General features: G+C 18.2%; 211 protein-coding genes, 21 tRNA genes, 2 rRNA genes, 1 other RNA gene and 3 pseudogenes (2 of these 238 only partly in view). 117 read left to right on the forward strand and 121 right to left on the reverse strand.

Annotated features, from left to right (window positions below; translation table 11 throughout):
* Window positions 1-205, forward strand: partial view of a 6-phosphofructokinase gene (pfkA, locus tag AACL42_RS00240; protein WP_340147538.1) — the final stretch only. 761 nt of this gene lie to the left of the window's left edge; 205 of the gene's 966 nt are visible here — the last part of the coding sequence; its start codon lies off the left edge, out of view; its stop codon occupies window positions 203-205.
* 64 nt (window positions 206-269) lie between these two features.
* Here pfkA and tpiA read toward each other — a convergent pair whose 3' ends face one another.
* The 5 genes and pseudogenes from tpiA to serS form a co-directional block, all read right to left on the reverse strand.
* Window positions 270-1,064 (reverse strand): triose-phosphate isomerase, encoded by a 795-nt coding sequence (tpiA, locus tag AACL42_RS00245; RefSeq protein ID WP_340147539.1) that lies wholly within the window; start codon window positions 1,062-1,064, stop codon window positions 270-272.
* 151 nt (window positions 1,065-1,215) lie between these two features.
* A pseudogene (gene rpsA, locus AACL42_RS00250) lies at window positions 1,216-2,763 on the reverse strand (30S ribosomal protein S1); the annotation flags it as partial.
* A gap of 315 nt (window positions 2,764-3,078) precedes the next feature.
* Window positions 3,079-4,368, reverse strand: coding sequence for a 3-phosphoshikimate 1-carboxyvinyltransferase (aroA, locus tag AACL42_RS00255; RefSeq protein ID WP_340147541.1), 1,290 nt, complete (start codon window positions 4,366-4,368; stop codon window positions 3,079-3,081).
* Between the two features lie 87 nt (window positions 4,369-4,455).
* On the reverse strand, window positions 4,456-5,550 hold the full coding sequence (gene serC, locus AACL42_RS00260; protein ID WP_340147542.1) for a 3-phosphoserine/phosphohydroxythreonine transaminase: 1,095 nt from the start codon (window positions 5,548-5,550) through the stop codon (window positions 4,456-4,458).
* 178 nt (window positions 5,551-5,728) lie between these two features.
* The gene (gene serS, locus AACL42_RS00265) at window positions 5,729-7,036 is read right to left on the reverse strand and encodes a serine--tRNA ligase (protein ID WP_340147684.1); all 1,308 of its coding nucleotides are present in this window, start codon (window positions 7,034-7,036) and stop codon (window positions 5,729-5,731) included.
* A 321-nt stretch (window positions 7,037-7,357) separates the two neighbouring features.
* Here serS and trxB point away from each other — a divergent pair, with 321 nt between their 5' ends.
* The 3 genes from trxB to aspS all read left to right on the forward strand — a co-directional run bounded on the left by trxB (window position 7,358) and on the right by aspS (window position 10,395).
* A complete protein-coding gene (trxB, locus tag AACL42_RS00270) occupies window positions 7,358-8,320 on the forward strand; it encodes a thioredoxin-disulfide reductase (RefSeq protein ID WP_425333445.1) in 963 nt (320 codons plus the stop codon).
* Between the two features lie 53 nt (window positions 8,321-8,373).
* Entirely contained in the window at window positions 8,374-8,592 is a 219-nt protein-coding gene (gene infA / locus AACL42_RS00275; RefSeq protein ID WP_340147544.1) for a translation initiation factor IF-1, read from the forward strand.
* Window positions 8,593-8,658: 66 nt separating this feature from the next.
* Window positions 8,659-10,395 carry an aspartate--tRNA ligase gene (aspS, locus tag AACL42_RS00280; RefSeq protein ID WP_340147545.1) on the forward strand — a complete coding sequence of 579 codons (1,737 nt, stop codon included), beginning with the start codon at window positions 8,659-8,661 and terminating at the stop codon, window positions 10,393-10,395.
* A gap of 101 nt (window positions 10,396-10,496) precedes the next feature.
* On the opposite strand, the gene pyk is transcribed toward aspS, so the two are convergent.
* The gene (gene pyk, locus AACL42_RS00285; RefSeq protein WP_340147546.1) at window positions 10,497-11,936 is read right to left on the reverse strand and encodes a pyruvate kinase; all 1,440 of its coding nucleotides are present in this window, start codon (window positions 11,934-11,936) and stop codon (window positions 10,497-10,499) included.
* A gap of 302 nt (window positions 11,937-12,238) precedes the next feature.
* On the opposite strand from pyk, the gene zwf reads away from it, so the two are divergent.
* From zwf to AACL42_RS00305, 4 genes are all read left to right on the forward strand, one after another.
* Complete coding sequence (gene zwf, locus AACL42_RS00290; protein ID WP_340147547.1) at window positions 12,239-13,705, forward strand: glucose-6-phosphate dehydrogenase; 1,467 nt, start codon at window positions 12,239-12,241, stop codon at window positions 13,703-13,705.
* 274 nt (window positions 13,706-13,979) lie between these two features.
* Window positions 13,980-15,542, forward strand: coding sequence for a TerC family protein (locus tag AACL42_RS00295; protein WP_340147548.1), 1,563 nt, complete (start codon window positions 13,980-13,982; stop codon window positions 15,540-15,542).
* Between the two features lie 63 nt (window positions 15,543-15,605).
* Window positions 15,606-16,262, forward strand: coding sequence for a tRNA (adenosine(37)-N6)-threonylcarbamoyltransferase complex dimerization subunit type 1 TsaB (gene tsaB, locus AACL42_RS00300; RefSeq protein ID WP_340147549.1), 657 nt, complete (start codon window positions 15,606-15,608; stop codon window positions 16,260-16,262).
* 366 nt (window positions 16,263-16,628) lie between these two features.
* Window positions 16,629-17,732 carry a methyltransferase gene (locus AACL42_RS00305; protein ID WP_340147550.1) on the forward strand — a complete coding sequence of 368 codons (1,104 nt, stop codon included), beginning with the start codon at window positions 16,629-16,631 and terminating at the stop codon, window positions 17,730-17,732.
* 43 nt (window positions 17,733-17,775) lie between these two features.
* Here the strand turns inward: AACL42_RS00305 and AACL42_RS00310 are convergent.
* Both AACL42_RS00310 and AACL42_RS00315 read right to left on the reverse strand, forming a co-directional pair.
* A tRNA-Leu gene (locus AACL42_RS00310) sits at window positions 17,776-17,862 on the reverse strand.
* A 31-nt stretch (window positions 17,863-17,893) separates the two neighbouring features.
* Window positions 17,894-17,965 (reverse strand) — tRNA-Cys (locus AACL42_RS00315).
* 260 nt (window positions 17,966-18,225) lie between these two features.
* Between AACL42_RS00315 and AACL42_RS00320 the strand changes: the two genes are divergently transcribed.
* A tRNA-Ser gene (locus tag AACL42_RS00320) sits at window positions 18,226-18,310 on the forward strand.
* Window positions 18,311-18,433: 123 nt separating this feature from the next.
* On the opposite strand, the gene AACL42_RS00325 is transcribed toward AACL42_RS00320, so the two are convergent.
* Window positions 18,434-20,242, reverse strand: a complete 1,809-nt coding sequence (locus tag AACL42_RS00325) for an OmpA family protein (RefSeq protein WP_340147551.1) — start codon at window positions 20,240-20,242, stop codon at window positions 18,434-18,436.
* An 853-nt stretch (window positions 20,243-21,095) separates the two neighbouring features.
* Here AACL42_RS00325 and pyrC point away from each other — a divergent pair.
* A complete protein-coding gene (gene pyrC / locus AACL42_RS00330; RefSeq protein ID WP_340147552.1) occupies window positions 21,096-22,148 on the forward strand; it encodes a dihydroorotase in 1,053 nt (350 codons plus the stop codon).
* A gap of 199 nt (window positions 22,149-22,347) precedes the next feature.
* On the opposite strand, the gene AACL42_RS00335 is transcribed toward pyrC, so the two are convergent.
* Entirely contained in the window at window positions 22,348-23,529 is a 1,182-nt protein-coding gene (locus AACL42_RS00335) for a ribonuclease E/G (protein WP_340147553.1), read from the reverse strand.
* A gap of 159 nt (window positions 23,530-23,688) precedes the next feature.
* Here AACL42_RS00335 and AACL42_RS00340 point away from each other — a divergent pair, with 159 nt between their 5' ends.
* From AACL42_RS00340 to AACL42_RS00385, 10 genes and pseudogenes are all read left to right on the forward strand, one after another.
* Window positions 23,689-24,657, forward strand: coding sequence for an RluA family pseudouridine synthase (locus tag AACL42_RS00340; protein WP_340147554.1), 969 nt, complete (start codon window positions 23,689-23,691; stop codon window positions 24,655-24,657).
* Between the two features lie 70 nt (window positions 24,658-24,727).
* Complete coding sequence (rpmF, locus tag AACL42_RS00345; RefSeq protein WP_340147555.1) at window positions 24,728-24,919, forward strand: 50S ribosomal protein L32; 192 nt, start codon at window positions 24,728-24,730, stop codon at window positions 24,917-24,919.
* Window positions 24,906-25,847, forward strand: coding sequence for an acyltransferase domain-containing protein (locus AACL42_RS00350; RefSeq protein WP_340147556.1), 942 nt, complete (start codon window positions 24,906-24,908; stop codon window positions 25,845-25,847). Before rpmF ends, AACL42_RS00350 begins: the two co-directional genes overlap by 14 nt.
* The gene (fabG, locus tag AACL42_RS00355; RefSeq protein WP_340147557.1) at window positions 25,844-26,581 is read left to right on the forward strand and encodes a 3-oxoacyl-ACP reductase FabG; all 738 of its coding nucleotides are present in this window, start codon (window positions 25,844-25,846) and stop codon (window positions 26,579-26,581) included. Before AACL42_RS00350 ends, fabG begins: the two co-directional genes overlap by 4 nt.
* Window positions 26,582-26,649: 68 nt before the next feature.
* Complete coding sequence (locus AACL42_RS00360; protein ID WP_340147558.1) at window positions 26,650-26,892, forward strand: phosphopantetheine-binding protein; 243 nt, start codon at window positions 26,650-26,652, stop codon at window positions 26,890-26,892.
* 68 nt (window positions 26,893-26,960) lie between these two features.
* The gene (tmk, locus tag AACL42_RS00365) at window positions 26,961-27,602 is read left to right on the forward strand and encodes a dTMP kinase (protein WP_340147559.1); all 642 of its coding nucleotides are present in this window, start codon (window positions 26,961-26,963) and stop codon (window positions 27,600-27,602) included.
* A complete protein-coding gene (locus AACL42_RS00370) occupies window positions 27,599-28,567 on the forward strand; it encodes a DNA polymerase III subunit delta' C-terminal domain-containing protein (RefSeq protein ID WP_340147560.1) in 969 nt (322 codons plus the stop codon). Before tmk ends, AACL42_RS00370 begins: the two co-directional genes overlap by 4 nt.
* A 24-nt stretch (window positions 28,568-28,591) precedes the next feature.
* Window positions 28,592-29,392: a YchF/TatD family DNA exonuclease gene (locus tag AACL42_RS00375; protein WP_340147561.1), complete on the forward strand. Its 801-nt coding sequence runs from the start codon at window positions 28,592-28,594 to the stop codon at window positions 29,390-29,392.
* A 52-nt stretch (window positions 29,393-29,444) separates the two neighbouring features.
* Window positions 29,445-30,878, forward strand: coding sequence for a PTS glucose transporter subunit IIBC (gene ptsG / locus AACL42_RS00380; RefSeq protein ID WP_340147562.1), 1,434 nt, complete (start codon window positions 29,445-29,447; stop codon window positions 30,876-30,878).
* 15 nt (window positions 30,879-30,893) lie between these two features.
* Window positions 30,894-31,234: pseudogene (locus AACL42_RS00385) on the forward strand (HIT domain-containing protein).
* Window positions 31,235-31,498: 264 nt separating this feature from the next.
* Here AACL42_RS00385 and asnS read toward each other — a convergent pair.
* Entirely contained in the window at window positions 31,499-32,917 is a 1,419-nt protein-coding gene (gene asnS / locus AACL42_RS00390; RefSeq protein ID WP_340147563.1) for an asparagine--tRNA ligase, read from the reverse strand.
* 272 nt (window positions 32,918-33,189) lie between these two features.
* Between asnS and pyrD the strand changes: the two genes are divergently transcribed.
* Complete coding sequence (pyrD, locus tag AACL42_RS00395) at window positions 33,190-34,206, forward strand: quinone-dependent dihydroorotate dehydrogenase (RefSeq protein ID WP_340147564.1); 1,017 nt, start codon at window positions 33,190-33,192, stop codon at window positions 34,204-34,206.
* 464 nt (window positions 34,207-34,670) lie between these two features.
* Here the strand turns inward: pyrD and AACL42_RS00400 are convergent, their stop codons facing one another.
* The gene (locus AACL42_RS00400) at window positions 34,671-37,526 is read right to left on the reverse strand and encodes a valine--tRNA ligase (protein ID WP_340147565.1); all 2,856 of its coding nucleotides are present in this window, start codon (window positions 37,524-37,526) and stop codon (window positions 34,671-34,673) included.
* Window positions 37,527-37,814: 288 nt separating this feature from the next.
* On the opposite strand from AACL42_RS00400, the gene argF reads away from it, so the two are divergent.
* The 4 genes from argF to AACL42_RS00420 all read left to right on the forward strand — a co-directional run bounded on the left by argF (window position 37,815) and on the right by AACL42_RS00420 (window position 40,786).
* Window positions 37,815-38,816: an ornithine carbamoyltransferase gene (argF, locus tag AACL42_RS00405; RefSeq protein WP_340147566.1), complete on the forward strand. Its 1,002-nt coding sequence runs from the start codon at window positions 37,815-37,817 to the stop codon at window positions 38,814-38,816.
* A gap of 96 nt (window positions 38,817-38,912) precedes the next feature.
* On the forward strand, window positions 38,913-39,872 hold the full coding sequence (gene pyrB / locus AACL42_RS00410; protein ID WP_340147567.1) for an aspartate carbamoyltransferase: 960 nt from the start codon (window positions 38,913-38,915) through the stop codon (window positions 39,870-39,872).
* 43 nt (window positions 39,873-39,915) lie between these two features.
* Entirely contained in the window at window positions 39,916-40,353 is a 438-nt protein-coding gene (locus tag AACL42_RS00415) for an aspartate carbamoyltransferase regulatory subunit (RefSeq protein WP_340147685.1), read from the forward strand.
* A 46-nt stretch (window positions 40,354-40,399) separates the two neighbouring features.
* Window positions 40,400-40,786: a Rid family detoxifying hydrolase gene (locus AACL42_RS00420; RefSeq protein ID WP_340147568.1), complete on the forward strand. Its 387-nt coding sequence runs from the start codon at window positions 40,400-40,402 to the stop codon at window positions 40,784-40,786.
* 171 nt (window positions 40,787-40,957) lie between these two features.
* Here AACL42_RS00420 and AACL42_RS00425 read toward each other — a convergent pair whose 3' ends face one another.
* The 12 genes from AACL42_RS00425 to greA all read right to left on the reverse strand — a co-directional run bounded on the left by AACL42_RS00425 (window position 40,958) and on the right by greA (window position 54,830).
* Entirely contained in the window at window positions 40,958-42,697 is a 1,740-nt protein-coding gene (locus AACL42_RS00425; protein WP_340147569.1) for a DEAD/DEAH box helicase, read from the reverse strand.
* A gap of 145 nt (window positions 42,698-42,842) precedes the next feature.
* Window positions 42,843-44,921, reverse strand: coding sequence for a polyribonucleotide nucleotidyltransferase (gene pnp / locus AACL42_RS00430; RefSeq protein WP_340147570.1), 2,079 nt, complete (start codon window positions 44,919-44,921; stop codon window positions 42,843-42,845).
* 124 nt (window positions 44,922-45,045) lie between these two features.
* Window positions 45,046-45,312 carry a 30S ribosomal protein S15 gene (rpsO, locus tag AACL42_RS00435; RefSeq protein WP_340147571.1) on the reverse strand — a complete coding sequence of 89 codons (267 nt, stop codon included), beginning with the start codon at window positions 45,310-45,312 and terminating at the stop codon, window positions 45,046-45,048.
* A 164-nt stretch (window positions 45,313-45,476) separates the two neighbouring features.
* Complete coding sequence (gene truB / locus AACL42_RS00440) at window positions 45,477-46,394, reverse strand: tRNA pseudouridine(55) synthase TruB (RefSeq protein WP_340147572.1); 918 nt, start codon at window positions 46,392-46,394, stop codon at window positions 45,477-45,479.
* A 35-nt stretch (window positions 46,395-46,429) separates the two neighbouring features.
* A complete protein-coding gene (gene rbfA, locus AACL42_RS00445) occupies window positions 46,430-46,780 on the reverse strand; it encodes a 30S ribosome-binding factor RbfA (protein WP_340147573.1) in 351 nt (116 codons plus the stop codon).
* A 37-nt stretch (window positions 46,781-46,817) separates the two neighbouring features.
* Window positions 46,818-48,935, reverse strand: a complete 2,118-nt coding sequence (gene infB / locus AACL42_RS00450; protein ID WP_340147574.1) for a translation initiation factor IF-2 — start codon at window positions 48,933-48,935, stop codon at window positions 46,818-46,820.
* A gap of 67 nt (window positions 48,936-49,002) precedes the next feature.
* Entirely contained in the window at window positions 49,003-50,496 is a 1,494-nt protein-coding gene (nusA, locus tag AACL42_RS00455; protein WP_340147575.1) for a transcription termination factor NusA, read from the reverse strand.
* A gap of 235 nt (window positions 50,497-50,731) precedes the next feature.
* A tRNA-Leu gene (locus tag AACL42_RS00460) sits at window positions 50,732-50,818 on the reverse strand.
* Between the two features lie 252 nt (window positions 50,819-51,070).
* Window positions 51,071-51,325, reverse strand: a complete 255-nt coding sequence (locus AACL42_RS00465) for a hypothetical protein (protein WP_340147576.1) — start codon at window positions 51,323-51,325, stop codon at window positions 51,071-51,073.
* Between the two features lie 330 nt (window positions 51,326-51,655).
* Window positions 51,656-53,473 (reverse strand): ATP-dependent zinc metalloprotease FtsH, encoded by a 1,818-nt coding sequence (gene ftsH / locus AACL42_RS00470; protein ID WP_340147686.1) that lies wholly within the window; start codon window positions 53,471-53,473, stop codon window positions 51,656-51,658.
* A gap of 100 nt (window positions 53,474-53,573) precedes the next feature.
* Complete coding sequence (locus tag AACL42_RS00475) at window positions 53,574-54,212, reverse strand: RlmE family RNA methyltransferase (protein ID WP_340147577.1); 639 nt, start codon at window positions 54,210-54,212, stop codon at window positions 53,574-53,576.
* A gap of 138 nt (window positions 54,213-54,350) precedes the next feature.
* On the reverse strand, window positions 54,351-54,830 hold the full coding sequence (gene greA, locus AACL42_RS00480) for a transcription elongation factor GreA (protein ID WP_340147578.1): 480 nt from the start codon (window positions 54,828-54,830) through the stop codon (window positions 54,351-54,353).
* 372 nt (window positions 54,831-55,202) lie between these two features.
* Here greA and AACL42_RS00485 point away from each other — a divergent pair, with 372 nt between their 5' ends.
* From AACL42_RS00485 to cgtA, 4 genes are all read left to right on the forward strand, one after another.
* A complete protein-coding gene (locus tag AACL42_RS00485) occupies window positions 55,203-55,433 on the forward strand; it encodes a BolA/IbaG family iron-sulfur metabolism protein (protein WP_340147579.1) in 231 nt (76 codons plus the stop codon).
* A 369-nt stretch (window positions 55,434-55,802) separates the two neighbouring features.
* Window positions 55,803-56,120 carry a 50S ribosomal protein L21 gene (gene rplU, locus AACL42_RS00490; RefSeq protein ID WP_340147580.1) on the forward strand — a complete coding sequence of 106 codons (318 nt, stop codon included), beginning with the start codon at window positions 55,803-55,805 and terminating at the stop codon, window positions 56,118-56,120.
* A 27-nt stretch (window positions 56,121-56,147) separates the two neighbouring features.
* Window positions 56,148-56,414 (forward strand): 50S ribosomal protein L27, encoded by a 267-nt coding sequence (rpmA, locus tag AACL42_RS00495; RefSeq protein ID WP_340147581.1) that lies wholly within the window; start codon window positions 56,148-56,150, stop codon window positions 56,412-56,414.
* 49 nt (window positions 56,415-56,463) lie between these two features.
* The gene (gene cgtA, locus AACL42_RS00500) at window positions 56,464-57,471 is read left to right on the forward strand and encodes an Obg family GTPase CgtA (RefSeq protein WP_340147582.1); all 1,008 of its coding nucleotides are present in this window, start codon (window positions 56,464-56,466) and stop codon (window positions 57,469-57,471) included.
* A gap of 185 nt (window positions 57,472-57,656) precedes the next feature.
* On the opposite strand, the gene rpsI is transcribed toward cgtA, so the two are convergent.
* Together rpsI and rplM are read right to left on the reverse strand one after the other, a co-directional pair.
* Complete coding sequence (rpsI, locus tag AACL42_RS00505) at window positions 57,657-58,055, reverse strand: 30S ribosomal protein S9 (RefSeq protein ID WP_340147687.1); 399 nt, start codon at window positions 58,053-58,055, stop codon at window positions 57,657-57,659.
* Between the two features lie 25 nt (window positions 58,056-58,080).
* Window positions 58,081-58,509, reverse strand: coding sequence for a 50S ribosomal protein L13 (gene rplM, locus AACL42_RS00510; protein WP_340147583.1), 429 nt, complete (start codon window positions 58,507-58,509; stop codon window positions 58,081-58,083).
* An 811-nt stretch (window positions 58,510-59,320) separates the two neighbouring features.
* Here rplM and AACL42_RS00515 point away from each other — a divergent pair.
* From AACL42_RS00515 to rplS, 7 genes are all read left to right on the forward strand, one after another.
* Complete coding sequence (locus AACL42_RS00515; RefSeq protein ID WP_340147584.1) at window positions 59,321-59,614, forward strand: chorismate mutase; 294 nt, start codon at window positions 59,321-59,323, stop codon at window positions 59,612-59,614.
* Window positions 59,615-59,627: 13 nt separating this feature from the next.
* Complete coding sequence (locus AACL42_RS00520; protein WP_340147585.1) at window positions 59,628-60,200, forward strand: prephenate dehydratase domain-containing protein; 573 nt, start codon at window positions 59,628-59,630, stop codon at window positions 60,198-60,200.
* A 62-nt stretch (window positions 60,201-60,262) separates the two neighbouring features.
* Window positions 60,263-61,612, forward strand: coding sequence for a signal recognition particle protein (gene ffh / locus AACL42_RS00525; RefSeq protein ID WP_340147586.1), 1,350 nt, complete (start codon window positions 60,263-60,265; stop codon window positions 61,610-61,612).
* Window positions 61,613-61,647: 35 nt separating this feature from the next.
* Complete coding sequence (rpsP, locus tag AACL42_RS00530; RefSeq protein ID WP_340147587.1) at window positions 61,648-61,905, forward strand: 30S ribosomal protein S16; 258 nt, start codon at window positions 61,648-61,650, stop codon at window positions 61,903-61,905.
* Between the two features lie 12 nt (window positions 61,906-61,917).
* Entirely contained in the window at window positions 61,918-62,421 is a 504-nt protein-coding gene (gene rimM, locus AACL42_RS00535) for a ribosome maturation factor RimM (RefSeq protein WP_340147588.1), read from the forward strand.
* An 8-nt stretch (window positions 62,422-62,429) separates the two neighbouring features.
* Window positions 62,430-63,155 (forward strand): tRNA (guanosine(37)-N1)-methyltransferase TrmD, encoded by a 726-nt coding sequence (gene trmD, locus AACL42_RS00540; protein ID WP_340147589.1) that lies wholly within the window; start codon window positions 62,430-62,432, stop codon window positions 63,153-63,155.
* A gap of 49 nt (window positions 63,156-63,204) precedes the next feature.
* Window positions 63,205-63,549, forward strand: coding sequence for a 50S ribosomal protein L19 (gene rplS, locus AACL42_RS00545; protein ID WP_340147688.1), 345 nt, complete (start codon window positions 63,205-63,207; stop codon window positions 63,547-63,549).
* Window positions 63,550-63,658: 109 nt separating this feature from the next.
* Here rplS and tldD read toward each other — a convergent pair whose 3' ends face one another.
* Window positions 63,659-65,119: a metalloprotease TldD gene (gene tldD, locus AACL42_RS00550; protein WP_340147590.1), complete on the reverse strand. Its 1,461-nt coding sequence runs from the start codon at window positions 65,117-65,119 to the stop codon at window positions 63,659-63,661.
* 197 nt (window positions 65,120-65,316) lie between these two features.
* On the opposite strand from tldD, the gene aroQ reads away from it, so the two are divergent.
* Window positions 65,317-65,766 (forward strand): type II 3-dehydroquinate dehydratase, encoded by a 450-nt coding sequence (aroQ, locus tag AACL42_RS00555; protein ID WP_340147591.1) that lies wholly within the window; start codon window positions 65,317-65,319, stop codon window positions 65,764-65,766.
* A gap of 81 nt (window positions 65,767-65,847) precedes the next feature.
* Here the strand turns inward: aroQ and AACL42_RS00560 are convergent, their stop codons facing one another.
* Window positions 65,848-66,807 carry an RluA family pseudouridine synthase gene (locus AACL42_RS00560; RefSeq protein WP_340147592.1) on the reverse strand — a complete coding sequence of 320 codons (960 nt, stop codon included), beginning with the start codon at window positions 66,805-66,807 and terminating at the stop codon, window positions 65,848-65,850.
* A gap of 91 nt (window positions 66,808-66,898) precedes the next feature.
* Between AACL42_RS00560 and alaS the strand changes: the two genes are divergently transcribed.
* The 5 genes from alaS to AACL42_RS00585 all read left to right on the forward strand — a co-directional run bounded on the left by alaS (window position 66,899) and on the right by AACL42_RS00585 (window position 71,129).
* A complete protein-coding gene (alaS, locus tag AACL42_RS00565; protein ID WP_340147593.1) occupies window positions 66,899-69,562 on the forward strand; it encodes an alanine--tRNA ligase in 2,664 nt (887 codons plus the stop codon).
* Between the two features lie 85 nt (window positions 69,563-69,647).
* On the forward strand, window positions 69,648-69,848 hold the full coding sequence (csrA, locus tag AACL42_RS00570; RefSeq protein ID WP_340147594.1) for a carbon storage regulator CsrA: 201 nt from the start codon (window positions 69,648-69,650) through the stop codon (window positions 69,846-69,848).
* Between the two features lie 148 nt (window positions 69,849-69,996).
* Window positions 69,997-70,087: transfer RNA gene (locus AACL42_RS00575), tRNA-Ser, on the forward strand.
* Between the two features lie 38 nt (window positions 70,088-70,125).
* Window positions 70,126-70,199 (forward strand) — tRNA-Arg (locus AACL42_RS00580).
* A 153-nt stretch (window positions 70,200-70,352) separates the two neighbouring features.
* Window positions 70,353-71,129: an RsmE family RNA methyltransferase gene (locus AACL42_RS00585; RefSeq protein WP_340147595.1), complete on the forward strand. Its 777-nt coding sequence runs from the start codon at window positions 70,353-70,355 to the stop codon at window positions 71,127-71,129.
* A gap of 20 nt (window positions 71,130-71,149) precedes the next feature.
* Here AACL42_RS00585 and rpiA read toward each other — a convergent pair whose 3' ends face one another.
* The 4 genes from rpiA to AACL42_RS00605 all read right to left on the reverse strand — a co-directional run bounded on the left by rpiA (window position 71,150) and on the right by AACL42_RS00605 (window position 72,535).
* Window positions 71,150-71,860, reverse strand: coding sequence for a ribose-5-phosphate isomerase RpiA (gene rpiA, locus AACL42_RS00590; protein WP_340147596.1), 711 nt, complete (start codon window positions 71,858-71,860; stop codon window positions 71,150-71,152).
* Window positions 71,861-71,999: 139 nt separating this feature from the next.
* Window positions 72,000-72,072, reverse strand: a tRNA-Gln gene (locus AACL42_RS00595).
* A gap of 188 nt (window positions 72,073-72,260) precedes the next feature.
* Window positions 72,261-72,346, reverse strand: a tRNA-Leu gene (locus AACL42_RS00600).
* 115 nt (window positions 72,347-72,461) lie between these two features.
* A tRNA-Met gene (locus AACL42_RS00605) sits at window positions 72,462-72,535 on the reverse strand.
* Between the two features lie 378 nt (window positions 72,536-72,913).
* Here AACL42_RS00605 and AACL42_RS00610 point away from each other — a divergent pair.
* The 5 genes from AACL42_RS00610 to AACL42_RS00630 all read left to right on the forward strand — a co-directional run bounded on the left by AACL42_RS00610 (window position 72,914) and on the right by AACL42_RS00630 (window position 80,058).
* Window positions 72,914-74,548, forward strand: coding sequence for a glutamine--tRNA ligase/YqeY domain fusion protein (locus AACL42_RS00610; protein ID WP_340147597.1), 1,635 nt, complete (start codon window positions 72,914-72,916; stop codon window positions 74,546-74,548).
* A 383-nt stretch (window positions 74,549-74,931) separates the two neighbouring features.
* On the forward strand, window positions 74,932-76,230 hold the full coding sequence (gene eno / locus AACL42_RS00615) for a phosphopyruvate hydratase (RefSeq protein WP_340147598.1): 1,299 nt from the start codon (window positions 74,932-74,934) through the stop codon (window positions 76,228-76,230).
* 320 nt (window positions 76,231-76,550) lie between these two features.
* Window positions 76,551-77,279, forward strand: coding sequence for a thioredoxin domain-containing protein (locus AACL42_RS00620; protein ID WP_340147599.1), 729 nt, complete (start codon window positions 76,551-76,553; stop codon window positions 77,277-77,279).
* Window positions 77,280-77,369: 90 nt separating this feature from the next.
* The gene (locus AACL42_RS00625) at window positions 77,370-78,284 is read left to right on the forward strand and encodes a 5'-3' exonuclease (protein WP_340147600.1); all 915 of its coding nucleotides are present in this window, start codon (window positions 77,370-77,372) and stop codon (window positions 78,282-78,284) included.
* A 4-nt stretch (window positions 78,285-78,288) separates the two neighbouring features.
* Window positions 78,289-80,058, forward strand: coding sequence for a DNA polymerase A family protein (locus AACL42_RS00630; RefSeq protein ID WP_340147601.1), 1,770 nt, complete (start codon window positions 78,289-78,291; stop codon window positions 80,056-80,058).
* Here AACL42_RS00630 and yihA read toward each other — a convergent pair.
* Window positions 80,055-80,678: a ribosome biogenesis GTP-binding protein YihA/YsxC gene (gene yihA / locus AACL42_RS00635; protein WP_340147602.1), complete on the reverse strand. Its 624-nt coding sequence runs from the start codon at window positions 80,676-80,678 to the stop codon at window positions 80,055-80,057. The genes AACL42_RS00630 and yihA overlap by 4 nt on opposite strands.
* A 95-nt stretch (window positions 80,679-80,773) precedes the next feature.
* On the opposite strand from yihA, the gene typA reads away from it, so the two are divergent.
* Complete coding sequence (typA, locus tag AACL42_RS00640) at window positions 80,774-82,603, forward strand: translational GTPase TypA (RefSeq protein ID WP_340147603.1); 1,830 nt, start codon at window positions 80,774-80,776, stop codon at window positions 82,601-82,603.
* A gap of 8 nt (window positions 82,604-82,611) precedes the next feature.
* Here the strand turns inward: typA and gmk are convergent, their stop codons facing one another.
* Window positions 82,612-83,235: a guanylate kinase gene (gene gmk / locus AACL42_RS00645; RefSeq protein WP_340147604.1), complete on the reverse strand. Its 624-nt coding sequence runs from the start codon at window positions 83,233-83,235 to the stop codon at window positions 82,612-82,614.
* Window positions 83,236-83,277: 42 nt separating this feature from the next.
* Complete coding sequence (gene ygfZ, locus AACL42_RS00650; protein WP_340147605.1) at window positions 83,278-84,261, reverse strand: tRNA-modifying protein YgfZ; 984 nt, start codon at window positions 84,259-84,261, stop codon at window positions 83,278-83,280.
* Window positions 84,262-84,624: 363 nt separating this feature from the next.
* Here ygfZ and prfB point away from each other — a divergent pair.
* From prfB to AACL42_RS00690, 8 genes and pseudogenes are all read left to right on the forward strand, one after another.
* Window positions 84,625-85,677: pseudogene (gene prfB / locus AACL42_RS00655) on the forward strand (peptide chain release factor 2); the annotation flags it as partial.
* A 1-nt stretch (window position 85,678) separates the two neighbouring features.
* Window positions 85,679-87,169 carry a lysine--tRNA ligase gene (gene lysS / locus AACL42_RS00660; protein ID WP_340147606.1) on the forward strand — a complete coding sequence of 497 codons (1,491 nt, stop codon included), beginning with the start codon at window positions 85,679-85,681 and terminating at the stop codon, window positions 87,167-87,169.
* Window positions 87,170-87,212: 43 nt separating this feature from the next.
* Window positions 87,213-88,457 (forward strand): diaminopimelate decarboxylase, encoded by a 1,245-nt coding sequence (lysA, locus tag AACL42_RS00665; RefSeq protein WP_340147607.1) that lies wholly within the window; start codon window positions 87,213-87,215, stop codon window positions 88,455-88,457.
* Window positions 88,458-88,514: 57 nt separating this feature from the next.
* Complete coding sequence (gene miaB, locus AACL42_RS00670) at window positions 88,515-89,861, forward strand: tRNA (N6-isopentenyl adenosine(37)-C2)-methylthiotransferase MiaB (RefSeq protein WP_340147608.1); 1,347 nt, start codon at window positions 88,515-88,517, stop codon at window positions 89,859-89,861.
* Between the two features lie 24 nt (window positions 89,862-89,885).
* The gene (ybeY, locus tag AACL42_RS00675) at window positions 89,886-90,350 is read left to right on the forward strand and encodes an rRNA maturation RNase YbeY (RefSeq protein WP_340147609.1); all 465 of its coding nucleotides are present in this window, start codon (window positions 89,886-89,888) and stop codon (window positions 90,348-90,350) included.
* 624 nt (window positions 90,351-90,974) lie between these two features.
* The gene (gene leuS, locus AACL42_RS00680) at window positions 90,975-93,530 is read left to right on the forward strand and encodes a leucine--tRNA ligase (RefSeq protein ID WP_340147610.1); all 2,556 of its coding nucleotides are present in this window, start codon (window positions 90,975-90,977) and stop codon (window positions 93,528-93,530) included.
* 38 nt (window positions 93,531-93,568) lie between these two features.
* Entirely contained in the window at window positions 93,569-94,549 is a 981-nt protein-coding gene (locus tag AACL42_RS00685; RefSeq protein WP_340147611.1) for a hypothetical protein, read from the forward strand.
* 22 nt (window positions 94,550-94,571) lie between these two features.
* Window positions 94,572-94,805: a sulfurtransferase TusA family protein gene (locus tag AACL42_RS00690; protein ID WP_340147612.1), complete on the forward strand. Its 234-nt coding sequence runs from the start codon at window positions 94,572-94,574 to the stop codon at window positions 94,803-94,805.
* A 144-nt stretch (window positions 94,806-94,949) separates the two neighbouring features.
* Here the strand turns inward: AACL42_RS00690 and asd are convergent, their stop codons facing one another.
* Window positions 94,950-96,065, reverse strand: a complete 1,116-nt coding sequence (asd, locus tag AACL42_RS00695; protein WP_340147613.1) for an aspartate-semialdehyde dehydrogenase — start codon at window positions 96,063-96,065, stop codon at window positions 94,950-94,952.
* Window positions 96,066-96,284: 219 nt separating this feature from the next.
* Between asd and AACL42_RS00700 the strand changes: the two genes are divergently transcribed.
* From AACL42_RS00700 to recD, 7 genes are all read left to right on the forward strand, one after another.
* A complete protein-coding gene (locus tag AACL42_RS00700; protein ID WP_340147614.1) occupies window positions 96,285-96,878 on the forward strand; it encodes a YhgN family NAAT transporter in 594 nt (197 codons plus the stop codon).
* Window positions 96,879-96,995: 117 nt separating this feature from the next.
* Complete coding sequence (gene pgk / locus AACL42_RS00705; RefSeq protein WP_340147615.1) at window positions 96,996-98,195, forward strand: phosphoglycerate kinase; 1,200 nt, start codon at window positions 96,996-96,998, stop codon at window positions 98,193-98,195.
* Window positions 98,179-99,273: a class II fructose-bisphosphate aldolase gene (gene fbaA / locus AACL42_RS00710; protein ID WP_340147616.1), complete on the forward strand. Its 1,095-nt coding sequence runs from the start codon at window positions 98,179-98,181 to the stop codon at window positions 99,271-99,273. The genes pgk and fbaA overlap by 17 nt, the downstream gene beginning before the upstream one ends.
* Before the next feature lie 28 nt (window positions 99,274-99,301).
* Window positions 99,302-100,201, forward strand: coding sequence for a mechanosensitive ion channel domain-containing protein (locus tag AACL42_RS00715; RefSeq protein ID WP_340147617.1), 900 nt, complete (start codon window positions 99,302-99,304; stop codon window positions 100,199-100,201).
* Window positions 100,202-100,319: 118 nt separating this feature from the next.
* Window positions 100,320-103,415, forward strand: coding sequence for an exodeoxyribonuclease V subunit gamma (locus AACL42_RS00720; protein WP_340147689.1), 3,096 nt, complete (start codon window positions 100,320-100,322; stop codon window positions 103,413-103,415).
* Window positions 103,402-106,905: an exodeoxyribonuclease V subunit beta gene (gene recB, locus AACL42_RS00725; RefSeq protein ID WP_340147618.1), complete on the forward strand. Its 3,504-nt coding sequence runs from the start codon at window positions 103,402-103,404 to the stop codon at window positions 106,903-106,905. The genes AACL42_RS00720 and recB overlap by 14 nt, the downstream gene beginning before the upstream one ends.
* A 14-nt stretch (window positions 106,906-106,919) precedes the next feature.
* Window positions 106,920-108,770, forward strand: a complete 1,851-nt coding sequence (gene recD, locus AACL42_RS00730; protein ID WP_340147619.1) for an exodeoxyribonuclease V subunit alpha — start codon at window positions 106,920-106,922, stop codon at window positions 108,768-108,770.
* Window positions 108,771-108,786: 16 nt separating this feature from the next.
* Here recD and AACL42_RS00735 read toward each other — a convergent pair.
* Window positions 108,787-108,863 (reverse strand) — tRNA-Met (locus AACL42_RS00735).
* A gap of 207 nt (window positions 108,864-109,070) precedes the next feature.
* On the opposite strand from AACL42_RS00735, the gene nusB reads away from it, so the two are divergent.
* Together nusB and AACL42_RS00745 are read left to right on the forward strand one after the other, a co-directional pair.
* Complete coding sequence (gene nusB, locus AACL42_RS00740; RefSeq protein ID WP_340147620.1) at window positions 109,071-109,559, forward strand: transcription antitermination factor NusB; 489 nt, start codon at window positions 109,071-109,073, stop codon at window positions 109,557-109,559.
* A gap of 33 nt (window positions 109,560-109,592) precedes the next feature.
* Complete coding sequence (locus AACL42_RS00745; protein WP_340147621.1) at window positions 109,593-109,895, forward strand: TusE/DsrC/DsvC family sulfur relay protein; 303 nt, start codon at window positions 109,593-109,595, stop codon at window positions 109,893-109,895.
* Here the strand turns inward: AACL42_RS00745 and cyoE are convergent.
* The 5 genes from cyoE to AACL42_RS00770 form a co-directional block, all read right to left on the reverse strand.
* The gene (cyoE, locus tag AACL42_RS00750) at window positions 109,890-110,735 is read right to left on the reverse strand and encodes a heme o synthase (RefSeq protein WP_340147690.1); all 846 of its coding nucleotides are present in this window, start codon (window positions 110,733-110,735) and stop codon (window positions 109,890-109,892) included. The two genes, AACL42_RS00745 and cyoE, sit on opposite strands and share 6 nt — an antisense overlap.
* 18 nt (window positions 110,736-110,753) lie before the next feature.
* The gene (gene cyoD, locus AACL42_RS00755; protein WP_340147622.1) at window positions 110,754-111,089 is read right to left on the reverse strand and encodes a cytochrome o ubiquinol oxidase subunit IV; all 336 of its coding nucleotides are present in this window, start codon (window positions 111,087-111,089) and stop codon (window positions 110,754-110,756) included.
* A 4-nt stretch (window positions 111,090-111,093) separates the two neighbouring features.
* Window positions 111,094-111,714 carry a cytochrome c oxidase subunit 3 gene (locus tag AACL42_RS00760; protein WP_340147623.1) on the reverse strand — a complete coding sequence of 207 codons (621 nt, stop codon included), beginning with the start codon at window positions 111,712-111,714 and terminating at the stop codon, window positions 111,094-111,096.
* Window positions 111,715-111,740: 26 nt separating this feature from the next.
* Window positions 111,741-113,696 carry a cytochrome o ubiquinol oxidase subunit I gene (gene cyoB / locus AACL42_RS00765; protein WP_340147624.1) on the reverse strand — a complete coding sequence of 652 codons (1,956 nt, stop codon included), beginning with the start codon at window positions 113,694-113,696 and terminating at the stop codon, window positions 111,741-111,743.
* A gap of 118 nt (window positions 113,697-113,814) precedes the next feature.
* A complete protein-coding gene (locus tag AACL42_RS00770; RefSeq protein ID WP_340147625.1) occupies window positions 113,815-114,690 on the reverse strand; it encodes a cytochrome o ubiquinol oxidase subunit II in 876 nt (291 codons plus the stop codon).
* Between the two features lie 363 nt (window positions 114,691-115,053).
* On the opposite strand from AACL42_RS00770, the gene clpP reads away from it, so the two are divergent.
* From clpP to AACL42_RS00795, 5 genes are all read left to right on the forward strand, one after another.
* Window positions 115,054-115,671 carry an ATP-dependent Clp endopeptidase proteolytic subunit ClpP gene (gene clpP, locus AACL42_RS00775; protein WP_425333442.1) on the forward strand — a complete coding sequence of 206 codons (618 nt, stop codon included), beginning with the start codon at window positions 115,054-115,056 and terminating at the stop codon, window positions 115,669-115,671.
* A gap of 57 nt (window positions 115,672-115,728) precedes the next feature.
* A complete protein-coding gene (gene clpX, locus AACL42_RS00780) occupies window positions 115,729-116,979 on the forward strand; it encodes an ATP-dependent Clp protease ATP-binding subunit ClpX (protein ID WP_340147626.1) in 1,251 nt (416 codons plus the stop codon).
* Window positions 116,980-117,068: 89 nt separating this feature from the next.
* Window positions 117,069-119,405 (forward strand): endopeptidase La, encoded by a 2,337-nt coding sequence (gene lon / locus AACL42_RS00785; RefSeq protein ID WP_340147627.1) that lies wholly within the window; start codon window positions 117,069-117,071, stop codon window positions 119,403-119,405.
* A 1,768-nt stretch (window positions 119,406-121,173) separates the two neighbouring features.
* Window positions 121,174-122,928, forward strand: a complete 1,755-nt coding sequence (locus tag AACL42_RS00790; protein ID WP_340147628.1) for an ABC transporter transmembrane domain-containing protein — start codon at window positions 121,174-121,176, stop codon at window positions 122,926-122,928.
* 33 nt (window positions 122,929-122,961) lie between these two features.
* Window positions 122,962-124,698, forward strand: a complete 1,737-nt coding sequence (locus AACL42_RS00795) for an ABC transporter transmembrane domain-containing protein (RefSeq protein ID WP_340147629.1) — start codon at window positions 122,962-122,964, stop codon at window positions 124,696-124,698.
* A gap of 38 nt (window positions 124,699-124,736) precedes the next feature.
* On the opposite strand, the gene ffs is transcribed toward AACL42_RS00795, so the two are convergent.
* An RNA gene (ffs, locus tag AACL42_RS00800) (signal recognition particle sRNA small type) lies at window positions 124,737-124,834 on the reverse strand.
* 162 nt (window positions 124,835-124,996) lie between these two features.
* Here ffs and dnaX point away from each other — a divergent pair.
* The 3 genes from dnaX (at window position 124,997) to AACL42_RS00815 (ending at window position 127,324) form a co-directional block, all read left to right on the forward strand.
* Complete coding sequence (dnaX, locus tag AACL42_RS00805) at window positions 124,997-126,130, forward strand: DNA polymerase III subunit gamma/tau (protein ID WP_340147630.1); 1,134 nt, start codon at window positions 124,997-124,999, stop codon at window positions 126,128-126,130.
* Window positions 126,131-126,186: 56 nt separating this feature from the next.
* Window positions 126,187-126,519: a YbaB/EbfC family nucleoid-associated protein gene (locus tag AACL42_RS00810; protein ID WP_340147631.1), complete on the forward strand. Its 333-nt coding sequence runs from the start codon at window positions 126,187-126,189 to the stop codon at window positions 126,517-126,519.
* A gap of 142 nt (window positions 126,520-126,661) precedes the next feature.
* Complete coding sequence (locus tag AACL42_RS00815) at window positions 126,662-127,324, forward strand: adenylate kinase family protein (RefSeq protein ID WP_340147632.1); 663 nt, start codon at window positions 126,662-126,664, stop codon at window positions 127,322-127,324.
* A gap of 64 nt (window positions 127,325-127,388) precedes the next feature.
* Here the strand turns inward: AACL42_RS00815 and AACL42_RS00820 are convergent.
* Window positions 127,389-127,462, reverse strand: a tRNA-Arg gene (locus tag AACL42_RS00820).
* A 130-nt stretch (window positions 127,463-127,592) separates the two neighbouring features.
* Here AACL42_RS00820 and AACL42_RS00825 point away from each other — a divergent pair.
* Window positions 127,593-128,441 carry a bifunctional 5,10-methylenetetrahydrofolate dehydrogenase/5,10-methenyltetrahydrofolate cyclohydrolase gene (locus tag AACL42_RS00825; RefSeq protein ID WP_340147633.1) on the forward strand — a complete coding sequence of 283 codons (849 nt, stop codon included), beginning with the start codon at window positions 127,593-127,595 and terminating at the stop codon, window positions 128,439-128,441.
* A 57-nt stretch (window positions 128,442-128,498) separates the two neighbouring features.
* Here AACL42_RS00825 and cysS read toward each other — a convergent pair whose 3' ends face one another.
* On the reverse strand, window positions 128,499-129,926 hold the full coding sequence (cysS, locus tag AACL42_RS00830) for a cysteine--tRNA ligase (protein WP_340147634.1): 1,428 nt from the start codon (window positions 129,924-129,926) through the stop codon (window positions 128,499-128,501).
* 84 nt (window positions 129,927-130,010) lie between these two features.
* Between cysS and AACL42_RS00835 the strand changes: the two genes are divergently transcribed.
* The gene (locus AACL42_RS00835; protein WP_340147635.1) at window positions 130,011-130,274 is read left to right on the forward strand and encodes a DUF493 family protein; all 264 of its coding nucleotides are present in this window, start codon (window positions 130,011-130,013) and stop codon (window positions 130,272-130,274) included.
* A gap of 117 nt (window positions 130,275-130,391) precedes the next feature.
* Here the strand turns inward: AACL42_RS00835 and cspE are convergent, their stop codons facing one another.
* The 6 genes from cspE to AACL42_RS00865 form a co-directional block, all read right to left on the reverse strand.
* Window positions 130,392-130,601 (reverse strand): transcription antiterminator/RNA stability regulator CspE, encoded by a 210-nt coding sequence (cspE, locus tag AACL42_RS00840; RefSeq protein ID WP_011091543.1) that lies wholly within the window; start codon window positions 130,599-130,601, stop codon window positions 130,392-130,394.
* A gap of 429 nt (window positions 130,602-131,030) precedes the next feature.
* A 5S ribosomal RNA gene (rrf, locus tag AACL42_RS00845) occupies window positions 131,031-131,146 on the reverse strand.
* A gap of 155 nt (window positions 131,147-131,301) precedes the next feature.
* A 23S ribosomal RNA gene (locus tag AACL42_RS00850) occupies window positions 131,302-134,264 on the reverse strand.
* 229 nt (window positions 134,265-134,493) lie between these two features.
* Window positions 134,494-134,566 (reverse strand) — tRNA-Glu (locus tag AACL42_RS00855).
* Between the two features lie 168 nt (window positions 134,567-134,734).
* Window positions 134,735-135,571 carry a shikimate dehydrogenase gene (gene aroE / locus AACL42_RS00860; protein WP_340147636.1) on the reverse strand — a complete coding sequence of 279 codons (837 nt, stop codon included), beginning with the start codon at window positions 135,569-135,571 and terminating at the stop codon, window positions 134,735-134,737.
* Window positions 135,564-136,127 carry a Sua5/YciO/YrdC/YwlC family protein gene (locus AACL42_RS00865; protein ID WP_340147637.1) on the reverse strand — a complete coding sequence of 188 codons (564 nt, stop codon included), beginning with the start codon at window positions 136,125-136,127 and terminating at the stop codon, window positions 135,564-135,566. The genes aroE and AACL42_RS00865 overlap by 8 nt, the downstream gene beginning before the upstream one ends.
* 153 nt (window positions 136,128-136,280) lie before the next feature.
* Here AACL42_RS00865 and def point away from each other — a divergent pair, with 153 nt between their 5' ends.
* Together def and fmt are read left to right on the forward strand one after the other, a co-directional pair.
* Window positions 136,281-136,721, forward strand: a complete 441-nt coding sequence (gene def, locus AACL42_RS00870) for a peptide deformylase (protein WP_425333443.1) — start codon at window positions 136,281-136,283, stop codon at window positions 136,719-136,721.
* Between the two features lie 45 nt (window positions 136,722-136,766).
* Entirely contained in the window at window positions 136,767-137,711 is a 945-nt protein-coding gene (fmt, locus tag AACL42_RS00875) for a methionyl-tRNA formyltransferase (RefSeq protein WP_340147638.1), read from the forward strand.
* Window positions 137,712-137,761: 50 nt separating this feature from the next.
* On the opposite strand, the gene rplQ is transcribed toward fmt, so the two are convergent.
* From rplQ to tusD, 35 genes are all read right to left on the reverse strand, one after another.
* Window positions 137,762-138,163 (reverse strand): 50S ribosomal protein L17, encoded by a 402-nt coding sequence (gene rplQ, locus AACL42_RS00880; protein ID WP_340147639.1) that lies wholly within the window; start codon window positions 138,161-138,163, stop codon window positions 137,762-137,764.
* A gap of 36 nt (window positions 138,164-138,199) precedes the next feature.
* A complete protein-coding gene (locus tag AACL42_RS00885; protein ID WP_340147640.1) occupies window positions 138,200-139,189 on the reverse strand; it encodes a DNA-directed RNA polymerase subunit alpha in 990 nt (329 codons plus the stop codon).
* 20 nt (window positions 139,190-139,209) lie between these two features.
* On the reverse strand, window positions 139,210-139,830 hold the full coding sequence (gene rpsD / locus AACL42_RS00890) for a 30S ribosomal protein S4 (RefSeq protein ID WP_340147641.1): 621 nt from the start codon (window positions 139,828-139,830) through the stop codon (window positions 139,210-139,212).
* 48 nt (window positions 139,831-139,878) lie between these two features.
* Complete coding sequence (gene rpsK / locus AACL42_RS00895; protein ID WP_340147642.1) at window positions 139,879-140,271, reverse strand: 30S ribosomal protein S11; 393 nt, start codon at window positions 140,269-140,271, stop codon at window positions 139,879-139,881.
* 27 nt (window positions 140,272-140,298) lie between these two features.
* A complete protein-coding gene (rpsM, locus tag AACL42_RS00900) occupies window positions 140,299-140,655 on the reverse strand; it encodes a 30S ribosomal protein S13 (RefSeq protein ID WP_340147643.1) in 357 nt (118 codons plus the stop codon).
* 45 nt (window positions 140,656-140,700) lie between these two features.
* Window positions 140,701-140,817, reverse strand: coding sequence for a 50S ribosomal protein L36 (gene rpmJ, locus AACL42_RS00905; protein WP_340147644.1), 117 nt, complete (start codon window positions 140,815-140,817; stop codon window positions 140,701-140,703).
* A gap of 40 nt (window positions 140,818-140,857) precedes the next feature.
* Window positions 140,858-142,195, reverse strand: a complete 1,338-nt coding sequence (gene secY / locus AACL42_RS00910; RefSeq protein ID WP_340147645.1) for a preprotein translocase subunit SecY — start codon at window positions 142,193-142,195, stop codon at window positions 140,858-140,860.
* Window positions 142,196-142,201: 6 nt separating this feature from the next.
* Entirely contained in the window at window positions 142,202-142,642 is a 441-nt protein-coding gene (gene rplO / locus AACL42_RS00915) for a 50S ribosomal protein L15 (protein ID WP_340147646.1), read from the reverse strand.
* Between the two features lie 2 nt (window positions 142,643-142,644).
* Window positions 142,645-142,836 (reverse strand): 50S ribosomal protein L30, encoded by a 192-nt coding sequence (rpmD, locus tag AACL42_RS00920; protein ID WP_340147647.1) that lies wholly within the window; start codon window positions 142,834-142,836, stop codon window positions 142,645-142,647.
* 36 nt (window positions 142,837-142,872) lie between these two features.
* A complete protein-coding gene (rpsE, locus tag AACL42_RS00925; RefSeq protein WP_425333446.1) occupies window positions 142,873-143,358 on the reverse strand; it encodes a 30S ribosomal protein S5 in 486 nt (161 codons plus the stop codon).
* Between the two features lie 14 nt (window positions 143,359-143,372).
* Window positions 143,373-143,738, reverse strand: a complete 366-nt coding sequence (gene rplR / locus AACL42_RS00930; protein ID WP_340147649.1) for a 50S ribosomal protein L18 — start codon at window positions 143,736-143,738, stop codon at window positions 143,373-143,375.
* Between the two features lies 1 nt (window position 143,739).
* Complete coding sequence (gene rplF / locus AACL42_RS00935; RefSeq protein WP_340147650.1) at window positions 143,740-144,285, reverse strand: 50S ribosomal protein L6; 546 nt, start codon at window positions 144,283-144,285, stop codon at window positions 143,740-143,742.
* Window positions 144,286-144,305: 20 nt separating this feature from the next.
* Window positions 144,306-144,698 (reverse strand): 30S ribosomal protein S8, encoded by a 393-nt coding sequence (rpsH, locus tag AACL42_RS00940; RefSeq protein ID WP_340147651.1) that lies wholly within the window; start codon window positions 144,696-144,698, stop codon window positions 144,306-144,308.
* Between the two features lie 43 nt (window positions 144,699-144,741).
* A complete protein-coding gene (gene rpsN, locus AACL42_RS00945; RefSeq protein WP_340147652.1) occupies window positions 144,742-145,047 on the reverse strand; it encodes a 30S ribosomal protein S14 in 306 nt (101 codons plus the stop codon).
* Between the two features lie 46 nt (window positions 145,048-145,093).
* The gene (rplE, locus tag AACL42_RS00950; RefSeq protein ID WP_340147653.1) at window positions 145,094-145,636 is read right to left on the reverse strand and encodes a 50S ribosomal protein L5; all 543 of its coding nucleotides are present in this window, start codon (window positions 145,634-145,636) and stop codon (window positions 145,094-145,096) included.
* A 93-nt stretch (window positions 145,637-145,729) separates the two neighbouring features.
* Window positions 145,730-146,044, reverse strand: a complete 315-nt coding sequence (gene rplX / locus AACL42_RS00955) for a 50S ribosomal protein L24 (protein WP_340147654.1) — start codon at window positions 146,042-146,044, stop codon at window positions 145,730-145,732.
* Between the two features lie 28 nt (window positions 146,045-146,072).
* On the reverse strand, window positions 146,073-146,441 hold the full coding sequence (gene rplN / locus AACL42_RS00960; RefSeq protein ID WP_340147655.1) for a 50S ribosomal protein L14: 369 nt from the start codon (window positions 146,439-146,441) through the stop codon (window positions 146,073-146,075).
* A gap of 11 nt (window positions 146,442-146,452) precedes the next feature.
* Window positions 146,453-146,707 (reverse strand): 30S ribosomal protein S17, encoded by a 255-nt coding sequence (gene rpsQ / locus AACL42_RS00965; protein WP_340147656.1) that lies wholly within the window; start codon window positions 146,705-146,707, stop codon window positions 146,453-146,455.
* Window positions 146,708-146,714: 7 nt separating this feature from the next.
* The gene (gene rpmC / locus AACL42_RS00970; RefSeq protein WP_340147657.1) at window positions 146,715-146,903 is read right to left on the reverse strand and encodes a 50S ribosomal protein L29; all 189 of its coding nucleotides are present in this window, start codon (window positions 146,901-146,903) and stop codon (window positions 146,715-146,717) included.
* A gap of 15 nt (window positions 146,904-146,918) precedes the next feature.
* Window positions 146,919-147,323: a 50S ribosomal protein L16 gene (gene rplP, locus AACL42_RS00975; protein WP_340147658.1), complete on the reverse strand. Its 405-nt coding sequence runs from the start codon at window positions 147,321-147,323 to the stop codon at window positions 146,919-146,921.
* On the reverse strand, window positions 147,320-148,045 hold the full coding sequence (rpsC, locus tag AACL42_RS00980) for a 30S ribosomal protein S3 (RefSeq protein WP_340147659.1): 726 nt from the start codon (window positions 148,043-148,045) through the stop codon (window positions 147,320-147,322). Before rpsC ends, rplP begins: the two co-directional genes overlap by 4 nt.
* A 59-nt stretch (window positions 148,046-148,104) precedes the next feature.
* Entirely contained in the window at window positions 148,105-148,437 is a 333-nt protein-coding gene (rplV, locus tag AACL42_RS00985) for a 50S ribosomal protein L22 (protein WP_340147660.1), read from the reverse strand.
* 66 nt (window positions 148,438-148,503) lie between these two features.
* Window positions 148,504-148,782 (reverse strand): 30S ribosomal protein S19, encoded by a 279-nt coding sequence (gene rpsS / locus AACL42_RS00990; protein WP_340147661.1) that lies wholly within the window; start codon window positions 148,780-148,782, stop codon window positions 148,504-148,506.
* Window positions 148,783-148,830: 48 nt separating this feature from the next.
* Window positions 148,831-149,655 (reverse strand): 50S ribosomal protein L2, encoded by an 825-nt coding sequence (gene rplB, locus AACL42_RS00995; protein WP_340147662.1) that lies wholly within the window; start codon window positions 149,653-149,655, stop codon window positions 148,831-148,833.
* 17 nt (window positions 149,656-149,672) lie between these two features.
* Complete coding sequence (gene rplW, locus AACL42_RS01000; RefSeq protein ID WP_340147663.1) at window positions 149,673-149,978, reverse strand: 50S ribosomal protein L23; 306 nt, start codon at window positions 149,976-149,978, stop codon at window positions 149,673-149,675.
* Window positions 149,975-150,580 (reverse strand): 50S ribosomal protein L4, encoded by a 606-nt coding sequence (rplD, locus tag AACL42_RS01005; RefSeq protein WP_340147664.1) that lies wholly within the window; start codon window positions 150,578-150,580, stop codon window positions 149,975-149,977. The genes rplW and rplD overlap by 4 nt, the downstream gene beginning before the upstream one ends.
* Window positions 150,577-151,218 (reverse strand): 50S ribosomal protein L3, encoded by a 642-nt coding sequence (gene rplC, locus AACL42_RS01010; RefSeq protein WP_340147665.1) that lies wholly within the window; start codon window positions 151,216-151,218, stop codon window positions 150,577-150,579. Before rplC ends, rplD begins: the two co-directional genes overlap by 4 nt.
* A 25-nt stretch (window positions 151,219-151,243) precedes the next feature.
* Entirely contained in the window at window positions 151,244-151,567 is a 324-nt protein-coding gene (gene rpsJ, locus AACL42_RS01015; protein ID WP_340147666.1) for a 30S ribosomal protein S10, read from the reverse strand.
* Between the two features lie 203 nt (window positions 151,568-151,770).
* Entirely contained in the window at window positions 151,771-152,955 is a 1,185-nt protein-coding gene (gene tuf / locus AACL42_RS01020) for an elongation factor Tu (protein ID WP_340147667.1), read from the reverse strand.
* 45 nt (window positions 152,956-153,000) lie between these two features.
* Window positions 153,001-155,118: an elongation factor G gene (gene fusA, locus AACL42_RS01025; RefSeq protein ID WP_340147668.1), complete on the reverse strand. Its 2,118-nt coding sequence runs from the start codon at window positions 155,116-155,118 to the stop codon at window positions 153,001-153,003.
* A 36-nt stretch (window positions 155,119-155,154) separates the two neighbouring features.
* Window positions 155,155-155,625 carry a 30S ribosomal protein S7 gene (gene rpsG / locus AACL42_RS01030; protein WP_340147669.1) on the reverse strand — a complete coding sequence of 157 codons (471 nt, stop codon included), beginning with the start codon at window positions 155,623-155,625 and terminating at the stop codon, window positions 155,155-155,157.
* A 68-nt stretch (window positions 155,626-155,693) separates the two neighbouring features.
* Window positions 155,694-156,071 (reverse strand): 30S ribosomal protein S12, encoded by a 378-nt coding sequence (gene rpsL, locus AACL42_RS01035; RefSeq protein ID WP_340147670.1) that lies wholly within the window; start codon window positions 156,069-156,071, stop codon window positions 155,694-155,696.
* Between the two features lie 145 nt (window positions 156,072-156,216).
* Window positions 156,217-156,504, reverse strand: coding sequence for a sulfurtransferase complex subunit TusB (gene tusB / locus AACL42_RS01040; RefSeq protein WP_340147671.1), 288 nt, complete (start codon window positions 156,502-156,504; stop codon window positions 156,217-156,219).
* Between the two features lie 61 nt (window positions 156,505-156,565).
* On the reverse strand, window positions 156,566-156,970 hold the full coding sequence (tusC, locus tag AACL42_RS01045; protein WP_340147672.1) for a sulfurtransferase complex subunit TusC: 405 nt from the start codon (window positions 156,968-156,970) through the stop codon (window positions 156,566-156,568).
* Between the two features lie 57 nt (window positions 156,971-157,027).
* Window positions 157,028-157,426 carry a sulfurtransferase complex subunit TusD gene (tusD, locus tag AACL42_RS01050; RefSeq protein ID WP_340147673.1) on the reverse strand — a complete coding sequence of 133 codons (399 nt, stop codon included), beginning with the start codon at window positions 157,424-157,426 and terminating at the stop codon, window positions 157,028-157,030.
* 462 nt (window positions 157,427-157,888) lie between these two features.
* Between tusD and tsgA the strand changes: the two genes are divergently transcribed.
* Complete coding sequence (gene tsgA / locus AACL42_RS01055) at window positions 157,889-159,073, forward strand: MFS transporter TsgA (RefSeq protein ID WP_340147674.1); 1,185 nt, start codon at window positions 157,889-157,891, stop codon at window positions 159,071-159,073.
* Between the two features lie 178 nt (window positions 159,074-159,251).
* Here the strand turns inward: tsgA and trpS are convergent, their stop codons facing one another.
* The 4 genes from trpS to aroK all read right to left on the reverse strand — a co-directional run bounded on the left by trpS (window position 159,252) and on the right by aroK (window position 162,712).
* Window positions 159,252-160,268 carry a tryptophan--tRNA ligase gene (gene trpS / locus AACL42_RS01060; protein WP_340147675.1) on the reverse strand — a complete coding sequence of 339 codons (1,017 nt, stop codon included), beginning with the start codon at window positions 160,266-160,268 and terminating at the stop codon, window positions 159,252-159,254.
* Window positions 160,269-160,340: 72 nt separating this feature from the next.
* Complete coding sequence (gene rpe, locus AACL42_RS01065; RefSeq protein WP_340147676.1) at window positions 160,341-161,024, reverse strand: ribulose-phosphate 3-epimerase; 684 nt, start codon at window positions 161,022-161,024, stop codon at window positions 160,341-160,343.
* 52 nt (window positions 161,025-161,076) lie between these two features.
* A complete protein-coding gene (gene aroB, locus AACL42_RS01070) occupies window positions 161,077-162,162 on the reverse strand; it encodes a 3-dehydroquinate synthase (protein ID WP_340147677.1) in 1,086 nt (361 codons plus the stop codon).
* A gap of 1 nt (window position 162,163) precedes the next feature.
* Window positions 162,164-162,712, reverse strand: coding sequence for a shikimate kinase AroK (aroK, locus tag AACL42_RS01075; protein ID WP_340147678.1), 549 nt, complete (start codon window positions 162,710-162,712; stop codon window positions 162,164-162,166).
* A 407-nt stretch (window positions 162,713-163,119) separates the two neighbouring features.
* Between aroK and AACL42_RS01080 the strand changes: the two genes are divergently transcribed.
* Window positions 163,120-163,204, forward strand: a tRNA-Ser gene (locus tag AACL42_RS01080).
* 36 nt (window positions 163,205-163,240) lie between these two features.
* On the opposite strand, the gene deoD is transcribed toward AACL42_RS01080, so the two are convergent.
* Window positions 163,241-163,942 carry a purine-nucleoside phosphorylase gene (gene deoD, locus AACL42_RS01085; protein WP_340147679.1) on the reverse strand — a complete coding sequence of 234 codons (702 nt, stop codon included), beginning with the start codon at window positions 163,940-163,942 and terminating at the stop codon, window positions 163,241-163,243.
* A gap of 81 nt (window positions 163,943-164,023) precedes the next feature.
* Window positions 164,024-165,265 (reverse strand): phosphopentomutase, encoded by a 1,242-nt coding sequence (locus tag AACL42_RS01090; RefSeq protein WP_340147680.1) that lies wholly within the window; start codon window positions 165,263-165,265, stop codon window positions 164,024-164,026.
* A 237-nt stretch (window positions 165,266-165,502) separates the two neighbouring features.
* Here AACL42_RS01090 and ansA point away from each other — a divergent pair, with 237 nt between their 5' ends.
* A complete protein-coding gene (gene ansA, locus AACL42_RS01095) occupies window positions 165,503-166,516 on the forward strand; it encodes an asparaginase (RefSeq protein WP_340147692.1) in 1,014 nt (337 codons plus the stop codon).
* A 30-nt stretch (window positions 166,517-166,546) separates the two neighbouring features.
* Here the strand turns inward: ansA and AACL42_RS01100 are convergent, their stop codons facing one another.
* Window positions 166,547-167,128, reverse strand: coding sequence for a NifU family protein (locus tag AACL42_RS01100; RefSeq protein WP_340147681.1), 582 nt, complete (start codon window positions 167,126-167,128; stop codon window positions 166,547-166,549).
* Window positions 167,129-167,873: 745 nt separating this feature from the next.
* Window positions 167,874-168,422: a single-stranded DNA-binding protein gene (gene ssb, locus AACL42_RS01105; RefSeq protein ID WP_340147693.1), complete on the reverse strand. Its 549-nt coding sequence runs from the start codon at window positions 168,420-168,422 to the stop codon at window positions 167,874-167,876.
* Between the two features lie 140 nt (window positions 168,423-168,562).
* Between ssb and dusA the strand changes: the two genes are divergently transcribed.
* From dusA to hemW, 5 genes are all read left to right on the forward strand, one after another.
* Entirely contained in the window at window positions 168,563-169,540 is a 978-nt protein-coding gene (gene dusA / locus AACL42_RS01110; protein ID WP_340147327.1) for a tRNA dihydrouridine(20/20a) synthase DusA, read from the forward strand.
* A gap of 50 nt (window positions 169,541-169,590) precedes the next feature.
* A complete protein-coding gene (dnaB, locus tag AACL42_RS01115) occupies window positions 169,591-170,952 on the forward strand; it encodes a replicative DNA helicase (protein WP_340147328.1) in 1,362 nt (453 codons plus the stop codon).
* Window positions 170,953-171,088: 136 nt separating this feature from the next.
* A complete protein-coding gene (gshB, locus tag AACL42_RS01120) occupies window positions 171,089-172,039 on the forward strand; it encodes a glutathione synthase (RefSeq protein WP_340147329.1) in 951 nt (316 codons plus the stop codon).
* A gap of 403 nt (window positions 172,040-172,442) precedes the next feature.
* Entirely contained in the window at window positions 172,443-172,847 is a 405-nt protein-coding gene (ruvX, locus tag AACL42_RS01125) for a Holliday junction resolvase RuvX (protein ID WP_340147330.1), read from the forward strand.
* A 64-nt stretch (window positions 172,848-172,911) separates the two neighbouring features.
* A complete protein-coding gene (hemW, locus tag AACL42_RS01130) occupies window positions 172,912-174,060 on the forward strand; it encodes a radical SAM family heme chaperone HemW (RefSeq protein WP_340147694.1) in 1,149 nt (382 codons plus the stop codon).
* Here hemW and trmB read toward each other — a convergent pair.
* Window positions 174,057-174,767 carry a tRNA (guanosine(46)-N7)-methyltransferase TrmB gene (gene trmB, locus AACL42_RS01135; RefSeq protein ID WP_340147331.1) on the reverse strand — a complete coding sequence of 237 codons (711 nt, stop codon included), beginning with the start codon at window positions 174,765-174,767 and terminating at the stop codon, window positions 174,057-174,059. The genes hemW and trmB overlap by 4 nt on opposite strands.
* Window positions 174,768-174,877: 110 nt before the next feature.
* Between trmB and AACL42_RS01140 the strand changes: the two genes are divergently transcribed.
* Entirely contained in the window at window positions 174,878-175,912 is a 1,035-nt protein-coding gene (locus AACL42_RS01140; protein ID WP_340147332.1) for an A/G-specific adenine glycosylase, read from the forward strand.
* Window positions 175,913-175,931: 19 nt separating this feature from the next.
* Here the strand turns inward: AACL42_RS01140 and sbcB are convergent, their stop codons facing one another.
* Both sbcB and AACL42_RS01150 read right to left on the reverse strand, forming a co-directional pair.
* Window positions 175,932-177,371, reverse strand: a complete 1,440-nt coding sequence (sbcB, locus tag AACL42_RS01145) for an exodeoxyribonuclease I (protein ID WP_340147333.1) — start codon at window positions 177,369-177,371, stop codon at window positions 175,932-175,934.
* 79 nt (window positions 177,372-177,450) lie between these two features.
* Window positions 177,451-177,523: transfer RNA gene (locus tag AACL42_RS01150), tRNA-Asn, on the reverse strand.
* Between the two features lie 235 nt (window positions 177,524-177,758).
* On the opposite strand from AACL42_RS01150, the gene AACL42_RS01155 reads away from it, so the two are divergent.
* Together AACL42_RS01155 and pyrE are read left to right on the forward strand one after the other, a co-directional pair.
* Window positions 177,759-177,831, forward strand: a tRNA-Ile gene (locus tag AACL42_RS01155).
* A gap of 114 nt (window positions 177,832-177,945) precedes the next feature.
* Window positions 177,946-178,566, forward strand: coding sequence for an orotate phosphoribosyltransferase (pyrE, locus tag AACL42_RS01160; protein WP_340147334.1), 621 nt, complete (start codon window positions 177,946-177,948; stop codon window positions 178,564-178,566).
* A 232-nt stretch (window positions 178,567-178,798) separates the two neighbouring features.
* On the opposite strand, the gene rplI is transcribed toward pyrE, so the two are convergent.
* The 5 genes from rplI to pgi all read right to left on the reverse strand — a co-directional run bounded on the left by rplI (window position 178,799) and on the right by pgi (window position 184,507).
* A complete protein-coding gene (gene rplI, locus AACL42_RS01165; protein ID WP_340147335.1) occupies window positions 178,799-179,263 on the reverse strand; it encodes a 50S ribosomal protein L9 in 465 nt (154 codons plus the stop codon).
* Between the two features lie 128 nt (window positions 179,264-179,391).
* Window positions 179,392-179,625 (reverse strand): 30S ribosomal protein S18, encoded by a 234-nt coding sequence (gene rpsR, locus AACL42_RS01170; RefSeq protein ID WP_340147336.1) that lies wholly within the window; start codon window positions 179,623-179,625, stop codon window positions 179,392-179,394.
* Window positions 179,626-179,705: 80 nt separating this feature from the next.
* On the reverse strand, window positions 179,706-180,074 hold the full coding sequence (gene rpsF, locus AACL42_RS01175) for a 30S ribosomal protein S6 (RefSeq protein ID WP_340147337.1): 369 nt from the start codon (window positions 180,072-180,074) through the stop codon (window positions 179,706-179,708).
* A 1,783-nt stretch (window positions 180,075-181,857) separates the two neighbouring features.
* Window positions 181,858-182,814: a tRNA (adenosine(37)-N6)-dimethylallyltransferase MiaA gene (gene miaA / locus AACL42_RS01180; RefSeq protein WP_340147338.1), complete on the reverse strand. Its 957-nt coding sequence runs from the start codon at window positions 182,812-182,814 to the stop codon at window positions 181,858-181,860.
* Between the two features lie 61 nt (window positions 182,815-182,875).
* Window positions 182,876-184,507 (reverse strand): glucose-6-phosphate isomerase, encoded by a 1,632-nt coding sequence (pgi, locus tag AACL42_RS01185; protein WP_340147339.1) that lies wholly within the window; start codon window positions 184,505-184,507, stop codon window positions 182,876-182,878.
* 404 nt (window positions 184,508-184,911) lie between these two features.
* Between pgi and orn the strand changes: the two genes are divergently transcribed.
* From orn to AACL42_RS01205, 4 genes are all read left to right on the forward strand, one after another.
* Window positions 184,912-185,448, forward strand: coding sequence for an oligoribonuclease (orn, locus tag AACL42_RS01190; protein ID WP_340147340.1), 537 nt, complete (start codon window positions 184,912-184,914; stop codon window positions 185,446-185,448).
* Between the two features lie 103 nt (window positions 185,449-185,551).
* Window positions 185,552-185,624, forward strand: a tRNA-Gly gene (locus AACL42_RS01195).
* 338 nt (window positions 185,625-185,962) lie between these two features.
* Entirely contained in the window at window positions 185,963-187,552 is a 1,590-nt protein-coding gene (locus tag AACL42_RS01200) for an anthranilate synthase component 1 (RefSeq protein WP_340147341.1), read from the forward strand.
* Between the two features lie 4 nt (window positions 187,553-187,556).
* Entirely contained in the window at window positions 187,557-188,141 is a 585-nt protein-coding gene (locus AACL42_RS01205) for an aminodeoxychorismate/anthranilate synthase component II (RefSeq protein ID WP_340147342.1), read from the forward strand.
* A gap of 172 nt (window positions 188,142-188,313) precedes the next feature.
* On the opposite strand, the gene rpmE is transcribed toward AACL42_RS01205, so the two are convergent.
* On the reverse strand, window positions 188,314-188,517 hold the full coding sequence (rpmE, locus tag AACL42_RS01210) for a 50S ribosomal protein L31 (RefSeq protein ID WP_340147343.1): 204 nt from the start codon (window positions 188,515-188,517) through the stop codon (window positions 188,314-188,316).
* A gap of 352 nt (window positions 188,518-188,869) precedes the next feature.
* Between rpmE and hslV the strand changes: the two genes are divergently transcribed.
* From hslV to AACL42_RS01225, 3 genes are all read left to right on the forward strand, one after another.
* Entirely contained in the window at window positions 188,870-189,400 is a 531-nt protein-coding gene (gene hslV / locus AACL42_RS01215; protein WP_340147344.1) for an ATP-dependent protease subunit HslV, read from the forward strand.
* 13 nt (window positions 189,401-189,413) lie between these two features.
* Window positions 189,414-190,754, forward strand: coding sequence for an HslU--HslV peptidase ATPase subunit (gene hslU / locus AACL42_RS01220; protein ID WP_340147345.1), 1,341 nt, complete (start codon window positions 189,414-189,416; stop codon window positions 190,752-190,754).
* Window positions 190,755-190,939: 185 nt separating this feature from the next.
* Window positions 190,940-191,692: a ferredoxin--NADP reductase gene (locus AACL42_RS01225; RefSeq protein WP_340147346.1), complete on the forward strand. Its 753-nt coding sequence runs from the start codon at window positions 190,940-190,942 to the stop codon at window positions 191,690-191,692.
* 45 nt (window positions 191,693-191,737) lie between these two features.
* On the opposite strand, the gene epmA is transcribed toward AACL42_RS01225, so the two are convergent.
* Together epmA and AACL42_RS01235 are read right to left on the reverse strand one after the other, a co-directional pair.
* Window positions 191,738-192,742: an elongation factor P--(R)-beta-lysine ligase gene (gene epmA / locus AACL42_RS01230; RefSeq protein ID WP_340147347.1), complete on the reverse strand. Its 1,005-nt coding sequence runs from the start codon at window positions 192,740-192,742 to the stop codon at window positions 191,738-191,740.
* A 311-nt stretch (window positions 192,743-193,053) separates the two neighbouring features.
* Window positions 193,054-194,007, reverse strand: a complete 954-nt coding sequence (locus AACL42_RS01235; protein WP_340147348.1) for a hypothetical protein — start codon at window positions 194,005-194,007, stop codon at window positions 193,054-193,056.
* Window positions 194,008-194,377: 370 nt separating this feature from the next.
* On the opposite strand from AACL42_RS01235, the gene AACL42_RS01240 reads away from it, so the two are divergent.
* Window positions 194,378-195,127 (forward strand): class I SAM-dependent methyltransferase, encoded by a 750-nt coding sequence (locus tag AACL42_RS01240; protein ID WP_340147349.1) that lies wholly within the window; start codon window positions 194,378-194,380, stop codon window positions 195,125-195,127.
* Window positions 195,128-195,147: 20 nt separating this feature from the next.
* Here AACL42_RS01240 and AACL42_RS01245 read toward each other — a convergent pair whose 3' ends face one another.
* Together AACL42_RS01245 and dapF are read right to left on the reverse strand one after the other, a co-directional pair.
* On the reverse strand, window positions 195,148-196,335 hold the full coding sequence (locus AACL42_RS01245) for an MFS transporter (protein ID WP_340147350.1): 1,188 nt from the start codon (window positions 196,333-196,335) through the stop codon (window positions 195,148-195,150).
* A gap of 76 nt (window positions 196,336-196,411) precedes the next feature.
* Window positions 196,412-197,257 carry a diaminopimelate epimerase gene (gene dapF / locus AACL42_RS01250; protein ID WP_340147351.1) on the reverse strand — a complete coding sequence of 282 codons (846 nt, stop codon included), beginning with the start codon at window positions 197,255-197,257 and terminating at the stop codon, window positions 196,412-196,414.
* Window positions 197,258-197,446: 189 nt separating this feature from the next.
* Here dapF and cyaY point away from each other — a divergent pair, with 189 nt between their 5' ends.
* On the forward strand, window positions 197,447-197,800 hold the full coding sequence (gene cyaY / locus AACL42_RS01255) for an iron donor protein CyaY (RefSeq protein WP_340147352.1): 354 nt from the start codon (window positions 197,447-197,449) through the stop codon (window positions 197,798-197,800).
* A gap of 24 nt (window positions 197,801-197,824) precedes the next feature.
* Here the strand turns inward: cyaY and AACL42_RS01260 are convergent.
* The 8 genes from AACL42_RS01260 to AACL42_RS01295 all read right to left on the reverse strand — a co-directional run bounded on the left by AACL42_RS01260 (window position 197,825) and on the right by AACL42_RS01295 (window position 204,013).
* Window positions 197,825-197,898: transfer RNA gene (locus AACL42_RS01260), tRNA-Pro, on the reverse strand.
* 34 nt (window positions 197,899-197,932) lie between these two features.
* Window positions 197,933-198,008: transfer RNA gene (locus AACL42_RS01265), tRNA-His, on the reverse strand.
* A gap of 169 nt (window positions 198,009-198,177) precedes the next feature.
* Window positions 198,178-198,252, reverse strand: a tRNA-Arg gene (locus AACL42_RS01270).
* A gap of 38 nt (window positions 198,253-198,290) precedes the next feature.
* Window positions 198,291-199,553, reverse strand: coding sequence for a transcription termination factor Rho (gene rho / locus AACL42_RS01275; protein WP_340147353.1), 1,263 nt, complete (start codon window positions 199,551-199,553; stop codon window positions 198,291-198,293).
* Between the two features lie 113 nt (window positions 199,554-199,666).
* The gene (trxA, locus tag AACL42_RS01280; protein WP_340147354.1) at window positions 199,667-200,017 is read right to left on the reverse strand and encodes a thioredoxin; all 351 of its coding nucleotides are present in this window, start codon (window positions 200,015-200,017) and stop codon (window positions 199,667-199,669) included.
* Window positions 200,018-200,213: 196 nt separating this feature from the next.
* Window positions 200,214-201,680 (reverse strand): ketol-acid reductoisomerase, encoded by a 1,467-nt coding sequence (gene ilvC, locus AACL42_RS01285; RefSeq protein WP_340147355.1) that lies wholly within the window; start codon window positions 201,678-201,680, stop codon window positions 200,214-200,216.
* Between the two features lie 29 nt (window positions 201,681-201,709).
* Window positions 201,710-203,587 carry a dihydroxy-acid dehydratase gene (ilvD, locus tag AACL42_RS01290; RefSeq protein WP_340147695.1) on the reverse strand — a complete coding sequence of 626 codons (1,878 nt, stop codon included), beginning with the start codon at window positions 203,585-203,587 and terminating at the stop codon, window positions 201,710-201,712.
* 353 nt (window positions 203,588-203,940) lie between these two features.
* Window positions 203,941-204,013: transfer RNA gene (locus AACL42_RS01295), tRNA-Trp, on the reverse strand.
* Between the two features lie 192 nt (window positions 204,014-204,205).
* Here AACL42_RS01295 and AACL42_RS01300 point away from each other — a divergent pair.
* The 4 genes from AACL42_RS01300 to fdx all read left to right on the forward strand — a co-directional run bounded on the left by AACL42_RS01300 (window position 204,206) and on the right by fdx (window position 206,909).
* Window positions 204,206-205,420 (forward strand): IscS subfamily cysteine desulfurase, encoded by a 1,215-nt coding sequence (locus tag AACL42_RS01300; RefSeq protein WP_340147356.1) that lies wholly within the window; start codon window positions 204,206-204,208, stop codon window positions 205,418-205,420.
* A gap of 46 nt (window positions 205,421-205,466) precedes the next feature.
* Entirely contained in the window at window positions 205,467-205,856 is a 390-nt protein-coding gene (gene iscU, locus AACL42_RS01305) for a Fe-S cluster assembly scaffold IscU (protein WP_340147357.1), read from the forward strand.
* A gap of 33 nt (window positions 205,857-205,889) precedes the next feature.
* Window positions 205,890-206,411, forward strand: coding sequence for a Fe-S protein assembly co-chaperone HscB (gene hscB / locus AACL42_RS01310; RefSeq protein ID WP_340147358.1), 522 nt, complete (start codon window positions 205,890-205,892; stop codon window positions 206,409-206,411).
* 165 nt (window positions 206,412-206,576) lie between these two features.
* Window positions 206,577-206,909, forward strand: coding sequence for an ISC system 2Fe-2S type ferredoxin (gene fdx, locus AACL42_RS01315; protein WP_340147359.1), 333 nt, complete (start codon window positions 206,577-206,579; stop codon window positions 206,907-206,909).
* A 91-nt stretch (window positions 206,910-207,000) separates the two neighbouring features.
* Here fdx and der read toward each other — a convergent pair whose 3' ends face one another.
* Window positions 207,001-208,419 (reverse strand): ribosome biogenesis GTPase Der, encoded by a 1,419-nt coding sequence (gene der, locus AACL42_RS01320; protein ID WP_340147360.1) that lies wholly within the window; start codon window positions 208,417-208,419, stop codon window positions 207,001-207,003.
* Window positions 208,420-209,821: 1,402 nt separating this feature from the next.
* Between der and mnmG the strand changes: the two genes are divergently transcribed.
* The 9 genes from mnmG to AACL42_RS01365 all read left to right on the forward strand — a co-directional run bounded on the left by mnmG (window position 209,822) and on the right by AACL42_RS01365 (window position 218,746).
* Window positions 209,822-211,696, forward strand: coding sequence for a tRNA uridine-5-carboxymethylaminomethyl(34) synthesis enzyme MnmG (gene mnmG, locus AACL42_RS01325; protein WP_340147361.1), 1,875 nt, complete (start codon window positions 209,822-209,824; stop codon window positions 211,694-211,696).
* Between the two features lie 170 nt (window positions 211,697-211,866).
* The gene (gene atpB, locus AACL42_RS01330) at window positions 211,867-212,694 is read left to right on the forward strand and encodes a F0F1 ATP synthase subunit A (protein ID WP_340147696.1); all 828 of its coding nucleotides are present in this window, start codon (window positions 211,867-211,869) and stop codon (window positions 212,692-212,694) included.
* 162 nt (window positions 212,695-212,856) lie between these two features.
* Complete coding sequence (gene atpE, locus AACL42_RS01335) at window positions 212,857-213,105, forward strand: F0F1 ATP synthase subunit C (RefSeq protein WP_340147362.1); 249 nt, start codon at window positions 212,857-212,859, stop codon at window positions 213,103-213,105.
* A gap of 103 nt (window positions 213,106-213,208) precedes the next feature.
* The gene (atpF, locus tag AACL42_RS01340) at window positions 213,209-213,703 is read left to right on the forward strand and encodes a F0F1 ATP synthase subunit B (RefSeq protein ID WP_340147363.1); all 495 of its coding nucleotides are present in this window, start codon (window positions 213,209-213,211) and stop codon (window positions 213,701-213,703) included.
* Window positions 213,704-213,775: 72 nt separating this feature from the next.
* On the forward strand, window positions 213,776-214,309 hold the full coding sequence (gene atpH / locus AACL42_RS01345; protein WP_340147364.1) for an ATP synthase F1 subunit delta: 534 nt from the start codon (window positions 213,776-213,778) through the stop codon (window positions 214,307-214,309).
* Between the two features lie 17 nt (window positions 214,310-214,326).
* Window positions 214,327-215,889, forward strand: a complete 1,563-nt coding sequence (atpA, locus tag AACL42_RS01350; protein ID WP_340147365.1) for a F0F1 ATP synthase subunit alpha — start codon at window positions 214,327-214,329, stop codon at window positions 215,887-215,889.
* A 48-nt stretch (window positions 215,890-215,937) separates the two neighbouring features.
* On the forward strand, window positions 215,938-216,822 hold the full coding sequence (gene atpG / locus AACL42_RS01355) for an ATP synthase F1 subunit gamma (RefSeq protein WP_340147366.1): 885 nt from the start codon (window positions 215,938-215,940) through the stop codon (window positions 216,820-216,822).
* 45 nt (window positions 216,823-216,867) lie between these two features.
* Window positions 216,868-218,280 (forward strand): F0F1 ATP synthase subunit beta, encoded by a 1,413-nt coding sequence (atpD, locus tag AACL42_RS01360; RefSeq protein WP_340147367.1) that lies wholly within the window; start codon window positions 216,868-216,870, stop codon window positions 218,278-218,280.
* Window positions 218,281-218,302: 22 nt separating this feature from the next.
* Window positions 218,303-218,746, forward strand: coding sequence for a hypothetical protein (locus AACL42_RS01365; protein WP_340147368.1), 444 nt, complete (start codon window positions 218,303-218,305; stop codon window positions 218,744-218,746).
* A gap of 78 nt (window positions 218,747-218,824) precedes the next feature.
* Here the strand turns inward: AACL42_RS01365 and AACL42_RS01370 are convergent, their stop codons facing one another.
* Together AACL42_RS01370 and dnaN are read right to left on the reverse strand one after the other, a co-directional pair.
* Window positions 218,825-221,254, reverse strand: coding sequence for a DNA gyrase subunit B (locus tag AACL42_RS01370; RefSeq protein WP_340147369.1), 2,430 nt, complete (start codon window positions 221,252-221,254; stop codon window positions 218,825-218,827).
* An 87-nt stretch (window positions 221,255-221,341) separates the two neighbouring features.
* The gene (gene dnaN / locus AACL42_RS01375; RefSeq protein WP_340147370.1) at window positions 221,342-222,460 is read right to left on the reverse strand and encodes a DNA polymerase III subunit beta; all 1,119 of its coding nucleotides are present in this window, start codon (window positions 222,458-222,460) and stop codon (window positions 221,342-221,344) included.
* Between the two features lie 312 nt (window positions 222,461-222,772).
* Here dnaN and rpmH point away from each other — a divergent pair, with 312 nt between their 5' ends.
* The 4 genes from rpmH to mnmE all read left to right on the forward strand — a co-directional run bounded on the left by rpmH (window position 222,773) and on the right by mnmE (window position 226,329).
* Window positions 222,773-222,922 carry a 50S ribosomal protein L34 gene (gene rpmH / locus AACL42_RS01380; RefSeq protein ID WP_340147371.1) on the forward strand — a complete coding sequence of 50 codons (150 nt, stop codon included), beginning with the start codon at window positions 222,773-222,775 and terminating at the stop codon, window positions 222,920-222,922.
* 10 nt (window positions 222,923-222,932) lie between these two features.
* Window positions 222,933-223,286 (forward strand): ribonuclease P protein component, encoded by a 354-nt coding sequence (rnpA, locus tag AACL42_RS01385; protein ID WP_340147372.1) that lies wholly within the window; start codon window positions 222,933-222,935, stop codon window positions 223,284-223,286.
* 890 nt (window positions 223,287-224,176) lie between these two features.
* Window positions 224,177-224,833 (forward strand): membrane protein insertase YidC, encoded by a 657-nt coding sequence (gene yidC / locus AACL42_RS01390; RefSeq protein ID WP_340147373.1) that lies wholly within the window; start codon window positions 224,177-224,179, stop codon window positions 224,831-224,833.
* Between the two features lie 86 nt (window positions 224,834-224,919).
* Complete coding sequence (gene mnmE / locus AACL42_RS01395; protein WP_340147374.1) at window positions 224,920-226,329, forward strand: tRNA uridine-5-carboxymethylaminomethyl(34) synthesis GTPase MnmE; 1,410 nt, start codon at window positions 224,920-224,922, stop codon at window positions 226,327-226,329.
* A 218-nt stretch (window positions 226,330-226,547) separates the two neighbouring features.
* Here mnmE and AACL42_RS01400 read toward each other — a convergent pair.
* Window positions 226,548-226,620: transfer RNA gene (locus AACL42_RS01400), tRNA-Phe, on the reverse strand.
* A 265-nt stretch (window positions 226,621-226,885) separates the two neighbouring features.
* On the opposite strand from AACL42_RS01400, the gene AACL42_RS01405 reads away from it, so the two are divergent.
* From AACL42_RS01405 to efp, 3 genes are all read left to right on the forward strand, one after another.
* Window positions 226,886-227,179 (forward strand): co-chaperone GroES, encoded by a 294-nt coding sequence (locus tag AACL42_RS01405; protein WP_340147375.1) that lies wholly within the window; start codon window positions 226,886-226,888, stop codon window positions 227,177-227,179.
* 107 nt (window positions 227,180-227,286) lie between these two features.
* Complete coding sequence (gene groL, locus AACL42_RS01410; protein WP_340147376.1) at window positions 227,287-228,933, forward strand: chaperonin GroEL; 1,647 nt, start codon at window positions 227,287-227,289, stop codon at window positions 228,931-228,933.
* 121 nt (window positions 228,934-229,054) lie between these two features.
* Window positions 229,055-229,618, forward strand: a complete 564-nt coding sequence (gene efp / locus AACL42_RS01415; RefSeq protein ID WP_340147377.1) for an elongation factor P — start codon at window positions 229,055-229,057, stop codon at window positions 229,616-229,618.
* 20 nt (window positions 229,619-229,638) lie between these two features.
* On the opposite strand, the gene AACL42_RS01420 is transcribed toward efp, so the two are convergent.
* Window positions 229,639-230,364, reverse strand: a complete 726-nt coding sequence (locus tag AACL42_RS01420; protein ID WP_340147378.1) for an ATP-binding protein — start codon at window positions 230,362-230,364, stop codon at window positions 229,639-229,641.
* A gap of 10 nt (window positions 230,365-230,374) precedes the next feature.
* A protein-coding gene (gene rsmD / locus AACL42_RS01425; RefSeq protein ID WP_340147379.1) for a 16S rRNA (guanine(966)-N(2))-methyltransferase RsmD crosses the window boundary here: on the reverse strand, window positions 230,375-230,686 show its 3' portion. 258 nt of this gene lie beyond the right edge of the window; 312 of the gene's 570 nt are visible here — the last part of the coding sequence; its start codon lies beyond the right edge, outside the window; the stop codon is at window positions 230,375-230,377.

Raw genomic sequence — 230,686 nt, forward strand, 5'->3', positions numbered from 1 at the left:
AGGTTCTCCTGTATCTTATGATAGAATTTTAGCATCTAGAATGGGATTTTATTCTATTAACAATTTATTAAAAAAAAATATTTTTGGAGTATGTATTGGAATAAAAAAAAATAAAATTATTCATCATAATATTAAATATATGTTAAAAAAAAGAAAAAAAAAATTTAAAAAAAAGTTGTTTTATATGTCAAAAAAATTATATTAAATTTTTGTTATTATATTAATTTATTAAGAAATAGTTTATAAATTTTTTATATATTTTATACATTTTACACATTATATTTATTTTTATAATATTTATAAACTATATCTATAATTTTTAAAAATTTTTTATAATTTAAAGAATTAGCTCCAATTAATAAACCATCAACATTTTTTTGTGAAATTATTTCTAATGCATTATCTTCTGTTACAGATCCACCATATTGGATATAAAAATTTTTTTTATAATTATTATTTATTTTACTTTTTTTGAATATATAATCTTTGATAAATTGATGAACTTTATTAATATCTTTAATAGAAGCGCTTTTCCCAGATCCAATAGCCCATACTGGTTCATATGCTATATAAGAATTTTTAAACGCATTTTTTCCACAAAGATTAAAAATTTTTTTTATTTGTTTCTTTAATATAACTTTTGTTAATTTATATTTTTTTTCTTTTTTAGTTTCTCCAATGCATAAAATAGGAATTAATTTATTTTCTTTAACTATTTTAAATTTTTTAGAAATTTTTTTATTATTTTCTTTATGGTATATTCTTCTTTCAGAATGACCTATAAAAATATATTTTACTCCAATATCTTTTAGCATATTAACAGAAATTTCTCCAGTATATGCTCCAGATTTTCTTAGATCAGTATTTTGAGATCCTAAAAAAATATTTTTTTTATCTTTTATTTTTTTTCTCATTCTATCAATATATACATATGGAGGAGATAAGACAATATTAATAAATTTAGAATATTTTTTAAATTTTAGATTAATTTTTTTAGAAAATTTTTTTACTAAATTTTTAGTTCCATTTAATTTCCAATTTCCTATAATAGTTATTTTTTTCATAATTTGTTTTAATAATTGTTTGTTTTAAAGTTTTTAATAATTAAAAAAAATAAAAAAATTTAATTCTTAAATTAAAAATTTTATATAATATAAAAGTTAGTTTTTTTAATATTTATTTTTTTTATTTTATTTTTATAAAATTTAAATATAAAATATTTTTTTTTCTATCAACACTTTTAATATTAACTTTAATTAAATCATCTACTTTGAAAGTTAATGTTTTCTCTAAAATATTTTTTTTCATTTCTTTATCAAGAATTAAAATTCCTTTCATAAAATTATCTATTTTAACCATTAAAAATTTTTTTTTAATATTTACTTTTTTTATTTTTACAACAATAGATAAATTCTTTTTATGCATTGCAACATATTTTCTAAAAGGATCTTTATTTAATTGTTTTAATCCAAGTGAAATTCTTTCACGTTCTGAATCTACTTGCAATAATACTGATTTAATCACATCATTTTTTTTATATTTTTTAATAGCTTCTTCACCTGGAATTTTCCAGTCAATATCAGATAAATGAATTAATCCATCAATTCCATCTTTTAATCCTACAAAAATTCCAAAATCTGTAATAGATTTAATTTTACCGATAACTTTTGATCCTTTTTTATTTATTTTAGAGAAAATTGTCCAAGGATTTTCAGTACATTGTTTCAAACCTAACGAAATTCTTCTTCTTTTTTCATCTATATTCAATACGACCACTTCTATAATTTCATTTAAAACTACTACTTTTGAAGGATGAATATTTTTATTAGTCCAATTCATCTCAGAAACATGAACTAATCCTTCAATTCCTTCTTGAATTTCTACAAAACATCCATAATCAGTTAAATTTGTTACTTTGCCTTTAATTTTAGATTTTTCAGGATATTTATTAACAATATTACACCATGGATCTTCACTTAATTGTTTTAAACCTAATGAAACTCTAATTTTTTCTCTATCAAATTTTAGTACTTTAACTGAAATTTCTTCTCCAATTTGTACTATTTCATTAGGATGTTTGACTCTTTTCCATGCCATATCTGTGATATGTAAAAGTCCATCAACTCCTCCTAAATCTATAAATGCTCCGTAATCAGTTAAATTTTTTACTATTCCTTTTATTTGTAATCCTTCTTTTAAATTATTTAATAACTGATCTCGTTCTGCTTTGTTTTCTATTTCTATTACTGCTCTTCTAGAAACCACTACATTATTTCTTTTTTTGTCTAATTTAATTACTTTAAATTCTAAAATTTTTCCTTCAATATAAGAAGTTTCTTTAATTGGTCTAATATCTACTAAAGAACCTGGTAAAAAAGCTCTTATATCATTTATCTCAACTGTAAATCCACCTTTTACTTTTCCATTAATCAAACCAAAAACTGTAGTAAATTCTTTATTTGCTTTTTCTAAAAAAATCCAAGATTCATGTCTTTTAGCTTTTTCTCTCGATAATAAAGTTTCTCCAAAGCCATCCTCTATAGCATCTAAAGAAACGTCAATTTTATCTCCTATTTTTATTTCTAAATCTCCATTTTTTTTTTTAAATTGAATTATTGGAATTTCTGACTCTGATTTTAATCCAGCATCAACTAATACAAAATCTTTTTCTATTTTTAAAATTTTACATTTTATTATAGATCCTGGGGCTGTATTAATTTTTTTTAAAGAATCATTAAATAACTTTTTAAAAGATTCAGTCATAATTAATCAACTTAAAATATGTGTAATAACATTTTATTAAGCATCCTATTCTTAAAAAATATATATAAATAATGTCTTTTGAAATCCTTTTTAAAGAATGAAAAAAAATTATTATAATTTTAATAATTTAAAATTTTAAAAAATATTTATTTTAAATTTATCTAATAAAAAAAATAAAAAAAAATTAAATTAATAACTAATATATAACATTTTTTTAAATAAAGATAATATTTTAAAAAAATATTTGTTAAAAATTTTTGAATTAATTTTATTAATAAAATTTTATTTTTTATAATTTATTTAATGATTAATTATTTAATAGTAAAATATAGATTGAAGTTTTGAAAAATATTTTGGAAAAGTTTTTTTTACACAATTTGGTTTTAAAATAGTAACATCACAATTAAATAAAGAAATTAGAGAAAAACACATTGCAATTCTATGATCATCATAAGTTTCTATATTTACATGATTTAATTTTTTAGTTGGAGTAATTCCTATAAAATCTAATCCTTCAAATATTTTTACTCCTAGTTTTTTTAATTCAGTTGAAATAGCAAATAATCTATCTGTTTCTTTTACTCTCCAATTATATATATTCCTAATATAAGAAACTTTTTTTGCTTTTAAAGCTAAAATTACTACAGTCATTGCAACATCAGGTATATCATTAAAATCCATATCAATTTTATTTAATATATTTTTTTTTTTTTTACATATAATATAATTCTTTTTAATTTTAATATAAGCTCCCATTTTTTTTAATACATTGCAAAATTTTATATCTCCTTGAATACTATTTTTTCCAATTCCTTTTACTTTAACTTGCCCCCCTTTAATAGCTGCAGCTGCTAAAAAATAAGATGCTGAAGAAGCATCACCTTCTATAAAATAATTTTTTGGTGATATATATTGTTGAGAACCTTTAATATAAAAACTTTTATATTCATTATTAATAATTTTCACTCCAAATGATTTCATTATATTAATCGTAAGATCAATATAAGGCTTAGAAACTAACAAATTTTTAATATAAATTTTAGTATTTTTTTTAGATAATGGAGCTGACATTAATAAAGAACTTAAAAATTGACTAGAAATATTTCCATTTAAAAAAATTTTTCCTCCTATAAAATTTCCTTTAGTAAGAATAGATGGATAGCCTTGTTCATCTAAATATTTTATTTTTGCACCTCCTTGAATTAAAGCATCTACTAAATGTTTTATTGGTCTTTCTTTCATTCTTTTATTACCTGTTAAAATAATATTATTTTTTTCTAACGATAACATTGATAATAAAAATCGAATTGAAGTTCCAGAATTTCCTAAAAATAAAGAAATTTTGTTTATTTTAAAAAAGTTTTTTCCTATACCCTGAACATAACAAATTTTTTTTTTTTTCTTAAAATTATATTGTATTCCTAATTTAGTTAATGCTTTTAACATATATTTTACATCATCACTATATAACATATTTTTAAGACAAGTAGTTCCTTTACATACTGATGATAATAATAATGCTCGGTTAGTAATGCTTTTTGAACCAGGTAAATTAATTACTCCATTTACCACTTTTACAGATTTTAATAATAATTTATCTTTCATAATATTTGCTCTAATTTAAAATTTATAAAAATTTTTATAAAAATTTTAATAATATTTAGAATGTAACATAATATCTTATATTTAAAATTAACCGTAAATTTTTTCAAAAAAAATCATAAATTTAACTAATTTTTTAACACCTTTAAAAGGCATAGAATTATATATAGACGCTCTTAAGCCTCCTATTAAATAATGATTTTTTAAAAAAAATAATCCTTTTTTTTCAGATTCTTGTATAAACAAATTATCTAATTTTTCGTTAGGTGTATTAAAAACTATATTCATTTTTGATCGATTTTTTTTTCCTACATTATTAAAATAAAAATCACTTTTATCTATAGTGTTATATAATAAATTTGATTTTTTACTATTAATTTTTTGAATTTTTTTTAATCCTCCTATTTTTTTTAACCATTTAAAAACTAATCCAGATAAATACCAAGAAAATGTTGTAGGTGTATTAAATAAAGATTCATTCTCTAGTAAAGTACTATAATTTAAAATTGATGGAACAATTTTATTATTAATATTTTTAATCAAATTTTTTTTTAAAATAATTAAAGTAATTCCTGAAGGTCCTATATTTTTTTGAGCTCCAGCATAAATTAAAGAATATTTATTAATATTAATAACTCTAGATAATAATGTAGAAGAAAAATCTCCTATAATTATTTTTTTTGAAAAAAAATTAGGTTCTTCATAAATTGAAATTCCTTCTATAGTTTCATTAGGACAATAATGAACATACTTTGATTCATTATTTAATTTCCACTTTTTCATTGGAATTATAATTTTTTTATTTTTTTTTAATTGTTTAACATTTATTTTATTTGCATTGCAATATTTTTTAGCTTCTAAAAATGCACTTTTTGACCAATAACCACTATTAATATAATCGGCTTTTTCATAATTGTTATGAATAAAACTCATAGGAATAGTAGAAAATTGACCTCTTGCACCTCCATGACAAAATAAAACTGCATATTTTTCTGAAATTTTTAATAATTTTCTTAAAATTTTTTCTGCATTTTTAATAGTATTATAAAAATTTTTGCTTCTATGACTAATTTCAATAACTGAAAATCCTGTATTCTTCCAATTTAAAAATTCTTTTTGAGCTTTACGCATTACTGTTTTAGGTAACATAGCAGGTCCAGCGCTAAAATTATAAGTTTTGAACATTTTTCACCAATTTTTCTAAAATTTTGTTTAAAAATATTTAAAACTTTTATAAAATAAATATTTATTTTATAAAATCTTAAAAATTAATTTTTTTAAAATTTTGTTAATAATTTTTTATTAATTAAATATTATTTTTAAAAAAAATTTAATAAATAATAAATGTAGTATAAATTATCAATTATATTTTCTTCATGCCTTTCATATATCTTTTACATAATACTTTAGGTATATTAATACTTCCATTAGAATTTTGATTATTTTCTAGAATAGCAGCTAAAGTTCTTCCTACAGCTAAACCTGACCCATTTAAAGTATGAATATAACAATTTTTTTTTTTTTTTATATCAAAATATTTAGCATTTATTCTGCGTGCTTGAAAATCAATCATATTAGAACAAGAAGATACTTCTTGATATTTTTTTATTGATGGAAACCATACTTCTAAATCATATGTTTTAAAAGAAGAAAAGCCTAATTCACCTGAACACAACAATATTTTTCTATACGGTAATTCTAAAACTTGTAAAATTTTTTCTGCATGTTCAGTTAATTTTTCTAAACTTAAAAACGAATGTTTTGGATGCACAAACTTTACTAATTCTACTTTTTCAAATTGATTATTTCTAATTAACCCTTTATTATTTTTTCCATAATTTTTAGATTCAGATCTAAAACATGGAGTTTTTGAAATACACATCATTGGAAGTTCATGTTCTTTAAATATTTTATCTTTTGCAATATTTGTTAAAGATACTTCAGCTGTAGGAATTAAAAAATATTTTTTTTCTTTATGTAATTTTTTTAAATTATTTTTAATAATTTTTTTTATACAAAAAAGATTTTTATAAAATTTAGGTAGTTGACCTGTCCCAAAAATACTTGACTCATTAACTAAATATGGAACATAAAATTCTTGATAACCATGATTTTCTATATGAAAATCTATCATAAATTGACCTAACGCTCTATGTAAAAAAGCTAATTTTCCTTTAATAATAGCAAATTTTGAATTTGAAATTTTTGAAGCAACTTTCCAATCAAAACCTTGTATTGACTCACCTAATTCTACATGATTTTTTACTAAAAAATTGAATTTTTTTTTTTTACCCCATGAAAATATTTTTTTATTATTAGACTTTTTAATTCCTTTAGGTGTATCTAATGATGGAATATTAGGAATATAAGACATATATTTATAAATTTTATTCTTTACTTTAGATAATTTTTTTTTAAATAAAGTAAATTTGTCACTTAATTCTATTAAAATTTTTCGAATTTTATTCTTTTTTTTTATTGATAAATTAATATTAGAAATAGATTTTGACAAATTTTTTTGTTGAAATCTTAAATTTTCAGTTTTAATTTGAATATATTTTCTATTTTTTTCTAATCTTAAAAATTTTGAAACATCCAAATTAAAATTTTTTAAATATAATTTTTTTTTAAAAATTTCAGGATATTTTTTTAACATTTTGTAATCTATCATAGGTAAATTAATTCCGTTCAAAAAAAAATTAAAAATTTAAAAAAATTAAGTTATTATTGATATATAATTTTTTTAATTAAAGTAATTAATTATTTATTTACAATTTTTAATTATTTAAATTAATTATTAAAAACAAATAATCTAAAAATATAAAAAATAATTTTTTAAAATTTAGAAAAATAACTTAAAATAAAGTATAATTTTATTAAATTTATTTTTAATTGTAATAATTTTTAATTTAATATACTACAATTTTTTTAATTAAAAATTTTTAAAAAATTTTTATATTGTTTAAACTCAAAATTAATCTTAAATATTTTTATAAAAATGAAAAAAAAAAAAAAAGTTTTAATTCTTGGATCTGGTCCATCAGGATATACTTCTGCATTATATCTTGCTAGAGCTAATTTAAATCCTATACTTATTACAGGAAATTTAGTTGGAGGGCAACTTACTCAAACTAATAATATAGAAAATTGGCCAGGAAGTTATAAAAAACTAACAGGTTTTACGTTAATGAAAAATATGAAAAAACAAATATTAAAATTTAAAGTAAAAATTATCATGGATCATATTAAAAGCGTAAACTTTAAGAAAAAACCTTTTGAATTAATTGGAGAAAATAAAAAAAAATATTTTGCTAATTCAATTATTTTATCTACAGGCTCTTCACCAAGATTTTTAAACATCGCATTAGAAAAAGAATATTTAGGAAAGGGGATTTCTACTTGCGCTATATGTGATGGATTTTTTTATAAAAATAAAGAAGTTGCTGTTATAGGAGGGGGAAATACCGCAGTTGAAGAAGCTTTATATTTATCTAAAATTGCTAAATCTGTACATTTAGTTCATAGAAGAAAATATTTTACAGCTGAAAATATTTTACTTAAAAAACTTTTAAACAAAGTAAAAAAAAAAAAAATTTTTTTATATAAAAATTATATAGTAAAAAAAATTTTAAAAAATAATAATTTAATATCAGGTATATTAATTCAAAAATATATTAAAAAAAATTCTAAAAAAAAATTGAAAATTTTAATTAATGGCATATTTATTGCTATTGGAAATATTCCAAATACTTCTTTGTTTAAAAATCAAATAGATATGAAAAATAATTATATAATTACAAAAAAGTATTCAAAAAAATATATTTCTCAAACAAATATAAAAGGAATTTTTGCGGCTGGAGATGTTATAAACAACACTTATAAACAAGCAATTATAGCATCTGCAAGTGGGTGTATTGCTGCACTAGATGCAGAAAAATATTTAAATTCAATATAAAAAATTATAAAAAATAAAATTTTGTTAAATCTTAATTATGAGAATAAAATATTATGTCTAAAGAAAAAATTATCGAAATGCAAGGAATTGTTATAGATACTTTACCAAATACAACTTTTAAAGTAAAATTAGAAAATGATCATATAATTATTGCTCATATTTCAGGTAAAATGAGAAAAAATTATATTAGAATATTAACTGGTGATAAAGTTACTGTAGAGTTAACTCATTATGACTTAACAAAAGGAAGAATTACATTTAGAAGTAGATAAGAAAATATTTTTTAAAAAAATTAAAATTAATAGATTAAAATTAATAAAATATATTTTAGGATAAAAATGAGAAAAAAATGTGGAAAAATTGATAATTATGACATTAATAAAAATATTTCATGTTATGGATGGATTAGTAAATATAGAAATATTGGAAAAATAATATTTATTAATATTAGAGATAATACAGGATTTATTCAAGTTGTTTTTAATAATACAAATAAAAAAATTTTTAGTTTAGCTCAATCTTTAAGAAATGAATTTTGTATAAAAGTTTCAGGATTTGTTAAAAAAAGATCTCAAAATAATAGAAATCTAAATGTTAAAACAGGAAAATTTGAAATATATGCTAAAAAATTGAAAATATACAATAAATCTAAAAAATTTCCATTTAATGTAGATAACAAAAAAACAAAAAAAATAAATTTAAAATTTAGATATTTAGATATAAGAATTAATAAAAAAATTATAAAAAATTTAAAAACTAAAAATAAAGTTATTCATATAATAACAAATTTTATGTATAAAAATAAATTTTTAAATGTAGAAACACCTGTTTTAACTAAATCAACACCAGAAGGAGCTAGAGATTATTTAGTTCCTAGTCGTATTAAAAAAAAAAATTTTTATGCATTACCTCAATCTCCTCAAATTTTTAAACAACTTTTAATGATTGGAGGAATTGACAAATATTATCAAATTGCAAAATGTTTTAGAGATGAAGATTTAAGATCAAATAGACAACCTGAATTTACTCAAATTGATCTTGAATCTTCTTTTGTAAACTCTAAAAAAATTATAAAAATTTCAGAAAAAATTATTCATGATATTTGGTTAAAAACAAAAAATGTAAAATTAAAAAAAATTCCTCGAATTTCTTTTAAAAAATCTATCAAAAAATTTGGATCTGAAAAACCAGATTTACGTTGTAACATTAAATTAATAAATTTAAAAAAAATATTTCAACATTATTCCTTAAAAAAAAATTTTAAACATATTATTTCTTTAAAATTCCCTAAAGGATCAAATGTTCATATTAATATTTTAAAAAAATTTATTAATTTTTTTAAAAAAAATAAAATTAATAATATTACATTTATAAAAATAAAAAATTTTTCTTTAAAAAAATTTTCTATTTTTGGAGAGTTTTCAAAATTTTTAAGAAAATCAAGTATATTAGAAATAATTAATAAACATAAATCTAAAAATAAAGATTTAATATTTTTAGCAAGCAATAATAAAAAAAATATTTATACAATATTTGGGGAAATAAGAAATAAAATTATAAACGTTATAAGAAAAAAAAAATCTAATAAATGGAGTCCAATTTGGATTACTAAATTTCCATTATTTAAAAAAAAAAAAAATGATATTTTATCTTCTATGCATCATCCTTTTACAGCTCCTTTAAAAAAATATAATATAAAGGACATAAAAAATAATCCTGAAAAAATAATTTCTGATTCATATGATTTAATAATAAATGGACATGAGATAGGAGGAGGATCAGTCCGTATTAATAACAGAAAAATGCAAGAATTAATTTTTAAGATGATTGGAATTAATTCAAAAAAACAAAAAAAAAGTTTTAATTTTTTTCTAAAAGCTTTAGAATATGGAACACCTCCTCACGCAGGAATTGCTTTTGGGCTAGATAGAATAATTATGTTATTAAACAATACAAAAAATATTAAAAATACAATTGCTTTTCCAAAAAATACTTCATCTGTTTGTAAAACTACAAATGCTCCAAATAAAATTAAAAAAACTGATTTAAATGATTTTGGATTAAAATTTTTATAAAATATTTATTATAATATTATAATATAATTATAATTTAAATTAAAACTTATTAAAAAAAATATTTTATAATAAATTTTTTTAAAAATTATAATTATATATATTTATTCAACTTTTAAGATTCTAACAGTATTAGTCGTTCCTTTAATTCCCATAATATTTCCTTGGGTAACTATAACAATATCTCCCTTTAATAAATATTTTTTTTTTTTTAATAATAAAATAGCTTTTTTCGATACAACTAATCCTGATTTATTTGTTTTAAAGTATAAAGGTATAACCCCTCGATATAAAGCTGTTAAATTTAATGTTTTATGATTGTTAGATAAAGCAAATATTGGAAGACCTGAAGTAATTCTAGAAGTAATTAAAGCTGTTTTTCCAGACGCAGTTAATGTAATAATAGCTTTTACTCCAATTAAATGATTAGCAGAATACATAGCAGACATAGCAATAATTTCTTCAATACTTCTACAATAAATATTAATTCTATGTCTTGACACGTTAATACTAGGAACTTTTTCTGCTCCAATACATACTTTAGACATTGAATTTATAGTTTCTAAAGGATATTTCCCTGAAGCAGTTTCAGCAGATAACATTACAGCATCACTACCATCTAACACTGCATTTGCAACATCCATTACTTCGGCTCTTGTTGGTGTAGCATTTAAAATCATAGACTCCATCATTTGAGTAGCAGTAATAACTACTCTATTCAATTGACGAGCTCTTCGAATTAATTTTTTTTGTACTCCCGCCAATTCTGGATCTCCAATTTCAATTCCTAAATCTCCTCTTGCAACCATAATTGCATCTGAAGCTAAAATTATTTCTTCTATAACACTATCATTCTTAACTGCTTCAGCTCGTTCAATTTTAGCAATAATTTTAGCTAAACTTCCAGCTTTTCTCATTAAAAATCTTGCTTTTTCTACATCTTTAGAAGATTTAGGAAAAGATACAGCTAAATAATCTACATTAATTTTAGCCGCCGTAATAATATCATTTTTATCTTTTAAAGTAATTGATCCCGCATTTAAACCCCCTCCTAATTTGTTAATTCCTTTGTTATTTGATAATTTCCCACCAATCAATATTTTTGAGAAAATTTGATATTTTTTAACACTAAATATTTTTAATTGAATCTTTCCATCATCTAATAAAAGAATATCATTTACATTTATATCATTTGTTAAATTTTTATAATTAAAACCTACTTTTTTATGATCTCCTAAAATATTTTTTAATTTATAATCTAACAAAAAATTTTTATTTTTTTTTAAAAAAACTACTTTATTTTTAAATTTTGAAATTCTAATTTTAGGGCCTTGTAAATCTGCTAATAACGCAATATTTTTTCCAGTTTTTTTTATAATTTTTAAAGCATTTTTAGATCTTTTAATATGATCATTTGTACTACCATGAGAAAAATTTAACCGTAACACATCTACTCCAGAGTTAATTATTTTTTCTAATGTTTCTATTTTATCTGTAGATGGTCCTAAAGTAATTACAATTTTAGTTCTTCTTAAACGTTTCAAATTTTTTATATACCTATTTTATATGTTTATAAAAATAACATTTTTTAAAAAATATTTTTTTAAAATTAATTTTTTATTAATATTAATATAATTTTATATTACTTATTTACAATAATAAAGATTTTTAATTCTAAGATTAAACGATTTTACAAATATTATTAATATATATTTTATTTTATTAAAAAATTTTAAAAATTTAAAACAAATATATATAATTATATATATAATATATAAAATTATTTAATTTTTTGTAACAAATAAATGCAATTATATTAAATTATAAAAATTAAGGTTATTAAAAAATGTCTCATAATAAAATAAAAAGATTTGATTTGGTAATTTTTGGAGCAAAAGGTGATTTAACTAAAAGAAAGTTAATTCCAGCATTCTATCAATTAGAAAAATTTAAAAAATTTCATAAAAAAACTAAGATAATTGGGGTGGGAAGAGCAACATGGAATAAAAAAAAATTTTTAAAAATCGTAAAAAAATCTTTAAAAAATTTCATGAATGATAAAATCAATTATAAAATATGGAAAAAATTAAAATCTAGAATTTATTTTTGCAAATTAGATATTAATAAAACATCTAATTTTTTAAAATTAAAAAAAATATTGCAATCTAAATCTAAAAAAAATATTATTAATTATTTTGCTACTCCTCCTGATACTTATGCAAACATATGTAAAGGTTTAGCATCAATAAATTTTAATACATCTAATTGTAAAATTATTGTAGAAAAACCAATTGGAAGTTCATATAAAACTTCAAAAAAAATTCATAAAAAAATTAATATTTTTTTTAAAGAAAAACAAATTTTTAGGATTGATCATTATTTAGGAAAAGAGACCATTATAAATTTATTTTTTTTAAAATTTTTAAACCCTATATTTTTCAATAATTGGAGTAATAAAACTATTGATCATATTCAAATAACTTTATCAGAAGAATTAGGAGTAGAAAATAGATGGAATTATTTTAATTCAATAGGACAAACTAGAGATATGGTTCAAAATCATTTATTACAAATAATATCTATTCTTGCTATGGAAACTCCAATAAATTTAAATTTTAAAAATATTCAAAACGAAAAATTAAAAGTATTAAAGTCATTACGAATAATTAATAAAAAAAATATTAATATAAAAACTGTTCGAGGGCAATATTCTAATAGTAATATTCATGGAATTAAAATTCCAGCATATACAGAAGAATCAAAAATTTGTAATAAAAGCTTAACAGAAACTTTTGTTGCAATAAAAATAAATATAGATAATCATAAATGGTTTGGAATTCCATTTTATGTTCGAACAGGTAAGAAGTTAAAAAAAAAAAAATCTGAAATCGTAATTGTTTTTAAATCTATTAAATTTAATATTTTTAAAAATAATAAAAAAAATATTCCAAAGAATAGATTACATATACGTATTCAACCTAATGAAGGTTTAAGATTATTTATATTAAACAAAAAACCTAGTTTAAATAAAAATATTAAATATAAAGAAATTAAATTATCTAATTCATATCATAAAATATTTAAAAAAAAATATATACATGATGCATATGAAAAATTAATATTTGAAGTAATTAGAAATAAACAATCTTTATTTGTTAGTAAAAAAGAAGTTGAACAATCTTGGAAATGGATAGACTCTTTAATGAATGCGTGGAAATTAAAAAAATCTAAAGTAGAACTTTATCAACCTGGAAGTTGGGGGCCTAAATCTTCAGAAAATCTTTTAAAAAAAAATGGTTATAATTGGTATTAAAATTATTATAATAAATTTTATTAAACAAAATTTGTTAATTTAATAATTTTAAAAATATAATAACAATTTTTAAAAATTCTGAAGACTAATAATATTTTATATTTTTTAAAAAAAATTTGTGATATTATAATTATAAATTATATAATTAATTTTAATTATTTTAATATATAAATTTATTTGAATATTTAATAAAATTTATTTTAAATTTTATAAAAATATTAATTCATAAATTTTAAAATATTAATTTTTTTTTTTGTATTAATCGGAGTATCTAATGACAGTTCTTTTAGACCCGTCTGGTCTGACAGGTTTATTTGTATTTGTTATGATAGAAATAATATTAAGTGTTGATAATTTAATTTTTTTGTCTATTTTATCAGAAAAATTACCTTCTTTTCAAAGAAAACAAGCTAGATATTTAGGGTTAATTTTATCATTTTTAATGAGATTATCATTATTGTTTATAACATCCTGGGCATTATCTATTAAAAATGATAAAATTTTAATATTTAAAAATTTTTCCTCTTCTATAAAATCAATAATTTTATTTTTAGGTAGTACATTTTTAATTATAAAAGTATTATTAGAATTATTAGAAAGAGCGAAACATAAACCTAATAAAATTGTTAAAAAAAATAAAAGATATCAATCATTTTGGCTTGTGATCATACAGATAGTTATTTTAGATGCAATATTTTCTGTTGATTCTATTATTACAGCAGTTGGATTAACTAATAATTTAATGATTATGTATTTTTCTGTAACATGCGCAACTATTGTAATGATATTTGGATCTCAAAAATTAGTAAAATTTCTTAAATCTAATCCAAAAATTATCACAATATGTTTATTTTTTTTATTATTTGTAGGAATTAATTTATTTTGTAAATCTATAAACTATGCTTTCTCTCAAGCATATTTATATACATCTATAGGATTTATTATTTTTGTAGAACTTTTTAATAAAATATTTAAAAAAAATATTCCAAAATATAAAAATAAAAATCTAGTTCGTAAAAAATTATTTAAATTAATAAAAAAAACTATTTTAATAGAAGAAAAAAAATTAAAAAACAAAGAAAATAGTTTATTTAAAAAAAATAAAAATAATTTAAAAAATGAAGAAATTTATACGATACAAAACATATTAAAACTTTCAAATCGTACAGTGAAAAACATAATGATTCCAAGAAAAAAAATATCTTGGATTAATATCAATGATTCTTCAAAAAATATTAAAAAAAAATTGTTAGAAAATACATATAATTTTTATCCTGTTTGTAAAAATAATTTAAACAACATTATTGGAATAATAAAAACAAAAAAATTAATTTTTTTATTAAATAAAAAAAAGTCTAAAATTAAAAAATTTGTTAAAAAAAATCCTCCTTGTATCATTTCAGAAACTATGAATATCATAGATTTATTAAAATTTTTTAAAAATTCAAAAAAAAATTTTTATATTATTGTTAATAAATTTGGAATTGTTAAAGGGTTAATTACTCCATTAAATTTTTTAAAAACTATTATAGAAAATTTTAATCTAATTAATAAAAATCCTAATATTTTAGTTAAAAAAAATGGCTGGATAGTACCTGGATCTACTGATTTACATTCTATTCAAAAAATTTTAAATATAGATTTTAAAAAACAAAATTTTTTTGTTAAAAATATGTTTAAAGAAAAATCTTCTTGTACTTCTTTAGCTCATCTGATTATTCAAAAAAAAGGAAGAGTGTTAAAAAAAGGTGAAAAATTTTTTATTGGAAATTTTAAATTTTGTATAATAAAATCTACTAAAAATAAAATTAATACAATTAAAATTACAAAAAAATAATTAATTAAAAATTTTAAATTTTTTAATATTTATATAAAATAATTGTTAAAAAGGAAAAAAATAATGAAGATACTGTCTTTTGATTCTTCATACAACTCATGCTCAGTATCTTTATTATATAAAAAAAAAATTTTTTATTATCAAAAAAAATGTAAAAGACAACATTCAAAAATTTTGTTTCCAATGATAAAAAAAATTTTATTTGTAAATAAAATCAAATTAAAAAAAATAAATATAATTGCATTTTGTAATGGACCCGGTAATTTCACAGGAACAAGAATTTCTACTAATATTGCGCAAGGTTTATCTATTGGATCTAATATACCATTGTTACAAATATCTAGTTTAAAAATTATTGCACAAGAGGCATACAATAATTTTTTGTATGAAAAAAATTTTTTTATAATTATGAAAATGAATAAAAATAGATATTATTATTCCAAATATTTAATAAAAAAAAATTTTTTAAAAAAAAAAAAAAAATTTTTATCTACTAATAAAAAAATACTTTTACAACATTTGAACAAAATAAAAAAAAGATGTGTGTTTGCAGGAAATTTTAATCCAAAAATTTTAAAATCTTTAAAATTTAAAAATTTTTTTATAAAAATAAAATTTTCACACGCTAAATATATTATTCCTTTAGCTTTAAAAGATATTAAATTAAAAAAAACACTAGTTCCAGAACTAGTGTTTACAAAATATTTTCATAAATTTTAAAAAATTATTATTAAAAAAAATTACTACTAATAATATTAATTAATTTTAAAACTATAAAATAAAATTTTTAAACTGTTATATTATTTTTTTTATATTTTAATTTAATTAAATTAAATTGTATTGTGTAATTTTTAAATATAAATGAATATAAATATGTTAAATTAATTTTAATTTTAAAAAAAATATTTTAAATTTTTATAAATTTTTATTAATAAAAAATTTTTTAAAATTTTTTTTATTATAAAAATAATAATTTTAATATTTAAACATTTCAATATTATTAATTTTTAAAAAATTTTTAATATTAATAACTATATTTAAATATTTGTATAATTTTTAAAATTTTAATATTTCAGATAATGTAGTGTGTTAAAAAAATTTTTAGTTATTTTAATTTTAAAAAAAAGTTTTAAAAAATATAAATATATATTTTATAATAAAAAAGGTTATAACTTGAAATTAAGTAATTCTAGTAAATTATTAATAAAAAATATAAATATGTTTAAAGATAAAAAAGTACTTTTTTCTGGGTATTTTCAAGATTTTTTATTAAAAAAAATTAAAAATAATTTTTTAAAAATACATTTACAAAAATATCATTATAAAAAATTTGTATCAAAAAAAAATTTTAAAAATTTAATTTATGATTCAAAATTTAAAAAATATTCTTTTAAAAAAATAAATTTTGTAATTTATTTATGGTCTAAAAATAAATTAGAAAATTATTTTCATATGAACAAAATTTTTTCTAAAATATTGTTGAATACAAAAATAATTATTATTGGAGAAAATAATAGTGGTGTTAATAGTGTTAAAAATTTTTTTAAAAGTTCTATTGGATTTAAAAAAATTAAATATGGAGTAAAATCTTCATTATATTATGGTTTTTTAAAAAAAAAAATTTTTTTTAATAAAAAAAAATATTATAAACAACATCAATATAATAAAAAATTTTTTAAATTTTTACCGGGGGTATTTGGATATAAAAAAATTGATGAAGCTAGTAAATATTTTGTAAAAAATAAAAAATTTAAAAAATTTTATAAAAAAATATTAGATATAGGATCAGGATCTGGATTTTTATTAATTTCTTTATGTGATAAATTTAAATATAAAAAAATTGTTTTATCTGAAAGTTGTTACACATCATTTTATTGCCTTAAAAAAAATTTAAAAAAAAATAATATTAATGCTAATCCTATTATTTCAAACATTTTCTCTAACATTAAAGAAAAATTTGATCTTATAATTTCAAATCCTCCTATTCATGAAAATTTAAAATTTTCTATGAAAACTGCACTAAATATTATTAAAGAATCTAAAAAATATCTTAAAAAAAATGGAGAAATTCAAATAGTTTCTATATCTTCTTTATCATATTTTAAAAATTTAAAAAAAATTTTTAAAAATTGTAAAATTATAAAACAAAATAATTTATTTAAAATATATCAATCTTTTAATTATTATTAAAATACTTATAATTATAAATAAATAAAATTAATTTTTAATATTTTACCCGAAGCGGGACTCGAACCCGCAAAGCTTTTTTTAAGCCGAGGGATTTTAAGTCCCTTGTGTTTACCAATTTCACCATTCGGGCAAAAAAATAATTCAAAATTATAAAATTTTTTAGGTGCACCTCGGAATTGAACCGAGCTTTACGGATTTGCAATCCGCTGCATAAACCAATCTGCCAATGCACCATAAAAATAAGAAAATTATATATTTATATATTAAAAAGATTAACCAAAATCTTTTAAAATGTCAATTATTATATTCATAATAACCATATTTTTATTTTTTATTTTTAATTTTATTTATTAATATTTTATTGAATAATTGAATTTCTTATAAAAAATATTTTAAAAAAAAAATTATAAAAGTTTATTATTAAAATAATTTCTTTACTTTACAATATAAAATGATTTATTATATAAAAATAAAATTTTTTATATTTTTTTTAGGAGGAGTGGCCGAGTGGTTTAAGGCAGCGGTCTTGAAAACCGCCGATGAGAAATCATCCGAGAGTTCGAATCCCTCCTCCTCCGAAAATATTAATTCAAAATATAAAAATTTTAAAAATTATTTTAAAAATTTAAAAAATTTTATTTTTTTTATTTAAAAAAAATTATTAATTAATAAAATGTTAAGAATAATAAATTCATTAATTTTTATTGATATGCTTCTATTAAAATTTCTACTCTTCTATCTGGAGATAAACAATTTTTTAAAAATGTTTTATTATTTTTATTAGTACATATTCTATTTGAAATAGAATCATGATTATCTAAACTACGAATTTTTGTATTTTCTATAAATATATCATGTTTTTTAAAATATTTTAATACTGATTCTGCTCTTGATAAAGCTAAAAATTTATTATTTTTATTTTTTATCTCTAATCTATCAGAATTTCCTAAAATTAACATAGAAACATTTTTTAACTTCATATTTTTTAAATTATATATTAATTTATTTAAAACTGTTTCTCCAAAAGGAGTAATTTTACTACTATTAGAATTAAAAGAAATATCTTCAAATAAATTAATTCGATTTATATCTTTATTTATTACTGTGTTAGAAGAATTATGATAAAAACTTAAAGATTTTTTTAAACTCTTCCATGAAAAATCATCAAAATTCCATAAAATATTAAAATTTAAAGAATCATTATCACAATTTAATAAATTATTAAAGTTAGAAATTTTTGATACTCTTTCATATTCTAATCTGGTAGACATTACATCGTCTGCTTTATATTCTATTCCTACAGATAATACTGGTTTAATATTATTATTTAAAAATGAACCTTTATATTTTAATAAATTTGAAAAATAATTTTCTCTTAAATTTGATTCTACACCTGTTCTTGTATATACAATAAAATTATTTGTTAAAAAATAATTAAATCTTGTAGAAATTTGAAAATTTTGTAAAGGAGAAGTATCATCATAATCATTTACAGAATTTGAATTTTTATTAATTTTTGAATTTTTTGTATTTTTACTAGATGAATCATTTTCTTTATTATTAATATATTCTTTATCAATATATTCATATTTTTTATCATTATTATCTTTTTTTTTCTCAACATTATTTTTTTTTTTTGGAATAGTTTCTGTCTTCATACTTTTACTATTTAAAATATCTACATCATTATCATTTAAAACACTTTCTATGCTTCCTACTATTTCTGGTTTTTTATTTTGATGTGTATTATTATCATCATTTTTTTCAGTATGTTTCTCTTTTTTATTTTTTTTATCTTTAAAACGCATATTTAAATCATTTTCTAAAATTTTTGACATAAAAATTTTTTTTTTTTTTATATCATTATTTTCATCATCATTAGAACTAATATCATTATCAAAATTATTAATATTATTTTCTTTTTTTTGATTATCAACTTTATTGTTAATTTTTTTTTTTGATTCTAATGATAATTTATATGGACGACTATATGATCTAAAATTTATTTTTAAATTATTATTTTTATATAACTTTTTTTTAATTTTTATATTTTCTTTATATTCTATTTTTTGAAACTTTAAATTTTTATAATGATTTAAATTATTATCATTATAATAATTATGATTACTATTAAATTTTTTATATTCTATTTGATTATTATAATTATAAACAAAATTATTTTTTTGATCATTACTAAAATTAAAAGAATTATTATTATGTTGGAAAAAAATACTATTATTTAATGGCATATTAAAAGCACATTCAAAATTAAAATATGGATTTATTTTATATCCTAAAATAACACCCATTAATGATTTAGCTTGATAATCTGGAATGTAATCTTGTCGAGCTAAAAAATTATTTTCTACAGCAATATCTGATTGAACGAGTTTAAATTGTGTTCCAAAATACCAATGTGGATAATTTTTTTGAATAGTATTAGCTTTAACAGGACTGGATAACATCATACTACTTAAAAATAATGAAATTGTTAAAATTTTTTTATTCATAAATTAAATTTACTCTATTAAATTTATTAAAATATTATCATTTAAATAATTTATATTAATTTTAAATTTTTAAAAATTATTATAAATTAATATTTATTTATTTAACTAATTATTAAAATAATTAAAAATTTTTAAATAAAAGTAATTTTAAAAATATTTGTTATAATATAATATTATTATATATTTAAAAATATTATAAAAAATAAAATCTAAAGTTTAATAATAAATTTTAAATTTTATAAATATAAAAATCAAAAATAAAAAAAAATTTTTTAGTCAATTAATTATTTGTTAATTAATATTATTATAATATATTTATATATATTAATAATTTTATTTTTTTTTTTTTTTTGTGTATATTATATTATATTATTTATTTATAAGATTATACAATAAATAATATTATAATTTATAAGTTATTATATTTTGTGTATTTTATAATTTAAAATTTTATTTTAAGTTTTAAAATTTTTATAAATATTTTTAATAATATTTGATATAATTAAAATACAAAAAAATTATAAATATATATTTTTTAATTTATATTTTTTTATCATATTTTTATTAAACTATAAAAATAATTTTATAATTAATTATATAAAAAAATAAATAATTTTTAATTTTAATAATAAGGTAATAAATATAAATTAAATTATAAAATTTTATTATGTTAATTAAATTAATTCACTAATTTTTATTAAAATAAAAAATTAAATTAATAAATTTTAAAAATTATTTTTTATAATAATAGCATAATTGATAAAATAACTATTAAAATACTTTAAAAAAATATAAATTTTTATTAAAAAATTTAAAAAATTAAATTAATAAAAATAATAATTAAAAACAAAAAATGAAAATATATAAAAAAAAAATTATTATGATCAAACCAGACGATTTTCATGTTCATCTTCGCGATGGAAAAATTTTAAAAAAAATCGCTAATTATACTGGAAAGTATTATAATAAAGTAATAGTTATGCCAAATTTAAAAAATCCTATAAATACTATAAAAAAAGCATTAAAATATAAAAAAAAAATTGTAAATAGTTCTAAAAAAAATAAATTTATACCATTAATGACATTTTATATTACAGAAAATAGTAATATAAAAGAATTAGAAATAGGGTTTTTAAAAAAAATTTTTTTTTCTGCAAAATTATATTTTAAAAATTCTACTAATTTATCTCAATATGGTATTTCCAATCTAAGTAAAATTAATAAAATATTAGAAAAAATGGAAGAACTTAAAATCCCTTTAATGATTCATGGAGAAATTTATTCTAAAAATATAGATATTTTTTCAAGAGAAATTTTTTTTATAAAAAATGTATTACCTAAAATTAGAAAAAATTTTCCAAATTTAAAAATTGTTTTAGAACATATTAGTACAAAAAATTCAGCTAAATATGTTTTAAATAATCCTCCAAATATTGCAGCTACAGTTACTCCTCATCATTTGTTATATAATAGAAATGATATATTTTCAAATGGAATAAATCCTCATTTATATTGTTTGCCCATATTAAATAAAAGAAATCATCAAAAATATTTAATAAAAACTGTTACTAGTGGTAATAAATATTTTTTTTTAGGAAGTGATTCTGCTCCACATTTAATATCTAAAAAAGAAAATTTTTGTGGATCTCCTGGAATTTTTAATGCCCCTACATCGTTAATAATTTATTTAAAAATTTTTGAAAAAATGAAAAAATTAAAAAATTTTGAATCTTTTTGTTCTATAAATGGATCAAAATTTTATAATTTACCTTTAAATAAAGAAAAAATAATTTTTAAAAAAAAAAATTGGATCGTAAAAAATAATATTAAAATAAATAAAAATAAAAAAATTTCAATATTTTTAGGCAAACAAACATTAAGTTGGAAAATTACCAAAAAAAAATGAAAATATTATTCGTATATTTGTTTATGCCATTATGTATTTTTTCTTATTTTTTTTGGATAGAATCTTGTAAATTAGGTCATTTGATTATATAAATAATTAATATATTAAATAAAAATTTTTTTAAATATTAAAATATAAACTTAAAATATATTTTTATGAATGATAAAAATATATTTTAAACTTTATAAAAATATAAAAATTAAAATTTTTGACGTGAAAATTCAAATAGTCCAAATTTTGAAATTTTTCCTAATTTTATACGACTATAATCATTTTTAAAAAATTTTTTTATAGAAATTTCTAAAAATTTTTTACTAATTAAATATTTCATATTTATAAAATCAATTATAATTATTCCTCCTAAATTTCTTAATTTAATTTGTTGAGAAATTTTATATGCTGCTTCTAAATTTGTATATAAAGCTGTACTTTCAAAATTTTTTTTTGAAATACATTTACTAGAATTTACATCAATAACTATTATAGCTTCAGTTATATCAAAAAAAATGTTTCCTCCAGAAGGTAATATAACTTTTTTTGTAAAAATTGATTTAAATTCAGTATTTAAATCATAAAATTTTAATAAATTTATAGTATTATTAAATATTTTTATTTTCTCTAAGATATCCAATCGTTTTAAAAAAAGTAATTTTTTATGTAAAAAAATATATAACTCTTTATAATTTATAACTATTTTTTTAAAATTATTTTTTAAACAATATTGAAGGCATTCTTTAAAAATATTTTTTTTACAAGTATTTAACATAATATTGTTTTTTGTTAAATTTTTTATTTTTTTTTTTTTTTTTAATAAATTTAAAAAATCATTTTTTAATTCTTTAAAAGATCTATTAATAGAAGAAAATCTAACTATTAAAGACATTTTTTTAGGAATATTTAATTTTTTAATTATTTTTTTTAAAAAAAAAATATTTTTAAAATTAATTTTTTTAGAAAATTTTATTGTAGTAGTTAAATTTTTTGAATTTATTAACAATATCAAATAATTTCCTGATAAAGTAATTATATTTGTTAAAATAGCTTTTTTATTTAAATGTTCTTCTCTAATAATTTGAACAATAATTACAGAATTTTTTTTCAAAATTTTTTTATTTACATAAAAATATTTTTTATTATTTTTATTTATAATATTTTTATTAAAAATTTTAGAAAAAGGTAAAATTCCGCATTTTTTAAAACTATAATTCACAAAAATCACTTCTAAACCAAAATTAATGTTATCTACAGTTCCTTTATAAATATTATACTTTCTATGATTTTCATTTAATTTATTTATTTTTAAATTATTTATTATATTATTTTTTATCCATATAATTCGAACTTCTTTATTGTGATATATATCTATTAAAATTTTTTTCATAATTAAAAATTTTTTACATCAGTTTATTAATATTATTTTATTATAAAATTTAAAAAATTATTGCGAAAAAAAATTTATATTAAAAAATATACTTTAAAATTTTATTACTATATATTATAAAATATTATAAATTTTTTTATCATTTTAAATAAGGAAAAAATGAAAAAAACAAAAGTTTTAATAATAAAAATTGACTCTCTTGATGCTAATCAAAGAATAGACAATTTTTTATTTAAAACATATAAAAAAATTCCAAAAAGTAAAATATATAAAATCTTAAGAACTGGAGAAATAAGAGTTAATAAAAAAAGAATTAAACCAAGATATAAACTTAAAACCCAAGATTTAATTAGAATACCTCCTTTAAGGATTGTATTAAAAAAAAAAATAAAAATAAACATTAAAAATAAAAATCAAAAAAAAATTAAAAAAAGTGTTTTATATGAAGATAAATATATTTTAATTATTAATAAACCATCAGGAATTGCTGTTCATAGTGGAAGTGGAATAAAATATGGAATTATAGAAATTTTAAGATTTAAAAAATCTAAAAATGATTTTATTGAACTTGTTCATAGAATTGATAAAAATACGTCCGGAGTATTAATATTAGCAAAAAAAAAATCTATTTTAAAAATGTTACAACAACAATTTTTAATGAAAAAAATAAAAAAAAAATATTTAACAATAGTCCATGGCAATTGGCCTAAAAAAAAATGTTTTATTAATGAGCCTATACAAAGAAAAATATCTCAAAAAAATAAAAAATTAGTTTTTATTCATAAAGATGGAAAAACTTCTAAAACTTATTTTAAAATTATAAAAAAATTTAAAAATTTCACTTTACTTGCAGCTTATCCAATTACCGGAAGAACACATCAAATTAGAATTCACGCATCACATATTGGGCATCCAATTTTGTTTGATGATAGATATGGAAATAAAAAAATAGAAAATTTTATTAATAATAAAAAAATTAAAAAAAACATTTTGTTACATGCATATAAAATTAAATTTTATCACCCAAAAAATAAAAAAAAAATTACTATACGAGCTCCTTTAGAAAAAAAATTTTCAGATATATTAGATATAATACAAAAATTGAATTATAATAAAATAAAAATTTAAAAATTATTATTAATAATAATAAATTAAAAAATATATGTTAAATCTCTTTATTAAGGAAAATTATAAAATTATGGCTGTACAAAAAAGCAAACCTACTCGATCTAAAAGAGGAATGAGAAGATCTCATGATAGTATTAAAAATTCTACTTTAATATCTTTCGAAAAATTATCTAAAGAATATCATGTTAGACATCATATAACCAAAAAAGGTTTTTATCGGGGCAAAAAATATTTATTTTTAAAAAAAAATGATAAAAATTAATAAATTAACAAAAAAAAAAAAAAAAAAAATATCAATCATTTTTTCAGGTCAAGGAAATTATAGTTTTTCAAAAATTATTAAAATTTCTAAAAAATATTTAGAAGTTGTAAAAATTTTTAAAAAATCTTCAAAAATTTTAAAAAAAAATATTTGGAAAATTATATATAAAAAAAAAAAAAAATTTTTACAAAAAAATCAATATTTTCAAGTAATAAATTTAATTACTAATTTAGCTTTATATAAAATATGGAAAAAATATTATAAAAAAAAAAAATATTTTTATTCATTCATATTTTCAGGACATAGTTTAGGTCAATATTCAGCTTTAGTTGCATCAAAGTCTATAAAATTTGCTGATGCTTTAAAAATAGTTTTTTTCCGAGGAAAATTATTAAAAAAAAAAAAAGGTTTTATGATTGTAATATTTAATGAAAAAAAAATAAAAATAAAAAATTTATTAAATACAAATATATTAAAAAAATTAGTTTCAATTTCTAATATTAATTCAAAAAAACAAATAGTAATTGCAGGAAGTAAAAAAATAAAAAAAAAAATTATTTTTTTATTAAAAAAAAAAAATATAAAAAAATTTTTTCAACTTCCAATAAAACATCCATTTCATTGTATTTCTATGAAAAAATTTGCTAAAAATTTTTTTAATTTTATTAATAAATTTTCATTTTATAAACCTAAGCATTTTTATATAGATAGTAATTTAGTAAATTTTTTAACAAATCCAAAAGAAATTAAAAAAAAATTAGCAAAACAAATATATACACCTGTTTTATGGGAAAAAACTATTCAATTTATTTTAACTCAAAACATAGATGAAATATTAGAAATTGGTTTATATCCAATATTATCAAAATTTGATAAAAATAAAAAAATTAAATTTTTTAAAAAAATATTTAACTCTTTTAAAATATGAAAATAAAAAAAAAAAAAGTTGCAATAATTACAGGAGCTAATTCAGGAATAGGAAAATCAATTTTAAAAAAATTTATAAAAAAAAATATTTATGTTATTGGAATTTCAAGAACCAAACAAGGAAAAATAAAAATTAATAAAATTGTTAAAAATAATGGAAAAGGAATTGTATTAAATGTTACAAACATGTTTTTAATAAAAAAAATATTTAAAGAAATTTATAAAAAATTTAAAAAAATAGATATATTAATAAACAATGCTGGAATTATATCAGATAGTTTATTATTAAATATGAAAAAAAAAAATTGGATAAAAGTAATAAATACTAATTTAAACTCTATTTTTTATACTTCTAAAATAGCTATAAAATACATGTTAAAAAATAGATATGGAAGAATTGTTAATATTGGATCTATAATTGGGAATATAGGAAATACAGGACAAACAAATTATTCTGCTTCTAAATCTGCATTATCTGGATTTACAAAATCTTTAGCATTAGAAGTAGCAAAGAAAAATATTACAGTTAATATAGTATCTCCTGGATTTATAAAAACAAAAATCATAAAAAAAATAAATAATAAAATAAAAAAAAAAATTTTAAAAAAAATACCACTTGGAAAACTAGGAATTCCTAAAAATATTGCAAATTCAGTATTCTTTTTATGTAAAAAAAGTTCTAATTATATTACTGGTCATAATTTACATGTTAATGGAGGAATGTTAATGAAATAAACAAGGATTATTTTAAAATTAAAATTATTATAATCATATTAATTTTTAAAAAAATTAGGAAACAAGTTATGAAAAAATTTCGTATAAAAAAAACAGTAAAAAAAATAATAAAAAAATGTCTCAATACTAAAAAAAAAATTAAAAAAAAAAAATTAATTAGAAAAGATTTAAAAGCAGATTCTTTAGATTTAATAGAAATAATTATGAATGTAGAAGAAAAATTTAAAATTAATTTTTCTGATAAAGATTCTGAAAAAGTGACTTCTGTTCAATCTTTAATAAACATAATAAAAAAATATTATAAAAAATAATTTTTAAAATATTTATATTACTTTAAACATATTCATTTAAACTTTAAAAAAATAAAATGTTATAATTTATGAAAAAAGGCAAATTTATTGTTATTGAAGGAATTGATGGTTCAGGAAAAAATATGGCTTGTAAAATCTTAAAAAAATGTTTTAATAAATTTAGAATAAAAAAAAAAATTTTTGTTAGACAACCAGGAAGTACTAAAATATCTGAAAAAATTAGAAATATTTTAAAAAAAAATAATAAAAAAGAAAAATTAACTAAATATTCAGAATTATTATTATTATATGCTGCAAGATCACAATTATTAGAAAATATTATTAAACCAGCCTTAAAAAATGATTTTTGGGTAGTTTCAAATAGACATCAATTATCTTCTTTTGCTTATCAAAATGGAGGAAATAATATAAAAGAAAAATATTTAAAAATTTTAAATACATTAATAAAAGATAAAATATTACCAAATTTAACAATATATTTAGATATTACCCCAAAAATTGCTTTAAAAAGAATATTATTTCGAAAAAAAAAAATTGATAGAATAGAAAAAAAATCAAAAAAATTTTTTGATTCTGTAAGAAATAAATATTTAGAAAAAATAAATTTAGATAAAAAAAAAATATTTATTAATACAAATAATACTTTAAAAAATGTACAAAAAAATATTAAACATAAATTTGAAAAATGGCTTAAAAAATATCAAATATGAGTTCATATCCGTGGTTAGATAAAATTTATAAAATTATAATTCAAGATTATTATAAATTTAATAATTGTCGATCTATAATAATAAAATCTGCTAAAAATATAGGAGAAAATCAATTAATTTTTTCAATATGCAAAAAAATATTATGTTTAAATTCTTATAAATTTAATTTTTGTAACATATGTAAAAGTTGTTTATTAATAAAAAATAAAAATCATCCTGATTTACATATTTTAAAAAAAAAAAAAAGTTCAATAGGAATTGATAGAACTTTAAAATATATTCAAAAAATTATATTCACTCCAAAATGTAGTAATTTTAAAATATTATGGGTTCCTGAAATGAATTTTTTAACGGAATCTGCTATAAGTGTATTTTTAAAAATATTAGAAAATCCTCCTAAAAATACATGGTTTTTTTTTAATCAAAATTATTCTGATTTTATAAAATTAACTTTTAAAAGTAGATGTTTTACATATTATATATATCCTCCTAATACAAAAAATAGTATTGATTGGTTCAAAAAAAAAAAATTAAATAAAAAATATAATAAAGAATTTTTATTATCTTTAAAAATTTCAGAAAATTCCCCTATACAAGCAAAAAAATTTTTAAATAGCTCAAATTTTTATAAAAGAAAAAAATTTTTTAAAAAAATTTATTTGTCTATTCAAAAAAATAATTTTATAACATTAATTTCAGAATTTAAAAAAAATAAAAAAAAAAAAATATTTTGGTTATGTCTTATAATCTTAGATTCTATTAAATCAAAATTAAATAAAAAAATTAAATTAATAAATTTTGATCAATTAAGTTTAATAAAATTATTAAAAAAAAAATACTCAAAAAAAAAATTATTTTTATTTATAAAATATTTAAACAAAACACAATTTTATATTAAAAATATAAAAGGAATTGACAAAACTTTTACAATATTAACAATACTATCAATTTTAGAAAAATTATAAAAATAACAAAATTATAGGTTAAAAATGTTTCTAATAGATTCACATTGTCATTTAGATAAGTTAAATTATAAGAAAAATAATTCTAATCCAAAAAAAATATTAAAAATAGCTTATTTAAAAAAAGTTAAAATGATATTACTAGTATCGACTTCTTTAAAAAATTTTAAAAAAATTAAAAAAAAATTTAAAAAAAAATTTAATAATATTCTTTATTCTTGTGGAATTCATCCATTAAACATTAAAAATATAAAAGATTTTTATAAAATTAAAAAATTTTGTTCAAAAAAAATGGTATCTGCTATTGGAGAAACAGGATTAGATTATTATTATGGACAAAAAAGTAATATATTACAAAAAAAAATTTTTAGAAAACATATTAGATTAGGAATTAAATTAAACAAACCAATTATTGTGCATTCTAGAAGTGCCGAAAAAGATACTATAAAAATTTTACAACAAGAAAATTCTGAAATTTGTGGAGGAATTTTACATTCTTTTAATCAAAATCTAAACATGTTAAGAAATTTATTAAATTTAAATTTTTATATTTCTATATCTGGAATAATAACTTTTAAAAATTCTGAAAATTTAAGAAAAATTATTAAATTTATACCTTTAAACAAATTATTAATCGAAACAGATTCTCCATATTTAACTCCTGAACCTTATAGAGGAAAAGAAAACAATCCTTCACATATAAACGATATAATTACATTTATATCAAAAATTATAAAAATTAAAAAAAAAAAACTTAGTAAAATAATTAAAAAAAATTTTTTTAACTTATTTAAATTAAAAAAAATAAAAAAAACGTATTTTATTTAATTAATTTAAAAAATTTATATTAAATATAGTTTTTATATTTAAGAGATAACAAATGTTTAAAAATATGTTTGCAATATTGCAAAAAATTGGCAAATCTTTAATGTTACCTGTTTCCGTTTTGCCAATAGCAGGATTATTGTTAGGTATAGGATCTGCACATTTTGAAATTGTTCCAAAAATTGTATCAAGTGTAATGTTAGAATCTGGAAATTCAATATTTTCAAATATGCCTTTAATTTTTTCTATGGGAATTGCTTTAGGATTTACAAAAAATGATGGTGTAGCTGCATTATCTGCTGTTATATCATATAAAATTATGGAAAAAACAATTTTTATATTATTACCTTTAGTTTCGAATGAATTAGTGAATAATTCTCATTTATATAGTAATGATACAGGAATATTTGGAGGAATTATTGCTGGATCAATAGCAGCAATAATGTTTAATAATTTTTACAAAATTCAATTACCAGAATATTTAGGTTTTTTTTCAGGAAAAAGATTTATTCCTATAATTTCTGGTTTATGTGCTATCATTATTGGATATTTTTTATCTATAATTTGGCCATGTATTGGGAAAATAATTCAAAATTTTTCAGAATGGGCTGCTTATCAAAATCCAATGATAGCTTTTGGAATTTATGGAACAGTAGAAAGACTTTTAGTTCCTTTTGGTTTACATCATATATGGAATGTACCATTTCAAATGCAAATAGGAGAATATAAAAATTCTTTAGGTCAAATTTTTCATGGAGACATTGCTCGATATATGGCTGGAGATAATAGCGCTGGAAAACTTTCAGGAGGTTTCTTATTTAAAATGTATGGTTTACCTGGAGCAGCATTAGCTATTTGGTTTAATGCAGCAAAAAAAAATCAAGCAAAAATTGGTGGAATGATGATTTCAGCAGCTTTAACAGCATTTTTAACTGGAATTACTGAACCAATTGAATTCTCTTTTATTATGGTTGCTCCAATATTATATTTTATTCATTCAATATTAGCTGGATTAGCTTTTTCTTTATGTATATTATTAAATATGAAAGCAGGAACTAGTTTTTCTCATGGATTAATCGATTTTATTTTATTAAGTAAACATAGTAATAACATTTTATATTTTCCTATTATAGGAGTATTATATTCAAGTTTATATTTTATAATTTTTTCTACATATATAAAATTTTTTAATATAAAAACTCCCGGAAGAGAAAGTAATAAAGAAATAAAATCTACTAAAAATATTTATAAAAAAATTCCTATATTAATTAACTATTTAGGAAATAAAAAAAATATTGTAAACATTGATGCTTGTATTACAAGATTAAGAATTACTGTAATAAATGTACAAAAAATAAATAAAAAAGGATTAATTTCTTTAGGAGCTTCTGGAGTTTTTATTTCTGGATCAGGAGTACAAATTGTATTTGGAACAAAATCTGATAATATTAAAACTTTAATTGATGATTATTTAAAAAAAAAATTTTAAAATGAGAATAATATGATTAATAAAAAAAATATTTTTGAAAAAATAATTAAAAAAAAAAATCAAAAAAAATAGTTTATCAAGATAATTTAGTAACTGCATTTTATGATATACATCCTAAAGCTTTAATTCATATTTTAATAATTCCCAATAAATTTATAAAAAATTTAAATCATATCAAAAAAAATCATTTTAAATATATTAATAGAATGATAAAAGTAGCTATAAAAATTGCAAAAAAAAAAAATATACATAAAAATGGTTATAGAATCATAATAAATTGTAATAAGCATGGTGGTCAAGAAATAAAATATTTACATCTTCATTTATTAGGTGGTTGTAAATTAAAATCTATTTAAAATTGATAGAAATATTTTTATAAAAAATTTTAAGAGCTGAATCTTTCACCTAAAATTAATTTTTTTTAATTTAAATTAATTTTTATTATATAAGTTCAGCTCTTATAATTTTTAAAAAATAAAAAATAATATATTAATTAAAAAAATTTTTTGAAATATATTTAAAATTTTTTTAAAAAAATATATTAATAAAAATTTTTAAAATATATAAATATACTATGCAAACATTTTTTTAAAAAATATTTTTTATTTTTTTTAAAAAAATTAAAAATTAGCATTTTTTGGTACTCTAGGAAAAGGCGTAACATCTTTTATATTTTTTAAACCAGTTATATATAAAATAAATCTTTCTAAACCTAAACCAAACCCAGAATGAGGAACAGTTCCATAATTTCTTAAATCTTGATACCATTTATAAAATTTTGGATCTAAACCTAATTGTTGAATTCTTTTTTTTAATATTAAAGACCTTTCTTCTCTTTGAGAGCCTCCAATGATTTCTCCTACTTTTGGAAATATAAAATCTGCCCCAGATACAGTTTTTTTATCTTCATTTAATCGCATATAAAAAGCTTTTATTTCTTTAGGGTAATTTTTAATTACTATAGGGCTTTTAAAATATATATCAGTTAAATATTTTTCTTGATCAGAATTTAAATCTTGACCATAACAAATAGAATTAATCTCTTTATTTTTAGAAATTTTTAAAATTTTTAATGCTTCTGCGTAATTAATTATTACAAACTTTGAAGATAAAAATTTTTTTAATCTAGAATCTATTTTTGCATCAATATTATTTTTTAAAAAAAATATTTCTTCATGACATTTCTTTAAAACTTGAAAAATTACATATTTTAACATTTTTAATATTAACTTAATAATATCATTTAATGTTAAAAAAGCAGCTTCTACTTCTAACATCCAAAATTCTGATAAATGACGATTAGTATTAGAGTTTTCTGCTCTAAATGTAGGCCCTAAAGTATATACTTTAGATAAGGCGCAAGCATATGTTTCTAATGTAAGTTGTCCAGAAACAGTTAAAAATGTTTCTTTACCAAAAAAATCTTTTTTATAAAAATTATTATAGGAGAAATTTTTTTTTGTTATGTCAGATATATTTAATCTAGATACTCTAAACATATCTCCTGCTCCTTCTGCGTTTAATTCAGTAATAATCGGAGAAGGAACCCAATAATATTCTTTTTTCCATAAAAATTTATGAAATGATTGAAAAATAATATGACGAATTTTGGATACTGAATGAATAATTTTTGTTCGAATTCTTAAATGAGAAAATTCTCTTAAATGCTCCATAGTATGTATTTTAGGGGACATAGGATATGATGAAGAATTTTTTACCCAACCTAATACTTTAATCTTATATGCTTCAATTTCACATATATTATTATTTTTTAAAGAAATTATTACAAAACCTTTTATAGAAACAGAACATCCAGTAGTTAGCTTTAATATTTCAGAAAAATAATTCTTTAATTTTTTCTTAGCAATTATTTGAATAGAAGATAAACAAGAACCATCATTTATATCTATAAAAGAAATTCCAATTTTTGAACTACGTTTATTTTTAACCCATCCTTTAATAATAACTAAAGATTTTAAAAATTTTTTTTGATTTTTAAAAATTTCTGAAATAGAATAATGTTTGGGATTAAAATTCATTAAAAAAATTCCTTAAATATTATAAAAATTTTCTTTTTTTATTTTTATAAATTATACATATAATTTAATTATATATAAAAAAATAAAAAATTATTAGTTATTTTAAAATTTAAAAATAATTTTAATTAAACTATTTAAAAATAATAATATTAATAAAAAAAGAATTTTTAAAAAAATATAATTTTTAAAACAAATAATAATTTATTATTAAAATTTATTAATAATAAATAAAATATTCATAATAACTATATCATTATTCTATAGTGAAAAGCATGATTTATTCAATATTAAAAAAAATATTATTTAAAATAGATCCAGAAAAATCTCATTTCTTTACATTTGAATTATTAAAATTTTTTAATTATATAAACATAAAATTTTTTAATCAAAAAAAATATTTTTATAAACCTATCAAAATAATGGGATTAAATTTTAAAAATCATTTAGGATTGTCTGCTGGTTTAGATAAAAATGGAGATTATATTAATATATTATCAAATATGGGTTTTGGTTTTATTGAACTAGGATCTGTAACATTAAAGCCTCAAGAAGGAAATATTAAACCAAGAATTTTTAGATTATTAGAATCAGAATCTATTATTAATAGAATGGGATTTAATAATTATGGAATAGATTATTTAATTAAAAATCTTAAAAAATCTAAATTTGAAGGAATAATTGGAGTAAATATTGGAAAAAATTTTAATACTCCTATAAATTTAGCATTTTTAGAATATTCAAAATGTATTGAAAAAGTATATTTATATACTGATTATATTTGTATTAATATTTCTTCACCAAATACTAAAAATTTAAGAAAGTTACAATATGGAAAATTTTTTGAAAAAATTTTATATAAAATAAAAAAAAAACAACAAAAATTAAAAAAAAAATATAAAAAATATGTTCCAATTTTAATTAAAATATCTCCAGATTTAGATAACTTAGAAATAAAAAATATTTCTAAAAAATTAATTAAATATGAAATTGATGGTGTAATAGCAACTAATACCACCATAAAAAAATCAATTCTTAAAAATATTACTCATGGAACAGAAGAAGGTGGGCTGAGTGGACAAGAATTGCAACTAAAAAGTACATTAATTATAAAAAAATTAAAAAAATTTACAAAAAAAAAAATAGTTATTATTGGATCTGGAGGAATAAATTCTTCAGTTTCAGCTCAAGAAAAACTAAATTCTGGAGCTAATTTAATACAAATATATTCCGGACTTATATATGAAGGTCCTAAATTAATTAAAAATATTTTAAAATATACAAAAATATAATATAAAAAATGTTAAAAATATATAAAAAAATAAATTATAAAAAAATTTTTAAAAAATATAAAAATAATATATACGTTATTTTTTTAAAATAAATTTAATATAATTATTAAAAAATTAAATAATTTGTTTATTTAAATACTTTATATATTAATAATTTTTTAAAAAATGTTTAAAAAATTTAAAATTAATTTATTTATTATATATAAATATAAAAATATATTTTAAAAATAAATAGTTTTTTATTATAAAAAAAAATATTTATATATTTAACATAAATTTTTTTATAAATTTTCAATGTAAATTATATAAATTTTAAAGTTAAAACTTTCAAATTAAATAATTTTTATATTTTAATAAATTTATATTTATATTATTAAAATATAAAATTAAATATATAAATAAATATTATTTTATTTAATTTATATAATTTATTTATAAAAATTTTTATTAAAAAAATTATTATATTATTTTAAGTTAATATAATTTAAAACATTTTTTTTTAAATTTTTTAAAAGAATCAATTTTTTTTTTTTTTCTGTAATTATATCTTTAGGTGCTTTTATTAAAAAATTTTTATTACATAAAATTTTTTTTAATAAAAATATTTTTTTTAATATTTTTTTATATTTTAATTTTAATTTTGATATATTAATTATATTTTTTATATATCTTTTTAATAAAAAATATATATACACAGTATCAATAATTTTAACTAAACAATATTTTTTAAAAAATTTTTTTTTATAAAAAATTAAAATTTTTTTTAAATTTAACAAATTTTTTAATAATAATTCATTTTTTTTTAAAAATTTAAAAAATTTTTTAGTAGGATTATTAACAATAATATTAATATATAATTTTTTAGAAATATTTAAATCATTTCTAATTTGTCTTACAAAAATTACTATTTCTTTTAACCATGTAATACAAAAAAAATTTTTTTTTTTTAAATAAAATTTTTTATATTTAGGGAATTTTTGTATAATAATAGAAGAATTTTTTTTATTTTGAAAAGCATTAAAAATGTTCCAAATATAATCTGTTATAAAAGGAATAATTGGATGTGCTAATTTTAATAAATTTTTTAAAATTATTTGTAAAGTACAATAAATACTATTTTTATCATCTAAAGAAAAAACATTTGAATATATAATTGTTTTAGAAATTTCAAGATACCAATTACAAAATTTATTCCAAACAAAAGAATACAAAAAATTTGCAGCTAAATCAAATCTATATCTTTTAATAGATTCTGTAAATAATTTAATTGTTTTATTCAAATGATAAAAAATCCATTTATTATATATAAGATCATTTTTTTTAAAACTTGAAAAATCTAATTTTTTATCTTTTAAATTCAGTTTAATAAATTGACTTGCATTCCATAATTTATTGCAAAAATTTTTACACCCTTTCAATTTATTTAAATCCCATGTAATACTTTTATAATTAGTAGATAAAAGAGCACAATTAAATCTTACTGCATCAGCACCATAACTTGGTATTCCTTTTGGAAATTGTTTTTTAGTAGATTTTAAAATTTTATTTATATTATTTTTAGTAATTAAATTAGAAGTTCGTTTTTTTAATAATTTTTTTAAACTTATCCCTTTAATCAAATCTAATAAATCAATTACATTTCCTTTTGATTTAGACATTTTAATTCCATTTTCATCTTTTATTAACCCAGTAATATAAACCTTTTTAAAAGGAATATTTAATTTAATATCTTTATTTTTTAATAATATTTTTGTCATTATCACCATTTTTAAAATCCAAAAAAAAATAATATCAAAACCACTTATAATTACATTAGTAGGATGAAAAAATTTCAATTCCTTAGTTTTTTTTGGCCAACCTAAAGAAGCAAAAGTCCATAAACTTGAAGAAAACCAAGTATCTAAAACATTTTTATCTTGATATAATTTGATAGAATCATCTAAAGAATATTTTTTTTTTATATCTAAAATATTTTTTCCAACATAAACTTTTTTTTTTTTATCATACCAAATTGGAAGTCTATGCCCCCACCAAGATTGTCTAGAAATACACCAATCTTTCATATTAAATAACCAATATAAAGAAATTTTTTTATATTTTTTAGGAATTAATTTAATATATTTTTTTTTAAAAATTTTAAAAATATTTTTAGAAAAAGAAGAAATTTTTAAATACCATTGAGTAGTTAATAAAGGTTCAATGACTTTATCACTTCTTTCTCCATAAGGAATATTACTTATACAATTTTCAATTTTTATAATATATAAAAATTTTTTTAATTCATAAACAATTTTTTTTTTTAAATCTTTAATTGATAAAAAATCAAATTTTATAAAAGAATTTTCTTTATATAAATCTATCTTTTTACCAGAAATATCATAAACTTTAAATATTTTTCTAACTGTTCCATCTTTTTTAAAAATGTTAATAATTGGCAAAGAATTTTTTAAAGCAATTTCATAATCTTGAAAGTCATGAGCTGGAGTAATTTTCATGCAACCTGTTCCTTTTGACATATCTACAGAATCATCAAAAATAATTGGAATTACACGATTTATTAAAGGAACACAAACAAATAATCCTTTTAAGTTAATATATCTATTGTCTTTAGGATTTATAGCAATAGCCGTATCTCCTAATAAAGTTTCTGGTCTTGTAGTTGCTATTGTTAAATATTTTTTAGATTTTTTATTATTTATAAAAAAGAAATATTTTAAATAAAACAATTTATTTGCAATAGATTTATTTTTTATCTCTAAATCTGAAATTACAGTTTGCAAATAAGTATCCCAATGAACTATTTTTTTTTTTTTGTAAATTAATCCTTTATTATATAATTTTAAAAAAGCTTGTATAACAGATTTAGAAAAATTTTTATCCAAAGTAAATCTAGATTTTTTAAAATCTATAAAATTACCTAAACAACTCATTTGATAAAATATTTTTTGTTTTATTTTTGAATACCATTTAAAAGCTTTATGCTTCATTTTATTTCTATATTTTTTTTTTACATTCTTTTTATTGTTATTAAAAAAATATTTTTTTTCTATTAATAATTGAGTTGCAATTCCAGCATGATCTAATCCAACTTGCCAAAAAACGTTTTTTCCTAACATTTTTTTATATCTAATAATTATATCCATAATAGTTTGTTGAAAAGCATGGCCTATATGTAAATTACCAGTAATATTAGGAGGTGGTATCATTATACAATAATTTTTTTTTGTTGAATTTTTTAAATTTATTAAAAAATATTTTTTTTTTTTCCATAAATTAAAAACTTTTTTTTCAAATAATAAAGAATTATATATTTTTTTCATATTTTTATATGTAAAATTTTAAATGTATTATGTAAAATTAAAAGAAACATTAATTATAAAAACAATTTTTGTTAAAATATTAATTTTAATATTTTTATATTAAAATAAAAAATATTTTAATTAATTAAATTTATTTTACTTTAATTTTAAAAAAAATGTAATATATAAATATACATTTAATAAAATATGATTTAAAAATAAAAAAAATTATAAACTTTTAAGTTCTTAATGTTAAAATTAATTAAATATTTATTACAATTTATTATAAAAATAAAATAAAGGAAAATTATGAAAAATATCTTATACAAAAAAAGTTGTTTGAAATTATTAGATTATTCATACAAAGAAATTTTGTACCTTTTAAAAATTACTAAAATATTAAAAAGAAATAAAAAATTAAAAAAAGAAATAAAAAATTTAAAAAATAAAAAAATTATACTAATGTTTGAAAAAAAATCTACAAGAACTAGATGTTCATTTGAATCAGCAATATTTGATCAAGGAGCTAATTGTACATTTTTAAGTACTAAAGATATTCATTTAAATAAAAAAGAATCTATTAAAGATACCGCCAAAGTATTAGGAAATATATACGATGGAATTCAATTTAGAGGTTACAAACAAAGTTCTGTAGAAAAATTAGCTAAATACTCTAAAGTTCCAGTATGGAATGGATTAACAAATGAATGTCATCCAACACAAATATTATCTGATCTTTTTACGATAAAAGAAATCTTTAAAAATAAAAGTTTTAAAGATATAAAATTATCTTATGTTGGAGATTTAAACAATAATATTTGCAATACTTTGATTGAAGCTGCTTATTTAACAAAATTAAAATTAATGTTAATAGGTCCAAAATTAAAATATATAAAAAAGAAAATAGAAGAACTAAAATATCCAAAAAATATAAAATATACAAAAAATATAAAATTAGGATTATTTAAATCAGACATTATATATACTGATATTTGGATATCTATGGGAGAAGATAAAAGTTTTCAAGAAAAAAAAATAAATTTTTTAAAAAAATATCAAATAAATTCAAAAATATTAAAATTTACTAATAATCCAAATATTAAAGTATTTCATTGTTTACCTGCTTTACATGATAAAAATACTACATTTGGAAAAAAAATTATAAAAAAATTTAATTTAAAAAATGGTGTAGAAATTACTAATACAATTTTTAAAAAAAATGAAAAAATAATTTTTTCCCAAGCTGAAAATAAATTTCATATGATAAAAGCATTGCTTATAACTAGTTTAAAAAAAAATATATTTTTTTAAAATAAAAATAAACTAAAAAATAAAATATAAAATAAAAAAATTAACATACAGAGATAGTTAAAATTATCTTTGTATATAGTTATAAAAAAAAATAATATGAACATAAATAATTTAAAAAAAAATTCTTTGTATAACAAACATATTATTTCTATGCATGATTTTAAAAAAAATCAAATTGAACTAATATTGAAATTTGCTAATATTTTAAAAAATAAACCACATTTAAAATTATTAAAAAATAAAATAATAGCAAATTGTTTTTTTGAATCTTCTACTAGAACGAGATTATCTTTTGAAACAGCTGCTTATAAATTAGGAGCTTCTAATATTGGATTCTCTGATGGCAATAATATAGCTTTAAAAAATAAAGGAGAATCTCTTTCTGACACTATTTCAGTAATTAGTAAATATGCAGATGTTATTATTATTAGACACCCTCAAGAAGGTTCAGCAAAATTAGCTTCACAATTTTCTAATGGAATACCTATTATTAATGCTGGAGACGGTTTTAACCAACATCCAACACAAACTATATTAGATCTATTTACTATTAAAGAAACTCAAAAAAAAATAAAAAATTTAAAAATTGCTATAGTAGGAGATTTAAAGTATGGAAGAACTGTTCATTCTTTAACTCAAGCATTAGCAAAATTTTCAAATAATACGTTATTTTTTATTTCTCAACCTCATCTTTCAATTCCTAAATATATTTGTAATATGTTAAATAAAAAAAAAATAAAATGGAAAAAAGTTTTAAATATTAAAGATATTATTTCAAAAATTGACATATTATATATGACTAGAATACAAAGAGAGAGAGTTAATCCAAATAAAAATATAAATTTTAAACCATATTTTATATTAACAGCTAAAATTTTAAAACATGCAAAAAAAAATTTAAAAATTTTACATCCATTACCAAGAATCAATGAAATTGCATACGATGTAGATAAAACTCCCTATGCTTATTATTTTAAACAAGCAGAAAACGGAATATATGCTAGACAAGCTATATTGTCATTAATTTTAAAAAAAAATATATTACAAAAAATATAAAAAAATAGATATTACAGGATTTAAATATATTCAAGTGAAAAAAATGAAATTAGGAACAATAATTGATCATATTCCGACAAAAATTAATTTAAAATTATTTAATTTGTGCAATTTAATAAAAAAAAATTATAAAGTAACTATTAAATTTAATTTACCTTCAAAAAAAATTTATATAAAAAATATAATAAAAATAGAAAATAAATTTTTAAACAGAAAAAAAATAAATCAATTATCTATTTATTTACCATCAATTACAATAAATTATATTAAAAATTATAAAATTATAAAGAAAAAATCTTTAAAAATTCCAAAAAAAATAAAAAAAATTTTAATATGTCCCAATAAAAATTGTATTAGTCATGATAAAAATATTGTTTCTTATTTTATTTTAAAAAAATATATAAAAAAAAAAAAAATAAAATGTTTTTACTGTGAGATAGAATTTTCTAAAAAAATAATTTTCAAAAATTTATTTTATTAAAATTATTTTTAACAAATAATATTTATAACTAAGAAATTTTAAAAATATGAAAATATTTAATAAAAAAGCTCCGCACCCAATAGGACCATATTCTCAAGGAATTAAAATTAATAATATTTTAATGATTTCTGGTCAAATACCTATTGAAAAAAATAATTCTATAAAAACAAAAAAAATTTTTTTACAAACAAAAATAGTTTTAAACAACATAAAAAAAATTTTAAAATCATCTAAAATGAAAGTAAAAAATATTGTAAAAACTACTATTTTTACTACAAAATTGAACAAAATTAAAGAAATTAATAAAGCATATGAAAAATTTTTTTTAAAAAATAATACACTTAACTTCCCAGCAAGATCATGTATAGAAGTAAAAAAATTACCTAAAAATTCTAAAATTGAAATAGAAGCAATAGCTATAAAAAAAAAATAATAAAATATTTATTTTTTTAAAGAGTGCACTATAATTAAAAAAAAGTGCGCTCTTTAATAAAATTATTTTCTTATTAATAACAATATAACAATAAAATTATATTTATTTTAGAATTAATAAAAAAATTATTATATTTATTTATTTTTAATATTTTTATAAAAATTATACAATTTAATTAAATTTTTTATTAAAAACTTTTTTTTTGAAATTTTTATTTTTAAAATAATAATTTTTTTGTTGATACAAATTTAAATTAATCAATTTATTAAAAATTTTAGTATTTTTTAAATTTTTTAAAAAAAATTTATTATTTTTTAAACTTTTTACTAATTCTATAGTAGAGTAATTTTCATATATTCTTACATGTCCAATATTATTACTACTTATTTTACTTTCATTAGCAATTGCTCCTACGATATGTCGAGCTTCTACTCTATCTTTTCTTCCTAATGAAATTTTATATAAATCAAAATTATTAAATTTTTTTAAATTTTTTGAATAAAAATTTATATTTTTTTTAATATTTCGATTTTGATTATGTGTATTATAAAATTTAATATTTCTTTGAGAAAAATTTTTGTTTAAATCTGGTTTTAATATTAAAGGTCTATTTTTTTGAGCAATTTTTAATAATACAGCAGCTAAAATTTCGATAGATATCGGATTTTCTTTAGGCTTTATTTTAGATAAAATATTTTTATAATTTTCAACTTCTTTGACATTTTTTAATTCTTTCTCAATTTTTTTAGAAAATTTGTATAAACGTTTTTTACTTAATAACTCTATAGTAGGTATTTTTACTTCTTGAATTTTTTGACGTGTAATACGTTCAATATTTTTTAACAATCTTAATTCTCTATATTCTACAAATAATAATGCTTTTCCTAACCTTCCAGCTCTTCCTGTTCTTCCAATACGATGAACATATGATTCTACATCCATTGGAATATCATAGTTAATAACTAAACTAATTTTGTCTACATCTAATCCTCTAGCTGCTACATCAGTAGCTATTAAAATATCTAAACTACCTTTTCTTAATCTATCTAAAGTTTGTTCTCTTAAATTTTGGTTCATATCTCCATTTAAAGCAGCGCTATTATAACCATTTTTTTCTAATGCTTCTGAAACTTCTAACGTTGCACTTTTTGTTCTAACAAAAATAATAGTTGCAGAATAATCTTCTACTTCTAAAAATCTAATTAATGCATCTGTTTTTCTTCTACATACCAACCAATAAGTTTGTAAAATATTAGGTCGATTATTTAAATTTGAAACTATTTTTATTTCTTTAGGATTATTCATAAATCTTCTAGAAATTTTTCGAATAATTTCTGGCATAGTAGCTGAAAAAAGAGCGGTTTGATGATTTTTTGGAATATTTGATAAAATATTCTCTACATCTTCAATAAAACCCATTCTTAACATTTCATCAGCTTCATCTAATACTAAAGTAGATAAATGTGAAAGACATAAAGTTTTTCTTTTTAAATGATCTAATAATCTGCCTGGAGTTCCAACAACAATTTGAGGTCCATATCTCAAGGATTTCAACTGAACTTCATATCTTTGACCACCATATAAAGCTAGAACTTTAACTCCATATAAATATTTTGAAAATAAAGAAAAAGCTTTTGAAACTTGAACAGCTAACTCTCGAGTAGGAGTTAGTACTAAAATTTGAGGAAATTTTAAAGATATGTTAACTTTTTGTAATAAAGGAAGAGCAAAAGCAGCAGTTTTTCCACTTCCCGTTTGAGCCATTCCTAAAACATCTCGATCTTTCAACAAATAAGGAATACAAGACATTTGAATAGGAGAAGGCTTTTCATATCCTATTTCTTTTAAAACTTTTAATAAACAATCTTTAAATTTAAATTTTAAAAAATCACTAGTGTTCACATGAATCATTTAAAAAATACACCTTATATTGTAAAATTTAGTTTATTTAATTAATTATAATTTTATTTAAAAATTAAAAAATTATATTTTGTAAATTTTTATATGTTTAAATAAAAAACTATTTAAATTATATTGTGTTATCACAATATTTAATTTATAAAGTTTCTTTTATACTTAATCTTAATCTTTTTTGTTTATCAATATCTAATACCTTAACATTAATTTTTTGATTTAATTTTAAAACATCAGATACCTTATTAACTCGTGTATTAGAAATTTGTGAAATATGAACTAATCCTTCTTTTCCCATACCAATTGACACAAAAGCACCAAAATCCATAATTTTAGTTACTGTTCCAAAATAAATTTTTCCAATTTCTACTTCTTTAGTAATTTCTTTAATTCTATTTATTGCAATTTTTGCTTTATCAGAAGTAATAGAAGAAATTTTAATAATTCCACTATCTTCAATTTCAATAGTAGTTCCTGTTTCTTCAGTTAAATTTCTAATTACAGAACCTCCTTTTCCAATAACATCTTTAATTTTATGTTGATCAATTTTTAAAATATGAATTTTTGGAGCAAATTTAGATAATTTTGATTTAGATTTTTTAATAATTTTATTCATTTTATTCAAAATAAATAATCTAGATTTTTTAGATTTTAATAAAGTTAAATTAATAACTTTCATGTTTATTCCAGAAATTTTCATATCTATTTGTAAAGCTGTAATACCTTTTTTACTTCCTGCTATTTTAAAATCCATATCTCCAAAATGATCTTCATCTCCAGAAATATCTGATAATATTTTATATTTTTCTTTTTTTTTAATTAAACCCATAGCTACTCCTGCAATTGCAGACTTTATTGGAACACCCGCATCCATTAAAGCTAATGATGCTCCACAAACTGCAGCCATTGATGAAGATCCATGAGAAGAAGTAATTTCAGATACTACTCTAACTGTATAAGGAAAATTTTTAACCTTAGGCATGACAGAAAAAATACTTTTTTTTGCTAATTTACCATGTCCAATTTCTCTTCTTTTTGGAGATCCTATAATTCCAATTTCTCCTACAGAATATGGAGGAAAATTATAATGAAATAAGAAATTATCAGTTCGATCTCCAAATAAATCATCTAAATTTTGTGCATCTCTTTCAGTTCCTAAAGTAATAGAAACTAATGCTTGAGTATCTCCTCGAGTAAATAATGATGATCCATGAACTCTATCTAAAATTCCAATTTTAATATCAATTTTTCTAATTTCATTAAATTTTCGATTATCTAATCTTAATTTATTTTTAAAAATTTTTTTTCTAAAAATTTTTTTTTCAATTCTATAAAAAATGTTTTCTATTTCTAATGCATCTTCGATATATTTTTCTTCAATATAATTTTTAATAATATTATTTTTAATTAATTTTAATCTTTCATCTCTTAATTTTCTATCACATATAGAATATGATTCATCAATAAAATTATATACATTTTTTTTAACACGTTTATATAAACTTTTATTGACTGACAATATATTTTTATTCCATATTTTATGATTAACTTTCTGAGCAAATAATTTAATATTTTCAATAACTACTTTTTGATGTTGATGACCAAAAATAATTGCATTTGAAATTATATCTTCAGAAAGTTCCTTTGATTCAGATTCTACCATCAAAATAAATTTATTATTTCCTGATAAAACAAGATCCAAAGCACTAGTTTTCATTTCTGTAACAGTAGGATTTAACATATATTTGTTGTTAATATAACCAACTCTAGCGGCACCAATTGGACCATAAAAAGGAATACCAGAAATACATAAAGCAGCTGAAACACCTATTAATGATACAAGATCTGGGTTAATTTCAGGATTTAAAGATACTACAGTAGCTATAATTTGTATTTCATTAAAATAATTTTTTGGAAATAATGGCCGAATTGGTCTATCAATTAATCTAGCTATTAATATTTCATTTTCACTAGGACGTCCTTCTCGTTTAAAAAAACCACCTGGAATTTTTCCTGCAGCATATGATCTTTCTTGATAATTTACTGTCAAAGGTAGAAAATTTTGATGAAAAATATTTTTTTTTTCTACTACAGTAATTAAAACCGTAGTCCCATCCATATTAATTAATACTGAAGAATTAGCTTGGTTAGCTATTTTTCCAGTTTCTAAAATTATAGTATTATTTCCATAGTTAAATTTTAAAATAACAGGTTTTATCAAAATGATATCCTTTAAACATAAAAAAAAATTAATGTATTAATAGTAAAATAAAAAAAAAATTTTAAACATAATTATTTTAAAAATAAAAAATTTAAATTATTTTTTTAAAATAAAAAATAAAATTTTATTTACGTATCTTTAATAAAGATATGATATTATTATAATTAAAATAATTTTTAATTTTTAAATAATTTAACAATTTTCTTCTTTTAGATACTATTTTTAACAATCCTTTTCTACTACAATGATCTTTTTTATGAATAGAAAAATGAGATTGTAAATGATTAATTTTTTTTGTTAAGATTGCAATTTGAACTTCAGAGCACCCAGTATTAGAAAAACTTTTCCCATATTTTAAAACTATATCTTTATTTGTTTTATTCTGTAACATTTTAAAAGTCCTAAAAATTTTTTTATTTATTAGTGGTAATAAAAATATTTTAAAAATATAAAAAATTATTTTTTTTTAAATATTAAAAAAATTTATATTTTTAATATATACATTATATATTTATTTTTTATAAAAAAATTGTATTAATTTAAAATTTTATAATTTTATTTTATAAAAAATAAACGATTATTTTTATTTATTTTTCCTATTCCTAAGTATTTTTTATTTTTTTTTAAAAAAATTTTAAAAAAACCATTACCAAAATTAATGTTATCATTTAATTTAACAATATCTTTAATTTTTAATATATTATATATTTTAGAAGAAATCTTTAAAGTAGGTAAAAAAATATATAATTTATTTATAGGTAAAATAATTTTTTTAAATAAATTATTTGTATTTAAAAATTTATCTTGAAATTTTAAAAATAATAATTGTTTAATTGTAATCAAATTTTTATAAGACAAGTTCAAAATTTTTAATCTTCTTAAAAAAATCACATGTGCCCCACAATTTAATTTCTCTCCTATATCTTCTATAATAGTTCGAATATATGTTCCAGAAGAACATTTTATTATTAAATTTAAAAATTTTTTTTGAATTTTGATAATTTTAATTTTAAAAATTTTTATTAATCTTTTTTTACGTTTGATACTAATTCCTTTATAAGCATACTTATATAAAGGCTTTCCATTATGTTTAATAGCTGAATACATGGGAGGAATTTGAAAAGTTTGTCCTAAAAATTTTTTAATTACTTTTTTATACTTTTTAAGATTAAAATTTATAGATCTAGTTTTAATAATTTTTCCAAAAGAATCAGCTGTATTCGTTTTTTCTCCTAATTTTGCAATCACTTGATACGTTTTATTAGATTTCATTAAATACTGAGAAAATTTTGTTGCTTTACCTATACATATGGGTAACATACCTGTTGCTAATGGGTCTAAAGATCCAGTATGACCAATTTTTTGAACATTAAAAATTTTTCGAATTTTTTGAACAGCTTGACTAGAAGAAATTCCATAGGGTTTATCTAATAAAAAATATCCATTAATTTGATTATATTTTTTTACAATCATTTAAAAAAATTCCAAAATAAAAAATTAAAAATATATTAAATATTTTTTAATAATTTATCTATTTTAAATCCTTCGATACAAGATTTATCATAAATAAATGTTAATGAAGGTACTATTCTAAAATTAATTTTATCACTTAAAATCTTTCGAATATATTTAGAAGCATTATTTAATGCTTGTAAATGATATTTAATGTAATTTTTTTTGATATTAATAAAACTTACAAAAATTTTAGCATAAGAAAAATCTTTTGAAACTACTACATCTAATATATTGGTAATTTTATATATTTTAGGATCTCTAATAAAATTTAAAATTATATATGAAATTTCTTTATGTAAAAATTTTGAAACTTTATCTAAACGATTAAAACTTTTAATACTCATAAATAAATTCTCATTTAAAAAAAAATTAAAAAATTTTTTAATTTTTTTTAGTACTATAAGATTGTATTATATCATTAACATGAATATCGTTATAGTTTTTTATAACAATCCCACATTCTTGCCCATGATTAACTAATTTAACATCATTTTTAAACCTTTTTAAAGAAAATATCTTTCCTTTATGTATTATTTTATTTTTTCTAAGAATTTTAATATTATTTTTTTTTTGAAATGTTCCTTCTGTAATGATACAACCTGCAATAACACCAAATTTTGGTAATTTAAAAACATTTTTTACTACTGCTAAACTATTAATTTTTTTAAAATATTTTGGGGTTAATTTTCCTAAAATAATCTCTTTTAATTCTTTAATTACATTATAAATTATAGAATAATGCCTAAATTCTAAATTTTCAGATTCAATAATTTTTTTTGCTGAAGAATCACATTGTATATTAAATCCAATAAGAATTGCATGACAAGAATCAGCTAAATTCACATCTGTTTCTGTAAATAATCCAACGCCAGAAGCTATGATATTAATTTTAAAATTTTTAAATTCATTTGATAAAAATAATATAGAATTTATTAAAGCCTCTAAAGAACCTTTAGAATTTGATTTTAAAAAAATATTTAATATATTTTTATTAATAGGAGAATTAAATTCTTTAAACATTTTCTCAAAATTTATTTTTTTATTCTTTAACATTTTTTTACTTCTAATTTTTTCTTTACGATATAAAGACACTTTTTTTGCTATTTTTTCATTCCTTACTTCTAGTAAAGTTTCACCAGCTGATGGTAAACCAGATAATCCCAAAATTTTTACTGGAATAGATGGAGTAATTTTTTTTATTTCTTCATCAAATTCATTAATAATCGATTTAACTTTACCGTATTCTAATCCACATAAAATAATATCACCTTTTTTTAAATTACCTTTTTTTAACAAAACTGATATTAAAGGTCCTTTACCTCTATCCAAAAAAGATTCTATTACTACTCCTACGGCACCTCCAGAATTTCTAGTTTTTAAATTTAAAAATTCAGATTGCAATAAAATAGCATCTAATAATTCTAAAATTCCTTGATTTAATTTAACTGAAATATGAACAAAAATATTATCTCCACCTAATTTTTCAGAAACAATATTATATTTCATTAATTCATTATATATTTTTTCAAAATTTGAATTAACTTTATCAATTTTATTTATTACTACAATTATTGGAACCTTAACAATTTGAGCGTGTTTTATAGCTTCAATAGTTTGAGGCATCACACCATCATCTGCAGCTATTACTAAAATTATTATATCGGTTAATAATGCTCCTCTAAATCTCATAGATTTAAAAGCGGCATGCCCAGGAGTATCTAAAAAAGTAATTTTTTTATTTTTTAATGTTACATGATAAGCACCTATACTTTGAGTAATTCCCCCAAACTCTGATTTTAATATTTGAGTCTTCCTTATATTATCTAATAAAGAAGTTTTTCCATGGTCTACATGCCCCATTACTGTAACTATAGGAGGTCTTAAAAAATATTTATTTTTTTTGTTATTTTTTTTAAATTTAATTTCGTCTTCTAAAGACAATTTTTTTTTTAAAATAACTTTAAATCCCATTTCTTCAGCAATTAAATAAGATAAATCTCGACTCAATATTTGATTTTTTTCTAAAATAATTTTTTGTTTTGACATTGTATTTATCAAATGAGAAATTTTAATTCCCATTTTTTTTGAAAGATCAAAAACAGTCATATTAGATATAATTTTAACTTTTTTATTAAAATTTTTTAAAGGTTTAACAAATTTTTGATTTAATAAATTAATTTTATTTTTTTTAATCAATTTTTTTTTTAAAAAATTTTTATTATTTCTTTGATGTATAGAAAATTTTTTTTTCTTTAAGTTCTTATATTTTATAGAAGGACTATTTTTTTTTTTTATGAAAAAATTTTTTTTTTTTGGTAATTTAGAAAATGATAAATTTGAATTAACTTTATCATTTCGAAATATTTTTTTTTTTATAAAAACTTTTTTTTTATTAATATTTTTTTTTATATTCTTATTAAAAAAAATTTTTTTTTTTTGAACAAGTATTTTAGATTTTATTACTTTTGAATTTAATTTATTTTTAATTTCTTTTTTCATTCTTTTTCTTTTAATGTTAAATTATTTTAATTAAGTAGTTTTTAAATGTTTAAATGATTTTGAAAAATTATTTTTTTTTAAACCAACAAATATTTCTTGCTTCCATAATTAAATTTCTAGCAATTTTTGGATCTAAATTTTCAATTTCTAAAAGTTCTTCTATATCTTTATTAGCAAAATCTTCTAAATTAAATATTTTTTTTTTAAATAATTTTTCTGCTAATTTTTTTGTCATATCTTTTAAATTTAATAATTTTTTTTCTAAAGTAGAACAAATAGACTGTGATAATTTTTTTTTTAATATTTTTCTTTGATTTATTCTATTTTCTATGTTATGAATATTTTGAATGGATTGAATTTTTAAATCTTTAATTTTACTAAGTTCATCAACACTAGCTTTTAATACTTGATCTAAAGAAAAAAAACCATTTTTTTTAAACTCGTTTATTACAACATCTGTAATATTTAAATTTTTTAAAAAAAAATTTAAATTTTTATAACAATATGCTAAATGTTTAATATTTAAATCTTCCATACTCATTACATTTAGTTCTCTTCCACTTAATTGAGAAGCTAATCGAACATTTTGACCATTTCTACCAATTGCTTGAGCTAAATTTTTAGAATCTACAGAAATATCTACTGAATTATTTTTTTTATTTATAAAAATAGAAATTACATCTGCTGGAGACATAGAATTTATTATAAATTTTTCATCTTTTTTATTCCAAGGAACAATATCAATTCTTTCTCCAAATAATTCATTAGAAACCGCTTGAACTCTAGCTCCTCTCATCCCAACACAAGCTCCAACTGGATCTATTCTTATATCATTTGTTTTAACTGCCACTTTAGATCGAGACCCTGGATCTCTAGCTACTGCTTTAATCTCAATAATTTTATCACTAATTTCAGGAACTTCAACATTAAATAAAGCAATTAACATTTCAATTTTTGATCTACTTAATAAAATTTGAACTCCTTCTACTTCATAATTAATTTTATATAATACACTTTTTACTCTATCACCAATCCTAAAATTTTCTCTAGGAAGCATGTCTTCTTTTAGCATTATTGCTTCTGTGTTATTTTCTATTTCAAAAATTATATTTTCTCTAGTAATTTTTTTAACAATACCAATAACTATTTCTCCAATTTTTTTTTTTAACTTTTCAATCATTGATAAACGTTCTGCTTCTTTTACTTTTTGAATAATAACTTGTTTTGCTGTTTGTGTAGTAATTCTGTTAAATTTTAAAGAATTAATTTTTTCTTCAATAAAATCATATAATTTTATTTTATTCTTACTAAATTGAAAAATTGCAGCATCTAAAGTAATTTCCTTCATAGGATAATGTACTTTTTTTACTACCATCCATCTTCTAAATGTACTAAAATTACCATTTTTTCTATTAATATGAACTCTAATGTTTACATCTCTTTCATATTCTCTTTTAGTTGCAGTTGCTAAAGCTATTTCTAATGCTTCAAAAATTTTCTCTTTTGATAAAGATTTTTCATTAGAAACTGCTTCAATAACAGATAATATTTTTTTATTCACTAAATAAACCTCTATATTTTTAGAACTTGTTAGAATGACATTCTAAAATAGAATTTTTATTTGTTTATAAAAATTTAAAATTTTTAAAAAAAATATTTTATTAAAAAAAAATAAAATTTAAAATATGTAGTTATACATTAATTTATATTTAAATTCTAATATATATTAATAAAAAACCCCGAATTTATTCGGGGTTTTATAATAAATACTTTTTGTAAAATAATTTTTATAATTTTACCGAGAGTGGGACTCGAACCCACATACCTAAATTTAAAAGTACTACTTCCTCAAAGTAGCGTGTATACCATTTCACCATCTCGGTTTTTATATTAAATATTTTTTAAAAAAAATATTTATTTATTTAATATATTTTTATATTATAAAATTTTAATATTTATTATAATCTTTCATAAAAAATAAAGATATTTAAAATTATAATAAAATTTTTAAGTTAAAAAAAATAAAAAATAAAATATATATTTCATAAGAAAAAAAAATTTTTTAGAAATAATATTAAAATCATAAATAATTTATAAACAATAAAATTAGCATTAATATTCAAAAATATTTAAATTTAATGTTTTAATATCGATAAAATACAACTAACTAATAAAAAAAATCCTGCAATAGAAAAAGTTATATTTGATAACATAACATCTTCTGTAGAAACATTTAAATTAGTTTTATAATTTGTCGCTTGAATATGAGAAAATCCTTTTTTATTTTGAATTAAAATTAAAAAAATTAAACTTAATGATAGTAAATAAAAAATACTTAAAAAAAAAAAATACATTAAAATACCTATTAAATTAACAATTTTATTTTTCATAAAACTTTAAAATAATAACTTTATTTTATGAAATAATTAGAATTAAAATATAACAATATTTATCTTTAAAAATATTTCATTTAACAAAATAAATTAAAATTATAAATATTTTTAAAATTTATATTTTTATTTAAAATAAATAATACTGTTTAATATATAAATTTACAATAATTTTATAAAAAATAAATTTTGTTAAAACAAATTTATATTTAATTCAATATATTAATATTTCAGAATAAATAAATATAAAAAAACTTTTACATTTTTATAATTTTTATAAATGTAATATATTTATTATGTATTTTATACGCATTAAAATAATAAAATTTTTTATAAACTACTCCAATTTTTTGGCTTACGAACTTTTTTTCTATCAATCAAATCATTTATTTGTAAAGCATCTATTGTTTCATACTTTATTAAAGCATCTTTCATAGAATGTAAAATATCTAAATTATCTTGTAAAATTTTTTTAGCTTTACGATAATTGATATCAACAATATGTTTGATTTCTTCATCAATAATTCTAGCTGTTTCTTCTGAAAAATTATTATTTTTAGCTGTTATTTTATATGATTCAGAATCAGCACTATTTTTTTTAGTATATAACACTGGACCTAATTTGTCAGACAAACCCCATTTAGTTACCATATTTCTTGCTATTTTAGTTGCCATTTCTATATCTTTAGAAGCACCTGTTGAAACATTATCCCATCCATATATAATTTCTTCAGCAATTCTACCGCCATACAAAGTTGCTATTTTACTTTCAAGTTTTTTTTTACTTACACTAAATATATCTTCTTTAGGTAAAAACACTGTAACCCCTAAAGCACTTCCCCTAGGAATTATAGTTACTTTATGTACTGGATCATGTTCTGGAAAAAACTTACCTACTATAACATGACCAGATTCATGATATGCAGTAGATTCTTTTTGAAAATCTGACATAATTTTTGATGTTTTTTCCAAACCCATAATAATTTTATCTTTTGATCTTTCAAAATCTAACATATTAACAATTTTTCTATTATCTCTAACAGCACATAATGCTGCTTCATTTACTAAATGAGCTAAATCTGCCCCAGAAAATCCAGGTGTTCCTCTAGCTATAATCAATGGATCAAAATCTTTAGAAATAGGAATTTTTTTTATATGAACTTTTAAAATTTGTGATCTTCCTAAAACATCAGGTAACGATACAAAAACTTGACGATCAAATCTTCCTGGACGTAATAATGCTGGATCTAAAATATCTTGACGATTTGTAGCTGCTATAATAATAATTCCTTTATTACTTTCAAATCCATCCATTTCCACTAACATTTGATTTAAAGTTTGTTCTCTTTCTTCATTTCCATGGCCAAAACCAGAACCTCTATTACGCCCTATTGAATCAATTTCATCAATAAAAATTATACAAGGAGAAAATTTTCTCGCATTAGCAAACATATCTCGAACCCTAGCTGCCCCTACCCCAACAAACATTTCTACAAAATCTGAGCCTGAAACAGTAAAAAATGGAACTTTTGCTTCACCTGCAATTGCTTGAGCTAATAAAGTTTTTCCAGTTCCTGGAGGTCCTACCATTAATATCCCTTGAGGTATTTTTCCTCCAATTTTTTTAAATTTGTTAGGTTCTTTTAAATATTCTACTAATTCAGAAACTTCTTCTTTAGCCTCATCACATCCTGCAACATCTGAAAAATTAATTTTAATTTCATTTTTTTCTAACATTCTAGATTTATTTTTTCCAAACATCATTGCACCATCTTTCCCTGTGCTTAAATATATTTGCCTCATAAAAAAAATCCATATACCTATTAATAATATCATTGGAACCCAAGAAATTATTACAGATGTTAAAAAATGTGATTCATGATATTTCTCACCAGAAATTATAATATTTTTTTTTAATAATATATTTACAAGATTTGGGTCATTATAAGGTGTGTATGTATTATAATATCTTTTAAAAATATCAATAAATTCTATTTTTTCTCCGATAAATTTTACTTGTTTAACATCACCTTTTACTACTTTATGAATAAAAGTAGAATAATCTACATTTTCAGCGGGTGGAGAAAAAAAATTAAAATTAGATAAAATAAAAAAAAAAATTATTAAAAGTATTATTCCTATACTCATTTTTTTTGTTGTTGAATTCAAGATATTAACCTCACAAAAAATTAAAAAAAATTAAAATTTTTTATAAAAATCTATACAAATATTTTTATTTAAAAAAAAATTAAAAAAAATATTTTTTTAATTTTTTAGCAATAATAAATATTTCACGTGATTTTAATCTAGAAGATTTAGGTTTAAATAAATATACTTCTTTAAAATAATTTTTTATTTTTTTTAAATGTTTAATAAAACCATTACCTTGAAAAATTTTAGATATAAAAAAACCATTTTTTTTTAATTTTTTAAGTACAAATTTTAAAGATAAACTATTTAATTTAATTGAATTAAAGGAGTCTAAAAAATTACTTCCAGTTGTATTTGCAGATAAATCTGAAATAATTATATTTACTTTTTTAAAAATAATTTGATCAAGAAATTTATTAAAAAAATTTTTTTTTGTAAAATCTCCTTGCAAAAAAATAACATTTTTAATTGGATTCATAGGCAATATATCACATGAAATTACTTTTCCTGTAAACCCTATTTTTTCAATAGCATATTTTGACCAACTACCAGGTGAAGAGCCTAAATCAATAACTGTTGAACCAAATTTAAATATTTTAAATTTCTGATGGATTTCATCAATTTTAAACCATGCTCTTGATCTTAATTTTCTTTGATAAGATTCTAGAACATATTTATCTTTTAATTGACGTTTACACCAAACATTTAAAGTATAATGATTTTTTTTTTTATACATTTAAAAATTTCCAAATTTTTAAAATAATTAATATTATTTCAAATAACAATATATATAATTATGAAAAACAATATTAAAAAACAAAAATAATTTTAATTTTTTTAATAAAAAATATTAATAATAAATCTCTATTTATAGTTATATATATTCAATTTTTAAAATTTTATATTCAACGCAACCTAATGGAGTTTCTATTATTGCAATTTCATTATTTTTTTTTCCAATTAAACCTCTAGACATTGGAGAATTTACAGAAATTAATTTTTTTTTAAAATTAGCTTCATCATCTCCAACAATCTGATAAATAAATTTTTTTTTAGATTTAATTTGTAAAATAGTAACTGTAGAACCAAAAACTACTCTATTTTTTGTAATAATTTTCTTTACATCAATTATATATGAATTTGATAATTTAAATTCAATTTCTTGTATTCTGCCTTCACAAAAACTTTGTTCTTCTTTAGCTGATTGATATTCTGCGTTTTCTTTTAAATCACCATGTGCTCTTGCTTTTGATATTTCTTTAATGATTAATGGTCTTTTTACATTTTTTAAAAATTCAAGTTCTTTTCTAAGTTTTTTCTCGCCATTTAACGTCATTGGAATTTCTTTATTCACATAAATTTCCTCAAATATTTTATATTAACTTTAAATAATTATTATTTTAATATTTTAATTTATCTAAAATTATAATATACATAAAAAACTTATATTTATAAAAAATTAAAAATTATTTTAATTGAATAACAATTAATTTAAGATTAAAAAATATTAATTTAATATTAAAACAAATGAATTCTAATATTAAAAAATTTTGTTTTAAAATTTTAATTATTATAATAAAATAAATAAGATTAAACATTTATATTTTATAAATATAAAAAAATATATATATTTATATATCATACTTAAAAATAAAATTTTTACAAAAATACAAAATTAAATAAATAAAATAAATATACTTTAAAAATTTAAATAAAAAAAATTATTATGAAAAAAAAAATAAAATCTTTGTTAATAAAAAAATTAAATTTACAAAAATGTATTGTAAAAAATAAAAGTAATCATTTTAAAATCATTGCTATAGGAAAAATATTTAATGGAATGAATTTAATGAATAAACAAAAAATTGTTTATTCTGTTATTATGAAATATATAATTAAAAAAAAAATTCATTCTGTAATAATAGATGCTTATTCAAAAAAAAATAAAATTGAATAAAAAATAATATAAATATATCATTAACAATGAAACAAAAAAAATAAAAATAAAAAAATTTTAATATTTTAATAATATCAATATACTTTAAAGGTAAATTAATTTTTTTAAAAAAAATAAAAATGATACATAATTTTGATTTAATATTTTTAATATATTACTTTATATTTATTAATTAATTAAAAAATTACAACTAATTTTTTAAAAAATTTAAAAAAATATATAATAATAAAATTTAAAAATTTTTAAATTTTATTATTATAATATTAAAAAACATTATAAATAAATTTTAATTATAATATTTTAACATTAAATAATATTAAAAAAAATAATTAAAATATTTTTAATTAAAATTGTTGAAGGAAAATTAATATGTATGCTATTTTTTCTAACGGTGGTAAACAATATAAAGTATGTATTGGGCAAGTAATTAAATTAGAAAAAATAAAAAATAATTCTAATAAAAAAATTAAATTTGATAAAATTTTAATGATTTCATCTAAAAAAAAAGTTTTTTTAGGCCAACCATTCTTAAAAAATGCATATATTAAAGCAAAAATTTTAATGGATGGTAAATGTAAAAAAATAAATATCATAAAATTTAAACGAAGAAAACATTATAAAAAAAAACAAGGACATAGACAAAATTTTACAAGTGTAAAAATTAAAAACATTAAAATTATTTCTTAAAAATTTAAAATCAAGGTAATAAAAATTATGGCTCAAAAAAAAGCTGGAGGATCTACTAGAAATGGAAGAGATTCTCACTCAAAACGATTAGGAGTAAAACATTTTGGTGGAGAATTAATCTATCCTGGATATATTATTGTTAAGCAAAGAGGAACAAAATTTCACCCTGGAAATAATACTAAATGTGGAAAAGATCATACCATATATTCATTAATTAAAGGAACAGTAAAATTTTCAATTAAAGGAATAAATAGAAAGAAATATGTTGATATTAATCCCGTAGTAAATAAATAATAAAAATTAAAATATAAAAAAATTTTTAATAATATCTACAGGAAAATTTATGTATTTTGTTGATGAAGCAATCATTAATTTAATTGCTGGGAAAGGTGGAAATGGAATTGTAAGTTTTAGAAGAGAAAAAAATATTCCTAGAGGTGGTCCTGATGGAGGAAATGGAGGTAATGGAGGAAACATATTTATTATATCAGATAAAAATATAAATACATTATCAGAATATAAATTTAAAAAAAAAATTATAGCTGAAAATGGTAAAAATGGAAGTAATCAAAATAAATCTGGAAAACATGGAAAAGATACAATTTTAAAAGTTCCATTAGGAACAAAAATTATAGATTTAAAAAAAAATTTTTTAGTTAAAGAAATGATTAAGAATAAAGAAAAAATAATAATTGCTTTAGGTGGTAAAAAAGGACTTGGAAATAGCATTTTTAAATCTTCTACAAATCGATCTCCTATAAAAAAAACTTTAGGAGAATTAGGAGAAGAAAAAATAATAAAATTAGAACTTTCTTTATTAGCTGACGTAGGAACACTAGGTCTTCCCAATGTTGGAAAATCTACGTTAATAAGAAATATATCTTCATCAAAAACTAAAGTTGGTAATTATCCTTTTACTACATTATATCCTAATTTGGCTGCAGTATATAATAAACAAACAAACAAAAAATTTATTATTGCAGATCTTCCAGGAATTATTAAAGGAGCTTCAAAAGGAATAGGCTTAGGAATACAGTTTTTAAAACATTTACAAAGATGTAAAATTTTATTACATATTATTGATTTGTCTTTAGAAATAAAAGAAATATTTAAAAATATAAAAATTTCACTTAATGAATTAAAAATTTTTAATAAAAATTTTAATACTAAAAACATATGGATGGTATTTAATAAAATTGATTTAATTGCATATAAAAACTTTTATAAAAAAAAAAATATTATACTTAAAAATTTTAATAAAAATAAAAAAATTTTTTTTATTTCTTCAAAAAAAAAAATTAATTTAAACAATTTATGTAAAAAAATTTTTAAAAATTTAAAAATTTATTAAATTAAAATTATAAATATAAAAAACAAAATATATATAATAAAAATTATACAAGTTAAAAAAAATATTTATTTATTACATAATTTAACTTGTATAATAAATTTAATTTTTTAAAATTATAAAATTAATTTTATAATATATTATATTAAAAATAAATCTAAAAAATTTAATTATATATCAAAAATATATTATCTTTTTGAAAATTGCGGCCTTCTTCTAGATTTTCTAAAACCAACTTTTTTTCTTTCTACTTGCCTTGAATCACGAGTAATAAATCCAAATTTTTTTAATATTTTAGAAAATGATATATCATATTTTATTAATGCTCTTGTAATTCCTTGTCTAATTGCTCCAGCTTGACCTGAAATTCCGCCTCCTTTTACAGTTATATAAAAATCAAGCTTATTTATCATATTTGTAACATTAATAGGTTGTGTTATTACCATATAAGAAGTTTTTCGACTAAAATAATGTTTAATTTTTTTCTTATTAACAATAATATTTCCTACACCAGTTTTTAAAAAAATTCTAGCAGAAGAACTTTTTCTTCGACCAGTTCCATAACTATATAAACTATTATTTTTGATATTATTCAAAATATTAACCTTTATATTAAAATTTTAAAAAAATAGGATTTTGTGCTTCATGTTTGTGAAAATTTCCAGAATATACTTTTAATTTTTTAAACATAGATCTACCTAAAGTATTTTTTGGCAACATACCTTTTATAGAATATTCTAAAATTTTTTTAGGATTTTTTTTAAAAAGTTCAAAATATTTTAAAGATTTTAATCCACCTGGATAACCAGTATTTCTATAATATATTTTTTTAAAATATTTATTTCCAGTTACTACAATTTTAGAAGCATTAATAATAATTATAAAATCTCCTGTATCTACATGAGGAGTATATGTTATTCTATGTTTACCCTTTAAATAACTAGCTACAAAACTTGATAATCGACCTAAAATTTTACCTGAAGCATTAATACAATACCACTTTTTTTTAATTATTTTTTTGTTTGACATAAAACTTTTCATAAAAAACTCACTTTTTTAAAGTATTAATTAATATTTTAATATATATGTAATAATTATAAAAAAATAAAAATTTTAAAAATATTTTACACTTTTTTATATTACTAACATCTAAAATATAAATGTAAAAAAATAATATTATTTTAATAAATATTATTATAATAAATAATTATTATAATAAACATAAATATTTTTTATTTTTTTACAAAAATAATTTAATATAAATTTTAAATTAACATATATTAAAATCTCCATTTAATTCAAAAAAATATAAATATAAACTAATTAAAATAAATATAAAAAAACAATTTTTTTAAAATTATAATTTTTATTTTATTTTAAAAAAATTATATATACACTATAAATTAATTATAGTCATTTTAATAACAAAAAAATTAAGTTATAAATATTGTAAATAATAATATAAATAAAAAATAAATAAAAATTTATTAAAATTAAAATATTAAACTTTTAAAAATAAAAAAAATTATTTGTCAACATTTTTATTTATATTTAAATTTAATAAAATTAAAAAATATACTAAATTAAACTTTTTTAAATATTTTATAATAATTATATTATAATAAATATTTTAAATATATTTTATATGTTTTATATTTATAAAAAGTAAAATTTTTTTACTAAAAAAATAAAAATATAAATAAAATATATATAAAAAAATATAAATTCTTTAAATATTATTAATTAATATTATATTTAAAATCATACTTAAAAAATAATAAAAAAAATATTTTTATTATTTTATAAAATATATAACTTACATTATTTACATTAAAATAAAAAAAAGAAAAAAATGAAAAATAAAAAAATACTAAAAAAATTAAGATTAATAATTAACTCTATTGACAAAAAAATATTACAATTAATTATTGATAGAAATATAGTTATAAAAAAAATAATTTTAGAAAAAAATAAAATAAATTACCCAATTAGAGATTTAGATAGAGAAAAAAAACTTATAAATAAAATTAAAAAAACAATAAAAAAAAATAAATTAGATGAAAAATATATTATTAAAATATTTAAATTACTAATAAAATATTCAATTTCACAACAAAAAAAATTTAATCATAAAAATAATAAATAAAAATTTGATAAATATGAAAAAAACTTTTTCTTTTTTAGGGCCTATTGGATCTTATTCATATTATGCTTTAAAAAAATATCTTTTTAAAAAAAATAATAAAAATAAAAAAAAAATAAATATAAAAGCATATTTTTCATTTTATAAAATTGTTAAATCAATTTTAAATTATAAATCTGATTATGCGATCTTACCAATTAAAAATAATTCTTCTGGAATTATTATAGAAACCCAAAAATTAATTAAAAAAAACAAATTAAAAATTATACATACTTTTAAAAAAAAAATTAAACATTGTATTCTGTCAACAAAAAAAAATATTTTATTATCAGATATAAAAATTTTATATAGTCATAAACAACCTATTTTACAATGTCAAAAATTTATTAAAAAAAAATTAAAAATTAAAAAATTTTTTTATACAAATAGTTCAACCATTGCTATGAAAACAATAAAAAAATTAAATTTAAAAAAAATAGCAGCAATAGGTAATAAAAAAGGAGGAAAAAAGTATCAATTACACTCTATACAAAATAATATTTCTGATAAAAAAAAAAATATTACAAAATTTGTAATAGTTTCTATTTAATAAAATCAAATAATAAAATTTTCTTATTAATTATAAAAAAATAAAAGTGAGAGAAATTTATAATGTTTCAACATTTAACTCAAGTACTTTCTCAAACAATTAAAAATATATCAAATAAAGGAAGAATTACGCATCAAGATATTAAACAAACTTTAAGAAAAATTAGAATTGCACTATTAGAATCTGATGTGTCATTAATAGTAATTAAAAAACTAATAAATAAAATTAAAAAAAAATGTATTGGAAATATAATTAATAATAGTTTAACTCCAGGTCAAGAATTTATTAAAATATTCAAAAATGAACTAATTAAAATTATTGGAAAAAATTATAAACCCTTAAATATTTCAAAATCTTCTTTATCAATTTTTTTAATTTTAGGGTTACAAGGATCTGGTAAAACTACGACCACAGCAAAATTAGCAAAATTTATTTTAGAAAATAATAAAAAAAAAAAAATTTTATTAACTTCTATTGATACATTTAGACCTGCAGCAATAAAACAATTAGAAATTTTATCAACAAAGATTTCTATAGATTTTTTTAAATTAAAACATATAAATAATCCTAAAAAAATTTTAAAAAGTTCAATAAAATATGCAAAAATCCATTCTTATGATTTATTAATTATCGATACTTCTGGAAGATTACATATTAATAAAAAATTAATGAAAGAAATTTCAGAAATATACAAAATTTCTAAACCTGATGAAACTTTATTAATTTTAGATTCTTTAATAGGTCAAGATTCTATTAATATAATTAAAAAATTTAATCAAACTATTCCTATTTCAGGTTCAATTTTAACTAAAGTAGATGGAAATTCTAGAATGGGAATAGCTTTATCTCTAACATATTTAACAAATATACCAATAAAATTTGTTGGTAATGGAGAAAAGTTAGAAAATATAGAAAAGTTTAAATCTCAAAGAATTGTATCCAAAATTTTAGGAATGGGAGATGTATTATCAATTATTGAATCTATCGAAAAAAAAGTAGATAAAAAATATTTAAAAAAATTAAACACGAAAATAAAAAAAACGAATAATTTTGATTTAAATGATTTTTTAAATCAAATCAATCAAATTAAAAAAATTGGAGGAATTAAAAACTTTATTAGTAAATTACCTTTACTATCAAATATTACTCAAAATAAAATGTATAATTTAAGTGAAAAACATTTAAAGCAAATGAAATCTATAATTTTTTCTATGACAGAAAATGAAAGAAAATATCCTAATATTATTAAAGGTTCAAGAAAAAAAAGAATAGCGTTAGGTTCTGGAAATACAATACAAAATGTCAATAAATTATTAAAACAATTTAAAGAAATAAAAAATTTAATGAAAAGAACAAAAAAAATTGGAATTTTAGGATTATTTAATAAAATTAAAAATTTAATTCCTAAATAAATATAAATGATAATCTTAAAAAAAAGAAAAAAATAATGATAAAAATTCGACTAGCAAGACATGGATCAAAAAAAAAACCATTTTATAAAATTATGGTAGCAGATCAAAGATATTCTAGAAATGGAAGATTTATAGAAAAAATTGGTTTTTTTGATCCATTTGTTAAAAATAAAAATAAAAAATTTTATATAAAAATAAAAAAAGTTGAAAAATGGATTAAAAAAGGAGCTCAATTATCTAAAAGAACAAAATTTATTTTAAAAAATTTTAAAAAAATAAATAATTTAATATAATAAAAAAAAATTATGAAAAATTTTTTAATAATAGGAAAATTAGGATCATCCCATGGAATATTAGGTTGGATAAAATGTTTTTCATATACTGAAAAAAAAAAAAATATTTTTTCATATAGACCTTGGTATATAAATAAAAAAAAAATTTATGTTAATAATTGGAAAAAAAAAAAAAATTTTTTTTTTATAAAAATAAAAAATATTAACACTAGAAACAAATCAGATAAATTAAAAAATTTTTTTATTTACATAAAAAAAAAAAAATTAAAAAAATTAAAAAAAAACGAATATTATTGGAATGAAATAATTAATTTTAAAGTTTTAGATAAAAATTATAAAAAAATAGGTACTGTAAAAAGTATTATTAGAAATAATAATAATGATATTTTAGTAATTGTAAATAAAAAAATTAATAAAAAAAAAGAAATTTTAATTCCTTTTATAAATAATATTTTTATAAAAAAAATTTATAAAAAAAATAAAATTATTATTATCAACAAAAAAAATTTACTTTAAAAAAAATTATGATCAGTTTCAATATAATTACAATTTTTCCTAAAATATTTAAAAATTTTAAAAAATATGGAATTTTAAAAAAAGCAATTAATAAAAAAATTATTGAAATTAAATGCTGGAATCTTAGAAAATTTACAAAATATAAAAGAAAAAAAATTGATTATAGACCTTATGGAGGAGGTCCAGGTATGATTATGTGTGCTAGTCCAATTAAAAAAGCAATAAAACAGATAAAAAAAAAAAATAAAAAAAAATTAAAAGTTATATATTTATCTCCTCAAGGAAAAAAAATAAATACAAAAAATTTAATAAAAATTTTAAAAATTAATAAAAAATTTATTCTATTATGTGGAAGATATGAAGGAATTGATGAAAGAATAATAAAACAAGAAATTGATGAAGAATGGTCTATTGGAGATTATATACTAACAGGAGGAGAACTAGCTGCAATGGTTTTTATAGATGCGATTTCAAGGCTTATTCCAGGAGTATTAAATAAAAAAAGTTTTAGTGAAGAATCTTTTTTTAATGGATTATTAGACTATCCTCAATATACGTACCCTAGAGTATTCAACGGAGAAAAAGTTCCAAAAATATTATTATCCGGCAATCATAAAAAAATAAGATTATGGAGATTAAAAAAATCTTTAATAAAAACAAAATCTAAAAGACCAGATTTATTAAAATTAAAAAAATTAAATTCTGAAGAAAAAAAAATAATAAAAGATATTTAAATTATTTAAAAAAATAAGATAAATATTAAAATATTAAAAAGTGAAAAAAATGCAAAAAATTATTGAAAAAATTGAAAAACAACAAATGTTAAAAAAAATCCCTAATTTTAGATCTGGAGATACTGTTGAAGTTCAAGTATGGGTTTTAGAAGGTACAAAAAAAAGACTTCAATCTTTTGAAGGAACATTAATAGCTATAAAAAATAGAGGTATAAATTCATCTTTTTGTGTAAGAAAAATATCCAATAACGAAGGAATAGAAAGAGTTTTTCAAACATATTCTAAAAATATTGAAAAAATTTTTATTAAAAGAAAAGGAAATGTAAGGAAATCAAAATTGTATTATATTAGATCTAGATCAGGAAAAGCAGCAAGAATTAAAGAAAGATTATAAGTTTGTTAAAATTTTATAAATTATTTAAAAAATAATTTATAAAAAAGCAGTCATAAAATAAAAATTGTGACTGCATAAATATAAAATATAAATTTTAAAAAAATAAAATTTATGCTCCTCCTCCAATTGTTAATTTATCTATTTTTATAGTTGGTTGACCTACACAAACAGGAATACTTTGCCCTTCTTTTATACAAGTTCCTGTTCCTGAATCCATTTTTAAATCATTTCCTACCATTGAAATGGAATTCATAATTTTTATTCCAGATCCAATTAAAGTAACTTTTTTTATTGGATATAAAATTTTTCCTTTACAAATCAAATAAGATTCTAATGTAGAAAAAACAAATTCTCCAGTAATTATATCGACTTGTCCTCCACTAAAATTAACAGCATAAATTCCATAATCGATACTTTCAATAATTTCTTTAAAGTTAGAAGTTCCTGATAACATGTATGTATTTGTCATTCTAGGATATGGTAAATGGGCATAAGATTGCCTTCTTCCATTACCAGTAATGTTTAAGCCCATTAAAAATGAATTAAATTTGTCTTGCATATATTTTTTTAATATACCATTTTTAATTAAAACATTTTTCATTCCAGAAATTCCTTCATCATCTATATTAACAGAACCTATAGCATTTTTTAAAGTTCCATTATCTACTATTGTGCATAATTTTGAAGCTACTTTAGATCCCATTTTATTTGAAAAATTTGATATTTTTTTTCTGTTAAAATCTCCTTCTAAACCATGCCCTACTGCTTCATGTAATAAGACTCCAGGCCATCCAGAACCTAAAACTACTGGATATGTTCCAGATGGAGCTGTTTTAGCTGACAAATTTAGAATCGCTATTCTACAAGCTTCTTTAGACCAATGTTGTAATAAAGTTTCCTTTAAATTATTTTTAGAAAAAAAATAATCATATAAATTTCTAGATCCTCCTCCACTTAAACCAATTTCACTTCTTCCTTTATTTTCAGCTAAAACTTCAATGGAAACATTAACTAAAGGTCTAATATCAGCGCTAAAAATTCCATCAGTAGATGCCACTAGTACATATTCATATGATCCAAACAATTTTGCTCTTACTTGAACAATTTTTGAGCTATAAGATCTACTTGTAAAATCAATAATTTTTAATATATTTATTTTTTTATTATTAGATAAATTATCTAAAGGATTTTTATAACCATAAAAATAATTTCTTTTTTTTAATGAAATTATAGGTTTAATAATTATTTTTTTTGAAGATTTATTACAATCAAAAACATTTTTTAAAGATTTAGAAAGATCTGTTAAACTATCTAAAGTAATCTCATTTGAATAAGAAAATCCTATTTTTTTTTTATAAATTATTCTCATACCAATTCCTTGATCAATATTATAACTTCCATTTTTTATAATAGAATCTTCTAAAACCCAAGATTCACTATTTTTAAATTGAAAATATATATCAGAATAATTTATTTTACTTGATGAAAAATCTGAAAGAACTGAAAAAATGTCTTCTTCTTTAATCTTATTTTTATCTAATAATTCATTTTTTACAATATTTAAAATCATATATTTTGTCTCCTAAAAAATAATAATTATAAATAAATTTAAAAATTTAATATAATAATTAAATGCTATACTCTTCATTTAATATTTTATATAACTTATAATTTTATAAAAATTAAATAAAATAATTATAATAATTCATAATATACTTATATACTATACATTTGATAATAATAAAAAATTTATTTATAAAAATTACTATGAAAAAAAAATTTAATATACTAATAATAAATGGTCCAAATTTAAATTTATTAGGATCTAGAGAAAAAAAAATTTATGGGAAATTATCATTATTAGATTTACTTAATCAATTAAATAAAAAAGCAAAATTATTAAATACTAATTTAATACATTTTCAATCTAATGCAGAACATTCTTTAATTCAAAAAATACACGATTCTAAAAATTCTATTGATTATATCATAATTAATCCAGCTGCTTTTACGCATACTAGTATTGCCTTAAGAGATGCATTATTATCTGTGAATATTCCTTTTATAGAAGTACATATTTCTAATATTTATTCAAGAGAACATTTTAGATGTCATTCTTGGTTTTCTGATATTTCTAAAGGAATAATTTGTGGATTAGGAACAGATGGCTATTTTTGGGCTTTAAAAAGTGCAGTCAAAAGATTATGTAAAAAATAAAAAATTTTATTCTTCTTATTTAAAAACACTTTCTCAATTTGAGAAAGTGACAAAAAATTCAAATTTTATTAATAAAAAAATTTAAATTTGTTTATTATTTCTCAAATAAAAAATAATTTTTTGCATATCTTCAGGTAACAAAGATTTTATTTTAATAATTTTTTTAGTTATAGGATGTAAAAATTTTAATTTATATGCATGTAAAGCTTGTCGTTTAAAATTATTTAATATGTTTAAAGTTTTATGATTTAAATATTTATTAAAAAACAATTTTTTTTTATATAAAGGATCACCTAAAATAGGATAATTCAAATACAACATATGTACTCTAATTTGATGTGTTCTTCCAGTCTTTAAAAAAATTTTTAATAAAGTATGATAAGGAAAATTTTCTAATACTGTATAATATGTTTTAGATAATTTTCCAAAAATAGAAACAGACATTTTTGTTCGGTTAAAAAAATGCCTACTAATTGGAACTTTTATACTTCCAGACCCAAATAAACTTCCATTTACAATAGCTCGATATTCTCTATAAATTTTTCTGAATTTTAACATTTTTTGCAATAAAAAATAAGTTTTTATAGTTTTAGCAATAATTAATAAACCTGTTGTATTTTTATCTAAACGATGAACAATACCAGCTCTTGGAACTAATTTTAATAAATTATTATAAAATAATAATCCATTTAAAAGAGTTTTATTTTCATTTCCATAACCAGGATGAACCACCATATTACATGGTTTATTTATAATCATTAAATATTTATCTTCGTAAATTATATTTAAAAAAATTTTTTCTGGATAAAATGTTTTTGTATAAATTCTTCCTTTAACTACCAATTTATCTAATAACATTATTTTTTTTTTTGGAATATTAACTATTTTTCCATTAATAGAAACATAACCTTTTAAAATCCATTTTTTAAAACAACTTCTAGAGTAATTAGGAAAAATTTTAGATAATATTTTATCTAATCTCTGATTAATATAAGAATTTTTTTTAATTACTTTTTGTAATGTAACAATTTTTTTTTTCAAAAAATATAGTCCTTAATTTTTAATTATTAAAAAATTTTTTATTAAAAATTTAATAAAATTTAAAAACAATATTATTTAGGTAATTTTTTATATGATCTCTTCAAATAAAATTCGAAAAATTTTTTTAAAATTTTTTAAAAAAAAAAATCATAAAATATTTTCAGGAAATTCTTTATTGTTAAACACTGATAAATCTCTATTATTTGCTAATGCAGGAATGAACCAATTTAAAAAATTTTTTTTAGGAAATTCTAACATAAAATATTCTAAAATTGCTACTATACAATATTGTTTGAGAACTGGAGGGAAACATAATGATATTAATCAAGTAGGAAACACAAATATTCATCATACATTTTTTGAAATGTTAGGAAATTTTAGTTTTGGTTCATATTTTAAAAAAGAAGCAATTCTATATGCTTGGGAGCTACTAACTCATAAAAAATGGTTTAATATAAATAAAAAAAAATTATTAATTACTGTATATTATGAAGATATCGAAACATATAAAATATGGAAAAATATTATTAAAATTTCTAAAAATAGAATTATTAAAGTTAAAGACAAAAAAAATAAAAAATTTAATTCAGATAATTTTTGGAAAATGGGAAAATATGGATTATGCGGACCATCTACAGAAATATTTTATGATTATTTTTATAAAAATAAAAAAAAATGTAAAAATTTTAAAGATTTTAAATCTCAAAAAAACAGATTTTTAGAAATATGGAATATAGTCTTTATTCAATTTAACAAAACTATACACGGAAAAATAGAAAAATTACCAATTTTTTCAATTGATACTGGAATGGGATTAGAAAGAATCTCTGCTGTTTTACAAAAAGTAAATTCAAATTATGATACAGATATATTTAAAAATTTAATTCAACATATCATAGCTTTAAGTAAAAATAAAATATTAAATAAATCTACAAAAATAATTGCAGATCATTTTAGAGCAATTTGTTTTATTATTTCTGATCATATTTTACCTTCAAATGAAGAAAAAGGATATATTTTAAGAAAAATTATTAGAAGAGCGGTAACGCATGGATTCTTTAACAAAATTAAAAATCCTTTTTTATATAAATTATTACCTACATTAATCAAATCAATGAAATCAGAAAGTAAAAAAATTTGTAAAAATAAAAAAATAATCATAAAAATTTTAAAAAAAGAAGAAAAAAATTTTTTAAAAATTTTAAAATCTGGATTAAATTTGTTAAAAATAAAAATAAAAAAATTAAAAAATAATAAAATAAAAAGTAATTTTATTTTTTATTTATATGACACTTTAGGATTTCCTATAGATATTACAATTGAAATTTGTAAAAAAAAAAAAATATATATAAATATAAAAAAATTAAAAAAATATATAAATAATCAAAAAAAAAAATCTAATAATAAAAATTTTAAAAATAATAAAGATATTTATAATCTTGGTAATAAAAAAACTAAATTTTTAGGATATAAAAAATATAAAACAAAATCTATTATAAAAAAAATTTTTATTAATTATAAAAAAACAAAAAAAATAAAAAAAGGAGAAAAAGCTCAAATTATTTTAGACAAAACTGTATTTTACGGAAAATCAGGAGGTCAAATAGGTGATTCTGGACTTATAAAATTAAAAAAAAAAAATATTTTCAAAGTTAAAAAAACTAAAAAAATAGGAAAAATAATTGTTCATATAGGAAAAATGATTTCTGGAAAATTTTTAAAAAATTCTAAAGTAATTTTAAAAATAAATAAAAAAAAACGAAATTTAATCTCTATCAACCATACATGTACTCATTTATTAAATTATGCACTACAAAAAATTTTAAAAAAAAAAATTTATCAAAAAGGATCTTCTATAAATTCAAAAAAAATAAGATTTGATTTTTTATATGAAAAAAAAATAAATTTTAAAAAACAGCAAAAAATTGAAAAAGAAATAAATAAAAAAATTAGAAAAAATTATGCAATAAAAGTTTGTAATTTAACATTAAAAAAATCTAAAAAACTAAAATATAAAACAATTATTAATAAAAAATATAATAAACATAAAGTAAGAGGAGTAAAAATAGGTTCTTTTTCCAAAGAATTATGTGGTGGAACACATGTTCATAATACAAAAGAAATTAATGTTTTTATTATCAAAAAAATAATTAAAATAGCTTCTAACACATATCGAATAAAAGCAGTCACTAATAAAGAGGCTATAAAGAAAATATTAAAAAATTCAAAAAAAATAAACTCTATAAAAAATTTATTTAATTGTAATTCCTCTGAAATAGTAAAAATCTGTAAAAAAAAATTAAAAATAATAAATTTAACATATAAAAATATTAAAATAATAGAACAAAAATATATTAAACAAATTGTAAAAAATTTAATTAAAAAATCTAATAAAAAAAAAAAAATTTATTTTATTTGTAAAATCATAAAAAATATAAATATAAAATTATTAAGAAAAATAATAAACAAAATAAAAGAAAATCCTAAAATTATTGTTGTTGCTTTAATTAATCAATCAGTTAATAATACTAACATAATTATTAATGTCAAAAAAAAATTTTCAAAATATATTCAAGCAAATAAAATATTAAAAAAAATTTTAAATAAAAATTTTGGAAAAGGAGGCGGAAATTTAATATCAGCGGAAGGAGGGTTTACAAAAAAAAATATTAAATTAAATAAAATCATAAAAAATATTAAAAAATATTTAATAAAAAAATTAATAAAATTTAAAAATGTTTTTAAATCAATATAATTTTGTATCATAATCATAAATATTACATTTATTTTCAAATAAATCATAATTAGGAATTAAGTTTAATATTCTCAAGGAGATAGAAATGTTAATTTTGACTAGAAGAATTGGAGAATCTCTTATAATTAGTGACGAAATAAAAGTAACTGTTCTAGGAATTAAAGGGAATCAAGTAAGAATTGGAGTAGATGCTCCTAAAAAAATTGCTGTACATAGAGAAGAAATTTATAATAAAATTCAAAAAGAAAAACAAAATATAAAAAATAAATCTAAAGAAATTAAATGAATAAAAAATAAAACTAAATAAAAAATCAAAAAAATTGACTTATTAAAAAAACAATGACAAGATGTAGAGAAAAAATAAATAATTAATCTATAAAAAATTATTTTTTATATTAATTATATAGTTAATTTTTTTTTAAAAAATATTCTTAGGTGAGATGGCCGAGAGGCTTAAGGCGCTCCCCTGCTAAGGGAGTATGTATTATAAAAAATGCATCGAGGGTTCGAATCCCTCTCTCATCAAAAAAATTTTATAAAAATATTATTTAAAAAAAAAATATGCATCCGTAGCTTAGTTGGATAGAGCACTCGGCTACGAACCGAGAGGTCGTAGGTTCAAATCCTACCGGATGCATAAAATAAAAAAAAATTTATAAATACATTATTAACAAAATAATATACATATTATAAATTTAAATATAATATATATTAAAAAAAAATTTAAATAAAAAAAAATATTAAAATAAAAAATTTTTGTAAAAAAATTATTTTACTATAAAACAAATGTATGAAATTAAAAAATAAAAAAATATCAAAATTTTTTATAAATAAAAAAAATATAAAAATAAATAAAATTATAAAAATTAAAAAAAATTATCATCATATAAAAAATGTATTAAAATTAAAAAAAAATAAAAAAATTAATATTTTTAATAATACAAATTATTATTTTATAGGAATAATCAAAAGTCTAAAAAAAAAAATAATAAAAATTATAATAAAAAAAAAAATTTATCAAAATAATGAATCAAAAATAAAAATTCATTTGGGGCAATTAATATGTGCAAAAAAAAAAATGGATTGGATTGTACAAAAATCTTCTGAACTAGGAATAACTTCTATTACTCCAATACTTTATAAAAATTCAAAAAAATATTTTAATAATAACAAAATTTTTAAACGATTAAAAAAAATTTCTATTTCTTCTAGTGAACAATGTAACAGAAATAAAATAACTAAAATTAATTTACCAACAACATTATTAAAGTGGATAAATAAAAAAAGTAAAAATAATAAAAATATTAAAAAAATTTTTTGTGATTTTTATAAAAATTATCAAAATAAAACAAATATACAAAAAATTATTACAAAAAATTGTGAAATAATGTTATTAGTAGGATCTGAAAAAGGATTTTGTAAAGAAGATCTTAAATTATGTAAAAAAAAAAATTTTTATCAAATTAATTTAGGAAACAGAATTTTACGAGTAGAAACCGCAAGTATTGTAGCAATTTCAATTATTCAATGTAATAAAGATAAAAATTTATCTAAATTATATTATTAATATTATTGTTTATAATATTTTTAAAGTTTTAAACTTTTTAGAGTATTTTTATTTTTTATTTTTATTTTTTTAATTCCATCAAAAGTACTAATTAATAATAAATCAGGTTTTCTAATAGAAAAAATTCCTGATGAAACAATTCCAGGAAGATTATTTAATTTTTTTTCTATATATTTGGGATTACTTAAATCTAAATTTTTAACATCTAAAATTAAATTTCCATTATCAGTAATAAAATTTTTTCTTACAGAAAATAAAATATTTTTATTAATTTTTATTAATTCTTTTTTTATATAATTTAAAGCAAAAGGTAATATTTCGATCGGAAGAGGAAACTTATTAAATTTTTTTACAATTTTAGTTGAATCAACTATACATATAAAATAATCTGAATAATGTGAAACTATTTTTTCTCTTGTTAATGCCCCTCCTCCTCCTTTAATCATATCAAAATTAAAATTTACTTCATCTGCACTATCAATATATAAATTAATTCTATCAATTTTATTAATCTTATAAATGTTATTAACATTATTTCTTTTTAATAGATTTGTTGTCATCTTAGATGATGATACTATTCCTTTTACTAAATTTTTGTAACTATTAACCTCATTTATTAAAAAATTAATTGTAGAGCCTGTTCCAATTCCCAAAAACATATTTTTTTTTATATATTTTATAACATTTAAAGCTACATTTTTTTTTAATTTATTTTGAATTTTTTTTTTCATAAAATTATTTTATTAATTTAAATTTAAACTAACTATTATGATAAATAATAAAGGATTAATTATGTATTATTAATAAACATATTTTTTAAAATAATAAATATTAAATTCATATAAATAATAAAAAATAAAATTTTTTTTTCTGGGGTACCTGGATTCGAACCAGGGATGCCGGTATCAAAAACCGGTGCCTTAAGCCTCTTGGCTATACCCCAAAATTTATATTAAAAAAATTATATTAATTATAAAAAATTTATTATATTAAAGCAAATTATAAACTTAAAAAAATAAAAAATATTTAATATTTTTTTAAAATTTAAAAAATGTATATTAAATATATTATAATTCAAATATTTATTAATATATAAATATTTTATTAAAAAAATAAAAAATTATACAATTTTACGGAGGACGAGAATCGAACTCGTATACTTTTTTAAAAGTGCCAGAACCTAAATCTGGTGCGTCTGCCAGTTTCGCCACCTCCGCTTTTAAAAAAAACTTAAAAAAAATAATAAAAAAAAATAATAAAATAATAAAATAAATATTTTTAATAACTTTATTTAATTAAAAATAAATAATAGAACATTTAATAAATTATTCTTAGCTATGATGGGATTTGAACCCATGACCTCAGCGTTATGAGTGCTGCGCTCTAACCAACTGAGCTACATAGCTATTTTTTTTATAAATTTTTTTATAAAAATTTTAAAAAAATAATTTATAAAAAATATAAAATAATTATTTTTTATTATTAAAAAATTTAAATTATTTTAATAATAAAAAATTATATAATAAAATATAAATTATTAAATCATAATATATTATATATAATATATTATATATATAATTATTAATATAATAAATAAATATTTAAAATACAAAATATAATTAGTAATTACTTAATACAATATTATTTTAACATAAAATCTTTATTTTTCTAAATTAAATAAAAAATATTATATAAACAAATTTAAATAAAATGATATTTAAATTTTTTATAAATTTAATTTTTATAAAATACACATAGTTTAACTTTTTGTAACTAACAAAAAAATGAAAAAAAAAATAAAAAATTTTATTTTTAAAATTATAAAATCAGATTTAAAAAAAAAAAAATACAAAATTATTAGAACTAGATTCCCTCCAGAACCAAATGGATACTTACATTTAGGCCATGCAAAATCTATATTTTTAAATTTTCATATCTCAAAATTATTTAAAGGAAAATGCAATTTACGTTTTGACGATACAAATCCAGAAAAAGAAAAAAAAAAATATATAAAAAATATAATAAAAGAAATTAAATGGCTAGGTTATAAATGGAACAAAAAAATAAAATATGCTTCAAATTATTTTAAAAAAATTTATAATTATGCATTAATTTTAATCAAAAAAAATCTGGCTTATGTAGATCAACTAAATAAAAAAGAAATTAAAAAATATAGAGGAACATTAACAACTGTTGGAAAAAATAGTCCTTATCGAAACCAAAGTATAAAAAAAAATTTATGGTTATTTAAAAAAATGAAAAAAGGATATTTTAAAGAAGGTGAAGTTTGTTTAAGAGCAAAAATAAATATGCACTCTTCTCAAATAATTATGAGAGATCCAGTTTTATATAGAATAAAATTTTTTAAACATCATCGAACTAAAAATACATGGAACATATATCCCACTTATGATTTTACTCATTGTATTTCAGACTCTATAGAAAAAATCACTCATTCTATATGCACATTAGAATTTTTAGATAATAAAATTTTATATAATTGGATATTAAATAATATAAATATTAAATTTAAATCAACACAATATGAATTTTCTAAATTAAATTTAGAGTACACAATACTATCAAAAAGAAAATTAAAAAATTTAATTAAAAAAAAAATTGTAGATGGGTGGGATGATCCAAGAATGCCTACAATTTCTGGCTTAAAAAGGAGAGGTTATACTCCAAAATCTATAAAAAATTTTTGTAAAAAAATAGGTGTAACAAAACAAAATAATTTAATTAAAATATCTTTTTTAGAGCATTGTATAAGAAAAGATTTAAATAAAAAATCTTTTAGATATATGGCTGTATTAAATCCTATTAAAATAATTATTACAAATTATCCTGATAACTTAATAGAAAAAATAAAAATACTAAATCATCCTCAAAATAAAAAATTAGGGAAAAGAACTATTTATTTTAGTAAATATATTTATATAGATAGGTCAGATTTTAAAAATAATAAAATAAAAAATTCTAGAAAACTTTCTATACATAAAGAAATTAGATTACGCTACTCGTATGTTATTAAAGCTATAAAAATAAAAAAAAATTATTTAGGAAAAATAAAAAAAATATATTGTACATATGATAAAAAAACATTAAATAAAAATCCTAAAAATAGAAAAGTATCTGGAGTTATCCACTGGATTTCAAAAAACAATACAAAAAAAGCAGAATTTCATTTATTTTCACCAATTTTTAATATTACAAATCCAGAATCTCAAAAAAATTATTTAAAATATGTGAACAAAAAATCAATTATTACAAAAAAAGGTTTTATAGAAAAATCATTGTTTAAAAAAAAAAATATAAAAAATTATCAATTTGAAAGAGAAGGATATTTTATTTTAGATAAAAAAAATACAGACAATAAAAAAATAACAGTTTTTAATCAAACTGTAAGTTTGAAATAAAAAAATAAAATACTAAAATATAATTGTACTTAAATTTCAAATTTTACTATTACATAATATATAAAATAATAAAAATAAATTATATAAAAAAATTATTTATTTTTAAAAAAAAATAAAAAATATTATAAAATAAATTTATTAAAATTAAAAATTAAATTTTTTTGATTAAAAAAATATATTTTATTATATTTATTAAAAATTTTATATTTAAATAATATTAAAAAATTATATTTAAAAAATTTTAAAATTAAAACTTTATTAATAATAAAAAGTATAAAAAAAATATTAAAATAAAATTATTTATAAAAAATTTTCTTAAAAAATTATGAATTTTAAAAAAACTTTTAAAATTAAAAAAAATAAAATTTATTTAAGGAGAAAGTATGCCATATATAAAAAAAATTTTTGGAAGAGAAATAATTGATTCAAGAGGTGTTCCTACAATAGAAGCAGAAGTTCATCTAAACAGTGGACATATAGGTATAGCTTCTTCACCTTCTGGAGCATCTAAAGGATCTAGAGAAGCTTTAGAGTTAAGAGATAATGATAAGAAAAGATATTTTGGAAAAGGTTTAAAAAAATCTATTTTTTTAATTAAAAATGTAATTTTTCCAAAATTATTTAAAAAAGATTCTAGAGATCAAAAAAAAATTGATAATATAATGATTGAATTAGACGATACTAAAAATAAATCATATCTAGGGGCAAATACAATTTTAGCTATATCTTTAGCTAACGCTAAAGCATCTGCATTATTTAAAAATGTTCCATTTTTTCAACATATTTCTGAATTAAATAATACCCCAAAACAATATTCTATGCCTTTACCTATGGTAAATATTATTAATGGAGGTCAACATACTAATAATAATTTAGATATACAAGAATTTATGATTCAACCTATTAATTCTAAAAGTTTTAAAAATGCAATAAGAGTATGTTCTGAAATATTTTTTAATTTATCTATAATTTTAAAAAAAAAAAATATAAGTACGAATGTAGGTGATGAAGGTGGTTTTGCTCCTAATTTAAAATCAAATTCATCAGTTTTTAAATTATTAAACAAAGCAGTAAAACAATCAGGATATAGAATAAAAAAAGATATTAATTTTGCAATTGATTGCGCAGCATCAGAAATTTTTAACAAAAAAAAAAAAACTTATGTATTAAATCAAGAAAAAAAAGAATTTAATTCATATGAATTTACAAAATATTTACAAAATCTTACAAAAAAATATTCAATTTCTTCAATTGAAGATGGTCAACATGAATCAGATTGGAAAGGATTTTTTTATCAAACAAAAATTTTGGGAAAAAAAATACAAATTGTAGGAGATGATTTATTTGTAACGAATCCTAAACTTTTAAAATATGGAATAAAAAAAAATATTGCAAATTCAATTTTAATTAAATTAAATCAAATTGGTACATTAACAGAAACATTAAAAACAATAAAAATTGCAAAAAAAAATAATTATCATGTAATTATATCACATAGATCTGGAGAAACTGAAGATACTTCAATAGCAGATTTATCTGTTGGAACATCCGCAGGTCAAATTAAAACAGGATCAATGAGTAGATCTGAAAGAATAGCAAAATATAATAGACTAATTAGAATTGAAAATTATTTAGGAAATAAAATAGCTCCATATAAAGGAAAACTAGAACTAAAATTTTAAAATCTTAAAAATAAATTTAATATTTTTAAATTTTTTAATTATTTTAAATTTAACAAATTTATTAAAAAAATTTATTTATAATTATAATATAATTAATAAAAATAAGAATAATATTCTTATTTTTATTTTTTTATGTTAACAAAACATAAAAAAAAATTAAAAAAATTTATAAAATTATTTTATAAAATTATAAATTAATTATATAAAAAATTTAATTTAAAAATAATAAATATTATTATTAAAAATTTTTAATAAAATAATTACTTTTTAAAATAAAAAAATAAAAAATTTTTATATTATTTATACAGGAATGAAAAATAATGAAAAAAATAATTCATAAATTTTATATTTTTTTAGTTATTTTGTTATTTAACTTAACTTTAATGTTTAAATTTCAATTAAATATAAAAAATACAACATATTCAAATTTAATAAAACCAGTATTATCAGAAATTAAAAAAAATAACGTTTTCGATCCAATTATAGAAGGAAAAGACTACTTTAAAACAAATAATCCTATTCATGAATGTCCTAAAATAATACTTTTTTTTTCGTTTAATTGCCCATATTGTATAAAACAACATAATAATTATTTATATCAAGCGATAGAACAAAAATTTAAAATTAAAGTTGAAAAATATTATGTTTCACTAGTTCATAATGATTATAATATTACTATTTCAAAAATATGGAATATAGGAAAAATAATTAATCAAGAAGAAAAAACAAATGATTTTTTATTTCATATTTCACAAGAAAAAATTAATAATATAGATCAAATAAAAAAATTGTTTGTTCATATAATAAATCTTAAAACTGAAAATTTTGATAAATTATGGAATTCTTCAATTCTAGCTTTAGCTATTAATAAAGAAAATACATTCTTTAATCAATCCGAAATATATTCTGTTCCATCATTATTAATTTATGGAAAATATTTAATTTCTTCAGAATGCGTTCCATTTATAAAAAAACAAGATGCATTAAATAAATATTTAAATATAATAGATTATTTATTAAAAAAAGATACATCAAATATTGTACATTAAAAAAATTTAATAAAAATTTTTTAAAATAAAAAAATAAAAAAATAAATTTTATAATTATAAAATTATTTTTTAATAATTTAGAAATAAAAAATGAAATATAAAATCAAGAATAAGAAATCTTTTAAAAAAAAAATTATAATAATAATTGATGGAAATAATTATTTATACAGGTATTATTATATTTTTAAAAATTTAAAAAATCATGAAAATAAACCAACAGGTGTTATTTATGGAATTTTAAAATTAATTAAAAATTTAATAAAAATATATTCTCCGAAAAATATTATTTTTGTATTTGATCATCCTTCTAAAAATTTTAGGAAAAAAATATATAAACCATATAAATCTAACAGATTAAAAATGCCTATTGATTTAAAAAATCAAATAAAACCATTATTAAATATTATTAAATGTTTAGGTTTTCCTATTTTAAGAATTCCAAAAATTGAAGCAGATGATATAATTGGAACAATAATTAAAAAAGAATCTAAATTAAAATATAAAATATTAATTTGCACATCAGACAAAGATATATGTCAATTAATTAAAAAAAATGTAAAAATTTTAAATTTTAAAAATAAAATTTTAGGAATAAAAGAAATAAAAAAAAAATTTGGAATTGCTCCAAAAACCATTAGTTGTTATTTATCATTAGTTGGAGATAAATCTGATAATATTCCAGGAGCTCCTGGAATTGGAAAAAAAAGCGCTGTTAAAATTCTTAAAAAATATAATTCTTTAAAAAAAATTTATAAAAATTTAAATAATTTAAAAAAAATTAAATTTAGAAATTCTATAAAATTTAATAAAATATTTATTAAAAATAAAAAAAAAATTTTTTTATATTTTAAATTAACTACTATAAAAAAAAATATCTTTATAAAAAAATATAAAAAAAAAATAAAATTAAAAAAAATAAAATTAAAGAAATTATTTTGTTTATTTCAAAAATATAATTTAAAATCTTTAAAAAAATTTTTTTTAAAAAAAAATTTTTTAAAATAAAAAAATGAAAAAAATAATCAAAATTATTAAAATAAAAAAAAAAAAAAAATTAAAAAAATTTATTCGAAAAATAAATAAAAATATTAAAATTATTTCATTTAGTTTTAAAAAAAATAAAAAAAAAATTATAGGAATCTTTTTATCTATTTGTTTAAAAAAAATTTTTTATATTTCTTACAAAAATAAAAAATATTTAAAAAATTTATATATAAAAGAAAAATATTTTTTTAAAAAAATTAAAAAAATATTAGAAAATTTTAAAATAAAAATAATAGTACATAATTTAAAAAAAAATTTTTTTTATTTTAAAAAAAATAACATTAAAATAAAAAAAAATTTTTTAGATATTATGTTAATTTCATATTTAATTAATAATATTTTTAAAAATCATCATAAACTTGATAAAATGTATAAATATTGGATAAATAAAAATATATGTAAAAAAAAAAAAAAATTTTTTTATAACTATAAAAATTTAAAAAGTTCTTATAAAATATTAAAATTATATTTAATTTTAAAAAAAAAAATTAAAAAATTTCCAATTATAAAAAAAATTTATTATAAGATTGATTTTCCATTATCAAAAATATTGTATAAAATTGAAAAAAATGGATTTTTAATAAATTTAAAAAATTTAAAAAGAAAAAAAAAAAATATATCATTAAAACTAATTAAAATAAAAAAACAAGCATATACTTTAAATAAAAAAAAATTTAATTTACGATCTTATAATGATGTAAAAAAAGCTTTAATTAATGAAAATAATGTTATAAATTTAAAAAAAACTAAAACTGGAAAAATTTGTTTAAATAAAAAAATTTTAAAAAAATTGTCTTATAAAAATAAATTAGCGAAAATAATTATAAAATACAGAGAATTGTATAAAATAAAATCATCATATATTAATGTTTTATTAAAAAAAATTAATCAAAAAACTAAAAAAATACACACTTGTTATTATCAAACAATTACCACTACAGGAAGATTATCTTCTAGAAATCCAAACTTACAATGTATTCCTAACAACAAAAAAAAAGCAAATTTTTTAAGAAAATCTTTTATAGCTAAACCTAATTATTATATTGTTTCCGCTGACTACTCTCAAATAGAATTAAGAATATTAGCCCATCTATCTCAAGATAAAAATTTATTAAAAATATTTATGAAAAATAAAGATTTACACTTAAAAACAGCAATGAATATTTTTAAATTAAAAAAAAAAAAAATAACAAAAAAACACAGAAAAATTGCTAAAAATATTAATTTTGGATTGATATATGGTATTACTTCTTTTGGTCTTTCTCAATTAATTAATAAAGATTTAAAAAAATCTCAAAAATATATAGATAAATATTTCAAAAAATACTCAAAAATAAAAATGTATTTTAAAAAACAAAATAATAAAAAAAATTATGTTTATACTATAGCTAATAGAAAATTATTAATTCCTATTTTAAAAAATAAAAAAAATTTTTTATATAGTCAATATATTCAAAGAACTAAAAATAACGCACCAATTCAAGGATCTGCTTCCGAGATTATAAAAATTGCAATGATTAAATTATACTCTTGGATAAAAAAAAAAAAATTACAAAAAAAAATAAAAATAATTTTACAGTTACACGATGAATTAATTTTTGAAATAAAAAAAAGTATTTTATATAAATCTTGTAAAAAAATAAAAAAAATTATGGAAAAAAATACTTTTTTTTTAGTTCCTTTAAAAATTAATATTAAATTTGGAAAAAATTGGAAAAATTTAAAAAATTTTTAAAATTTGTTGTTTAAAGTTTTACAATTTTTATACCAACAAAAAATTTTATTTTTTAATTTATTAATAAAAATTTTTTCTTTAAAAGAAAAAAAACAAATTTTAATTTTTTTATTAAATTTTTTATATATTTTAAAAGAAACATATTTAAAAATTAACTTTCTTTTAAAATTTTTAATTTTATCTACTTTATTTAATAAAATTAAAATTTTTAATTTTTTTTTTAATGAAATTTTTAAATAATCTATATCTATTATTTTTAAAGGATTTCGAATATCCATTAATAAAATAACACCAAATAAACAAAATCTATTTTTAATATATTTATTAACTTCTAAATTATATTTTTTTTGTACTTTTTTAGAATTTTTAGAATATCCATAACCAGGAAGATCTACAATTCTAAAAAATTTATTAATTTTAAAAAAATTTATTAATTTAGTTTGACCTGGATTTTTACTAGTTTTTGATAATCTTTTATTATTTGAAAGAGCATTAATTAAAGTAGATTTACCTACATTAGAGTAACCTAACAAAGCTATTTCTGATCCTATATTAATATTAATTTTTTTAAATTTTAAAAAACTTTTTAAAAAAGATATTGAATGATAATTTAAATTCATAATAATATACCTAAGAATTAATTTTAAAAATAAAAAATATTTTTAAATTAAAATTATAATTAATTTTTATTAAAATAAAAAAATAAAGAAAAAATATGAATAATAATTTAAGAAATATCGCGATTATAGCACATGTTGATCATGGAAAAACAACTTTAGTAGACAAATTATTACAACATTCTACTACTTTTAAGAATTATAGTGAAGAATATAACAGAATTATGGATTCTAATGACTTAGAAAAAGAAAGAGGAATTACCATAACAGCAAAAAATACTTCTATTTTTTGGAAAAAATATAAAATTAACATTGTAGATACACCAGGTCATGCTGATTTTGGAGGAGAAGTTGAACGAATTTTATCTATGGTAGATTCAGTTTTATTAGTAGTAGATGCATTAGATGGCCCTATGCCTCAAACAAGATTTGTAGCTGAAAAATCGTTTCAATATGGAATTAAACCAATATTAGTAATCAATAAAATTGATAGGAAAAATGCAAGACCAAACTGGGTAGTTGATCAAATTTTTGACTTATTTGTTGATTTAAATGCTAATGATGAACAATTAGATTTTCCTATTGTATATGCTTCAGCAATTTTAGGCCAATCTGGATTAGATTTAAACAAAATAAAAAATAATATGTTTCCTTTATTAAAAACTATTGTTAAACATACTCCTAAGCCTAAAAATAACATAAAAAAATTTTTTAAAATGCAAATTTCACAAATTGAATATGACAATTATTTAGGTAGAATTGGAATTGGCAGAATAATGAGCGGAATATTAAAAAAAAATCAAAATGTTAAAATAATAAATAAAGAAAAAAAAAATAAATTTGGAACAATAAAAAAAATTCTTACATATTCTGGATTAAAAAAAGTTAATGTTCCGCTAGCATATTCTGGAGAAATAATTGCAATTACTGGAATTGAAAATTTAAATATTTCTGATACAATCTGTGATTTAAAAAATGAAATTATCATACCCCCTATTACAATAGATAAACCTACAGTAAAAATGTTTTTTTCAGTTAACACATCTCCATTCTCAGGGAGAGAAGGAAAATATGTTACTTCTAGAAAAATTTTAAAACGATTAAAAAAAGAAACTTTAAAAAATATTGCTTTAGAGTTTGAAGAAACTAAAGATTCTAATACTTTTAGTGTTTCTGGAAGAGGAGAATTACATTTATCTATTTTAATCGAAAATATGAGAAGAGAAGGATATGAAATAGAAGTATCTCGACCAACAGTAATTTTTAAAAAATCTAAATTAGGAAAGAAACAAGAACCATTTGAATATTTAATATTAGATTTTGAAGAAAAATATCAAGGTTTTGTAATGGAAGCATTAGGAAGAAAAAAAGCTATATTAAAAAATATGTCTTCAAAAAATACTAATAATGTAAGATTAGAATATATAATTTCAAGTAGAGCTTTAATAGGTTTTAGATCAGAATTTATTAATATAACATCTGGAACAGGATTATTTTTTTCTTCTTTTAGTCATTATGATAATATGATCAACTTAGATCTTGGTCAAAGAAGAAATGGAGTCTTAATATCTAATGGGATTGGAAAAGCAGTAGGTTTTTCTTTATATAATTTGCAAAAACGAGGAAACCTATTTATTAATCATGGAGTAAAAGTATATACAGGACAGATCATTGGAATTCATAACAAATCAAATGATTTAACAGTAAATTGTTTATTAGGTAAAAAATTAACTAATATGAGAGCGTCAGGAACAGATGAAGCTATTCAATTAATTAAACCTATAAACTATAATTTAGAGCAATCTATAAGTTTCATCAATAATGATGAACTCATAGAAGTAACTCCTAAATCAATTAGATTAAGAAAAAAAATTATTAATGAAAATGAAAGAAAAATTTATATAAGAAAAAAAAATAAAAATAAATAAAAAAATTTTTAAAATAATAAACTTTTTATTAATTTAAAATTTTTAAAAATTTGATGATTAATTAATAATCTATTAGATAAAATAATATTTTTTATAGCTTTTAAAGATTTTTTAAAATTATCATTAATGATCAAATAATCGTATTCATATAAATGACTAATTTCTTTAGAAGAATTTTTTAAACGATTTAAAATAATATTTCTTTTATCACGATTTCTTTTTTTTAATCTTTTATATAAATCTTTTTTGGAAGGAGGTAATATAAAAATACTTTTAGAACTAGGAATTTTTTTTTTTATTTCTTTAGCTCCTTGCCAATCAATATCTAAAAAAACATCTATTCCTTGTTTTAAAAGTTTTTTTAAAGAATTTAATGAAGTTCCATAAAAATTTTTAAATACTTTTGCATATTCTAAAAAAAAATTTTTATTTATTAAATTTTTAAATTTTTTTTTTGAAACAAAATGATAATGAACTCCTTCAATTTCTCCATTTCTAATCTCTCGAGTAGTATATGAAATTGAAGAATAAATATTATCTAAATATTTACTTTCTAAAAATTTTTTAATTAAACTAGATTTTCCAGCTCCACTAGGAGCTGATATTATAAAAATAGTTCCAAATGTTTTCATTCTATCGTACTTTAAATTAAATAAATTAAAATTAAAATAATATTAAATTTTTTTTAATTGAACAAAAAATTTTATTCTTTTAATAAAATAAAATTTGTTTTCTAAATTAAAATTATTTAATATAGCTTGAATCCAAATTTGATTGTTTTCTATAATCAAAGAATTTAATACTATTCCTTTTTTATATAAAAAATTATTTTTTTTTAAAAAAACTAAATCTCCAACTTTAGGAATTAAAAATTTTTTTTTTAATTTTCCTATTAAAAAAAATAAATTTTTTTTATTATTTCCTTTATACTGAATTCTAGAAATTGCTTCTTGACCACAAAAACAACCTTTTTTAAAACTCATACTATTATCAATTTTATTTAAACTAACTTCTTGAGGAAAAAACATATTAGATGATTGTATATTTAAAATTGGAATATTAGACTCTATATCTAGAGCATCCCATTGATTATCATTTTTAACAAAATTTTCTTTATGAAAAATTTTTTTTATTTTTAAAAAACTTTTTTTTGATAAAAAACATAAATATCTTTTTATAGGATTATCAATATATAAAATAATATCTTTCTTAAAAAATAAAACTGATTTTTTTTTATTAGGTAAGTTTAAAAAAATATACTTTAACAATTTTTTTTTTATTTCACAATCTAATATCCCTAACAATTTAAATTTTTTTTTTTTAAAACATACTTGTGAAAATATAGAATATTTTTTAATAGTTTTCATATGAATATTATATAAATCTTTTTTTATCATATATAAAAATTTTTTAGAATTTTTTTTTAAAACTCTTAAAACACTCAATAATTTTCCTTTATAATTACAATGTCCACATAAAATATGTTTATTCTTATTTAAAATATCTAAATCTGCAGTAAATTGATTATTTAAATATTTTTGACTATCTTTTCCTATTACTTCAATAATTTCAAAACTTTTTATATGTATAAAAGAAAAAAAAATTTTTTTTGAAGAAAATGTTATAAACGGCGATTTTTGAAGATAATTTTTTTTCATAAAATTTTTATAAAACTCATATAATTTTTTAAAAAATATTTTTATTTTTAAAATTATTTTAAAACATTTAAAATATTTAATTTTCTTTTAATTATCATAAAATAAAATAAACATTTTTAACAATACATTTATTTAAAATAATAATATAATAAAGATTGCAAAAAAATAATAATAATTATTATAAATTATATAAAATAAACTTAAAAATATCTAAAAAATATTAATATTTAAAAAAAAAAAATAAAAAAATTTATAAAATAAATTAACAAACTTTATATAACAAAATTTAAAATATTTATAAAAATTTAAGGAAATAAATGACTCTTAAAAAAGAAATTTTAAAAGATATATTACTAATAAAAAAAAAAATACAAAAATTTAAAGTACATCTTTGACTATAAAAAAAAAAAAAAAAAAATTAAAAAAATTTCTAAAAAAATTAATCTTCCTAAATATTGGAAAAATTTTTATATTTTAAAAAAATTAAATAAAAAAAAAATAAAAATTAAAAAAAAAATAAAACATATAAAAAAAATAAATGAAAAGATTAAAGATATTCATAAATTTATAAACTTATCTTTTAAATATAAAGATTTATCTTTAATAAAAGAATTAAAAGTAGATATCTTAAAAATAAAAAAAAAATTAAAATTAATAGAAATTAATCGAATATTTAATCATAAAAATGATAAAAAAAATTGTTTTGTAGATATACAACCAGGATCTGGTGGCTTAGAATCTCAAAATTGGGCAAAAATGTTACTAAGAATGTATCTAAGATGGTCTGAAAAAAAAAATTTTAAAACTAAAATTATAGAAGAATCTTTAAATGAAAACGATGGAATAAAATATTCTACAATAAAAATAATTGGTAAATTTGCATTTGGATGGTTCAAAACAGAAAGTGGAGTACATAGACTAATTAGAAAAAGCCCATTTAATTCTGAAAATAAAAGACATACATCTTTTAGTTCAATTTTTGTATCTCCCGAAAATAAAAAAAAAGTTCAGGTTGATATAAATTCAAAAAATCTTAAAATAAATTTTTATAAATCTTCAGGAGCTGGAGGTCAACATGTCAATAAAACAGAATCAGCAGTAAGAATCACACATATCCCAACTGGAATAACAACAAAATGTCAAAATAACAGATCTCAACATAAAAATAAAAAAGATGCATTAAAACAAATAAAATATAAAATATATTTAATGAAAATAAAAAAAAAAGAACAAAAAAATAAAAAAATTGAAGATAAAAAATCTAATATCACTTGGGGAAATCAAATAAGATCATATATTTTAGACGATTCTAGAATAAAAGATTTAAGGACTGGAATGGAAACTAGAAATATAAAAAATTTTTTAGATGGAAATATAGATGAATTTGTAATTAAAAATTTAAAAAAGGAAAATTAATATGAAAAATTTTAAAATAAAAATTAATACTGAACAAAAAAATAGAAAAAAAAAATTAAAAATTTTAAAAAAAAATGGATTTAATTTTCCAAATATATGCAAACAAAAAAATTGTTTAAAAAGTTTACAAAAAAAATATAAGCTAATAACTAGAAATATTTTAGAAAAATTAAAAATCATTGTAAATATTTATGGAAGAATTATAAAAAAAAGAATCATGGGCAAATCTATTTTCTTTGTAATACAAGATATGAAAGGAAACATTCAAATATATTTAAAAAAAAACTCTTCTGATATAAAAAAAAAATTATTTAGATTAAAAATAAAAAAATTAGATTTAGGAGATATAATTAAAGTTAATGGAATTTTATTTAAAACTAAAACTAATGAGTTAACAGTAAGATGTCAAAAAATTTCTTTATTAACTAAATCATTAAGATCCTTACCAGAAAAATTTCATGGACTATCTGATAAAGAAAAAAAATATAGACAAAGATATTTAGAATTTATATCAAATAAAAATTCAAAAAAAATTTTTTATATAAGAATTAAAATTATTAATTTAATTAGAAAATTTATGAAAAAAAAAAAATTTTTAGAAGTAGAAACCCCTATGATGCATAATATTCCAGGAGGAGCTATAGCAAAACCTTTTGTTACTTATCATAATGCACTTAATTTAAATTTATATTTAAGAATTGCTCCAGAACTTTATTTAAAAAGATTAATTATTGGAGGATTTGAAAAAATTTTTGAAATTAATAGAAACTTTAGAAATGAAGGAATTTCTACTAAACATAATCCTGAATTTACTATGATGGAAATATATATAGCTTATAAAAATTATGCATATATAATAAAATTTTTAAAGAAACTTATAAAATATATAATAAAAAAAATAAAAAATAATAAAAATTATATATTTATAAAAAATATTATAAATTTTAAAACTTTAACTATGAAACAATCAATTTTAAAATATAATAAAAATATAAAAAAAAAAGACTTAAAAAATTTTAAAAAAATTAAAGAAATTGCAAAAATTTTAAAAATAAAAATTTTAAAAACATGGAAAATTGGACATATTATTAATGAAATTTTTGAAAAAACAGTAATAAAAAAATTATTTAATCCAACATTTATCACTGAATATCCAACAGAAGTTTCTCCTCTAGCTAAAAAAACCATAAAAAATGAAAATTTTACAGAAAGATTTGAATTATTTGTTTCTGGATATGAAATTGCTAATGGATTTTCAGAATTAAATGATCCAATAGAACAAAAAAAAAGATTTATAAATCAAATAAAAAACAGTAATGAAAAAAAAAAAAAATATAATTTTTATGATGATGATTATATAAAAGCATTAGAATATGGAATGCCTCCTACAGCTGGATTAGGTATAGGAATAGATCGATTAATAATGATTTTAACACAACAAAAAAATATTAGAGATGTAATTCTTTTTCCTACAAATAAACCAAAATCTTAAAATTAATATAATAAATTTAATACTTTAAAAATATGGAAAAAATATGTCAAATATAAAAAATTTGAAAAAATTTGTTAATTTAGAAAAAATAAAAATTTTAGAAAAAAAATATAAATTACCATTATGGTTATATGATTTTAATACAATTAAAAAAAAAATAAAAAAATTAAAAATTTTTGATATAGTAAGATTTGCTCAAAAATCTTGCTCTAATCTTACAATTTTAAAATTAATAAAAAAATTAAAAGTAAAGATAGATGCTGTATCGCAAGGGGAGATAGAAAGAGCAATTTTGTCTGGATTTAAAAAAAATAGTAATGACATTATTTTTACAGCAGATTTAATTGATGAAGAAACATTGCATACAGTTATAAAAAATAAAATTCCCGTAAACGCAGGATCATTAATAATGCTAAAAAATATAGGAAAAAATTCTAAAAAGCATAAAGTTTGGCTACGAATAAACCCAAAATTTGGAGATGGTCATAGTAAAAAAACTAATACCGGGGGAGAACATAGTAAACATGGAATATGGAATATTAAAGATGCTATTAAAATTATAAAAAAATATCAATTAAAATTATTAGGTTTACATATACATATAGGATCAGGAGCACATGAAAAAAATTTAAAAAAATCTTGTTTTATAATGATTAAAGAAGCTTTAAGATTAAATAAAAAAATAAAATATATTTCAGCTGGAGGAGGATTACCGATCCCTTATCATTTTTCGGAAAAAAAAATAAATATTAAAAATTATTATAAAAAATGGGATAAAACCAGAAAAATACTTTCAAAACATTTTAACAAAAAAATAAAATTAGAAATTGAGCCAGGAAGATTTATAGTGGCAGAATCTGGAATTCTAATTGCAAAAGTATATGTTATAAAAAAAAATGAATTTACTACATTTGTATTAATAAATGCTGGATTCAATGATTTAATTAGACCTGCATTTTATGGAAGTTATCATCAAATTTCAATTATTCCTTTTGATAGTAGAAAACTAAACTATAAAAATACATTTAAAACTGTAATTGGAGGTCCATTATGTGAATCAGGAGATATCTTTAATCCTATGAAAAATGATAAAATAAAAATCTTTAAATTACCTGAAATAAAAGTAGGAGATTATATAATTTTTCATGATACTGGAGCTTATGGTTCAGCTATGTCATCTAATTATAATAGCAGACCATTAATAGCAGAAATTTTAATAAAAAATAAAAAATTTAAACAAATACGTAGAAGACAAACAAATAAAGAAATGTTTAGTTTAGAACTATAACTTTAATAAAAACGCAAAAAAAATAAATTAAAATTATATAAAAAAAATAATAAAAAAATGAATAATAAAAAATATATATATATAAAAACGTGGGGTTGTCAAATGAATGAATATGATTCATTCATAATTAAAGAAATATTTAATAAAAAAAAATATATTCTTACAAAAAATCCAAAAATTGCAAATATTATTATTGTAAATACTTGTTCAATTAGAGAAAAAGCAAAAGAAAAACTTTTCCATCAATTAGGAAGATGGAAAAAATTAAAAATTAAAAATAAAAAATTAATTATTGCTGTAGGTGGATGTGTAGCTTCTCAAGAAAGAAAAAAAATTTTTAAAAGAACACATTTAGTAGATATAATTTTTGGAACTCAAACAATTCATAATCTCCCTAAACTAATAAAAAAACATAAAAAAAAAAAAAAAAAAATTATTCAAATAAAAAAACCAAATTTAAAAAAATTTAAATTTTTTCCTAAAAAACCTATGTATCAATCAAGTTCTTTTGTCTCAATCATAGAGGGATGTAATAAATATTGTTCTTTTTGTATTGTTCCTTATTCTAGAAATAGAGAGATTAGCAGAAATTATAAAAATATTTTAGAAGAAATTTATTTTTTAACAAAAAAAGGTGTAAAAGAAATTACATTATTAGGCCAAAATGTAAATTCTTATAAAATAATTAAAAAAAATCATATTATATGTGATTTTTCTGAATTGTTATTTAAAATTTCAAAAATTAAAAAAATTAAAAGAATTAGATTTACTACCAGTCATCCAGCTGAATTTAATAAAAAAATGATTAAAATGTATAAAAAAATACCAAAATTAGTAAATACTATTCATTTACCTGTACAAAGTGGATCAGACAAAATATTAAAAAAAATGAAAAGAAATTATACAATTAAAGAATATGAAAAAATAATAAAAAAGTTGAAATCTATCAGACCAAATATTTCTATAACTTCTGATTTTATTGTAGGATTCCCAGGAGAAACAGAAAAAGACTTTAAAAAAACAATAAAACTCGTAAAAAGAATAAATTTTGATTCTAGCTTTAGTTTTATTTATTCACCTAGACCAAAAACTCATGCAACTAAATTAAAAGATAACATTAATTTAATAGAAAAAAAAAAAAGATTATATATTTTACAAAAAATATTAAGAAAACAAACAAATAGATGGAGTAAAAAAATGATTGGAAGCGTACAAAAAGTTTTAGTTTATGCATTTAATCCTAAAAATAATTTAAAATTACTAGGAAAAACTGAAAATAATAGAATTGTATCTTTTAAAGGAACTAGAAGAATGATAGGAAAGTTAATAAATGTAAAAATAAATTATGCGCATATGCAATCATTAAAAGGATTTATAGAAGAAAAAAGAATAAAAAATACATAATTTTTAACTATAAAAATAAAAAAAATGATAAAAGTATATATACAAATAAGTTGTAAAAAAAAAAATATTCCCCATAAAAAAACTTTTAAAAAATGGATTTATAGCACTATAAAAAAAAATGTATCAAATGCAATTATTACTATTTATATTGTAAAAAAAAAAAAAATGATAGAATTAAATAAAAAATATAGAAATATAAAAAAAAATACTAATATATTATCTTTTAACTTAGGAAAAAATAAAAAAAAAAATCAAAATGTATTAATTGGAGATTTAGTAATATGTAAAAAAAAAGTAGAAAAAGAAGCAAAAAAATATAAATTAAAGTTAACAGCAAGATGGGCTCATTTAACTATACATGGAATTTTACATTTATTAAATTATAAACATAATACTATAAAGAACTATAAAAAAATGAAAAAAATAGAAATTCAAAAAATGAAATCCTTTGGTTTTTTTAAAAAATACTATAAAAATATGATAAAATAATTTTTTTTAAAAATTTCATAATAGTATTATTATTAAATTTTTAAATTTTGAATATTTTAAAAAATTTTTTTATATTTATAAAAAATTATTTTTTAAATGAAAAAAATATATAAATAAAATAAATATTAAATATTTTATTAAAAAAATTATTAATTAATATAAAAAAAAATTTAGATTTTTATTAATTTATAAAAATAATTATCAAAATAATAATTTTGAAAAAATAATAAATTTATTAAAATTGAAAAATAATCTTTAAAAAATTTTATAAAAAAATAAAATCTAAAAATTTTAAAAAATATAAAGTTAAAACACTTAATAAAAAATTTTTTGTAAATACTAATATTAAAATAAAAAAATCTAATTCTATTTTTAAATCTAAACTTTATTATAAAAATATTAAGATTGTTAATAATTTAATTATAAAAAAATTTAATAAAATCATCATTCTATTTAATAAATAAAATATAAATTGATTCATGTATACTTAAAATTTATGTTTTTAAAACTTAAAAATTTTAATAAATATATTATTTAATAACGTAATTTATAAAACATAAAATTTGTAAAAAATTATTTAAATTAAAATTTTTATATACATACATATTTAAAAAGGCTTTTATTATGAAAAAAAAATATAAATTTATTAAAATTGAAAAAAACATTCAAAAAATATGGAATAAAAAAAAATTTTATAAAATAAAAAAAAATAAAAAAAAAAAATATTATTGTTTACCTATGTTACCTTATCCATCCGGAAAATTACATCTTGGTCATGTTAGAAACTATACCATTAGTGATGTTATTTCAAGATATCAAAGAATGTTAGGAAAAAATGTATTACAACCTATTGGTTGGGATTCTTTTGGGTTACCAGCAGAAATAGCGGCTATAAAAAATAAAAAAAATCCAAAAAGTTGGACTAAAAAAAATATAGTTTATATGAAAAAACAACTTAAATCTTTAGGTTTTAGTTATGACTGGTCTAGAGAAATATCTACATGTAATCCAAAATATTATAAATGGGAGCAATGGCTTTTTAAAAAACTTTATAAAAAAAAATTAATATATGAAAAAAAATCTTTTGTAAAATGGTGTAAAAATGATAAAACAGTCTTAGCAAATGAACAAGTAATTAATGGAAAATGCTGGAGATGCGATTCAAAAATTACTGTAAAAAAAATTAATCAATGGTTTTTAAAAATAAGAAATTATGCAGAAGAATTATATCAAGGATTAAAAACTTTAAAGGGTTGGCCAAAAAAAGTAAAAAAAATGCAAAAAAATTGGATTGGAAGATCCAAAGGAATTGAAATAAATATATATATAAAAAAATATAAAAAAATAATAAAAGTATATACAAAAAAACCATATTCTATTAAAAAATCATTATATATTGCAATTTCCCCAGAAAACAAAATAATACAAAAAATCATTAAAAATAATAAAAAATTAAAAAAATTTGTTTATAAACAAATTAAAAATTTAGCAAATTCTTCAAATCTTAAAAAAATTAAAAATATTGGAAAAAATACAAATATTTTTGTAAAAACTCCGTTTAAAAAAAAAAAAATACCAATATGGATTGCAAATTTTGTATCTATTAAATATGGAAATAATGCAATTCTAGCTTCTCCTTATTATAGTAAGTCAGAATTTAGTTTCTTTAAAAAAAATAAAATGAACAAAAAAATATTAAAAAAAGTGACTAACTTTAATAAAAAATTTATAAAAAATATTAAAAAAAAAAAAAAAAAATATACATTAAAATCAAAAAATATTATAAAGGAAATAATAAAAAAAAAAATAGGAAAAAAAAAAATAAGTTATAAAATTCAAAATTGGAGTATCTCAAGGCAAAGATATTGGGGAACACCTATTCCTGTTTTAAAAAATAAAAAAAATGAAATAATCTTAACTTCAAATAAAAAGTTGCCAATTTTGTTATCTTCATATTCAGATTTTAAAAAATTAAAAAAATTAAAAAAAAATTATTCTAAAAAAATAAAAAATTATGAAAAATTTTTTAAAGAAACTGATACATTTGATACATTTATAGAATCATCTTGGTATTATGCAAGATATACCTGTAGAAATTATAAAAAAAAAATGATCCATAAAAAATCTTCTAAATATTGGTTACCAATAGATCAATATATTGGAGGAATAGAACATGCAAATATGCATTTAATATATATTCGTTTTTTTCACAAATTATTAAGAGATCTCAACTTTTTTAAAATAAATGAGCCTATAAAAAATTTATTATGCCAAGGAATGGTTTTATCAAAAGCTTTTTATTATATAAAAGAAAATAAAAAACACTGGATAAAAAAAAAAAATGTAAAAATAATAAAAAATAAAGATAATAAAATTTTAAAAATAATAGATAAAAAAGGAAATTTTTTAAATTGCACTGGAATGATAAAAATGTCTAAATCTAAAAATAATGGAATAAATCCTCAATCAATAATTAAAAAATATGGAGCAGATACACTACGTTTATTTATAATGTTTTCAGCTCCAGTAGAATCTGACTTACTTTGGAAAAATAAAGGAATTGTAGGAATTAATAGATTTTTAAAAAAATTATGGAAACTTTATTACAATTTTATAAAAAATAAAAATAAAATAAAGCATGTTAATGTTAACAAAGAAAACAAAAAAAATAGATCAATATTACATGAATATATATTAAAAATCACTAAATTAATCGAAAAAAAATTTTTTAATTCATCAATTGCAAACATTATGAAATTAGTAAAAATTTATAAAAAATTAAAAAAAACAAAAAAATTAAATAATTTAACAAATAAAGAATATTTAATCTGTATTATAAAAATGTTATTTCCTTTTGCTCCTCATTTTAGTTTTTATATTCTAAAAAAATTAAAAAAAATAAAACATAAAAAACATATAAAATGGCCAAAATCTGATTCCAAAATAATAAAAAAATATAAAAAATCTAAAATCATAATATTTCAAATTGATGGAAAAACAATATATAAAATAAAATCCAAAAAAGAATTATCTAAAAATACTATTTTTAAAACTGCAATAAAAGAAAGAAAAATTTTTTTAAAATTAAAAAATAAAAAAATAATAAAAAAAATATTTATAAAAAATAAATTATTAAACATAGTAATTAAAAAAAAAAAAAAAAAAAAAATAAAAAAATAAACAAAATAAAAAAAAATTAAAGAATAAAAATATTAAAAATGAATATAAAAAATAATCAACAAAATTTTAATAATTTATATAAAAAAAATTTTTTATTTTACATTTTATATGGAAATGATAATTATTCTATAAAAATAAATATAAAAAATATTTTAAAATATTTTAAAAAATATTTAAAAATAAAAAAAATTAAAACAATAAAAATAAAAAAAAAAATAGAATGGATTAATTTTTTTTATCAAGCTAAAAAATTAGATTTTTTTGAAAAAAACAAAATTCTAATCGTAAAAATTTATATAAATAATATAGACAATAAAATTTTAAAAAAAATTTATAAAGTTACTATAAATCAAAAAAAAAAACTAATTTTGATTATTAATGTAATTAATAAATATTTTTTGTTAAAGAAAATAAAAAAAAAATTTTTAAAAAAATGTAAATTTATTTGTTGTAATAAGATTAATAAAATAAATATGATTCAATCTATAAAAAAAAAATTTATTCATTATGGAATTGATAATAACGCTATAGAATATATTTATAAAATCACTAAAAATAATATAAAAACTTTTTATAATTTAATTGAACTGTTATATTTAACTTTTCCAAAAAAAAAAATATTGAAAAAAGATGCAAAAAAAATAATTTTCTTAGAAAATAAAACATATTATCCATGGCAATGGATAAAATCTTTATTAGAAGGAAAATATAAAAAATCAATAAAAATCATAAACTTTTTTAAAAAAAAAAATTTTTCTAGTTTATCCTTAACTAGATATTTAGAAAAAGAAATTTTTATTTTAATTTTAATGAAAAAAAAATTGAAATCTAAATATAAAAAATTTTTTATAAAAAATTATTGGAAAAAAAAAATGTATAAAAGATCTATTTCTAATAATAGCTTAATCAAATATTACAAAATTATAAAAATAATTTTTTCTATAGAAAAATCTTTAAAAAAGTATGAAGAAAAAAATACATGGTTTAAATTAAAATTAATATCTTCGATGTTTTTATAAAAAATTATTTTTTAACATAATTATGAAATTAAAAAAAATAAAAAAAATAAATTTAATTGGCTATACTTGTCCAATAACTTTATTATATCTCAGAAAATACTTATATGACATGAAAAAAAATGAAAAAATATTGATTATTTCAGATGATATAACTACTATTCGAGATATTCCTAAACTATGTAATTTTATGAATTATATTTTAATAAAAAAAAAAATTAAAAATATTCCTTATAAATATATTTTAAAAAAGAAATAAAAAAAATTTAAAAAAATAATTTTTTATATTAACAATTTTTAAAAAATAACAAATTATTTATATTGATAATTTTTAATTAGTAATAATTAATTAAAATTAATTATTCTATATTCAATATAAATAATCCTTGTAAATTAAAAAAAATTATTTCAAATAATTTAATATTCTTCTTAAAGGCTCAGCTGCTCCCCAAAGTAATTGATCTCCTATTGAAAAAATAGATAAATATTTTTCACCTATATTCAATTTTCTTAATCTACCTATAAGAATTTTTAAAGTGCCAGAAACTGCCATAGGATTTAAGCTATTTATACTAGAAATTCTTTCATTTTTTATTATTTTTACCCATTTATTATGATTTAATAAAATTTTTTCAATATCTTTTATAGAAATATTTTTTTTTAATTTTATTAAAAATGATTGACTATGACATCTTAATGAATCAACTCTAACGCAATTTCCATCTATAGGAATAAAACTTTTGCGAGATTTATTATTTAGTATTTTATTTGATTCTTGCTGTACTTTCCATTCTTCTTTACTTTGACCATTTCCTATTTCAGAATCAATCCAAGGAATTAAATTCATAGATAATGGAGCAAGACAAAATTTTTTAGGAAAATCTTTAAAATTTACAATTTTTCTTATATTTTTTTCTATTTCTAATACAGAATTAATATTTTTAAGATTATTTAATGAATGCTCTGAAATGTATTTAGTTTGTTTTAATAATTCTAAAATATAGTGAGCTCCCCCTCCAGATGCTGCTTGGTAAGTATTAACAGACATCCACTTTATTAATTTTTCTTGAAATAAGCCTCCTAAAGCTAATAACATTAAACTAACAGTGCAATTTCCTCCAACAAAAGTTTTTCCTCCTGATTTTATAAATTTTTTAATATTTTTTTTATTGATAGGATCTAAAACAATTAAAGAATCTTTAGATAATCTTAAATCTGAAGCAGCATCAATCCAATATCCTTTCCATCCATAAGCTCTCAATTTATAATATATTTTTTGAGTATATTCACTTCCCTGACAAGTTATAATAATATCTAATTTTTTTAAAGATTTTAAAGAATAAGCATCTTTTAAAATATTATTAGAAATTCCTTTAAAATTCTTAATTTTTTTATTTACTTGAGATGTAGAATAAAAAAATACTTTAAAATCTATAAAATTTTTTTTTTTTAACATTCTTTTTAACAAAATTGACCCAACAATTCCTCTCCAACCAATAAAACCTAACTTTTTTTTCATTATTTTAACCTATAAAATTTTTAATTTTTTTTAAAAAATAAAAAAATATTTTTTAAATATTTTTTCATTTAAATTTATTTTTCAATATTTATATTTTTACATATTACAAAAATTTAATAAAATTAATAAAAACAAAAATTTAATAACTATTATATAATAAAAAATAAAATATCAACATAAACAATACAAAAAATAGAAATAAAATTTTGGAGCTAAGAAATGAAAGAAATGCTATCAATCACAATATTATTAATTCTAATAATGGATCCATTAGGAAATCTTCCTATTTTTATGAGTATATTAAAAAATTTTAAAGAAAAAAAAAGACGAATAATTTTGGTTAGAGAAATGTCCATTGCTTTAGCTTTAATGATATTTTTTCTATTTTTTGGAGAAACTTTGTTAAAATTTTTAAATTTAGATAAAACAACTATATCCATTTCAGGTGGAATTATTTTGTTTGCAATATCATTAAAAATGATATTTCCAGAAAATGGTCCTATAGAAAAAAAAATATCACCGGATGAAGAACCTTTTTTGGTTCCTTTAGCTATTCCTTTAATTGCCGGCCCATCACTTTTAGCAACTTTAATGCTTTTATCGCATAAATATATGCATAAAATTCAATATTTACTAATTGCATTATTAATTGCATGGACTATAACTTTATTAATATTATTATCATCTAATTTTTTTTTAAATTTATTCGGAAAACGCGGAGTAAACGCTTTAGAAAGATTAATGGGTCTAATTTTAATAATGTTATCAACTCAAATGTTTTTAGATGGATTAAAATCTTGGGTAAATAGTTAAAATCAAAAAATTAAAAAAGTACTAAAAAAAAATCTAATCTTGAAAATATTATTTAATTCTATCATAATTAATCCAAATGTTTATAAATATAAAAAATTTGAGAACAAAAATAAAAATATGAAAATTTTAAAAATGAAAGATATAGATTTAAAAAATAAAAAAGTTTTAATTAGATTAGATTTAAATGTTCCTATAAAAAATAAAAAAATCACTTCTTCTGCTAGAATAAAAGCATCATTGCCAACTATAAAATTAGCATTAAAAAAAAAAGCTAAAATAATCATTATATCACATTTAGGAAGACCAAAAGAAGGAAGATATTGTTCAAACCATAGTTTACTTCCAATAGTAAAATACATGTCAAAAAAATTACCTAAAATAAAAATACATTTTTTAAAAAAAATAAAATCTATAAAAAAAATAAAAAAAAAAAGTTTGTTAATATTAGAAAATGTAAGATTTAATATAGGTGAAAAAAAAAATGATATATTATTAGCTAAAAAATATGCAAATTTATGCGATGTTTTTGTAATGGATGCATTTGGAACAGCTCATAGAAAAGAAGCATCAACATATGGTGTTATGAAATTTGCTAAAATTTCTTGTGCGGGTCCATTATTAGTCTCTGAAATTAAAGCTTTAAAAAAAGCAATTAAAAATCCTAAACGTCCTTTAGTAACAATATTAGGTGGATCAAAAATTTCTACAAAATTTAAACTTTTAAAAAAACTATCAAAAGTATCAGATACAATAATTACTGGAGGAGGAATTGCAAATACTTTTTTAGCTATAAAAAATAATATTGGAAAATCTATTTTTGAAAAAGAATATATAAAACTAGCTAAAAAATTACTTCATAAATACAATATAATAATTCCAACAGATTCTAAATTAAAAATTTTAAAAAATAAAAAAAAATATTCTGTAAAAACAAAAAAAATTTATAATATAAAAAAAAATGAAGAAATTATGGACATTGGAAAAAAAAGTATTAAAAAATATAAAAAAATTATAAAAAAAGCAAAAACTATTATATGGAACGGACCTGTTGGAGTTTTTGAGAATAAAAAATTCAGAAAAGGAACTAAAAAAATAGCCCATTTTATAGCAAAAAATTCAGGATTTTCACTTGCTGGAGGAGGAGACACATTAGCTGTAATTGAAATGTTTAACATAAAAAAAAATATTTCATACATTTCTACCGGAGGGGGAGCTTTTTTAAAATTTATAGAATCAGGAACATTACCTATTATTAAAATGTTAAAACAAGTTTATAATAAAAAATTATTAAGGGAAAAGTATGAAAAAAAAAAATAAAAATGTTTTTAAAGGAGTTTTAAATGGAAAACTTACAAAACAAATATTTAAAATTGCTAAAAAAAAAAAATTTGCAATACCAGCAATAAATTGTTTTAATACAGATTCTATTAATGCTGCTTTATTAGCAGCTTCAAAAATAAATTCTCCAATTATAATTCAATTTTCATATGGAGGCTCTATTTTTTTTTCTGGATCATTAAATATGATAAATGATCTAAATAAAAAAGCTACAATTGGAGCAATTTTAGGAGCAAAATATGTTCATAAAGTTTCTAAATATTATAATATTCCAATTATTTTACATACAGACCATTGTAATAAAAAAATATTACCTTGGCTAAAAAATTTGATACAATATGAAAAAAAATACTTTAAAAAAAAAAATAAAAGTTTATTTTCTTCTCATATGATTGATTTATCACAAGAGCCAATAAAAGAAAACATCAAAACTTGTAAGAAATATTTAAAAAAAATTGAAAAAATTAATATGTTATTGGAAGTAGAGTTAGGATGTACTGGAGGGGAAGAAGATGGAGTAAATAATGAAAACATTAAAAATAATTTATTATATACTAACCCTAAAGATATTAATTATGCTTATCAACAATTAAAAAAAATAAACTCAAAATTTATTTTAGCTGCAGCTTTTGGAAATGTTCATGGAGTTTATCAACCAGGAAAAGTAAAATTAAAACCAAAAATTTTAAAAAAATGTCAAAAATATGTAAAAGATAAAAATAAAATAATTAAAAAAAATCCTTTAAATTTCGTATTTCATGGAGGTTCTGGATCTAAAATATCTGATATTAAATCATCAATTAAATATGGAGTGGTAAAAATAAATTTTGATACAGATGTACAATGGTCTCAATGGAAAGGAATTCTAAAATTTTATAAAAAAAATAAAAATTTTTTAAAAAATCAAATTGGTAATCCAAAAGGAAAAAACCAACCAAATAAAAAATACTATGATCCTAGAAATTGGATTGAACATTCTAAAAATTCATGCTGCAAAAAAATAAAAAAAATATATCATTGTTTAAATGCTTATAATATTATCAAAAAATATTTATAATTTTTTTATTTTTTTAAAAGGATAAATAATGACTGAGCCAAAAATTAATAATATTTTTTTAAATTTTAAAAATTGGATGTTACAAAATCAAAATATTTTATTACATTTTATTACAAAAATTTGTATAACTTTCTTTATAGTTACAACTGGAATTTATTGTTTTCAAAATTTCATAAATAGAACGAATCAATCAATTTTTCAAAGTTGCAAAAAAAATTTATTAAAAAATTTTTTATTAACATGTTTTAAATATAGTATTATTTTTTTTATTTTAATTTGTATATTTCACAAAATTGGAATTCGATCAAATTCCATAGTAGCAATTTTAGGAATTTTTAGCTTAACTCTAGGTTTTATAATTCAAGGATCAATATCTAATCTAACATCTGGAATTCTTCTTCTTACTTTAAATGCATTAAAAATTGGAGAATATGTAAGTATTGGAAAATTTTCAGGGTCTGTATTAAACGTTCATATTTTTTATACTGTTTTAAAAACAGTAGATGGTAAAATTATTTTAATTCCTAATAATAAAATTATTACAGATATTATTGTAAATTACTCTAAAGAACCTTTTAGAAGAAATGAATTTTTAATTGGAATATCTCATAATTCTAATGTAAAATTAGTAAAAAAAATTTTAATAAAAATTATAAAATCTGATCATCAAGTAATACAATCAAAAGATATTATTGCGGAATTACATGAAATATCTCCATGTTCTTTAAATTTTGTAGTTAGATGTTGGAGTAAAACAGAAGAGTTAAATATAGTATATTGGAGATTATTAAAAAAATTCAAAGTTGGTTTAGAAAAAAAAAATATAGAAATTTTTCAATTACAAATAAATTTAATGCCAATTAATAACTTAAATAATAATATAAATTACATAAATAACAACATAAACCAATTAAAAAAAATAATTTAAAAAAATTAAATAATTAACAAAAAAAAATAATTAAAATTATGATTAAAATCATATCATATCAAGATACTAACGATTTAATAAAAAAAATTTGTTTAATTTATAAAAAAAAAAAAAAAATATTTTTAAAAAAGAATTATTTATTATAGAAAATTTAGAAATTTCAGATTTTTTTGATGCTAAAATTGCAAAAATTTTTGGAATTTCTATAAATATAAAATTTTGGACTTTAAAATATTTTATTGAGCAAATAATTAAAAAAATTTTTTTTTATAATAAAAAAGTATATAAAATAAAATTATCAGAAATAAAATGGAAATTTTTAAAAAAAATTAAATTTTTTTATAAAAAAGAATTTTTAAGAAAAAAAGATTCTTTAATAAAGAAATTTAATTTTTTTGAAAAAATTTCTAAAATTTTTTTTAAGTATTTTATTTACCGACCAAAATTGATTAAATTATGGAATAAAAATAAAAATTATAAAAAATTTAAAAAAAATGAAAAATGGCAATATCAAATTTGGAAAAAAATATTTAAAAATTATAAAAAAAACAAAGTAATATATTATTTAAATTTTTTTTATAAAGATAAAAAATATAATAAAAAAAAATTTTTTAATATTTTTTCAAAATATTCAAATATATATATATTATATTCTATCAACGCTCCAAAATATTACTGGAAAATAATAAAAATTTTTAGTAAATATCATACTATTAATTTATTTATTAATTTTCCAGTAAATTTATATACTTTAAAAAAAAAAAAAAATAAATGGTTTAAAAATTCTCAACTTTCTTATTGGAATAAAAATCAAATATATAATGTTTTATATATGTTATCTAATTTTAAAAAAAGTTGCTTATACATTCAAAACCATAAATCTATAAAAAATAAAAAAAAATCTAATTTACTGAAAAAAATAAAAAAAAATATTTTTTTTTTAAAAACAAAAAAAAAATCTAATTTACTAAAAAAAATAAAAAAAAAAGATTTTTCATTTTCTATCCATAAATGTGAAAACTATCATGAAGAAATTCAATTACTACATAAAAATATTTTAAAAATTTTATTTAAAAATAAAAAAATTTTTCCTCATCATATTATTGTAAAATGTAATAATTTAGAAAAATATATTCCCTACATTAAATCTATATTCTCATATCAAAAATTTGAAAATTACATACCTTATGTTATAAAAGAAAATTTATTTGATTCCAACGATGAAATATTATATATATTAAAAAAAATTTTTATGCTTCCAACTAGTAGATTTGAAAATTTAGAAATTATAGAATTTTTAAATTTTAAAATGATTAGAAAAAAATTTAATATATCTAGTAAAAATCTAAAAATTTTAGAAATCTGGATTAACGATATAAACATTAATTGGGGAATTAATAAAAATCATAAAAAAAATATAAAAATACCTAAAAATTCTAAAAATACATGGGAAAATGGAATTAAAAAAATTATATTAGGTTATTTTTTAAATAAAACAAAAATTAAAATGTGGGGAAAAATTTATCCATATAACATAGAAGAAAAAAAACATCTTAAAATACTAGAAAAATTTATTATTTTTATAAAAATTTTAAAAAAATGGAAATTAAAAATACATAAATCTAAAAAATTAAAAAAATGGAAAAAAATTTTTAAAAATTTAATTAAAGACTTTTTTTTTATAAATAAAAATAATAAAAAAAAAATAAAAATAATAATAAAAATTGTCAAAAATTTTATAAAAAAAGGAATATTATTTAAATTTAAAAAAAAAATATCAATTTTTATTTTATATCAAGAAATTTTAAAAAAATGTAAAAAAATAAAAAAAAAAAATTTTTTATATAATGGATCAATAATATTTTGTGAAATAAATGATTTTAGAGAAATTGATTTTAAAATTATATATTTAATAGGTCAAAACGAAAATTTTAAAAATACAAATTCTACAATTAATAATTTAAATTTAATCAAAAAATATCCAACACTTAATGATGTTGATCATCATCAAGAAAATTATTATAAATTTATTGAATTAATTTTTTCCTCAAAAAATATATTTTATATAAGTTATTCTAAATTTAATTATAAAGAAGAAAAAATTTATTTATCATTAATAATTAATCAATTTATTAATTATATTTCTAATTTTTTTAACATTAACAAAAAATTTTTTACATATTCATATACAAAAATAAAAAAATTTAAAAATCTTTATAAAAATTCTTTTTTTAAAAAAAATAAAAAAAATAAGATTTTTCAAAAAAATTTTCTTATATCAAAGAAAAAAATATATATTAAAAATTTCTTAAAATTTTGGAAAAATCCAATTTATTATTTTTATAATAATCAAATGAATATCAACTACCATATTTATGGTAATAAAAATCCTAATTCTGAACCTTTTGAAATAAATAAATATCAAACTAATAATATAAAAAAAAAAATTTTTAATTATTTAATAAAAAATAAAAACTACAAAAAAATATGTCAAAAAATTCTATTTAGTAATTTATTACCTCATGAAAATTTTGGAAATATATTACTAAAAAATATTTATAAAAAATCAAAAAAATTTTATAAAAAAGTTAAAAATATTAATTTTTATAAAAAAAAATTTAAATTAATATTAAAAAACATTATAATCATCGGGAAATTAAAAAAAATAAAAAACCAAGGAATATTAAAATTAAATATAAATAACATTACTATTCATGATAAATTTAATTTATGGCTTAAACATTTAATCTATTGTGTTAACAAAGGAAAAAAAGAAAGCTTTCTAATTGGAAGAAAAAAAAAATTTTATATTTTTAGAAACTTAAAACGTAAAAAAGCAAAAAAATATTTAAAACAATATTTAAGTCAATATTACAATGGACTAAAAAAACCAATTATAATAACTAATGCAAGTTTAGAATGGATCCAATCTATATTTTATCTAAAAAAAAAAAAAATCAAAAAAAAAATTTTTAAAAAAAAATTTTATAATTTAAAAAAAAAATTCTACTCTAAAATAGAAGGTAACCATTTTTTTAGAGGAGAAAAAAATAATATATATACAAGAAAGATTTTTAAAAATATAAAAAATAAAAAAAAAATTAAAAAAATATATAAAAAATTAAAATTATTAATTTTTCCAATGCTTAAAAATATTCAATTTAAATTAAAAAATAAAATATTAATTATAAAAAAAACTTATGATAAAAAATAACACTATTTTAAAAAAAAAATATAAAAATATAAATCTAATTGAAGCAAATGCCGGAACTGGAAAAACGTTTTTAATAATTAAATTATATTTATATTTTTTATTGGGAATTAAAAAAAAATCAAAAAAATATTCTATAAAAAAAATTTTAATAATTACATTTACTAAAAATGCAAAAAATGAACTACAAAAAAGATTTTTACATACTTTATATGATCTTTATTTAGCATGTATAGAAAAAAATACAAAAAACAAAATTTTACAAAAAATTTTAAATAAAATAAAAAATTTTAATAAAACCATAAAAATTTTAAAAAAAAATTTATTTAATATTCATAAAATTTCTATTTTTACAATACATAAATTTTGTAAAATTATTTTAGAAGAAAATAACATTATAAAAAACAAATTTTTTATTCAAAAAAATGAAGAATATATTAATTTAGAATCTACCTATGATTTTTGGAGAAAAAATTTTTATTTTCTTAATAATAATTTGTCTTTAATAATATTAAAATATTGGAAAAATCCCAATCAATTATATTTAGAAATTAAAAATTGGATAATTATTCAAGAAAAATATTCAATAAATTTTAAAAAAAAAAAAATATCTTTTTTAAATCAACATCAAAAAAATATTTTACAAATACAAAAATTTAAAAAACTGTTAATTAAAAATTATATAATTATACAAAAACATATATATAAAAAATTAATAAAAAAAAATTTTTTTTATAAAAAAAATTTAAAAAAATGGAATGAAAAAATTTTTTTATGGTCAAAAAAAAAAACTATTAATTATTTTATTCCTTTAGAATTAAAATATTTTATAAAAATAAAATTTTTAAAAAAAAAAAATAATATAAATAAAATAGAAAAAAAAGTTATTAAATTTATCAAAAAAATAAAAATTTTCTTAAAAAAAAAATTTTCTATTAAAAAAAATATTCTTTATTTAGCAATAAAAAAAATAAAAAAAATAATAAAAAAAAAAAAATTATTGTTTTTTTCTTTTGAAAATTTAATTTCTTTGACTATAAAATATATTTTAAAAGATAAAAAATCTTTAAAAAATATTAGAAAAAAATATCCTATTGCCTTTATAGATGAATTTCAAGATACAGATGTTCAACAATTTAAAATTTTTAAAAAAATTTATAAAAATAAAAAAAATACACAATTATTCTTAATTGGAGATCCTAAACAAACTATTTATAGTTTTAGAGGAGCCAATATATTTTCATATTTTAAAATAAAATCTAAAATATTAAAAAAATTTTATCTTACAAAAAATTGGAGATCTTCAAAAAAACTAATTTCTAATATAAATTCTTTATTTAAAAATATAAAAAATCCATTTGTTTTCAAAGAAATTCAATATATTTCAAGTAATTATCCTAAAAAATCAAAAAATATAAAATTTTTTATTAAAAAAGAATCTCAACCATCAATAACTTTTCATTATCAAAATCAACCTTTTACTTCACTATTAAAATATTATAAATGGGCTGCTAAAAAATGTGCAAATCATATAAAATACGTTATAGACAATATAAAAAAAAAAAAAGCATTTTTAAAATTTAATAAAAAAAAAAAATTATTAAAAATTAAAAATATTTGTATATTAGTAAATAACTCTAAAGAATCATCAATAATACAAAAATATCTTAAAAAATATAATATAAAATCATATTATACTTCAGAAAAAAATAATATTTTTGAAAAAATAGAAATTAAAGAACTATTTTGGATTTTAAGTTCAATAATAAATTTATCAAATGAAAAATTATTTCTAACCGCACTTTCTACTTCATTTTTTAACTTAAATTTAAAAAAAATTAAAAAAATTAAAAAAAATATTCAATTAAAAATAAAATTTATAAAAAAATTTCAAAATTACTCTTTAATCTGGAAAAAATATGGAATTTTAAATGTTATTAAAAAAATTTTGTTAGATAATAAAATTAATAAAAAAAACTTTTATAAAAAAAAAATATTTAAAATTTTAAATATAATTAAAATAGGTGAAATATTAGAAAAAAAATCAATTTTAAGAAGAAATAAAAACAATTTAATAAATTGGCTAAAAAATAAAATTTTATATTTTAAATCAAATGAAAAAAAATATAATACTAGAATTTTTAACATAAAAAAATCTATTCAAATAACCACTATATATAAATCAAAAGGTCTTTCTTATCCCATTGTATGGATTCCTTTTTCTTCAAATCCTATAAAATATAAAAAAAAATTTATATTTCATGATAAAAATTTTAAAAAAGTAATTAATTTAGACCAAAACATTCAAGGAATTAAATTAGAAAAAAAAGAAGACTTATCTGAAAAAATAAGATTATTATATGTAGGAATAACTAGATCAATTTTTAGTTGTAATATGAATTTAAGTTATATAATTAAAAAAAAAAAAAAAAAAAAAAAAATTTATTTTTATAAAAATGTTTTAAGGCATTTACTTAATTGCAACAAAAAAATAAAATTTAATAATATAAAAAAAGAAATTAATAAAATTAAAAAATTTTTTAAATTTATCAATTTTAATAAAAAAATGTACTTTATAAAAAATAAAAAAAATTCAAAAAAATTTATAAAAAAAAAAAAAATTAAAAAAAATAAACAAAACAAAAAAAAAAAAAATTATTTTTTAATTTGGAAAAATTTAAGTTATACTAAAATAATAAAACAGAATAGAAATAAAAACTATAAAAAAATTATTAAACCTCAAATAAAAAAAAATAAAAAAATTATAAATACATATAATTTTCCAAAAGGTAAAAAAATAGGAATTATTTTACATAAATTATTAAAAGAACAAAATTTTAAAAAAAATATTGATATAAAAAAAATAAAAAAAAATTTAAAAAAAAATAAAATAAATAAAAAATGGAGTAAAATTTTAAAAAAATGGATACATTTTATAATTTTTAAAAAAATAAAAAAAAAATTAAAATTATTTTTAATTAAAAAAAAAAATATATTAAAAGAAACAAAATTTTGTTTACCATTAAAAAGAAATATTAATGAAAAAATTTTATATTTAATAATTAAAAAAAATTATAAAATATCATTAATAAAAAAAAAATACCCTCATAAAATAAATTTAAATAAAGGAATTTTTACAGGATCAATTGATTTAATTTTTAAATGGAAAGAAAAATATTATATAGCAGACTACAAATCTGATTGGTTAGGTAAAAATGCTAAATTTTATACATATAAAAATTTAAAAAAAATAGTTTTTAAAAAAAAATATTATTTTCAATATTATTTATATAGTGTAGTTATACATAGATTTTTAAAAAAAAAAATTAAAAATTATAATTTTAAAAATAATTTTGGAGGAATATTTTATTTTTTTGTTAGAGGAATATCAATGAAAAAAACTTCTAAAAAAGGTATTTTTTTTAAAACTCTAAAATATAAAAAAATAAAAAAAATTAATAATTTTTTTTTTAAAAATTTTAATAAAATTTAACAATTATAAATATTATGAAAAAAAAAATAAAAAAATTAATAAAAAAAAAAAAAATTAATTTTATTGATATATATTTATATAAAAAAATTTTAAAAATAAAAAATTATAATCATTTAATTGCTTTTTTATACTTATGTATAAGTCATAAAAAAGGAAATATTTGTTTTTCATTAAAAAACTTAAAAAATAAAAAAATTATATCAAAAAATCTAAATACATCTCAAAAATTTAAAAATTTTATAAAATCTCTTATTCAAGAAAATTACATTTCTAAAAATAAATATACTCCATTAATTTTAAAAAATAATTGCTTATATTTTCATAAATTTTATTATGCAGAAAAAAAAATCATAAAATTTTTTAAAAATAAAATAAATTATAAAAAAACAAATTATAAAAAAATAAATTATAAAAAAATTCGTAAAATATTAAAAATTTTGTTTAAAAATAATAAAAATATTTATCAAAAAATTGCAGTTTCTTTATGTATTTTTAAAAAAATAACTTTTATTTTAGGAGGTCCAGGAACCGGTAAAACCAATATTGTTGCTAAAATTATTATTATAATACACAAAATTTATTTAATAAAAAAAATTGTGCTATGTGCCCCCACAGGAAAAGCAAGTACAAAACTATTTTTATCTACTAAAAATAATCTTAAATTATTAAATTTAATAAATTTTAAAAATAAAAAAATTTCATTAAAATCATATACTTTACATAAATTACTTAAAATTAATCCTTTTAATTTTTATAATAATATTAATACTTATAAAAAAAAAAAAATAAAAATAGATTTATTATTTATAGATGAATCATCAATGATAGATTTAACTATAATGAAAAATTTAATAGAATCAATATCAAAAAATTGTAAAATTATATTTTTAGGAGATTATAATCAACTTCCAGCAATTAATTTTGGAACTATTTTAAAAGACATCTGTACAAAATCAAACAATACTTTTACTTCAAATACAAAAAAAATTCTTGAAAAAATAATCAATAAAAAAATAAAAAATAAAAAAAAATCTAAAAATTTAATTAATAATAATATTATTTTTTTAAAAAAAAATTATAGATTTAAAAAAAATTATAATATTATAAAATTCTCTAAAATTATTAAAAAATATAAAAAAAATAATAATAAAAAAATAAAAAAATTCTTTAATAACAAATTTAAAAATATAAAATTTTTTAATTATAAAAAAAATAATTTTTATTCAAAAATGATCGAAAAATTATCAAAAAAATATAAAAAATATTGGAAATTAATTAAAAAAAAATCACATCCAATTAAAATTATTAAAGAATTTAATAAAATAAAAATTTTATGTGTTTTAAAAAAAAGTATGTTTGGAACTAAAATTATAAATAAAAATTTAGAATGGTATATGATAAAAAAAAAATATTTTAAAATTAATAAAAAAAATACTTATAAAATGAAAAAAAATTTTTGGTATGAAGGAAAACCTATTATAATTACTAAAAATAATAAATTTTTAAAATTAAATAATGGGGATATTGGAATTACTTTAATGGATAAGAAAGATAAAAAAAAATTAAAAGTATTTTTTATGAATGAATTAACAAAAAAATTAAAAAAAATTTCTATTCATTTAATATTTCATTTTAAAACATCATGGTCTATTACAATACATAAATCTCAAGGATTAGAATTTAATTCTATAAAAATAATTTTACCAGAAAAAAATTATAAAATTTTAACTAAAGAAGTTTTATATACTGCTGTGACAAGATCAAAAAAATCAATAGAAATATTTTCTTTTAAAAAAATATTTATAAAATCTATTTGTAAAAAAATATTTAGAAATAGTCAAATAAAAAAAAAATTTTTAAAATAAATAATTTTTTTTTTAATGGTTGCGGGAGTTGGATTTGAACCAACGACCTTCGGGTTATGAGCCCGACGAGCTACCAAACTGCTCCATCCCGCGATAATATAAAATATTTTTTAATATAAAAAATTTTTAATAATTTAAATATTACTATCATTAACAAAAAAAATCAACAAATATTTTAAATTTTATAAATTTAAAAAAAATAAAACATTAAAATTAAAAAAATAATTCTATGTAAAATATAGAATTAAAAAAATAACTAAAATAAAAATCTTAAAAAATTAAAAATATAATTATTATATTATGAAAAAAAAAATAAATAGCTCGAGAAGAAAAACAAGAAAATATATTGTTCAAGCTTTGTATTCTTGGCAAATTTCAAAAAATAAAATTCAAGATATAAAAATCTATTTTTTAAAAAAAAAAAAATTTTTTAAAATTGATACTAAATATTTTAAGAACATTCTTATTGGAGTAATTAAAAATATAAAAAAAATAGACTTTTTAATAAAAAATTTTATTTTCAGAAATATTAAACAGTTAGGAGAAATTGAAAAAGCAGTATTAAGAATGTCATTTTATGAATTATTCCATAGAAAAGATATTCCTTATAAAGTTGTGATTAATGAAGGAATAGAATCAGTAAAAAAATTCGGATCTAAAGATAGTTATAAATTTATTAATGGTGTATTAAATAAAGTAGTAAAAAAAATTCATTTAATAAAAAAAAATAATAACACTAATAAAAAATTAAAAAATAATGATATTATTTCAATAATAATTAATAATTAAACTTTAAAAAAGATAAAATATAAAAAAATTTAAATGAAAAAAAAAACTAATAATTATCTAAAAAATATAAAAAAATGGAATAAATTTTATGCTTATAAAATTGCTAAATTAGAAGGAATTGTAATAAAAAAAAAACATTGGAAAATTATAAAATTTTTTAGAAAATTTTATTTTAAATTTCATACAACTCCTTCAATGAGAATTTTATTAAAAGCTATCAATTATAATTCTAAAAAAAAAATTGATAGCATTTATTTATTTAAATTATTTCCTAAAAGTCCTGCATTACAAGCTAGTAAAATAGCTGGATTACCAAAACCAAAAAAATGCTTATAAATGATTAAAAATCATCAAAAGATTTAAAATAAAAATATAAATTAAAGAAAATTTAAAAACATATTTAGAATTTTGAGTTAAATGTTTAATTTCGTTTAATTTATAAATTAAAAATAACCAAAATACTCCTAAAATTAAAGATATATAAAAATAAAATAATCCTATAAATTTAAAAAAAGTTAAAAAACTTGAAAAAACAATAAAACATATAGTATAAAAATACATATGTTTTATTGTTTTTTTTAAAGGATGTATTATAGTAAAAATAGGCATTTTAGAATTTTTATAATCTTCAAAATAAAATAAAGAAATAGCATAAAAATGAACTTGTTGCCAACAAATTAACATAAAAAATAAAATTAGAGCACATAAATAATTTACGGGTTTAACAATAAAACATCCAATAACTGACGGCAAAGCTCCTGAAATTGAACCAATTAAAGTAGAATATATAGATCTTTTTTTTAATAAAAATGTATATAAAAAAACATAAATAAAAAATCCTAATAATGAAAAAAATAAAACAATTAAATTCACAAAAAATATTAAATAAAAAATACCTAAAAAAAATAATATAAATGCAAAAAAAATTGCAAATTTTATATTTAACAAATTTTTTGCAAACACTCTATTTTTTGTTCTTAACATTAATCTGTCACGTTTTCTATCTAAAATATTATTAAAAATACAAGCTGAAGCAATTATTAAAGATAACCCTAAAGATGAAAAAAATAATTTATTTAAATAAAGATTATAATTTTTAGAAAAGAAAAAACTACTAACTTCACAAAAAATGTTTCCAAATATAATTCTTAATTTTATTATTTCTAATAAATAAATAAAAAAAACTTTTTTTTTTTAAGTAAATTTTTCATGATGATTTAAATTCCACATAATCCAAATTGAACCACTAACTATAATAAAAATAATTAAAAATGTAAATATTAAAAAAGTTAAATTCCAATGAGTATTATCAAAATTTTTTATATGTAAAAAAAATATTATATGAACAAAAATTTGTAATATACAAAATAAAAATATAAAAAAAAATAAAAATTTTTTATTAAAGACATTAATCATAACTAAAAAAAAAGGTATAAATGTTAAGATTAAAGATAAAAAAAAAGCAATATTATAAGAAGTATATTCACAATTAAAAAAAATAAATATTTTTTTTAAAAAATTTTTTATCATAATATTATATTGCTCCTATTAAATAAACAAAACTAAATAAAAATATCCATATAATATCTAAAAAATGCCAAAAAATACTAAAACAAAATATTTGAGTTCGAACACTTTTTATAAGATCAAATAAAAAAATTTGTATACATAAAAAAATAATCCATAAAAGACCAAAAATTATATGAATTCCATGTAATGATAACAAACTATAAAATGCAGATAAAAAACCATCTTTTTGAGGAACATAACCTTCTTTTATTAAATTTAAAAATTCAAATATTTCTAAAAAAATAAAAGTTAATCCTGATAAAAATATTAAAAAAAAATAAAAAAATATTTTTTTTTTATTTTTTTTATTCAAAAAATTTATTAAAATACTAGTAAATAAAGAACTTAATAATAAAAAAAAAGTCTCAAAAACTACAATAGATAAATGAAAAAATTTTTTTTTATCAAAATCATTAGATATGCTATTTAACATTACTTCATATACTGCAAACATAGTAGCAAAAATTATACAATCACTCATCATATAAATCCAAAAACCAAACACTGAATTTTTACTAAAATTTTTAAAAATTATGCTTTTATTTTCTTTTGGAATATTATTTTCACTAAAATTAAATTTATTCATATTTTTTTAACTCTATATAAAAACAATTATTTTTTTTTTAAATTTTCTATTTTTTTAATCATAGATACTTTTATTAACAATTTATTTTTTTTTACAAAACTTCTAATAATTATAAAACAAAAAATAAAAAATAAAGATAATAAAAATAACCATAAAATATGCCAAACAGATGAAAAGCCTAAAACTAAAGATAAAAATCCTATAAAAAAACCATTAGATTCGTTTTTAGGCATATAAATGTCTTTAAAAAATGTTTTTTTATTATTAAACAATTTTTTTTTTTTAAACCAAAAATCATCTCTATGCTCTACTACTGGAATATTAGAAAAATTATATATAGGAGCAGGAGAAGGTATAGACCATTCTAATGTTCTTCCATCCCAAGGATCTCCTGTATGATCAATATTATTTTTTCTTTCTTTAAAAGAAATTATAAATTGTATAATTTGACAAATTATTCCTGTTAAAATTAAAAATACACCAAAAAAAGATATTGATAATAAATTATGATATTCTAAATCAATATTTTGGCTTAATCTTCTAGTCATTCCCATAAAACCCAAAAAATAAAGAGGAATAAAAGAACATAAAAAACCTGTAATCCAAAACCAAAAAGCTCTTTTACCCCAAGATTCATTTAAAACAAAACCAAAAACTTTTGGAAACCAATATGTAATTCCAGCAAAACAACCAAAAACAACACCACCAATAATTACATTATGAAAATGAGCAACTAAAAATAAACTATTATGCAAAACAAAATCTACTGGAGGTAATGATAATAAAACACCAGCCATTCCACCAATTGAAAAAGTAATTAAAAATCCTATTGTCCATAACATACAAGAATGCAAAAAAATTCTACCTTGAAACATTGTAAATAACCAATTAAAAATTTTTACTCCAGTAGGAACTGCAATTATCATGGTAGTAATACCAAAAAATGCATTTACATTAGCTCCAGCGCCCATTGTAAAAAAATGATGCAACCACACTATAAAAGATAATACTGTAATAGAAACTGTAGCCCAAACTAAAGATTTATAACCAAATAATGATTTTTTTGAAAAAGTAGCTACTATTTCAGAGAAAATACCAAAAACTGGAAGAGCTAATATGTATACTTCTGGATGGCCCCAAATCCAAATTAAATTAATATACATCATTACATTACCACCTAAATTAGATGTAAAAAAATGAAAATTAAAATATCTATCTAATGTAAGTAATAAAAGAGTCAAAGTTAATACTGGAAAAGCCGAAATAATTAATAAATTTGAGCAAAAAGTTGTCCAAACAAAAACTGGCATTTTCATCATAGACATTCCTGAAGCTCGCATTTTTAATATTGTTACTAAAAAATTTATTGCTGTTAAAGTAGTTCCAATACCTGAAATTTGTAAACTCCAAATCCAATAATCTACTCCTACCCCTGGGCTATGTGTAATATCAGATAATGGAGGATAAGCTAACCATCCAGTAGAAGCAAATTCTCCTATAAATAATGACAAATTTATTAAAACAGCTCCACTAACTGTCATCCAAAAGCTTAAATTATTTAAAAATGGAAAAGCAACATCTCTAGCTCCAATTTGTAAAGGAATTACTATATTCATTAAACCAATTACTAAAGGCATAGCCACAAAAAAAATCATTATTACTCCATGAGCAGTAAATATCTGATCATAATGATGTGGTGGCAAAAAACCAGTTTTTCCAGCAGATGATAAGAATTGTTGTGCTCTCATCATAATAGCATCTACAAAACCTCTAAAAAGCATAACAAATGCTAAAAAAATATACATTACACCAATTTTTTTATGATCTACACTTGTAATCCAATTGTTCCATAAATATTTCCATTTCTGTAAATAAAAAATTAAAAACGTTGATAATGAAACTAATATAAATAAAAATAAAAAAGTTATCATTATAATTGGTTCGTTATAAGGAATAGCATTCCAAGTTAATTTTCCAAACATTTTTCATAACCCTTAAAAAATAAATATATGTAGAAATAAAATATAAAATGTTTAACAAATATTAAAAAAATTTTTAAATAAAAAAAATAAAATTTTTTAAATAAAAAAATTATTTAAATTATTTTGAACTTTTAACTATTTGATTAAATAATTTTCGTGAAAAATAATAAAAATATTTTTCATTATTATTTTTAGAAATATTTTTAATATCATTAACGTTTAAAATAAAGTTTTTTGAATTTCTTATTTTATTTACCCATTTTAAAAAATTTTTTTTTCTAGAAGTAACAAAAACTTTAAACTTCATATTAGAAAAACCACTTCCACTATAATTTGAAGAAATGCCTTTAAAAATTCCTGAAGAATTAGCAATTAAGTTTAATTTTGTAATCATTCCAGGCATAGCATAAACTTGACTACCTAATTGAGGAATAAAAAAAGAATTCATTGAAGAATTAGATGTGATATTAAACACAATAGGAGTATTAATAGGGATACATAACTCATTTACAGAAATTATTTTTTCTTTGGGGAAAATGAATATCCACTTCCAATCTATAGAAACTACATTAATAAAAATTGGACTTTTTTTAAAACTATAATATTTTTTTGGATCTAATTCATGAGTTTTTTTCCAAGATAAAATAGCTAAAAAAAAAATAATAATAATTGAAATACCCCAAGAAAAAAATTCAATTTTGTAAGAATGATTCCAATTTGGAGAATATTTTTGATTAAAAATTGGAAAAGAATACTTTTTTAATACAATGTTATATTTATATACCCAAAGAAACAATAAAACTAATAAAATAACTGGAATAATTAATATTAACATCGTAAAAAACGCTGTATAAAATAAAGAAATTTGACTATATGAAAAAAATCCTTTAGGACTAAATAATCCTTGAGAATAAGCAAAATTATTATAATATAAAAAAAACCATATACAAAAAAAACATTTAAAAAAAAAATTTTTTATTTTAAAAATTTTCATAAATTAACCTCAAAAATTAAAATAAAATTTAAAATTTTAAATATGTTAATCTTTAATAATACACTAAAAAAATTATTATTTTTCTGACAAATTTATAAAAAAATAAATAAAAATTTTTTGCACAAAACCAACTAATAAAAATTAATAATAATAAAAGAAAAAAATGATAAAATAAAAAATTGTTTTTAAATCTTTAAAAATTTAAAAATAATTTTTCAAAATATTAAAAATAAAATAAAAAATAATGAATAATATAAAAAATTTTTTTATGATTAACATTAGAAAATAATAAAAATAAATATAATATTAAAATTAATATGTATAATATTCTATAAAAATAATAATACATTAAAGGTCAAAATTTTGAATAATAAAAAATATTTTAATATAAAAAATACTTCAGAAATTGTTCCAATGATTACAGAAAAAAATTCTTACGGAGAAAAAATATATGATATATATTCTAGATTATTAAAAGAAAGAATTATTTTTTTAATCGGACCCATAGAAGATCAAAAAGCAAATATAATAATTGCTCAATTATTATTTTTAGAATCCCAAAATAGTAAAAAAGATATATTTTTATATATTAATTCTCCAGGAGGGATAATCTCTTCAGGATTAGCTATTTATGATACTATGAACTTTATTAAACCAAAAGTAAATACATTATGTATTGGTCAAGCATGCTCTATGGGGGCTTTATTATTATCTTCAGGTAGTAAAGGAAAAAGATTTAGTTTACCAAACTCTAGAATAATGATTCATCAACCTTTAGGAGGTTATGAAGGACAAGCCTCAGATATTGAAATACATGCTAAAGAAATATTAAAAATAAAAAATAAAATTAATAAAATAATTTCTATAAATACAAAAAAAACAATCAAAGAAATTTATAAAGATACAGAACGAGATTATTTTCTATCTGCAAAAAAAGCTTTAGAATATGGAATTATAGACAAAATATTAAAAAATCGATAAAAACAAAAATGTTTAAATTTAGATCTAAACAAAAAAAATTTAAGGTAAAATATATAAATGATTCAAAAGTATAATAAAAATTCTTATTTAAATTGTTCTTTTTGTAAAAAAAAACAATCTGAAGTAAAAAAAATAATTGCTGGAAATTCCGCTCATATTTGTGATGAATGTGTAGATCTATGCTATAAAATTTTAAATAAAAAAGAAAAAAAAATAATTTTTTATAAATCAAAAAAATTAATAATACCCGCAAAAATTAAAAAAAAATTAGATAATTATATTATAAGTCAAAAATATTCAAAAAAAATTTTATCTGTTGCAGTTTATAATCATTATAAAAAAATTTATTTTGAAAAAAAAATAAAAAAAAAAATAGAATTAGGAAAAAGTAATATTTTATTAATTGGTCCAACTGGAAGCGGAAAAACTTTATTAGCCGAAACTTTAGCAAAAATTTTAAATGTTCCTTTTTCAATTTCTGATGCTACTACATTAACTGAATCTGGTTATGTAGGAGAAGATGTAGAAAACATTTTACAAAAATTATTACATAAATGTAATTATAATATTGATCAAGCTCAACATGGGATTGTTTATATAGATGAAATCGATAAAATAGCAAAAAAATCTAATAATATATCTATTACTCGTGATGTATCTGGAGAAGGAGTACAACAATCTTTATTAAAATTAATAGAAGGAACAATTGCTTCAGTTCCTTTAAAAGGGGGAAGAAAACACCCACAACAAGAATTTTTAAAACTAGATACTTCTAAAATTTTATTTATTTGTGGTGGAACTTTTAAAGGATTAAAAAAAATTATTATAGATAGAATAAAAAAAAAATCTTCTATTGGATTTCAAGCTGAAATTAAAGAAAATAAAAAAAAAAATAAATTTAAAAAAAATTTATTAAAAAAAATTGAAACAGAAGATTTAATTAAATTCGGTTTAATTCCAGAATTTATCGGTAGACTTCCAATTATTTCTACTTTAAAAAATTTAAATAAAAAAGCATTAATAAAAGTTTTATGTAAACCTAAAAATGCTCTAATTAAACAATATAAGACTTTATTTAAATTAGAAGGAGTTAAATTAAAATTTGATAAAAAATCTATAAAAAAAATTGCAGAAAAAGCTTTAAAAAAAAAATCTGGAGCAAGAGGATTAAGATCAATTTTAGAAAAAATTTTATTAAATATCATGTACAAACTTCCATCAATGAGAAATGTAGAAAAAATATATATTAATAAAGATGTTGTAAACAGAAAAAAAAATCCAATTTTAAAATTTAAAAATAAATATTAAAAAATAGAACAATTAAAAATTTTTTCGTGTTTAAAAAATATTTTAATATATTTAAATATTTTTTAAAAAAATTAAAAAGAGAAGATTACATGAAAATAAAAAATTCTAAAAAAATAAAAATTCCAATTTTACCATTAAAAGAGATTATAATTTATCCTAATATGATTATGCCATTATTTATTGGAAAAAAAAAATCAATAAAATGTGTTAAATCATCTATGAAAAAAAATAAAAAAATTTTTTTAGTTACTGAAAAAATATCTTCTATTAAAAAAAAAAAAAAATATTTTTCTGTAGGAACTTTTTCAAACATATTACAAATGTTAAAACTTCCTGATGGAACTCTTAAAATTCTTATAGAAGGATTGCAAAGAGCATCTTTAATATCTATAAAAAAAAATAATAAATATTTATTTGGAAAAATTAAATTAATTAAAACTAAATCAAATGAAAAAAATAAAAAACAAAAAATATTAATTCGGACTTTAATTTCACAATTTCAAACTTATATTTCTTATAATAAAAAAATTCCTGTAGAAATTTTATCTTCTGTTAAAAATATTAAAAATCATGAAAAAATTGTTGATACAATAACTATACATATGCCTTTAAAAATAAAATATAAAAAATTTATACTCAAAAATAAAAATATTATTAAAAGAATCAAAAAATTAATGATTCAAATTGAATCAGAAATTAAATTATTAAAAATAGAAAAAAATATTAGAAAAAAAATTAAAAATAAAATTGAAAATAGCCAAAAAGAATATTATTTAAATGAACAAATTAAAGAACTAAAAAAAGAATTAAATAAAATAAAAAAAAAAAGTTCAAAAAAATTTATTAAAAATAATAAAATAAAATCATTGCAAGCTCCTAAAAATATAAAAAAAAAAATTCAATTAGAAATTGAAAAATTAAAAATTATAAATTCTCAATCTTCAGAATATTATGTTATTAAAAACTATATTGAATGGATGATAAAAGTTCCTTGGAATAAAAAAAGTAAAATTGAAAAAAATATTTTAAAAGCAAAAAAAATATTGAATTATGATCATTATGGAATTAATGATATTAAAGAAAGAATTTTAGAATATTTATCGGTCCAAAATAGATCAAAAAAAACAATTAAAGGCCCAATCCTTTGTTTAATTGGACCCCCAGGAGTAGGAAAAACTTCTTTAGGAAAATCAATAGCTAAAGCTACTGGCCGAAAATATATTAAATTTTCATTAGGTGGAATTAAAGACGAATCTGAAATTAGAGGTCATAGAAGAACATATATTGGTTCAATGCCAGGAACATTAATGCAAAAAATTATAAAATCTAAAGTAAAAAATCCATTAATTTTACTTGATGAAATTGATAAAATGTCTTATGAAATTGGATCTAATGCATCTTCTGCATTATTAGAAGTCTTAGATCCTGAACAAAATTATTCTTTTAATGATCATTATTTAGAAATAGATTACGATCTTTCTGATATTATGTTTATTGCAACAGCAAATTCTAACAATATTCCTATTCCATTACTAGATAGAATGGAAATTATTGAACTAAACGGATACACAGAAGAAGAAAAATTAAAAATTTCTCAAAATTATTTAATACCAAAAAAAATAAAAGAAAATGCATTAAAAAAATATGAATTAAAAATTTCAAAAAAATCAATAATGAAAATAATAAATAATTATACTAAAGAATCTGGAGTCAGATCTTTAGAAAAAGAAATTTCTAAAATATGCAGAAAAGTAGTTAAAATTTTATCTATTAAAAAAAAAATAAAAAAAATAAGTGTAAATACTAAAAATTTAAAAAAATATTTAGGAATTTCAAAATATTATTATAATGAAAAAGACGATAAAAATTATATTGGACAAGTAAATGGATTAGCATGGACTGGAACAGGAGGAGATTTATTAACAATAGAGTCAATATGTATAAAAGGAACAGGAGAACTTAAAAATACTGGATATCTTGGGAAAATAATGAAAGAATCAATTTTAGCTGCTATAACATTAATTAGATCTAAAGCAAAAATTTTAAAAATACCGAAAGATTTTTATAAAAATAATGATATACATATTCATGTTCCTGAAGGAGCAACACCAAAAGACGGTCCAAGTGCAGGTATTTCAGTTTGCATCTCAATAATTTCTTCATTAACTAAAATACCAGTAAAATCTAAAATTGCGATGACAGGTGAAATTACTTTATGTGGTAAAATTTTACAAATTGGAGGATTAAAAGAAAAACTTTTAGCAGCAAGAAGAAGTGGTATAAAAGAAGTTTTGATACCCTTTAAAAATAAAAAAGAACTTTTAGAAATTCCAAAAAATATTACTAAAAAATTAATTATACATCCTATAAAAAATTTAGATGATGCATTAAAATTATCATTAAAAAAGATCTATAAAAAAAAATAATAAATTTACAAATATTAAAATATTTTTATTAATTTTAATATTATTACTTTTTTTTTTAAACAAATTATTTTATTATTAATTATTAATTCAAATATTATTTAAAAATAAATAGAATATTAATTAAATTAATAATTAATATTTTTATTTTTCAACTAAAATATTAAAAAAAAATAATAACTAAAATGTATAAAAATGTAAATATTTATTTATATTATTAATATTTTAAAAAATTTTAAAATCTATAAATTTTAATAAAAAAATTTTAAAAAATACTTTATAATATAAAAATAACTATAAAATATTAAAAATAAAAATTATTAGAAATTTAAAAAATTATAATTATTTTTTTATAATATGAATATTTTTAATTTATAATTACTTAAGAATTTTAAAATATAATATTTAAAAAGTAAAATTTAAAAAATAAAAAAATTTATTTACAGATAAAATTATTTTTTATACTTTATAATAATTTTTACAATAATAAAAATTTTTTTGTTTTATATTTATATTGAACATTCTTAAAAAATATTTATAAAAAAATATTTTATAAAAATTTAAAAAAATAAAAAAAATTAAAATTTTTAATAAATAAAAAAATAAATTTTGATTTAATTCAAACAAATTAATAAATAAAAAAAATATATTCTAAAAAAATTTTAAATTATAAGTACACATAAATCAGTTAAATATGTTTTTATTAAAATAAATATATACAATAAAATATATTTTAATAAATTTTAAAAAAATAAAATAAAAATCATTTTAAACAAAAATAAAATTAATATATATAAAAAAAAATTAATAAAAAACTTATATAAAAATAAAGAATTAAAATTTTATTGAAAAAAATAATCTCAAAAAAATTAATAAAAATTAAAAAAATATTTAATATTATATCCTAAAAAAAAAATTACACATATTAATAAAACAAATTTTATTCAATTAAAAAAAAATTTTAAAAATTAAAAAAAATTTTAAAAATTAAAAATTTATATATATCTATAAAATTAATTCTGAAAATTATTTAAAAATTTAAAAATAAAACTATAAATAAAATTTTATAACATTATATATTTAATTAATATTATTTATGTGTGTGAAATTATTTATAATAAAATATTAAAAAAATTTAATTTATTTAAAAATAAAAAAAATAATATTAAATTTAAAAATTATTTTAAAAAAATTATTAAAAGTATTCATAAAAAAAAATTAAAAAACGCTGTAAATAAATTAAATAATAAAAAATATAATTTTAAAAAATAAAAATTTTAATATTAATTTTAGCTCTAAAAAAAAATAAAATTTAAAAATATTTTATTTAAAAATATTGAATTTTTAAATTTTATTTTTTATATTCTAATCAAATAAATTCTTATAATTTCCGTTATTGATAACAAATATCAATAATGTTTTATAATTAAAAAAAAAAAAAATATATGAAAATATTTTTTTTAAAAAATAATAAATTTATATTATATTCTAAATATAAAGTTATATTCTTATTAAAAAAACTATGTAATTTTTATATTTATAACATTGAAAAAATAAAATTATTTATTAAAATATAAAAATTATTTAACTTTAAAAAATAAAATTTTAATTATAAAAACATGTAATATATAATTATTAAAAAAATAAAAAAATTGTAATATATTAAATATATTATAATTATATAAAAACATTAAATTCTCAATTTTATACAATATTTAAAAATATTGTTACATTAAATAAAAATATTTAAATTTATTTTTAAGGTTGTTATGTGCAACTATTTAATTATTTAAAATGGCACTTAATTAAAAAATGGAAAAATTATTTAGGAACATTAATATTATTAATCATGGTCTCTATATTTCAACTATTACCCCCAAAAATAGTAGGTGTATTAGTTGATTTTATAATGAAGGATCGAGTAGATATAAAATTTGTTTTACCTTGGATTATTGTTATTATTACCACTGCTATATTTATTTATTTCTTAAGATGTGGATGGAGATATTTATTATTTTCAGCTTCATACAAACTTTCAGTTTATTTAAGAGTACAATTTTATAAAGCTATTATTAAAAAAAATTTAAATTTTTATATTAAAAATAAAACCGGCGATTTAATTACAAGAGTAAATAATGATATTGAAAGAATAGTATTTGCTGCTGGAGAGGGTGTTTTAACTTTAATTGACTCTTTTGTAATGAGTATTTTCACGACAATTGCAATGTGCCAAGAAGTAGGATGGAAATTAACATTTTTTTCTATGATTCCTATGCCTTTTATGGTAATTATTATTAAAAAATATGGAAAATTTTTACATCAAACATTTTATGAATCTCAAAGAGTTTTATCATTATTAAACAATAAAACACAAGATATTATAAATAATATAAAAATGATTAAAACATTTGGCTTAGAAAATAAACAATTAAATAAATTCTTTGAAGTAGCAAAACTTTCTAGCAAATCGAATATAGAAGTCACTAAAATAGATTCAAAATTTGACCCTGTAATATATTCTTCTATAGCAGTTTCTAACTTTTTAGCAATTTCAGGTGGAGGATATTTAGTATGGAATCAAATTATTACATTAGGAAAACTTACTAGCTTTATTATGTATTTAAGTTTAATGGTATGGCCTATGTTAGCCTTAGCTTGGATGTTTAATATTGTTGAAAGAGGTACCGCAGCTTGGAAAAGAATACAAAAAGTTATGAATTCAAAATATAAAAATAAAAAACATATAAAAATAAAAAAAAACTCAAAAATTAAAAAATTTTATTCTAAAAATAATAACATTAATATTAAAATTAAAAAGTTTTCATATTTAAAAAAAACTAATGTAATATTAAAAAATATATTTTTTAAAATACCTCTTAAACAAAAAATAGGAATTTGTGGACCCACTGGTTCAGGTAAAAGCACTCTTTTATCTTTAATACAGAAAAATTTAGATGTTTGTTACGGAGAGATTTTTTATAAAGGAAAAACATTTAAAGAAATATCACAAAAATATTGGAAAAAAAAAATTTCTGTAGTGAATCAAAAATCTTTTTTATTTTCAGATACTATTTACAATAATATTTCTTTAGGAAAAAAAAAAACTTGCTTAAAAGAAGTAATAAAATTTTCAAAGTTAGCAAAAATTCATGAAGAAATTATAAAATTTCCGTCTTCATACAATACTAAAATTGGAGAACATGGAATTTTACTTTCAGGAGGGCAAAAACAAAGAATATCTATTGCTAGAGCCTTAATTTCTCAATCAAAAATATTAATTCTTGATGATTCCTTATCTGCTCTAGATGCTAATACAGAAAAATCTATACTTAAAAATTTAAATTTTTTAAGAAAAAAATATAAAATTACATTAATAATTTGTTCACATAAATTATCTTCTATTAGTGATTCAAATAAAATTATTATTTTAAAAAATGGAAAAATTGAAGATAAAGGCACACACAAAGAACTAATGAAAAAAAAAAATTGGTATAATAATACTTACAAATATCAAAATTTTAGGTAAATTATAAAAAAATTAAAAATACAGGAAATTTAAATGAAATCTTCTATGAATTACTGGTTAATTATTAACAGATTGATTTATCATGGATTATATTATAAAAAATCTCTTTTGTTAGGAGTAAGTTTATTACTTACTGCCGCTTTAGCAGAAGTTCTATCTCCTATATTAATTAGTAATTTCATAAAAAATGTATTAGAAAAACATTATTTTTCCTTGTTTCTTATTATTATATATATAATATTGTTTATATTTCTACAATTTTCTGCAGTTACATTATACTATTTACAAAATATAACTTTTAATACAGTTTCTATTAAAATAACTCAAAAACTTAGACGAAAATTAATGAAGTCTACATTAGAATTACCAATGAATGTTTTTGATAACAAATCTGCTGGAAAAATATCATCTAAGATTATAAACGACACAGAATCTGTTAGAGATTTATATGATTCTGTTTTTAGTTCCTTAGTTAATAGTTTTGTCTTAGTGAGTACTGTATTAATTGCAATGTTTTCATTAGAATGGCATATGGCATTAGCTTCTATATTATTGTTACCTGTAGTAACTATAGTTATTTTTGTATATAAAAAATATAGTGTTCCTATTATAAAAAAAATAAGACATTATATTTCAAAAACATATCATGAATTTAATGAAATAATAAATGGGTTTTTAGTCATTCAACAATTTAGACAACAAAAAAAATATTCAAATAGAATAAAAAAAGTATGTACTTCTTATTACGATGAAAAAATAAAATCTATGAAATTAGAAGGATATTTATTACGCCCTTTATTAAGTTTATTATCTTCTTTAGTACTTTGCCAACTTATAGTTTTATGTACTACACATTATGTAAAAATTTTTCAACCAGGAATTTTATATGCTTTTATTAGCTATATTAATAGATTAAATGAACCATTAATATCAGTTGCTAGTCAACAACCTTTATTACAAAAAGCAATTGTAGCTGGAGAAAGAATATTTAAAATATTAGACAAAGAAAAACAAAAATATGGAAATATAAAAAAAAATATCAAAAATAGTGAAATAAAAATAAAAAATTTAAACTTTAAATATAAAAACACAAAAAAAAATATTTTAAAAAATATTAACATTAAAATAAAAAAAAATAGTTTTGTTTCTTTTGTAGGACATACTGGGAGTGGGAAAAGTACATTAGTAAGTTTATTAATGAGATATTATGAGCCTACAAAAGGAAGTATTAAAATAGGTCCATATAAAATATCAAAATTTTCGAAAAAAAAATTTAGAAAATTAATATCTTTAGTTCAGCAAGAACCAACAATTCTTTCAGGAACAATTTTAGAAAATATTGATTTAGGTAGGAAATTTTCACAAAAAAAAATATTAAAATGCATTAATCTAAAAGAATTTAAAAATTTTATAAAAAATATGAAAAAAGGAATTTATACAAATTTAGGAGAATCTGGAAATAATTTATCTTCCGGACAAAAACAATTAATTTCAATAGCAAGAGCGTTAATTTTAAAACCAAAAATATTAATATTAGATGAAGCTACATCTAACATTGACTCTGAAACTGAAAAAATTATTCAAAAAACTTTATTAAAATTAAAAAAAAAAACAACATTAATAATTATTGCGCATAGATTATCAACAATTGTAAATTCTGATGAAATATTTTTTTTAGAAAATGGAATAATTGCTGAAAGGGGAACTCATAAAAACTTAATGAAATTAAAATCAAAATATTATAAAATGTATAATGCTCAAAATAATTAAGAATTAAAAATTTTTTAGTTTTTTAAAAAAATTTTTAGTTCACAGCATATTTAAATGCCTGTATTATTTTGAATAAAGTTGCTTCCTTCCGGACCTGACTTTAGTATTTCAAAATTACAGCTTTTAAATATACTGGAACAATTTATATAATATTATATAAAAAAAAAAAATACAAGAAATTATTAAAATTATTTAATGTAATTTTATAAATTTAAAAATTTTTAAAAAATAAAATAAAATGCTATATGAATATAAATGTGTTAACATAACAAATTAATTTAATAAAAAATATTAAAATATGAATTATAAAAATTTTTCTAATAAATGGAGACCTAAAGATTTTAAAGAAATTATTGGTCAAAAATATATTATTCAAGCTATTTCTAATAGTTTAATTTTAAACAGAATACATCAAGTATGGTTATTTCATGGAACAAGAGGTATTGGAAAAACTACTATTGCAAGAATTTTAGCAAAATGTTTAAATTGTAAAAAAAAAATTACATATCAACCCTGTCATGTTTGTTCTTCATGTAAAGAAATATCTAAAAATTCTAGTCCAGACTTAATAGAAATTGATGCAGCATCAAAAAATAAAGTAGAAGATATAAGAGAAATATTAGAAAATGTAAAATATTTTCCAATGAAAGAAAGATTTAAAATATATTTAATAGATGAAATACATATGTTATCTAAACATAGTTTTAATGCTTTATTAAAAACTCTGGAAGAACCACCAAAATATGTAAAATTTATATTAGCCACTACAGAAATACAAAAAATACCTGAAACAATTATTAGTAGATGTATGGTATTTAAATTATTAGAATTATCTGAAAAAAATATAAAAAATAGACTTTCATACATTCTAAAAAAAGAAAAAATAAAATTTGAAAATAATTCATTAGATTTAATTTCAGAATTTTCTTCTGGAAGCGTAAGAGATGCAATTAGTATCACTGAACAATCTATAGATTTATGCAAAGAAAATATAACACTAAAAAACATTCAAAAAATGTTGGGGGTATTAGAAAATAAAAAAATTTTTCTATTATTTAAAAATTTATTAAAAAAAAATTCTAAAAAATGTATTAACTTAATTAATAAATTTTATTTTTTAGGAATAGATCCAGAAAAAATATTAATAGAAATTATGAAATTATTTTATCATTTATATTTATTAAAATCTATCTCATGTAAATTAAAAAATAATTTTTATAATAAAAATCAAAATATAATTTTAAAAAAAATTTCTAAAAATATTGACTATAAAGATATTAAAAAATATTATATTAACTTTTTAAAAGGAAGAAAAAATATTATATATTCTCCTTCTAAAAAAATTGGATTAGAAATTACTATTTTATATACATTTCAAATAAAAACACACTATAATTTAAAAATTATTAACAATATATTTAAAAAAATTTAAAAAAATATAATGTTAAAAAATTTTTGTATAACATATTTTACTTAAGAAAAAAAATTATGATTAATCAAAATAATATAACTAATTTAATGAATCAAGCTCAAAAAATGCAAAAAAAAATTTCTAAAATTCAAAAAAAAATTTCTAAAATAGAAGTGATTGGAGAATCAGGGGCAGGTTTAGTTAAAATTACTTTAAATGGAAAAAATAATTGTAAAAATATACAATTAAATAAAAAATTATTTAAAGAAAACGATCAAGAAATTATTGAAGATTTAATAATAGCTGCTTTTAATGATGCTATTAGAAAAATATCTGAAGAAAAGAAAAAAAAAATGTCTCTTCTATCTGATAAAATTCCAATTCCTCCTGGAATGAATTTTCCATTATAATTATTGTTTTTAAAAAAAATTTAAAAAAATATATGTATAATTTAATATATTTATTAAATATTTTAAAAATTTTATAATTAAAAAATTTAAAATATTTTCTTAACACTTACAACTATTTGACATAAATATAAATAAAAATAATATGAAAATAATTATAATCGGACCTCCAAATTCAGGGAAAGGAACTCAAGCTCAATATATTTCTAAACAATATAAAATTCCTCAAATATCTATAGGAAATATGCTTAGAAATATTATAAAAAAAGATAAAAAAATTGGAAAATATGTAAAAAAAAGAATCAATAACGGAAAATTAGTAAAAAATAAAATCGTAATTTCTTTAATAAAAAAAAGAATAAAAAAAAAAGATTGTAAAAATGGATATTTATTAGATGGTTTTCCTAGAAATTTGGATCAAGCAAAAATGATGAAATTAGAAAAAATAAAAATTAACTATGTAATTCAACTAAAAGCAAATACAAAAACTATTTTAAATAGAGCTATAGGAAGAAAAATACATTTAAAATCAGGAAGAATTTATCATGATGTGTTTAATCCTCCAATAAAAAAAAATTGTGATGATATTACAGGAGAATCTTTAATTGTTCGAAAAGATGATAAAATTAATATTTTAAAAAAAAGAATTATAGAATATAAAAAAATTAATAAACCTTTAATTTTATTTTTTAAAAAAAAACAAAAAAAAAAAAAAATAATTTTATTTACAATTAATTCAGAAAAAAAAATTAAACTAATTAAGAAAAAAATAAAAAAATTTTTAGAAAAAAAAATTATTAAATTTTAAATTTTATAAAAAATTATTTTTATTCTTTAAAATTTTTAAAATATAAAAAAATTAATTTTTTTTTTGCACTTTACAGGATTCGAACCTGTGACCCACGGCTTAGAAGGCCGTTGCTCTATCCAACTGAGCTAAAAGTGCATTAACTTAAAAATTAATATTAATTAATTTTTAATTATTAAAATTATTATAATTTAATTTTTTTCAAAATACTAGTTTATTTATTAATACATTAAAAAATAAATTGTATAAAGTTTAAAAAAGGATTATTATGAAATTTAAAATAATGAATGGAAAAAAAATAGCACAAAAAATGCAAAAAAAAATTAAAAAAATTGTATTAAAAAGAAAAATAAAAAAATTATCAATACCTGGATTAGCAATTATTTTAATTGGAAACGATTGTGCTTCTAAAATTTATGTAAAAAATAAAATAATAGCATGTAAAAAAGTAGGGTTTAAACTAAAAATTTTTTATTTAAAAGAAAACATTTTAGAATTAAAAATTTTAAAAATTTTAAAAAAATTAAATAAAAATCCAAAAATTCATGGAATTTTGTTACAATTACCAATTCCAAAAAATTTAAATTTAATCAAATTAATTAAAAAAATATCTTTTAAAAAAGATGTAGATGGTTTAAATTACAATTATAAAAAATTATTTTTTCAAAAAAAAAAATATTTTGAATCATGTACAGTTTTAGGAATAATGCATTTATTAAAAAAATATAAAATTAACTTAAAAAAATTAAATATTTTAATTATAGGTAACTCTAACTTAATTGGAAAACCAATGGCATTAAAATTGTTATCATATGGATATACTGTAACTATAACAAACAAATTTACAAAAAATTTAAAATCATATCTTAAAATTGCTCAAGTAATTATTATTGCTATTGGAAAACCAAATTTTTTAAATAAAAAATATCTTAGAAAAGGAGTAATTATTATAGATGTAGGAATAAATTTTATAAAAAATAAAATTATAGGAGATGTAAATTTTAAATCTGTCCAATCAAAATCTTCTTATATTACACCAGTTCCTGGTGGAGTAGGACCAATGACTATAACATTTTTATTGAAAAATACTTTAAACTCTTGTATAAAAAATATATAATAAAAATAAATTATTTTATAATTAATTTTATATAAAGTTCAACAAAAATAAATAATATTATTTTTTCATAATTATAGTTTTATGTAAATGATCTTCAATTTTTATTCCTAAATTTAATAAATTTTTTCTTATTTTGTCTGATTTTTTCCACATTTTTAATTTTCTAAAAATATTTCTTTTATACACTAAATTTTTAATTAACAAAATTTTTTTTGTACTATAAAATTTTTTTAAATTACATTTTAAAAATTTTTTAGGTGAACACGTAAAAAATCCTAAAATTTTTCCTAATCTTAAAAGTATAAAAGAATATTTTTTAATTTTAGATTTATTTATTTTAGAAAAACTTCTTAAAATATTAATTTTTTTAGACAAATTCATTAAAATTAATAGACAATTATAAGTGTCAAAATCATTATTCATAAATTTATAAAATAATTTAAAATATTTAGATTTTTGTATTAATAAATCTTTCTTTAAAATATTATCTTTAAATTTTAAATCTAAAAATAAAAGAGATAAATACAATTTTTTTAATTTTAATTCAGAATTTTTTAAATTTTTAAAACTAAAAAAAATTGGATGTTTATAATTTGTAGATAAAAAATAATATTTTATAACTTCAGGATGATATTTTTTTAATAAATCAGAAATATATAAACTATTATTTAAAGATTTAGACATTTTATTTTTATTAACAATAATCATGCCTGTATGTATCCAATAATTAGAATATTTTTTATTTTTTAAACATAAAGATTCTGATTGTGCTCTTTCATTTTCATGATGAGGAAATATTAAATCATTTCCACCTCCATGAATATCAAGCTTTGATTTAAATATTTTATGATTTATAGCCGAGCATTCTATATGCCAACCAGGCCTTCCATTTCCCCAAGGAGATGCCCAAAAAGGTTTTTTATATTTATTATTTATTTTCCATAATACAAAATCTTTTTTTAAAAATAATATATTTTTTTTTTTTATTTTTTTATTTGAATGCAATACTGATAAATTAGACAATTCTCCATATTTTTTATAATTTTTAATTGAAAAAAGTACGTCTCCATTTTTATGTATATAAGCAAAACCTAATTTAATTAATTTTTTTATAAAATATATAATTTCTTTAATAAATTTTGTAACTCTAGGCTCAAAAGTTGGAGACATTAAATCCAATTTTTTGAAATCTTGATTCATTTTAGTAATCATTAAATTCACAAAATCTTTCCAATTTTGATTATTTAATAAAGATTTTTTGATAATTTTATCATCTATATCTGTAATATTTCTTGCATATTTTACAGAATAACCTAAAATTTTAAAATATCTTACAATCATATCAAAAAATAAGAATGTTCTTGCATGACCAATATGACAACTATCATAAACTGTCACACCACACACATACATAAATATTTTTTTTTTATAAATTGTTTTAAAAATTTCTTTTTTTTTAGTTAAAGTATTAAAAATTTTTAACATATTAAAATTCTTTTATTCGAAGATTTATAAAAATAAAAATTTATGTTAATTCTTTTAAAATATTTAAAAATTTAAAATATAAAAATGTTTAATAAATTAAAAAAATTAATAAAAGTTCCATGTTATTTTAATTTTAAAATAATTGGATATAATAAAAATAATATTAAAAAAAAAATTTTAAAATTAATAAAAAAAAAAAAAATTAAAAAATTTAATATTAAAAAAAAAAATAGTTATAAAAATAAATATATTTCTTTTTCTGTAACAATATATATAAAAAAATTTAAAAATATTATATATTTTTATAAAAATTTTAAAAAAATTTATAATGTTAAAATCGTATTATAAAAAATTTTTTTCAGTGCAACTAAAGTTATTTACTTCAGTTGCACTGAACAGTTTAATTTTGAAATTTTTTAATAACTTTAAATATTAAAAATTTTTATTTTATAAAAAACTTTTTATTTATAAACTGATAACGTTAGCAGCAGATGGTCCTTTTGCTCCTTCAGTAATTTCAAATTCTACACTTTGACCTTCTGATAAAGTTTTAAAGCCATTGCTTTGAATTGCTGAGAAATGAACAAATACATCTTTACTACCATCTTCAGGAGTAATAAATCCAAATCCTTTTGATTCATTAAACCACTTAACATTACCTTTAATCTTGGACATCTTTTATTACCTTTGCATAAAAATATAAACTAAAATTTTTAAATTATTTAAAAAAATTAGTTTTAAATAAAATTCAAATTGTTTTTTTATATAAAATATAAAATATAAAAAAATTTTTATATTTTTAATATTTTATAAAAATTAAAAAAATAATAAAACAATAATTTTTATTAAAAATTTATTAAATTATTTTATTATTATAATACTTTTTTTATTTTAATATAAAACATTAATTACAAAATTGCAATAAAAATTATTTTACAATTTTAAATTGTTCATAAAATATTAAAAATTTTTTTTTATATATATTTAAGGAAAATTATATATTTAAGGAAAATAATAAAAAGGAAGGTTACATGTTTTAAAGAAATAAATTTTAAAAATTATTATTTTTTTATTTTTTTAAATTGATTTTTTATTAAATTTAAAACCTGGTAATTACCTACTCTCACTCAGGGAGACCCCGAACTACCATTGGCGTTATAATGTTTCACTTCTGAGTTCGGAATGGATTCAGGTGGTACCATTACACTATATTTACCAGGTTTTTTAAAAATATATTTAATTATTATAATATATAATTTTAAATATATTTTTAAAGATAAAAAATAAATTTTTTTAAAAAAATTTGGAAAAAGAAAAAATATTTTTTTTATTATAATTTAAAAATTTTTTTTAAAAAAAACATCTCTGGTGTTGTAAGGTTAAGTCTCTTGGGAAATTAGTACTGATTAGCTTAACACATTACTGTGCTTACACATTCAGCCTATCAACGTCGTAGTCTTCAACGTCCCTTCAGTAAATTTTGTTAAAAATTTCAGGGAAGATTAATCTTAGGGTAAGTTTCGTGCTTATATGCTTTCAGCACTTATCTTTTCCGCATTTAGCTACCGGGCAATGCCATTGGCATGACAACCCGAACACCAGTGATGCGTCCATTTCGGTCCTCTCGTACTAGAAACAGATCCCTTCAATCTTCCAACGCCCACGACAGATAGGGACCGAACTGTCTCACGACGTTCTAAACCCAGCTCGCGTACCACTTTAAATGGCGAACAGCCATACCCTTGGGACCTGCTTCAGCCCCAGGATGTGATGAGCCGACATCGAGGTGCCAAACACCGCCGTCGATATGAACTCTTGGGCGGTATTAGCCTGTTATCCCCGGAGTACCTTTTATCTGTTGAGCGATGGCCATTCCATTCAGAACCACCGGATCACTAAGACCTGCTTTCGCATCTGATTGCATTATCATGCTCTCAGTTAAACTGGCTTATGCCTTTGCACTAACCTCACGATTTCCAACCGTAATTAGCCAATCTTTGTACTCCTCCGTTACTCTTTGGGAGGAGACCGCCCCAGTCAAACTACCCACCAGACAATGTCTCTATACCTGTTTCAGGTATTAGGTTAGATTATTAAAATTTAAAGGGTGGTATTTCAAGGGCAACTCCATTAAAACTTGCGATTTAACTTCATAGTTTCCCACCTATCCTACACATTAAGCTCCAATAATCAATGTCAAGTTATAGTAAAGGTTCACGGGGTCTTTCCGTCTTGCCGCGGGTACACTGCATCTTCACAGCAATTTCAATTTCACTGAGTCCCAGATGGAGACAGCCTAGCCATCATTACGCCATTCGTGCAGGTCGGAACTTACCCGACAAGGAATTTCGCTACCTTAGGACCGTTATAGTTACGGCCGCCGTTTACCGGGGCTTCACGTAAAAGCTTCAAATTTTAAAAAAAATTTTAACCTCTCAGATTAACCTTCCGGCACCGGGCAGGCGTCACACCGTATACTTCCACTTTCATGTTTGCACAGTGCTGTGTTTTTAATAAACAGTTGCAGCTAGCTGGTATCTTCGACTAACTTCAGCTCCAAGAGTAAATCTTTTTACTTACGAGTTAGCGTGCCTTCTCCCGAAGTTACGGCACCATTTTGCCTAGTTCCTTCATCTGGGTTCTCTCAAGCGCTTTAGTATGCTCTACCTAACTACCTGTGTCGGTTTGTGGTACGATTTAATTTTACTTGAAGCTTAGAGACTTTTCTTGGAAATATGGTATCAATTACTTCGTTACCTTAATAACTCGTATTCACGCCTTAATTTAAATAATATTCGGATTTTCCTAAATATTAACATCTAAACGTTTAAACTAGGACAACCGTCGCCTAGATAATTTAACCTCTTTCGTCATCCCTTCGCAGTAAAATTAAGCACAGGAATATTAACCTGTTGTCCATCGACTACGCTTTTCAGCCTCGCCTTAGGTATCGGCTAACCCTGCCTCGATTAACGTTGGACAGGAAACCTTAGTTTTTCAGCGAGCAAGTTTTTCACTTGCTTTATCGTTACTCATGTCAGCATTCGCACTTCTGATTCCTCCAATATATTTCACAATATATCTTCTATGGTTTACAGAACGCTCCCCTACCCAATAAAATAATTAAAATAAAAATTTTATTGTCACAGCTTCGGTATATAGTTTAGCCCCGTTATATCTTCCGCGCAAGCCGACTTAACCAGTGAGCTATTACGCTTTCTTTAAATGATGGCTGCTTCTAAGCCAACATCCTGGCTGTTTATGCCTTCTCACATCGTTTCCCACTTAACTATAATTTTGGGACCTTAGCTGGTGATCTGGGTTGTTTCCCTTTCCACAACGAACGTTAGCACCCGCTGTGTGTCTCCCGTGATAACATTCTACGGTATTCGGAGTTTGCATCGGATTGGTAAGCCAGTATGACCCCCTAACCGAAACAGTGCTCTACCCCCGAAGATGAATTTCACGAGGCGCTACCTAAATAGCTTTCGGGGAGAACCAGCTATCTCCCGGTTTGATTGGTCTTTCACCCCTAGCCATAGATCATCCGCTGATTTTTCAACATCAGTCGGTTCGGTCCTCCAATTAGTTTTACCTAACTTTCAACCTGTCCGTGGCTAGATCACCGGGTTTCGGGTCTGTATCCTGAAACTAAAAAAAATCGCCTATTTAAGACTCGGTTTCCCTTCGGCTCCCCTTTAAACGGTTAACCTTGCTACAGAATACAAGTCGCTGACCCATTATACAAAAGGTACGCAGTCACTTTATTTTTTAAAATAACAAAAAAAAAGCTCCTACTGCTTGTACGTATACGGTTTCAGGATCTATTTCACTCCCCTAACAGGGGTTCTTTTCGCCTTTCCCTCACGGTACTAGTTCACTATCGGTCAATCAGGAGTATTTAGCCTTAGAGGATGGTCCCCCTATCTTCAAACAAGATTTCTCGTGTCTCGTTTTACTTTTTGAGTAAATAAAACAAACTTTTTTATATACGGGGCTATCACCTTGTATCGCTAATTTTTTCCAAAATTATTCTACTAAAATTTGTTTTATTTATATTACTCTGGGCTGATCCCTTTTCGCTCGCCACTACTTAGGGAATCTCAATTGATTTCTTTTCCTCAAGGTACTTAGATGTTTCAGTTCCCTTGGTTTACTTTATTTATTTATTTGATTCAATAAATAATGACATATATAAAATATGCCGGGTTTCCCCATTCGGATACCGACGGTTAATAACGCTTCATATCAGCTTACCGACGATTTTCGCAGATTTGCACGTCCTTCATAGTCTCTGATTGCCAAGGCATCCACCATATACGCTTAACTTACTTAACCTTACAACCCACAGATGTCTTTATTTTTAAAAAAAATAAAAAAAATTTTATTTTTCTTTATTCCAAATTTTTAAAGAACATATTTTTTTTTATTAATTTTTTAATATTTAATATTTTAATATTTTTAAAATAAAAATTTAAAAAAAATATCTATAAAAATTAATAATAATAAATAATAACATATTATTCAAAAAAAACAAATCTTTTTTTTATTTTTTTGTAAAACGTTTTGTCCCCTAGGGGAATTGAACCCCTGTTGCTGCCGTGAAAGGGCAGTGTCCTAGACCGCTAGACGAAGAGGACTAAAAAAAATAAAAAAAAATTATTTATTAATTAAAAAAAAATTAAAAATTTTAAAAAATTTAAAATTTATTAATGTAGTATTAATAATACATAATCCTTTTCAAGAGTCAAGCTTTTTTATCAAAAATAAAAAATTATAAATGTTAAAAATAATTATAAAAATTATTTTTATAAAAAAATTTTTTTTTTTAAAGATAAAAAATTTTTTTTAATATTAGGAAAAATTCCATGCCATAAAAAAAAAGAATGAGCAGCTTGATGTATTAACATACCTAAACCATCAAAAGTATACCTTGCTCCTAAATTTTTGCACCATTTTAAAAAAATAGTATCTTTTTTTTGATAAAACATATCATAACAAATAATGTTCTTTGAAATAATAAAATTCGGTAAATTCGGTATTTTATTTAAAATACTTAAAGAAGTAGCATTAATAATAATTCCAAAAAAATTTTTTTTTATAAAATCATAAGAAATAGCTTTAATTAAACCCAATTTTTTATATTTTTTTTCTAATAAAAGAGCATTTTTAAAAGTTCTATTTAAAATAAAAATATTAAATTTATCTTTTAATAAATCTGGTATTACTCCCTTAGATGCCCCTCCAGCTCCTAATAATAAAAGATTTTTATTATTATATGTAAAATTATATGATTTTAAATCTGATATTAATCCTATTCCATCAGTATTATCTCCTAATATTAAATTATTTTTTAATTTTTTTAAAGTATTTACAGATTCTGATAATTTTGCTCTTTTTGTCAATTTATCACATAAATTAAAAGCTTTTTCTTTAAAAGGCAAAGTAATATTTGCTCCTAATCCAAAACGATAAAAAAATTTAATAAGATCCCAATAAAACGTTTTTGTGCTAGATAATAATTTTATATATCGACTATTAATATTAGATTTTTTTGAAAAATATTTATGTATAATAGGTGATTTACTATGACTGATTGGATTACCAAAAACAGCAAAATAATTTTTAAAATTTAATTTATTCACGTATAACTTTTCCTGTCATTAAATTTAAAATTTTAGAACTTTTTTTTTTTTTTCCTAAAGTATGACTTAAAATAGGAATTTTATTTCCAAAAAATTGAATGATCTCTTTTAAAGATTTGCAAGGCTTTAAACCTGATAAATTTGCACTTGTAGAAATTATAGGTTTTCCAAATAAAAAACATAACTTTTTTAAGATATTATGATTAGTCAATCTTACAGCAATTAAATCTGACCCTCCATTAATCCAAGATGGATTATGAGGATTTGAAGGAACCAAATAAGTAATGAAATCAAAAGTTTTATTTAAAAATTTATTTTTCATAGAAAAAGTTATTTTTTTTTCTGAAATATATGGTCGAAGTAATTCATAAGAATGAGCAATTAAAATAAAACCTTTATTAAAAGCTCTTTTTTTTAAAATAATAATCTTTTTTATAGCTTTATAATTATCTGGATTACAACCTAAACCAAAAAATCCTTCTGTAGGATGAATTATTACTTTATTTAATTGTAAATATTTTACACATAAAAAAATTGATTTTAATATTTTTGACATTAAAAAATTCCTTAATATTTTATATTAAAAAATATATTATAAAAATTATTTTATTAATTTTTTATATAATAAATTCTTTTAAAAATAAAAATTTTTATTTATAATAAAAATATAAAAATCATTTTACTCTAAAAAAAAATAAAAATTAATATAATGTCAACTTTTAAAATCTTAAAATATCCTGATAAAAATTTGAGAAAAATAGCAAAACCTGTAAAAAAAATAAACAAAAAAATTAAAAAAATTATTCATAAAATGTTTAATACTATGTATTTATACAATGGAATTGGATTAGCAGCAACTCAAGTTAATATCAATTTACAAATTATAGTTATTGGAATTATTAAACCATTAAGAAACCCACTGATTTTAATAAATCCAAAAATAATAAATAAAAAAAAAATTATAATGTCTGAAGAAGGATGTTTATCTGTTCCAAAAAAATTTTTTCAAGTTCCTAGATATAATTATTTGAAATTATATAGTTTAAATCATGATGGAAAAAAAAATATAATATCAGCTCAATCCAATTTATCGTTTTGTATACAACATGAATTAGATCATTTAAAAGGAAAATTAATTTTAGACTATTAGATTTATAATAATAAAAAATAAAAATTAGAAAAAAATTATTAAAATATGAAAAAAATAAAAATTATTTTTGCTGGAAATGATGCTTTTTCTTTAAAACATTTAAAAAAAATTTTTTTATTATCATTTGTAAAATTAAAAGCTATAATAATTTCTAAAAAAAAAAAAAGAAATCAAAAAATTTCTTATATAGAAAAATTTTCTAAAAAAAATAATATTAAACTTATTAAAGTAAAAAATTTTAATTCTAAAATTAAAAAAAAATTAAAAAATATTAATTCTGATTTATTATTAGTAGTATCTTTTGGTATGATAATTCCAAAAAAAATTTTAAAAATTTTTACTTTAGGTGGTATTAATATTCATGCTTCATTATTACCAAAATGGAGAGGTTGTTCACCTATTCAAAATTCAATTTTATCTGGAGATAAAAAAACTGGAATTTCTATTATTCAAATGAATACTGAAATAGATTCTGGAGATATAATATACATTAAAGAATATAAAATAAAAAAAAAAGAAAATTACAATAGTTTATCTAACAATTTAGCTAAAATTGGAAAACAATCAATTGTAAAAGTTTTGAATCAAATACTTAAACAAAAAATAAAAAAAATTCCACAAAATAATAATAAAGCTACATACACTAAAAAAATTAAAAAAAAAGATGGCCATATTAATTGGAACAATTCTGCAAAAAAAATAGAAAGAATGATTCGAGCATATAAACCATGGCCAAGTTCTTATTTTTTTATTAACAAAAAAATGGTAAAAATTTTAAAATCAGAAATAATATTAAAAAAAAAAAAAAATAAAAATAAAAATTTAATTGGAAAAATTAAAGATTTTAATAAAAATGGAATTTTAATAGAAACAAAAAAAAATTTTTTAAATATTACAAAATTACAAATTTCTGGAAAAAAAAAAAATTATTCTTGTAATTTGTATAATTCTTATAAAAATTTTTTTAAAATAGGGAAATTACTAACATAAAAATTTATAAAAAACAGAACGGCATGGCATGCCGTTTGTTTTAAAATTTTTTATATATTTTTTTTTGAAATAATTATTTTATTTTTATTTTTAATTATTCTATCTGAAAAAAAAATATATGCCATAGGAGCTCTATCACCTGCTCGATAACCACATTTTAAAATTTTGGTATAACCACCTGGTTTTTTTAAAAAAAAAGGACCAAGATCATTAAATAATTTTGAAACTAAATAATTATTTCTAATTTTAGAAAAAATTATTCTTCTATTAGATACACTATCTACTTTAGCTATAGTAATAATAGGTTCGATAAACCTTTTCAATTCTTTAGATTTTGGCAAAGTAGTTTTAATTTTTTCAAAATTTAATAATGAACAAATCATATTTTTAATCATAGATTTAACATGACTTCTTTTTCTATTAAATTTTTTTCCAACTTTTTTATGTCTCATAATACTCTAAATTTCCTAATTTTTTAAGAATAAATTTTATTTTTTCAATAAACTATCTGGAGGCCAATTTTCTAATTTTGAGCCTAATGATAAATTATGAGAAGCTAAAATATCTTTAATTTCCATTAAAGATTTTTTCCCTAAATTTGGAGTTTTTAATAATTCAATTTCAGTTTTTTGAACAAGATCTCCGATATAATGTATAGATTCAGCTTTTAAGCAATTAGCAGATCTTACTGTTAATTCTAAATCATCTACTGGTCTTAATAAAATCGGAGAAAACTCAGGTTTTTGTAATTTTTCTAAAGGCTCACAAACATCTCTTAAATCAATAAAAGACTCTAATTGATCTGATAAAATTGTTGCTGATCTTCGTATTGCCTCTTCAGGTTCAATTGTTCCATTAGTTTCCATTTCTATTATTAATTTATCTAAATCTGTTCTTTGCTCTACTCTAGCTGCTTCTACACTATAGGATATTCGATTAATAGGGCTATATGAAGCATCAAGTAATAAACGACCAATTTTTAAAGAATTTTTTTTTTGAATGATTTTTGAAGAAGCTAATACATAACCTCTTCCTCTTTCTACTTTAACTTTCATAGAAATAGAAGAACTTTTATGAGTTAAATGACAAATTATATGATCTAATTTTATAATTTCAACGTTTGAATCACAAATAAAATCAGATGCAGTAACTACACCAAATCCTTTTTTTTTTAATGTTAAGTAAGATTTATTTTTATCATGAATCTTTACAGCAAGTTCTCTCAAATTTAATAAAATTTCTAAAACATCCTCTTTAATTCCATCTTTGCTACTATATTCATGTAAAACTCCATCAATTTCTACTTCAGTTACAGCACATCCTGGCATAGATGATAATAATATTCTTCTTAATGCATTTCCTAATGTATGACCAAAACCTCTTTCTAATGGCTCTAAAGTAACTTTTGCATGATTTTTGTTAAATTGCTTAATATCTACTAATCGAGGTTTTAAAAAATTAATTAAAGAATCTGACATGATTTTATCCTAAAAATATATTATTTCGAATAAAGCTCTATAATTAAATGTTCATTAATATCTGCAGATAAGTCAGATCTATCTGGTACTCTTAAAAAAGTTCCTATCATTTTACTTTTATTTAAATCTATCCATGAAGGTTTTTCTTTTTGCTCAAATAACTCTAAAGAAGCTTTAATTCTTAACTGATTTATAGATTTTTTTTTAATTGCAATACAATCTTTAGGGAAAACTTGATAAGATGGTATATTTACAATTTTATTATTTACTAAAATAGATTTATGATTTATTAACTGACGAGATTCTGATCTTGTAGATCCAAACCCCATTTTATAAATTACATTATCTAATCTACTTTCTAATAATTGTAACAATTTTTCACCAGTATTTCCTTTAGATTTAGAAGCTAATTTATAATATTTTCTAAATTGTTTTTCTAAAATTCCATATAATCTTTTTACTTTTTGTTTTTCTCGTAATTGAATACCATAATCTGACAATCTCGTTTTTCTAGATCCATGTTGTCCTGGAAATTTATCAATTTTACATTTTGAAGAAATTGAACGAAAACCAGATTTCAAATATAAATCTGTTCCTTCTCTTCGACTTAATCGTAATTTTGGTCCTAAATATCTTGCCATATATTATATATCCTTAAAAAAAAATAAAAAAAATGAAAAAATAAAAAGTTAAACTCTTCTTCTTTTTGGAGGTCTACATCCATTATGGGGTATAGGAGTTACATCAATAATATTAGTAATTTTAAAACCAAATGCATATAAAGCTCTAATAGTAGATTCTCTTCCTGGTCCTGGTCCTTTTACCATTACTTCTAAATTTTTTATTCCATAATCTTTAACTTTTTCTGCGCATTTTTCTGCAGCAACTTGAGCTGCAAAAGGTGTAGACTTTCTTGACCCTCTAAAACCAGATCCCCCTGAAGTAGCCCAACCTAAAGAATTCCCATTTCTATCAGTGATAGAAACAATAGTATTGTTAAAAGAAGCGTGTATATGAGCAATTCCATCTAAAATTTTTTTTTTAGTTTTTTTTTTAGAAGATCTAATATTTTTTTTAATCATAAACATTTTCTCTTATGTTTTAAAAAATTATTTTTTTATTGGTTTTCTTGGGCCTTTTCGAGTTCTTGCGTTAGTTTTTGTTCTTTGCCCTCGTACTGGTAAATTTCTTCGGTGTCGTGTTCCTCTATATGAACCTAAATCAATGAGTCTTTTTATACTCATAGCATTTTTACGTCTTAAATCTCCTTCAACTGCAAATTTGGTTATTTCTAATCTTACAGATTCAACTTGTTTTTTATTTAAATCTTTCACTTTAAAAATTTTAGGAATCTTTAAAATTTTACAAATTAAACTAGCTCTAGACTTCCCAATTCCATAAATTTTCATTAAAGCAATAATTACTCTTTTTTCATTAGGAATATTAATTCCTGCTATACGAACCAAATTGAAAACTCCTTATAAAATAAATTTTAAAATGTTAACTAATAATTAACCTTGACGTTGATTATGTTTAGGATAATTAGAACAAATTATTCTAACCACTCTATTTCTTTTAACAATTTTACAATCTCTACACATTTTTTTTACTGAAGTACGTACTTTCATAATTACACTCTTTTATAAATATTAAAAAAAATTTTATTTTTTAAAAACTTAAATTTGATTTTTTAAAAATAGAATTATACCTGTTAGACATCATTAAAGTTTGAATTTGAGAAATAAAATCTATAATTACTACTACTACGATTAATAATGAAGTTCCACCAAAATAAAACGGAGCATGTATTATATTTCTCATAAAATCTGGAACTAAACAAATAAATACTATATACATAGAATTTATAGAAATTAACTTTAACATTATATTTTCAATATATATAGATGTTTGTTCTCCAGGTCTAATTCCAGCTATAAAAGCGCCAGATTTTTTTAAATTTTCTGCTGTTTCTCTTGGATTAAATGTTAAATTTGTATAAAAAAAACAGAAAAAAATAATTGAAAGAATATATAAAATAATATAAATAGGTTGACCAGGTTGAATACATTGAGATATTTTTATTAAAAACAAAAAATTAAATAAATTTTTATGAATAATCCATGAAGAAATAGTAGCTGGAAACAAAACTAAACTAGCTGAAAAAATTGCCGGAATTACTCCAGACATATTAATTTTTAAAGGCAAATAAGAACTTTGAATAGTGTTCAATCTTCTGTTATTATTTTTATTAGAATAATATATTAAAATTTTTCTCTGTGCTCTTTCAATAAAAACAACAAAAAATATCACAAAAAATACTAATATAAAAATTTCTAACAAATTAAAATAACTTAAATTTGATGATTTAACATTTTTAATAGTATGTAAGCAAGCTTCAGGTAATGAAGCAACAATTCCTGAAAAAATAATAATAGAAATTCCATTCCCAAGTCCACGTTCAGTTATTAAATCTCCTAACCACATTAAAAACATTGTTCCTGTTACTAAACTTAATGAAGTGGTAATATAAAAATAATAATTTATTCCTTTTGAACATAAAATACTATCATCATCATAAAAATAAGGTAAACTAATAGCAATAATAATAGATTGAATAATAGCTAATATCAAAGTAAAATTTTTAGTATAATTATTTATTGTTAATCTACCAAATTCTCCTTCTTTTTTTAATTCTATTAAAGGTTTATATAAAAATGTTAATAATTGAATTATAATTGAAGCAGAAATATATGGCATAATTCCTAGAGAAAATATAGAAACTCTTCTTAATGCTCCTCCAGAAAACATGTTAAAAATATCCATAATAGTACTATGACTATTTTTTAATATTTTAACAATAATTGTAGAATGTATACTAGGTATAGGAATAAAAGATCCAATTCTAAAAATTATTAAAGCAAATATTAAAAAGGATAATCTATTTTTAATCTCTAAATAATTACTATTAAAACTATTTTTAAAATAATTAGGTAATTTTTTAAGCATTATTTTCTATAATTCCTTAATAGTTCCCCCAGAAGATAAAATAGCTGAACGAACACCTTTAGTAATCAAAATACCTTTTAATCTTAAACATGTCGGAATTTTTTTTCCAAACAAAATTATTTTTACTTTTTTTACATTTATATTTACAATTTTCCATTTTTTTAATGTTTTTAAATCAATAATTTTATTAGATATTACTAAAATTTCTGATAAACGTACATGTTGAGAAAATTTTTTTTTTCTAGATCTAAAACCAAATTTAGGTAATCTTCTATATAAAGGAGTTTGTCCTCCCTCAAAACCTCTTCTTATGCTACTTCCTTTTCTTGATTTTTGTCCTTTATGACCTCTTCCAGAAGTTTTTCCTAATCCTGATCCAATTCCTCGCCCTAATCTCTTTTTTGATTTTTTTGAATTTTTTTTAGAAAAAATAGTATTTAAATACATTTTTATAAATCTCTTTGTTTAATTTTTAATAAATAAGAAATTTTTTTAATCATTCCTAAATTAGATTTAGTCATTTCTCTATAAACTGAATGATTAATAAATCTTAAACCTAAACCTAATAAAGTAGCTTTATGCTTGGGTAATATTCCAATACTACTTTTAATCTGTGTAATTTTTAAAATTTTTTTTTTCATATATTTATAATTTTTAATTATTTATTTATATATATTTTAAAATCTTTTATTTCTTTTTTTTAAAATTGTTTTTAAAGATTTCATTTTTGATAAAGCATTAATAGTAGCTTTTACCACATTGATAGGATTTGTAGATCCATACGTTTTTGCTAATACATTAGAAATACCAGAAACTTCTAAAACCGCTCTCATAGCTCCCCCAGCAATAATCCCTGTTCCATCAGATGCAGGTTTCATAAAAATTTTAGATCCAGTATAAGATTCTGTAACTTCATGTTGTAAAGTTTTATTAATCAAATCAAAAGTAATCATATTTTTTCTGGCTTTTTCCATAGCTTTTTGTATCGCAAAAGGTACTTCTTTTGCTTTTCCATATCCAAATCCAACTTTACCATTTCCATTACCAACAACAGTAAGAGCTGTAAATGAAAAAACTCTACCTCCTTTTACAGTTTTTGAAACTCTATTCACAGAAATTAATTTTTCTTGAAAATCTTTTTTATATTTTTTTTCATTTTTAATCATTGTTATAAATCCTAAAATTTTAAGCCAAATTTTCGAGCAGATTCAGCTAAAGATTTAATTCTACCATGATATTTAAAACCTGCTCGATCAAAAGAAACAGTATTTATTCCTTTTTTTAAAGAACGTTTTGCAATTAATTTTCCTACCATTTTTGCTGCTATTTTATTACCAGTATAATTTATTTTTTTAAAAAATTTTTTCTCTAATGTAGATGCAGAAACTAAAATAGTAGAATCATGTAATGAAATTAATTGCGCATAAATATGTCTTGAACTTTTATAAACAAATAATCGATGTCGTTTACTTTTTATAATAATATCACGTATTTTAATAGATCTTTTTTTTCTATTAGAAATATTTTTTTTTAAAATATTCATATTACTTTTTTTTAGCCTCTTTTATTTTTACAATTTCATCTATATATCTTACTCCTTTTCCTTTATATGCATCTGGAATTCTAAAATTTCTTAAATTTGCAGCTACTTGACCAATTAATTGTTTATCAATTCCAAAAACAGTAATTTCTGTTTGAGAGGAAATATTAACATTCACTCCTTTAGGCAAAATATACTTTATATCATGAGAATAACCTAAAGACATTACTATCATGTTTATATTATTAAAATTACTTAAAGAAGCTCGATATCCAACCCCTATTAGTTTCAATTTTTTTAAAAATCCATTTGTAACGCCAATAATCATAGAATTAACTAAAGATCTACTAGTCCCCGCATGCATCCAATTTTTTTGAATATTTTTAAATACAGAAAATTTTAATATTCTATTGTTATAACTTAATTGTACAACATTATTCAAATATTTAAATAATGTTCCTTTAATTCCTATTACAGTAACTTTATTATTATCTATTTTAATTTGAACTTCTTTAGGAATTAATATAGATTTTTTAGCTATTCTTGACATATGTTTCCTTTTTTTTTAAATTAAGAAATATGACAAATTAACTCTCCACCTACACCTAATTTTCTTGCTTTCTTATCTGTCATTATTCCCTTAGAAGTAGAAATAATAGCTATTCCTAAACCATTAATTACTGAACATATATTATTTTTTTTTTTATATATTCTCAAACTTGGTTTACTAATTCTAATAACTTTTTCTATAACAGGACTATTATTAAAATATTTTAAATATATAGTTAAAATTTTTTTTTTTTCACCAAGTATTTTATAATCTATAATATATCCTTCGTCTTTTAATAATTTACTAATTGCAATCTTAACTTTAGAACATGGTATATTAACAAAAATTTTATTTGCTTTTTGACCATTTCTAATTCTAGTAAACATATCTGATATAGGATCTTGCATACTCATTTTTTAATTACTCCATAATAAAAATATTGTATAAAAAATTTTATTACCAACTCGACTTTCTTAATCCAGGAATTTCTCCTTTCATAGCACACTCTCTTAAAGTCATTCTACTCAAACCAAACTTTCTCAAAAAAGCATGAGGCCTTCCAGTTCTTCGGCACCTATTTCTTTGTCTTGAAGGGCTAGAATCTCTAGGTAAAGATTGTAATTTTATTACTGCTTCCCATCTTTTTTTTTGATTATTTTTTTTATTTTTAATAATTGATTTCAAAGATAACCTTACTTTAAAAAATTTGTTTGCTAAAAAAATTCTTTTTTTTTCTCTTTCTTTCATAGATTGTTTAGCCATTTTAAACTTTCTCTCTTTTAAAAAATATACAAATGATTAAGAAAAATTACTTTATAAATGGAAAATTAAAAGATTTTAATAACTCATATCCTTCTTTATCAGAATTAGCAGTAGTAACAATATTAATATCTAAACCTCTAATTTTATCAATTTTATCATAATCTATTTCTGGAAATATTATTTGCTCTTTAATTCCTATATTATAATTTCCATAACCATCAAAAGATCGCTTAGATAAACCTCTAAAATCTCTAATTCTAGGTATTGCAATAGATATTAATTTGTTTAAAAAATCCCATTTTTTAAAACCACGTAAAGTAACTTTGCATCCAATCGGATAACCTTGTCGAATTTTAAAAGCCGCAATAGATTTTTTCGCTTTAGTTATTAATGGTTTTTGACCAGATATAGCTGTTAAATCAGAAACAGCAAAATCTAATTTTTTTTTATTTACAATAGACTCACCTACTCCCATATTTAATATAATTTTGACAATTTTAGGAACTTGCATAATAGATTTATAAGAAAATTTTGATTTTAATGCTTTAATTATTTTAGTTTTATAAAGAACATGTAAGAAATTCGGCATAAAATTCCTTGAAATAATTTAAAAAAATAAAATTTTAAAAAAATTGATTATAAATTAAAAATATTAATAAAATATTAATTTATAAAGTTAATATTAAAGAACTGTATTATCTGATTTTAAAAAACGAACTTTTTTCCCGTTGACAAATTTAAATCCTACTCGATCTTTTTTATTAGTTTTAGGATTTAAAATTGAAACCTTAGATATTGGTATTGGAGATTCTATAGTTTGTATTCCTCCTATTTGATTTAATGAAGGATTTGGTTTTTTATGAATTTTTACCATACAAACTCCTTCTACAATTATTTTTTTTTTATCTAAAAAAACTTTTTTTACAATACCTACTTTATTTTTATCTTTTCCAGATAAAATTATAACTTTATCATTAAATTTTATTTTTAAAGCCATAAAAATTCTCCCTAATTAAATTTAATTATTATAAAACTTCTGGAGCTAAAGATATAATTTTCATAAATTTTTTAGTTCTTATTTCTCTAGTTACAGGACCAAAAATCCTCGTCCCTATTAATTGATCAGTTTCATTTAATATTACACAAGAATTATGATCAAATCTAATTAAAGATCCATCTAATCTTCTAATTCCTTTTCTAGTACGAACCACTATTGCTTTTAAAACTTCTCCTTTTTTGACTTTGCTTCGTGGAACTGCTTCTTTAACTGCAACTTTAATTAAATCTCCAATATTAGCATATTTTTTTTTCGATCCACCTAAAACTTTAATACATAAAACTAAACGAGCACCAGAATTATCAGCAACATTTAAAATTGTTTGTTCTTGAATCATTTTATACCTTCTTATAAAATATTTTTTTTTAATACTTTTTTTAAAGACCAACTTTTTGTCTTAGAGATAGGTTTACATTCTACAATTTCAACAAAATCTCCAATTTTACATTCATTATTTTCATCATGAACATGTAACTTAGTTTTTTTTCTTATAAATTTTTTATAAATAGGATGTTTTATTTTTCGCTCTAATAATACTACTATAGATTTATTCATTTTATTACTTAACACTATACCTTGAAAAACTTTTTTTTTATTTATCATAATTATTTTATATTCTTGTTTTTTCAGTTATTAAAGTTTTAATAATAGCTATATTTTTTCTAGATTTTTTTAATAAATGAGTTTGTTGTAATTTTTTAGCAGAACATTGCATTTTTAAATTAAATTTTTCTTTTAATAAAAGACATAACTCCGAATTTAATTCTTTAATACTTTTTTTTCTAAAAATTTTTTTCATATAAGTTTTAAAACCTTATTTTTTTTTAATAAACATTGTTTTAACTGGTAATTTATCTGAAGCTAATTTAAATGCTTCTCTAGAAAGTTCTTCAGAAATTCCATCTATCTCATATAATATTTTCCCTGGTTTTACTAAAAATACCCAATATTCAACATTTCCTTTACCCTTCCCCATTCTTACTTCTAATGGTTTTTGAGTAATTGGTTTATCTGGAAATATTCTAATCCATAATTTTCCTAATTTTTTAATATAACGAGATATATTTCTTCTGGCTGATTCAATTTGTCTAGAAGTAATTCTAGCTCGAGTAATTGCTTTTAAAGCATAAGAACCAAATTTAATTTGATCATTAACAACTAAACCTCTATTCTTACCTTTATGCATTTTTTTAAATTTTGTATTTTTAGGATGCATCATATAATTAAATTATTCCTTTGTTTTAATCTTCTATTACTTCTATTAGTATTATTTCTTAAATTTTTATTCTTATTTAAAGAATATTTTGGCATTCCATCTAAAATTTCTCCTTTAAAAATCCATACTTTTACTCCTACTACACCATAAGTAGTATGAGCTTCAGCACAATTATAATCAATATTAGCTCTTAAAGTATGTAAAGGGACTCTTCCTTCTCGATGCCATTCTGTTCGAGCTATTTCAGCTCCTCCTAACCTACCACTGATTTCAATTTTAATTCCTTGTGCTCCCTGTCTCATTGAATTTTGTATAGAGCGTTTCATAGCTCTTCTAAACATAATTCTTCTTTCTAACTGTAATACTACATGTTCAGAGACTAATTTTGCATCTAACTCTGGTTTTTGAACTTCAGAAATATTAATTTTTGTAGGAAGATTAGAAATCTTAGACACTAAAATTCTTAATTTACCTATATCTTCTCCTTTTCTTCCAATAACAATTCCAGGTCTAGCCGTAAAAATAGTAACAGTTAAATTTTTAGATAATCGCTCAATTATTATTTTGGAGATTGAAGCTTTAAACAATTTTTTCATTAAAAATTTACGCACTTGATAATCATTATCTAAGTAATCAGGAAAATTTTTAGTACCTGAAAACCAAATTGAATTCCAAGATTTAATAATTCCTAATCTCATACCATTAGGATTAACTTTTTGACCCATAAAATTTTCCTTTTTTTATAAAATATAAATATAATAATAAAAGTTATATAATAAATACATTACTTTTCAGATAATATAATTGTAATATGACTAGTTCTTTTTAAAATTTTATCAGATTTTCCTTTTGCTCTAGGCATAGTACGTTTTAAAGTAGGTCCATTATCTATAAAAATTTTTTTAATTTTTAATTTTTCTAAATCAATTCCATAATTATGTTCTGCATTTGAAATAGCAGAAAATAATACTTTTTTTAATAAAAAAGATGATTTTTTAGCATTAAAACTTAAAATTTGAAATGCTTTTTTAATATTTTTACCTCGAATAAAATTAGCAATTACTCTTATTTTTTGAGGTGATGAACGAATTTTTTTACATTTAGCTATAATTTCCATAAAATTCCTCTATTTATTCATTTCAATATTTTTTAAATTATTTTTTTTATTTTTTTTATTTTAAAGCTAACTTTTTTTAATTTTTTTGTCTGAATTATGGCCACGATATGTTCTAGTTAAAGAAAATTCACCAAGTTTATGACCAACCATTTCTTCAGTAATAAATACTGGAATATGTTGTTTTCCATTATGAACAGCAATAGTCAAGCCTACCATATTTGGGAAAATTGTTGATCTTCTAGACCAAGTTTTAATAGGTTTTTTTGATTTTTCTAAATTTGTTTTTTTAACTTTTTTTAATAAACTTACATCTATAAATGGACCTTTTCTAAGAGATCTTGGCATATAATATAAATTTTTCCTATTTAATATTTTTAAAAATTTAAGAAGTTGTTATTTCTTTTTTCTATTATGAATGATAAATTTTTGAGTTCTTTTATTTCTTCTTGTTTTTTTACCTTTAGTTTGTTTTCCCCAAGGAGTAACAGGATGTTTACCAAAATTTCTCCCTTCTCCACCTCCATGAGGATGATCAATTGGATTCATAGCTGTTCCTCTCACTGTAGGTCTAATTCCCCTCCATCTAGAAGCACCAGCTTTCCCTAATACTCTTAACATATGCTCAGAATTTCCAACTTCTCCTATAGTTGCTCTACATTTGGATTCTATTTTTCTAATTTCTCCAGATCTTAACCTTACAGTAACATATTTATCTCCTCTAGAAACTAACTGTACATAACTACCTGCAGATCTTGCTAATTGACCCCCTTTATATGGTTTCATCTCTACATTATGTAATAATGATCCAATAGGAATCTTATACATAGGTAAAGAATTTCCTATATTAATAGGAGCGTTTACCCCTGAAAAAATTTTGTTTCCAATAGAAAGTCCTTTAGGAGCTAAAATATAACTTCTTGATCCATCTTTGTACAATAAAAGAGCAATATGAGCAGATCTATTAGGATCATATTCTATTCTTTCTACTACCGCTTTTATATTGTCTTTATTTCTTTTAAAATCAATTTTTCTATAAAGTCTTTTATGTCTTCCTCCAATATGTCTAGTCGTAATTCTTCCTTGGTTATTTCTACCTCCAGTTTTACTATTTTTTTTTAATAAAAAAGATTTTGGTCTACCTTTATATAAAAAATTGTTTTTTAACTTTATAACATGACGTCTTCCTGGAGACGTTGGCTTACATTTTATTATAGACATAATTTAAAATACTCTAATTATCCTGAATGATTATTTAAAAAATCTAAATTTTGATCTTTTTTCAATTTTATGTATGCTTTTTTCCAATCTTGTTTAAAAAATATTTTATTTCCATAACTTTTTTTTTTCCCTTTCATTTGTACAATATTTATTTTTTCTGAATGTAAAAATAAAAATTTTTTTAATGCAATTTTAATTTCTCTTTTAGTAGCAGATTTTAAAACTTTTAGTACAATAATATTAGAATTCTCTTTAATTTGAGTAGTTTTTTCAGAAATATGCAATGATTTAATAATATTTAATAGTCTATTATAAGATTTCATTCAAAAATTTCCTCAATTTTTTTTAATGCTTTAAAAGTAATTATAATGCTTTTAAATTTAAGTAAATCTATAGGATTAATTAATTTTGTATCTATTACTTTAATTTTATATAAATTCCTAGAAGCAAGAAATAAATTTTTTTTTAATTTATGTGTAATAATTAAAACATCTGTAAAATTTAATGACTTTAATTTTTTAAATAAAATTTTAGTTTTTGGGGCATTAATATTAAAATTTTTAAAAAAATTTAATCTTTTTACGCGAACTAATTCTGATAGTATACTTTTCATCGCAGCTTTGTACATTTTTTTATTAACTTTTTTAATATATTTTTTACTTTTTGCCGCAAAAGTTACTCCTCCAGATCTCCAAATTGGACTTCTTAAAGAACCTACTCTAGCTCGACCTGTACCTTTTTGTCTCCAAGGTTTTTTACCAGAACCAGATACTTCACCCCGACTTTTTTGAGCTTTAGTCCCTTTTCGTAATCTTGTTTGAAAAGTTGTAATAACTTGATGTATTAAAGTTCTATTAAAAGGAAAATTAAAAATATTTTTAGAAATTAAAACATTTTTTTTAGAATCTTTTAATAAAATATTCACTTATTATTTACTCCTCTTTGTTTAACAGCAGGTTTGATAATCACATCATTACCTTTATGACCTGGAATAGACCCCTTAATTAAAAAAACATTATTTTCATAATCAATTTTTATTAATTTTAAACTTTGAATGGTAACCTTTTCGTTTCCCATATGACCAGCCATTTTTTTTCCTTTAAAAACTCTTCCTGGAGTTTGATTTTGACCAATTGAACCAGGAGCTCTATGAGATAATGAATTTCCATGTGTAGCATCTTGAGAAGAAAAATTCCATCTTTTAATAGTTCCAGCAAAACCTTTTCCTTTAGATATTCCTGTTACATCTACTTTTTTAACAGTATCAAATAACTTTATATTTAAAACATCTCCAATTTTATATTTTAATTTACCAGAATATTTAAACTCCCATAACCCTCGTCCAGGTAAAATGTTTAATTTTGAAAAATATCCTTTTTCTGTTTTTTTTAAAAATTTTTTTTTTTTAAATCCTACAGTAACTTGCAAAGAATTAAAATTTATATGTCGTATTATTTTAGTAATTCTATGCTGCTCTATCTTAATCACAGAAACTGGAACAGAATTTCCTGCATCAAAAAAAATTCTAGTCATACCAACTTTTTTTCCAACAAAACCTAACATTTTATACCTCAAAATTTTTTTTTTATTATCTTAAACTGATTTGAATATCTACACCTGCAGCTAAATCTAATCGCATTAATGCATCTACAGTTTTTTCTGTAGGTTGAACAATATCTATTAATCTTTTATGAGTTCTAATCTCATATTGATCTCGAGCATCTTTATTTACATGAGGGGAAATCAAAATAGTAAATTTTTCTTTTTTTGTAGGTAATGGTATTGGGCCTCTAACTTGAGCTCCCGTTCTTTTTGCTGTTTCTACAATTTCTAATGTAGAATGATCTATTAATCTATGATCAAATGCTTTTAATCGAATTCTAATTCTTTGATTTTGTACATTTTTACTCATAAAAACTCCATTTCATAATTATAAAAAAAAATTTTATAAAAATTAAAATAATGTAAAAAAATAAAAAATTATTTAATCTTTATATTTCATGATAAATTCTAATGAGAATTTATCATGTAAACTCAAAAAAATAAAACAAAAAATTTAAAAATTATTTTATTTATAATGTTTATATTAAAATCATTTTAAAAAATTATTTTTTATTAATTAATAACTTTTGAGACTACTCCCGCTCCAACAGTTTTTCCACCTTCTCTAATTGCAAATCTTAATCCTTCGTCCATAGCAATAGGATGAATTAATGTAACTACCATTTTTATATTATCTCCAGGCATAACCATTTCTACATCCTTAGGTAATTCTACAAATCCTGTAACATCAGTAGTTCTAAAATAAAATTGAGGCCTATAACCTTTAAAAAATGGTGTATGGCGACCACCTTCTTCTTTAGATAAAACATAAACTTCAGCTTCAAATTTTGCATGTGGAAGTATACTTCCAGGTTTTGACAATACTTGTCCTCTTTCTATTTCTTCTCGTTTTGTGCCTCGTAATAATACTCCAATATTTTCTCCAGCTCTTCCTTCATCCAAAAGCTTTCTGAACATTTCTACTCCAGTACAAATAGTTTTTGTCGTCGGCTTAATACCTACTATTTCTATTTCTTCTCCAACTTTAATAACCCCTCTTTCTACTCTCCCTGTTACTACAGTTCCTCTTCCAGAAATTGAAAAAACATCTTCAATAGGTAGTAAAAAAGATTTTTCTATAGATCTTTTAGGATCTGGTATATAATTATCTAATTTTTCAGATAATTCTATAATTTTTTCTTCCCATTTAGGATCTCCCTCTAAAGCTTTTAAAGCTGAACCTCGAATTATAGGAGTAACATCCCCAGGAAATTCATATTGTGTTAACAAATCTCTTACTTCCATTTCTACAAGCTCAAGTAATTCTTCATCATCAACCATATCACATTTATTTAAAAATACTACTATATAAGGAACTCCTACTTGACGACCTAATAAAATATGTTCTCTAGTTTGAGGCATAGGACCATCTGTAGCAGCAACTACCAGAATTGCACCGTCCATTTGTGCAGCACCTGTAATCATATTTTTTATATAATCCGCATGACCTGGACAATCTACATGTGCGTAATGTCTTTTTTCCGTATCATATTCTACATGAGACGTATTAATAGTAATTCCTCTGGCTTTTTCTTCTGGAGCATTATCAATTTGATCAAAAGCTTTAGCTGATCCTCCATAACGTTTAGCTAAAACAGTAGTAATAGCTGCTGTCAAAGTGGTTTTTCCATGATCAACATGACCAATTGTACCAACATTAACATGAAGTTTCGATCTTTTAAATTTTTCTTTAGCCATAATTTTAACCTTAAATTTTTTTATTATTCTAATATATTAAAAAATCTAATTTTGATTCTTTTTAATAATTTTTTCAGAAACATTATTAGGAGCCTCTGAATATTTTATAAACTCCATAGAATAAGAAGCTCTTCCTTGGGTTTGAGATCTTAAATCTGTAGCATACCCAAACATTTCTGATAATGGAACTAATACATTAATTTTTTTTAAAAATGAAGTATCTTCCATATTTTCAATAACTCCTCTTCTTCTATTTAAATCTCCAATAACATCGCCCATATAATCTTCTGGAGTTTCTACTTCTACTTTCATAATAGGCTCTAAAAGTACAGGACTTGCTTCTTTAAAACCTTTTTTAAAAGCATAAGACGCTGCTAACTTAAAAGCAATCTCTGAAGAATCTACATCATGATAAGATCCAAAATGCAATCGAACTCCTATACCCATCACAGGGTAACCTGCTAATGGACCACATTTTAATTGTTCTTTAATTCCTTTATCGACTGCAGGTATATATTCACCAGGAATAACACCTCCTTTAATGTCATTTATAAATTTATAATCTAAATCATTATATTCACTATTCTTTAAAGGAAATAAATCTATAATAACATGCCCATATTGACCTCTTCCTCCAGATTGTTTAATATATTTCCCTTCAATATTTTTGACAGTTTTTTTAATAGTTTCTCTATAAGAAACTTGAGGTTTCCCAATATTTGCACTAACATTAAACTCTCTTTTCATTCTATCAACTATAATTTCTAAATGTAATTCTCCCATTCCAGAAATTATTGTTTGATTAGATTCTTCATCTGTTCTTACCTTAAATGAAGGATCTTCTTTGGCTAATTTATTTAATGCTGCTCCCATTTTTTCTTGATCTGCTTTAGTCTTTGGTTCCACTGCAATAGAAATTACAGGATCTGGAAATTCCATTTTTTCTAATAAAATTAAATTTTCTTCATTACACAATGTATCTCCAGTAGATACATCTTTTAATCCTATTGCTGCAGCAATATCTCCAGAATATACTTCTTTAATTTCTTCTCTTTTATTTGCATGCATTTGAACAATTCTTCCAAAACGTTCACGCTTAGAATTTGATGAATTAAATACAATATCTCCTGATTTCACTTTTCCTGAATATACTCTAAAAAATGTTAAATTTCCAACAAAAGGATCATTAGATATTTTAAAAGCTAATGCTGAAAAAGGTTCATTTTTCAAATTAGTTTTTAAATATTTATTTTTTTTTTTATTTTTACTTACTTTAATATTGTAATCTATATCAATAGGAGAAGGTAAATATTCTATAATTGCATCTAATAATGCTTGAACTCCTTTATTTTTAAAAGCAGAACCACAAGTAATTAAAACTATTTCATTATTTAAAGATTTTTTTCTTAATATATATTTAATTTCTGTTTCTAAAATTTTTTCTTCATTTAAATATTTATTCATTAAAACATCATCATCTTCAGCTACTAATTCTATCAATTTTTGATGCCATTTTTCTGATTCTAATAACATATTTTTAGGGATTTCATCATAAGAAACAGTAATTCCTTGATCGTCATCTTTCCAATACACAGATTTCATTTTTACTAAATCTATAATACCCGTAAAATCTTCTTCTGAACCAATTGGTATTTGAATTACTACTGGATTTGCATTTAATCGACTTCTCATCTGTTTAACAACATTAAAAAAATTTGAACCTAAACGATCCATTTTATTTATAAAAGCAATTCTAGGTACTTTATATTTGTCTGCTTGCCTCCATACAGTTTCTGATTGAGGTTGAACTCCTCCTACTGCACAATATACCATTACAACTCCATCTAAAATACGCATAGATCTTTCTACTTCAATAGTAAAATCTACATGCCCAGGAGTATCAATAATATTTATTCTATGTTCTAAAAACTGTTTATTCATTCCACTCCAAAAAGTAGTAGTGGCTGCAGAAGTAATCGTTATTCCTCTTTCTTGCTCTTGTTCCATCCAATCCATGGTAGCATCTCCATCATGAACTTCTCCAATTTTATGATTAATTCCAGTATAAAACAAAATTCTTTCTGTTGTAGTAGTTTTTCCAGCATCAATATGAGCGCTAATTCCAATATTTCTATAATTTTGAATAAGAGTTTTACGTGACATTATTTACCTTAACTAAACTTTTTAAAATCTTTAAAATTACCATCTATAATGAGCAAAAGCTTTATTTGCTTCAGCCATTTTATGAACATCTTCTTTTTTTTTTACAGCAGATCCTTTTTTTTCAAGAGCATCAGAAATTTCTTTAAATAATCTAATAGACATAGATTTATCTTTTCTATTTCTAGCTGCCTCAATAATCCATCGCATTGCTAAAGCATTTCTTCTTGTATTTCTAACTTCTACAGGAACTTGATATGTAGATCCTCCTACTCTTCTAGACTTTACTTCTACAATTGGTTTAACATTATCTAATGCTAATTCAAAAACTTCTAATTCAGTTTTTTTATTTTTTTTTGATACTTTCTTAAGAGCATTATATACAATTAATTCTGCAATAGACTTTTTTCCATTTACCATTAAAATATTAATAAATTTACTTAATAACTCAGATGAAAATTTTGGATCTGGTAATATTTTTCTAATACCTATAATTTTTCTTCGAGGCATATTTTAATCTTCCTAAAATAAATTTTAAAAAATATGATAAAAAATTAAAAATTTTACTATTTAAAAGGTTATTTATTATTTTTTTTTTTTACTCCATATTTAGATCTTCCTTGTTGTCTATTTTTCACTCCAGCGCAATCTAAAGCTCCTCTTATAACATGATATCTTACACCTGGTAAATCTTTAACTCTTCCTCCTCTAATTAAAATTACAGAATGTTCTTGTAAATTATGACCTTCACCTCCAATATATGCTGTTACTTCTAATCCATTAGTTAATTTAACTCGACATACTTTTCTTAAAGCGGAATTAGGTTTTTTAGGAGTAGTAGTATAAACTTTTAAACATACTCCTCTTTTTTGAGGACATTTAGATAAAGCTGGAACATTACTTTTAGAAATTTTTTTAATTCTAGAATTTCGAACTAATTGATTAATTGTGACCATAAAAATCCTTAAAAAATGTATAATTTTTTTAATTATAATTAAAAAAATTTTAAAATATAAAAAAATTTATATTAAATCCACTTTTACTTATTATAAAAATTTAATAATTAAATTTTTAATAAAAAAATATAAAAAATTTTTATTTTTATTTCCAAATTATTTGCTGAATATTTTTTTCAGTCAAATATACTAAATCTTTATAATTAATAATAGAAAATTTATTATTATAAGAACTTAAACCTCGAGCTAATAAATCATTTTTTAAAACATAACGATTTTTTACTATTTTAATAAATTTTTTATAAAAAAGATTATTTTTTAAAACAATTAATACTCCATCTTGAAGAGCTACAAAATCATCTTCTTTAGAAAAAAAATGTAAAAATTCATAAATATCAACTAAATAAGGAGATTTTAATAACATATGTAACATAAAAAATCCTTTATTTTAATATTATTTTTATTAAAAAAAAATTTAATTTTTTAAAAAAATTTTAAAAATTTAAAAGATATTGACATTTAGACATTTTTTTTTTTAAATTTTTATTTTTTAATAAAATTATTGGTAAAATAAATTTATATTTTTTAAAAACAATTTTATTACATACATTTTTTTTTAATATTCCTCTATTATATAAATTTTCAATGTTAGAAAAACATTTTTTAATATTTAAAAAATTAAACATTTTAAATAAATTTGTGTATTTATTTAAAAAAATTAATTTTGGTTTTTGATTATAAAAAATTTGAAAAATTCCATCACTAATAAAAAAAATATAAATTTTTTTAAAAAATATACTTGAAGAAATGATTAATTCTAATCCTTCTTCTCCAAAACTAGCTCCATATGGAGCTCTAGAAAAAATTACACCTAAAATTTTTTTTTTAACTATATTCATAAAAATTTTATAAAATATTTTATATATTTATTAATAATATTTAAAAACAATTCAATTTTAAAATTGTATTACTCTATCTGAAGAAATAATACTTTCATTAAGATCATTTAAATTAGATAAATGAAAATAAGAAGCTATATTTTTTTTTAAATAATGTTTTTTATAAGTATTCTTATTTTTTAAAAAACCTCGTTTTATGCAAGAACCAATACATATACTTAAATTTATTGAATATTTTATACTTAAATCTTTCCACATTTTTCCTATATTACAAAATGTATATTCAGGAGAAAAATTAAAAAATAGATTAATATTAGAATTTAATATTCCCTCTCCATAAAAAAAAATTTTTTTTATAACATGTTTAGAATCTATTAAAGCTTTAGAAAATAAAAAACCAGTTTTAGAATTTTGCGTTCCATATGGAGGGCCTAAAATTATTATAGTATAAATCAATATGAAATAGCCTTATTTTAAATAAAATTAATTGTAATCATTTTATTAAAAAATGTATTTAATGTAATTTTATACAAATTATATATTAATTTTAAAAATAATTATGTAATTTATTTTTTTTTCATTATACAAGATAGTAAGATTTCGTAATATAAAATTTTAAAAATTTTAAAATAAAAATTATTATTTAACTAAAAAAAAATTAATTCTTAATATACAAATTTTAATTTTTATTCTAACTAAATTTATTTATAAAAAAAATTATTTAAAGTATAATGCTCATTAATTACATTAAAAAATTTACTTTTTATTAAAATTAAAAAATAATATGTTTTTTTTTAAAATATTAAATTAATATTTTTTAATTTTTTAAAATATATAAATTTTTTTTAAAATAAAATTTATTAAAAAATTTTTTAAATTTTTAATTATTTTAAAATAAATATCAAAAAAATTAATTTTATGACAAATAAAAATCGTTCATATTTAACTTATATTAGTTTTTTAAGCTATGCATTAACTGGTTCTTTTATTACTGTAACAGGAGTAGTTATACAAGGATTATCAGTTTATTTTAATATTTCTACACTAAAAATTAGCATTATTTTTACAATTTTGAATATTGGAATGTTATCTTCTATTTTTTTAAATGCATGGTTAATGAAAATTATACCTTTAAAAAAACAGTTATATATTGGTTTTTTTTCTACTATATTATCTATTCTTGGATTAATTATATTCAAAAATATATATATTTTGCTAATGATTATGTTTATTTTTGGTTTAATTAGCGGCGTTACTATGTCTATAGGAACTTTTTTAATTACTAGTGTATACTTTTCTAGAGAAAGAGCAAAAAAACTTTTAATTACAGATTCTTTTTTTAGTTTTTCAGGTATGATTTTTCCTTCTATATGTACATTTATATTATTTCACAAAATGTATTGGCAATGGATATATGTTTGGATTAGTTTAATTTATCTATTAATTTTTTTATTATCTTTAAATCTCTCTTTTCCTATCGTAGAAAAATCACATATAAAAATTTTAGGAAATATTACATTTAAAGAAAAAGAATTTAATTTAAATATTTTCTTATTATATTGTTCTGCTTTAATGTATATATTAGGTCAAATGGGCTTTATATCTTGGGTTCCTGAATACGGAGCTCATAATCTTAAAATAAGCATGGAAAAATCAGGAAAATTAGTTAGTAATTTTTGGATGAATTATATGTTAGGAATGTGGTTTTTTAGTTCTGTTATTCAATCATTTAAATTACAAAAAATAATAATATTTTTAACAGGAATATCAGCTTTAATGATGTTTTTATTTATTTTCAGCTGGAACTATATATTTTCTTTATTTATAATTTCTTTTTTAGGTTTTTTTTCTAGTTCTATATATAGCATTTTAATTACTATTGCTTCTATGCAAACAGATAAACCTTCACCGAAAATAATTAATTTTATTCTTTTAGCTGGTAGTTTAGGAACATTTTTAACATATATTATTACAAGTCCAATTGTATATTTTAAAGGTCCTATAGGAGCTTTAATTTTTGCAAATATTTTATATTTTATAATTTTTTATATTACCATTTTATTAAGAAAAATGCACTTAAAAAAAAAATTAAAAGAATTTTAACAAATTTTTGTATAAAAATTATAACAATAATAAATACTCCTAAAAAAATTTTAAAAAATCAAATATATATATAAATAATTTTCAATTAAAATAAAAAAATACTATTTATATATTTTAATAAAATTTTAAAATATATAAATAGAAAAAATATAAAAAATATTTTATTATATAAAAAATTTTATTTATACAAAGTATTAAAAATTTTATTTATTTTTGATTTAGCTAAAAAAGAAATTTTTTTCATACCTAAATTTAAAATTTTCTTTAATTTATTTTCATCTTTTCTATATTTTAAAAATTTTTTTTGTAAATTTTTTAAAAAACTAAACATACAAAAATAAAAAAATTTTTTAAAAGATTTATAATTTTTTTTAAAAAATTTTTGTTCTATATCTAAAATAGATAATTTAGTGATAGAAGATAAAATAACTAATAAATTTGAAATTCCAGGTTTATTAATAGGGTCAAAAATTATTTTTGCGGGAACATCTGAATCTGTAATTGCTGAATTTACTTTATTTTTCAAAACTTCAAGATCATCTAATAAAAAAATTGAATTTTTTTTATTTATATCAGATTTAGACATTTTTTTATTTGGATTTAATAAAGACATAATTTTAATTCCTTGATTAAAAATTAAAAAATTTGGAATTTTAAAAATTTTTCCATGAATTTTATTAAATCTATTTGCAATTTTTTTAGATAATTCAATATGTTGTATTTGATCTTTACCTACATGAACTAAATCAGTATCATATAATAAAATATCAGATGCCATTAAAATTGGATAATTTAAAATTCCAGAATTTATTTTACTATTTTTAAGCAATTTAGATTTACTTTTAAATTGTGTCATTCTCATTAGTTCTTGAACATATACATAATTATTTAATATCCAATTAAGTTGAGTATGTTCAGGAATCATAGACTGTAAAAAAACAATACTTTTTCTAGGATTAACCCCGCAAGCTAAATACAAAGATAAAGTATCTAAAATTGAATTATTTAAAAAATGATCAAAATTTTTTGATATTGATGTTAAAGAATGAAGATCTGCAATACAAAAAATACAATCATATTTTTTCTGCATATTTTTCCAATATTTTAAGACACTAATATAATTTCCTATAGTTAAATTTCCTGAAGGCTGTATAGCACTAAATACCCTTTTTTTTTTAAAAAAATTTTCTATCATTATAAAATACCATAAAATTTTTTTTAAAATTTTTAATAATAATTTTTAAAAAAAATTATTAAAAATTTAAATTTAATAATTTTTTGAATAATTTATCAAAATTTTTTTTATATTTTTAGTAGTTTGATATATATCTTTTTTTTTAAAAATTTCTGAACCCATAACAATAATATCAACGCCAATTTTTACTAAATTTTTTATATGTTTTTTTTTTATTCCACCATCTACAGATAATAAAATATTCTTAAAATTACTATTATCAATTTTTGATCTTATTTTTTTAATTTTTGGTAACATTTCATTAATAAAAATTTGTTCAGAATAACCTGGATTTACAGTCATTACTAAAATTAAATCGATACTATCCATTATATATTCTAAAAAATTTAAAGATTGTGCTGGATTAATAGCAATACCAGCTTTACATCCATGATCTCTAATAATTTTTAATGAACGATTTAAATGGATTGTAGAATCTGAATGAATAGTAATAAAATTTGCTCCAAATTTTATACAATCATAAATTAATCTATCTACAGGTTTTGCCATAATATGTACATCAATAATAGATTTTATACCATTTTTTCTTAAAGAAGAAAGTACTAAAGGACCAAAAGTTAAATTAGATACGTAATGATTATCCATAATATCAAAATGAATAATATCTCCACCACCTAATAAAGTTTTTTCTATATCATTTCCTAATTTATAAAAATTAGCAGAAAGAATTGAGGGGGCTAAAAAAATTTTTCTCATAATATAAAACCTTAATATAAGAATAAAAAGACATTAAAAATATAATTTTTTTTTATTTACAAGTTAATTTAATAGAATTTTTAATAATTTTTGTAGATATTTTATCTATTAAAATAGATTTTCCTATAGCAATTGGTAAAACTAAACGAATATTCCCTAATATATTTTTTTTATCACGATACATATATTTTATAAATTTATCTACATTTATATTATGATAAAATTTGACAGGTAAACCAATTTTTTTAAAAATTTTAATAATTAAATTAAAATCATTCAAATTTAATTTTTTTAAAGATATAGCTGTTCTTGCGGCCATAATAATACCAATAGAAACAGATTCTCCATGTAAAAATTTTTTATATTTTGTATAAGATTCTATTGCATGTCCATATGTATGACCTAAATTTAATAATGCTCTATTTCCTAACTCTCTTTCATCATGAGCTACAATTTTTGATTTTATGTTACAAGATTTTAAAATACATTTTAAAATAACTTTAGAATTTAATTGAATAATTTTTTTTATATTTTTTAAAATATAAAAAAAAAATGGTTTATTAAAAGCAATTGCATATTTAATAACTTCAGACATTCCAGATAAATATTCTCGTCTTGATAAAGTAGATAAAAAATTTATATTTATTAAAACACATTCAGGCTGCCAAAATGTTCCTATCATATTTTTACCTAATATATGATTTACTCCAGTTTTCCCTCCAACAGAAGCATCGACTTGAGCTAAAAGAGTAGTAGGTATTTGTATAAAAGGAATACCTCTCTGATAAATAGAAGCTGTAAATCCTACAATATCTCCAATTACTCCCCCTCCAAAAGCAACTAATAAAGAATCTCTTCCGTATTTTTTTTTTAATAAATATGTAATAATATCATTAGATGTTTCAATAATTTTATTTTTTTCTCCGTCTTTAAGTACAAAAATATTTATTTTAAGATCAAAACTATAAAAAAAATTTAAAATGTGCTTTAACCATAAATCTTTAATAACATTATTAGTTATTAAAAGAATTTTTTTTTTTTTATTAAAAAAAGAAAAAATTTTTTTATTTTTAAAAATATTAAAACCTATCAAAATTGGATATTTTTTGTTTTTTACATGAACATAAATTTTTTTCATTTTATATTTTCTCCAAATTTATAAAATTTTTATTATTTTTTAATTCTTTAAGAATTAATTTTATAATTTGAAAAATATTAATATTATCAGTCTCAATTTTAAAATTAGAAATTTTTTCATATAAAAAATTTCTTTTTAATGACAATTTTTTTAATACACTTTTAATCGATTTTTTATTTGTTAATAAAGGTCGATTTTTATCATTCTTAGTTCTTTTAATCTGTGTATCAATATTTGCACTTAAATAAATTACAAAACCTCTTTTTGAAATATTAATTCTTGATTTCTTAGAAAGAATAGCACCTCCACCTGTAGATAAAATAATTTTTTTTTTTTTTGTTAATTTCTTAATTATTTTAGATTCTCGCTCTCTAAAGCATTTTTCTCCTTCAATATCAAAAATCCAACTAATACTAACTCCTGTCTTCAATTCAATTTCTTGATCAGAATCATAAAAATTCATATTTAAATATTTTGATAAATATTTTCCTACCGTACTCTTTCCAGATCCCATAGGTCCAATTAAAAAAATATTTTGTAATTTTTTCATTATCAGTTTCTTTTAAAAATTTTATAAATGCATAAAAAGAGAAATAATTATTTTATTAAAATAACAATATGTTAAAATTAAAAAAAAATAAAAAAAAACTTGACTTTAATTTATTTTAATAAATAATTAATATATTAAAAATTATTTTTATATAAAATTTTCTTTGTAATATTTTACATAAAATATATTATAAAAAAATATTTTAAAAATTTTTTAATTTTTTAATTTTTAAATTACTTTATTAATTTTATAATAATTTTATAATATTTAATATATTTATAATGATAATAATTAACAATTATAAATAATAATATATATTATAAATTAATAAATTCATTATTATATATATATAAATTTATATATAATATATATAATATAATTTTTATTAAAAACAAAATTCAAATTAAGGTGAAATGTCCGAGTGGCTTAAGGAGCACGCCTGGAAAGCGTGTATACGGAAACGTATCGAGGGTTCGAATCCCTCTTTCACCAAAAATATTTTGATGTTATAAATAAAAATTATAAAATTTAAAAAATTTCTAATGCAATTTTTATAGCTTTATCCAATAATAAAATTCTATCTGATATACTCAAAGAAATATTTTTAATTAAACAATCAGAAACTGTACAAATAGATAAAGATTTAAAATTTAAAATAGCAGATAATCTATATAATTCTGAAGTTTCCATTTCTACAGATAATATATTATATTTATTCATTAAATCTATAAAATTTTTTTGATTATTATAAAATAAATCTGTAGAAAATATATTTCCTATTTTTATAGAAATATTTTTTTTTTTAGAAATATTATAAGCTTTGTATAAAAGCTTAAAATTTGAGATAGCTGAATAGTTATAATTTTTAAAAGATAATTTATTAATAGAAGAATCAGTACAAGCCCCCATACCCAAAATAATATCTTTTAATTTAATTTTTGAATTTACAGAACCACAAGTTCCCACTCTAATAATTTTTTTTACTTTATAAAAGTTTACTAATTCATGAACATATATAGATAAAGAAGGAATTCCCATTCCATGACTCATTACAGAAATTTTTTTTCCTTTAAAATAACCTGTAAAACCAAGCATACCCCGAACATTTGTAATACTGACAAAATTTTTTAAAAATTTTTTAGTAATGTATTTAACTCGATTAGGATCACCTGCAATAATAACATTTTCTGAAAAATCTTTTTTTTTAGCATTTATATGTGGAGTAATCATTACTATTATCACCTTAATTTTTAAAAATTTAATAAAATAAATCATAAAAAATAAATATTAAAAAAATTATTAATTTTGATATTAAAAAATTATTTTTTTTCCAAATTTCATCTTCGATAATCCTAAATAATTTGATATAGTTTGAGAAATATCAGAAAAAGTTTTTCGATAACCTAAATATTTTGGAATTAAATTTTTTTTATAAATTAAAATTGGGACATGTTCTCTCGTATGATCTGTTCCTTTCCAAGTAGGATCACATCCATGATCAGAAGTAATAATTAAAAGATCATTTTTTTTCATTAAAGAAAGAAATTTTGGAATTTTTATATCAAATAATTCTAATTCTTTAGCATATCCAGAAACGTCTCTTCTATGACCCCAATAAGAATCAAAATCTACAAAATTAGCAAATACTATAATATTTTTTTTTCTATATTCAGAATAATTTTTTAATTCTTTATATAAAGCTTCAAAAATTTTTTCTAATTCATATACGTTAACTTGCTTTGTTATGCCTTTATTATTAAAAATATCAGAAATTTTTCCAATAGAAATTACTTCTCCTTTTTTTTCTTTTACTAATTTTTCTAATACCGTCTCTTCATTTGGAGATATAGAAAAATCTTTTCTATTTCTCGTTCTATAAAATTGATTTTTTTGATCATTTAAAAATGGCCTTGCAATTACCCTTGTAACTTTATATTTACTTTTATTTAAAATTTTTCGAACTAATAAACATAAATCATATAATCTTTCTAATCCAAAACTTTTTTCATGACAAGCAATTTGAAATACAGAATCTGAAGAAGTATAAATAATAGGATAATTATATTTTATATGTTCTTTTCCATAAATGTTAATAATATCTGTTCCTGAGGCATGACAATTACCTAGAAATCCATTTATTAAAAATTTTTTTTGTATTTTATTTAATAAATCTAAAGGAAAACTATTTTTTAAACTTTTAAAATATGTCCATTTAAATAATACAGGAGATCCCATCATTTCCCAATGTCCTGAAGAAGTATCTTTACTTGTAGAAATTTCTTTAGAATATGCATAACTTCCTATAATTTTAGATTCTTTATTAAACCCAAAAATTTTATTTTTAGAAGATTTTTTTAAAGCATTAATAATTCCTAATTTTACTAAATTTGGAATTTTTAAAACACCATTTCTTCCATAAGAATTAGCAAAATTTTTATAACAACATTCTATTATATGCCCTAAAGTATTAGAGCCATAATCTCCAAATTTAACAGAATCTTTAGAATAACCTATTCCTAAAGAATCTAAAACTAATACAAATACTCGTTTCATAATTAAACTCTCATTATCTTTAATTTTAATTATTAATAATGTAAAAAAAAATTAAATTAATTAAATAAAAATCTTTATACATCATTTATAATAAAAAAAATGAATTATAAAATATAATTTTTTAATTTTAATAAAATTACTATAAAAATCATAAAATTTATATAAAATATAAACTTTAAAAAAATTTATAAAAATTTTATGAAAATTCAAATACAACATACTAATAAACATTTATTTATGAAAAAAAAAAAAATATATATAATATATACTGGTGGTACTATAGGTATGAAAAGATCTGATAAGGGATACATTCCAGCATCAGGGTATTTACAAAAACAAATTTTAAAAATTCAAAAATTTTATAGAAAAGAAGTTCCTAATTTTAAAATAAAAGAATATTTTCCATTAATTGACTCTTCTAATATACGTCCGAAATTATGGCGAAAAATATGTAAAGACATAAAAAAAAATTATATTAAATACGATGGATTTATTATACTTCATGGAACTGATACTATGGCATACACTGCATCTGCTTTATCTTTTGCTTTAGAAAATTTACAAAAACCAGTAATTATAACTGGCTCTCAAATTCCATTATGTGAAATTAGATCTGATGGATTTCAAAATTTATTAAATTCATTATTAATTGCTGCAAATTATCCAATTAATGAAGTAACATTATTTTTTAATAATAAATTATATAGAGGGAATAGAACTACTAAAACAAATTCAGATGGATTAACAGCATTTTCTTCCCCTAATTTATCATATTTATTAAAAGTCAGCATAAATATAAAATGTATAAAAAAAAAATACTTTTATAATAATCAAAAAAAATTAATTGTTCATAAAATATATAATCAACCTATAAATATTATTTTTATATATCCTGGGATATCGCATAAAATTATAAAAAACATTTTTTTAAAACCAATAAAAGCTGTAATTTTATATTCGTATGGATCAGGAAATGCCCCTCAAGAAAAAAAATTTTTAAAAGAATTAATTAAAGCTTCTAATAAGAATATTATTATTATAAACTTAACACAATGTGTTTTTGGAACAGTAAATATGAAAAATTATGCAACAGGAAATTCTCTTTTTAAAATAGGAGTAATTAGTGGTTATGATTTAACTATTGAAGCTGCTTTAACAAAGCTACAATTCTTGTTTAGTAAAAATATTTCGATAAAAAAAATAAAAAAAAATATGCAAAAAAATTTAAGAGGAGAATTAACAAAATCATAAAAACAAATTAAAAAAAAATAACTAAAAATTTTATATTTTATTATTATGATCTGTAACATCAACTATTTCAGTTAATTCAGGAAAAGCTAAGCTTAACTTTTTTTGAATCATTTGATTAAATGTAGTTTTAACCATTACGCAGCTATGACAATTTCCAAAAAATTTTATAAAAAGTTGTTTTTTATCATTTATTTTTTCTAAAAACAATTCTCCTCCATGAGACATTAAAATAGGATTAATATGAATATTAATAAATTGTTTTACACGATTTTCTAAAATACTATATTTTTTAGATAAATTAATATTAAAATTTTTTTGTTTTTTTAATTTATTATTAGAAATTTTAAAAATTAATTTTTGTGTTAAATTATTTTGCAATAAATCAATTTCTAAATTATATACAAATTTTAAATTATTTTTTTTAATATATATATTAAATCCTTTAAATTCTATTTTAAAATATTGAACTTTTAAAAAATTTTTAATAAATAACATTTTAAAATTTATTTTTTTTTGTTTTATGTCAACATATAATTCAATATATTTTTTTTTTATATCATGTGATAATATTTTTTTAATATATTCATGAGCATTTTTAGAAATATAAATCATAATTTTATTGTTATATTAGTTATATATAAAAGTTAGTAAAAAATAAAAAAAAAATAAAAATAGATTTTAATAAAAATTTTAAAAATTTATAAATGTTAATTTATTTCTATAAAAAAAAATTAATATTTTTTTATGTTTAAGTATAACAAAAATATTCTATTAATTAAAAATTAATATAATTTATTATTATTATTTTTTACAAAATTATAAAAAATTTTTTTTAAAACATATAATTATTGTTTAAAGTTAATTATTATTAATTAAAAAAATAAAATTATATACAAATATTTAATATAAAAATCTTAAAATTTATAAAAAATATAAAAATATAAAAAAATTAATTTAATTTAAATTAATAGATTAGATTTAAATTCTAAAATATAAATTTTTTAGATAATGATAAAAAAAAAATTTAACTAAAATAAATAAAAATTTTGAAAAAATAATTTAATAAAAAAATTAAAAAATATTAATATAATAATATTTTTAATATATAAAAAAATAAAAATTATTTTTTATAAAACTATTTTATTTCTAAAAAAAGTTTTAATAAAAATAAAAAAAATAAAAATATTTTTTTAAAAATATCTAATTGTAACTCTGTTGATATAAAATTTTAATAATTTTTTTAATAATCTTAAAATATAAAAATTAATTTTAAAAATAATATTTTACATTATCCTAATATTTTAAAATATTAAAATTAAAATATTAGGAATATATAAAAAAATATTTTTAATAATTTTTAAAAAGGTATGTCATCATCAAAATCTATAGAATCATCTTTATTTAATTGTGAAAAATTTTTATCTTCAGATTTTTTAAAATTTTTAGAATTAACTTTTTTATTATCAAAAAAATTTTTTTTAGATTCTTTTTTTAATAATTTATGTGAATTTAATTCTTCAAAATTTTTTTTTTTTTTAAAATTAGGATTAAAAGAATGTTTATTGCCTAACATCTGCATAGATCCGCCAAAATTTACAATAATTTCTGTAATATAACGATCTATTCCATTTGAATCTTTCCATTTTCTAGTTTTTAAAGAACCTTCAATATATATTTGAGCGCCTTTTTTTAAATATAAACCAGCAATTTCTGCCAATTTATTAAACAAAACAACTCTATGCCATTCAGTCTTTTCTTTTAATTCTCCTGTTTCTTTATCTTTCCAAGTCTCTGATGTAGCAAGAGTTAAATTAGCAACTGCAGATCCATTAGGCATATATCGAACATCTGGATTTTGGCCAAGATTACCAATTAAAATTACTTTATTTATTCCTCTACTTGCCATTATTAACCTCATAAAATTTATAGAAAAACTTAAAAATTTACTAATTTAATTTTTAAAAAAATATTTTAAATGTATAATAAATTTTATAATCATTTTTTCATATAAAAACATTTTAAAAAAAATAAAAAAATAAAAATATTATGATTAAAGAAAAAAAACGATTTTGTATTGCTCCAATGTTGAAATACACTGATAGACATTGTAGATATTTTCACAGAATTTTTACAAAAAAATCTTTTTTATATACAGAAATGATGACTACTGAATGTTTATTAAATAAAAAAAAAAAAATATATAAAAATGATGATAAACATAACTTAGTTGCATTTCAAATAGCTGGAAATAATTCTATTAAAATATCAAAATGCGCTAAAATAATATACAAAAAAAAATTTAATGAAATAAATTTAAATATTGGATGTCCTTCATTAAAACTAACAAAAAATTTTTTAGGTGTCTCTTTAATGAAACATACTAATATTGTAATTAATTCTATTAATGCGATTAATTCATCTGTCCCTTTACCTATAAGTATAAAAACTAGAATCGGAATAGATAATCATGATAGTTATCAATTTTTTAGAGATTTTATCCAAAAAACCTCGGATACAAATAAATGTAAAATATTTATTATTCATGCTAGAAAAGCTATTTTAAAAAATTTTAGTCCAAAAAAAAATTTAATAATTCCGAAATTAAAGTATGAATATGTATACAAATTGAAAAAAGATTTTCCACAATTAAATATTATTATTAATGGAGGAATTAAATCTATTAAAGAAATAAAATTTCATTTAAAAAAAGTAAATGGTGTTATGATGGGAAGGTTTGCTTATCAAAATCCTATGTTTTTAAAGAAAATAGATTACAAAATTTTTAAAAACAAAAAAAAAAAAATTAAAATAAAAAAAATTTTAAAAAAAATGTGTAAATATGCAATAAAAAATCAAATTTTATACAACGTCTCTCCTAAAAAAATTTTTTGTCATATGATAGGATTATTTAAAAATAAAAAAGGATCTAAAAAATGGAAAAGATTTATTTCAAAATTTTATCATTTAAACAATTATGCATCAATACAATATATGCAAAAAAAAATAAAAAAAATAAAATTTTAAAAAATTTTATAATACTGAAATTAAATTTTATATAAAATAAAAATATAATAATGAAAAAAAAAAAATATAAAAAATTAAAAAATCTACCACATTCTATCGAAGCAGAACAAGCTCTCTTAGGTAGTTTAATGTTAAATAATAAAAAAATAGATTCTATTATTAATGTTATAAAAAAAAATGATTTTTTTTATTTTTCCCATCAAATAATTTTTAAAGAAATATATTTTTTAAAAAATAAAAATAAACCTATTGATTTAATTACTTTATCTAATTCTTTAGAACAAAAGAAATTATTAAAAAAAATAGGAGAATTCTCTTATCTTGCTGAAATTTCTAAAAATGTTCCAAGTATTTCAAATATTATGGAATATGCAAATATTATTAAAGAAAAATCTATTATGAGAGATGTCATAATTACAGCAAAAAAAATTAAAAATTTAGGATATAATACATATGGTCAAAACTCTTCAAAAATTTTAAATTATGCAGAAAATAAAATATTAAATATTATAGAAAAAAAAAAAATAAAAGATACTGGATTAAAAAATATAAAAAATGTATTAAATTCTACAATTTATAAAATTAAAAAATTAATAAAAAATCCTTGTAAAGAAATTGTGGGGATAGATACAGGTTATAAAGATCTAAATAAAAAAACTTATGGTCTTCAACCATCAGAATTAATTATTATTGCATCTAGACCTTCTATGGGGAAAACTACTTTTGCTATGAATTTATGTGAAAATGCATCAATGATACATAAAAAACCAGTATTAATTTTTAGTTTAGAAATGCCTAGTGATCAAATTATTATGAGAATGCTTTCCTCTTTATCAAGAGTACACCAAAAAAAAATACGTACAGGTCAGTTAAACAATGAAGAATGGTCTAGAATTTCTGGAACAATTAATATTTTATTAAAAAAAAAAAATATATATATTGATGATTCTTCTCAAATTACTCCTAATGAAATTCGTTTTAGATCAAAAAAAATTTATAATAAGTATAATGGATTAAGTTTAATTATGGTTGATTATTTACAATTAATGAATACCTCTTCATTATCAGAAAATAGAAACTTAGAAATAGCTGAAATATCAAAAAATTTAAAATCTCTTGCAAAAGAATTACATGTTCCTATTATTGCTTTATCACAATTAAACCGATCTTTAGAACAAAGATCAGATAAAAGACCTATAAATTCTGATTTAAGAGAATCGGGAGCAATTGAACAAGATGCAGATTTAATATTGTTTATCTACAGAGATGAAATTTACAATAATAAAACAGAAAATCAAGGAATTGCAGAAATTATTATAGGAAAACAAAGAAATGGACCAATTGGAACTATAAAATTAACTTTTAATGGTAGTTTTTCTAGATTTGATAATTATTTATCTGAAATATATTAAAAAAATTATTTTTATTAAAAAAATATAAAAAAATAAATTAAAAAATATTTTAATGTTACCATAAATATGATAATAACAAATTTTTTTATTGTAATAAAAAATTATAAAAAATACATAAAATAAATTAAAAAAAATTATGAAAATTAAATTAGGAATTATAATGGATTCTATTGAATCTATTAATATTAAAAAAGATTCAAGTTTTGCTATTTTATTAAAAGCTCAAAAAAGAAATTATAAAATATATTACATGAAAATTAAACATTTATATAAAAAAAATAATATTGCATATGCAAATTCTCGAATCATTAAAGTATATGCTAATAATAAAAAATGGTTTAAATATGTAAAAAAAAAAACCATTATATTAAATAAATTAAATGTAATATTAATGAGAAAAAATCCACCAGTAAACTTAAATTTTATATATTCTACTTATATTTTAGATAATTTAAAAAAAACAACATTACTAATTAATAACGCAAAACATTTAAGAAATTACAACGAAAAATTAATTACATTAAAATTTCCTAATATTATTCCAAAAACTTTAATATCTAAAAAATATAAAGATATAAAAAAATTTTTAAAAAAAGAAAAAGATATAATTTTAAAACCTATGAATGAAATGGGGGGATCATCAATATTTAGAGTTCAAAACAATGATATAAATTCTTCTGTAATTATTGAAAATATGACTAAAAATCAAAAAAAATTTTGTATTGCTCAAAAATTTATCCCTGAGATAAAAAATGGAGATAGAAGAATACTTATAATAAATAATAAAGTTATTCCTTATTGTTTATGTAGAATTCCTAAAAAAGGAGAAATTAGGGGAAATTTAGCTGCAGGTGGAAAAGGTAAAGTAGAAAAAATTTCTAAAAAACATTTTAAAATTATTCAACCTATTTTAAAATTTTTAAAAAAAAAAAAAATTTTTTTTTCCGGATTAGATCTTATTGGAAATAAATTAACTGAAATAAATATTACTAGCCCAACAGGAATCCAAGAAATTGAAAAATATAGTAAATTTAAAATATGTTCATTATTTCTAAATGAACTAGAAAAATTAATATCTAAAAATTAAAAAATATTTATAAAAATTTTAATATTTTAATTTATAAATTAAAAAATAAATTTTAAAAATTTTAAAATTATACAATTAAAAAAATTTTTTATAATTTAAAATAAAATACAAATTAAAAATTTTATAATTAATAAAAAATAAATTTTTAAATTTTATTTATTTTAAAAAATAAATGAAATTAATATATAATTATTTAAAAAAAAAATTAAAAAAATAAAAATAATAATAAAAAAATAAAAAATATAATTTATATATTTTTAATATTAAAATATTTGTAATATTTAAATAACTTTAAAATAATTAAATTTAAAAGATATTTAAAAGATAAATAATAAAAAAATAATAAATTAAAAAAATTTTAAAAACTTTCAATTAATAAAAACTTCAAAATTTTTAATAAATTATGATAATTATAGCAATAGATTTTGGAACTTCAAAAATTGGTTTAGCAGTAGGTCAAAAAATAACTAAAACAATAAATTTAATAAAACCAATAATATTTCATAAAAATATTATTAATTGGATGAAAATAAAAAAAGTAATACATGAATGGAAACCTACATCTATAGTTATTGGTCTTCCTTTAAAAATGAATGGAAAAAAACAAAAAACTACACATAAAGCTGAAAATTTTTCAAAAAAAATATATAAAAAATTTAATATTAAGACATATATGCATGATGAACGTTTAACTACATTTGAAGCAAAATTAATAATAAAAAAAAATAAAAATTTTAAAAAAAAAATAAAATATATAGACTCTATTTCTGCAGCATTAATTTTAAAAAGTTGGTTTTTAAATACTTAAAAATTTTAAAAAACTATAAAAAATTAAAAAATTTAAATACATTTCAAAAATTTATTAAAAAAAAATTATGAAACTTCCATCTTTAAGTTTATATGTTCATATTCCTTGGTGCAAAAAAAAATGTCCATATTGTGATTTTTATTCTAAACCTATGGTAAAAAATAAAAAAATTCCTCAAAAAAAATATATAAAAAATTTACTTAAAGATTTAAATAATGATCTAAAAAAAATTAATTCTAGAAAAATAAATTCTATTTTTATAGGAGGAGGAACTCCAAGTTTATTATCATCAAAAATTTTAAACATATTTATTAAAAAAATAAAAAAAAAAAAAATATTAAAAAATAATCTAGAAATTACTATAGAAGCTAATCCAAATTATATAGAATCAAAAAATTTTAATAAATATAAAAAAATTGGAATAAATAGATTATCATTAGGTATACAAACTTTTAATTCTAGAATTTTAAAAATATTAGACAGAGATTATTCTAAAAAAAAATTAAGTAAATCTATTAAATTAGCAAAAAAAGCTTCTTTTAAATCTTTAAATTTTGATTTAATGTATAATTTACCAACTCAAACATTTTTAGAAGCTATGAACGATTTAAAAAAAGCTATTAAATTAAAACCAAATCATATTTCTTGGTATCAGTTTACAATTGAGCCAAATACTTATTTTTATAAAAATAGACCTAATCTTCCATCAGATGAAATATCATGGAAAATTTATAAAAAAGGAAAAAAATTTTTGAAAAAAAATGGATTTTATCAATATGAAATTTCTTCATTTTCAAGAAAAAAATATCAATGTTTTCATAATTTAAATTATTGGAAATTTGGAGATTATATAGGAATAGGATGTGGATCTCATGGAAAAATTACAACAAAAAAATTTAAAATTTTTCGAACAAAAAAAACAAAAAATATTAAAAATTTTTTGCAAGGAAAATATTTAAAAAAAAAATATAAATTACCTATTAAAGATATTCCATTAGAATTTTTTATAAACAACTTTCGTCTAAATAAAAAAATAAAAAAAAAAAATTTTACTAAATTTACAAACTTAAATATTAAAAATATTTCTAAAGAAATAAAAAAAGCAGTCAAAAAAAAATATATAATCGAAAAAAAAAAATTTTGGAAAAAAACAAAAAAAGGAAAAAATTTTTTAAATGATTTATTAGAAATTTTTATTAAAAATAAAAATTAAAAAAATTTTGAATAGTTTAAATAATGTATAATTGATTTTTTTTGTATAGCTTTTTTAAAAAATTTTGTATTTACAAAATTTTTTGTATTTTTAATAGAATATCTTGTATTAAAAAAAAATTTTTTATAATTATTATTAAGAACTATTTTTTTTATTATATCAAAATAATTTGTACAATCTGTTAAAATGTTTAATTCTCCATTTAAAACAATTTTTTTATACAATATATTTAAAAATTCTAAACTTATAATTCTTCTTTTTTTATGACGATTTTTAGGCCAAGGATCTGGAAAAAATATATTTATTTGTTTAAAAAAATTATTTACAAAATAATTTTTAAGAACATATTCTGCATTATTATAGATTAATATTATATTATTTAAATTTTTTTTTATAATTTTTTTTAAACATGATATTATACCAGGAATATATAATTCTATTCCAATAAAATTAACATTTTTATGTTTACTAGCCTGACTAATTAAATAATCTCCAGATCCAAATCCAATTTCTAAAATTGTTGAAAATTTGGTAAAATTTTTAAAATAATTTAAAAATTTTTTTTTATTTAAAATAAAATGTTCTGATAAATTTATTCCGAAAATTGGCCAATAATTTTTTAAAATATTAATATTTTTTTTAGTAAATTTTCTTCTTCTAAAAGAACTAAACTTATTTTTTAAAAATTTTTTCTTTAAAAATAACATAAAATTCCTATAAATTATTTAAAAAATAAAAATTATTAATTATAAAATTTTATTATTAATAAAAATTACTTATAAATGTTAAAAACTAAAATATAAAATTAAAATTAAAAATGAAAAATTCATTTATTTTTTCACAATGTGTGATTAATTGGTATCATTTTAATGGAAGAAAAAATTTACCATGGCAAATAAATACAAATATATATAAAGTTTGGATTTCTGAGATAATGTTACAACAAACACAAGTAAAAACTGTTATTCCATTTTTTAAAAATTTTATAAAAAAGTTTCCCACTTTAATCAGTCTTTGCAAAAAAAATAACTTAAACAAAATTTTATTTCTTTGGTCAGGATTAGGATATTATAAAAGAGCAGAAAATATATATAAAACTACAGAATTAATAAAAAAAAAATTTAATAATAAATTTCCTAATAATTATAAAGAAATAATTAAATTTCCAGGAATTGGGAAATCTACTGCAGGTGCTATATTATCTTTATCTTTAAATTATTTTTATCCTATTCTTGATGGAAATATAAAAAGAATTTTACAAAGATTTTATTATATAAAAAATATAAAAAATATAAATTCTATTTTATGGAAAAAAATTTATAAATTAATTCCATTACATAATTCAAAAAAGTTTAATCAAGCTATGATGGATATAGGATATAAAATATGTACTATTAATAAACCAAAATGTAAAATTTGCCCAATTAATGAAAGATGTATAAGTTATTATAAAAATAATTTTTTAATAAAAAAAAAAAAAAAAAAAAATAAAATTAAAAAAAATCTTTGGTTTGTATTCATTTATAAAAAAAATTTTATACTTTTAAAAAAAAATAAAAAAAATTTATGGAAAAATTTATTTTTTCCATTAGTGTTTTATAGCAAGAAAAAATTTAAAAATTTTATAAAAAAAAAAAAAATTAAAAAAAAATATATAAATAAAAAAAAAAATAAAACAATATATCATATTGTTACAAAATATAAATTTTATATACATTATTTTTTTATAAAAATAAACAAAAAAAAAACAAAAAAATATATAAATAAAAAATATATTTGGTTTAATACAAAAAAATTTAAAAAAGTTGGTTTATCAAAACCAATTATAAAAATATTAAAAAAAAATTTTTAATATATAAAAAATAATAATTTTAAAAATTATAATTATTTTTTAAAAAAAATAATAATTTTAATAAAATTTTTTTATTTTTTAAATTATGTTTATTTGATTTTATTAATTTATAAATTTTTTTTTTGTACAAAAATAATTTTTCTAAATTAATTTTAGAATGTATATATTTTTCCCAAGAATTTTTTTCAAAATTATTTAAATAAATATTAAAATTTCTAGCTTTACAAAAAAATAATAAATTTTTTAATTTATTATCTAAAGATAAAAAAATTTTTTCTAATTTTAAAAAATTTTTTTTTTCTAACAAAATTCTAATAACATTATTTTTTTTTGATTCTTTAAAACTAAAAAATTTAGAATATAATTGCTCATCTGAATGAAAACATTTTTTTATATTTTTGAAATATTTAAATTTTGAAATAAATTTTATTAAATATTTATGATTTTTATTTAAAAAAAAATTTTTAAAAATATTTAAATTTCTATAATATTTTTTTTGGTTAAGAGTTAAAGATTTAATATTTTTTTTTAAAAGAACTGTTATAGGTAATAAAATTGGGCATTTGCTTAAATTAATAAATCTCATACCTATTTTTAAAAAATTTTTTAAAAAAAATGATTCTAAATTTTTTTTAGTCTTATAATTATTATTAACAAAATTAAAAAATTTTTCATTATTATCTATATCAATAGAAATAAAAATTTTTTTATTATAATTACTTTGAGTTAAAATTAATACTCTTCTAATATTATTATATTTAGCTCCAAAAATACTAGAAATATATATAATAGGTTTAAAAAAACTTTTTTTTAATATATTTAATAATCTATGAAATTTTCTAAAATAAAATAAAAATTTAAATAATTTAGGTTGTTTTAAATATATTAACTTAGAAATTTCTATAGTAGCTAGAACATCTGATAAAGCATCATGAAAACTAAATTTTTTTTTAATATTTAATTTTGTAATTTTAGACAATTTAAATATAGGAATTTTTTTATTATCAAAACACCAATTTATTCCTTTAGGTCTAAGAGCAAAACAAGTTCTTAAAACATTAATTATATCCCATCTAGAATTTTTATTTTTCCAACTCCAACTATAAGGATCTAAAAAATTTCTATAAAAAATATTTCTAGTAAATTCATCATCAAAATTTATATTATTAAATCCAATAATGCAAGTATTTAAATATTTATTAAATATATTATATATTTTTTTTGCAAAATAAAACTCTTTTAAACAATTATTTTTATTATTATTAGGTAAAATCGATGTAATTAAAATAGCTTTCGGGTCAGGTAGATAGTCTTGGGGAATAGAACAATAAAATATTTTTGGACTTGAAATAATATTAAAATTTATATCAGTTCTTACACAAGCAAATTGAGCTATTTTATCAATTTTAGGATTTAATCCAAAAGTTTCATAATCATAAAAAAGAAAATTTTTTTTCATAAAAATTTTTTTAATTTTTATATTTTTTTATATTTTTATAATAAAATAAATTAAATAATGTTTAAAAACTAAAAAATTTCTCCTCCGACTGGGCTCGAACCAGTGACATACGGATTAACAGTCCGCCGTTCTACCAACTGAACTACAGAGGAAAATAAATAAAAAATAAAATTAAATTTTATAACTTATTTAAATAAATGTCAATAATAATTAATTATATTTTTCATTAAAAAAATTTATAATTTTTTTCTCTATTAATAAATATTAATAAAAAATTTAAAAGTTACTAGATTATTACAAAAATTTCTATTATAATTTAATTGTTATTATTTTTACTTTAATAAAAGTAATTATATTGTTTTATTTATTATAATTAACGTTTTAAAAGGCTCTTTAGCTCAGAGGTTAGAGCAGTCGACTCATAATCGATTGGTCGCTGGTTCAATTCCAGCAAGAGCCAAAAAAAAATTTATTAAATTATTTTTAATTCATTTTAAAAATTTTTTTATAAAATATCAATATATATATTTATATTTATAATTATATTTTTATTACTAATCATTTAAGATTACTTATGAATAAACAAAAAAAAAAATTTATTAAATTTTCTATAAAAAATAAAGCTTTAAAGTTTGGAAATTTTTATTTAAAATCAGAAAGAAAAAGTCCTTATTTTTTTAATATATCTCAATTTTATAAAGGAAAAAATATATCTAAACTAGGAAAATTTTATGCTCAAAAAATAATAAATCAAAAAATAAAATTTGATGTATTATTTGGAATTGCATATAAAGGAATTCCAATAGTAATTTCTACAGTTATTGCTTTAAAAAAATATTTTAATTTAAATATTCCATATTGTTTTAATAGAAAAGAAACTAAAACTTATGGAGAAAAAGGAAATGTTATTGGATCAAAAATTTTAAATAAAAAAATAATAATTTTAGATGATGTTTTAACATCTGGAAAGGCTATAAAAGAAGCTATTTCAATTATAAAAAAAGAAAAAACCTCAAGAATTGTCAAAATTATAGTGTCTTTAAATCGACAAGAACATAAAAAAAAAAAATATCTAAAAAATGTTTCTTCAATAATTAAAATAAAACACATAATTAAATTTTGTAAAAAAAAAAAAAATATTAAAAAAAAAAATTTACAAAAAATAATTCAATATCATAAAAATTTATTACATTAATATAAAAAAAATAAAATTAAACTAAATTACAATTATAAAATAAAAAAATATTTTTAATTAATTTTTATAAAAATTAATAATTATTTATTATAAATTATTATAATTTTTTTTAATAAAATTTTTATTATTTTCTAGAAATTTATAAATAAAAGATTAATATTATTAAATAAATTAAAAATTTATTATTTTTTTAAAAAAAATATATATAAAAATTTATAATTTTAAAAAGTTTTTAAACATTTTTTTTATTTTCTATAATATTTACTATAAAATATTTTTTAATTTTTTGATTCGGTTGAAAAACAACTTTATGTTTGCCTATTTTTTTTAAAGGACCATTGGGTAAAAAAATTTGATTTTTATTAATTTTTAAACCTAAACTAAATAATTTTTTTAAAATTTCTACAATTCCAATAGATCCAAATAATTTTCCTGAAGTTCCTACATTAGAAATTATAGTTATTTCTTTTATTTTTGTTAATTTTTTAATTTTTAAATTAATTTCTTTTAATTTTTGTATTTCTATGTTAGAAATTTTTTTTTGTTCTTTTTTAATATTTAAAAGATTCTTAGAAGTTGCAGGAATTGCATATCCTTTAGGAAATAAAAAATTTTGAGCATATCCTGATTTTACTAAAACAATATTTCCTAAAATTCCTAAATTTTTTATTTTACATAATAAAATAATTTTTATCATAAATAAATAATATTTCCTTGTATAAAACTAAAATTTTAATAATTAAAAAAATTATATCTATAAATTAAAAAAAAAAAAAATGTTTAATAAATATTTTATTTTTTAATTATTAAGTATAAAGTTAAAAATTATTCTGATTTATGTTGATCAGTATATGGTATTAAAGAAAGATAACGAGCAATTTTAATAGCTTTAGATAATTGTCTCTGATATTTAGATTTTGTTCCTGTAATTCTACTTGGAACGATTTTCCCGCTGTCAGTAATATAATTTTTTAACATATCAATATCTTTATAATCTATATACTTAATCCCTTCAGAAGTAAATCTGCAAAATTTTCTTCTACGAAAATAACGAACCATATAATTTACCTTTAATTTAAATTTTATAATTACAAAATAACATTTTAATATTATAATTTTTTAAGTTTAAAATCAAATTTTTATTTTTTTTTAATAAAAAAATTATTTTTTACATTAGTAACTTCTTTTTCTGCTTTTTTTAAAATAGGAGATATATCAGAAAATATTTTTTTAACTTTAATAATTATATTTCTAAGAATTGATTCATCTAAATTTAATTCTTTTTGTATAGATATAATATGTTTTTTTAAAATTTGTATATTTATTAAAATATAATGAGCTTTATAAAATTTTTTAATAGAATATGACAATTGTCTTTTTCCCCAATTTTCTAATCTATATATTTTTCCTGATAATTTAGAAATAATTTTTTTATATTTAGAAATTATTATATTATGTTTATCATCATATGATGGATGAATAATTAAAACTATTTCATAATTTTGCATTTTTATATCCTTTGTTTATTAAAACTATTATAGAAATAAAATATTTAAACATGAATAAACACATTTTTTAAAAAAAAATTAATTTATATAATATCATATGACTGTTTTAAACTAAATTTTTCTTTTAAAATTAAAATATAATATTTTAATCAAAAATTTTAAATATAAAAAATTTTATTTAATTATAGATTAACATTTTAGAAATAACTCAAAATGTAAAATAATATATACAAAATATTTTGTTATTCATTTAATGTTCAAATTATATTAAATCTTATTTCTAATAAAATACTTAATTATTTCTTTTAAAAATTCTTTACTTATAAAAAATTTTTTAATTAACAAAAAATCTGTAATAAAATATTTTTTTTATTTATATTAAAAATAAAAAAACATTATAATTAATTATTATCAAATTTTTTATAAAAATATATTTAAAATAATAATTTTATATATATTTTTAATAAAATTATTAAAATATTAATATAATTTTTATTTTTTTATATTAAAAAATATTTTTTTATTAAATTAAAAATTAGTTTTAAAATTTTAAATTTTTCATCTTAAAATTTTATATAAAAATATTTTATTTATGTTAAAAATATATTTATATTTTATAAAAAAAATTTTATAATTATAAAATTTTTTAAATTATCTTTGAATTTTAAAAATAAATTTTTTAATAATAAAAATTTTATTTTTTTTAAAAATTTTTTTATAATCTAATAATATTATTTATAATTTAAAAAAAAATTTATTAAAAAATTTTTTAATAATAAATTTAAAAATATAAAATTTTTATAAAAATAAAAAAAATTATTAATTATCTAAATAAAAACATTTGATACGTATTCTTAATTATTTTTACAAAAAAATAATTATTTAAAAAAATAATATTTAAATTTTTAAAATTTTTTTTAAATATTTTAATGTAGAGTATTTAATTTAAAATATAGTATAAAAATATAAAAATTTTTTTAAAAAATTATAATTATTTTTTATATATATTAAAAATATAATTACTCTTTAAAAATATTTTTTCTTATTAAATATTAAATATATAACAAATTTTAAAAAAAAATCATATAAAAACATATATTATATAAAAATAATTAAATATTAATTTTAATCAATATTTTTATTAAAAATAAAAAAAATAAAAAAAAAATAAAATTAAAAAAAAAATTTTTGTTTTATTTATTTTAATATATAAAAAAATAATAATTTTATATTCATAAAAAATATTTATTTATTAATATATTATTTATTTTATTCTAAAAAGTTTTTAATAAAAATATTAATATTTAACTTAAATAATATTTTTTTAAATTAAAAAACATTAATTTATTTTAAATTTTAAAAAAATAAATAACTATAAATTTTTAACAAAATTTTATTAATTTAAAAAATAAAAAAATTAATCAATATTAATTTTTTTATAAATTACATTATTTTAAAAACTTTTTTTAATATTAATATTTTTAAAAATCAATCTAATTATTTTTAAATAAAAATTTTATAATTTTAATAAATTTACACAAATAAAATTAATAATAAATTTTTTATATTCATAATATATAAAAAAAATTAAATACTAAAAAAATTTTTTTAAATATTTTTTTAAATAAAAATTTTTTTACAAAATAAAAAAATTTTTTAATTATTTTATCAAAATTTATTTTTTAACTTTTTAATAATAAATTTTTTTAAAAAAAATTATAATTTTAATATGTAAGGTTAAAAAATTTTTATTTTTTAAAAATAAAAAAATTTTAAAACTTTATTATTTTATAAAAACATTAATTTTATTAATAAGTTTTTCTAAACATTGCTCTTTATTCTCACTATCAAAATAATTTAAATTTTCCCAAGATTTTAACCAAGTAATTTGTCTTTTTGATAAACTTTTTGTTAAATTAAAAATTTTATTAAACATTTGATCATAAGTTATTTTTCCTAAAATATAAGACCACATTTCTTTATATCCTATAGATTTCATACTAGGAAAATTTGTTTCAACTTTTTTTTTAAAAAATAAAAATTCTACTTCTTTTTGAAATCCTAAATCAATCATTTTATTTAATCTTAAAAAAATTCTTTGATTTAACCAATTTCTATTTTTAGGAAATATTGCAAGTTGCAAAACATGATATGGAAAACAATATTTTTTTAATGATAATAAATAACTAATTTTTTTTTTAGAAATAAAAATTACTTCTAAAGCTCTTAACAATCTATATGTATCATTTGGATGAATTAATTTTGAATAATTTAAATCTAATAATTTTAAAATTTCATATAAAAAATAATTCCCTTGTTTTTCTTTTATCAAAAACAATTCATTTCTAATGTTTAAATCTTTTTTAGGTAAAGAGGATAAACCATATAAAAGTACTTTATAATAAAACATTGTACCTCCAACTAAAAAAGGTATTTTATTTAAAGAAATTATTTGATTTATTTCTTTTAATACATCGTGATAAAACATTTTAACTGAATAATATTCATTTAATTCTTTTATATTTACTAATCTATGAGGATGTTTTAAAAGTTGATTTTTAGAAGGTTTTGCTATTCCAATATTCAAATCCTTATAAATTAAAGCAGAATCTACACTAATAATTTCAATTGGAAAATATTTATGTAATTCCATAGCTAAAAATGTTTTATTAGATGCTGTAGGACCCATTAAAAAAATTATTAAAGGAAATTGTTTTAAATTTTTTTTTGTATTTTTCATATTTTTTAAAATAAAATAAAAAAATAATAAAATATTTTTAAAAAATAATTTTTGTGAATATTTATTTAAATTTTTTAAAAAAATTTATTAAGGAATTTGTAGAATTATCATAATTCTTACATTTATATTTATTTTTAAGAACTTTTAAAATTTCTACTGAAATTTTTTTTCCATATTCAACTCCCCATTGATCAAAACTAAAAATATTTAAAATCACTCCTTGACAAAAAATTTTATGCTCATATAAAGCAATTAAGGAACCTAAATTATAAGGATTAATTTCAGTTATTAAAAAAGAATTATTAGGTTGATTTCCAAAACAATTTTTAAAAATTTTATTAGAATTTACCTCTTTTTTATTTTTAAAATTTTTTATATTATTATTTCCAAAAGATAAAGCTTTAGTTTGAGCAAAAAAATTTGATAATAATTTTAAATGATGATCAGAATTAAAAACAGAATTATAAGTTTTTATAGGAACAATAAAATCACAAGGAATAAGTTTTGTTCCTTGATGTAAAAGCTGAAAAAAAGAATGCTGACAATTTGTTCCAGTAGAACCCCAAATAATAGAACCTGTTTGCCAATTAACTAAATTCATATTTCTATCTATATTTTTTCCATTAGATTCCATTGAACTTTGTTGTAAATATTCATAAAAATGAGATAAATATTCATCATAAACTATAACAGCTTCTGTTTCTGATTTAAAAAAATTGTTATACCAAATACTAATTAAAGCTAATAATACAGGTATATTCTTTTTAAAAGGTGTTTTAAGAAAATGTTTATCCATATCAGAAGCACCTTTTAACAATAATAAAAAATTTTTAAATCCTATTGATAATACAATAGAAAGTCCAGCAGCTGACCATAATGAATATCTCCCTCCTACCCAATTCCAAAGTTTAAAAAAATTTTTTTTTTCAATTCCAAATTTTAAAACTTTTTTTTCATTTTCAGAAATTCCAATAAAATGATATTTCATATTTTTTTTTAAAATTGCATGTTTTAAAAAAATTTTTTTTATTATTTTAGCATTAGTAAGTGTTTCTTGTGTAGTAAAAGTTTTAGAACAAATAATAAATAAAGTTTGATCTATTTTAACTTTTTTTAATAATTCTTTGATATTTGTTCCATCAATGTTTGACAAAAAATGTAATTTTAATCTATTTTTAAAAGGAGTTAAAGCTTTACTTACCATTAATGGGCCTAAATGAGATCCTCCAATTCCTATATTAACAATATCAGTAATATATTTTCCTGTATATCCTAACCATTTTTTATTAATTATACTCTCAGAAAAAATTTTAATTTTTTTTAACATTTTTTTTATAGAAAATTTAATTTTTAAATTTTTTAGAACATAAAAATTAGATTTTAAATTTCTTAAAGCTACATGTAACACTGCTCGGTTTTCTGTTTTATTTATCTTTTTTCCAAAATACATAGAGCGTATTGCATTTTTTAAATCCATTTCATTAGCTAAACTTAATAATTTTTTAATAGTATTTTGTGTAATTCTATTTTTTGAAAAATCTATTAAAATTTTTTTTTTAAAACATAAAGAAAAATTTTTAAAACGATTTATATCTTTTAAAAATAAATCTTTAATATGATATTTTTTTACTTTTTTATAATGTTTAAATAAATTTTTCCAAGAAACAGTATTTTTAGGATTAGTATTTTTCATAAATTGTATTTTTTTATTATAAAATAATGAATATTAATTGTTAGAAAGACAGATATAATAAAATATTAAAAAAAAATTTTTAATTATTTTTTAAAAAAATAATTAAAATAAAATTATATATATAAAAAATATATTAACATATATAATAATTAAAATTTTTAATAATAAAAATTAATTATTTATAAAATTAATACCATTTTTATAAATAATTAATTTTATTATATTTAAATTTTTAAATATATAAATAATTTAAGTTTTTAAAAAAAAAATATTTAATTTCAAAAAATTAAAATTACACTGTAATTTTAGTATAAAAAATTTATATTATTTATAATAATTTTAAGTTATTGTTTTACAATAATAATTTTTAATTTATTTAAAATAAAAAATCAAGATTATAAAAAATGAATAAAAAAAATAATTTAATATGGTTAGATTTAGAAATGACTGGTTTAAATATAAAAAAAAATCATATTTTATCTATTGGTATCATTATCACAAATAATAAATTAAAAATTTTATCTCCTAGTTTAGAGATAGTTATCAAACAATCTAAAAAAAAATTAAAAAGAATGAATTTGTGGAATAAAACAATTCATAAAAAAAATGGATTAATAAAAAAATCATTACAAAGTTTATATACTGAAAATTCAGCAGAAAAAAAAATATTAAAATTTCTAAAAAAATGGTCTATAAAAAATAATTCTCCTCTTTGCGGCAACAGTATTCATCAAGATCGAAAATTTTTATTAAAATATATGCCAAAATTAGAAAAATATTTTCATTATAGATCTATTGATGTAAGTACTATCAAAGAATTATACTATCGTTGGAAAAAAAAAAAAATTAAAAAAAAAAATAGACATCAAACTATATCTGATATTAAAGAATCTATTAAAGAACTTTTATTTTATAAAAAAAATTTTTTTAAAATAAAATAAAAAAATAATAAAATATAAAAAATATTTATTAAAGAATACTTGTAATATGATTTATATTGTTATTATAATATTATAAATATATATTTATAATATATTTTTTTTTGCGGGAATAGCTCAGCTGGTAGAGCATAACCTTGCCAAGGTTGGGGTCACGAGTTCAAATCTCGTTTCCCGCTAAAAAATAAAAATTATAAATTTATAAAAATAATTTTTAAAAATATTAAAAAAATATTAAAAATTTTAATAAAAAAATTATTTAAATTATTTTTATTTTAAAGTTTTTAATTATTATATTAATTTGTAATTAATTTATATAAATAAAATTAAAATTTAATAAATAAAAAAATTAAAAAATAATAAATTAAATAAAATAAATAATAAATAAAAAAAATTTATATATTCATTCTCATTAAATCATTAATATTTAAAATATTAAAATATAATAAAAAATTTATTAATAAAAATTTTTAATATTCTATACAATATTTTTAAATAAGATATTGGAATTCTTTAAATGAAAAAAAAATATAAAGTAAAAATAATTAAAAAAAAAATAATTTATGAAAAAAATCCACTTAAAATTTTCAATCAAATTTGTCGTTTAAAAAAAAACACTTTATTATTAGAATCATCAAAAACAAAAAATAAAAAAAAAATAGAAAGTATAATTATTGTAGATAGTGCAATAAGAATAACATTAAAAAAATCTATAATATATATCAAATATTTTTCTAAAAATGGAAAAAATTTAATTAATAGGTTTGTAAAATGTTTATCTAAAAATATAAAATTTAAAAAAAAAAAAAATGTTTTTAAAATATTTTTTTTAAAAGAAAATAAATTTATATCATTAGATGAAGATAAAAGATTAAAAGAAACTTCTTTTTTAAAAATTTTTAAAATTATTATTAATAATTTTGATTATCCTAAAAAAAATCCGCAATCTATTTTTTTTGGAGGATTATTTTCTTACGATTTTATAAAATATTATGAAAATTCTATAAAATTTAAAAAAAAACAAAAATGCCCAGATTTTTGTTTTTATGTAGCAGAAACTATGATATTTTTTAATCATAAAAATAAAAAATGTATTATACAATCAACAATATTTAAAAAAAACAAAATTGAAAAAATAAGATTAAAAAAAAAAATTTTAAAAATAAAAAAATTAATGGTATTAAAAAATTTTCAAAAATATGAAAAAAAAAATGTAAAAAATATATCTATTACTAACAATTGTGATAAAAAAAAATTTTCTGAACTAGTGAAAAAATCTAAAAAATATATAAAAAAAGGAAAAATTTTTCAAATAGTTTTATCAAGAAAATTTTTTATTTCTTGCTATAATCCATTATATGCATATTTTTTATTAAAAAAAAGTAATCCAAGTCCATATATGTTTTTTATGAATGATGAAAAATTTACTTTATTTGGTTCTTCACCTGAAATTTTTTTAAAATATAATTCTAAAAATAGAAAAATAGAAATACATCCAATCGCTGGTACGAGAAAAAGAGGCACTTTTATAAATGGATCTATTAATATTGATTTAGATAATAAGATAGAATTAGAAATGAGAACTAATAAAAAAGAATTATCTGAGCATATAATGTTAGTAGATTTAGCAAGAAATGATTTAGCTAAAATTTGTGTCCCTGGATCTAGATATGTTAAATATTTTAAAAAAGTACATAAATATTCTCATGTTATGCATTTAGTTTCTGTAGTAACTGGAAAATTAAAAAAAGATCTAGATGCTTTTCATGCATATTATGCATGTATGAATATGGGGACTTTAACAGGAGCCCCTAAAATAAAAGCAATGCAAATAATTTCTAAATTAGAAAAAGAAGAAAGAGGGGTATATGGAGGATCAATAGGTTACTTTAATGGATCAGGAGCATTAAACACATGTATAATAATTAGATCTGCTTATATCAAAAAAAATATAGCAACTGTTCAATCTGGAGCTGGAATTGTATTAGAATCTATACCCGAAGAAGAAACTAAAGAAACTTGGAATAAAGCTTGTGCTGTTCTTCAATCTATTTATTTATCTCAAAAAAATAAAAATATAATAATAAAAAAATTTAAGGAAAAATAAATAAGTGCCTAAAATAATATTATTAGATAATTTTGATTCTTTTACATATAATCTAGTGGATATTTTTAGAATAAAAAATTATAAAGTTTATATTTATAGAAACAATATAAAAAAAGAAAAAATAATAAAAAAAATTTTAAATTTAAAAAAACCAATTTTAATTTTATCTCCTGGTCCTGGAATACCTAAAAATTCTGGATGCATGATGTCTTTAATAAAATTATTAAAAGGAAAAATTCCTATTATAGGAATTTGTTTAGGTCATCAAGCAATTATTGAATCTTATGGAGGAAAAATAAACAAATGCACAAAAATTATTCATGGAAAATCTTCTTTTATAAATCATGATCAAAAAGATATGTTTTATAAATTACCAAATCCTATAAGTGTAGGAAGATATCATTCTTTAGTATTTAAAAAAAAAGAAATACCTAATGAATTAAAAATAAATGCTTACAAAAAAAATCTTGTTATGGCTGTTAAAAATAATTATAATCGAATTTGTGGTTTTCAATTCCATCCAGAATCTATATTAACCCCTCATGGAGAAAAAATTTTAGAAAACACACTTCAATGGACTTATTTATAAAATATAAATATAAAAAAATTTTTAATAAAATATTTTTTATTTTAAAATATTAAAAAAATATTATAAAAAAATAAATTTTTATATATTTTAATTTATTTTAAATAAAAAAATATTTGTTTATTTTAATAAAAAAATTTAATAAAAAATAAATTATAAGATTTATCTTTTATATTTAAATATTATGAAAACGTTTTTTAAACAATTTAATTCTTCCTCCAGTATCTACTACCCTTTGTTTACCAGTATAAAAAGGATGACATTTTGAGCAAACATCTAAAGAAATATTTTTATTAACAGTACTATATACATGAATTATATTGCCACAAGAGCATTTTGCTGTAATTAAAAAAGATTTAGGATGAATATTTTTTTTCATAAAAACCTTATAAAAATAAAATTATTAGTTTAATAAATAGTTAATTTAAAAAAAAAAAAAAAAATTTTAAATTAATTAACATTTTTTAGTGTAATTTAAATATTAAAAAAATTTTTTAAAATTTTTTTAATATTTAAATTATTAATTTTTTTACTTTATCATAAAAATATAATTTATTCTAAAATATTAATAAAATATTAATAATAATAACATTTTTTTTTAAAATCAATATATTTTTAAAGATAAATAATTTATAAAAATTTATTTAAATAAATTTTATAATTATTTATAAAAAATTGAAAATATAATAAAATTAAATTATTTATCATTAACTTACAAGAAGTTCTTAAAAATGACAACTATAATTAGTGTGAGAATAAAAAAAAAAGTAGTAATTGGTGGTGATGGTCAAGCAACATTAGGTTCTACAATTATGAAAAGTAATGTACAAAAAGTAAGAACATTATATCATAATAAAGTAATTGCTGGATTTGCTGGTAGTACAGCTGATGCATTCACTTTATTTGATCTATTTGAAAAAAAATTATCAGTTCATCAAGGACAATTAAAAAGATCAGCTATAGAACTTGCTAAAGATTGGAGATCAGATAGAATATTAAAAAAATTAGAAGCACTTTTAGCTGTAGTTGATAAAAAAGAATCTTTATTAATTACTGGTAATGGAGATGTTATAAAACCAGAAAATAATATTATAGCTATTGGATCTGGAGGATGTTATGCTCAAGCCGCAGCAATTGCTTTGATTAAAAACACAAAATTACATGCAAAAAATATTGTAAAAAAATCTTTAGAAATTGCATCAAATATTTGTATTTATACAAATAATAATTTTACAATTAAAGAAATGAACTCTGAAAAATAAGGAAATAAATGTAATGAATGATACTATGACTCCTCGAGAAATTGTAAAAGAATTAAATAAATTTATAATAGGTCAAAAATCTGCTAAAAAAGCAGTATCTATTGCTTTAAGAAATCGTTGGAGAAGAATGCAATTAACAGAAGACATAAAATCTGAGATAACTCCTAAAAATATTTTAATGATCGGCCCTACAGGAGTAGGAAAAACAGAAATTTCTAAGAGATTAGCAAAACTTTCAAATGCTCCTTTTATTAAAGTAGAAGCTACAAAATTCACAGAAGTTGGATATGTTGGAAAAGAAGTAGATTCTATTATTAGAGATTTAACTGATATTTCTATTAAAATAATTAGAGCTGAATCTATTAAAAAAAATAAAAAAAAAGTAAAAAAAATAGTAGAGTCAAGAATTCTAGAAGTTTTAGTTCCTGGAGCTCAAAATCATTTAAAAAAAAAAAAATCTTCTAAAGAAAAAAGACCTTTATCTACAATAAAAAAATTTAGAAAAAAATTAAGAGAAGGAAAATTAGATAACAAAGAAATTGAAATTAATGTACTAGGAAATCCAGTTGGAATTGAAATTATGGCTCCCCCTGGAATGGAAGAACTAACAAATCAATTACAATCTCTTTTTCAAAATATTAATGGATCAAAAAAAAATATTAGAAAATTAAAAATTAAAGATGCTATGAAAATTTTAACTTCAGAGGAAGCTTCTAAACTAGTAGATTCTGAAAATTTAAAAAAAAAAGCTATAAATTCTGTTGAGCAAAACGGAATAGTCTTCATTGATGAAATTGATAAAATTTGTAAAAGAAATAATTCTTCTAATCACGATGTATCAAGAGAAGGAGTTCAAAGAGACTTGTTACCTTTAATAGAAGGATGTGCAGTTTCTACAAAACATGGAATAGTTAAAACAGATCATATTCTATTTATTGCTTCTGGAGCGTTTCAAACATCTTCCCCTTCAGATTTAATTCCTGAATTGCAAGGAAGATTACCTATAAAAGTAAATTTAAAAGCTCTAACAAAAAAAGACTTTGAAGAAATATTAACTAAACCAAAAATATCTATTACAATACAATATAAAGCTTTAATGAAAACCGAGTCTATAAAAATAAAATTTACGAAAGATGGAATTAAAAAAATTGCAAAAACAGCATGGAAAATAAATGAATCTATGGAAAATATTGGAGCGCGACGTTTATATACAATTTTAGAAAAACTTATGGAAGATATTTCATATAATGTATTAGAAAATAAAGGTAAAAATATTAAAATAGATTCTAATTATGTAAACAAACATCTAAAATCTTTAATTTCTTCAGAAGATTTAAGTAAATTTATATTATAAAATAATTTTTTTAAAAATTTTTTTAAAAAAATTACTATATTTATATATTAAATAAATATTAATATATAATTTATTATTTATATATTAATATTTAAAAATTTTTTATAATAATTTACAGTATAAATTAAAAATCATATAAATTATATGATCAAAAAAAAATTTTTAAATTTTTTTATGAGAAAATTATGACTAATTGGATTCCAGCAAAAATACAAAAAATTAGATATTTTAATAACAAAAATCTTTTAAAAATCATTTTAACAGCAAAAATAGATTGTTTTATTGCTGGTCAATTTAGTAAAATATTAATAAAAAAAAAAAATAAAAATATTCAAAGAGCATATTCCTTTGTTAATGCTCCTAAAAAAAAAAAAATTGAATTTTATATTACATTAGTAAAAAAAGGAGAAATGAGTAATGAACTAAAAAATTTAAATGATACAGATAAAATATTTGTTTCAAAACAATCATTTGGATATTTTACATTAATAGAAATTAAAAAATCTTTTGAAAATTTATGGATGATTTCTACAGGAACTGGAATAGGACCATATTTATCAATATTACAAGAAAAAAAAAATTTACAAAAATTTAAAAAAATTATATTGATACAATCAGTCCGATATTTTTCAGATTTAATATATTTATCTAAAATAAAAAAATTAAAAAAAATATACAAAAAAAAATTAATTGTAAAAATTAGTATTAGTCGTGAAAAAAAAAAAAATTTTCTTAATAAAAGACTTACAAAATTATTAAAAAACAAATTTTTTGAAAAATCTTTAAATATTAAAATGAATAAAAAAAATTCTCATATTATGTTATGTGGAAATCCTAATATGGTTCAAGATGTACAAAAATGGCTAATAAATAAAAAAAAAATGACAAAAAATTTAAGAAAATTTCCAGGAAATATTACAATAGAAAAATATTGGTAAATAATAAAAAAATTTTTTAATATTGTTGTAAACTAATATTATTTTTTAACAATTTTCTATAGAAAAAGAAAGTACATTTTTAATATTTGTTTTTTTTAAAAATAACATTATTAATCTATCTAATCCTAAAGCAACACCAGAACATTTAGGAAAATTTTTTGTTTTTAATGAACATAAAAAAAAATTATCTATTTTTCTTTCTTTAATATTATTTTTTTTTCTTTTAATATTATTTTTTAAAAATCTTTCTTTTTGTTCAACATAATTAGATAATTCATAAAATCCATTACCTAATTCTATTCCTTTAAAAAATAATTCGAATCTTTCACATACTTTTTTATTTTTTTTATTTATTTTTGACATTAAAGCTTGATCAGACGGATAATTATAAATAAAAATAGGAAATTTTTTTCCAAGATATGGCTCAATTCCTATCATAAATAATATTTCTAACAAATCATTTTTATTTAGAAAATTATCTTTAATAAGATGGCAATGTTTTAATTCAATAATTTTATTTTTTAAATATTTTTTTTTACATGTTAATGGATCAATATCTAAATATTTTTGAAATATTTTTTTATAAGAATATCTAACAGATTGAGGAAATTTAAAAACAATTATTAAAAATTCATTAATTTCTTTCATTAAATCATAAATATTATAATTTGGTCTATACCATTCTAAAATAGTAAATTCAGGATTATGTAAAGTTCCACATTCATTATTTCTAAAAGATTTACAAATTTGATAAATAGAATTATTTTTTTTATCATAAGATAAAAATCTTTTCATATGATATTCAGGACTAGTATTCAACCAATAATTTTTATTAAAAGAATTTTTTTTTTTATTATCATTTAAAAAAAATTTTGTTTTAAATTGATCTAAATAATATTCATTTACTTGAAATTGAGATAATAATGGAGTATCTAATTCTATAAAATTTTTTTTATAAAAGAATTTTCTAATTTTAAAAAAAATTTTTGAACGTTTCACTAAATCTTTAACTTTCGATGTAGGTTTCCAAGATATTTTTTTATTTTTCATATTTTAATGTTTTTTATACTATTAAAATTTATTTATTAAAATCAGAATATAATAAGTTTTATTTATTATATTCTGATTTTAAAATTAATAATTATTTTAATTAATCTAAGAGATTAAAATAATAAAATAAAATTTTTTATAATTTATATTTTTAATTATATAAATTAAAGATATCTAAATTATAAAAAAAAAGCATTTAACTTTTTAATATTTAAAAAAAATTTTTTAAAAAGAAAATTTTTATTAATAGAGCTAATTTAATTAAAAATTTTTATTTATTTTAAAACTTTTAAATTTTATTTTATAATTTATTATTCATTATTAATATTTTTGTTATAAAAATTTATAAAATCAAAAAAAGCACTATTTTCTTCATTACAAGTGTTTACAATATTATTTATACTTTTTTCGATTTTATTATTAAATTTCTTATTTTCAAAAATTTTTTTACTTTCATTTATAATTTTAATTCCATCATTTTTTATATTGTCGGATAATGTAGCTAAATGAAAAGGAAACTTTTTATAATCAAAATTTTTTGAAAAATTTAATTTATTTAAATCATTTGATAATAATAACTGAATTACTATAGATTTATCTTTATTATTTAAATGAACCATTTTTTCCCAATAATTTTCTAAAAAATTAAATCCGTGATCAAAAATTTTAATTTCTTCTTTTAATAAATTCCCAAAAAATGGCATTTTTTTAGAAAATTTATCTATTTCAGAGGCACTGAATAACATTTTGTATTTGTCAAATAAACGTGTTAAATTATGAAAAGCTATTTTTTTTAAAAAAATATTATTATCGGAAAAATTACATAATATTTTTAAATTTTTAAATAAATTTATAATATAATATGAAGATAAATGCTCAATATTTTCGATAAATTTTATATCTTTATCTAAAGAATTATTAAAATTATTATTAAAAGATTCATTTTTTAATTCTTGAGCTAAATCATTTAAAGATTCTGTCAACTTATTTTGAATAATATCCAATATATTAAATACTTTTTCTTGATTTTTAGGAGTACATAAATTTTTTATAGATTGATCTAAATTTTTGTGTTGAAGAATATTAATAATATTAGCAAAATCATTTTTTGAAATTGAAAATACATTTTCTTGATCTTCAACTGAAGATAACTCAACTTTATTTAAAGATTCATTCTGTATTGTATTTATTCCTTGTATATTATTTTTAGTATTATTCACACAAGTTACAAAATTATTAATTTTCATGTTTGAAAAATTAGACATATTTTAGAATTACCTCAACTAAAATGTTATTGTGTAAAAAATAAAAATAATTTTAAAAAATGTAGAACTTTTTTTTAATTTAATTTAATATATATTTATATACAAAACTATATTAAAATAATTATTTTTAAAATATTCTATAATTAGAAATTTTAATATTATAAAATTAAAAAATAAAAAATTTTTTAATTATTCAAATATTAATAAATTATTTAATTCAATAAAATAATATTATAAAATTATAAAATATAAAAGAATAGTATTTTTTATAAAATACTTTAAAAAATTAAAAAAATTATTTATATATAAATAATTTTATTCTTTTATCTTAAAATTATTTTATTAACAATTAAAATACATAAAAAATATTATGATTACAATCAAAAAAAAAAAAATAAAGAACAAAAATAATTTGATAAATTGGTTTAAAAATTGGAAAATTTTAAATTGCATAAATTCTAATATAAATTTAAAAATAAAAAATTCTAAAATTGTTTTAGAATCTAAATTAAATAAAAAAATAGAAAATTTTAATATTGATTTTAAATCTAAAAAATTAAATTATCGTATTAAAAATAAAAAAAATCTTTATAAAGAAAAATTAATTCAAGCTATAGGTTTAAAAAATAAAAAAAAATATATATTTGATTTAACAGCTGGTTGTGGAACAGATTCTTTTTTACTAGTATCCTCAGGATTTAAAGTAATAATGATAGAAAAAAATCCAATTATTTCATATTTTTTATCTAAAGCATTAAAAAAAATTTATAAAAATAAAAAGTATGGATCTTTTTACAAAAAAAATTTAAAATTTTATTGTAATAATTCTTTAAAATTATTAAAAAAAAAAAAAATAAACCCAAAAATTATTTATTTAGATCCAATGTTTAAAACATATAATCATAAATCTTTACCGAAAAAAAATATATATTTTTTAAGAAAAATTACAAAATTTGATATATTCCAAACTAAAAAATTACTTATAGAATCTATAAAAATTGCAAAAAAAGTAATTATTAAAAGATTTTTTAAAGATAAAAAATTGTTAAATATAAAACCAAAAAATATAATTTATAGTAAAAAAAAAAAATATAGATTTGAAATTTATAAAAAAATATAAATTTTATATAAAAATATTTTTTATTTTATTAATTTTTTTAATCTTAAAATTGCTATAATACTAATTAATAAACATATTGTTAAAAATTCAATTACTCCAAACCAATCAAATTTAAACCAAATATATCCATTTAAAGTTCCTAAAATACTAGCTCCCATATAATAAAAAAAGAAATATAATGGAGAAATAAAAATTTTAAATTTTAAAGAAAAATAACTTACTAAATTGCTAATAACAGAATGACATAAAAAAAATCCTGAAGAAAATAATAATAAGCCAAAAAAAATAATTAATAAATAATTCCAAAATGTTAAAAATAAACCTATTATCATTAAAATTAAAGATATTATTAAAATTTTAAAAATTCCATTTTTTTTAACTAAATTACTAGATTTTTGAGAAAAATATATACCTACTAAATAAATTGAAGAAATAAAACTAATAGACTTAGAACTTAAATGAAAAGGCATTATAGATAATCTATAATTTATATAATTAAATACAGCTACAAAAGAACCCATTGTGAAAAAACCAATAATAAATAACAAAACTATTTTTTCATTTGTAATTTGAAATAAAAAATTATCTTTTAAAGATTTTAAAGTAATATTCGAACTTTTAAAATTTTTAGATTCTGGAAGGTAGTAATAAAATATTATTATTAAAAAAAAAGAAAATAATCCAATTAATAAAAATAAAATTTTCCAAGAAAAATAATGTATTCCAATACTACTAAATAATCTACCTGAAAATCCTCCAATAGTATTTCCACTGATATATAATCCAATAGATTTAGATAAAGAAGAAGCATCTATTTCTTCACTTAAATAAATTATTGAAATAGGTGTTACTCCACTTAAAAAAAATCCAACTAAAGCTCTAAACAAAATTATTTGATTCCAAGAATTTGCAAAAATTGAAAAAAAAGTAAATAATATTGATAAGAGTAAAGATAAAAAAATTACTTTTTTTCTTCCAAAAAAATCTGCTAAAAAACTAGAAAACAAAGTTCCAATAGCCATACATGCGGTAGAAACTGATAGTGATAAACTACTTTCTATAGGACTCAAATAAAATTTTTTTGAAAAAAATGATAAAATAGGTTGAGAAAAATATAACATAAAAAAATTTGAAAAACCAGCTAAAAATAAAGCAAAAATAATTTTTTCAAAATTTTTATTTTTTTTTTTTTTATATTTTTTTTTCATAAATTCTTAACTAAAATAAATAATAAATAATAATATTTTTTTATAAAAATATATAAATTTTATAAAAAAATTTTAATTAAATATAAAAAAATCCATCGTATACATGAAAAACTGGACCAGTCACATAAATACAATCATTTTTTTTTTTCCATTCTACTTCTAAATTTCCACCTAATAAATTTACACAAATTTTTTTTCTTTTTAATATTTTATTTAATATTCCAGAAACTACAGAAGCGCATGCCCCACTTCCACAAGATTGTGTTTCACCTACTCCTCTTTCATAAATTCTTAAAAAAATTTTTTTATTATTTAAAATTTTCATAAAATTTACATTTGTTTTATTAGGAAAAAATTTATGACTTTCAATAAAAGAACCTATTTTCTGTATATTCAATTTTTTAAAATTTTTAACTTGAAGAACACAATGAGGATTACCTACTGATAGAACATCAAAAAAATATTTTTTATTTTCTAATTTTATAAAATATTTTTTATATTTTTTATTTTTTTTTCCAATAAAAGGAATTTTGTTTAAATTAAAAATAGGTTTTCCAATATTTAACGTTACTAATTTATTTGATTGAATTAAAACAGACATAATTCGATTTTTTGTTTGTATAGAAATTTTTTTATTTTTTGAAAAACCTTTTATAAATAAAAATTTAGCAAAACAACGTGCTCCATTTCCACATTGAGATACTTCCGTTCCATCAGCATTAAAAATTCTATAAAAAAAATCTGCATTTTTATTTTTTGATGATTCAACAATTAATAATTGATCAAAACCTATTCCTAATTTTCTATTAGATAAAGATTTAATTAAAGATGAAGAATAACAAAAGTTTTGAGTTAAATTTTCTAAAATAACAAAATCATTTCCTAAAGATTGCATTTTAGAAAAAAATATTTTTTTTTTCATATTTTAAACTATATTTTAGTTAATATATTATAATATTATAAAATTTATTTAATTTTTTAAATTAAAAAATTAATTTTAAACAATAAAATAAAAATAATTTTAATTATATTTATACTATTTATTATTAAAATTTATTTAAAAAATATAAAAAGTTAAAAATATTAAAATTTTAATAAATTGGAAAATAAAATGATTCAATATAATAAAAAAAATAATTTTGATCAAAAATTTTATAAAATTATTTTAAAAATAGAAAAAAATATAGATTTATTTTTAAAAATATTTAAACTTAAAAACGTTGATTATGAAAACAAAAACAATTTAATGAAAATAAAATTTTTTAAAAAAAAACAAAAAATTATTATTAGTAAACAAAGTTTTTTAAAACAAATTTGGATAGCAACATCAAAAAATGGATATCATTTTAAATATTTTAAAAAAAAAAATAAATGGATTTGTATTAGATCAAAATATGAATTATCAGAATTATTAAAAAAAATTTTTTTTAAATATACAAAAAAAAATTTTTTTATAAATATTTAAATTAAAAAAAAAATTATATTTTTATCGGCGAAAGAGGATTTGAACCTCTGACCTACTGGTCCCAAACCAGTTGCGCTACCAAGCTGCGCTATTCGCCGAAAAAAATTTTTAAATATTAAAAAAATTTTTTTTTGGGGTGGTTAATGGGAATTGAACCCATGACCGCTGGAACCACAATCCAGAGCTCTACCAATTGAGCTATAACCACCATAAAAAAAATTTTTTTAAATAAATTTTTTTAATAAATTATTTTAAAAAAAATAAAATAAATATATTTATTAATAAAACATTTTAAAAAAAATTTATTATTAAAAATTAATATTAATATTTAATTATAATTTTATAATTAATTTAAATTTATTGCAACTTTTTTTTTATGCGCTTGACAGGATTTGAACCTGCGACCTTTACTTTCGGAAAGCAATGCTCTATCCACACTAAGCTACAAGCGCTTTTAAATTTTTCATTTTTTTATAAAAAAATGAAAATTTTATGAAGATCTTTTCATCATATTAAAAAATTCATCATTTGTTTTTGTCATTGAAAGTTTATTAATCAAAAATTCCATTGCATCAATTTCTCCCATAGGATGTATAATTTTTCTTAAAATCCACATTTTTTGCAATTCATTAGGAAGTGTAAGAAGCTCTTCTTTTCTAGTTCCTGATCTATTATAATCAATAGCTGGAAATACTCTTTTTTCTGCTATTTTACGAGATAATGGCAATTCCATATTTCCTGTTCCTTTAAATTCTTCATATATCACTTCATCCATTTTTGAACCAGTATCTATTAAAGCTGTAGCTATAATTGTTAAACTACCCCCTTCTTCTACATTTCTAGCTGCACCAAAAAATCTTTTTGGTCTATGTAAAGCATTAGCATCTACCCCTCCAGTAAGAACTTTTCCTGATGAAGGAGCTACAGTATTATATGCTCTTGCTAATCTGGTGATTGAATCTAATAAGATAATTACATCTTTTTTATGTTCTACTAATCTTTTCGCTTTTTCAATTACCATTTCTGAAACTTGAACATGCCTAGAAGCAGGTTCATCAAAAGTAGAAGCTATTACTTCTCCCTTTACTAATTTTCTCATTTCTGTAACTTCTTCTGGTCTTTCATCAATTAATAAAACCATTAACACACATTCTGGGTGATTGTGAGCAATACTCTGAGCAATGTTTTGCAACAACATAGTTTTACCAGCTTTAGGAGGCGCAACAATTAACCCTCTTTGGCCTCTACCAATTGGAGAAGCTAAATCTAATACTCTAGCTGTTAAATCTTCTGTAGATCCATTTCCTCTTTCCATTCTCAATCTAGAATTTGCGTGTGATGGAGTTAAATTTTCGAATAAAATTTTACTTCTAGCATTTTCAGGTTGATCATAATTTACTTTATTCACTTTTAACAAAGCAAAATATCTTTCTCCATCTTTTGGAGGTCTAATTTTTCCTGATATAGTATCTCCTGTTCTTAAATTAAATCTTCTAATTTGACTAGGAGAAACATAAATATCATCTGGGCCTGCTAAATATGAACTATCTGAAGATCTTAAAAATCCAAAACCATCTTGTAATATTTCTAAAACTCCATCTCCAAAAATATCTTCTCCACTTTTTGAGTGCTGCTTTAAAATAGCAAAAATAATATCTTGCCTTCTCATTCTAGCTAAATGTCCTAATCCTATTTTTTTGCCAAGCATAATTAATTTAGTAACTAATGTATTTTTTAGAGTAGTAAGATTCATAATTTGGTGGGTTCTTAAATAAAAAAAACAAAAAAAAAAAAAAAAAATAAAAATACATCTTGATAAAAAACAATTTTTTTTTAAAAAAAATATAAAAAAATATTTAAAACATTTTATTTTTTAAAAGATTTAAAATTATTAATATTCGTTGTTAAAAAATTAGATAAATTTTCTTTAGAAGAAACACCTATTTTTGTATTAATAACTTTTTTTTTATACATTAAAATTAAAGTAGGTACACTTTGAATAGAATATTTTAAAGAAACTTTTGGATTTTTTTCAATATCTACTTTTACAAATTTGATATCTATAAAATTTTTAGATAATTTTTCTAAAATAGGGGATAATAATTTACAAGGATTACACCATTTTGCCCAAAAATCTATTAAAATAAAATTTTTAGAATTTTTAGAAATAAATAAGTCAAAACTCTCATCAGTTAAATTTTTTATTAAACTTTTCATAAAACTCCATATTTTATTATATTTTTTTATTAATTTTAATATTTAAAAAATTTTATAATAATATGAAATATTAATAATTATAAAATTTTATATTAAAATTATTTATTATTTACTTTATATAAAGTTTTTTATTAAAAATTAAATTAAATATTTAAGAAAAAATATTTGTTAAATATCTTAGTAAGAATATTATTTTTTATTTTATTTTTTTCATTTTAGTCATATAATATCTTAATTTTCTTCCTACTTTTTCAATAGGATGTCTATAAATATTTTCATTTATATTTTTTAATTCAATATTATCTATTTCATTTGAAATAGGAGCATTTCCAAAATCTCCATATTTTAAATTATTAATAAAATTTCTTAAAATAGGAACAGCTTTTTGAGAAAATAAATAATTTCCATATTCTGCAGTATCTGAAATTACTACGTTCATTTCATATAATTTTTTTCTAGAAATTGTATTTGCAATTAATGGTAATTCATGTAAAGATTCATAATACGCAGATTTTTCTACAATTCCTGAATCTATCATAATTTCAAAAGATAATTCAATTCCAGCTTTTATTAAAGCCACCATAAATAAACCATGTTCAAAATATTCATCATCTAATATATTTCCTTTGTATTGAGGAGAATTTTCAAACATGGATTCTTGAGTTTCTAAACGCCAATTTAATAATTGTTTATCTTTATTATTCCAATCTTTCATCATATTTTTAGAAAAATCTCCTGATAAAATATCATCCATATGTTTTTGGAATAAAGTTTTAAAAGATTTTTTTAAATTTTCTGATAAATAATATGCTCTAATTTTTGAAAAATTAGATAAACGATCCATCATTAAACTAATTCCTCCATGCTTTAAACTTTCGGTAATAACTTCCCACCCTTTTTGTAATAGTTGACCAGAATATCCTGAATTATGACCTTGATTAATTAAATATTCGTAAGCTACTATAGATCCAGTTTGTAATAATCCACATAAAATAGTTTGCTCTCCCATTAAATCAGATTTTACTTCTGCAATAAAAGAAGATTCAAGAACTCCAGCTCTATGAGAACCTATTGAATACGCCCAAGCTTTAGCAATATCTAATCCTTTATTATGAATATTATTTTCTTTATGAACAGCAATTAATGTTGGAACTCCAAAACCACGTTTATATTCTGTTCTTACTTCTGTTCCAGGACATTTTGGAGCTACCATAATTACAGTTATATCTTTTCTAATTTTTTCTCCCATTTCTACAATATTAAATCCATGTGAATACCCTAAACAAGAATTTTTTTTCATTAATTTTTGAGCTTTTTTTACAACATAAGAATGATTTTTATCAGGAGTTAAATTAATTACTAAATCTGCAAATGGTATTAAATTTTCATATGAATCAACTATAAATTTATTTTTTTTAGCTCTTCTCCAAGATTTATTTTTATTTATAATACTTTTATTTTTTAAAGCATATGAAATTGTCAAACCTGAATCCCTCATATTTAAACCTTGATTTAAACCTTGAGCTCCACAACCAAGAATAACAATTTTTTTATTTTCTAAAGATTTTTTTTTATTATAAAATTCATTTTTTCTCATTAATCTACATTTTTTTAATTCTGTTAATTTTTGTCTAAAATTTAAACTATTAAAGTAATTTTTCATATAATATCTAACACCTTTAATATTTATAGTTATTTATTATTAAAATATATTTTTGACAAATCTCTTGTTGCTCCTTTATCTGCACTGTTTGCAAAAAAAGAATAATATTTTAAAGAATTTGAAATGTTACGATTTCTTGATAAAGGAAGATAACCTTTTAAACCTTTTTTATTTTCTTCATTTTTTCTAAAATTTAAAATTTTTAAAGAAATTTTTAAAGAAATAGATCTTTTTAAAATATCTATTTCAATAATGTCTCCATTTCTAATTAATGCTATTTCTCCTTTATTTGCAGCTTCTGGTGAAATATGTCCAATTGACAGCCCTGAAGTTCCTCCAGAAAATCTACCGTCTGTAATTAAAGCACATTTTTGATCTAATTTCATAGCTTTTAAATAAGTAGTAGGATAAAGCATCTCTTGCATTCCAGGTCCTCCTTTAGGACCTTCATATCTAATAACTACAATATGACCGGGTTTTATTAAACCAGATAAAATTGCTGTAGAAGCTTCTTCTTGACTTTCATAAACTTGAGCAATTCCTGAAAAAAAGTATAATGCTTTATTTACTCCAGCTGTTTTAACAATACATCCATTTTTAGCAATATTTCCGTATAAAATAGCTAAGCCTCCATCTTTATTATATGCATGTTTAAATGATCTGATACAACCAGATTTTCTATTAATATCTAATTTTTTCCAAAAAAAAGATTGAGAAAAAGGTAATTTGGTTTTTTTTCTTCCTGGTCCAGATTTATACATTTTTTTTATTTTTTTATTTTTTGTAACTAAAATATCATATTTTTTTAAAGTACTTTTTAATGTTTTTCCTAAAATATTTTTAACTTTATTATTTAATAACTTCAATTTATTTAATTCTGATAAAATAGCAATGATACCTCCAGCTCGATGAACATCTTCTACATGATATTTAGAAGTACTAGGGGAGACTTTACATAAATGAGGAACTTTTCTTGAAAGAAAATCAATATCTTTCATAGTAAAATTTATTTTTCCTTCTATTGCCGCTGCTAATAAATGTAATACAGTATTTGTCGATCCACCCATAGCTATATCAACAGACATTGCATTAAAAAAAGAAGATTTATTAGCTATATTTCTAGGTAACAAACTAAAATTATTTTTTTTATAAAAATTTTTAGTAATTTTTACAATTACTCGAGCAGATTTTAAAAATAATTTTTTTCTCTCAGAATGTGTAGCTAATAAAGTACCATTACCTGGAAGTGCTAAACCTAAAGCTTCTATTAAACAATTCATAGAATTTGCTGTAAACATTCCAGAGCAAGATCCACAAGTAGGACAAGCAGATTTTTCTATTTTAAGTGATTTTTTTTGACTTATATTTGGATCTATTCCATTTACAATAGCATCAACTAAATCTATTTTTTTAGAAAATTTTAAAGAATTTTTTGATACTGAATTATTTTTTTGGCCAGCCTCCATTGGCCCTCCTGAAACAAATACTGTTGGTATATTTAATCTTAATGCGCTCATTAACATTCCAGGAGTAATTTTATCACAATTAGAAATACAGATCATAGCATCAACACAATGTGCATTTATCATATATTCTACTGAATCTGCTATTAAATCTCTAGAAGGAAGAGAGTATAACATTCCTGAATGACCCATAGCAATTCCATCATCTATAGCGATAGTATTAAATTCTTTAGGAACTCCACCTAATTTATAAATTTCTTTAGAAATTAAAGATCCTACAGATTGCAAATGTATATGTCCTGGTACAAATTCTGTGAAAGAATTAACTACTGCAATAATTGGTTTTTTAAAATCTTCATCAATCATTCCAGTAGCTCTCCAAAGTGATCGAGCACCAGACATATTACGCCCATTAGTGGTTGTTTTTGATCGATATTCTGGCATTTTATACATCTCTTATTTTTTTTTTAAAATATTTAATTTTAAATTAAATCTTTTTTAAATAAAAAAATAAAATTTATAAAAATAATAAATATATTTTTTAAAAAATATAATAATTATATATAATATATATATTATATAATATATATATTATTTAATTTATTTTTATTTTTTAATATTTTATAAATTTTTTTATTATATTTTATTTTTATTAAATATTATTATAATTAAAAATATTTTAAATTAATTTTTTTTTGAATTTTATTTAAGAAATAAATATCATAATTATTATTTCATATTTTTTAATTTTTAATATAAAAATTAAATTTTTTTGATATAAAAATTTTATTTTTTTTCAGGAGCGGAGGGATTTGAACCCTCAACTTTCGGTTTTGGAGACCGATGCTCTACCAGTTGAACTACACTCCTAAAAAAATAAAATAAATTGAATTTAAAATTTTTTTTATTTTAAAAGAAATTATTTTTTAAATAATTTTGATACTTATTTATATACTATATAATTTTAATTTAATCAAGTATTAAAAATTTTTTAAAATAATAAAAATTAATTTAAAACTAAAAAAATATTTAATTTTTTTTAAAAAAAATAAGAAAAAAAATATGAAATTTCCAATTTATTTAGATTATTCATCTACTACACCAGTAGATATTAAAGTTTTAAAAGAAATGAAAAAATATTTAACTTTTAAGGGAAAATTTGGAAATCCAGCTTCTAGATCACATAAATTTGGATGGGAAGCTGAAGAAGCTGTAGATATGTCAAGAATAAAAATTTCTAATTTAATACATGCAAAACCTGAAGAAATTATTTTTACTTCAGGGGCAACTGAATCTAACAATCTAGCAATTAAAGGAGTAGCATCTTTTTATAAATCTAATGGAAATCATATTATTACTTGTCAAACTGAACATAAATCTATATTAGATTCATGTAGATATTTAGAGCTAAAAGGATTTAAAGTTACTTATTTAAAAACTAATAAAAAAGGTTTAATTAATATTAAAGATATCAAAAAAAATATAAATAAAAATACTATTTTAATATCTATTATGCATGTTAACAACGAAACAGGAGTTATTCAAAATATAAAAAAAATTGGTAAAATATGTTTAAGTAATAATATTTTATTCCATGTAGACGCTACACAAAGTATTGGAAAAATTTCTATTAATTTAAAAAAAAAATATATTAATTTAATGTCTTTTTCTGCTCATAAAATATATGGTCCAAAAGGTATTGGAGTTTTGTATATTAGAAAAAATCCTAGAATACGATTATCTCCATTAATACATGGAGGAGGACATGAAAGAGGTATGAGATCTGGGACATTACCTGTTCATCAAATTGTAGGAATGTCTAAAGCTTGTGAAATTATAGAAAAAAATATAAAAAAAGAATATATAAAAATTAAAAATTTACGAAATATTTTATGGAATGGTATTTCTAAAATTAAAGAAATAAACTTAAATAGTAATCTTAATCATAAAGGAGTTCCTCATATACTTAATATAAGCTTTAAATATGTTGAAGGAGAATCTTTAATTATGGCATTAAAAAATTTAGGAATATCTTCAGGTTCAGCGTGTACATCTTCAAGTTTAGAGCCTTCTTATGTTTTAAAATCAATGGGTTTAAATGATGAATTAGCTCATAGTTCAATTAGATTTTCTATTGGAAGATTTACGACAGAACAAGATATAATTTATACAATTAAAATTTTAAAAAAATCTATTAATAAATTAAGAAAAATTTCTCCTTTATGGGAAATGTTTCAAGATGGAATAGATATTGAAAAAATAAATTGGAAAAAATAAAATTAAAATAAATTTAAAAATTTTATCAATAAAAGGTATATTTAAAATGTCATATAGTAAAAAAGTAATTGATCATTATGAAAATCCTAGAAATGTTGGTTCTTTTTTAAAAAAAAATAATAAAAATATTGGAAATGGACTAGTAGGAGCTCCAGCTTGTGGAGATGTTATGAAATTGCAAATTAAAGTAAATAAAAAAAATATTATTGAAGATGTAAAATTTAAAACATATGGGTGTGGATCAGCTATTGCTTCAAGCTCTTTAATCACAGAATGGATTAAAGGAAAATCAATTTCACAAGCAAAAAAAATAAAAAATTCTGAAATAGTTCGAGAATTAAGTTTACCACCTATAAAAGTTCATTGCTCTATACTTGCTGAAGAAGCTATAAAAGCAGCAATACAAGATTATAAAAAAAAAAATAACATAAAATAAAAAAAATTTTTTTTCATTTTAAAGGAAAAAATTATGAATAAAAATTATTTTGTTATGTTTAATTTAAAAAAAAAATTTAATATTAATAAAAAAAAATTAACTAAAAATTTTTATTCTTTACAAAAAAAATTTCATCCTGATATGAATGTTTTAAAATCTAACAAAATAAAAAATAAATTTTTAAAGAAATCTATACAAATTAATCAAGGTTATAAAATATTAAAAAATTCTTTTAAACGAGCAAAATATTTTTTAAAGATAAATAATATCAAAATTTCAAAAAAATGTTTTTTTGAACAATCTTTTTTAATGAAACAAATTAAATTACATAAAAAATTTAATGTGTTAAGAAAATTAAAAAATAAAAAAAAAATAAAAAAATTAATAAAAAAAATTAAAATTTTAATTAATAATTATAAAAAAAAATTAACATATCATATTTTTAAAAAAAATTGGAAATCTTGCAAATTAAAAATTTTTAAAATTTCTTTTTTAAAAAAGTTCAAAAAAAACGTTGAAAAATTTATTTTTAATTTATCATTTAAAAAAAATTAAAAAATATTATTATTAACTTTACTTTATATAATTAAAATTAAATTAATATTTTAATATTCTTAATATATTATATATATGTATATATATTTATTTAAATTTTTATTTTTTAATTAATTACTTTTTTATAAGTAATTAATTATTAATTTATTTTAGAGTATAAAAAATATGCCAAAAATAAAATTTTTTAATCATAAAAATATTTTATTAAATAAAAATGATATTCATGCAAAAAAAGGCGAATCTATTTTAAATATAGCTTTAAAGAATAATATTTTTATTGAACATGCATGTGAAAAATCTTGTTCTTGTAGTACTTGTCATTGTATTGTAATTAAAGGTTATAACTCTTTATCAAAAAAAAAAGAAGAAGAAGATGATATTTTAGATAAAGCTTGGGGTTTAGAACCTAATAGCAGATTATCTTGTCAAGCTAAATTAGGAAGTAAAAATGTAAAAATTAAAATTCCTTTATATAATAATCATCAAAATAATAAATAATTTTTAAAAAATTTTTTTAATATATAAATAATTAATTAAAATGATATATATAAGATCTAAAAATTTTTTGTAATTCTTAGATCTTATATTTTCATTTATTATTCTTATAAGGATTAAAGCTTTCTTTAAAATATAAAACCAAAGAATTTCCAGAAATTTTAAAAAATTTTTTAAAAAAATTTAACAAATATTTTTTATATTCTTGTGTTAAATATTTTATACGAGTTCCATGAATAATTATTTTTATGGGATTTAATCCACCTAAATGTATATATTTTAATTTTATTTTCTTTTTAAAAACTAAATTATTAATAGGATATTTTAACAACGCATTTTTTAAAATTTTATTTAATGTTGAGCTTTTAATTTTTTTTTTATAAAATTTTTTAATTAAATAAATAGAATTTAACAATTTTTTAATATCTTTATTTAATAAAGCTGATAAATAAAAAATTTTTAAAAAACATAAAAATTTAAATTTAATTTTTATTTCTTTTTTAAAAATTTTTTTTTCTTTTTTTGAAAGAATATCCCATTTATTTACTATTATTATTATAGAAATTTTGTTTTTTAAAATGAAACTAGACAATTTCAAATCCTGTCTAGAAATTAATTTTTTACTAGCATCAATAATCAATAAAGCAACATTTGTAAAATTAATTATCTTTTTTATAGAAAAAAAAGTAATTTTATCAATAACGTTTTTTTTTTTTTTTATTCCAGCTGTATCGATAAAAATAAAATTTTCATTTTTATATTTTTTTGAATTCCAAATATTATCTCGAGTAGTTCCAGGTTTTTTAGAAGTTAATAATTTTTTTTCTTGTAAAATATTATTTATTAATGTAGATTTTCCTGCATTAGGTTGACCAATACATATAATTTTAAAAATTTTAGGAAAATTATATTTAAATTCTTTTATTTTTTTTGATTTTAAAAAATCATTAGAGGTGGAAACATTTTTTTTTTTTAAACATAAAAATTTTTTTTTATCTTTTTTAAAATTTTTAAGAAAATAATAAAAAAAAATTTTTTCAATAGTTTGTTTTATTCCATGCCCATGAGCTGAGGAAACAAAAAAAATTTTTTTAAATCCAATTTCATAAAAATTATGAAAAAATTTATATTTTTTTTTAAAATTATCAATTTTATTAATTATAAGAAAAACATTTTTTTTTGATATTTTTTTTAAATATTTAGCGATTTCTTTATCTTCAAAAGTTAACCCTACTTTTCCATCAACAACAAAAAATATTAGTTGAGATTGTTGTATCGCTTTTTTTGTATTTAAAAAAATTTTTGAGTGTGTTACAAATTTAAACTTTGAAAATTTTATTCCAGCTGTATCGATTAAAATAATTTTTTTATTTTTAAACATAAAAAACCCATAATTTAAATCTTTAGTAAATCCTTTAATTTTAGAAACTAAAGCTTTTTTAGATTTTGTTAATCTATTAAATAACATTGATTTTCCAACATTTTCTCTTCCGATTAAAGATATAGTTAACATAATTTTTCCAAAAATTTTATATAAAATTTTTAATGAAATAACAAAAAAAATTTATAAAATTAAATAATTATAAAAATATTAAAAAATTTTTAATATTTTTTAAATTAAATTTTTTAATATGTTATTTTTTTATTTATTTCTATAAACTTATATTTTTTAATAAAAATTTTTATAAATTTAAAATATATTAAATTTTTTAATTTTTTTATACAAATTTTAAAAATTTATAAACAAAAAATTTTATAAAATTATTTTTTTTTAATTTTTTTAAATTTTAATAAGTAAAAGTAAATAAATATTTTAAAATTTTTATAATTTTTAAGTAAATTTTAAAATTTAAAATATATTTTTTTTATATATGAAAAAAATATTAAATACTTATATTATTAATAATTTTTTTATATATTTAAAATATATATTTTAATTTTTTATTATTAATTTTTAAAATTTTTTTATATTATAACTTTTAATTATTTATATAAAATTTATAAATTTTAAATATATAAAAAAAAAATTAAAAAAAATAAAAATAAAAATAAAATTATTAATAAATAATTTTTTTATTTTTTTTATTAATTTTAAAATAAAATAATTATAAAAATATAAAAAATATAAAAAATTATAAATTTATTTAATATAAAATATATTATATATACATATATATACATATATATATTAACATTAATTAATAACATTAATATCAAAAAAAATAAAAAAAAATAAAATTAAATTAATCAATTTAATTTTATTTTTTATCTTTAAATAATTTTTAATTTTAAAATAATAAAAAAAAATTAAAAATTTTATAAAAATTTTTAATTTTAATATATAAAATTTTAAAAAAAATTTTAATTAAAATTAATTTAATTAAAAATAATTTTATTATTTTATTTTTTTTAAATTCTATTTAATATTTTATAAAATATAAAAAATATAATTAAAATAAATAATATTTCTTATCTTTTCATATATAATAGTGTTTCATCTGTTTTCTATCTCATCTCTATAGATATATTGTATAAATATTTTATCTAGATATGAGAGATAGATATAGAAATATATCTTATTTTATAAGATATATTTCTATATCTATCTCTCATATCTAGATAAAATATTTATTCTATATATCTATAGAGATGAGATAGAAAACAGATGAAACACTATTATATATGAAAAGATAAGAAATAAATTTTTTTTTTTTTTTTATTATTAATTATATTATTTTTTAATTTTAAATATTAAATAAATTTTAAAAATTTTAAAATATATAAAATATAAAATATTTTTATTAATTTTTAAATTTAAAAAAATTTTAAATTTTTTTAAAATTTTATATATTAAAATTAAAAATTTTAAACAAATAATAATATAATAACTTTAATTAATGGTAATTTTAATAAAAATGAATAAAAAAAATTTTGATATTGTAATAATTGGTGGAGGTCATGCTGGAATTGAAGCATCTTTAATTGCAGCAAAAATGCATTGTAAAACTTTATTAATTACTCAAAAATTAAAAAATATTGGTAATTTATCTTGTAATCCAGCTATAGGAGGAATTGGAAAAGGACATTTAGTAAAAGAAATAGATGCTTTAGGTGGAATAATAGGAAAAATTACTGATCGATCAGGAATACAATTTAAAACATTAAATTTTAAAAAAGGAGCAGCTGTACAATCTACTCGTGTGCAAGTAGATAAAAACATTTATGCAAAAAAAGCTCAATATTTTTTAAAAAATCAATCTAATTTATTTTTGTTAGAAGAAGAAGTATCTAAAATATTAATTAAAAATGATTATATTATAGGAATTAAAACATTAAAAAATAAAAAAATTTTTTCTAAATCAGTAATATTAACAACTGGAACTTTTTTAAATGGAAAAATTTATATTGGAAATTCTGTTTCTTCTGGAGGAAGAATAAAAGATATTTCTTCAATAAAATTATCTCAAAATTTAAAAAAAATTTTAACAAAAGTCAAACGTTTAAAAACAGGCACACCTCCTAGAATTGATAAAAAAACAATAAATTTTTCAAAATTAAAGATTCAAAAAGGAGATTTTCCAATTCCATTTTTTTCTTTTTCGAAACATGATTTTAAACTATTACCACAAAAATTTTGTTATATTACTTATACTAATGAAAAAACCCATGAAATTGTAAGAAAAAATATTCATTTAAGTCCTCTTTATTCTGGATTAATAAAAGGAATAGGCCCAAGATATTGTCCTTCTTTAGAAGATAAAATTATTAAATTTCCAGAAAAAGTACGTCATCAAATTTTTTTAGAGCCAGAAGGATTAAATAATCATATTATTTATCCAAATGGAATTTCCACTAGTTTTCCTTTACAAATACAACAAAAAATAATAAATTCAATTGTAGGTTTAGAAAATGCAAAAATAATTGTTCCTGGATATGCTGTAGAATATGATTATTTTAATCCAAAAAATTTAAAATTGACTTTAGAATCAAAGCATATAAAAGGTCTCTTTTTAGCAGGACAAATTAATGGTACTACAGGATATGAAGAAGCTGCAGCTCAAGGATTATTAGCTGGAATAAATGCGGCTTTATATATTAAAGAAAAAAAAAGTTGGTTTCCTTCTAGACATGAAGCTTATATAGGAGTATTAATAGATGATTTATGTTTTAAAGGTATAACAGAACCATATCGTATGTTTACTGCTCGAGCTGAACATCGATTAATTTTAAGAGAAGATAATGCAGATAAAAGATTAACAAATATTGGAAGAAAATTAGGATTAGTTGATAATTATCAATGGATTCGTTATAATAAAAAAATTCAAAATTTAAAATTTGAAAAAAAAAGAATAAAAAATTTATTAATTCATCCTTTTTCTTCAAAATCAAAAATTTTAAATGATATTTCTTTAACTTCAATAATATCTAAAAAAATTAATGGAATTGAACTTTTAAAAAGACCAGAGATAAATTTTAAAAAATTAATTAAATTTAAAATTTTTAAACCAACTATATCTGAAAAATTATTACACATTTTAGAAACTGAAATAAAATATTATGGATATATTAAAAAAGAAAAAAAAAAAATAAAAAATCAAAAAAAATATAAAAAATTATTTTTACCTAAGCAAATAAATTATTCAAAAATAGTTGGATTATCAAATGAAATAATAGAAAAATTGAATTTTTATAAACCATCCACTATTGGTCATGCATCTAGAATATCTGGTATGACTCCAGTTGCAATTTCAATTTTATTAATATATATAAAAAAAAATTTGTTTAAGTAATATAAAAAATAATAAAAACGTTAAATTTTTAAAAATAAAATTTTAAATAAAATAAATTTACTATTTTTTTTATTTTAATTTAATTTTATTTTTTATTAAAAACTCTATTTTTAAAAAATTTTATCATACATTATACATTATAGGTTAATTTTAAAGTGGAATTAAAAGATATTGATATTGAACAAAATTATTCTAAAAAATATATTAGTCATCATTTACAACATTATCAATTTAATTTAACAAATTTTAGTTTTGTTAATTCAGATATTAATAATCAAAGTAATAATTTTTGGTTAATTAATTTAGATTCAATGTTTTTTTCAATTTTTTTAGGTTTAATTTTTATTTTTTTTTTTTATCAAGCATCAAAAAAATTTACAATTTTAGTTCCTAATAAAATACAAACTTTTATAGAAATAATAATTAATTTTATTAATAAAAATGTTGTAGAAATATTAGGTGAAAAAAATTATTTTGTAGCTCCATTATCGTTAACGATATTTGTTTGGATTTTTTTAATGAATTTAATGGATTTATTACCAATTGATTTAATTTCAAATATATTTAAAATTATTTTTCATACATCTCAAAATATCAGATCAGTTCCTTCAGCAGATATTAATGTAACTTTATCTATGTCTTTAGGTGTATTTCTTATAATATTATTTTATAGCATTAAAACTCATGGACTTAAAAATTTTATATTTAATTTTTTTAAACATCCATTTGATTATAAAATTTTTTTTATATTTAATTTCTTTTTAGAAATAATTACTTTAATATCTAAACCTATTTCTTTAGGTTTAAGACTATTTGGAAATATATATTCAGGAGAAATAATTTTTATACTAATTTCATCATTAATTCCTTGGTGGTTACAATGGATCTTAAATGTACCATGGGCTATTTTTCATATTTTAGTAATATTTTTACAATCTTTTATTTTTATGATATTAACAATTGTATATATATCAATTTCTAGATTACCAGTTGTTTAAATATTTATAAAATTTTTTTAAAAAATATTAATTTTAATTATAAAAATTTTTATAAGTATAATATATAAATTTTTTAAAAAAATTTTTTTAAATTTATTTCAATAAAATTATATGTTAAAGTTTTATATATTTTTTTAAAAATGAAATTATGGAGTTTTTGTAATGAATACTTTAAATGATAATATAGGTTTACATTATATTGCGGCTGCAATATTAATGGGTTTAGGGGCTATAGGAGCTTCCATTGGAATCGGAATTTTAGGTGGAAAATTTTTGGAAGGATCTGCTAGACAACCAGAATTAATTCCTATGTTACGAACACAATTTTTTATTGTAATGGGTTTAGTAGATGCTATTCCTATGATTACAGTAGGATTAGGATTATATATAATATTTGGAATATCTTCTTAATTATGATATGTGAATTATATTATTAAAATTTTATTTTTAAAAAAAAGTTTTAATTATAAATTTTAATATTTTAAAATATTAAATTTTTATACTAGGAATAATTATGCATTTAAATTCAACAATATTCGGTCAATTAATTTCATTTATTGTGTTTGTATTGTTTTGTATGAAATTTATTTGGCCTCCAATTATTACTACTATTGAAAATAGACAATTAAAAATTAAAAATTCTTTTAATAAGTTAAAAAAATCAAAATTAAAAATTAAAAAAATTAAAAAAAAAATTTTATTAAAATTAAAAAATACAAAAAAAAAATTTTTATCTGTTTTAAAAGATGCTTATAAAGAAAAACATAAAATTTTAAAAAAATCTAAAATTTTAGCAGAACAAGAGAAAAAAAAATTATTAAGTGAAGCATATACTCAAATAAATTTTAAAAAACAAAAAATTGCTAAAAAATTACATTATAAAATTAGTTTTTTATCTATACAAATTGCAAAAAAAATTATTTTTAAACATTTTAAAAATGATGATTTTAATCAAACTTTTAAAATCTTAAAAACACTTGAGCTTGAATTACAAAAATACATAAAATAAAAAATTTATTTTTATAAAAATATTATTAAAAAATAATTTATAAATATAAATTACACTTAAAAATATATTAAAATGTTAAAAAAAAAAATTTCTTGTATTTATGCAAAAATAATTTTTAAACTTTCAAAAAAAAAAAATAAAATTTTAGAATGGGAGAAAAAATTAAAAATATTTAGTTTTTTAATTAAAAAAAAAAAATTAAAACCAATATTTTTAGGATTATTTGGAATTAAAGAATCATATAAATTTTTTATATCATTATGTCATTTTAATTTAAACAAATATGAAAAAAAATTTATTAAAAGTTTATCTCATTTAAAAAAAATATATTTAATGAAATATATTTTAAAAGAATATATTACTTTAAAAAATAAATATTATAAAAACATAAAAATTAAATTAATTTCCTCTGTAAAATTAAATTCTAAACAAAAAAATAAAATAGAAAAATATTTTAAAAAAAAATTCAACAAAAATAAAATTTTAATAAATTATTTTATTGATGTTTCTTTAATTAAAGGAATTGTATTAAAAATAAATAGCTTAATTATAGATTTATCTATAAAAAATAAATTAAATTGTTTATTTAATAATTTAATAAAATAAAGAGATAATAAATTTTTATGAAATTAAACGAATTAGAAATTCATGAAATTATAAAAAAAAGAATTAAAGATTTTAAATTAATTAACAATATTTTTTATGAAGGAACTATTATTTCAGTAATTGATGGAATAATTAAAATATATGGATTAGATAAAGCTATGCAAGGAGAAATGTTATTTATTTCTAAAGTAAAACAATATGCTCTTGTATTAAATCTAGAAAAAGATTTAATTGGAGCTGTAATATTAGGCTCTTATATAAATGTAAAAGCTGGTATGAAAATAAAATGTACAGGAAAGATTTTAGAAATTCCTGTAGGTAGAAATTTTTTAGGAAGAGTAGTAGATGCTTTAGCTAATCCTATCGATGGGAAAGGATCAATAAAATATGAAAAATATTCTGCTATAGAAAGTGCTGCTCCTGGAGTAATTGATCGTTCTTATATTAATAAACCACTTCAAACAGGATATTTAGCTATAGATACGATGATACCTATAGGGAGAGGGCAAAGAGAATTAATTATTGGTGATCGACAAACTGGAAAAACTTCTTTAGCAATCTCTACTATTATTAATCAAAAATTTTTTGATATTAAATGCGTATATGTTGCAATTGGTCAAAAATTATCTACAATTTTTAATGTAGTACAAACATTAAAAGAATATAATGCATTAAAACATACTATTATAATTTCTGCTTCTGCCTCAGAATCTGCATCTTTGCAATATTTATCTCCTTATGCGGGATGCACTTTAGGAGAATATTTTAGAGATTTAGGTGAAGATGCTTTAATAATTTATGATGATTTATCTAAACATGCAATTGCTTATAGACAAATATCATTATTACTAAAAAGACCTCCCGGAAGAGAAGCTTTTCCAGGAGATATATTTTATTTACATTCTAGATTATTAGAAAGATCGTCTCAAGTAAATAAAAAATATTTAAATAAAAAAAATAATCAAAAAAAAACTTTTAATAATAATAAAATTAATGGATCATTGACTGCATTACCAATTATTGAAACTCAACTCGGAGATGTTTCAGCTTTTGTTCCAACTAATGTTATCTCTATTACAGATGGTCAAATATTTTTAGAATCAAATTTATTTAATTCAGGAATAAGACCGGCTATAAATCCTGGAATCTCTGTTTCAAGAGTAGGAAGTGCAGCGCAAACTAAAATTATAAAAACTCTTTCTGGTGGAATAAGAACTGCATTAGCTCAATACCAAGAATTAGAATCATTTTCTAAATTTTCTTCAGATTTAGATTCTGTAACAAAAAAACAATTAAAACATGGAAAAAAAATATTAGAATTGTTAAAACAATCTGAACATTGTTTGTTATCTGTAGCAGATCAAGCAATATTATTATATGCAGCTGAATATAGATTTTTAGATGATATTAAGGTAAAAAAAATTAATTTTTTTAAAAAAAATTTATTAAAATTTTTTAAAAAAAAATATGTTAATTTAAGAAACAATATAAATTCTTCAGGTGAATATAATCATATTATTAAAGAAAAATTAAATAATTTATTAAATTCTTTTAAAAAAAAATTTTTTTCTATATTATAAAAATTTTTTATTTTTTAAAAAAATAATTGAGAAATTCTATAAAAAATTATGGAAAACGTTAAAGAAATAAGAAAAAAAATTGAAAGTATTTCTAATACTAAAAAAATTACTAAAGCCATGGAAATGATTTCTATTTCTAAAATTAAAAAAATTGAAAAAAAAATTAAAGAAAATCAATTTTATAGTAAAATTATAAAAAAAACTTATAATAGATTTTTATCACAGAAAATTTTAAGTAATAACATATTTTTAAAAGAAAAAAAAAAAATAAAAACTATTTGTATTATTTGTATTTTTACAAATAAGGGTTTATGTGGAAGTTTAAATACTAATTTATTTAAAAAAATATTAATTTTTTTAAAAAAAATTTCTATAAAAAAAATTTCTTTTAAATTAATGTTATACGGATTAAAATCACGTTCTTTTTTTAATCATATAAAAAAAAAAGATTTATATTTTTTTAAAAATAGTATTAAAAATAATTTTAAAGAATTTAAATTAAAAAAAATTTTTAATTTTTTTTCCAAAAAATATTTAAAAAAAAAATTTGATAAAGTATATATAGCATATAATTATTTTCGTAATAAATTTTGTTTTTCTCCTAAAATTGTTCAATTATTACCTTTATTAAAACAATCTTATAATAAAAAAAAAAAATATTTTTTAGGAAATTACATTCATGAATTAGAATTATCAAAAATAATACAATATTTTTTAAAATTATATTCTTATAATAAATTTTATAAATTTATATTATCAAATTTAGCTTGTGAAAATTGTTCAAGAATGATTTCAATGAAGAAAGCTTCTGATAGTAGTAAAAAAATAATTTCAGAATTAAAAATTTTTTATAATAAAGTTAGACAATCAAATATTACTCAAGAATTAAATGAAATTATTTCTGGAACATCTACAATTATTTCAGATTTTTAAAAATTATAAAAATTTTATTTAATTAAAAATAAATGGTGACAAGAGATGTTTTTTGGAAAAATTATTCAAATTATTGGGCCAATTATTGATGTAGAATTTTCAAAATCATATTTACCAAAAATTTATAATGCTTTAAAAGTAAAAAAAAATAATTTAATTTTAGAAGTGCAACAACATTTAGGATGTAATGTTGTACGAACTATTGCTATGGGTTCTTCTGAAGGTTTAAAAAAAAATTTAGTTGTAGAAGATTTAAAACATTTTATTAAAGTTCCAGTTGGAAAATCTACTTTGGGTAGAATTATTAATGTTTTAGGAGATCCAATAGATAATAAAGGTCCAATTTTTAGTAAAAAATGTTTAAAAAAAAAAAATTGTGAATATTGGGAAATTCATAGAAATGCACCTAGTTATCAAGATCAATCAAATGAAATTGAAATTCTTGAAACTGGAATTAAAGTAATAGATTTAATTTGTCCTTTTTCAAAAGGAGGTAAAGTTGGATTATTTGGAGGAGCAGGTGTAGGAAAAACTGTTAATATGATGGAATTAATAAGAAATATTGCAATTGAACATTCTGGTTATTCAGTATTTACTGGTGTAGGTGAAAGAACAAGAGAAGGAAATGATTTTTATAATGAAATGAAAGAATCTAAAGTTTTAGATAAAGTATCTTTGGTATATGGTCAAATGAATGAACCTCCTGGAAATAGATTTAGAGTAGCATTTACAGGGTTAACATTAGCAGAAAAATTTAGAGATGAAGGAAAAGATGTATTATTATTTATAGATAATATATATCGTTATACATTAGCTGGAACTGAAGTTTCTTCATTATTAGGAAGAATCCCTTCTGCAGTAGGGTACCAACCTACATTATCTGAAGAAATGGGTTTATTACAAGAAAGGATAACATCTACTAAAAATGGTTCAATAACTTCTATTCAAGCTGTATATGTTCCTGCTGATGATTTTACAGATCCTTCTCCAGCGGTTACTTTTTCACATTTAGACTCTACAATTACTTTAAGTAGAAAAATATCTTCTTTAGGAATTTATCCAGCGGTAGATCCTTTAAATTCTACAAGCAGACAATTAAATCCAAAAATTATTGGAAAAGAACATTACGAAGTAGCTCAAAAAGTTCGTTTTATTTTACAAAAATATGAAGATTTAAAAGATATTATTTCAATTTTAGGAATTGATGAATTATCAGAAAAAGATAAATTAATAGTATATAGAGCACGAAAAATTCAAAAATTTTTATCACAACCTTTTTTTGTAGCTGAAGTTTTTACTGGTTTTCCAGGAAAATATGTTTCTTTAGAAGATACAATTCAAGGTTTCAAAAAAATTATTGAAGGAGAATATGATGAAATTCCTGAACAATTTTTTTATATGATTGGTAGTACAGAAGATGCTGTAAAAAAATACAATAAAATTAATAAAAATAAATAATTTATTTTTAAGGTTCAATAATATGTCTTTAATATTAAATATTTCTACGATAAAAAAAAAAATATTTTCTAATAATATTAATTTTGTTTGTTTAAATGGTATTGAAGGGGGATTAAGTATTTATCCTAAACATGCTCCTTTGATTACATTATTAAAATCTGGAATTATTAAAATTAATATTTATGAAAAAAATAATCAAAAAAATATATATTTTTATTTATATATTTCAAAAGGATTATTAGAAGTTCAACCTAATTTTATAAATATTTTCATAAAATTTTCAATAAATTCATATGATGATAATTTAAAAAATAAATTTTTTTTAAAAAAAAATTATTTAAAAAAAAAAATTTTATTAAAAAAAAAAAATAATTTAAATTTTAAAAAAATTTCCTTAAAATATGAAAAAATTATTCAAAATATTAAAATTTTAAATTTTTTAAAAAATATGAACATTTTAAAGTAATTAAATTTTTTTTAAATATATTTATTTATTAGCGGCGGATTATAATTTTATTTGAGCCGCTAAAAAAATATTTTTAAATTAAATATCAATATTAAATGTTTTAATAGCATTTTTTTGTATAAAATTTTTTCTTAAATTAACTGAATCTCCCATTAATATTTCAAAAAGTTTACTAGCACTTTTTGCATCTTTAATTGTGATTTGAACCATTCGTCTTTTTTTTGGATTCATAGTAGTTTCCCATAATTGATTAGGATTCATTTCTCCTAATCCTTTGTATCTTTGAATAGAAAAGTTTCTTTTAGATTTTTTTATTATCCATTTTAAAAAAGTTTCTATATCTTGAGTATAGCAACAATTATTTTTATTTTTTAAATTTTTAAGAATATTTTTAAATTTTTTTATATTTTTAGAAATATATTTAATTTCTTTATATATTTTACTTTTAAAAAAATTATAATTTAATTTATATTTTTTTGTATTTCCATAAAAAGAAATAAAAATTTTTAAATTAATGTATTTGATATTAAATTTTTTTTTATTATAATTTTCTAATTTAAAATAATAAATTACATTTTTTTTTGAATTTTTATTTAATTTTTTGATAAATTTTTTTGACCAAGAATAAACTTTTTTATAAGAACAAAAATTTTTAAAAATTTTAAAATATATTAATTGATATATAATATATTTAAAAAATTTTTTTTTTTTAAATTTATATATTTCTTTTAGTTCAATATATTTTAAAAATATTTTTTTAAATTTTTTTAAATTTTTTTTATTAATATGATTTTGAAAAAATATATTTTTTAATTTTTTTATTATAATATATAATTGATATTTTTTCATAGATTCATCATCTTTTATATATTTTTCTGATTTACCTATTTTAATTTTATATAAAGGAGGTTGAGCAATATAAATATATCCTTTTTCAATTATTTCTGGCATTTGTTTATAAAAAAAAGTAAGTAATAAAGTTTTAATATGAGCTCCATCGATGTCTGCATCTGTCATTATAATAATATAATGATATCTTAATTTCTTAATATTATAATTTTTTTTTCCAATTCCGCAGCCTAATGCAGTAATAATAGAAGTAATTTCTTCAGAAGATAACATTTTTTCAAAACTAGATTTTTGAACATTTAAAATTTTTCCTTTTAATGGTAAAATTGCTTGATTTTTTCTGTTTCTTCCCTGTTTAGCTGATCCTCCAGCAGAATCTCCTTCTACTAAATATATTTCTGAAAGATGAGGGTTTTTCTCTTGACAATCAGATAATTTTCCTGGCAGTCCAGATAATTCTATTAAGTCATTTTTTTTTATTATTTCTCGAGCTTTTTTAGCTGCTTCTCTAGATTTACATGATGCTATAATTTTATTTATAATTATTTTTGAATCAATAGGATTTTCTAATAAATAATCTATTAAATGTTCATTTATTAAGGAAGAAATTACATTTTTTACTTCTGAAGAAATTAATTTTTCTTTTGTTTGAGAAGAAAATTTTGGATCAAATAATTTAATTGATAATATTGCTGTTAAACCTTCTCGGATATCTTCTCCAATTATATTAAAATTATGTTTTTTTAAATTAAAAAATTCTTTTTCTATAAATCCATTAATAGTTCTAGTAAAAGAAGATTTTAATGCAGACAAATGACTTCCTCCATCTTTTTGATGAATATTATTAGTAAAACATAAAATTTTTTCTTTAGATGAAGTATTCCATTGTGCAGATATTTCTAGAGAAATTTTTTTTTTTTTAGATTTAAAAAAAAATATTTTTTTATGAATTATTTTTTTTTTTTTATTTAAATATTTTAAAAATTTTTTTATTCCTCCTTTATTTATAAAACTTTTTTTATTTTTGTTATATTCATTTTTTAAAAATATAGATATTTTAGAATTTAGAAAAGATAATTCTTTTAATCTTTTATATATGATTTTATAATTAAATATATTATTAGAATTAAAAATTTTTAAATTTGGCCAAAATCTAATTTTTGTTCCTCTAAATTTTTTAATGTTAGCGGATAATAATAATTTTTTTGGTTTACCTTCATAATAAGTTTGTTTATAAATTTTTTTATTTCTAAAAATAGTTAATTTTAATTTTTTAGAAAGAGCATTTACAACTGATAAGCCTACTCCATGTAATCCTCCTGAATGAGAGTATGAATTATTATCAAATTTTGCTCCTGAGTGTAAAGTAGTTAAAATTACTTCAGCTGAAGGTTTTCCAACTTCTGGGTGAATATCTATTGGAATTCCTCTTCCGTCATCCATAATAGATATAGATCCATCTTTTTTAAGAGTTACATAAATATTTTTGCAAAATCCAGCTAAAGCTTCATCAATAGAATTATCTATTATTTCAAAAATCATATGGTGTAATCCAGATCCGTCTTCTGTATCCCCAATATACATTCCTGGTCTTTTTTTAACAGCTTCTAATCCTTTTAATATTTTTATATTAGAAGAATCATATTTTTTATTAAACATAACTTCTCTTTTAGATTATAAATATTAAATTTTGTTTTAATAATTATTATAAAATGTAATAAATAAATTAAATTTTATATATTTATTTTAAATTTGTAATGGCATAATTATATATTTTAATTCTTTTATTTTTGGATCTTCAATTTGAATTTGTAAATTTTTTTTTTTTAATTTAAAAATAATATATTTATTTTTTAAAATATTAATTACATTTAAAAGATAATTTACATTAATAGATATTTTAATAGTTTTTTTAAAATAATTAAAATTAAATTTTGAAATTACATTTTCTTCTTGATTATGTGATTTAATTACACATATACCATTTTTTTTGAATTTTATATATACACCTTTGGTTAATTGATGACTTAATATTGACGCATAAGACAAATATTTTTTTAATTTTTTACGATTTATTTTTATTTTAAAATAAGGTTTTTTAATAAAAATTTTTTTAAAATTTGGAAATTTTTCATGTATAATTTTTGAAGTAAAAGTAATATTTTCAGTTTTAAACGAAACACTATTTTCATTTAAAAAAATATCAATAATTTTATTAGTTTTAAATGAAATAATTTTATTAAGTTCTAACACTGATTTTCTAGGAATTATAATTGAAAAATCTAAAAATTTTTTAACATTTGTTGAAATTTTAGTATAATAATAAGATAATCTATGACCATTAGTAGAAGTTGTACAAAATATTCTATTAAAATTATTAAATTTTAATAATAATCCATTAAAATAATTTCTAATATCATTATTAGATATAGAAAAATATGTATAATCAATCATATTTTTTAATATATTGGATTGAATAGAAAAAATTTTTTTTAAATTATCTTTTTTAAATCTAGGAAAATTTTTTGTTTTTAATGTAAGTAACTGAAATATACTTTTATCAGATTTTATTAAAATTTTTTTATTTTTTAAAATTATATCTAGTATAGAATCTTTAGGTAGAATTTTACAAATTTCAAAAATTTTATTACCTAAAACAGAAATTTCTGATGTACATTTTCCAAAAAATTTTTTTGTTTTTATTATTAATTCTATATCATTGCTGCTACTTATAAGTAATAAAAAATTTTTTTTAAATTTTATTATTATATTTTCTAATATTGGATTAACATTATTTTTTATAATAATTGAATTAACTTTTTGTAAATTTTTAAAAAAATTTTTTTGTTTTATAGAAAATTTCATATTTTTTATATTAAATTTAAACGATTTAATTTTTTATGAAAATATAACATAATAATGTTTAATATATTAAATTATTAATTTTTAATATAAATATTTTATTTATTTTAATTTAATTTTTTAGTAAATTATTTATTATACTATTATAATGTTATAATTACGAATATTATATGAAGAATAATGTTTTATTAAAAATAATTTAAAATATTTTTTAATATTTTATAATTTTTAAAAATGTTAATTTTTAAAATAATTAAAAATTAAATAATATATTTTTAAGAATAAAATATATAAAAATTAGAGGTATTTATTTTTATGAAAAGAACTTTTCAACCATCTATAGTTAAAAGAAATAGAACTCATGGGTTTAGAATTAGAATGGCTACTAAAGACGGGAGAAAAATATTATCTAGAAGACGAACAAAATTACGTTATTATTTAACTTTAAATTCTAAAAAAAAATAGTATTTATTTTATGTCTAAAAAGTTTAATTTTTCTAAAAAATTTCGTTTATTAAATTTTAATCAATATAAAAGAGTTTTTAAAAAATCTTATAAATCAGAAAAAAAAGGTATATTAATTTTAGGAAGTTATAACAAATTAGATTATTCTAGATTAGGAATTTTAATTTCAAAAAAAATTATAAAAAAATCTGTAATTCGTAATAAAATAAAAAGATTAGTTCGGGAATTTTTTAGGCATCAAAAAAATAAATTTTTAAATATGGATTTTGTTTTTATTTTAAAAAAAAAATTTTTTTTTATTAAAAAAAAATTTTTTTTAAATTTATATTCTGTTTGGATTAGATATAAAAAAAAATTTATATAATAATTTTTTAAGTTTTTAAAATATTTAAATTCTTTAAATTTTTATATAATAAAAATTAAAAATTAAAAAATGTAAAAACATTATAATATTTATTTAAACAAAAGTAATTTTTTTTGTATTTTTATATAATATGTGAATAATTTTATTAAAAAATTTTATTAAATTTATGTTAAATAAATTTAATTAAATAAGATAAATAATTTTTTTTTAGATATAAAAAATATAATAATTATTAATTATAATAAATATAATTTAAAAACATTTATATAAAAAAAAATCAATAATATTTTATATCTGTAACAGATATAAAATATAAATTAAAAAAAATATAGATATTATACTAAAATTTTTTAAAAAAAAATTATAAATTTTAATGTATTATATTTAATAATAATTATATAATATATTATTATTAATATTTATATTTTTAATAATTTAAATCTTAAAATTTATAATAATAATATTTATTATAAATTAAATAAAAAATAATAAATATTTTTTATAAAATTAAAAATTATATTTATAGTGTTTTAAAATTACTTTAAAAATAAATTTTATTCATATAAATTATTTAAAATTTACCTTTAAATTTAATGGAAAAAATTAATGTTTACAATAATTCAATTTATATTAATGTTAATAATTGTAAAAGATATGTTATAACTATTTTTTTAACATAAACTAAAAAAATTTTATTTTTTATATATTAAATTTTTATTTTTATTTATAATAATTAATTAAAAAACTTTTTATGTAAAAAATAATTTTAATAATATAAATAATAAAATAATTTTAATAAATTATAAAAATTTTAAAATTAAAAATTTTTTATATAGTTTTTTTATATTTTTTTTAAACAATTTATCAAAAAATTTTAAAATTACATTAATATGTTTAGTATAAACTCTCATTTATTTTTTAATAATACTCATGTTCATGGATTTTTTTATTTTTTATCTGAGCCTTTGTTTTATGTTTTAGCATTTTTTAATAAAATTTTTAAAAATTGGGGGTTTTCAATAATAATGTTAACAATTTTTATTAGAATTATTATGTACCCCCTAGCTAGATTTCAGCAAGAAACATTAGCAAAAATAACAAATTTGCAACCTCAGATTTTAAATATTAAAGAAAAATTTAAGCATGATTATAATGAATCAAATGTACAAATTTTAAAATTATATAAAGAAAATAATGTTAATCCATTATATAGTTTTCTTCCTATTTTGTTACAAACGCCTTTTTTTTTAGCTTTATATCATCTTTTAACTACTGTAAATGAATTAAAACGTGCTCCTTTTGTTTTTTGGATACAAGATTTATCTACATATGATCCTTGTTACATATTACCAATGATTTTAGGATTTACTATTTATTTACTTCAAATAAGTAGTTTAAATAGTCAATCTAGCTATTTATTAGAAGCATCTCCAAGCAATAAATATTTTATTATATTATTTTCTGTTTTTATGGCTTTATTTTTTATGCATTTTCCATCAGGATTATTAATATATTATATAGTTAATAATATTATTTCTATTATTTAAAAAAAGTATTAAAAAAAAAGATTTTAATTAATATTTTAGATATTTTATATAATTTTTTTATATTTTCATAATGGTAATAGTAATTTATGGTGATGTATAATACACAAACAATAATTGCTGAAGTTACTCCACAAGGAAATTGTGGAGTATCAATCTTAAGAATTTCAGGTAAAAAAGTTTTTAATGTTATGAAAGAAGTTTTAAAAAAAAAATTAATTCCTAGATATGCATTATTTACAAAATTTTTAGATATTGATTTAAAAACATTAGATGAAGGAATAGCAATATGGTTTCCAAAACCATATTCTTTTACAGGAGAAGATGTTTTAGAGCTACAAGGTCATGGAAATCCTATCTTAGTAAATTTATTACTTAAAAGAATATTAAAGATTTCTGGAATTAGAATGGCTCAACCAGGGGAATTTTCTCAAAGAGCTTTTTTAAATAAAAAAATAGATTTAACTCAAGCTGAATCAATTATGGATTTAATTAGTTCGTCATCTGTTAATTCACTTAAAACTTCATTAAATATTTTACAAGGAAATTTTTCTAAAAATATTAAAAAAATATTTAAAGAAATTAAAAAATTTCATATTTATTTAGAAGGGATTTTAAATTTTCCAGATGATATTAATAATAAAAATGATATTTTTTTAAAAAAAAATTTTATTATAAAAATTAAAAATTTTATTAAAATTTTAAAAAAAATTTATAAATTTTCTAAAAACAATAATTATATTAAAAATGGTGTAAAAGTTATTATTTCTGGACCTCCAAATTCAGGAAAATCTAGTTTATTTAATAAAATAACTAAAAAAAAATTATCTATTGTCACTAATTTAAAAGGAACTACGCGTGATTTAATTCATGAATATGTGGATTTTAAAGGTTTTTTAGTAGAATTTATTGATACAGCAGGAATTAGAAAAGCTAAAAATAAAATAGAAAAAATAGGTATTAAATTAGCAAAAAAACAAATTAAAAAATCAGATCTGTTAATCTTTGTAATTGATTCTAGTAAAATAGAAAAAAAAGAATTAAAAAAATATATTTTATTTTTAAAAAAAAATAATGTTAATATTACAAGTTTTGTTGTATCAAATAAAATAGATTTACTTAAAAAACACTTTAGAAATAATATTAAAAATAAAATAACTAAAAAAAATTTTGTTATTGATATAATTTATACATCAGTAAAAAATAATATTGGATTAAAAACTTTAAAAAAATATATAATAAAAATTATAAAAAATAATATTTCTAATTCAGAAAGTGAAAAATTTGGTTTAATTCGAAACAGACAAATTCAAGAAATAAAAAAAATTTTAATAAGTTTTAAAAAAATAAAAATTTTTTTTAAAAATAATTTTATTTATTATGATTTAATTTCTGAAGAAGTAAAAACTTCTTTAAAACATTTAAATAACATTTTAGGAAAAAATGTATCAAATAATGTTTTAAAAAATATTTTTTCAAAATTTTGTGTAGGAAAATAAAAATTTAAATTTTAATTTAATATAAAATTATCAATATAAATAAATATAAATAATAAATTTTATTAAAAATAAATAAAAATAAATAATTAACAAAATAATATTAATTTCTTTTTAAAAAATAATATAATTTTAATTATTAATAAAATTGTTTTATATATATTTTTAATTAATTTTTTTTATTTTTATGTTATTTTTTTTTAAAAAATTTTAAAAAAAATTGCCCGAAGGCGGAATTGAACCACCGACACGGGGATTTTCAGTCCCCTGCTCTACCGACTGAGCTATCCGGGCTGTTTAAAAAAATTTTTTAAATATTTTTTAATAATTTAATTAATTAAACATTAAATATATTATTATGTCAATATTTTTTTAAAAAATATCTTTAAAATATTTTTTTTTTACACTTGAAAAGTTTAACATGAAACCATATATATAAAATTAAGAATATAAATTTAATTTGTTAATTTATTTTTAATAATTTTTTAAAAATTTAAATTTTATAATTTTAAATTAAAATTTTTTATAAAAAATTTTTTTAAATTTAGAGGACTTAACAATGAAAATTTGTCCATTACAAGATAGAGTTTTAGTTCAACGTCAATCTATAGAAACTAAATCTGCGGGAGGAATTGTTTTAACTGGCTCTGCAGCTGAAAAATCTAATAGAGGTAAAGTTATTGCAGTAGGTAAAGGACGTATTTTAAAAAATGGTAAAAGAAAATCTGTAGATGTAAAAAAAAATGATTTAGTCATTTTTAATGAAGGATATGGAGTAAAGACTGAAAAAATAAATAATAAAGAATTATTAATTTTAAATGAAAGCGACATTTTAGCAATTATTAAAAAATAATAAAAAGAAATTAATCTTATTTTAAAAATAAAAACTTTTAATAAAATAAAAAATTTAATTTAAAAATAATATTTTAATATAATAATTTTTTTTGAGGATTTTAAATTATGGCTGCTAAAGATGTAAAATTTGGAAATGAAGCTAGAACAAAAATGCTTAAGGGAGTTAATATATTAGCTGATGCTGTAAAAGTAACTTTGGGGCCTAAAGGAAGAAATGTAGTTTTAGACAAATCTTTTGGAGCTCCCAGCATAACTAAAGATGGAGTCTCTGTTGCTAGAGAAATAGAATTAGAAGATAAATTTGAAAATATGGGAGCTCAAATCATTAAAGAAGTAGCATCTAAAGCTAATGATGTTGCTGGAGATGGTACCACAACTGCAACTTTATTAGCTCAATCTATTGTTAATGAAGGATTAAAAGCTGTAGCTGCTGGAATGAACCCTATGGATCTAAAAAGAGGGATTGATAGAGCAGTAATTAAAGCTGTAAAAGAATTAAAAAAACTTTCTGTTCCATGTTCTAACTCAAAAGCTATTACTCAAGTGGGAACAATTTCTGCAAATGCTGATGAAACTGTAGGTTCTTTAATTGCAGAAGCTATGGAAAAAGTAGGAAATGATGGTGTAATCACAGTAGAAGAAGGAACAGGTTTAGAAGATGAGTTAGAAGTAGTTAAAGGGATGCAATTTGATAGAGGATATTTATCTCCATATTTTATTAATAAAGCAGAATCTGGAATTGTAGAATTAGAAAATCCTTATATATTAATGGCTGATAAAAAAATATCTAATGTAAGAGAACTTTTATCAATTTTAGAAGCAGTAGCAAAATCTGGAAAACCATTATTAATAATTTCAGAAGATTTAGAAGGTGAAGCCTTAGCTACTTTAGTTGTAAATTCTATGCGTGGTATTGTTAAAATTGCGGCAGTTAAAGCTCCTGGATTTGGAGATCGTAGAAAATCTATGTTACAAGATATTGCTGTATTGACTAATGGAACAGTAATTTCTGAAGAGCTAGCAATGGAAATTGAAAAAACTACATTAGAAGATTTAGGACAAGCCAAAAGAGTAGTAATTACAAAAGATAATACTACTATAATAGGCGGTTTTGGATCAAAAAATTCAATTAAAGAAAGAACTTTAAATATAAAAAAACAAATTTTTGATTCTACATCAGAATATGATAAAGAAAAATTAAATGAAAGATTAGCAAAACTTTCTGGTGGAGTAGCAGTTTTAAAAGTAGGTGCTGCTACAGAAGTAGAAATGAAAGAGAAAAAAGCAAGAGTAGAAGATGCTTTACATGCTACTAGAGCGGCTGTAGAAGAAGGAGTAGTTGCTGGTGGAGGAGTTGCTTTAGTTAGGGTAGCAGAAAAAATTTCTAAAATAACTGGTCAAAATGAAGATCAAAACGTAGGTATTCGAGTAGCTTTAAGAGCAATGGAAGCTCCTTTACGTCAAATTGTAGAAAATTCAGGTGAAGAACCATCAGTTGTAACTAATAATATTAAAGATGGAAAAAATAATTATGGATATAATGCAGCAACTGATAAATATGGAGATATGATGAAATTTGGAATTTTAGATCCTACTAAAGTAACAAGATCTGCACTTCAGTATGCTGCATCTGTTGCAGGATTAATGATTACTACAGAATGTATGGTTACTGATTCTCAAAAAGATGAAAAATCTTCAGATCTTCCATCTCCTTCTGCAGGTGGTATGGGTGGAATGGGTGGTATGATGTAAAAAAAATTTAAATTTTTTATTTTTAACAAATTTTTTTTTTATCTTCCCTAAATTTCAGGGAAGATAAAACATTTTTTACATTTTTTGTTATTATATTATTTCTCTCAAATAAGAAAATTTTATGAATTTTTATAATGTAAATTATTTTAAATTAGGTTTAAAAATATTGTATGAAAATTTTCCATATATAATAGAATCAGTAAATTTTGTTAAACCAGGAAAAGGGCAATCTTTTGCTCGAGTTAAATTAAGAAACTTAATAAATAATAAATTAATAGAAAAAACTTTTAAATCTACAGAAAAACTAAAAAAAGCAAATATATTAAATTTTTCAGCAAAATATTTATATAATGATACTAAATTTTGGTATTTTTTGAATACAAAAAATTTTGAAGAATTTTACGTAGAAAAAAAAATTATTAAAAATAACATTTATTGGTTAATTAACCAAGGAAAATGCTCTATAACTCTTTGGAATTCTAAAGTAATATCTGTAATTCCAGAAAATTTTGTAATTCTTAAAGTAATTTCTTCAGATTTAAATACAAAAAAAGATTCTATTAATAAAAATTTAAAATTAGTAAAATTAAGTACAGGAGTTTCTATTAAAGTACCTTATTTTATTAAAATAGGAGATTTTATTAAAGTTGATACTAGAACATGTAAATATATATGTAGAATTTAATTATATTTTTTTATTTTTTTTTAAAAAATATTTTTTCTATAACTTTCCCAATTAAAATTTATCCATAAACTTTTGCCTAATCTCATTCGATCTAATATTCTTTCTCCTAAAATTTTTTTTATTTCATAAAAATTTAAATTTGATAAAATTCCAGTAGATTTTTTATTAGAACATCTTTTTTCTATTATTCTATGTAAAGTTATTTGTTCATATTCAGATTTTTTTTGTACTCCTATTTCATCAATAATTAATAAATCTAAAATACTAAATTTTTTAATTAATTCAGATTCTGTATAAAAATTGTTATTAAAAGTATTTTTTATATGAGACATTAATTCTGTAATTGAAATAATCAAAGTATTTTTTTTTTGTAAAATTAATTTTTTTATAATAGATGTAGCTAAATGATTTTTTCCAGTTCCTGGATTTCCAGAAAAAATAAAGTTAGAAATATGCAAATTAAAATTTTTTACATATTTTATCGATAACTTTAATGCTTTTTTTTGACCAATATTTTTAACATTATAATTTTTAAAAGAGCAATTTAAATATAATTTTTTTATTCCAGAATTTTTTAAAATTGTTTTTTTTTTTAAATTTGTATTTTTTTTTAAAATATTTTTAGAATAGATCATTCCTTGTTTTTGATTCCATTTGAGAAGATCTATAGCATTTTTAAATTTTGGTTTTATATCTTTAGGAATAATAGATTTAATTTCTGAAATTATATTGTATAATTTTTTCATTTTATAACTTTTATATTTTTAAAAATAACTGAAATTGAATGTTTTTTGTTTTTTTTAATTTTAATAAGGTCCATTTTTTAGGAACATAAATTTTTTTTTTATCATTTTTTTTTTCAATATAAATCAATGAATTTTTTTTTATCCATTTTCTTTTATTTATTAAATTAATAGTATTATTTAAAAGTTTTATATTACTATAAGGAGGATCTAAAAATACAATATCATAAGCAAAAGATTTATTATTTTTTAACCATTTAATGCAATCATTATGTATTAAAAAAAAATTTTTTATTTTTAATCTTAATAAATTTTTTTTTAAATA

The sequence above is a fragment of the Buchnera aphidicola (Drepanosiphum platanoidis) genome, assembly GCF_964020165.1.
Taxonomy (GTDB): Bacteria; Pseudomonadota; Gammaproteobacteria; order Enterobacterales; family Enterobacteriaceae; genus Buchnera_J; species Buchnera_J aphidicola_BL.

Excerpts from the sequence above, each read along its gene's own strand:
- AACL42_RS00350 (WP_340147556.1), top strand. The coding sequence starts at position 24,906 with ATGATAAAAATTAATAAATTAACAAAAAAAAAAAAAAAAAAAATATCA.
- aroA (WP_340147541.1), bottom strand. The coding sequence starts at position 4,368 with ATGAAAGATAAATTATTATTAAAATCTGTAAAAGTGGTAAATGGAGTA.
- AACL42_RS01370 (WP_340147369.1), bottom strand. The coding sequence starts at position 221,254 with ATGTTTAATAAAAAATATGATTCTTCTAATATAAAAATATTAAAAGGA.
- rnpA (WP_340147372.1), top strand. The coding sequence starts at position 222,933 with ATGTCTAAAAAGTTTAATTTTTCTAAAAAATTTCGTTTATTAAATTTT.
- fmt (WP_340147638.1), top strand. The coding sequence starts at position 136,767 with ATGAAAAAAATAAAAATTATTTTTGCTGGAAATGATGCTTTTTCTTTA.
- orn (WP_340147340.1), top strand. The coding sequence starts at position 184,912 with ATGAATAAAAAAAATAATTTAATATGGTTAGATTTAGAAATGACTGGT.
- ansA (WP_340147692.1), top strand. The coding sequence starts at position 165,503 with ATGAAAAAAAAAAAAATATATATAATATATACTGGTGGTACTATAGGT.
- rplW (WP_340147663.1), bottom strand. The coding sequence starts at position 149,978 with ATGAAATCTTATAATAGACTATTAAATATTATTAAATCATTGCATATT.
- cyoB (WP_340147624.1), bottom strand. The coding sequence starts at position 113,696 with ATGTTTGGAAAATTAACTTGGAATGCTATTCCTTATAACGAACCAATT.
- AACL42_RS00415 (WP_340147685.1), top strand. The coding sequence starts at position 39,916 with ATGAAATTAGGAACAATAATTGATCATATTCCGACAAAAATTAATTTA.
- ruvX (WP_340147330.1), top strand. The coding sequence starts at position 172,443 with ATGATAATTATAGCAATAGATTTTGGAACTTCAAAAATTGGTTTAGCA.
- AACL42_RS00885 (WP_340147640.1), bottom strand. The coding sequence starts at position 139,189 with ATGTCAGATTCTTTAATTAATTTTTTAAAACCTCGATTAGTAGATATT.
- csrA (WP_340147594.1), top strand. The coding sequence starts at position 69,648 with ATGTTAATTTTGACTAGAAGAATTGGAGAATCTCTTATAATTAGTGAC.
- AACL42_RS00425 (WP_340147569.1), bottom strand. The coding sequence starts at position 42,697 with ATGATTCATGTGAACACTAGTGATTTTTTAAAATTTAAATTTAAAGAT.
- pgi (WP_340147339.1), bottom strand. The coding sequence starts at position 184,507 with ATGAAAAATACTAATCCTAAAAATACTGTTTCTTGGAAAAATTTATTT.
- yihA (WP_340147602.1), bottom strand. The coding sequence starts at position 80,678 with ATGAATTTAAATTATCATTCAATATCTTTTTTAAAAAGTTTTTTAAAA.
- argF (WP_340147566.1), top strand. The coding sequence starts at position 37,815 with ATGAAAAATATCTTATACAAAAAAAGTTGTTTGAAATTATTAGATTAT.
- cysS (WP_340147634.1), bottom strand. The coding sequence starts at position 129,926 with ATGTTAAAAATTTTTAATACTTTAACTAAAAAAAAAGAAATTTTTAAA.
- ygfZ (WP_340147605.1), bottom strand. The coding sequence starts at position 84,261 with ATGAAAAAAAATTATCTTCAAAAATCGCCGTTTATAACATTTTCTTCA.
- AACL42_RS01240 (WP_340147349.1), top strand. The coding sequence starts at position 194,378 with ATGATTACAATCAAAAAAAAAAAAATAAAGAACAAAAATAATTTGATA.
- rbfA (WP_340147573.1), bottom strand. The coding sequence starts at position 46,780 with ATGAGTATTAAAAGTTTTAATCGTTTAGATAAAGTTTCAAAATTTTTA.
- rpmD (WP_340147647.1), bottom strand. The coding sequence starts at position 142,836 with ATGAAAAAAAAAATTTTAAAAATTACACAGATTAAAAGTAGTATTGGA.
- rplN (WP_340147655.1), bottom strand. The coding sequence starts at position 146,441 with ATGATTCAAGAACAAACAATTTTAAATGTTGCTGATAATTCTGGTGCT.
- rpmA (WP_340147581.1), top strand. The coding sequence starts at position 56,148 with ATGGCTCAAAAAAAAGCTGGAGGATCTACTAGAAATGGAAGAGATTCT.
- deoD (WP_340147679.1), bottom strand. The coding sequence starts at position 163,942 with ATGATTACTCCACATATAAATGCTAAAAAAAAAGATTTTTCAGAAAAT.
- rpiA (WP_340147596.1), bottom strand. The coding sequence starts at position 71,860 with ATGAAAAAAAAAATTCAAAATAAATTAAAAAAAAATGTAGCTTTAAAT.
- hslV (WP_340147344.1), top strand. The coding sequence starts at position 188,870 with ATGACAACTATAATTAGTGTGAGAATAAAAAAAAAAGTAGTAATTGGT.
- AACL42_RS00465 (WP_340147576.1), bottom strand. The coding sequence starts at position 51,325 with ATGAAAAATAAAATTGTTAATTTAATAGGTATTTTAATGTATTTTTTT.
- rho (WP_340147353.1), bottom strand. The coding sequence starts at position 199,553 with ATGAATCTTACTACTCTAAAAAATACATTAGTTACTAAATTAATTATG.
- asd (WP_340147613.1), bottom strand. The coding sequence starts at position 96,065 with ATGAAAAAAAAGTTAGGTTTTATTGGTTGGAGAGGAATTGTTGGGTCA.
- epmA (WP_340147347.1), bottom strand. The coding sequence starts at position 192,742 with ATGAAAAATAAAAAAATATCTTGGAAACCTACATCGAAAGTTAAAGAT.
- AACL42_RS00335 (WP_340147553.1), bottom strand. The coding sequence starts at position 23,529 with ATGAAAAAAATTTTAATAGATATATATCACAATAAAGAAGTTCGAATT.
- ftsH (WP_340147686.1), bottom strand. The coding sequence starts at position 53,473 with ATGAGTATAGGAATAATACTTTTAATAATTTTTTTTTTTATTTTATCT.
- rplS (WP_340147688.1), top strand. The coding sequence starts at position 63,205 with ATGCAAAAAATTATTGAAAAAATTGAAAAACAACAAATGTTAAAAAAA.
- ssb (WP_340147693.1), bottom strand. The coding sequence starts at position 168,422 with ATGGCAAGTAGAGGAATAAATAAAGTAATTTTAATTGGTAATCTTGGC.
- rimM (WP_340147588.1), top strand. The coding sequence starts at position 61,918 with ATGAAAAATTTTTTAATAATAGGAAAATTAGGATCATCCCATGGAATA.
- alaS (WP_340147593.1), top strand. The coding sequence starts at position 66,899 with ATGATCTCTTCAAATAAAATTCGAAAAATTTTTTTAAAATTTTTTAAA.
- aroQ (WP_340147591.1), top strand. The coding sequence starts at position 65,317 with ATGAAAAAAAAATTTAATATACTAATAATAAATGGTCCAAATTTAAAT.
- dapF (WP_340147351.1), bottom strand. The coding sequence starts at position 197,257 with ATGAAAAAAAAAATATTTTTTTCTAAAATGCAATCTTTAGGAAATGAT.
- ffh (WP_340147586.1), top strand. The coding sequence starts at position 60,263 with ATGTTTCAACATTTAACTCAAGTACTTTCTCAAACAATTAAAAATATA.
- pyrB (WP_340147567.1), top strand. The coding sequence starts at position 38,913 with ATGAACATAAATAATTTAAAAAAAAATTCTTTGTATAACAAACATATT.
- AACL42_RS00485 (WP_340147579.1), top strand. The coding sequence starts at position 55,203 with ATGAAAAAAAAAATAAAATCTTTGTTAATAAAAAAATTAAATTTACAA.
- AACL42_RS00420 (WP_340147568.1), top strand. The coding sequence starts at position 40,400 with ATGAAAATATTTAATAAAAAAGCTCCGCACCCAATAGGACCATATTCT.
- infB (WP_340147574.1), bottom strand. The coding sequence starts at position 48,935 with ATGAAAAAAGAAATTAAAAATAAATTAAATTCAAAAGTAATAAAATCT.
- tpiA (WP_340147539.1), bottom strand. The coding sequence starts at position 1,064 with ATGAAAAAAATAACTATTATAGGAAATTGGAAATTAAATGGAACTAAA.
- miaB (WP_340147608.1), top strand. The coding sequence starts at position 88,515 with ATGAATAATAAAAAATATATATATATAAAAACGTGGGGTTGTCAAATG.
- AACL42_RS01200 (WP_340147341.1), top strand. The coding sequence starts at position 185,963 with ATGAAAAAAAAATATAAAGTAAAAATAATTAAAAAAAAAATAATTTAT.
- rpsO (WP_340147571.1), bottom strand. The coding sequence starts at position 45,312 with ATGTTACAGAATAAAACAAATAAAGATATAGTTTTAAAATATGGGAAA.
- AACL42_RS00810 (WP_340147631.1), top strand. The coding sequence starts at position 126,187 with ATGATTAATCAAAATAATATAACTAATTTAATGAATCAAGCTCAAAAA.
- AACL42_RS00770 (WP_340147625.1), bottom strand. The coding sequence starts at position 114,690 with ATGAAAATTTTTAAAATAAAAAATTTTTTTTTTAAATGTTTTTTTTGT.
- rpmF (WP_340147555.1), top strand. The coding sequence starts at position 24,728 with ATGGCTGTACAAAAAAGCAAACCTACTCGATCTAAAAGAGGAATGAGA.
- AACL42_RS00375 (WP_340147561.1), top strand. The coding sequence starts at position 28,592 with ATGTTTCTAATAGATTCACATTGTCATTTAGATAAGTTAAATTATAAG.
- fdx (WP_340147359.1), top strand. The coding sequence starts at position 206,577 with ATGCCAAAAATAAAATTTTTTAATCATAAAAATATTTTATTAAATAAA.
- ilvC (WP_340147355.1), bottom strand. The coding sequence starts at position 201,680 with ATGAAAAATTACTTTAATAGTTTAAATTTTAGACAAAAATTAACAGAA.
- AACL42_RS01405 (WP_340147375.1), top strand. The coding sequence starts at position 226,886 with ATGAAAATTTGTCCATTACAAGATAGAGTTTTAGTTCAACGTCAATCT.
- rplR (WP_340147649.1), bottom strand. The coding sequence starts at position 143,738 with ATGAATATTTTAAAAAAAAATATTTCTAATAGAAAAAAAAGATCTATT.
- cyaY (WP_340147352.1), top strand. The coding sequence starts at position 197,447 with ATGATTCAATATAATAAAAAAAATAATTTTGATCAAAAATTTTATAAA.
- rpsJ (WP_340147666.1), bottom strand. The coding sequence starts at position 151,567 with ATGAGTAAAAATGTACAAAATCAAAGAATTAGAATTCGATTAAAAGCA.
- rplO (WP_340147646.1), bottom strand. The coding sequence starts at position 142,642 with ATGTATTTAAATACTATTTTTTCTAAAAAAAATTCAAAAAAATCAAAA.
- rplX (WP_340147654.1), bottom strand. The coding sequence starts at position 146,044 with ATGGCTTTAAAAATAAAATTTAATGATAAAGTTATAATTTTATCTGGA.
- AACL42_RS00865 (WP_340147637.1), bottom strand. The coding sequence starts at position 136,127 with ATGTCAAAAATATTAAAATCAATTTTTTTATGTGTAAAATATTTACAA.
- rpsS (WP_340147661.1), bottom strand. The coding sequence starts at position 148,782 with ATGCCAAGATCTCTTAGAAAAGGTCCATTTATAGATGTAAGTTTATTA.
- miaA (WP_340147338.1), bottom strand. The coding sequence starts at position 182,814 with ATGAAAAATACAAAAAAAAATTTAAAACAATTTCCTTTAATAATTTTT.
- AACL42_RS00825 (WP_340147633.1), top strand. The coding sequence starts at position 127,593 with ATGAAATTTAAAATAATGAATGGAAAAAAAATAGCACAAAAAATGCAA.
- nusB (WP_340147620.1), top strand. The coding sequence starts at position 109,071 with ATGAAAAAAAAAATAAATAGCTCGAGAAGAAAAACAAGAAAATATATT.
- rplP (WP_340147658.1), bottom strand. The coding sequence starts at position 147,323 with ATGATGCATCCTAAAAATACAAAATTTAAAAAAATGCATAAAGGTAAG.
- truB (WP_340147572.1), bottom strand. The coding sequence starts at position 46,394 with ATGATTGTAAAAAAATATAATCAAATTAATGGATATTTTTTATTAGAT.
- tuf (WP_340147667.1), bottom strand. The coding sequence starts at position 152,955 with ATGGCTAAAGAAAAATTTAAAAGATCGAAACTTCATGTTAATGTTGGT.
- recD (WP_340147619.1), top strand. The coding sequence starts at position 106,920 with ATGAAAAAAAAAATAAAAAAATTAATAAAAAAAAAAAAAATTAATTTT.
- rpsH (WP_340147651.1), bottom strand. The coding sequence starts at position 144,698 with ATGAGTATGCAAGATCCTATATCAGATATGTTTACTAGAATTAGAAAT.
- AACL42_RS00515 (WP_340147584.1), top strand. The coding sequence starts at position 59,321 with ATGAAAAATAAAAAAATACTAAAAAAATTAAGATTAATAATTAACTCT.
- dusA (WP_340147327.1), top strand. The coding sequence starts at position 168,563 with ATGATTAAAGAAAAAAAACGATTTTGTATTGCTCCAATGTTGAAATAC.
- atpD (WP_340147367.1), top strand. The coding sequence starts at position 216,868 with ATGTTTTTTGGAAAAATTATTCAAATTATTGGGCCAATTATTGATGTA.
- AACL42_RS01235 (WP_340147348.1), bottom strand. The coding sequence starts at position 194,007 with ATGTCTAATTTTTCAAACATGAAAATTAATAATTTTGTAACTTGTGTG.
- aspS (WP_340147545.1), top strand. The coding sequence starts at position 8,659 with ATGAGAAAAAAATGTGGAAAAATTGATAATTATGACATTAATAAAAAT.
- AACL42_RS00690 (WP_340147612.1), top strand. The coding sequence starts at position 94,572 with ATGAAATTAAAAAAAATAAAAAAAATAAATTTAATTGGCTATACTTGT.
- rplI (WP_340147335.1), bottom strand. The coding sequence starts at position 179,263 with ATGATAAAAATTATTTTATTATGTAAAATAAAAAATTTAGGAATTTTA.
- AACL42_RS01225 (WP_340147346.1), top strand. The coding sequence starts at position 190,940 with ATGACTAATTGGATTCCAGCAAAAATACAAAAAATTAGATATTTTAAT.
- dnaX (WP_340147630.1), top strand. The coding sequence starts at position 124,997 with ATGAATTATAAAAATTTTTCTAATAAATGGAGACCTAAAGATTTTAAA.
- ybeY (WP_340147609.1), top strand. The coding sequence starts at position 89,886 with ATGATAAAAGTATATATACAAATAAGTTGTAAAAAAAAAAATATTCCC.
- AACL42_RS00325 (WP_340147551.1), bottom strand. The coding sequence starts at position 20,242 with ATGAATAAAAAAATTTTAACAATTTCATTATTTTTAAGTAGTATGATG.
- AACL42_RS00295 (WP_340147548.1), top strand. The coding sequence starts at position 13,980 with ATGACAGTTCTTTTAGACCCGTCTGGTCTGACAGGTTTATTTGTATTT.
- dnaN (WP_340147370.1), bottom strand. The coding sequence starts at position 222,460 with ATGAAATTTTCTATAAAACAAAAAAATTTTTTTAAAAATTTACAAAAA.
- lysA (WP_340147607.1), top strand. The coding sequence starts at position 87,213 with ATGTCAAATATAAAAAATTTGAAAAAATTTGTTAATTTAGAAAAAATA.
- AACL42_RS00340 (WP_340147554.1), top strand. The coding sequence starts at position 23,689 with ATGAAAAAAACAAAAGTTTTAATAATAAAAATTGACTCTCTTGATGCT.
- pyrC (WP_340147552.1), top strand. The coding sequence starts at position 21,096 with ATGAAAATATATAAAAAAAAAATTATTATGATCAAACCAGACGATTTT.
- atpH (WP_340147364.1), top strand. The coding sequence starts at position 213,776 with ATGTTAAAAAAAAAAATTTCTTGTATTTATGCAAAAATAATTTTTAAA.
- tusC (WP_340147672.1), bottom strand. The coding sequence starts at position 156,970 with ATGAATATAGTTAAAAAAAAAATTTTAGGTGTAATTTTTTCTAGAGCT.
- fusA (WP_340147668.1), bottom strand. The coding sequence starts at position 155,118 with ATGTCACGTAAAACTCTTATTCAAAATTATAGAAATATTGGAATTAGC.
- gmk (WP_340147604.1), bottom strand. The coding sequence starts at position 83,235 with ATGAAAACATTTGGAACTATTTTTATAATATCAGCTCCTAGTGGAGCT.
- sbcB (WP_340147333.1), bottom strand. The coding sequence starts at position 177,371 with ATGAAAAAAAATTTTCTTTTTTATGATTATGAAACTTTTGGATTAAAT.
- leuS (WP_340147610.1), top strand. The coding sequence starts at position 90,975 with ATGAAAAAAAAATATAAATTTATTAAAATTGAAAAAAACATTCAAAAA.
- rplC (WP_340147665.1), bottom strand. The coding sequence starts at position 151,218 with ATGTTAGGTTTTGTTGGAAAAAAAGTTGGTATGACTAGAATTTTTTTT.
- AACL42_RS01300 (WP_340147356.1), top strand. The coding sequence starts at position 204,206 with ATGAAATTTCCAATTTATTTAGATTATTCATCTACTACACCAGTAGAT.
- atpG (WP_340147366.1), top strand. The coding sequence starts at position 215,938 with ATGGAAAACGTTAAAGAAATAAGAAAAAAAATTGAAAGTATTTCTAAT.
- AACL42_RS00715 (WP_340147617.1), top strand. The coding sequence starts at position 99,302 with ATGACTGAGCCAAAAATTAATAATATTTTTTTAAATTTTAAAAATTGG.
- rplB (WP_340147662.1), bottom strand. The coding sequence starts at position 149,655 with ATGTCTATAATAAAATGTAAGCCAACGTCTCCAGGAAGACGTCATGTT.
- AACL42_RS01100 (WP_340147681.1), bottom strand. The coding sequence starts at position 167,128 with ATGATTTATATTTCTAAAAATGCTCATGAATATATTAAAAAAATATTA.
- AACL42_RS00475 (WP_340147577.1), bottom strand. The coding sequence starts at position 54,212 with ATGTATAAAAAAAAAAATCATTATACTTTAAATGTTTGGTGTAAACGT.
- cspE (WP_011091543.1), bottom strand. The coding sequence starts at position 130,601 with ATGTCCAAGATTAAAGGTAATGTTAAGTGGTTTAATGAATCAAAAGGA.
- AACL42_RS01090 (WP_340147680.1), bottom strand. The coding sequence starts at position 165,265 with ATGAAACGAGTATTTGTATTAGTTTTAGATTCTTTAGGAATAGGTTAT.
- AACL42_RS00370 (WP_340147560.1), top strand. The coding sequence starts at position 27,599 with ATGAGTTCATATCCGTGGTTAGATAAAATTTATAAAATTATAATTCAA.
- trmD (WP_340147589.1), top strand. The coding sequence starts at position 62,430 with ATGATCAGTTTCAATATAATTACAATTTTTCCTAAAATATTTAAAAAT.
- def (WP_425333443.1), top strand. The coding sequence starts at position 136,281 with ATGTCAACTTTTAAAATCTTAAAATATCCTGATAAAAATTTGAGAAAA.
- secY (WP_340147645.1), bottom strand. The coding sequence starts at position 142,195 with ATGCTTAAAAAATTACCTAATTATTTTAAAAATAGTTTTAATAGTAAT.
- atpA (WP_340147365.1), top strand. The coding sequence starts at position 214,327 with ATGAAATTAAACGAATTAGAAATTCATGAAATTATAAAAAAAAGAATT.
- pyrD (WP_340147564.1), top strand. The coding sequence starts at position 33,190 with ATGATTTATTCAATATTAAAAAAAATATTATTTAAAATAGATCCAGAA.
- zwf (WP_340147547.1), top strand. The coding sequence starts at position 12,239 with ATGTCTCATAATAAAATAAAAAGATTTGATTTGGTAATTTTTGGAGCA.
- AACL42_RS01420 (WP_340147378.1), bottom strand. The coding sequence starts at position 230,364 with ATGAAAAAATTATACAATATAATTTCAGAAATTAAATCTATTATTCCT.
- rplE (WP_340147653.1), bottom strand. The coding sequence starts at position 145,636 with ATGCCGAATTTCTTACATGTTCTTTATAAAACTAAAATAATTAAAGCA.
- lysS (WP_340147606.1), top strand. The coding sequence starts at position 85,679 with ATGAAAAATTTTAAAATAAAAATTAATACTGAACAAAAAAATAGAAAA.
- AACL42_RS00360 (WP_340147558.1), top strand. The coding sequence starts at position 26,650 with ATGAAAAAATTTCGTATAAAAAAAACAGTAAAAAAAATAATAAAAAAA.
- AACL42_RS00685 (WP_340147611.1), top strand. The coding sequence starts at position 93,569 with ATGAATATAAAAAATAATCAACAAAATTTTAATAATTTATATAAAAAA.
- rpsK (WP_340147642.1), bottom strand. The coding sequence starts at position 140,271 with ATGATTAAAAAAAATATTAGATCTTCTAAAAAAAAAACTAAAAAAAAA.
- atpF (WP_340147363.1), top strand. The coding sequence starts at position 213,209 with ATGCATTTAAATTCAACAATATTCGGTCAATTAATTTCATTTATTGTG.
- AACL42_RS00400 (WP_340147565.1), bottom strand. The coding sequence starts at position 37,526 with ATGAAAAAAATATATAATTCTTTATTATTTGAAAAAAAAGTTTTTAAT.
- eno (WP_340147598.1), top strand. The coding sequence starts at position 74,932 with ATGCCATATATAAAAAAAATTTTTGGAAGAGAAATAATTGATTCAAGA.
- AACL42_RS00760 (WP_340147623.1), bottom strand. The coding sequence starts at position 111,714 with ATGAATAAATTTAATTTTAGTGAAAATAATATTCCAAAAGAAAATAAA.
- iscU (WP_340147357.1), top strand. The coding sequence starts at position 205,467 with ATGTCATATAGTAAAAAAGTAATTGATCATTATGAAAATCCTAGAAAT.
- gshB (WP_340147329.1), top strand. The coding sequence starts at position 171,089 with ATGAAAATTAAATTAGGAATTATAATGGATTCTATTGAATCTATTAAT.
- dnaB (WP_340147328.1), top strand. The coding sequence starts at position 169,591 with ATGAAAAAAAAAAAATATAAAAAATTAAAAAATCTACCACATTCTATC.
- clpX (WP_340147626.1), top strand. The coding sequence starts at position 115,729 with ATGATTCAAAAGTATAATAAAAATTCTTATTTAAATTGTTCTTTTTGT.
- pyrE (WP_340147334.1), top strand. The coding sequence starts at position 177,946 with ATGAATAAACAAAAAAAAAAATTTATTAAATTTTCTATAAAAAATAAA.
- fbaA (WP_340147616.1), top strand. The coding sequence starts at position 98,179 with ATGAAAAAAAAAAATAAAAATGTTTTTAAAGGAGTTTTAAATGGAAAA.
- rpsP (WP_340147587.1), top strand. The coding sequence starts at position 61,648 with ATGATAAAAATTCGACTAGCAAGACATGGATCAAAAAAAAAACCATTT.
- hslU (WP_340147345.1), top strand. The coding sequence starts at position 189,414 with ATGAATGATACTATGACTCCTCGAGAAATTGTAAAAGAATTAAATAAA.
- lon (WP_340147627.1), top strand. The coding sequence starts at position 117,069 with ATGAAAATAAAAAATTCTAAAAAAATAAAAATTCCAATTTTACCATTA.
- AACL42_RS00585 (WP_340147595.1), top strand. The coding sequence starts at position 70,353 with ATGAAATTAAAAAATAAAAAAATATCAAAATTTTTTATAAATAAAAAA.
- rpsN (WP_340147652.1), bottom strand. The coding sequence starts at position 145,047 with ATGGCTAAACAATCTATGAAAGAAAGAGAAAAAAAAAGAATTTTTTTA.
- AACL42_RS00795 (WP_340147629.1), top strand. The coding sequence starts at position 122,962 with ATGAAATCTTCTATGAATTACTGGTTAATTATTAACAGATTGATTTAT.
- tusB (WP_340147671.1), bottom strand. The coding sequence starts at position 156,504 with ATGTTACATATGTTATTAAAATCTCCTTATTTAGTTGATATTTATGAA.
- tldD (WP_340147590.1), bottom strand. The coding sequence starts at position 65,119 with ATGATTTTAAATATTGTAAAAAATGAATTATTAGATAAAAATAAGATT.
- rplF (WP_340147650.1), bottom strand. The coding sequence starts at position 144,285 with ATGTCAAGAATAGCTAAAAAATCTATATTAATTCCTAAAGAAGTTCAA.
- rpsD (WP_340147641.1), bottom strand. The coding sequence starts at position 139,830 with ATGGCAAGATATTTAGGACCAAAATTACGATTAAGTCGAAGAGAAGGA.
- mnmE (WP_340147374.1), top strand. The coding sequence starts at position 224,920 with ATGGTGATGTATAATACACAAACAATAATTGCTGAAGTTACTCCACAA.
- ilvD (WP_340147695.1), bottom strand. The coding sequence starts at position 203,587 with ATGCCAGAATATCGATCAAAAACAACCACTAATGGGCGTAATATGTCT.
- groL (WP_340147376.1), top strand. The coding sequence starts at position 227,287 with ATGGCTGCTAAAGATGTAAAATTTGGAAATGAAGCTAGAACAAAAATG.
- ptsG (WP_340147562.1), top strand. The coding sequence starts at position 29,445 with ATGTTTAAAAATATGTTTGCAATATTGCAAAAAATTGGCAAATCTTTA.
- yidC (WP_340147373.1), top strand. The coding sequence starts at position 224,177 with ATGTTTAGTATAAACTCTCATTTATTTTTTAATAATACTCATGTTCAT.
- atpE (WP_340147362.1), top strand. The coding sequence starts at position 212,857 with ATGAATACTTTAAATGATAATATAGGTTTACATTATATTGCGGCTGCA.
- rplQ (WP_340147639.1), bottom strand. The coding sequence starts at position 138,163 with ATGAGACATAAAAAAGTTGGAAAAAAATTTAATAGAAAAAGAAGTCAT.
- recB (WP_340147618.1), top strand. The coding sequence starts at position 103,402 with ATGATAAAAAATAACACTATTTTAAAAAAAAAATATAAAAATATAAAT.
- trxA (WP_340147354.1), bottom strand. The coding sequence starts at position 200,017 with ATGAAAAGTTTAATAAAAAATTTAACTGATGAGAGTTTTGACTTATTT.
- AACL42_RS00745 (WP_340147621.1), top strand. The coding sequence starts at position 109,593 with ATGAAAAAAAAAACTAATAATTATCTAAAAAATATAAAAAAATGGAAT.
- AACL42_RS00835 (WP_340147635.1), top strand. The coding sequence starts at position 130,011 with ATGTTTAATAAATTAAAAAAATTAATAAAAGTTCCATGTTATTTTAAT.
- AACL42_RS00815 (WP_340147632.1), top strand. The coding sequence starts at position 126,662 with ATGAAAATAATTATAATCGGACCTCCAAATTCAGGGAAAGGAACTCAA.
- rpmJ (WP_340147644.1), bottom strand. The coding sequence starts at position 140,817 with ATGAAAGTACGTACTTCAGTAAAAAAAATGTGTAGAGATTGTAAAATT.
- AACL42_RS01245 (WP_340147350.1), bottom strand. The coding sequence starts at position 196,335 with ATGAAAAAAAAATATAAAAAAAAAAAAAATAAAAATTTTGAAAAAATT.
- tmk (WP_340147559.1), top strand. The coding sequence starts at position 26,961 with ATGAAAAAAGGCAAATTTATTGTTATTGAAGGAATTGATGGTTCAGGA.
- AACL42_RS00630 (WP_340147601.1), top strand. The coding sequence starts at position 78,289 with ATGAAAAAAATAATCAAAATTATTAAAATAAAAAAAAAAAAAAAATTA.
- infA (WP_340147544.1), top strand. The coding sequence starts at position 8,374 with ATGTCTAAAGAAAAAATTATCGAAATGCAAGGAATTGTTATAGATACT.
- AACL42_RS00520 (WP_340147585.1), top strand. The coding sequence starts at position 59,628 with ATGAAAAAAACTTTTTCTTTTTTAGGGCCTATTGGATCTTATTCATAT.
- rpsC (WP_340147659.1), bottom strand. The coding sequence starts at position 148,045 with ATGGGTCAAAAAGTTAATCCTAATGGTATGAGATTAGGAATTATTAAA.
- rpmH (WP_340147371.1), top strand. The coding sequence starts at position 222,773 with ATGAAAAGAACTTTTCAACCATCTATAGTTAAAAGAAATAGAACTCAT.
- AACL42_RS00610 (WP_340147597.1), top strand. The coding sequence starts at position 72,914 with ATGAAAAAAAAAATAAAAAATTTTATTTTTAAAATTATAAAATCAGAT.
- AACL42_RS01365 (WP_340147368.1), top strand. The coding sequence starts at position 218,303 with ATGTCTTTAATATTAAATATTTCTACGATAAAAAAAAAAATATTTTCT.
- serS (WP_340147684.1), bottom strand. The coding sequence starts at position 7,036 with ATGATAGATTACAAAATGTTAAAAAAATATCCTGAAATTTTTAAAAAA.
- mnmG (WP_340147361.1), top strand. The coding sequence starts at position 209,822 with ATGAATAAAAAAAATTTTGATATTGTAATAATTGGTGGAGGTCATGCT.
- rpsG (WP_340147669.1), bottom strand. The coding sequence starts at position 155,625 with ATGCCTCGAAGAAAAATTATAGGTATTAGAAAAATATTACCAGATCCA.
- serC (WP_340147542.1), bottom strand. The coding sequence starts at position 5,550 with ATGTTCAAAACTTATAATTTTAGCGCTGGACCTGCTATGTTACCTAAA.
- tsgA (WP_340147674.1), top strand. The coding sequence starts at position 157,889 with ATGACAAATAAAAATCGTTCATATTTAACTTATATTAGTTTTTTAAGC.
- typA (WP_340147603.1), top strand. The coding sequence starts at position 80,774 with ATGAATAATAATTTAAGAAATATCGCGATTATAGCACATGTTGATCAT.
- tsaB (WP_340147549.1), top strand. The coding sequence starts at position 15,606 with ATGAAGATACTGTCTTTTGATTCTTCATACAACTCATGCTCAGTATCT.
- rplM (WP_340147583.1), bottom strand. The coding sequence starts at position 58,509 with ATGAAAAGTTTTATGTCAAACAAAAAAATAATTAAAAAAAAGTGGTAT.
- trpS (WP_340147675.1), bottom strand. The coding sequence starts at position 160,268 with ATGATAGAAAATTTTTTTAAAAAAAAAAGGGTATTTAGTGCTATACAG.
- AACL42_RS00620 (WP_340147599.1), top strand. The coding sequence starts at position 76,551 with ATGAAAAAAATAATTCATAAATTTTATATTTTTTTAGTTATTTTGTTA.
- efp (WP_340147377.1), top strand. The coding sequence starts at position 229,055 with ATGAATTTTTATAATGTAAATTATTTTAAATTAGGTTTAAAAATATTG.
- AACL42_RS01140 (WP_340147332.1), top strand. The coding sequence starts at position 174,878 with ATGAAAAATTCATTTATTTTTTCACAATGTGTGATTAATTGGTATCAT.
- der (WP_340147360.1), bottom strand. The coding sequence starts at position 208,419 with ATGTTAACTATATCTTTAATCGGAAGAGAAAATGTTGGAAAATCAATG.
- asnS (WP_340147563.1), bottom strand. The coding sequence starts at position 32,917 with ATGAATTTTAATCCCAAACATTATTCTATTTCAGAAATTTTTAAAAAT.
- trmB (WP_340147331.1), bottom strand. The coding sequence starts at position 174,767 with ATGTTATTTTTAAAGAAAAAATTTTTAAAAAATAAGTTTAGTTCTTTT.
- aroK (WP_340147678.1), bottom strand. The coding sequence starts at position 162,712 with ATGAAAAAATTACAAAATATTTTTTTAATTGGACCTATGGGATCTGGA.
- rpmC (WP_340147657.1), bottom strand. The coding sequence starts at position 146,903 with ATGAAAAAAATTTTTAGAAAAAAAAGTATTAAAGAATTAAATTCGGAG.
- aroB (WP_340147677.1), bottom strand. The coding sequence starts at position 162,162 with ATGAAAAAAATTTATGTTCATGTAAAAAACAAAAAATATCCAATTTTG.
- rplV (WP_340147660.1), bottom strand. The coding sequence starts at position 148,437 with ATGGAAATTATAGCTAAATGTAAAAAAATTCGTTCATCACCTCAAAAA.
- rpsR (WP_340147336.1), bottom strand. The coding sequence starts at position 179,625 with ATGGTTCGTTATTTTCGTAGAAGAAAATTTTGCAGATTTACTTCTGAA.
- rpsQ (WP_340147656.1), bottom strand. The coding sequence starts at position 146,707 with ATGATAAATAAAAAAAAAGTTTTTCAAGGTATAGTGTTAAGTAATAAA.
- rpmE (WP_340147343.1), bottom strand. The coding sequence starts at position 188,517 with ATGAAAAAAAATATTCATCCTAAATCTTTTTTAATTACAGCAAAATGC.
- hscB (WP_340147358.1), top strand. The coding sequence starts at position 205,890 with ATGAATAAAAATTATTTTGTTATGTTTAATTTAAAAAAAAAATTTAAT.
- fabG (WP_340147557.1), top strand. The coding sequence starts at position 25,844 with ATGAAAATAAAAAAAAAAAAAGTTGCAATAATTACAGGAGCTAATTCA.
- rpe (WP_340147676.1), bottom strand. The coding sequence starts at position 161,024 with ATGAGAAAAATTTTTTTAGCCCCCTCAATTCTTTCTGCTAATTTTTAT.
- AACL42_RS00625 (WP_340147600.1), top strand. The coding sequence starts at position 77,370 with ATGAAATATAAAATCAAGAATAAGAAATCTTTTAAAAAAAAAATTATA.
- rpsL (WP_340147670.1), bottom strand. The coding sequence starts at position 156,071 with ATGGTCACAATTAATCAATTAGTTCGAAATTCTAGAATTAAAAAAATT.
- pgk (WP_340147615.1), top strand. The coding sequence starts at position 96,996 with ATGAAAATTTTAAAAATGAAAGATATAGATTTAAAAAATAAAAAAGTT.
- cyoD (WP_340147622.1), bottom strand. The coding sequence starts at position 111,089 with ATGATAAAAAATTTTTTAAAAAAAATATTTATTTTTTTTAATTGTGAA.
- cgtA (WP_340147582.1), top strand. The coding sequence starts at position 56,464 with ATGTATTTTGTTGATGAAGCAATCATTAATTTAATTGCTGGGAAAGGT.
- rpsF (WP_340147337.1), bottom strand. The coding sequence starts at position 180,074 with ATGCAAAATTATGAAATAGTTTTAATTATTCATCCATCATATGATGAT.
- rplU (WP_340147580.1), top strand. The coding sequence starts at position 55,803 with ATGTATGCTATTTTTTCTAACGGTGGTAAACAATATAAAGTATGTATT.
- AACL42_RS00700 (WP_340147614.1), top strand. The coding sequence starts at position 96,285 with ATGAAAGAAATGCTATCAATCACAATATTATTAATTCTAATAATGGAT.